This window comes from Acinetobacter vivianii, assembly GCF_014635885.1.
Lineage (GTDB): Bacteria > Pseudomonadota > Gammaproteobacteria > Pseudomonadales > Moraxellaceae > Acinetobacter > Acinetobacter vivianii.
Map to the genome: position 1 here is coordinate 288357 of NZ_BMDR01000004.1, position 182569 is coordinate 470925.

149 protein-coding genes, 1 tRNA gene and 4 pseudogenes (1 of these 154 running past the window's edge) are annotated in these 182569 nt (G+C 40.4%); 87 read left to right on the forward strand and 67 right to left on the reverse strand.

Annotation, left to right across the window (positions count from 1 at the left end; all coding sequences use genetic code 11):
- The 3 genes from IEV36_RS10300 to IEV36_RS10310 all read left to right on the forward strand — a co-directional run.
- Positions 1–179, forward strand: the 3' end of a protein-coding gene (locus tag IEV36_RS10300; protein WP_005258543.1) for a fimbria/pilus outer membrane usher protein. 2281 nt of this gene lie to the left of the window's left edge; 179 of the gene's 2460 nt are visible here — the last part of the coding sequence; the start codon falls outside the window, past its left edge; the stop codon is at positions 177–179.
- On the forward strand, positions 170–1189 hold the full coding sequence (locus tag IEV36_RS10305) for a Csu type fimbrial protein (RefSeq protein ID WP_005258542.1): 1020 nt from the start codon (positions 170–172) through the stop codon (positions 1187–1189). Before IEV36_RS10300 ends, IEV36_RS10305 begins: the two co-directional genes overlap by 10 nt.
- A 380-nt stretch (positions 1190–1569) precedes the next feature.
- Positions 1570–2187 carry a thiol:disulfide interchange protein DsbA/DsbL gene (locus IEV36_RS10310; RefSeq protein WP_005258541.1) on the forward strand — a complete coding sequence of 206 codons (618 nt, stop codon included), beginning with the start codon at positions 1570–1572 and terminating at the stop codon, positions 2185–2187.
- Positions 2188–2842: 655 nt separating this feature from the next.
- Here IEV36_RS10310 and IEV36_RS10315 read toward each other — a convergent pair.
- Together IEV36_RS10315 and argG are read right to left on the reverse strand one after the other, a co-directional pair.
- Positions 2843–3526, reverse strand: coding sequence for a pirin family protein (locus IEV36_RS10315; protein WP_005258540.1), 684 nt, complete (start codon positions 3524–3526; stop codon positions 2843–2845).
- 192 nt (positions 3527–3718) lie between these two features.
- The gene (gene argG / locus IEV36_RS10320; protein ID WP_004770443.1) at positions 3719–5062 is read right to left on the reverse strand and encodes an argininosuccinate synthase; all 1344 of its coding nucleotides are present in this window, start codon (positions 5060–5062) and stop codon (positions 3719–3721) included.
- 219 nt (positions 5063–5281) lie between these two features.
- Here argG and IEV36_RS10325 point away from each other — a divergent pair, with 219 nt between their 5' ends.
- Entirely contained in the window at positions 5282–5629 is a 348-nt protein-coding gene (locus IEV36_RS10325) for a hypothetical protein (RefSeq protein ID WP_005258539.1), read from the forward strand.
- A gap of 20 nt (positions 5630–5649) precedes the next feature.
- On the opposite strand, the gene IEV36_RS10330 is transcribed toward IEV36_RS10325, so the two are convergent.
- On the reverse strand, positions 5650–6501 hold the full coding sequence (locus tag IEV36_RS10330) for a LysR family transcriptional regulator (RefSeq protein WP_005258538.1): 852 nt from the start codon (positions 6499–6501) through the stop codon (positions 5650–5652).
- Between the two features lie 169 nt (positions 6502–6670).
- Here IEV36_RS10330 and IEV36_RS10335 point away from each other — a divergent pair, with 169 nt between their 5' ends.
- The 3 genes from IEV36_RS10335 (at position 6671) to IEV36_RS10345 (ending at position 9994) form a co-directional block, all read left to right on the forward strand.
- Positions 6671–7588: a DMT family transporter gene (locus tag IEV36_RS10335; RefSeq protein WP_005258536.1), complete on the forward strand. Its 918-nt coding sequence runs from the start codon at positions 6671–6673 to the stop codon at positions 7586–7588.
- A gap of 200 nt (positions 7589–7788) precedes the next feature.
- On the forward strand, positions 7789–9819 hold the full coding sequence (locus tag IEV36_RS10340; RefSeq protein WP_005258532.1) for an NADPH-dependent 2,4-dienoyl-CoA reductase: 2031 nt from the start codon (positions 7789–7791) through the stop codon (positions 9817–9819).
- Positions 9820–9904: 85 nt separating this feature from the next.
- Positions 9905–9994 (forward strand) — tRNA-Ser (locus IEV36_RS10345).
- A 16-nt stretch (positions 9995–10010) separates the two neighbouring features.
- Here the strand turns inward: IEV36_RS10345 and IEV36_RS10350 are convergent.
- Complete coding sequence (locus IEV36_RS10350) at positions 10011–11162, reverse strand: tyrosine-type recombinase/integrase (protein ID WP_227591687.1); 1152 nt, start codon at positions 11160–11162, stop codon at positions 10011–10013.
- Positions 11054–11389 carry a hypothetical protein gene (locus IEV36_RS18795; protein ID WP_005258530.1) on the reverse strand — a complete coding sequence of 112 codons (336 nt, stop codon included), beginning with the start codon at positions 11387–11389 and terminating at the stop codon, positions 11054–11056. Before IEV36_RS18795 ends, IEV36_RS10350 begins: the two co-directional genes overlap by 109 nt.
- A 915-nt stretch (positions 11390–12304) precedes the next feature.
- Between IEV36_RS18795 and mobC the strand changes: the two genes are divergently transcribed.
- Together mobC and IEV36_RS10360 are read left to right on the forward strand one after the other, a co-directional pair.
- Entirely contained in the window at positions 12305–12874 is a 570-nt protein-coding gene (gene mobC / locus IEV36_RS10355) for a plasmid mobilization relaxosome protein MobC (protein WP_032864082.1), read from the forward strand.
- Between the two features lie 38 nt (positions 12875–12912).
- The gene (locus IEV36_RS10360) at positions 12913–15342 is read left to right on the forward strand and encodes a hypothetical protein (RefSeq protein WP_005258527.1); all 2430 of its coding nucleotides are present in this window, start codon (positions 12913–12915) and stop codon (positions 15340–15342) included.
- Positions 15343–15493: 151 nt separating this feature from the next.
- On the opposite strand, the gene IEV36_RS10365 is transcribed toward IEV36_RS10360, so the two are convergent.
- Complete coding sequence (locus tag IEV36_RS10365) at positions 15494–15829, reverse strand: hypothetical protein (RefSeq protein WP_005258526.1); 336 nt, start codon at positions 15827–15829, stop codon at positions 15494–15496.
- A gap of 1044 nt (positions 15830–16873) precedes the next feature.
- Between IEV36_RS10365 and IEV36_RS10370 the strand changes: the two genes are divergently transcribed.
- From IEV36_RS10370 to IEV36_RS10380, 3 genes are read left to right on the forward strand one after another with little or no spacing between them, the layout of a single operon-like run.
- Complete coding sequence (locus IEV36_RS10370) at positions 16874–17482, forward strand: hypothetical protein (protein ID WP_005258520.1); 609 nt, start codon at positions 16874–16876, stop codon at positions 17480–17482.
- A 30-nt stretch (positions 17483–17512) separates the two neighbouring features.
- On the forward strand, positions 17513–19099 hold the full coding sequence (locus tag IEV36_RS10375; RefSeq protein ID WP_005258511.1) for a CAP domain-containing protein: 1587 nt from the start codon (positions 17513–17515) through the stop codon (positions 19097–19099).
- A 14-nt stretch (positions 19100–19113) separates the two neighbouring features.
- Positions 19114–20352: a tetratricopeptide repeat protein gene (locus IEV36_RS10380; protein ID WP_005258502.1), complete on the forward strand. Its 1239-nt coding sequence runs from the start codon at positions 19114–19116 to the stop codon at positions 20350–20352.
- A gap of 361 nt (positions 20353–20713) precedes the next feature.
- Here IEV36_RS10380 and IEV36_RS10385 read toward each other — a convergent pair whose 3' ends face one another.
- The 5 genes from IEV36_RS10385 to IEV36_RS10405 form a co-directional block, all read right to left on the reverse strand.
- Entirely contained in the window at positions 20714–22513 is a 1800-nt protein-coding gene (locus IEV36_RS10385) for an acyl-CoA dehydrogenase C-terminal domain-containing protein (protein WP_005258500.1), read from the reverse strand.
- Positions 22514–22550: 37 nt separating this feature from the next.
- A complete protein-coding gene (locus IEV36_RS10390) occupies positions 22551–23726 on the reverse strand; it encodes an acetyl-CoA C-acyltransferase (protein WP_005258498.1) in 1176 nt (391 codons plus the stop codon).
- 38 nt (positions 23727–23764) lie between these two features.
- On the reverse strand, positions 23765–25858 hold the full coding sequence (locus IEV36_RS10395; RefSeq protein ID WP_005258491.1) for a 3-hydroxyacyl-CoA dehydrogenase NAD-binding domain-containing protein: 2094 nt from the start codon (positions 25856–25858) through the stop codon (positions 23765–23767).
- Between the two features lie 14 nt (positions 25859–25872).
- On the reverse strand, positions 25873–26304 hold the full coding sequence (locus IEV36_RS10400) for a hypothetical protein (protein ID WP_005258489.1): 432 nt from the start codon (positions 26302–26304) through the stop codon (positions 25873–25875).
- An 82-nt stretch (positions 26305–26386) separates the two neighbouring features.
- Positions 26387–27163, reverse strand: a complete 777-nt coding sequence (locus IEV36_RS10405; RefSeq protein ID WP_005258487.1) for a crotonase/enoyl-CoA hydratase family protein — start codon at positions 27161–27163, stop codon at positions 26387–26389.
- A gap of 206 nt (positions 27164–27369) precedes the next feature.
- Between IEV36_RS10405 and IEV36_RS10410 the strand changes: the two genes are divergently transcribed.
- On the forward strand, positions 27370–27939 hold the full coding sequence (locus IEV36_RS10410) for a TetR/AcrR family transcriptional regulator (RefSeq protein WP_005258485.1): 570 nt from the start codon (positions 27370–27372) through the stop codon (positions 27937–27939).
- A 62-nt stretch (positions 27940–28001) separates the two neighbouring features.
- Here IEV36_RS10410 and IEV36_RS10415 read toward each other — a convergent pair whose 3' ends face one another.
- Positions 28002–28508, reverse strand: a complete 507-nt coding sequence (locus IEV36_RS10415) for a hypothetical protein (protein WP_155757689.1) — start codon at positions 28506–28508, stop codon at positions 28002–28004.
- A 36-nt stretch (positions 28509–28544) separates the two neighbouring features.
- Between IEV36_RS10415 and IEV36_RS10420 the strand changes: the two genes are divergently transcribed.
- On the forward strand, positions 28545–28994 hold the full coding sequence (locus tag IEV36_RS10420; protein WP_005258483.1) for a hypothetical protein: 450 nt from the start codon (positions 28545–28547) through the stop codon (positions 28992–28994).
- Between the two features lie 4 nt (positions 28995–28998).
- On the opposite strand, the gene IEV36_RS10425 is transcribed toward IEV36_RS10420, so the two are convergent.
- The 4 genes from IEV36_RS10425 to IEV36_RS10440 all read right to left on the reverse strand — a co-directional run bounded on the left by IEV36_RS10425 (position 28999) and on the right by IEV36_RS10440 (position 33000).
- Positions 28999–29724, reverse strand: a complete 726-nt coding sequence (locus IEV36_RS10425) for a GDSL-type esterase/lipase family protein (protein ID WP_005258482.1) — start codon at positions 29722–29724, stop codon at positions 28999–29001.
- Between the two features lie 12 nt (positions 29725–29736).
- A complete protein-coding gene (locus IEV36_RS10430; protein ID WP_005258481.1) occupies positions 29737–30297 on the reverse strand; it encodes a TetR/AcrR family transcriptional regulator in 561 nt (186 codons plus the stop codon).
- Complete coding sequence (locus IEV36_RS10435; protein WP_005258480.1) at positions 30284–31198, reverse strand: alpha/beta hydrolase family protein; 915 nt, start codon at positions 31196–31198, stop codon at positions 30284–30286. Before IEV36_RS10435 ends, IEV36_RS10430 begins: the two co-directional genes overlap by 14 nt.
- Positions 31199–31323: 125 nt before the next feature.
- On the reverse strand, positions 31324–33000 hold the full coding sequence (locus IEV36_RS10440) for an AMP-binding protein (RefSeq protein ID WP_005258471.1): 1677 nt from the start codon (positions 32998–33000) through the stop codon (positions 31324–31326).
- 364 nt (positions 33001–33364) lie between these two features.
- Here IEV36_RS10440 and IEV36_RS10445 point away from each other — a divergent pair, with 364 nt between their 5' ends.
- From IEV36_RS10445 to IEV36_RS10455, 3 genes are all read left to right on the forward strand, one after another.
- On the forward strand, positions 33365–34654 hold the full coding sequence (locus IEV36_RS10445) for an OmpP1/FadL family transporter (protein ID WP_005258469.1): 1290 nt from the start codon (positions 33365–33367) through the stop codon (positions 34652–34654).
- Positions 34655–34791: 137 nt separating this feature from the next.
- Complete coding sequence (locus IEV36_RS18945) at positions 34792–35055, forward strand: winged helix-turn-helix transcriptional regulator (protein ID WP_032863939.1); 264 nt, start codon at positions 34792–34794, stop codon at positions 35053–35055.
- Positions 35056–35416: 361 nt separating this feature from the next.
- Positions 35417–35665 carry a hypothetical protein gene (locus IEV36_RS10455; RefSeq protein ID WP_005258468.1) on the forward strand — a complete coding sequence of 83 codons (249 nt, stop codon included), beginning with the start codon at positions 35417–35419 and terminating at the stop codon, positions 35663–35665.
- Positions 35666–35783: 118 nt separating this feature from the next.
- On the opposite strand, the gene IEV36_RS10460 is transcribed toward IEV36_RS10455, so the two are convergent.
- Positions 35784–40460, reverse strand: coding sequence for an NACHT domain-containing protein (locus IEV36_RS10460; protein WP_005258466.1), 4677 nt, complete (start codon positions 40458–40460; stop codon positions 35784–35786).
- A 429-nt stretch (positions 40461–40889) separates the two neighbouring features.
- Here IEV36_RS10460 and IEV36_RS10465 point away from each other — a divergent pair, with 429 nt between their 5' ends.
- Together IEV36_RS10465 and IEV36_RS10470 are read left to right on the forward strand one after the other, a co-directional pair.
- Complete coding sequence (locus IEV36_RS10465) at positions 40890–41162, forward strand: hypothetical protein (protein ID WP_005258464.1); 273 nt, start codon at positions 40890–40892, stop codon at positions 41160–41162.
- Positions 41163–41330: 168 nt separating this feature from the next.
- Positions 41331–43145, forward strand: coding sequence for a DUF4365 domain-containing protein (locus IEV36_RS10470; RefSeq protein WP_005258463.1), 1815 nt, complete (start codon positions 41331–41333; stop codon positions 43143–43145).
- 551 nt (positions 43146–43696) lie between these two features.
- On the opposite strand, the gene IEV36_RS10475 is transcribed toward IEV36_RS10470, so the two are convergent.
- From IEV36_RS10475 to IEV36_RS10505, 7 genes are all read right to left on the reverse strand, one after another.
- Positions 43697–44632 carry an NAD(P)-dependent alcohol dehydrogenase gene (locus IEV36_RS10475; RefSeq protein ID WP_005258461.1) on the reverse strand — a complete coding sequence of 312 codons (936 nt, stop codon included), beginning with the start codon at positions 44630–44632 and terminating at the stop codon, positions 43697–43699.
- Between the two features lie 9 nt (positions 44633–44641).
- A complete protein-coding gene (locus IEV36_RS10480; protein ID WP_005258459.1) occupies positions 44642–45511 on the reverse strand; it encodes an aldo/keto reductase in 870 nt (289 codons plus the stop codon).
- A 69-nt stretch (positions 45512–45580) separates the two neighbouring features.
- Entirely contained in the window at positions 45581–46795 is a 1215-nt protein-coding gene (locus IEV36_RS10485) for an alpha/beta hydrolase family protein (RefSeq protein WP_005258457.1), read from the reverse strand.
- Between the two features lie 71 nt (positions 46796–46866).
- On the reverse strand, positions 46867–47679 hold the full coding sequence (locus IEV36_RS10490) for a MipA/OmpV family protein (RefSeq protein ID WP_005258456.1): 813 nt from the start codon (positions 47677–47679) through the stop codon (positions 46867–46869).
- A gap of 25 nt (positions 47680–47704) precedes the next feature.
- Positions 47705–50755, reverse strand: a complete 3051-nt coding sequence (locus tag IEV36_RS10495; RefSeq protein ID WP_005258454.1) for an efflux RND transporter permease subunit — start codon at positions 50753–50755, stop codon at positions 47705–47707.
- On the reverse strand, positions 50752–51882 hold the full coding sequence (locus IEV36_RS10500) for an efflux RND transporter periplasmic adaptor subunit (protein WP_005258452.1): 1131 nt from the start codon (positions 51880–51882) through the stop codon (positions 50752–50754). The genes IEV36_RS10495 and IEV36_RS10500 overlap by 4 nt, the downstream gene beginning before the upstream one ends.
- Positions 51883–51922: 40 nt before the next feature.
- Positions 51923–52513, reverse strand: a complete 591-nt coding sequence (locus IEV36_RS10505) for a TetR/AcrR family transcriptional regulator (protein WP_005258445.1) — start codon at positions 52511–52513, stop codon at positions 51923–51925.
- Between the two features lie 490 nt (positions 52514–53003).
- Between IEV36_RS10505 and IEV36_RS10510 the strand changes: the two genes are divergently transcribed.
- Together IEV36_RS10510 and IEV36_RS10515 are read left to right on the forward strand one after the other, a co-directional pair.
- The gene (locus IEV36_RS10510) at positions 53004–54047 is read left to right on the forward strand and encodes an MBL fold metallo-hydrolase (RefSeq protein WP_005258444.1); all 1044 of its coding nucleotides are present in this window, start codon (positions 53004–53006) and stop codon (positions 54045–54047) included.
- 739 nt (positions 54048–54786) lie between these two features.
- Positions 54787–55428 (forward strand): SIP domain-containing protein, encoded by a 642-nt coding sequence (locus tag IEV36_RS10515; protein WP_155757688.1) that lies wholly within the window; start codon positions 54787–54789, stop codon positions 55426–55428.
- Positions 55429–55767: 339 nt separating this feature from the next.
- On the opposite strand, the pseudogene IEV36_RS10520 reads toward IEV36_RS10515, so the two are convergent.
- Both IEV36_RS10520 and IEV36_RS10525 read right to left on the reverse strand, forming a co-directional pair.
- Positions 55768–57354, reverse strand: a pseudogene (locus IEV36_RS10520) (Tn7-like element transposition protein TnsE).
- Between the two features lie 64 nt (positions 57355–57418).
- Positions 57419–58576 (reverse strand): annotated as a pseudogene (locus IEV36_RS10525) (IS4 family transposase).
- A 304-nt stretch (positions 58577–58880) separates the two neighbouring features.
- Between IEV36_RS10525 and IEV36_RS10530 the strand changes: the two are divergent.
- Positions 58881–59113: pseudogene (locus IEV36_RS10530) on the forward strand (transposase); the annotation flags it as partial.
- Between the two features lie 516 nt (positions 59114–59629).
- On the opposite strand, the gene IEV36_RS10535 reads toward IEV36_RS10530, so the two are convergent.
- The 3 genes from IEV36_RS10535 to IEV36_RS10545 all read right to left on the reverse strand — a co-directional run bounded on the left by IEV36_RS10535 (position 59630) and on the right by IEV36_RS10545 (position 62195).
- The gene (locus tag IEV36_RS10535) at positions 59630–60622 is read right to left on the reverse strand and encodes a hypothetical protein (RefSeq protein ID WP_005258430.1); all 993 of its coding nucleotides are present in this window, start codon (positions 60620–60622) and stop codon (positions 59630–59632) included.
- Between the two features lie 24 nt (positions 60623–60646).
- The gene (locus IEV36_RS10540) at positions 60647–61786 is read right to left on the reverse strand and encodes a YagK/YfjJ domain-containing protein (protein WP_005258428.1); all 1140 of its coding nucleotides are present in this window, start codon (positions 61784–61786) and stop codon (positions 60647–60649) included.
- A 208-nt stretch (positions 61787–61994) separates the two neighbouring features.
- Positions 61995–62195 carry an AlpA family phage regulatory protein gene (locus tag IEV36_RS10545; RefSeq protein ID WP_155757703.1) on the reverse strand — a complete coding sequence of 67 codons (201 nt, stop codon included), beginning with the start codon at positions 62193–62195 and terminating at the stop codon, positions 61995–61997.
- A gap of 132 nt (positions 62196–62327) precedes the next feature.
- Here IEV36_RS10545 and IEV36_RS10550 point away from each other — a divergent pair, with 132 nt between their 5' ends.
- Positions 62328–63581 (forward strand): hypothetical protein, encoded by a 1254-nt coding sequence (locus IEV36_RS10550; protein WP_005258425.1) that lies wholly within the window; start codon positions 62328–62330, stop codon positions 63579–63581.
- Between the two features lie 127 nt (positions 63582–63708).
- On the opposite strand, the gene IEV36_RS10555 is transcribed toward IEV36_RS10550, so the two are convergent.
- The 5 genes from IEV36_RS10555 to IEV36_RS10575 all read right to left on the reverse strand — a co-directional run bounded on the left by IEV36_RS10555 (position 63709) and on the right by IEV36_RS10575 (position 65468).
- Positions 63709–64230 (reverse strand): hypothetical protein, encoded by a 522-nt coding sequence (locus IEV36_RS10555; RefSeq protein WP_005258423.1) that lies wholly within the window; start codon positions 64228–64230, stop codon positions 63709–63711.
- Positions 64231–64341: 111 nt separating this feature from the next.
- Complete coding sequence (locus IEV36_RS10560; RefSeq protein WP_005258421.1) at positions 64342–64767, reverse strand: hypothetical protein; 426 nt, start codon at positions 64765–64767, stop codon at positions 64342–64344.
- 51 nt (positions 64768–64818) lie between these two features.
- Positions 64819–64968, reverse strand: coding sequence for a hypothetical protein (locus IEV36_RS10565; RefSeq protein ID WP_005258418.1), 150 nt, complete (start codon positions 64966–64968; stop codon positions 64819–64821).
- Positions 64969–64977: 9 nt separating this feature from the next.
- Positions 64978–65256: a hypothetical protein gene (locus IEV36_RS10570; protein ID WP_005258417.1), complete on the reverse strand. Its 279-nt coding sequence runs from the start codon at positions 65254–65256 to the stop codon at positions 64978–64980.
- Positions 65257–65327: 71 nt separating this feature from the next.
- On the reverse strand, positions 65328–65468 hold the full coding sequence (locus IEV36_RS10575) for a hypothetical protein (RefSeq protein WP_167539955.1): 141 nt from the start codon (positions 65466–65468) through the stop codon (positions 65328–65330).
- Between the two features lie 519 nt (positions 65469–65987).
- On the opposite strand from IEV36_RS10575, the gene IEV36_RS10580 reads away from it, so the two are divergent.
- Positions 65988–66221 carry a hypothetical protein gene (locus IEV36_RS10580; RefSeq protein WP_005258414.1) on the forward strand — a complete coding sequence of 78 codons (234 nt, stop codon included), beginning with the start codon at positions 65988–65990 and terminating at the stop codon, positions 66219–66221.
- Between the two features lie 36 nt (positions 66222–66257).
- Positions 66258–67307 (forward strand): DUF932 domain-containing protein, encoded by a 1050-nt coding sequence (locus IEV36_RS10585; protein WP_005258412.1) that lies wholly within the window; start codon positions 66258–66260, stop codon positions 67305–67307.
- Positions 67308–67508: 201 nt separating this feature from the next.
- Here IEV36_RS10585 and IEV36_RS10590 read toward each other — a convergent pair whose 3' ends face one another.
- From IEV36_RS10590 to IEV36_RS10615, 6 genes are all read right to left on the reverse strand, one after another.
- Positions 67509–68612, reverse strand: a complete 1104-nt coding sequence (locus IEV36_RS10590) for a hypothetical protein (protein ID WP_005258410.1) — start codon at positions 68610–68612, stop codon at positions 67509–67511.
- On the reverse strand, positions 68593–70368 hold the full coding sequence (locus IEV36_RS10595) for an AAA family ATPase (protein ID WP_005258408.1): 1776 nt from the start codon (positions 70366–70368) through the stop codon (positions 68593–68595). The genes IEV36_RS10590 and IEV36_RS10595 overlap by 20 nt, the downstream gene beginning before the upstream one ends.
- On the reverse strand, positions 70368–72248 hold the full coding sequence (locus IEV36_RS10600) for a restriction endonuclease subunit S (protein WP_005258407.1): 1881 nt from the start codon (positions 72246–72248) through the stop codon (positions 70368–70370). The genes IEV36_RS10595 and IEV36_RS10600 overlap by 1 nt, the downstream gene beginning before the upstream one ends.
- Positions 72245–74698, reverse strand: coding sequence for a type I restriction-modification system subunit M (locus IEV36_RS10605; protein ID WP_005258406.1), 2454 nt, complete (start codon positions 74696–74698; stop codon positions 72245–72247). The genes IEV36_RS10600 and IEV36_RS10605 overlap by 4 nt, the downstream gene beginning before the upstream one ends.
- Positions 74699–74718: 20 nt before the next feature.
- A complete protein-coding gene (locus IEV36_RS10610; RefSeq protein ID WP_005258405.1) occupies positions 74719–77445 on the reverse strand; it encodes a type I restriction endonuclease subunit R in 2727 nt (908 codons plus the stop codon).
- A gap of 245 nt (positions 77446–77690) precedes the next feature.
- Positions 77691–78965, reverse strand: a complete 1275-nt coding sequence (locus tag IEV36_RS10615; RefSeq protein WP_005258404.1) for a tyrosine-type recombinase/integrase — start codon at positions 78963–78965, stop codon at positions 77691–77693.
- Positions 78966–79386: 421 nt separating this feature from the next.
- On the opposite strand from IEV36_RS10615, the gene IEV36_RS10620 reads away from it, so the two are divergent.
- The 4 genes from IEV36_RS10620 (at position 79387) to IEV36_RS10635 (ending at position 83519) form a co-directional block, all read left to right on the forward strand.
- Positions 79387–79725, forward strand: a complete 339-nt coding sequence (locus IEV36_RS10620; protein ID WP_005258403.1) for a hypothetical protein — start codon at positions 79387–79389, stop codon at positions 79723–79725.
- Between the two features lie 580 nt (positions 79726–80305).
- Positions 80306–80716 (forward strand): DUF2946 family protein, encoded by a 411-nt coding sequence (locus IEV36_RS10625; protein ID WP_050560024.1) that lies wholly within the window; start codon positions 80306–80308, stop codon positions 80714–80716.
- A gap of 72 nt (positions 80717–80788) precedes the next feature.
- Positions 80789–83026: a TonB-dependent receptor gene (locus IEV36_RS10630; protein WP_005258401.1), complete on the forward strand. Its 2238-nt coding sequence runs from the start codon at positions 80789–80791 to the stop codon at positions 83024–83026.
- A gap of 37 nt (positions 83027–83063) precedes the next feature.
- Positions 83064–83519 carry a copper resistance protein NlpE N-terminal domain-containing protein gene (locus tag IEV36_RS10635; protein WP_005258400.1) on the forward strand — a complete coding sequence of 152 codons (456 nt, stop codon included), beginning with the start codon at positions 83064–83066 and terminating at the stop codon, positions 83517–83519.
- Between the two features lie 40 nt (positions 83520–83559).
- Here IEV36_RS10635 and IEV36_RS10640 read toward each other — a convergent pair whose 3' ends face one another.
- Together IEV36_RS10640 and IEV36_RS10645 are read right to left on the reverse strand one after the other, a co-directional pair.
- Positions 83560–84900, reverse strand: coding sequence for a PepSY-associated TM helix domain-containing protein (locus IEV36_RS10640; RefSeq protein WP_005258399.1), 1341 nt, complete (start codon positions 84898–84900; stop codon positions 83560–83562).
- A 217-nt stretch (positions 84901–85117) separates the two neighbouring features.
- On the reverse strand, positions 85118–87208 hold the full coding sequence (locus tag IEV36_RS10645) for a TonB-dependent siderophore receptor (RefSeq protein ID WP_005258398.1): 2091 nt from the start codon (positions 87206–87208) through the stop codon (positions 85118–85120).
- A gap of 458 nt (positions 87209–87666) precedes the next feature.
- On the opposite strand from IEV36_RS10645, the gene IEV36_RS10650 reads away from it, so the two are divergent.
- The 6 genes from IEV36_RS10650 to IEV36_RS10675 all read left to right on the forward strand — a co-directional run bounded on the left by IEV36_RS10650 (position 87667) and on the right by IEV36_RS10675 (position 98350).
- On the forward strand, positions 87667–89766 hold the full coding sequence (locus tag IEV36_RS10650; protein ID WP_005258396.1) for a TonB-dependent receptor domain-containing protein: 2100 nt from the start codon (positions 87667–87669) through the stop codon (positions 89764–89766).
- Between the two features lie 93 nt (positions 89767–89859).
- Complete coding sequence (locus tag IEV36_RS10655; protein WP_005258393.1) at positions 89860–91149, forward strand: class I SAM-dependent methyltransferase; 1290 nt, start codon at positions 89860–89862, stop codon at positions 91147–91149.
- 295 nt (positions 91150–91444) lie between these two features.
- Entirely contained in the window at positions 91445–94306 is a 2862-nt protein-coding gene (ptsP, locus tag IEV36_RS10660) for a phosphoenolpyruvate--protein phosphotransferase (protein WP_005258377.1), read from the forward strand.
- A complete protein-coding gene (gene pfkB, locus IEV36_RS10665; RefSeq protein WP_005258376.1) occupies positions 94299–95249 on the forward strand; it encodes a 1-phosphofructokinase in 951 nt (316 codons plus the stop codon). Before ptsP ends, pfkB begins: the two co-directional genes overlap by 8 nt.
- A complete protein-coding gene (locus tag IEV36_RS10670; protein WP_005258373.1) occupies positions 95236–96948 on the forward strand; it encodes a fructose-specific PTS transporter subunit EIIC in 1713 nt (570 codons plus the stop codon). Before pfkB ends, IEV36_RS10670 begins: the two co-directional genes overlap by 14 nt.
- Positions 96949–97201: 253 nt before the next feature.
- Positions 97202–98350, forward strand: a complete 1149-nt coding sequence (locus tag IEV36_RS10675; protein ID WP_005258371.1) for an acetyltransferase domain-containing protein — start codon at positions 97202–97204, stop codon at positions 98348–98350.
- A gap of 100 nt (positions 98351–98450) precedes the next feature.
- Here the strand turns inward: IEV36_RS10675 and yghU are convergent, their stop codons facing one another.
- Both yghU and IEV36_RS10685 read right to left on the reverse strand, forming a co-directional pair.
- On the reverse strand, positions 98451–99302 hold the full coding sequence (yghU, locus tag IEV36_RS10680) for a glutathione-dependent disulfide-bond oxidoreductase (RefSeq protein ID WP_005258370.1): 852 nt from the start codon (positions 99300–99302) through the stop codon (positions 98451–98453).
- Positions 99303–99415: 113 nt separating this feature from the next.
- Complete coding sequence (locus IEV36_RS10685) at positions 99416–100333, reverse strand: LysR family transcriptional regulator (protein ID WP_155757702.1); 918 nt, start codon at positions 100331–100333, stop codon at positions 99416–99418.
- A gap of 110 nt (positions 100334–100443) precedes the next feature.
- Between IEV36_RS10685 and IEV36_RS10690 the strand changes: the two genes are divergently transcribed.
- Entirely contained in the window at positions 100444–100875 is a 432-nt protein-coding gene (locus tag IEV36_RS10690; RefSeq protein ID WP_005258368.1) for a CidA/LrgA family protein, read from the forward strand.
- An 11-nt stretch (positions 100876–100886) separates the two neighbouring features.
- Positions 100887–101576: an LrgB family protein gene (locus tag IEV36_RS10695; protein WP_005258367.1), complete on the forward strand. Its 690-nt coding sequence runs from the start codon at positions 100887–100889 to the stop codon at positions 101574–101576.
- A 415-nt stretch (positions 101577–101991) separates the two neighbouring features.
- Here the strand turns inward: IEV36_RS10695 and xseB are convergent, their stop codons facing one another.
- The 3 genes from xseB to IEV36_RS10710 all read right to left on the reverse strand — a co-directional run bounded on the left by xseB (position 101992) and on the right by IEV36_RS10710 (position 104954).
- Positions 101992–102189 (reverse strand): exodeoxyribonuclease VII small subunit, encoded by a 198-nt coding sequence (gene xseB / locus IEV36_RS10700; protein WP_004772936.1) that lies wholly within the window; start codon positions 102187–102189, stop codon positions 101992–101994.
- Entirely contained in the window at positions 102164–103441 is a 1278-nt protein-coding gene (gene xseA, locus IEV36_RS10705) for an exodeoxyribonuclease VII large subunit (RefSeq protein WP_032863937.1), read from the reverse strand. The genes xseB and xseA overlap by 26 nt, the downstream gene beginning before the upstream one ends.
- 154 nt (positions 103442–103595) lie before the next feature.
- Complete coding sequence (locus IEV36_RS10710) at positions 103596–104954, reverse strand: amino acid permease (RefSeq protein ID WP_081402411.1); 1359 nt, start codon at positions 104952–104954, stop codon at positions 103596–103598.
- 66 nt (positions 104955–105020) lie between these two features.
- Here IEV36_RS10710 and IEV36_RS10715 point away from each other — a divergent pair, with 66 nt between their 5' ends.
- The 8 genes from IEV36_RS10715 to IEV36_RS10750 all read left to right on the forward strand — a co-directional run bounded on the left by IEV36_RS10715 (position 105021) and on the right by IEV36_RS10750 (position 111987).
- Positions 105021–105422, forward strand: a complete 402-nt coding sequence (locus IEV36_RS10715; RefSeq protein ID WP_155757687.1) for a hypothetical protein — start codon at positions 105021–105023, stop codon at positions 105420–105422.
- A gap of 127 nt (positions 105423–105549) precedes the next feature.
- Positions 105550–106272 (forward strand): hypothetical protein, encoded by a 723-nt coding sequence (locus IEV36_RS10720; RefSeq protein WP_227591686.1) that lies wholly within the window; start codon positions 105550–105552, stop codon positions 106270–106272.
- Positions 106273–106476: 204 nt separating this feature from the next.
- Positions 106477–107136, forward strand: a complete 660-nt coding sequence (locus IEV36_RS10725; protein ID WP_032864068.1) for an amino acid ABC transporter permease — start codon at positions 106477–106479, stop codon at positions 107134–107136.
- Positions 107126–107797 (forward strand): amino acid ABC transporter permease, encoded by a 672-nt coding sequence (locus tag IEV36_RS10730; RefSeq protein WP_005258342.1) that lies wholly within the window; start codon positions 107126–107128, stop codon positions 107795–107797. Before IEV36_RS10725 ends, IEV36_RS10730 begins: the two co-directional genes overlap by 11 nt.
- Positions 107794–108525: an amino acid ABC transporter ATP-binding protein gene (locus IEV36_RS10735; RefSeq protein WP_005258341.1), complete on the forward strand. Its 732-nt coding sequence runs from the start codon at positions 107794–107796 to the stop codon at positions 108523–108525. The genes IEV36_RS10730 and IEV36_RS10735 overlap by 4 nt, the downstream gene beginning before the upstream one ends.
- 18 nt (positions 108526–108543) lie before the next feature.
- Positions 108544–109446, forward strand: coding sequence for a transporter substrate-binding domain-containing protein (locus IEV36_RS10740; RefSeq protein ID WP_005258340.1), 903 nt, complete (start codon positions 108544–108546; stop codon positions 109444–109446).
- Positions 109447–109478: 32 nt separating this feature from the next.
- On the forward strand, positions 109479–110345 hold the full coding sequence (locus IEV36_RS10745) for a cysteine ABC transporter substrate-binding protein (protein WP_004772921.1): 867 nt from the start codon (positions 109479–109481) through the stop codon (positions 110343–110345).
- Positions 110346–110574: 229 nt separating this feature from the next.
- Positions 110575–111987 carry a molybdopterin-binding domain-containing protein gene (locus IEV36_RS10750; RefSeq protein WP_005258339.1) on the forward strand — a complete coding sequence of 471 codons (1413 nt, stop codon included), beginning with the start codon at positions 110575–110577 and terminating at the stop codon, positions 111985–111987.
- A 68-nt stretch (positions 111988–112055) separates the two neighbouring features.
- Here IEV36_RS10750 and IEV36_RS10755 read toward each other — a convergent pair whose 3' ends face one another.
- Entirely contained in the window at positions 112056–113279 is a 1224-nt protein-coding gene (locus IEV36_RS10755; protein ID WP_032864066.1) for an MFS transporter, read from the reverse strand.
- Between the two features lie 150 nt (positions 113280–113429).
- On the opposite strand from IEV36_RS10755, the gene IEV36_RS10760 reads away from it, so the two are divergent.
- Positions 113430–114206, forward strand: a complete 777-nt coding sequence (locus tag IEV36_RS10760; protein WP_005258337.1) for an AraC family transcriptional regulator — start codon at positions 113430–113432, stop codon at positions 114204–114206.
- Positions 114207–114296: 90 nt separating this feature from the next.
- On the forward strand, positions 114297–115448 hold the full coding sequence (locus tag IEV36_RS10765; RefSeq protein ID WP_005258336.1) for a winged helix-turn-helix domain-containing protein: 1152 nt from the start codon (positions 114297–114299) through the stop codon (positions 115446–115448).
- 205 nt (positions 115449–115653) lie between these two features.
- Here IEV36_RS10765 and IEV36_RS10770 read toward each other — a convergent pair whose 3' ends face one another.
- Together IEV36_RS10770 and IEV36_RS10775 are read right to left on the reverse strand one after the other, a co-directional pair.
- Entirely contained in the window at positions 115654–116904 is a 1251-nt protein-coding gene (locus tag IEV36_RS10770; RefSeq protein WP_005258335.1) for an MFS transporter, read from the reverse strand.
- A 56-nt stretch (positions 116905–116960) separates the two neighbouring features.
- A complete protein-coding gene (locus tag IEV36_RS10775) occupies positions 116961–118115 on the reverse strand; it encodes an acyl-CoA dehydrogenase family protein (RefSeq protein WP_005258334.1) in 1155 nt (384 codons plus the stop codon).
- A gap of 329 nt (positions 118116–118444) precedes the next feature.
- On the opposite strand from IEV36_RS10775, the gene IEV36_RS10780 reads away from it, so the two are divergent.
- Positions 118445–119662, forward strand: a complete 1218-nt coding sequence (locus IEV36_RS10780) for a CaiB/BaiF CoA transferase family protein (RefSeq protein WP_005258333.1) — start codon at positions 118445–118447, stop codon at positions 119660–119662.
- 165 nt (positions 119663–119827) lie between these two features.
- On the forward strand, positions 119828–120673 hold the full coding sequence (locus IEV36_RS10785) for an IclR family transcriptional regulator (protein ID WP_005258332.1): 846 nt from the start codon (positions 119828–119830) through the stop codon (positions 120671–120673).
- 9 nt (positions 120674–120682) lie between these two features.
- On the opposite strand, the pseudogene IEV36_RS10790 reads toward IEV36_RS10785, so the two are convergent.
- The 6 genes and pseudogenes from IEV36_RS10790 to IEV36_RS10815 form a co-directional block, all read right to left on the reverse strand.
- A pseudogene (locus IEV36_RS10790) lies at positions 120683–121877 on the reverse strand (MFS transporter).
- A gap of 64 nt (positions 121878–121941) precedes the next feature.
- Positions 121942–122784, reverse strand: coding sequence for an IclR family transcriptional regulator (locus IEV36_RS10795; RefSeq protein WP_005258328.1), 843 nt, complete (start codon positions 122782–122784; stop codon positions 121942–121944).
- A 109-nt stretch (positions 122785–122893) separates the two neighbouring features.
- Positions 122894–124099 carry a 3-oxoadipyl-CoA thiolase gene (locus tag IEV36_RS10800; protein ID WP_005258326.1) on the reverse strand — a complete coding sequence of 402 codons (1206 nt, stop codon included), beginning with the start codon at positions 124097–124099 and terminating at the stop codon, positions 122894–122896.
- Positions 124100–124113: 14 nt separating this feature from the next.
- On the reverse strand, positions 124114–125637 hold the full coding sequence (locus tag IEV36_RS10805; RefSeq protein WP_005258324.1) for a 3-hydroxyacyl-CoA dehydrogenase: 1524 nt from the start codon (positions 125635–125637) through the stop codon (positions 124114–124116).
- Between the two features lie 60 nt (positions 125638–125697).
- Complete coding sequence (locus IEV36_RS10810; protein ID WP_005258322.1) at positions 125698–126459, reverse strand: SDR family oxidoreductase; 762 nt, start codon at positions 126457–126459, stop codon at positions 125698–125700.
- A 29-nt stretch (positions 126460–126488) separates the two neighbouring features.
- The gene (locus tag IEV36_RS10815) at positions 126489–127277 is read right to left on the reverse strand and encodes an enoyl-CoA hydratase (protein WP_005258306.1); all 789 of its coding nucleotides are present in this window, start codon (positions 127275–127277) and stop codon (positions 126489–126491) included.
- A 312-nt stretch (positions 127278–127589) separates the two neighbouring features.
- Here IEV36_RS10815 and IEV36_RS10820 point away from each other — a divergent pair, with 312 nt between their 5' ends.
- From IEV36_RS10820 to IEV36_RS10845, 6 genes are read left to right on the forward strand one after another with little or no spacing between them, the layout of a single operon-like run.
- Entirely contained in the window at positions 127590–128744 is a 1155-nt protein-coding gene (locus tag IEV36_RS10820; RefSeq protein WP_005258304.1) for an acyl-CoA dehydrogenase family protein, read from the forward strand.
- Positions 128745–128801: 57 nt separating this feature from the next.
- Positions 128802–130085, forward strand: a complete 1284-nt coding sequence (locus IEV36_RS10825; protein ID WP_195805479.1) for an MFS transporter — start codon at positions 128802–128804, stop codon at positions 130083–130085.
- Positions 130086–130132: 47 nt separating this feature from the next.
- Positions 130133–130801 carry a 3-oxoacid CoA-transferase subunit A gene (locus IEV36_RS10830; protein WP_000608696.1) on the forward strand — a complete coding sequence of 223 codons (669 nt, stop codon included), beginning with the start codon at positions 130133–130135 and terminating at the stop codon, positions 130799–130801.
- Positions 130801–131454, forward strand: a complete 654-nt coding sequence (locus IEV36_RS10835; RefSeq protein ID WP_005258300.1) for a 3-oxoacid CoA-transferase subunit B — start codon at positions 130801–130803, stop codon at positions 131452–131454. The genes IEV36_RS10830 and IEV36_RS10835 overlap by 1 nt, the downstream gene beginning before the upstream one ends.
- Before the next feature lie 36 nt (positions 131455–131490).
- On the forward strand, positions 131491–132807 hold the full coding sequence (gene dcaP, locus IEV36_RS10840) for an outer membrane trimeric porin-like protein DcaP (RefSeq protein ID WP_005258298.1): 1317 nt from the start codon (positions 131491–131493) through the stop codon (positions 132805–132807).
- Between the two features lie 17 nt (positions 132808–132824).
- A complete protein-coding gene (locus tag IEV36_RS10845) occupies positions 132825–134042 on the forward strand; it encodes an MFS transporter (RefSeq protein ID WP_005258296.1) in 1218 nt (405 codons plus the stop codon).
- 20 nt (positions 134043–134062) lie between these two features.
- On the opposite strand, the gene IEV36_RS10850 is transcribed toward IEV36_RS10845, so the two are convergent.
- The gene (locus IEV36_RS10850; RefSeq protein ID WP_155757685.1) at positions 134063–134512 is read right to left on the reverse strand and encodes a PaaI family thioesterase; all 450 of its coding nucleotides are present in this window, start codon (positions 134510–134512) and stop codon (positions 134063–134065) included.
- Between the two features lie 303 nt (positions 134513–134815).
- On the opposite strand from IEV36_RS10850, the gene IEV36_RS10855 reads away from it, so the two are divergent.
- The 4 genes from IEV36_RS10855 (at position 134816) to IEV36_RS10870 (ending at position 139208) form a co-directional block, all read left to right on the forward strand.
- The gene (locus tag IEV36_RS10855; protein WP_005258292.1) at positions 134816–136618 is read left to right on the forward strand and encodes an acyl-CoA dehydrogenase C-terminal domain-containing protein; all 1803 of its coding nucleotides are present in this window, start codon (positions 134816–134818) and stop codon (positions 136616–136618) included.
- Positions 136619–136661: 43 nt separating this feature from the next.
- The gene (gene paaG, locus IEV36_RS10860) at positions 136662–137450 is read left to right on the forward strand and encodes a 2-(1,2-epoxy-1,2-dihydrophenyl)acetyl-CoA isomerase PaaG (protein ID WP_005258289.1); all 789 of its coding nucleotides are present in this window, start codon (positions 136662–136664) and stop codon (positions 137448–137450) included.
- An 82-nt stretch (positions 137451–137532) separates the two neighbouring features.
- Complete coding sequence (locus IEV36_RS10865) at positions 137533–138288, forward strand: class II aldolase/adducin family protein (RefSeq protein WP_005258287.1); 756 nt, start codon at positions 137533–137535, stop codon at positions 138286–138288.
- The gene (locus tag IEV36_RS10870) at positions 138285–139208 is read left to right on the forward strand and encodes a 2-hydroxyacid dehydrogenase (protein ID WP_005258285.1); all 924 of its coding nucleotides are present in this window, start codon (positions 138285–138287) and stop codon (positions 139206–139208) included. The genes IEV36_RS10865 and IEV36_RS10870 overlap by 4 nt, the downstream gene beginning before the upstream one ends.
- Positions 139209–139327: 119 nt before the next feature.
- On the opposite strand, the gene IEV36_RS10875 is transcribed toward IEV36_RS10870, so the two are convergent.
- Entirely contained in the window at positions 139328–142798 is a 3471-nt protein-coding gene (locus IEV36_RS10875) for an indolepyruvate ferredoxin oxidoreductase family protein (RefSeq protein WP_005258284.1), read from the reverse strand.
- Between the two features lie 201 nt (positions 142799–142999).
- Between IEV36_RS10875 and IEV36_RS10880 the strand changes: the two genes are divergently transcribed.
- Entirely contained in the window at positions 143000–143938 is a 939-nt protein-coding gene (locus IEV36_RS10880; RefSeq protein ID WP_032810694.1) for a LysR family transcriptional regulator, read from the forward strand.
- A 223-nt stretch (positions 143939–144161) separates the two neighbouring features.
- Here the strand turns inward: IEV36_RS10880 and IEV36_RS10885 are convergent, their stop codons facing one another.
- From IEV36_RS10885 to IEV36_RS10905, 5 genes are read right to left on the reverse strand one after another with little or no spacing between them, the layout of a single operon-like run.
- A complete protein-coding gene (locus tag IEV36_RS10885) occupies positions 144162–145064 on the reverse strand; it encodes a hydroxymethylglutaryl-CoA lyase (protein ID WP_005258282.1) in 903 nt (300 codons plus the stop codon).
- Positions 145061–147052 carry an acetyl/propionyl/methylcrotonyl-CoA carboxylase subunit alpha gene (locus IEV36_RS10890; protein ID WP_005258279.1) on the reverse strand — a complete coding sequence of 664 codons (1992 nt, stop codon included), beginning with the start codon at positions 147050–147052 and terminating at the stop codon, positions 145061–145063. Before IEV36_RS10890 ends, IEV36_RS10885 begins: the two co-directional genes overlap by 4 nt.
- Before the next feature lie 11 nt (positions 147053–147063).
- A complete protein-coding gene (locus IEV36_RS10895; protein WP_005258278.1) occupies positions 147064–147867 on the reverse strand; it encodes an enoyl-CoA hydratase/isomerase family protein in 804 nt (267 codons plus the stop codon).
- A 9-nt stretch (positions 147868–147876) separates the two neighbouring features.
- Complete coding sequence (locus IEV36_RS10900) at positions 147877–149478, reverse strand: carboxyl transferase domain-containing protein (protein ID WP_005258276.1); 1602 nt, start codon at positions 149476–149478, stop codon at positions 147877–147879.
- Positions 149479–149502: 24 nt separating this feature from the next.
- Positions 149503–150675, reverse strand: a complete 1173-nt coding sequence (locus IEV36_RS10905; RefSeq protein ID WP_004772902.1) for an isovaleryl-CoA dehydrogenase — start codon at positions 150673–150675, stop codon at positions 149503–149505.
- 148 nt (positions 150676–150823) lie between these two features.
- Between IEV36_RS10905 and IEV36_RS10910 the strand changes: the two genes are divergently transcribed.
- From IEV36_RS10910 to IEV36_RS10925, 4 genes are all read left to right on the forward strand, one after another.
- Positions 150824–151441 carry a TetR/AcrR family transcriptional regulator gene (locus tag IEV36_RS10910; RefSeq protein ID WP_004772899.1) on the forward strand — a complete coding sequence of 206 codons (618 nt, stop codon included), beginning with the start codon at positions 150824–150826 and terminating at the stop codon, positions 151439–151441.
- Positions 151442–151551: 110 nt separating this feature from the next.
- A complete protein-coding gene (locus IEV36_RS10915) occupies positions 151552–153246 on the forward strand; it encodes an AMP-binding protein (RefSeq protein ID WP_005258274.1) in 1695 nt (564 codons plus the stop codon).
- A 71-nt stretch (positions 153247–153317) separates the two neighbouring features.
- Positions 153318–153992 (forward strand): class I SAM-dependent methyltransferase, encoded by a 675-nt coding sequence (locus IEV36_RS10920; RefSeq protein WP_032863934.1) that lies wholly within the window; start codon positions 153318–153320, stop codon positions 153990–153992.
- Positions 153993–154234: 242 nt separating this feature from the next.
- Positions 154235–155521 (forward strand): DcaP family trimeric outer membrane transporter, encoded by a 1287-nt coding sequence (locus IEV36_RS10925; protein ID WP_005258272.1) that lies wholly within the window; start codon positions 154235–154237, stop codon positions 155519–155521.
- Positions 155522–155612: 91 nt separating this feature from the next.
- On the opposite strand, the gene IEV36_RS10930 is transcribed toward IEV36_RS10925, so the two are convergent.
- Positions 155613–156545 carry a LysR family transcriptional regulator gene (locus IEV36_RS10930; protein WP_005258271.1) on the reverse strand — a complete coding sequence of 311 codons (933 nt, stop codon included), beginning with the start codon at positions 156543–156545 and terminating at the stop codon, positions 155613–155615.
- A gap of 96 nt (positions 156546–156641) precedes the next feature.
- On the opposite strand from IEV36_RS10930, the gene aptA reads away from it, so the two are divergent.
- From aptA to IEV36_RS10945, 3 genes are all read left to right on the forward strand, one after another.
- Entirely contained in the window at positions 156642–158024 is a 1383-nt protein-coding gene (gene aptA / locus IEV36_RS10935; RefSeq protein ID WP_171067990.1) for an omega-aminotransferase AptA, read from the forward strand.
- Between the two features lie 62 nt (positions 158025–158086).
- On the forward strand, positions 158087–159649 hold the full coding sequence (locus tag IEV36_RS10940; RefSeq protein WP_005258269.1) for a CoA-acylating methylmalonate-semialdehyde dehydrogenase: 1563 nt from the start codon (positions 158087–158089) through the stop codon (positions 159647–159649).
- 99 nt (positions 159650–159748) lie between these two features.
- Entirely contained in the window at positions 159749–161140 is a 1392-nt protein-coding gene (locus tag IEV36_RS10945; protein WP_005258267.1) for an amino acid permease, read from the forward strand.
- A 480-nt stretch (positions 161141–161620) separates the two neighbouring features.
- Here IEV36_RS10945 and IEV36_RS10950 read toward each other — a convergent pair whose 3' ends face one another.
- The gene (locus IEV36_RS10950; RefSeq protein WP_004772884.1) at positions 161621–162031 is read right to left on the reverse strand and encodes a hypothetical protein; all 411 of its coding nucleotides are present in this window, start codon (positions 162029–162031) and stop codon (positions 161621–161623) included.
- Positions 162032–162248: 217 nt separating this feature from the next.
- On the opposite strand from IEV36_RS10950, the gene IEV36_RS10955 reads away from it, so the two are divergent.
- Together IEV36_RS10955 and IEV36_RS10960 are read left to right on the forward strand one after the other, a co-directional pair.
- Positions 162249–162521 (forward strand): hypothetical protein, encoded by a 273-nt coding sequence (locus IEV36_RS10955; protein ID WP_005258265.1) that lies wholly within the window; start codon positions 162249–162251, stop codon positions 162519–162521.
- Positions 162522–162888: 367 nt separating this feature from the next.
- Positions 162889–163695 carry an SDR family NAD(P)-dependent oxidoreductase gene (locus tag IEV36_RS10960; protein WP_005258264.1) on the forward strand — a complete coding sequence of 269 codons (807 nt, stop codon included), beginning with the start codon at positions 162889–162891 and terminating at the stop codon, positions 163693–163695.
- 65 nt (positions 163696–163760) lie between these two features.
- Here IEV36_RS10960 and IEV36_RS10965 read toward each other — a convergent pair whose 3' ends face one another.
- Positions 163761–164573, reverse strand: coding sequence for an IclR family transcriptional regulator (locus IEV36_RS10965; protein ID WP_004772879.1), 813 nt, complete (start codon positions 164571–164573; stop codon positions 163761–163763).
- A gap of 268 nt (positions 164574–164841) precedes the next feature.
- Here IEV36_RS10965 and IEV36_RS10970 point away from each other — a divergent pair, with 268 nt between their 5' ends.
- The 14 genes from IEV36_RS10970 to IEV36_RS11035 all read left to right on the forward strand — a co-directional run bounded on the left by IEV36_RS10970 (position 164842) and on the right by IEV36_RS11035 (position 178284).
- Positions 164842–165147 (forward strand): non-heme iron oxygenase ferredoxin subunit, encoded by a 306-nt coding sequence (locus tag IEV36_RS10970; protein ID WP_004772876.1) that lies wholly within the window; start codon positions 164842–164844, stop codon positions 165145–165147.
- Between the two features lie 25 nt (positions 165148–165172).
- The gene (locus tag IEV36_RS10975; RefSeq protein WP_004772875.1) at positions 165173–165472 is read left to right on the forward strand and encodes a recombinase-like helix-turn-helix domain-containing protein; all 300 of its coding nucleotides are present in this window, start codon (positions 165173–165175) and stop codon (positions 165470–165472) included.
- Positions 165473–165489: 17 nt separating this feature from the next.
- On the forward strand, positions 165490–166557 hold the full coding sequence (locus IEV36_RS10980; RefSeq protein ID WP_004772872.1) for a Rieske 2Fe-2S domain-containing protein: 1068 nt from the start codon (positions 165490–165492) through the stop codon (positions 166555–166557).
- On the forward strand, positions 166550–167314 hold the full coding sequence (locus tag IEV36_RS10985; protein WP_005258263.1) for an SDR family oxidoreductase: 765 nt from the start codon (positions 166550–166552) through the stop codon (positions 167312–167314). Before IEV36_RS10980 ends, IEV36_RS10985 begins: the two co-directional genes overlap by 8 nt.
- Before the next feature lie 11 nt (positions 167315–167325).
- Positions 167326–168258 carry a VOC family protein gene (locus IEV36_RS10990; RefSeq protein WP_004772869.1) on the forward strand — a complete coding sequence of 311 codons (933 nt, stop codon included), beginning with the start codon at positions 167326–167328 and terminating at the stop codon, positions 168256–168258.
- Positions 168259–168285: 27 nt separating this feature from the next.
- Positions 168286–169497 carry an NAD(P)/FAD-dependent oxidoreductase gene (locus IEV36_RS10995; protein ID WP_005258262.1) on the forward strand — a complete coding sequence of 404 codons (1212 nt, stop codon included), beginning with the start codon at positions 168286–168288 and terminating at the stop codon, positions 169495–169497.
- Positions 169498–169537: 40 nt separating this feature from the next.
- Entirely contained in the window at positions 169538–170761 is a 1224-nt protein-coding gene (locus tag IEV36_RS11000) for an MFS transporter (RefSeq protein ID WP_004772867.1), read from the forward strand.
- A gap of 33 nt (positions 170762–170794) precedes the next feature.
- Complete coding sequence (locus IEV36_RS11005) at positions 170795–171316, forward strand: cupin domain-containing protein (protein ID WP_005258261.1); 522 nt, start codon at positions 170795–170797, stop codon at positions 171314–171316.
- Positions 171317–171349: 33 nt separating this feature from the next.
- Entirely contained in the window at positions 171350–172165 is an 816-nt protein-coding gene (locus IEV36_RS11010) for an alpha/beta fold hydrolase (protein WP_005258260.1), read from the forward strand.
- Positions 172166–172187: 22 nt separating this feature from the next.
- Positions 172188–172982 (forward strand): SDR family oxidoreductase, encoded by a 795-nt coding sequence (locus IEV36_RS11015; RefSeq protein WP_005258258.1) that lies wholly within the window; start codon positions 172188–172190, stop codon positions 172980–172982.
- 9 nt (positions 172983–172991) lie between these two features.
- Positions 172992–173783, forward strand: a complete 792-nt coding sequence (locus IEV36_RS11020) for an aspartate dehydrogenase (protein ID WP_005258255.1) — start codon at positions 172992–172994, stop codon at positions 173781–173783.
- Positions 173784–173795: 12 nt separating this feature from the next.
- On the forward strand, positions 173796–175262 hold the full coding sequence (locus tag IEV36_RS11025) for an aldehyde dehydrogenase (RefSeq protein WP_005258252.1): 1467 nt from the start codon (positions 173796–173798) through the stop codon (positions 175260–175262).
- Positions 175263–175300: 38 nt separating this feature from the next.
- The gene (locus IEV36_RS11030; protein ID WP_005258251.1) at positions 175301–176941 is read left to right on the forward strand and encodes a thiamine pyrophosphate-binding protein; all 1641 of its coding nucleotides are present in this window, start codon (positions 175301–175303) and stop codon (positions 176939–176941) included.
- A 149-nt stretch (positions 176942–177090) separates the two neighbouring features.
- Positions 177091–178284 (forward strand): hypothetical protein, encoded by a 1194-nt coding sequence (locus IEV36_RS11035; RefSeq protein ID WP_005258249.1) that lies wholly within the window; start codon positions 177091–177093, stop codon positions 178282–178284.
- Positions 178285–178374: 90 nt separating this feature from the next.
- Here the strand turns inward: IEV36_RS11035 and IEV36_RS11040 are convergent, their stop codons facing one another.
- Entirely contained in the window at positions 178375–179235 is an 861-nt protein-coding gene (locus tag IEV36_RS11040; RefSeq protein ID WP_005258247.1) for a LysR family transcriptional regulator, read from the reverse strand.
- Positions 179236–179482: 247 nt separating this feature from the next.
- On the opposite strand from IEV36_RS11040, the gene IEV36_RS11045 reads away from it, so the two are divergent.
- From IEV36_RS11045 to IEV36_RS11060, 4 genes are all read left to right on the forward strand, one after another.
- The gene (locus tag IEV36_RS11045; protein WP_373869383.1) at positions 179483–180118 is read left to right on the forward strand and encodes an ankyrin repeat domain-containing protein; all 636 of its coding nucleotides are present in this window, start codon (positions 179483–179485) and stop codon (positions 180116–180118) included.
- Between the two features lie 16 nt (positions 180119–180134).
- Positions 180135–180596 carry a nucleoside deaminase gene (locus IEV36_RS11050; RefSeq protein WP_005258244.1) on the forward strand — a complete coding sequence of 154 codons (462 nt, stop codon included), beginning with the start codon at positions 180135–180137 and terminating at the stop codon, positions 180594–180596.
- Positions 180597–180599: 3 nt separating this feature from the next.
- Positions 180600–181784: a cyanate transporter gene (locus IEV36_RS11055; protein WP_005258242.1), complete on the forward strand. Its 1185-nt coding sequence runs from the start codon at positions 180600–180602 to the stop codon at positions 181782–181784.
- A gap of 200 nt (positions 181785–181984) precedes the next feature.
- Positions 181985–182569, forward strand: a 585-nt coding sequence (locus IEV36_RS11060) for a phage late control D family protein (protein ID WP_188393547.1), incomplete at its 3' end; no start/stop codon positions are given.

Below are 182569 nucleotides of genomic sequence, written 5' to 3' on the forward strand. Positions count from 1 at the left end.
GAATCAATGGGCAGCAAGAGGGTATGGTAGGTTATGACGGTGAAGTATTTATTCAAAACTTATTACAACAAAACAAACTTGAAGTTGATCTTCTGGATCACGGTTCGTGCCAAGTTGACTTCACTTACAACAGTAATCAGTACTCAACTAAGAAATTGGGACCTTATGTATGTCGATAAGTATTTTTGATAAGACTCAAATAGAGAACTACAAGGAATTCTCCATTTTTTTTAAATATTTAATTGGTATTTTCTTATTTTATCTTGTTTACGCATTTTTTAGCCCAGCACATGCTGCTTGTACTGTAAGTGGAACCACCAATAATACTTTTACTTATACCGCTGCAAATATTAATAGTGATGCAACTGTAAACCTTTCAGGAACCATTACTTGCACAACCTTAGGAATTCCTCAGGTTTCTGCTTATATGTGTATGAAAACCGTTTTTACAGGAACAACGAATAGCCATAATAATGTTTCACTCCCTTATACCGTAGCAGGAACAGTAGGGGGAGCAGGTTCTACTACAACAAATCAAACATCTAATGTCTGGTATGGCCCAGTTAGAACTGTCGCTTCCAACAATATTATTAATTACTCAGTGAATGTGAAAGTACCTGCCCGAACAGGATCGCTTATCGCATATCCGCCAGGGACATATACTGCTACGGTTCGGTTATATTGGGATATGGATGCTTTGGGCCTAATGTGTGGTGACTTGATTGGTGGCTGGGATTCAGGTGATACACTACTCACAGCTAACTTTGTGGTCCCAAGTATGTGCCAATTAAACTCAACTTCAAATGTTGATTTTGGCAATATTAGCGATATTCGTACCACAAAAAGAGACTACACAACTCAAGGAGCTGTGAATACGACTTGTAATTTTGGAACACCGTACAGTATTTATTTAGGAGATGGTAATAACCGTATAACTGGAGGATTCAGGCGCATGACGAACGGTAATAATGAATTTATTCCTTATCAGCTCTATAAAGACTCTAACTATAATACGATATGGGATGCTACAGGAGGTGTAACCAATGTTGGAGGATCAGGAGGAGTTTCTAAAACTGGTACAGGTAGCACTCAAAGTACACCCGTTTATGGAAAAATTCCGCAAGGCACAACTATTTCAAGTACTCCAGGAAACTACTCAGATAGCGTGGTTGTTACTGTCACGTATTAAGTGATCTAGAATAGCTTTAATATAATATATGAATATATTTTATACATTTCAGAAAATGACTCTGAATTTTTATAGGTTCAGGGCTTTTTTTTTATAAATTAAAAACAAGCTTGGGTGCATAGACAAAAGAGTCGATAGGGATAGGCGAAATTAATAATAGAACCTATGAAGCTGTTGTGTTTTTGTAGTTTAATTTTTGATTTTAATGAAAAAATTATAAATCTTGCCTGTTGTGAACTATTTCCCCTGTAAAATATTAATGTCGTAGCTTGATTCTCCTGTTATAAGGATGTGAACAGATTCTACGATAACGTCTTGGAATTGTGTTTTTTTATAAAGACTCAAGCGCACTAAAAAGCGCTGTGAGGATAGCGAAATTAATGAAAAATTTTATTTTAAAGAGTGTAGCTGTAATTTTTGCAGTCTTTTCTACACATACGATGGCTGCTGATTTTGTTGCAGGTAAAGATTATACGGTTGTACAAAATCCAGAAAAAACGTCCGTGCCCGATAAAATCGAGGTACGTGAATTCTTTTGGTATGGGTGTACCTATTGTTTTAAATTAGAACCACATATGCAAACGTGGTTAAAGAAAATTCCAAATGACATCTATTTTCTTCGTACGCCAGCAGCAATGACTCCCATGTGGGAACAAGGTGCACGTGCATATTATGTGAGTGAGGCCTTAGGGGTACGTAAGCGTACACATTTACCGTTATTCCATGCTAATTTTTCAGGCAACCAAAAAGTTTTGCAGAAGGATGCTTTTGCTAAGTTCTTTACAAAATATGGTGTGCCTGAGAAAAAATTTAATACCATGTTTGATTCTTTTGCAATCACTGCAAAAATTGCCGAATCTAATCAATTGGCCCGTAAATACCAACTTACAGGTGTGCCAGCGGTCGTGGTAAATGGCAAATATATTGTGCAGGGCGGTGATGAAAAAGTGGTTCAGGTCGTTGAATATCTGGTAGATAAAGAACGCAAAAAGAAATAACTTTTACGTTTTCTCGACGACATTATTTTGATTTGCAGACAACAATCAGAAAGTTTTATTTAACGTGGTCAAGGTTTGTTGACTCTAGTTTTTTTAAACATGAGAAGGATGCTTGACCCCATTCGAGATTGGTGCTAATTTAATCAATAAGGAAGTCATATACTATTTGGGATTTAAGAGAAATCTTGCCTAAATGCAAAAAGATATGATGACCTGAATACACAGCTAACAACGAACGAAACAATTTAGATTGTTTTTAAAAATGTTCAAGGTTGTAGAAAAGCCCGTTAATCGGGCTTTTTTAATGTCTATCTTTTTTAAAGCATAGACTCGGGATATAGTTGTTTCTAAAGATTGGCAGGGTACTCAAGATTTCTAATGCTGCTATTTATTATTGTATTTATTGTCATTGGCTTGATTTTATTCATTTTCTTGGTAAAGAAAACGCATGCTAGGCAAGCTTCTTCTGACTCGAGCCATTCATATTCGCCAACACCTTATATCAATGATTCATCTCAACCTAATGATTCCAGACATACAGATCACTGTAGTATAAGCGATAGTAGTAGCTCAGATTCGGGTAGTTGTGACAGTGGAGGAAGTAGTGATTAAAAAGCTCGTACCCCCGAGGGAGGAGTACGAGTTAAACTGGGGCTTAAGGTAGATCAAACCAAATCATCTGACTGTCTTGTAGTGCGGTAATGGTTGCTGTTTCATCAAATAGCAAGGCATCGCCAGCTTTTACTAAATGATCTGCAATCATCACTTCACCTGAAATCACGTGCACATAGTTCACTTTTTTCTGTGCCGTAATCTCTAGATGTTGATCCTTTTCAATCACTGCGGTTTTTACTTCAGCATTTTGACGAATCGACATTGGCGCAGATTCATCACCTGCAATCAAGTGCCATTGGTTTGGATGGTCTTTTGGATTGAGCTGAATTTGCTGATAGGTTGGTTCAGCATCTTGTACATTCGGTTGAATCCAGATCTGTAATAGATGCACCGCTTTATCGTGCTTGTTCATTTCACTGTGGGTGACCCCAGTTCCAGCGCTCATCAATTGCCATTCACCGGCATTGATCTGGCCTTCATTGCCCATACTGTCTTTATGGGAAATGGTACCATCCAGTACACAGGTCAGAATTTCCATGTTGTCATGGGGGTGAGTACCAAAACCATTATGTGCAGCAACCGTATCGTCGTTAATTACGCGAAGGGCACTGACACCCATGTATTTCGGGTTATACCAGCTACCAAATGAAAAGCTATGATAGGTGTCTAACCAGCCAGCTTTGACATGACCACGATTTTCACTGCGATGTAGATAAGCATTCATCTTTCATCTCCCAAATTATTATGTTCTGCTTGATGCTTATATTATCGATTCATAATAGGAATAAATAGTCTTTTAATGCGACGTGTTGTTCTATAAATGGAATGATTGAAAGCGTGTATTTTTTGATGTCCACAAAAAAGGCTGAATCAAATATTCAGCCTTTTCAGAATTTGATACCAGTGTATCAAACGCTTATTTTGATTTGTTTTCCAACTGTGGAATCGCAGAGCCTTGACCAACAGAAAGTAGACCAGTTTCTGTGTAGATACCCAATTTTGCACGGGTATCTGTGATATCAAGGTTACGCATAGTTAACTGACCGATACGATCCATCGGGGTAAACATCGAATCACCTTTCTCCATCGTTAAACGCTCTGCTTCATAAGTGAGGTTAGGAGATTCAGTGTTCATGATGGTGTAATCATTACCACGACGTAATTCGAGTGTCACAGTACCTGTAATTGCCTTAGCAACCCAACGCTGTGAAGTTTCACGAAGCATGAGCGCTTGTGAATCGAACCAGCGACCTTGGTAAAGTAAACGACCTAAACGTAAACCGTTGATACGGTATTGTTCAATCGTGTCTTCGTTATGAATACCCGTAACTAAACGCTCATAAGCGATATGTAACAAAGCCATACCCGGTGCTTCATAAATACCGCGAGATTTCGCTTCGATGATACGGTTTTCGATCTGGTCAGACATACCTAAACCATGACGACCACCAATACGGTTTGCTTCTAAAATGAATTCAACTGGATCTTCGATACGTTGACCATTTAATGCAACTGGCATACCTTCTTCAAAAGTAATGCTCACTTCTTCTGGTTGAATTTCAACTTCTTCTTTCCAGAATGCAACACCCATGATCGGATCTACGATTTTAATACCAGCATTCAAGTATTCTAAATCTTTTGCTTCGTGCGTCGCACCCAACATATTTGAGTCAGTTGAATATGCCTTTTCTTTCGACATTTTATAGTCAAAACCGTTGTCGATTAAGAATTGCGACATTTCGGCACGACCGCCTAACTCATCAATAAACTGTTGGTCTAACCAAGGCTTATAGATTTTGAGAGCAGGGTTGGTCAATAAACCATAACGATAGAAACGCTCAATATCGTTACCTTTATAAGTTGAGCCGTCACCCCAGATGTTGACGTCATCTTCTTTCATTGCGGTAACAAGCATGGTACCTGTCACTGCACGACCTAAAGGTGTGGTATTGAAATAAGGAACACCACCCGTGCTGATATGGAATGCACCACACTGAATCGCTGCAATACCTTCAAGCGCAAGTTGTAAACGACAATCGATTAATCGAGCTTTGACTGCGCCGTACTGTTCAGCTTTCTTTGGAATAGCATCATAGTCATCTTCATCAGGTTGACCCAGATTTGCGGTATATGCATAAGGCTCTGCGCCTTTCTGTTTCATCCATAATAAAGCTGCTGAAGTGTCTAAACCACCAGAGAAGGCAATCCCAACTTTTTTACCTACTGGTACATTCTGCAAGATCGTTGCATTATCAGTCATTGCTAGTCCTAACTATTTCGAAATAGGCACCCTAATACATCGGTGACCAAAGAGAATTTATACGCTCAGTACTATATCACTTTTCAAATCGATTTTTTTTGTGTTAGGAAAGGAATTCTTTTTTTTTCATTTGAAAAATAGATTAACATCAGAAAAATATAAAGTTTTACGATAAACATAAAGTTTTTATTAAGATTCTAAAAAGGGTGAAAGAATAAAATGCTAGAAACGAACAATCAGATTCTCTCCACATTACATCGCATTGTAGCGTTTATCTTAATTTCAGATCTCGTCTATGCGATTTATAACTTGTTTATGCATATGCCTAAATATTTTATTGGGGGGCTGTTGGGGCGTATAGCCTTGATTGTTGTTCATTTTCTATGTGCAAAAAGTGTTAGGACGGGAAGTACAAGTAGTCGTATTGGTTCAATCTTAATGACGGTCTTTATGCTAAATATGTTTCCCTTAGGAACGGTTGTAGCAGTTGTCATGTTATTTTTCTCTGTATTTAAATGGGAAAAAGATTCAACTTTGAAATTACCCACTAAACTGCAAAAAAGTTAAATCTTTATATTCAAATTGGCTCAAAGTGAATCATTTAGGCCAATAAATTGCTTCTCGATCGGTGTAAAGACATGGTCATTGCGTGCAATCAGATATAAGCCTATGTCCCGATATTGTTCAGGGGTTTCCCGATAATATTGAATCTTGTATTTCTCGATCAAAGATTTGGCGATCATCGAAATGCCCATACCCAACTGGGTAAAGTGAATTAAAGCTTCATGATCGTAAATATGAGTGAGTTCACCTTTGGTGAGATTGTAGTCTGTATAGATGCTATCTAAAGTTGTGGCATAGCAGCATTGTTCAGAAGCCAGCAAGATATTTTGGTGATTCAGACATTCCTCAAGATTGTCATGGTTAATCATATTTTTGCCAATAATCACCAGTTGGTCATCCGCCTTTTTTATATATTGCAGATTCTTTTGTTTGGGATGACCCAGTGCATAAGCCATATCCAGATTGCCCGCTAGAATTTCATCTTCTATATAGCCTGTAGAGCCAGTTTTCATGGTGATGGAGAGCTCTGGATAAGCTTCATATAATTTGCTAAATGAAGGATGAAAACGCATCCCGCCGAGACTGGTGTTGGTTCCAAAACGTAAGACACTTTCTTGTTGATAGATTTTATTTTCAGTTTCTTCCCAAGTGAACATCATCTTTTTGTATTGGGTGTACAAATTCATGCCTGATTCAGTCAGCTCAACACCTTTGGGCCTACGAATAAATAACTGGCGTTTGTAATGATTTTCAATTTTCTTGATTTTTGCTGTCATATTGGATTGTAAATAATTGAGCTTATGCGCCGCCGCCGTAATGCTCTTAAGCTCGGCTACAGTGACAAAAGATCGGATATCATTAATATCAATATTCACGGCAATTCCTCAATCATTCCAGCTCATTCATTCCGAAAGATAAAAATCAAAAAGAACAGGTCGCTGAATAGGCATCAAAAAAAATGATGTATCTATTAAAACATAGCATTATTCATGATGTCATTTATTTTATACACTAACATGACTTTCCAAGGGTTGAGTACAACACGTGAATATTCGAGTCGTTAGCGCAATCGCGTTGTTATGTTTGGTCTGGGGCTCTTTATGGGGCTTGGTCAAACATAGTTTGCAGGTATTTCCACCATTCCTGTTTATCTCTACGCGTTTGATTCTGGCTGCATTGACCTTAATGGTTGTACAACGAGTTTTGAAGAAATCGATTTTGCCCAAACAGGCTGAATGGAAACCGCTCATCATTTTAAGCTTGCTGATTTGTCTTGGCTTCTATGCAACGCAAACTTTTGCTATGCAATTTGTAGATTCGGGATTATCGGCAGTGCTGGTATTTACCATGCCAATTTTTATTGGTGTGCTGGCACATTATTTCTTAAATGAGCGTTTGAATAGCCAAAAAGGTATTGGACTTATTTTAGGGACGCTGGGACTGATCGCTATTCTTTGGCCGCAACTTCAGCATATCCATATGAATACTTCATTGCTTGGGCAAATCCTGTTAATTGGATCTGGTTTCTTCTGGGCCTTATCGACGGTGTTTATTAAAAAGAATTTTGCGACGTATGACAAAATCAAGCTGACCATTTGGCAACTATTACTGGGTGGAGCTGTTATTTTTGTCTGCGCTTTAGCTTTTGAACCTGTAGATGTCCAAGTTTGGCTCAATCCTTTAAATGAATCGGCCTTATTTTATATTGCGGTGATCGGAACTGGATTTGCGTTTGTATTGTGGAACTGGATTGTGAGTCAGGTGGATACTTTTATTGCTTCGATCTCGATCATGTGTATTCCTATTCTCAGCTTGTTGTTTGGTTCTTTGATCTGGCATGAACCTTTAACGTTGAATATCCTGATTGGTGCGGCATTTATTTGTTTGGGGATTGTGATGAGTTCGCTCAAAGTGAAAAAGCCAAAAAGTCATTTGGCCTATTCAGGTAATCAACAGCATTAAGCTTTCATTTTCAATATTAGAAGAGCAGTCAGTTAAATGGCTGCTTTTTTTATGCGTTTGCCTTGGAGAATATTGAAAGGGTTTCAGCTAAATTGACACTTTCAACCATTAAAATTCGATTTACAGTCATCCCAAATCAATAAAAAAGTATTAAAGTACTATGCAACAAGTTGCAAAGCCAAAATTAAAGAAGGAATACCATGACTAGCTATGCAAATATCTTAAAACCATTACATTTGGGTTTTACTACAATTAAAAACCGTGTCGTGATGGGCTCAATGCATTCAGGTTTAGAAGATCGTTTTTTTAATTATCCTAAACTTGCAGCTTATTTTGGTGAGCGTGCAAAGGGCGGTGTTGGCTTAATCATTACTGGGGGGATTTCTCCAAACCGTCAAGGCTGGTTGTTACCTGCAGGCGGTACGATGAATAGTCTGGCAGATATTCCGCATCATCGTCTGGTCACGCATGCAGTACATAAACATGGTGCAAAGATTCTCATGCAGATTTTGCACTCTGGGCGTTATGGTTATCATCCTTTTTCAGTATCTTCTTCTCCAATTCAGGCACCGATTAATCCATTTAAACCGCGTCAAATGTCCGATTCACAGATTTTGGCAACCATTGACGATTATGCACGTTGCGCAAGTCTGGCCAAAAAAGCAGGCTATGATGGTGTAGAAATCATGGGCTCAGAAGGCTATTTAATTAATCAGTTCCTGAGTAGCCATGTGAATAAACGTACCGATCGTTGGGGCGGCGATATTGAAAACCGTATGCGTTTCCCTGTAGAAATCGTTAAGGCAATCCGTGCCAAAGTTGGTGAGAAATTCATTATCGCATTCCGCTTATCATTGCTGGATCTTGTTCATGACGGCAATACCATGCAAGAAGTGATTGTGGTTGCCAAGGCATTAGAAAAAGCTGGGATTACACTGTTAAATACAGGCATTGGCTGGCATGAAGCGCGTGTACCAACTATTGTAACCTCTGTGCCGCGTGCAGCATTTGTCGACTATACCGCAGCTGTGAAGCAACATGTATCGGTTCCTGTGATTGCATCGAATCGTATCAATATGCCAGATATTGCTGAAGAAATTATTGCTTCAGGCAAGGCCGATATGGTGCAAATGGCGCGTCCGTTCCTGGCTGATCCGTATTGGGTCAATAAAACCGCCACCAATCGTGTCGATGAAATTAATACCTGTATCGCTTGTAATCAGGCGTGTTTAGACCATGCTTTTAAAAACCAGCGTGTCACTTGTCTCGTCAATCCACAGGCATGTTTTGAAACGGAACTGGTTTATCTCAAAACCAAGAAACCAAAACGCATTGCAGTCGTTGGCGGTGGTGTGGCAGGCATGTCAGCTGCGACTGTGGCAGCCAGCCGTGGTCACGCCGTGACTTTGTTTGAAGCAAATGAGGATGTCGGCGGTCAGTTTAATTTGGCAAAAGTGGTTCCAGGTAAAGAAGAGTTCCATGAAACCATTCGTTATTTTAAAGTGCAATTGAAACAGACTGGTGTTGATGTACGTTTAAATACACGGATTAGTCGTGAACAGTTAGAGCGAGAAGGCTTTGATGAAGTTGTAGTGGCAACAGGTGTGGTACCACGTGCCTTAAAGATTCAAGGCAGCACAGCACCACAAGTCCTGTCTTATGCAGAGGTTTTGCGTGGTGCAGAAGTAGGACATAAAGTTGCTGTGATCGGTGCAGGTGGTATTGGCTTTGATGTTTCGGAGTTTCTGTTAAAACCTCCACATCAACCTCAGCCACAACCTTTAGCAGAGTGGCAGCGTGAATGGGGCGTTGATCCAGATCCTGATTATATTTCAGAAGGTGGGATGCAGCGTCCAGAAGTTGAAATGCCAGTTCGTCAAATCTATTTGCTACAACGCAAAACCACACCCTTGGGTATCGGCTTAGGTAAAACCTCAGGCTGGGTACATCGCGCGCAACTTAAAAAACATGCCGTGCGTATGCTGCGTGGTGTGCAATATAAAGCAGTCACCGATGAAGGGTTATGGGTTGAACATAATGGGCATGATCAATTGTTGCGCGTAGACACGATTGTAGTCTGTGCAGGCCAAGAATCGGTCAAAGATTTGATGCCAAAAGAAGGTGAAAGCACTTTAGCAAACTATCATATTATTGGTGGAGCGAAGCTTGCAGCAGAGCTTGATGCGAAGCGTGCGATCCGAGATGGTGCTGAATTAGCCGCTAAACTGTAAAATTGATGAAACAATATGCATTTGAATACATTGCAGTTAAATTTCTCTTGTATAAACAGGGCAAGCTTTGTATTCTTACGCACATGGAAGCGTGGCAGAGCGGTTTAATGCACCGGTCTTGAAAACCGACGAGGGTGTGAGTCCTCCGTGAGTTCGAATCTCACCGCTTCCGCCAAATATCTGAAAGGGAATCAAATACATAGTTTGATTCCCTTTTTCTTTGGCACAATTTTGGCACTATTCGAAATTTTAGCAATCTCTTCTTTGTTCTTATCTGAATTAATCCACTTCGCATAACGCTTCATGAGCATCACCAGACTATGACCCAACTGTGAAGCCACATAGACTGGATTGAGTCCATTCATTAAGCATACAGTCGCATATGTATGACGAGTGTTATAGGCAGGGCGATAGCGTATGTCGTTTGCTTTCAATGCAGCCACAAACTTTTCACTTAATGATTTTTGCGTAGTAAATTCCTCACCAGTCTCATCACAAATAAATACATGGTCGTATTTGAGATAAGTTAGTAATCTGAGTTGTTGGAATGCTTCAAATGCAAAATCATTCAAATCTACAAATCGAGCTTTGTTGGTTTTAGTGGTTTCCTGCTGAACGCCGTTCACACGACCTTTATTGATGTGAATCTGCTTATTCAAAAAATCTACATCCTGCCAAGTGAGCGCGATAATTTCTGATGGACGGCAACCTGTCCAAAATGCCACCACAAAATACCAATACACAGTTGGGTAGATTGCAAGATATTTCTCTCTTAACCAGTTCAGTATTCTTTCCCTTTCAATTTCATTAAATGGATCAGGTTCAGTTTCCTGCGTTTTCTGATTCTTTAATCGATCACATGGATTCTTATCAATAATCTCATCATCATTGGCTAACTCGAATGCGCCGCGTAATGGAATCAAAGCATCATTTCGAGTCTTCGATGAAGACCATTCACGTCCATTCACCGCGCTACGCAACATTTGGCTGCTGATCGTATTAATTGGCATGTCAGCAAATAATGGCATCCACAGCCGTTCCAAAATTGATAGATATTTTTTCTTGGTGCCGTGCTTATGATCTGAAAGGTTATAAAGGTATTCTTGGGCATAGTGAGCAAATGTCGGAGCATTTGACGCTGGCAATGTTTTTTGCGCAGCGTCAGATTTTTTAATGGGCTTGACCGTAACCGCTTCGATGTCTTCAATCTTTAAGATTCCGTACTTGGCCTTAGTTACAAAATCTTCTCTAATCTTAGCCGCCTTACTGAAGTTGGCTGGTGTGTCGGTGAGGTCGAGGGTGAACCACTCGCGTTTACCGTTCCATTTAAAATTAATCTGTATCTTGCCGCTTCTTGCTCTTGTGCCTTTTGGTAGACCTGCGCTGCTTGTTCGACCCATGCGTTATAACCTTTCAAGCTATATAAAATTTTTCGATCAGATACTTTTACCCATACTTTTCCCTCATCCCATTGTGGACGTAGATTTTTTAGGTTCGAGATCTGTTCGCCCGTCAATTCACAAAACTTTTCCGCGGTGACCCAGTCAACGAGTTCAAAATGTTTATTCATTTTTGAACCTCCGCATTCTTATTCGAAAGTTTTGCTAAAGTTTGTGTATATCTAATAATGAATTTTATTAGATAAAGATCTTCAATCATTTTGACCTCTTCAATTTTTAATTCAGTTGAAGAAAGCCTTGTTGTCTTAAAATCCTCATTTTGGTAATTAGGATCTGAAGAGTAAAACAAGTTTCTATAATTTGAAAGCTAGCATATTTTTTTATATAAAAATGATTTTGGTGTAAAAGATCAAAAAAAAGGTTTATTTCCTAAACTGGTTATATGTTTATTATAATAGTAATTAATCTTTTGTATGATCGAGGTTGCTTTTAAAATTTGAAATTTGGGTTTTAAAATTTAGGGTGATTGGTTTTTAATATTTAAAGGTCGTTTTTTATTTTTAGATAAATATATCATTGGATTAAGATTAATTTATATTGAATTTTAATGCATAGTTTGTCTCTGTGGGATTATTTTTTACTAATTTTATAGATTTTTTATTGTTGAGATAATTTATTTAGTATTTTTTAACTAAGTTAATGTTTTTGAGTTATATTTTATAATTGTTATCTTTGGGTATTTATCCTTTGGTAAGGTTTTTTTAGTTATTCTTTGATGATTATAATACTCTTGATCTTTATAAAATTTAATATAACACTTAATAGTCTAAAGTACATTAAATATGATTTTAACCGGTCGAGCCAGATTACCCATGTCCGTACAAAATCACAACAAAAGTTGTGATTATGTGCGAATGGGATCTGGTTGGCTTGCAGCCAAACCGCTACTTTTAATGGGGTATTTTAAATTTTTAGAGTAACTATTTATTCTAATTTAAAATTATTCTAAATTCTTGTCGAAAACACTTTTTTTATTTTGAAAAATATTATAGCTTAAAAATAGATTGATGGTTTTTGGTGTGATTATGATTGATGCAAATCTTATTATGAAGTCAAAAAGATTAAGTAGGCTTGAATTACGTTTAAATGATTTGGAGCTAGATTTAATTAAAAATTCGGCAAAGTTATTAAATAAAACCACTAGCGATTTTATTCGGTTTTCCGTGAATCACTATATTCAAAATATTTTGAATGTTGATCAATCAGCAATTCGTGAATCGCATGTCGTTGCCAAGCAAGTATCCCGTCGCGGAGTGGAAGAAGATAGAGAAAGCATTGCATTCCAACTTGCAAAAATTGGCAATAATCTCAATCAGATTACCCGTGCAGTTCACATTAGCAACAAAATCGGAAAGCCAGTTGACTTGCTTCGAACTTACTTACTGGTCGAAGACTATTTAAAAAAAATTTATCAGCTTTATCCACTTCCTTCACCTCCGTCACAGCATCGTTCTGATGAAACTGTTCAGCGCCGACATCAGCATATTGAACAAAAATATCTCGCCGATTTATTGCGACAAATGCAAGTCGTTGGAGATGGTGAACTTGAATCAGTTTTAGATGCTGATCTTTCTGATGACCATATAGAAATTTGATTTTATTTACTTTTTTATTTTAAACGGGAGAGCGGGGCATGTTGATTAAGATGTTGAGGCATGGAACGGGCAGTGCAGCACGTGCAGCGAGCTATGTGCTCGATGAAAAAGATCACATGAATATTGTCCGTCCGCATGTCGAAGTGCTCTGCGGTGACCCACATCTCTTTGCAAAAATTGCAGATAGTTCTCCTTTCAAACATAAATATACGTCTGCCGTGATTGCTTTTGCTGAAGAAGATCAACCTACTAACATTGAAATAAAAGATGTCTTAAAACAGTTCGAAGCATTGGCTTTTAGTGGTCTCGAGCCTGATCAATATCATTTGACGGCTGTTCTGCATCAGGAACTAAACGGTTCAAAACATGTTCATATTCTTGTCCCTCGGCTTGAACTCAAGTCAGGAAAAGCAATGAATATCGCACCTCCCGGCAATTTCAAAAAGCATTTTCATACCTTGCAAGACAAGTTGAATTTTGAATACGGTTGGGCAGATCCGAATGATCCAGAGCGTGCAAGATTTACAAAAAAAGGTCATGAGACGTATTTGCAATCTGCACTAAAAAAGGTTGGAAAAGATCGAGAGAATTATAAACAGTATATTGAAAACCTGTATTTAAAACTTTTATACATATCATTGAAACAACTAGAAAAAAAACATACTCAAGTAATTCCGTCCGAACTTTTAGTCAGAAACCGTGATGACTTTATGCAGTTTGTATTAAACAACAAGCTGGCAAGTGAAGTAGTCAAAATTCGAGAAAAACAGTTCAGCCTAGTTCCACCGTTTGGCAAAAAACCTATTTATTTTCAAGGAGAAATCTATGAAAAACAATTCAACATCGAAAAATGTTCAAGAACAATTCGAGAGCGTATCAAATCTCTTGAGCAAGTTCGAACAGCAGATCGAGAACGTGGAAACGATGAGCAGCGAACAGTTAATCAGATTTCAAAATACACTCGAACGCCTTGTGCTCAACTTCGAGATCGAGCAGAACAGGCTTTGCAAGGAGCTCGACAGGCAAGAGCAGATTACAACAGACAACGTTATGCATCTGCTACAACACCAGAAGAACGAGACACAGATTTTAATCAGAGGGTTGAAATCATATCTAGGAGAACTGAAGCAGAATATCGACAATATACAAATGAAGCTGTCTTCACATCTCAACGAAATCGATCAGATCATGCAAAAGCATCTTCAGCAGAGCAAAGTCCTATTGCAACAGACGATCAAAGACAATCAGAATTTGATCAAAGCCCAAATTCAGAACAACACTCAGGGAATCTCGCAAATATTAGAAGATCAGAAGAAACAATTGCAGCAGCAAGTAGATCAGGCATTAACTCAGTCGATCACTCACAACCCGAAATTGATTCTAAAAATATTCATTCTCATGGCGCTTGGAATGTGGCTGCTGAATATTTTAACAATATTACCCGCGAACTATTATTTCACACAGCCGATCTTAACCAAAAACGAGACCGAAATTTTGACGGACGGCAGGGGCAATCGTTTCCGAGCAATTACTTCTCCGAAATGGATCGATTGCAATACTCTGAATTTGAACAAAAAAATGGTTCATCCAACGGAACCGAATATTCATCTGACATTTCCATGCATCGTGGAGAAATAAGTCATGAAAGAACAGCAACATACGGCTATTCAACACCACAACGGCAGCGACACACAGCAGATGATTTTGGATTTACTCGAACAAATGAGTTTAGCTTTGACGCCATCCTCGCTGAGTACTATGCAAGGCTTGCAAGAAAACGTCGAGAAGATGAAAAAAAGGCTCAGCGTGATCGAGTATTACGAGCAGAGCAACAGAGACGACATGAACAAGATCTTGAAAATCTTAGGTTTCAGCAGTCCGTCAGACTTGAGCCTAGCCGAGATCAACTTATTTCAGAATATTGGATTGATGATCAGAGAATTACAATCGAGGCAGGAAAAATTAGACAAATTGGAGCAACAACAGCAATTACAGCATCAGAAAGAGCAGCGCCTTCAAGAACAGAGCATGTCATGCGCTACACAGATCGGCAGACTAGAGCACTTAACAGCCAGCTTGATCAAGCGCTTCGATGTTCTAGAGAAGCAGGAGACGAATTTGAAAAATTTACAATTGCAACAGCAACTACAAATCAAAGACTTAAACGAGATGATGTTGAATTGTATTCAGAGTATGAGCAATTTAAACAAAATATGCGTCGACTTAGAGAACAAGCAGACGCAGATCAGGAGCATGCAGCAACAATGCAACAGCAATACCAATATGATAGAGAGCATTCAGCAGAACTTACAGCAACAATACTGCAACTTGCAAAGTTCGTTGAAGAAATTGTCAGGTTGATCATGAACTTAATTGCTACCATGCTGGGACAGCAATATAACATTCAACGTCAACCACAAGTTGACTCTAAACAGCAGAAATCAAATGACGATGGTCCTGAATTTTAAGCACCCACTTTTAAAAATAAGACTTTTATTATCTTTAGCGTTGCTACTGTCACTGCTTTCAATCAACTTTATTATTACTTAATCGATAATAATGTAGGCGATTTCTATAGTGCACAGTAGCAAGCTAAAAATATATCAATAATTAATCGAGTTAAATAGAACGGATTCCCAAGACACGTTGTGCACGTTCAATCATCTTTTGACGTTGGTGCGTTCGGAATGCCCACAATGAAGATAAATTATTCTTTTGATTGAGTTTGGCAACTTCGAGAATTTGCTCATCAGTCATTTCATACATGCATTGACGAATGATTTGATGTGCTTGTTCAAGCTCGTTGAGTAAGGAATTTGCGGTATCAACCGCAATATAAAGATTTGCCAATGTTTGGCGTTGAGGATTTGAAATTGTTTTGCCAAGTTCAACAATGAGTTGAGAAGCTTGCTTTTTAGGTGTGCAAGTGTTTGCACCATGAAGAATTGCGTTCATAGTCGTTTCCTTGTAGATAAGTTTTAATACTTACCGCCAGCACTTTCCTACGGTGATGGTGGCAGCTTAACAGGAGTAGGAAATACCGTTCTACAAGGCACGGCCAGCACTAGGCTGTCCTGTCAAGCCGCCATAACGACAGCTAAACAATAGACAAAAAAATAGTCGCATAAGCGACATTAATTTGCGCTTGTAGATAATATCAGGTTCCTACGCCTGAACACAGATTTTGCTGTGTAAAACTAGGTTAGCTGGGTATACCTTAACCTGTCAACGATCCAGTATGATATTTTTACATATCTTAACATTAAATAATTGATTGATTACCCTGAAGAAATATTGTTTTTCTGACGGCTGGAAAACAATTTATTAAAAGTATCTAGGGACGGCTATGTCAGCCTAATATTTATTCTTATACATATTTTAGACTTCCCCTTAAAATCAAAATAACCACCTTGATGGGTTGAATTTTACTTAAGTAAAATTCAGCCACTTAACTTTCTCCGTCCGAGCTGATCGTCCAGATTTTAGTATTGATAAAATTGACTAAAGCGCTGGATAAAATTAATATGGGCTCGCTGGCCTACATTGCCAGTCGGTTTTAGCAGACCGTATTCATCTAGCACATGACATTTATATTTTTGGATATAAATTGAGTGTGGGAATCCTCTCGTCCCCCTTTTTTTCTATGGTAGGACGGAAGGGGGACACCTTCGGGTGTGCTGATTCCTAGATGATCAGTCTGCTAACCCCTTTTCGTTCTGCCACCATTATTTAGCAGTAATTGGTAGAACTTCTATAAACATCTAGGAGCTTCTCATGCTGTATCTATCTTTTCTCATTTGTGCCTCACCACCTGTTCCACCTTGTTGTGCTTTGCAGCGGGGACTAGACGGCTAACTTTTATTATTCGTCTGTATTAAAAAAACATTTTACAAGAACAATCCAACGGTGGATGGCAAAAACACGCCTATAAAAAATAGATCTTTTTATATTTATATCTGCTGGTGATTGTGAATTGCATTGAACATGCGGGGAACAACCATGACTGAATTAACCAAACCTAAAATTATTCCAATCGAAAACCGTCCTCAGAAATCCAAACTATTTTTAAAGTGTGTGGTCTTGCCGGTTGTGATCTTTCTTATTGTCGCCAAAATCTTTTCCTTAGGATGGTTTGGCTATTTTTTCTTTGGCTTTGACCTATTCTGGTTTGTGATCATTTACTACCTCTATCAATACGGAAATACCTACTTTGACGGGATGACCGAACAACTGAAACGTCAGGGTGAAACCTTTGATTATCAAAACCGTGGGGTCTGGATTAACAGTCGGGACAAAACCATCATCCTGTTTGATCAGCCAGATCAACGTCTAGTCAAATATCCTTTTGACTATATAACTTCTGTTGGGCATTACAACTTGGTTGAAGATCGCTTCAGAACCACGACCACCGTGATTAGTAACCCAATGATAGGAATTCATGTCAATCAACAAGTCAATCGAACACCGATGAAACGTGAGTTTCAGGTCAATATTGGAACACGGGATCAATTTAAACCGAATTATAGTCTTAAAGTGCTGTTTCCTTGGCGTAGCCCCCAGATGGCCAGTGAAATCCGTCAACTCCTTTCGGCTGATCATTATCAATAACAACAATATAAAAATTTAAGGCAGTCAATCATGATGATTTCAAAAACCTTTATGCCATCTGTGCTGATGCTGGCGATCAGCACATTAATGGTCGGATGTGGAGGCGGCGGTTCGGGAGGAGATTCTGGTTCATCCAATGGAGGTGGAACGGGCAATCCAGATAATGGCAATACAATCCCTAAGCCCGTGACCTGTGTTGAAACCCAGTATCTGGAAGAGCGGGTATGCAAAAATAAGGCGGTACAGAATATCCAGTCATTCCCATTGAGTACACTGGTTCAAGGTCACAGCTATCCATTATCGCTAAAGACAGATCAAGGTCTGGCAGTGATGTTTAGCAGTAACACACCCAACATCTGTAGTGTAAGTGGTAGTGAACTCAAAGCTTTAAATGTTGGTCAATGTACTCTGGTACTGACACAGGCAGGGACGGCAAAAGTTCTAGCATTGAATAGCAGCATGACCGTCAATGTGACTTGTGCTGCCGATCAATATTTAGAAAATAATGCGTGCGTGAATAAGCTTAAGCAAACTATTACCCCACTCAAAATAAAATACGTTCTGACGGAGAGTATTTATTCATTGGATGCTGAATCCAGTTCGAAACTTCCTGTCACGATTAGCAGTCTTTCTACTGCAACCTGTACTTATTCTAATGGTGAACTAAAGGGGATTAGTGCGGGGGCATGTACCCTTAAACTCACCCAGGAGGGTGATACCAAAACACTGGCAGCAAAGAGTCAGACGATCAGCTTTGATGTATTTAAAGCCTCATCCATGAGCGAGGCACCCGATATCAATAACTGTTATGCAGGTAAGCTCAGTGCAAAGTTTAGAAATGAATTTTTAAATGAAATCAATACGGTTCGTGCCTTGCATGGGCTGCCAAGTATTACATACGACTATGCCCATGAAGATGAGATGATGCAGACGGCGCTGATTCTTGCCGCTAATAACATCTTGACCCATTACCCAGAATCAAACAAAAACTGCTATTCAGATATTGGTGCTGTAGGTGCAAGAACTAGTAATCTTGAGATGGGGGTCAGAGCGAATATGTATGACAATCCGCCTGCCGACACTATCAGAAGTTTGATACATGATTATTTTAATGTTATGGCAAATAATGTAGGTCATCGTCTTTGGATGCTCAACCCATTCTTGCAAAAATCTGCTTATGGTTCAGTCAATGCACCATCATTCAGGGATACCCGATTCCCTTACGTTGTAGGGACTTCAATTAAAGTTGTTTACCCTTTTAATAATGCAACCACTACACCACTCGGTGTGATTGCCTATCCCTACCATAACTATCCAGCCAAATATTATATGCCGGGTTCAATCCTCTCTATTTCAGTTTTAACCGATCAAAAGAATCTTTTTGCTAATCGTAATGTGGACTACGCTAAAGCCACTGTTGTTGTTACTGAGCGAAGTAGTGGAGCTAAACAAAAGATCAGTAATATCCGCTATGAAAATATCGGAGTTCCCAACCATATCCAGTTTAACTTTGACGATTTAAAACTGAACGTGATCTACGACGTCCAACTCAGCAATGTCCTAGTGAATGGTCAGCCTAAAGAATATTCCTACTGGTTTAAAGTCGATAACAAATAAAGGATAAGAATCAGATGAAAAAATCAATACTCCATCTTGTTGTCGCCACCAGTATGGTTTTGACCAGTTCATTGGTATTTGCTGAAACTAAGAAAGTTAACCTGTCGGCAGGACTGAACTATGTTTGGTCACAAGTCGTGACCAAAGGAGATAATAATCAAAGTAACCATAATATGGGGATGCTTTACTACTTAGGAAAGAAAGGTGTACCTGTCGATCATAAAAAAGCGGCTGAATGGTTTTCCAAGGCAGCAGTGAATGGTTTTGCTCTTTCACAGTACGCATTAGCAGTCATGTATCTTAATGGGGATGGTGTACCACAGGATGCAGAAAAGGGTGTTACCTTGTTGCAAAGTGCTGCACGGCAGGGACAACCTGAAGCGGTCAAGTTATACAATACATTGCAGGCTAAAGCACAGCAGCTCAATGCTGTTCAAACGCCATCAGTACAAACAGCCACAACAGTCATTAAATACTATGATACATCCAAGCTTGAACCTAAGAACTTTAAGCAAGTTGTTCTCCCTAACCTAAGTACAGATACCATTGCCCGAAGTTTTTACAAAGTGACATCATCCAGAGAAAGACAAAAAGATGATTACTGGGGAAGTGGTAAATACTACTATGTTAATAAGCCTAGTGACTTGGATGATCTCACAGACGCTGTGATCAGTATCGCCCCTATTTTTACTTACCAGAATATGCAGGGGGAAGCCCGTTATTTAGTCCCTGTGGAAGTGACTTTAGCAATCGAAGGCAGGATAGAAACTTCACATGTTACACGAGGTACTTTGGAATTATATCTCTTTAAAAAATTGGACAATGGACAATTCCAAATGATTTCAAAAACAGCCCAAGGGGGAATTGAAAGTATTGAGGGATATGGTCGAACCTCATGGAATGCTCAAGAATTTAAAAAGAACTTACAAGCTTTTGGAAACAATACACTAGGAAGCTATACCATTGATGGTTATTACGGCAATGGTTATGGGGAAAGCGTATGGTCACTTCTTCTGTTAAATGAGGACGACTATATTGTTGAACAAATGTTCGAAGAAGGAAAAGTTTCAGAACAACCAGAGTACGGCTATTCTTCAGCAATCAAAGTCAACAAAAATGGACAACCATTTTATCCATTCCAGATTCATTATCAGGGAACGGATATGAACGACAATAATCGGATGGTTAAAGTAAATAAAATTGTAATTTATCAGTATGATAGTAAGAGTAAGTTTTATTTGAAGCTGAAATAATACTCTTAAATTAGAATAGCTATATTAATGTCTATGTGACACGGCAATGTTTTGGTAATGCCTGCTTTGAAATTGGAACAGAGAAAGGGCTAGATCTTGTTGAGGAGTTTTACACGGAGTATTCCAAATCAGAGCATCATCAATCGCATGTCCTCACTCATGTTTAGGATATTCAGAAAGGATCGCAGCAGTCAGTTCAGACTTTGAATTAGATGAGATGGATCAATTTGCTATGCTCTAATACTTCTAATTATTGCTAGACATATATAATCAATTTTACGTTATTAGTGGTATTTTTTATTTAATAAAAAATGTGAGAGGAAATCCTCTCACATTAAACAAGAAGAGTTTAATTTTTTATTTAAAAAATAAACTCTTCTTCCCTATGTTGCATTAGAACATCTAAACCACCGTTTATGACCTCAACATGCATTTGAGCTCTAGGTAAGATTTTCTTGAAGTAAAATTGGGACGTCTTAACTTTTGCTTCATAAAAAGCAGAATCACTAGGTTGATTTTTGAGTTGATCAATAGCTGTTTTTTCCATCCAAGCCCATAAATATGCAAAAGTGACATAACCTGAAAAATACATAAAATCTACCGCAGCAGCGCCAACTTCTTCAGGATCCATCATGCCGTCAACTGCAACTTTCATGGATAAATCAATCCATTGTTTGTTCAATGAAGAGAGCTTTTCAATATGAGAAGAGAGTTGCTTGTTTTCTCGATTTTCTTCACAAAACTTGTGAATGATCTTGGTGAATTTTTGCAGAAGTTCTCCACGACTTTGAATCACTTTTCGACCAATTAGGTCCAATGACTGAATTTCAGTGGTTCCTTCATAAAGCGTAGAGATGCGTGTATCACGTACAATTTGTTCCATGCCCCATTCACTAATAAATCCATGTCCACCATATATTTGCACGCCGTGTTTTGCTGCTTCTGATCCCATTTCCGTAAGAAATGCTTTGGCGATAGGAGTAATTAAACTCATCAGATCATCCGCATGTTTACGCTGCTCTTCTGTTTCAGCATGATGTAGTAAGTCAATTTGACTCGCTAACCAATACACCAATGCACGACCACCTTCAGCAAAGCATTTTTGTGTCAATAACATGTTGCGTACAGCAGGATGAACAATAATAGGGTCTGCTTCTTTTTCAGGATTTCTGGGTCCTGAAAGTGAACGCATTGCTAAACGGTCTTTTGCATAAGCAAATGCACCTTGAAAAGCACCTTCAGATGAACAAACACCTTGTAAAGCGGTATGTACGCGAGCTGAATTCATAAAGGTAAACATGCAGTTTAAACCTTTATTTGCGGGACCGATCAGAAAACCTTTTGCATTGTCAAAGTTCATGACACACGTTGCTGATGCTTTAATTCCCATTTTGTGTTCAATTGAACCGCATGAAACAGTATTTCTGGAGCCAATTGTACCATCATCATTCACATTGAACTTAGGTACAATGAATAATGAAATCCCCTTAGTACCTTTTGGTGCATCAGGTAGGCGAGCAAGAACAATATGTACGATATTATCCGTCATATCGTGTTCACCAGCAGAAATGAAAATTTTCACTCCACTAATGTTATATGAACCATCTGTATTTGGTTCAGCTTTGGTTCGGATTAGACCTAAATCAGAACCTGCATGAGGTTCGGTTAGGCACATGGTTCCGGTCCATTCGCCTGTCACTAATTTACTTAAGAACAAATCTTTTTGTTCTTGTGTACCATGCGCTTCGATGGTTTTCACTGCACCTTGAGAAAGTCCATAATACATAGACCAAGACCAATTGGCAGTTGCATTCATTTCTCCAGCGGCAATATCTAAAGAATGGGGAAGACCTTGACCACCATATTTGACTGAGGATGCTAAACCACCTAATCCAAGCTCGACAAACTGTTTGTAAGCTTGCTTAAAACCTGTTGGCGTAGTGACATGACCATTCTCAAATTTACAGCCTTCTTCATCACCGATTCGGTTTAAAGGCGCAACTTCATTTTCGGCAAACTCGGCAGATGTTGCTAATATTGAATCGATTAACTCTTTGTTTACTTCAGCATAAGGCGGTAAAGAGGCATACAGTTTTTCGACCTGTAGTAAATCATGAAGAACAAACTGCATATCACGAATTGGTGCTTTATATTGATGCATGAGTTTTTCCTAAATAGTAAAAATAGAGAGCGGAGAGTTAAATAACTTCAAACACGGCAGCAGCACCCATGCCACTCCCAACACACATGGTCACACATACAAGTTTTGAACCACGACGTTTACCTTCAATCAAAGCATGGCCTGTTAAACGTTGGCCTGTAACACCATATGGATGACCTAGGGCAATCGCTCCGCCATTCACATTCAGTCTGTCATCTGGGATGCCTAAGTAATCTCGACAATAGAGAACTTGCACTGCAAATGCCTCATTTAACTCCCATAGATCAATATCGTTAACTGTTAACCCTAGTTTATTGAGAACCTTAGGAATGGCATAAATAGGACCAATCCCCATTTCATCAGGCTCACAACCTGCCACTGCAAAGCCAAGAAATCTCCCCATTGGGGCAAGATTGTTTTTTAAAGCATAATCTTCACTTACCATGACGCATGCACCAGCTCCATCTGAAAACTGGCTTGCATTACCAGCAGCAATTGAGCCGCCAGCAAGGGCTGGTTTGATTTTTGAAATGCCTTCTTTTGTTGTACCTTCTCGAGTTCCCTCATCTTCTGAAATAGTGACTTGCTGTGTTCTCAGCCCGAGTTTAGGATCAGCGATACCCATCGTTACACTGATCGGTGCAATTTCATCGACAAATTTACCCGCAGCTTGAGCTGCGCAGGCTTTTTGCTGACTTAATGCACCATATTCATCCATAGCATCACGTTGAATACCATAACGCTTTGCTACATTTTCAGCAGTCTGAAGCATGCTCCAGTAGATTTCAGGTTTAAGTTTAAGAAGGGTAGGATCAAGCAACATGTGCTGATTCATTTCATTTTGTACACATGAAATACTTTCTACACCACCTGCAACATAAACATCGGCTTCACCAGCGATGATACGCTGTGCACCCATTGCAATGGCTTGTAACCCTGATGAACAAAAACGATTGAGTGTTAAACCTGAAACTGATACTGGTAATCCTGCCAAAATCGCACCTTGACGGGCAACATTGATTCCAGTTGTACCTTCGGGGTTTGCACATCCCATAATCACATCATCAATATGATGAATATCAACACCAGCACGTTCAACGGCATGTTTCACTGCATGCGCAACAAGTGTCGCACCATGTGTCATGTTAAATGCACCTTTCCAAGATTTGGCTAAAGGTGTACGAGCAGTAGATACAATTAATGCATTACTCATTTTCTGATTCTCTATAAATTCTATATAAATATGGACACTTAAAAAGTTTGATATCCGCTGACTAATTTTTTAAGTATTGGTGCGGGTTCCCAAAAGTCACAATCTGCATGTGGATTTTGTTTAAACTGGTTCATAGTATTGAGCACCTGATAAAGCCCAGTTTCATTGGCATAATGCATTGGACCACCTTTCCATGCTGGGAACCCATAACCTAGGATATAAATGAGGTCTATATCACTTGCTCTTGCAGCAATACCTTCTTCTAAGATTCGAGCACCTTCATTTACAAGTGCATAAACTAAGCGATTAACGATTTCTTCCTGTGAAATTTTTCGAGGTGAAATACCGATTTCTTCGCGGTGTTTATGAATTAATTCATCCATAAAAGGGCTTGGTATTGGATCACGACGACCAGGAATATAGTCATACCATCCTGCGCCTGTCTTGATTCCATGACGACCATTTTCATATAGTCGATTACCGATTTGGCTGTAACGTAAATCAGGTCTTTCCACTGCACGTCTTTGTCGAATAGCCCAACTAATATCATTACCAGCCATATCAGCAACACGATATGGTCCCATTGCCATACCAAATTTTTCCATTGCTTTATCGATCTCAGCTGGACTTGCACCTTCATCGATTAAGAAACCTGCTTGGCGAAGTAACTCTTCGATCATGCGATTACCAATGAATCCATCACATACACCAGAAACGACAGCAGTTTTTTTAATTTTATTTGCCAAAGCCATCACTGTTGCCATAACTTCATTTGAAGTTTTCTCACCACGAACAACTTCGAGTAATTTCATGATATTGGCAGGACTAAAGAAATGAAGACCCACAACATCTTCAGGACGTTTGGTAAATGATGCAATTGTGTTGAGATCAAGTGTACTGGTATTACTGGCCAGAATTGCACCTGATTTCATGACCGCATCAAGAGATTTAAAAACATTTTCCTTGATCTCAATGTTTTCAAATACAGCTTCTATCGCAAGATCTACATCAGATAAGTCATCATATGTGAGTGTCGGCTGTAGTTGAGAAAGGACACTATCAAGCTTAGCTTGAGTAATTTTTCCCTTTTTTAATTGTGAGTGATAAACCTTTGAAATATTTTCGATACCACGATTTAAAGCTTCTGAATTGGCCTCTAATAGTCTGACTGGGAGGCCAGCATTAAGAAAATTGATCGCAATGCCACTGCCCATTAGACCACCACCAATCACAGCAACTTTTTTAATCTGACGAATAGGGGGGGCTTTAGGTATGTCATCAATTTTGGAGGCGACTTTTTCAGCAAGAAAAACATGCTTTAAGGCTCTAAACTCTGAAGAGGCAAGTAATGACATGAAACGCTTGCGTTCGACTTTAAATCCTTGTGCAAAAGATTTGGTCGCTGCCGATTCGATACATTCAATACAGAACTTTACAGCATTCCCAGCCACAAGGCTTTGCGCTGTCATGTTTCGTGCGAATTGAAAAAAAGCAGGTGTAAATGGATATTTACAAGGAAGCTCACTTATTTTTATTGGTTTTTGACCAATAACAGATTGTGCGAAATCAACAGATTCTTCTAAAAGTTTTTCTTGATTTGCAATAACCTTATTGATTAGTTTTTGATCTGGTATTGTAGCTAGAATTTCTGCTGAAATAGGTTTTCCACTTACGATCATGTTTAATGCATTTTCAACACCAACTACACGTGGCAAGCGCTGAGTTCCACCAGCACCAGGTAATATCCCAAGTTTCACTTCTGGGAAAGCAAACTGAGTTCCTTGAGTTGCCAGTCGATAATGACATCCTAGTGCAAGTTCAAATCCTCCACCCATACAAATTGAATGTATCGCAGCTATAACAGGCTTATTGGATTGTTCTAAAGCTTCAATAATCGTCCATGCAGTGGGTTCTTGACCTGCTTCAGGCTTATCGAATTCGAGAATATCTGCGCCTCCACAAAAACCTTTTCCATGGCCAATCAAAACAATTGCTTTTACCTCATCATCATTGGATGCTTCAATGAAATGGTTCATTAAGCTATGTCGCAATGGAAAAGATAGAGCATTTACGGGAGGGTGTTTCAAAGTAATAATGGCAATATTGCCAGCTTTAGAATATTCAGTGCTCATTGATGAGTTTCCTTTCATTTATGAAGCATAATTGCGAGTAATATGGTGATAATTCCTGCTGGGATAGAAAGGGCTGATAGTTTGTCTACAAATTTAGAGTTCTGAATCACTGCTGATCGATTTTCTTTGTCAGAGGCAAATTTGCGCTTAATAATGGCAATAGTGCAAAGAATATTGCCAATGACAGTTAATAAGCCAAAAATAATCTTTGCCCAATACATGGGTTCTGTACGACCTAGATCAATCATTAATATCCCTGTGACCAATACAGTTGTGAATGCAGGTGTTTCGAACAATAAATCAATCCAGTAATGTTGATAGGCTACGATTTGGCTGTGGATTTTACTTTTAGCCCGAGTTCGTTCAATAATGAGTTCTGCACCAAGAATGCCAAACCAGAAAGCAACAGCAATAAGATGAATTTTAAGCAAAATATCAAAATACATGATCTATACATCCCGAGTTGAATCAAGGGTAGGGCTGTATTCGTTCTCACAGCCCTAAAGGGATCAAAGAGGACTAGAAAAACTAGCGACCCTTAAATTCAGCTGGGCGACGTTGCATGAATGACATTACACCTTCACGTGCATCTTCTGTTTTCATCAGACGTTTAATTTCAGGAACAAGTTCAGCAGTTGCAGCCTCAAAACCTTTTTCTTGAGCTAAGCGGGCATTTTTAAGTGTTGCTGCAACACCTAGAGGTGCTTGAGCTGCGATGGTTTCAGCAATTTCTGTTGCTTTAGCCAGAACTTGATCTACTGGGACTAATTCTTGAGCCATACCTATTCGATAAGCTGTTTGTGCATCAAGTTCATCGCCTGTGAGTAGATAACGCATTGCATTACCCCAGCCAGATGCAGCAACCCAACGCATATTTGCGCCACCAAATGGGAAAATTCCACGTTTGATTTCAATTTGTGCAAGTCGAGCATTATCGCCAATCACGACAATATCAGCAGCTAACATAAGCTCAATACCTAGTGTTAAACAGAGGCCCTGAACTGCACAGATAATGGGTTTAGAACAGCGTTTGCCGTGAATACCAACAGGATCATAGGCCCCTTCAGGAAGAATTCCAGCACCACCCATTGCTGGAGCTACATCCATTAAATCTAGACCTGCGGTAAAGACTTCACCGTGCGCAAAAATAACAGCAGCACGTAATTCAGGGTTTTCTTCATACTCTCCAATTGCTTGTGAAAGCTCACGTAGCATTTCCAAATTGAATGCATTTTTTTTATCAGGACGATTCAAGCCAATAAAAAATACATGCCCTTTAATTTCGCGAGTAATCGTGTTGCTCATTTTAATGTCCTTTTGGAGTGAAATAGTTAATTACCGAACGTTTGGTTAGTATAAGCATGAGTTTAATTTTTATGCAAGAATTTATTATTCAATGAAAACAGTTGGTTATTGTTTTTAAGGAAAAATTATTAACCAAATGATTGGTTAGTATCATTAAATCAGTTAAGATTATTGAAGTTGTTCACCATTGAAGAGGGCAAATATTTATGCGTAAACCTAAAATTACACGTGATGAATTATTAGTCCGTTGTTCTAATACATTTCGAAAATATGGCTTCCATGGTACGACTATGGATATGCTTGCTTCTGCTTGTGATTTGACTAAAGCCACTTTTTATCATCATTACTCAAATAAAGAAGAGTTAATGAAAGACGTATTATTATGGACACATGAGAAAATAAAACACAATCTTTTCTCAATTGCTTATGATGAAAAATTGGAACCAAATATTCGCTTGGAGTTGATGGGAAAGAAATCAAAAAAATTATTTCAAGAAGACTCGATAGGGTGCCTCATGGGTGTTGTTGCAATTGATGCAGCCTATACTAAAGCTGATTTAATGGGACCTATTCGTGATTTTTTAGATGATTGGGCTTTAGCATTAAGTCATGTTTTTGCAATTAAATTTGGTGAAATTGAAGCGAAACAAATTGCACGTCAACTGGTTGCTGAATATGAAGGTGCAATTCTAATGGCAAGAATTTATAACGATGCAACAATGATTGAAAAAGTAACAGAAAAGGCTTTAATGAAACTCAATGCTGTTGCTGCATAATACTTTTGATTAAGCTATTCTTTTAACTAATTAAAAGAATAGCTTAATTATTATAAATACTGTCAGTGTTGGAGACTTTGTCGTCCCATGACCCAGCAACTTGCCATTGCTGTAAATACTCCCATCAATACTGTCAATGCGAGGATAGTCCAACTAATTGCATCTGCATTAAGTTCAAAAAAGGTTTTATTCCACATTCCCCAGATTGGGAAAAAAGGTTTCCATAAATGAACTTTTGCGAATAAAAATGCAATTGATAGAGAGCCGATAGCCGTTACTTGAGCAGCATTTGCTTTTCTCTGAAATGAAAGTTTTAAAGCATAAAGGTTAGGTAAGTAAACTAGTATATTAACAAGCCATAACATTCCTGGAATGATAAAACCACAGTTATATGCTTGTCTAATATGATCTGCATCATGGACTAATATGGTAAGTATCATGGCAGAGTTTGAAAAGATGAGAATGGATTTTGATTTGGAATCAATTAGATTTAAATTCACTATATTATCTCTAATATAAAATTTTAATTTTATATTATTAATTTTTTTAAATTTGAACCAGTGGGTCATTAATATGTTTGCGTATATATTTTAAGGTGTGTAGATATGAGTGGTGTTAATAAGTATGAGATTTTGAATGGCTCTGAATTAAAGGGATTATTTTTTAATTCAGAATGTGGATTGCTTGAAGATATTCATGGTCCTGCAAATGGTAAAGTGTTATTTCCAATTTGGTTTAAAAAACTAGATTTATGGAGGGGGAAGATTTTTCATTTCTCACATCAGAATGGTTTAACTGGGATGAATAGACTAGGTGTTTTAAATACTGAGATATTAAGATACCGTTTTAAAGGTTCCATAAAAAAATCGCTATTTTTTGATAAGAATGTGATTGTTATAGATCATAATTTAGAGTTTAACCCTAATTGGGTCAGACGCTATCATGATGAATTAGTAAAGCTTGAGGATCAAATTTATTTAGGAATGTCTTATTATAAAAAAAGTAAAGGACTTGAATTTGTGAGTTATTTTATTTTAGATTTTTCAAAACTGTAAAGCATTAATTTGCTTTACAGTTTTTTGAAGTTAAATCACTATATATTAATTGATGTAATCTATTTCCTTGAATATTATAAAGTATATTGCTTGGGTGGAAATTATCCTCTGAAATGTGATTGTCTTTAAATTCAAAGCCTAAGTCAATAAATTGATAATTACTTTTTTTATTTGATAAGTTGATATAATGTTTATTTAGAATTTTTGATTCGTATGAAAGATAATTTTTAATTGAATTAGGTAAGGTCTTTAGTTTTTCAAAAGGAGGAACTGCACTGATAAACAACTGATCAGGATTGAAGTTTTGATCAATATAATTAAATAGATGATAAGTTTGTTTTTCCCATATTCTCATTGGTGTACAATTTACTATATCATTGCTGCCTAAAGAAATAATAATATAATTATATTTTTTAATATCAATCTCTTTAACTTTTTCATAAACTTGGGCTGTAGTAAATCCTGTATATGCACAAATCGTATAGTTCACTTTAAATTCTTTGGCTAAATGACTAACAAGTGTGCCTGTTGCTGTTTCTTGGATGGTTTTACATCCAACACCTAAGGCTGATGAGTCTCCAATCACTAGAATATCAATTGATTTCCCCTCACCAAGACTACCTATACGATCCCCAATAGGATCATTTAATTTTTTCATTTTTATAAAGAAATAAGCACCTTGAATATGAGCAATAGGTGCTTTGATCATTTTTAAAGTTCGATAAATCATAAATATATCCATTTAAAACTGTAGTTGTGCTTGAATTCTGCTTTTAAGCAAAGCTATATAGGTTTCGTCATTCGTTACGCGGTACATCAAAATGGCACCTTCATATTCAGCAACAGATTGCTTAGCAAATATAGTTGCTTCATTTTCAGGATATTTAAAAGAATAGAGTGTTGTTAAAGACCTTTGCCAATCTGAAAAGAATCGCTGAATAATCGGGAGAATGTTCGGTAGTGAATATAAAGCTTCAATCGAAATGATTCCCATTAGGCAACCCTTTTCAGTTGTACAAAAGAAATGAGTTGCGATTTGGTGCATTTTTTCAAACTTTTCCATTACGGTTAAAGTCTGTATTTCGGGAATAGAAAATAAGTTTTTATGTAAGTATTCATTAGTTTCGATAAGTATATCTTCTAATAATTTTTCCTTATTTGAATAATGATAGTAAAAAGCTCCCTTAGTTAAACCACAAGCACTTGCGAGCATTTGCATGCTTGTTCCATGGTAGCCATGTTTTTTGAACTCTAATGCACAAATATTCAGCATTTCTGCCCGGGTTAATTTACTCGGTCGCACACTTTTGCTCCTTATTAAGAATATTTTCTAATGTTTGTATTATGGATTGCCATATGGGTTGTGCATTTTTCTTAAAATATCCCATGTGGCCAATTGAGTTAGAACCATATCTTTTGGGATCAATGTCAATTAAATGAACTTCAGCATTGGAGTAATATTTCATAAACTCATTTCGGGATTTTGGGGTAGCCCATTCATCATCTAAAGAGGTTGCTGCAAAAATTTTAGTTTTAACTTTTGAATATTGATCGATTAGAAATTCCAATTTAGGGTCATCAAAGAAGTATTCAGGATACTGACTCCAGCTTTGCCATTGTTTAAATACATCTGAGGGTAGATCCACTCCCATATTAAGTTTGCTCCAAGCCATATAACCGTGACGCTTAACCATTAAAGGCATCACGTATTTTGTTAATAATTTGATTTTGAAGCGTTCAAAATAAGGCATGTATTCAGGCCAACCGATTCCAGTTCCTAAGCTATAGCAGGCTGTAATTCGATGATGATTGGTTACTAAGCCAAGCGCTTGACCTCCAAACGAATGACCGATAAGAAAAAGGGGCAGGGCGCTATCTGAAATTTGGTCAAGTAAACTAGATAAATCTTTAGTGCCCCAATCTAGATAATTCATTTTGAATTCTTTAAGAGACTCAGGAGCCGATTTATTAATTCCCCTGTAGTCAAAACTTACAACTTCATAGCCTAACTTCGCCATGTAACGTGCAAAATGCTGATAAAACTCCTGTGGTACACCTGTTGCACTTGCAATGACAAGATTTGCTTTTTTAGGAACACATGGTAAGTATTTGATACCTGTCAAGATATACCCATCTGTTGCCTTAAATTGAAAATATTCGGATTTAGCTTCTGTACTTTCTGACGATGTTACTGAATTCTTCATCATTTTCCTTTTTAACTTAAATATCAAGAGAAACTATGAGTATTTAAACGATTGTTTAAAAATGTCTAAATTCTTACAATGTCAAATACTTAATAGTCTCACTTGGAATTTAATAAACTAAGAAACTAGCTGTTATTTGCAACTGCTTGTTTGAGCTGGTTACGCATAATTTTTCCCACGGTCGTTTTAGGTAAATCCAGACGTAATTCAAATTTTTTTGGAACCTTATAAGCTGTCAAATGCTCCTGACAAAAGCTTATAACATTTTCAATAGTTAATGAATCATTGGAAGGAACAATATAGGCAAGCAAAGATTCACCTGTTTTGTCATCTGGGATACCTATAACAGCAACATCCTGAATGTGAGGATGATTACCTAAGACAGCCTCAATCTCGTTTGGATAAACATTAAAACCAGAAACAATAACCATATCTTTTTTACGATCAAGTATGTAGATGTAACCATCTTGATCCATTTTAGCGATATCGCCGGTATGAAACCATCCTTCAATAAAAGGATTCTCTCGGGTATTTAGATAGCTTTGCATAAGCTGCGGACCTTTAACACAGAGTTCCCCTTCATGACCAATAGGGACTTCCTGATTTTTATCATTCACAATTTTAATTTCATAAAATGGTAAAGGGATTCCAACTGATGATTTCTTAAGCTCACTGATTAATGGATGCATGGTCGCTACACTTGCAATTTCAGTCATTCCAAATGCTTCATAGATTGGACTAATTGTATTTTTCCATGCCTCTAAAGTGATAGGGCGCAATGCTGCTCCACCAGAAATACAACATCTCATACTTTTAGCTTCATCTTTAAACCAAGTCGTATTCAGTAGGGCTGAAAAAAGAGTTTCTACACCAGTAATCCATGAGATTTTGAAAGATGAAAAGGCTGGCCTTAAATTGTCAATTGGTTTGGGAGAGGGTACCAATACATTGTGAGTTCCTTCTGAATAGAATAATAAAAAGTTTCCACAGAAAGCGATGACATGGTACATAGGGATAGCTGTTAATACTGTATCGTGCTCATTGAAGCCAAACCCATACGATTTGACATACTCATTACAATTCTGCACGAATGAAAGAATATTTTTATGGGTAATGATGGCTCCCTTACTTTTGCCTGTGGTACCCCCAGTATATTGATAGACCGCTACTTCATGATTGATATACTCATTTTTATTTAATGCGTCATGTCGCGATACGATCTCTATGAAACTTGCAGGTTGATGTGGTTTTTTATCATGAAAATCAATACTTTCTATTGAGCTATTTGTTGGAATGAAAAAGTCCTTTAATGAAACAGTGACGAGTTGGATATGTGCTAACTGTGCATTTAATTCTATAATTTTTTCAAAATTACCCAATGCTTGTTCTAACAAAAATAAGACTTTTGTACCGCTATCTTGAAGTTGATGTTCACTTTCTCTCAAAGTATAGAGCGGATTAATATTTGTGACGATTGCACCAATTTTCCATGCAGCAAAAGTAATAATTGGATAATGAGGGCAATTGGCAAGTTGTATACCCACTACATCACCCTTTGAAAGGTTTAGTGTATTTTTTAAATATGAAGCTAATTTGTTCGAATAATCATCAATTTGTTCAAAGCTAAGAGATTTAGATTTTCCGTCAGGTAGCACCATGCTAAATGCTGGATTCGACGAGAATTTTTCGGTCACATGATTCACGATTTCAATATAGTTTTCAGTTGAATATGGTCCTTGATCAATGAATTCTTGTAAAGTTTCTGGATAATTTTTTATCCATGGGCGTGATGCATATTCCATATGAAAACTCCTTTTTTAAACGATCGTTTAAATAATAATTTTAAAAAAAATGGGATGAACCCAATGCATTTAAATAATTATTCAATAAATATACAGTTGTCAATTGAATAAAAAAAAATCAATATTTTATTTATATTAAGTTTTTTATATCATTGAAAATCAATAATATTTTATTTATAACTTTATAGTCACATTAAATTTAATTCCTTGGTTTTTTGGAAAAATTAAATATATTCAGTGTCTTATGTTTTAAATTTCATGTTATGAATTAAATTCATAGTCATGTATATGCAAAAGAGTATTTCATTCCTTCAATAAAAGAAGTAAATTTGGTTAAATATTTTTAACCAAACGTTCGTTTAGTATGAAAAAGAATATCGTTGCTGTTTCAATCTTAAGTTTTATGGGTGTTAATTCTGCGCTTGCTGCTGCTCTAGATCGATCAGGACAGCCTATCTTGCCTTTTTTACAAGATGGTAATTATTTTGAAGTTTCAGCATTTGCTTTAGATCCTCATGTTTCTGGAAAGGTTAAACCTGGAAATCCCTCTCTATCCATTCTTAATGGTGCAAATGTTCATGATATGGGGGAAAGTTATTCTTTCGTAAATGCTGCATTGAAAGTTCAGGCAACAGAACATTTTTCAATAGGTTTACTTTACGATCAACCATTTGGCGCTAAAGCAAATTATTCTTCAGATGAATCTGTAATTCCAAAGGCTGTGCCAATAGTTGGTAACCAAGGAATGTTCCATAATGGTAATACTGGTGAATCCACAAATGCAGAAGTTAAATCTGAAAATATTTCTTTGATTATTGGTTTTCAACCAAATAAGAATTGGAATCTTTATGTTGGCCCAGCTTATCAAAGTGTTAAGGGAAATGTGCAACTTCGTGGAATGACATATGGAGGAGTACAAGGATTAGGTGGATATACAGCAGATATACCAGAAGATAGCAGTGTTGGATGGTTGGCTGGTGTGGCTTATGAGATTCCAGAAATTGCACTGAAAGCAGCGGTTACCTATAGATCTAGTATAGATCATAAGTTTGATATACAAGAAGATCTAGGTGCACTAGAAGTATTAAAGCAGAACCCTGCATTTGGATATGTTGATGCAAAAACTAAAGTAACAACTCCTGAATCAGTGAATTTAGATTTTCAGACAGGTTTAAATGACAAAACTTTATTATCGGCAAATATACGTTGGGTCAATTGGAAAGATTTTGTGATACGTCCACATGACTTTGGTTTTGCATCTGAAATTCTAGCTCAACAACTTAGTCCTAGTTATAAAGATGGATTTAATCTCGCTGATTGGTCAAAAGATCAGTGGTCTGTTAATTTAGGTTTGGGGAGAAAATTAAATGAGCAATGGGCTGTGAGTGGACAGTTAGGTTGGGATTCTGGTGCTGGAAATCCTGTCACTACGTTAGGACCTGTAGATGGATATTGGAGTGTAGGGGCTGGAGTACAATATAATCCTACTTCATCATATTTTGTAGCAGCAGGGGTCAAGTATTTCTGGTTAGGAGATGCGACTGCTCAAGCAGGATCTTATTCTGTACCTGGTAATTCATTGAATGCCCAGTCTTCTGAATTTAAAGATAATTATGCTATCGCATATGGCTTAAAGTTTGGATATAAATTTTGATTTCTAAGTCAAAATTTATTTACTAAATGAAAACTGATTTTGAAGTATTTTCTAACAATTGATCTCAATAACAAGTATTACCTAGGAAATACTTCATTTAGTAAGCTTAATTATGCTTAAAATTATAGGTTTGTTATATGAATAGTGAACTGATAATTAGTGTGGTTTATGAAACAAAGTGGTGTATGAGGATTCTTTTAGCTGCTGATTTGAAGATAAATAGATTTAATAAAATTCAAATTCACCTTGGAATAAGCCGTTCAGTTCTAGCTAGGAATCTAAACTTGTTGATTCGATCGAATCTAATAAGAAAACAAACTATATCAAATACACAATACGAATATTACGAGCTAACAAAATTTGGGGAAATAATTGTAAAAAATTTTAAAGAATTGGAGTAACCAAAGCTAGACTTCATTTTATATTGATGATGGACTTGTTGCACAAAGTAGTTCGTAATGTCTTGTTCAGTAGTATAATTCTCAGATGAATAAATTTTTACCAAAAATCTATCGCACAATTAATAGGTCCCAATACTCAATTAAAAGGCAAACATGGTCGTAATTAAAACTATTTTAATACGACTATTCAGTGCAGTTTAATCGTTTAACTTTTGCAATCATTTTATTTTAGGGGGAATTACCAATCTTTAATCTCATTTCATCGGGAAAAATTTTTCAGCGTCAAGCTGTGTCGTTTGATTGTTGATCAAATTGGTAATCAAGATATGATTTAATCTTTGTAACTTAAGGTATTCTTATCATGTCAAAAAACTCAAAACAAACATCTAGTAAAGTTGGCTCACTAGCCTCAGATGTATTGCGTAATCCGTCCTCTTCAACAATTCAGAAAGAGCTTGCTGGATCTGCTCTAGCTCAGACCCATTCAGGTAAACAGACAAGCAGTGATATGGAGTCAAAGGCTTCAAAAGTATTACAAAGTGAAAAATATAGTGATGCTACAAAAACTTTAGCAGCTTCGGTACTTTCTCAATCCAATAAAGAAAGATAATGTATTTCGCCTTGGACAGAGATATATTGAAAATGTATGCCCTGTCCAGTATGAAGTGAATAGTTTATTAGATAGATTTATCTATTGGATTTCATATCCTACGTAGCGCTTCTATCATTTAACTTAGAAGACCATTTTCTAAATGATTGGTCGTTCTTAGAACAAGTGAAGAATAAGCATCTGACTGAAATAGATAGTCCCATATATCTAAACAAATGTTAAGAGTGTCGCTATCTTCATCATCTGTTGCTTCGTCATAAAGACGTTGTACAACTTTTATAATTTCTGAGTCTTGGAACCTTTCATTTTTAGATTCACTATTGCTGGTTGAGTTAGTTGTTATATTAATAACTAATGTCAAAAGTGATGAGCTATATTCAGTGTAACTATCACTTTTGTTTTCAAAGTAATGAAATAAACCATATAGATTAAAATGAGCAGCTTTTGATTTGGCAAATATTTGAAATAGTTCTACTGAATTTATTTTGTTCCAAAACTCATCATGTCCAACTGTACTACTAATTGAACGCAGTATGCCTTCATCGTTATCATTAACCAATATCTCAAAAGATGATTGCAATTTTTCTAAATTTTCATCTCCATGCCCATCACATAAAAGCTGGTTAACTACAGACGTACAGCCTTCTTTTAGAATACCAGTGTCATTAAAAATGATTTTGAGTTCCTCCTGAAAGAGGTCATAAAAATACCAACGAGCATAAATTTGGCGTGCAGCCTCCTTACGAACGTCTTGATATTCTGAGCTTAACATTTTCAAAACAAGTGAGATTAAATCTTCCTGATGCTCACCTTTAAAACCATTATTGAAAAAGTAATGTGACTCATAACCACAAGCCATTCTTAGGTCTTTGTTGCATAAAGCAAGAAATTGGGTGAAGGCAAAATCTTCGTCATAATTTAGCAAAGGAGCTAAGAGTTCCAGTGCCGCCAATTTTACTGCTGGATGAGGATCATTTATAGCTAAATCTACAAAATGCTTATGAGACAAAGCATATTCTTTATCATTCCAAAAGAGCTCGGCAATAGCCAAATAAGCTTTACCTCTTACACAGTTAATTGTATTACCTCTAAGCTCTTCAGCTGAAATTACTTCTGGATCATTTCCCTTTTGAGGGTTGTAGATATTGAGCTTACCCTGTATTGGGTCCTTTGAATTTATCGCTAAATATTCAATTTGTTCAATATATTGTGGAGACAATGTTTTTATACGAGTGTCTAATAAATCAATTAACGCGTGACCATCATCCATTAGTGAAAAGTGGGCTAATACTTGCTCAATTAATTCGATATGAGGGGATTGCCAACTATCACGATATGGTTCAGTAACATTCGATGAGCTGGAATCACGTAAGCCTCGAAAGAAGGCTTCAATATATTGACTATCAATATCTTTAGGTAAGGATAAGGCTAATCTACAAAAGCGAATAGGTTGATTCTTTGTAGCAGTAAATAATGCGTTTGAAAATTGATGGATACTTGCTTCTGCTAGAGTATCTCCATTAATACGTTTTAATCTAAATGAATTAAACTCTTTAGCAGGCGTGAGAATCAAATTAGTCCATGCTTGATCAGAAAGATGATTAGCGTTGCGTATAGGAGAGGTGACCCAACCACTATTTATTTCGTAACTTTTACAAAAATCTGATGATTTAGATTGACCAAACTTACGGTTAAGTATCTGGATCATTTCTTCTGCTTGGATAGACCGCCTTTTTTTATCAAGTTTTGGCAGTAAGAAGTACTGAGTTTCTCCCCAATAATGAGAGAAATACCCTGTTCTTCTATATTTAAGCTGTCTTTTTATATCGTCATAATCAAAGGAAGAAAAAAATAAAATTCGATTTTCTAATTCATGAAATAAGGTTTTTGAACAGAATGGAGAAAATTTTTCAATTATTTTTCCTGATAATATCCATGCTGGCTCTTTGTAGGTATTTCCGCATTCAAAACGTATTTCAGGATTGGATAAAATCCATTCAATGATAAAATCTGAATAATTAGGTGATAGATATATGATAATTTTAGCTAATATATGATTAAATACAAAATTTTTGTTGCTGCTATAGCCGTGAATTAACTCAAACAAAAGATTAGATTGGTCATATAAGTTCTCAGCTGATTTTTCGAGTAATTCAATTATTCCATGAATTAGATTAGCTACAGGGTCATTATTGTATCTAGTATTTTTAGATAACCAGTGATAGGGTTGTTCATCATTATCTGTACTGCTTAAGAGATTAGATAAGCGAGCAAGTAATCTACGAATAGTTTCTTGGGGAATTGCATCAGCGAGAGTAATTATTTCATCCAGTTCGATACTTGACCAGTTATCTCTATTTGAAAATTTGGGTTTGCTAGAACGTTTTTCAGAATAATAATCAATTTCTATAATATCTTTATAATGATCCAGCATTAACTCAATCAGGTCTAAGGCTCGTAGGGGATTTTTTCTAGAAAGATCTTTCCAGTTGATAAAATTCACATAACAGCCTACTGCTATAAGCTGTTTGCGTACTTCAAACATTTCTACTGAGTCATTAGCTATTTCCCAGCATAAGGTGTTATAGACATATCTATCCCATTGTTCAGTCTTCCCTATAAATGGTTTCATTTCAGAGAGAACAAGATCTGGTGAATAGTCTGCAATCGATCTAAGTAATCTTAAAGTAATATCTAGCAATTCAGGATTATGGTCATTTAGCCAACTATTCAAATACTTTTTTTCTGAAAGATAGGATAAAATTGCGACATTTTCATAACAGCTGTTGTTTAGGAACTTAATAAATAAGCCAGGTTCTGCAATAATTTCATCAATTAAGAGCTTAGCTGGTTTTTTTAAATCTTTTATATTTTTTAGTGAATTAAGGGCTAAATACTTTAAGTGAAATCTTATATTTTCATTAAAAATTATTGCTCTAATGCTATTGCAGAATGTGGTTTGATCTGTTTCAAGTAAAAGGTTGAGAGCATATTTTAAATGCTCACGCTTTGTTAACGTTTGTTCGCTACGGTTCCCAAGCATTTGAATTAGATTATCTGTAGATATCATAGCCTCATTAAAGAGCTTAAGGCCGATTTGATAATCATAAAGAGCTTGATGTCTGAAACTAATTCTAGCGCTTTGCTTGAATAATAGCCCCACAGAAATTAAAGCATGTAATGTATTTTGACTACCTGAAGGTAAAATGTTTTCATTCACATTCAGGCGTGAGTTACGAGACATTTGTTCAACAATAACATCGATAAGATTTATAGCATCTTGTTTAGAAATGTGATGATTAAATTCTAAGAGGTCTAAGCGATTTTCTCTAAAGAGTCGTACTAATTCTAACTTATTTGTAAACTGGGGAGCAGATTGGATTCTTTCTGCGATCGTTAAATAAATATTAAGCCATAAAGGAATTTGTAAAGTTTTCTTTTTTTCTTCAGTTAGGGAATTATAAACCTCATAATCTTTGATGAGATTGCTGACTATTGATTCATCTAATGTGGAAATACTAATTTTACTAAGATGGCTGGTAAGGCTGCCAATCCAACTTGAAAGAGCTGCATCTTCTTGTGCATCAAAATCTCTAGAAGCAAGAATAATACTTATTTGAATCTTTTCTTGGCGTAAGCTAAGAATCTGTCTTACTAATTGACGACATATTTCTAAGGCGTTACTTGAGTGTGATCCTGTCCAACGTATTGCATCTAATTGATCTAAAAGAATCACTACTTTTTGATGTTTCGCAAAATTTTTTAAACAGCTAATAGGGGAAGACGGAAATCCTAAATCTTGCCCAAACTGATCTATGTTATTTTCAGGGTGCTTTCGATCAAGTCTTATAGGAATACTAATAATATTTTGTGCTTGTAACTGTTGATGCAGGTCCAATAAGACAACACTTTTACCCATCCCAGCTTCTGCTTTAATAAGAGTGACGGCTGTTTGATTTACTGATTGAACAATTTCATTAAGTTCAGGACGTGGGATAACATTTTGAGTAATAAGATGAGGTTCAATAGAATTAATGAATTCTTCTGATAGTTGTCTAATAACAGTTGTGATCCTTTCATCATTAGGTGTGATTTTTAGACTGAAACCGTGGGACTCAAGATCGTTTAATAGTTGAGAAACTGTAATTTTTTGCCTAAGCCTATTAAAGCCAACAGGATAATTTTTTAGAAAATTAATCACATTAATCGGTTGGTCAAAAAAGAGTATAGAAGCCTTATCGAGTAGCTCATTCCGTTGATAGGCATCTTCAGAGTAACTAGTCACTACAAATTTTTGTAGGAAATTAATTGCACGTTCCAAATGTATATCTTGTTGAATATCCAACCCAAGATATGTACATAGCTGCGAAAAATCTTTGTGTCTTTCTGCACTAGAGTTAATTTGGTAAGTTAAAAAATCTTGAGGTACCCCATTGTAATTCAATGCAATTAAACGTAAGTCCGCCATTAGTTTACAAGTTAAAGGTGAAACAAGATTAAATTCTTCAGTACCTTGCTCAATCTGGAACTTGGCATTTTTTAATATGCTTGTACTATTTAAGGCTGAAAGAGTCCAGAATTCATTACTTCCATTTCCAGCTTTGCATTGATGATGTTCTGTTTTGCCATCTTGTCGCCCAATAATGACGTCTACGCCTACTTCATCAGTACCTATAGGTTCTATGGTGACATAAGCAGTTTTTTCTTCAAGAAGTCTTATGAATTGATAGGCAATCCAATTTGTCTCAAAATAGTTGCCTAATTTCTCAGCAAAACCGCCTGATTCTAATGCCATGTATACAACCTTATTTTTAACCTATTATTCAGTAATATATAATACTTGTGGATGATAGCAATACTTTGCTTAATTAGTCAGACTAGTTCCTATAAGCGATATTATGTCTTACATGTATGAGTCGAATCCGCTTTATGGTAGTTCAAGAAGACTTAGGCTCGGATCATTTCAACTTAGAAGATATTACCTAAGGGGGCTTCTAGAAGAAATTGATAGGTTTAGCTGTGATATTGATCATAGACCTAAACAATTCAATAAAAGATAGGTTGGATAGATTGGACCCTTGAGGATAGGGCCGGTTACAAGTCATTTAAACAACATGTTGGAATGGTTTTATTTTTTTTCACATATATACCATCTGAATGAGAACACGTCGTTTTCAAAGGCTTAGCCTAATACTAGGCCTTTTCTATTTCAGAGGTATATCTTATGCAAATCAATTGTCCATATTGCCATTCAGAGCATATGATCCGTGTTATGCAAAATGGTAGTTCACAGGCTGGCAACCAAAGTTTGGCATCGTCAGCATTATTTGCCACGATGGGTGCAGCATTATCAAAAACATTACCTGTGTCACTTCTCATAGGAGGGATGGCAGGGGTCGTAGTCGGCGGTTTGTTAGGTTCAGTATTTGGTTCTGCTTCAACTCAAACTGTGCAATCTTGCTTTCAATGCCAGCATTGTGGACATTCTTTCTACTGAGGCAGAATGAGAAATTAGACTTCTATGAGCTTATTTGGGACTGGTAGGCGCTTACCAGTCTTGACTCTCTTTAAATTGATCTAGTAGATAGATTTGAAATAAATTGAATGGTCAGATTGAAAATCTACATTTGCTATAATGTCTTGGTTAAAGATATGAGGCTGTAAAATGAATGCTGGAGAAATTGGAAAAGAGGCGGGGCGGATTTTTGAATATAAGCTGCCTGCTAATTGGATTGCCCGCAGCCAAGAAGATCAAGATGATCATGGTATTGACTATGAGATTGAAATTAAAGATGCAGAAGGGAAGGCTCTTGGTGAAGACAACGTTTTTAAGATCCAAGTAAAGGGCGAGGAAAATTGTTCGTTTATTAAGGACGGGCAAGTTGTATCTCATAGCATCAAAGTCGAAAGACTTAAATACTATTTATCATTTAACATACCCGTAATATTGGTAGTGGTGGATGTGACTCTGGAGAGAGTGTTTTGGTTATCCATTACTGATAGTGAAATAATTAGAGAGCAGATAGAAAGTACGAATGATGAAAACAAGAGTGTACATCTGCCTATACAACGTGAACTCATTCGAAAAGATAATGACTCATTTCTAGGATTGATAGCTGCTGTAAAGCAATGTTGGGATTATTTATCTATAAGGGGCATTAGGAAAGCAGTTTCAAATTATTTAGTTGTTAGACCTGATGAAATTGATAAGTGTATTAATGATATAGGTGACGCTTTTTTCAAAGCTCATCATGTAAAGCTTGATCGACTCTTTTTACAGAAGGAATTTAAGACGCTTTATGAGCAAGCCAGCCAGATATTTCAATCACCAATAGTTCCTGCTAAAGATAGATTTATTGCTCTAGCTTATTTCGCTGAAGCATTTGAGGCTGCACCATACAAGACCATTAAAGTTGAACAAATTTCTGAACGGCTTAAGGTTAAAGAGAAGTTAGTCCATGTCGCAAGGGAAGTCCGAAGTAATATATATGGAACTACTGCGATAGGGAAGTTGCGCATAGAAATATTTAAAATAAAATTAGAGCAGCTTCACGCATTACATTTCTCTAATGCAAATTTTGATAGCCGAAGTATTGAATATATGCTTATGGATGGGCAAACACATCAATTATATCTTGAAGTATGTAAAGAACTTCAGAAGCTTATCATCCTTTGTAATAGATTGATAAGCCAAAGTCAATTTGATGTACTCGCGTCCTTATTTGTTGAATTAGCTCAACTACTTTACTTATTCAAAATGGTTCATTCTGCGCGTGGTTCAAAACAGTCTATAGATTTTTTAGAGGAGTGGCATTCTCTAAGTATCGAAACAATTATAGCTTATGTTTCGTCATGTGGTGATTACCGTAAGTTAGGAAAGATTTATTTTTTATATATCAATGAGATGTATGAAAACCGAAGCAAGTTGGTCTCGATAAGAGAGCTTGTACTAAAGCTTTCTCCTGATGCAAAAGATATGTTGGATGAAATAGAAGTGCATGTTAAAGACTTGCACACGGAGCACAGTTTTTATGACTCAAGCCCAGAAGAACAAAAAGCATTCTTTTTAAACTTAGCGAAGAGTCTTGGGATGGATCCAGATGATTCTAAAAGTAAAGAGGGGCAGTTCGTCAAAATAGGACTTCAAAACTATGACCCTTCTAATGTAATGAAGAATTGTGAGAGCTTATTTGTACATTACAAACCTAGGGGGATGATTGCTCAACAATTAGGAATGCATTCTTTAGGAATGATTACTTTAGTTTGTTTGAAGCATCATTACGTTAGTGGTGGGTGGTCGTTAGCTGAGGTTTATGATCAAGATGAAGGCCCCGATTTTTTGAAAGGATTTAAACAAAACCACTGCGATCAATGTAAAGATTGTGTTTCAAGACCAGATAGTTGGAACTGGAGTCTAAAATGGCATGGCGAGGAGGCGATTAGTCATAAGCCTCTTTTAGATAAGTTTAGCGCTTTTTGATGTCTATTCTAGGATTAAGTTCAATATTTTTACTTACTCACCAGAAATTCCGTAACTAAGGTGGTTAAGAGTATGTGCTCTTAATACAGAACCTTTTTTAATTTCGATTGAGTGAAACGTCTTATGTGAGTGCTTAATAAATCTTGCCTATACCCAAAACACATATGAGGTTCCACTTACTGATTTAAGTGTTCACACACGTACCTGATTTGTCGCAGAAATAGGACTATTGCCTATTTTGGAGCTAATCTTTTTGGATTAATGTACAAATTGACTTTGAAGTATTGTATAGGCTCCAGCTAGTCGAGCATCTCATTCTAATGGGCTATCCCGTGATGTGATCTAACCTGTGGTTCTACTTCTCAGTAACTCCAAAAACTTTTGCATACGGTACTGTGTTTGAACAATAAAGTTGTAAACTTATGATTAAATAAAATCAATAAGTTAAAATTTCTAGCCTTTAATAATTTTACATTAAAGCCTTAAACTAAGTTTAAGGCTTTAATTTTTTATTTAACAATATAGTTGTAAACTATAAGATAAACCATTTATTACATTAATAAAATTACTCTACCAAGTATTCGTTGTCCTTGTTCTGTATTTCTGATAACATCCAATGCCTCGGTGAAAGGTACTTCGAGACCAATGGAAGAATGCAGATTTCCTTGAGTTGCAAGCTTTTCAATGTCGGAGAGATTTTTAAAACCACCTGTCGCAAACACCATTTTATAACTTTTTGATATAGATGCTATTCCTCTTAGAACTCTGCCTATTGTTGGATTAATATCTATAAACTTTCCTTTATTTAAAAGCATTTCCAAGCCATCAGTAACCGGTAGAGTTCCAAGGGTGTCAAATACTACATCATAGGGGCCATTAGAGATGAATGAGAATTTATCGGTATATTGGTATACTGAATGAACTCCCGAGGCTTTGATATTTTCTATAGACTTTTCACCGCATGTACCAGAGATATCTGCTCCATGGTTTAAAGCGATCTGTATAGCAAAGTTGCCCACAGCACCACTACAACCATTTATAAATATACGCATTCCTGATGTTACTTTTGCCGTATTCACAATAGCATTCCATGCGGTTGCAGCGGGGATTGGAAGACAGGCAGCTTCGCTAAAACTCAATGACTTTGGTTTAAGGCAAATCAGTTCTGAATCTGCATCCACTATTTCAGCAAAGGCGCCTTGCCTACGAATTTCAAGTGTGCCAAAAACTTCGTCTCCAACTTTAAAATCTTTCACATGCTCGCCAATTTCCTCAATGATACCTGCAAAATCACTGCCCATGCCTTGTGGAAATTTTCTGCCAGTTGCAAACTTCATGGCACCTTGACGTAATTTCCAGTCCAGAGGATTAAGTGCAGCAGCTTTTACACGTATACGGACTCGATTGGATGCTAAATTCGGGAGAGTATATTCAGCGAAAGACATATGCTCTGGACCACCATATTGGTCAAATTGTATTCTTTTCATCACATTTCCTTAATGATTTAATTCTGCCAAGTCTTCGTCAGTCAGTTGAATATTTGTGCTTGCCATGTTCTCTTCTAAATGTTCAAGTGAACCTGTACCAGGAATGGCTAGCATGACTGGAGAAAGTGCGAGTAACCAAGCTAATGCAATCTGAGTTGTCGTTGCACCATGTTTAGTAGCTATTCTGGTGAGTTGATCATTATCAATATTATTCATCCCACCACCGAGTGGGAAAAATGGACAAAAGGCAATCTTATTGTTCGTACAGATATTTAATAAATCCATATCCTTACGATTAGTAATACTGAAATGATTCTGGACTGCGGTAACAGGAGCAATTGATTGTGCTTCTGCCAAATGTGTATGATCGATATTGCTTAAGCCTAAATGACGAATTAGTCCTTCTTCACGTAATTTAGCTAGTGCTTCAAAGCGTTCGGCAATAGATTCACCATGTGGCACAGTCATTTCACCTATTCGCAGATATACGAGATCAAGAGAGTCAAGTCCGAGGCTTTTTAAATTTTCCTCAATCAGCTGACGCATATCTTGACCTGTTGCTGTTCGATGGCTTCCATCCTCATTGAATACCACACCGACCTTAGTCGCAATAACCAAACTGGATGGATAAGGATGTAAGGCATCTCGAATAAGATTATTGGCACGCACTATGCCATCACCACTTTGATAAAACTCTGCTGTATCGATTAAATTGACGCCAAGTTTTGTAGCATGGTCCAATACTCTTTTCCCTACTTCTGGATCACGTGCTACGCCTCTAAAGCCGTTACAGGGTAAACGCATTGCGCCAAAACCAAGGCGATTTATAGGCGTGTCGCCGCCTAATAAAAATTCATGAGAATTTAAAGATGTTTTCATTAAATATTCCTCGCTTAATTGGTGTCTTAATTCATTTCAAAACCATGTTGGTTTCTCTTGAATTTATGACTAAACGCTAAGTCGCTCAGCCAGCCAGTCAAAGATGAATTCAGAGGCAGTAGCATATCCTCCTATCTGACAATGCGATTGGGCCGTTGAGGTCTCATCAAATAAAAGATATTCCTTAGGTCCCTGTAATACCTCGTAAAATGGTTTTGCACCGCTAAATACTTCGGCTGTTCCATCTAGTACAAGTGTTTCGCAAGTAACTTTTTTAAGAATTTCTGAGTTATCATAGGGTTGTAGCGCGTCAATGACATCTTTAATTGTATTTGGTACACCATGCTTCCATGCATAATCACGTACCAAATTTTTCATTTGTGCTGGTAATTGCTCTAGTGGATGTTCTTTGAACTTTTCCAGTTGATTGATAATTTGTCGTCCCCAGCTGATATTACCTGGATCAGTGATACATACCTTAATACGCTGATCAAATGCAGCAACACGTGGTATTAGATAGCCACCAAAGCTTAAACCCATAAGTGCAATCTTATTCGCATCGACTTCTGGAAATTTATCCAGAGCAAAGTCAATGATTGGGCTGACGACTTTTTCCCAGTCAGGGCGGAATGTCAGATTATTCAGTCTTAATGCAAAGCCCTGACCTGGACCATCATAGATCAAACAATGAATTCCTCTGCGAAGAGCTGCTTCATAAACCCAGCGTGTATCTTCTGCCCAGGTATCTCGACCTGGTGTAATAATCAGTAGAGGAGCTTTTTCTCCAGCTTTGGGGGATTTATAAAAATAGCCAGGTAAAAAGCTATCCTCATAAGGTATTTCAATGGCGACTCCAGGATAACCAGATAAATGTAGATAGCGTTGATAACATGTTGCACTTGCAATCGCATAATCTTTCATACGAGCATCTTCAAAATCGCTAAAATACAATAATGCACAACGCCAATAAGTTGACGCTCTTAGATAGGCCGTTGACGCTGTAACACTTTTACCATTCTTGTCAGCTTCTTCTGCCCGAGCTTGAATACGTCCTGCCAATTCTGCCCATGCAGTCATCCAGGTTTCTTCATTACTGTCTTTAAGCTGACAGACGATATCCATAACCTCACCAAAATCGGTCATGCCGTAAGGCATAAGGCTTAGAATGTGTTTTGTAAGAGCGTCAATTAGAATGTTTTCATTAAAAAAATTGTGATTTGTCCAATGTTTTCCTTGAAATGTGGGATTTACATTTGTTTGAGTGTTAGATGATTGATCTTTCATAATAACGACCTCTTGCTTTTTATCTGTCCATTAAGTAGGTATGATTAATCAGAGATTAGTCATAGAAATTTTTAAAAACGATAAGTGAGAAATGCCCCATACATTGTTTGGTTTTTATCCTGAACGATAGGGCTATCGGCTGCATCACTTTGTAATTGCGCAGCGGTGATATTTGCGCCTATATTCCAATGCGGTGTGAGTTGGTATTGGGCATGAATTGAGAAACGTAAATTTGAAATACCATTGCCTGCTTCATAAGCTGCAAAATTAGAGTTAGCAGCTTGTTCAGCATTAACGCCAAAGAAAGTCTGCATATATTCATCATTGCCCCAAGTCAAACCAGGGCCAGCAGAAATCATTAGTCTGTCAAATGGACGGTAATTTACTCTGGCATCAACATTCACCATCGTGCCTTGCTTGTTTCCCTCTACATCGGACATGACACTGGCACTCACCATCCACCAGTTTGTGCGGTAACTGCCTGATAATCCTGCCCGAGTTGTAGCATCAATATCCCCTAAACCCTGTAAACGGCTGTCATCTGATTCCTTACGAGGTTCGTCAATCCCAAGTGCAACAGCGGCAGCCAAGGTCCAATTTTTATCTTCATACAGATAAGCTCCTAGCCCCCCAGGTAAACCACTGCCAGGAGCCCCACCAATAAAAAAGCGGTTGTAACGAGCATTGATGAGTGGAAGTACTTCGGTTTTATTGTCATCACTGCCTGGATATTCAGGCAGACTCAATGCACCAACACCTAATGTTAAATCCCATTTTCTGGATTTATTTGATGTTTCTTCTGCTCGAGCTTCTGCCAAGGGTAAAAAAAATACAAAAGGTAGGGCTGCACTCAGTGTCAATGAGGCACGATTATTTAAGGTCATGAAAAACTCTCCTTGTGATCAATAATTAGGCATCTCGACGTACCAGTTTTTTTAAACGACGCTCAAAGCCTGCTACATAGGTAAAAACAACGGGAACTACAAGTAAGCTCAGGGCTGTTGAGGTCAAAAGACCTCCGATTACAGCCATAGCCATGGGGTGACGGAAACTTGAATCTGCACCAAGGCCTAAGGCAATAGGTAACATCCCTGCAATCATGGCAATAGTCGTCATCACAATTGGACGGGCTCGTTTATGGCAGGCATCTAACAATGCCTCATATTGAGATAGCCCACGATCACGCATTCCAAGAATGGCGTACTCAACCAGTAGGATTGAGTTTTTGGTCACAATACCCATGAGCATGACCAAACCAATCATTGATGGCACATTCAATTCACTATGGCTGATCAGGAGAGCAATAAAGGCACCTCCTATAGAGAGTGGAATGGCAGAGAGAATTGTGAAAGGCTGGAAAAAATCCTTGAAAAGCAGTACGAGTACTGAGAATACGCATAGCAATCCAAAAATAATTGCCATACCAAATCCTAATGCAAATTCTGATGCAATCTCAGCATCACCAGTCTGAATAAGCTTCACGCTGGAAGGCATAGCTTTTACACTAGGTAATTGCATTGCTGCCGATACGGCATCGCTCAATGCCATACCACTCAAATCTGCTGTTACCGTGATATAACGCTGACGGTCATATCGATCGATTTGGGATGAACCATTTTCTATGGAAAGTTCAGCAATACTAGAAAGAGGAACCAGTCCATTTTTTCCAGCAATTCTTAGATTTGACAACGTATTGATATCTTTCCGCAGATGATCATCAACACTGGTACGGATGTAGATTTGTCGATTATCAAGATTGAGTCGGGCAACCTGTGCATCAAAATCACCACTTGTCGCAACTCTTACCACTTCCGCAATGGATGCTGTGGTAATGCCTTGTTCGGCTGCACGCTGACTATCGGGACGAATGACAATCTCTGGACGCTCAAGGCGAGCTGTCGATGTAATATTGGATAATTTGCTAATACCACGTAATTCACGTTCCAGAGATTGTGCTGTAGCTTTGAGGGCTTGTGGGTTATCGCTGGCAAGGATCAGTTGCAATTTCTCACCAGGTCCACCACCACTCAAGCTAAAACGTGCACCAGGAACATTTTCCAGTTTTTGACGGACATTATTTTCAATAGTTAGTTGAGTTTCACGTTGACCACGAGGTGACATAATCAGAGTTAATGAAGCATTGCGGACATTACCTGCCTGCGTGGTGCCTTGACCTGCTTCCTGTGGAGTACCGACTGATGTAAATACCTGTTCAATACCAGGTATTTTATCAATAACTGTACGGGCAATTTCAGCAGTAGATAAGGTATCCTGTAATGAACTGCCAGGAGGTAATTCCATATTGACTGTGGTAATACCACTGTCAGAAGCGGGTACAAAACCAGAGGGAATCATGGGCACCAGCATTATGGAAGCAACGAAGAATAACGTGGCACCAAATAATGTGGTTTTTCGATGGGTCAGACACCAGCGCACAGCATCCAGATAGCCATGCATGATCCGCCCGTCTTTATGTTCCTTTGGAGCTTCAGGTTTAAGAAAATACACGGCCATCATCGGGGTAAGCAGACGTGCCACCAGCAGGGAAGCTAAAACGGCAATCACCGCAGTCCAACCAAATTGTCGGAACATCATGCCTGGAATGCCCCCCATTAAAGCCGTAGGCATAAAAACGGCTACCAGACACATTGTGGTTGCAATCACTGCCAGTGCAATTTCATTAACAGCATCTTCTGCTGCCTGACGGATCGGCTTCCCCATTTGACGATGACGCTCAATATTTTCGACTTCAACAATGGCATCATCAACTAAAATGCCAATCACAACTGCAAGAGCCAATAAAGTCACGGTATTGAGGGAGTAACCCAATAGGGCCATTGCAGCAAAAGCGGGCAGAATGGATAAAGGCAAGGCCGTTGCAGAAATTAAAGTAGCTCGCCAGTTGTGTAGGAAAAGCCAGACGACAATAATGGCTAGAATAGCTCCCTCGTATAGCATCGCCATAGAACCATCATATTGTTCAACTGTTTCATCGACAGAACCTGAAATATAGGTCAGCTCTATACTTGGATCATCTTTTTTAAGCTGATCAAGGACTTTTCGAACACCTTCGGCGATTTTTACCTCATCGTAGCCTTTCGCCCGATAGACACTAAACCCGACTACAGACTTTCCGTTAAGCAATGCAGCTTGCGTATGTTCTGCCGTGGTATCTGTGATAGATGCAATTTGATCGAGTCTGAGACTTTTTCCATTAGACAGGGTAATTCGCAAAGCCCCCAGCTCTTGTGCTTGCTGGACGGTTGCAATTACCCGTATGGATTGTTCTTCTTCACCAAGTTGCCCTCGTCCCCCTGAAGACTGTTGCTGAATCTGACGTAATGTGTGAGATACTTCTGCGACCGTCACACCAAATTCCGCCATACGTACAGGGTCAATCCTGATCTGGACCTCACGCTGCACCCCACCAATTCTCTCAAAGCGGCCAACACCTGGAACACTTAATGCGATCTTTGCCAGCGTATGATCTACATACCAAGAAAGAGCTTCTTCATCGAATTTAGGAGATGTGATGGCATAGGTAAGTACTGAACCTCCCACACTTTTTCGGGTACTTACAGTGGGTTCCTGAATTTCTGTTGGTAAATCTGAGCGGACACTATCAACGGCATTTTTTGTTTCAATTAATGCATCTGAAATATTTTTTTCAAGCTCGAATTCGACTTGAATCGTGACTAAACCATCAGTTACGGATGTCTGTAGATGGCGGAGCCCATTTAGACTTGCAAGAGAATCCTCGACTTTACGTGCAACTTCAGTTTCGAGCTGGGCTGGAGCAACACCTGGCTGTGCCACAGTTACTGTAACCATAGGTAGATCAAGATCTGGTAAATTTTGGGTAGGCAAACTGCCAAATCCCCAGATACCCACAATCGTTAATAAGACGAACAATAAGATAGCGGGGATAGGATTTCTAATAGACCAAGTTGCAAAATTCATGATTTGGTAACTCCACTACGCTGAGCTACACGAACAACATCACCATCAGATAAAAAGCCTGCACCATCAACTACAATATGTTCATTACCATTCAATCCATCTATGATTTCAACGGCTTGCCCCTGACGACGACCCACAGTGACTTTGCGTAATGAAACTTTTGAGATGTTTTTATCTTCAGAAAGAACCAGAACATAGTCATACCCATCACGAATAATGACACTCTTGGCTGGCACAGTGAGGGCTAGACTATTACCAAGTTTGATGCTACCAGTCACATACATTCCTGCATGCATTTGATTATTCGGCTGTATATCCGCATAAATTATTGCAAGACGAGATTCGTTATCAAAGGATGGAGAGATCTGACGGACTACGGCCATTGCGGTAGTGCCATTTGATAGTTGCAAAATGATAGCTTGTCCGATTTTGACTTGAGAGCGTTGTGCTGCCGTTAACTCACCACGCCATTCAAGTCGATTCTGACGAATCATCTTAAATAATTCTTGTCCAATCGGGACTGTACTTCCCAGTGTTGCTGCACGAACACTAATTATCCCATCATCTGGGGCGACAACATTGGTGTAACGTAACTGTAGCTGGTTTTTTTCAAGTAAAGCATTTGCGACTTTTGATTGGGTAATCGCATCAGATACTTCTTGCTTACTAATAGCATGGCTATCTCGTAAGGAAAGCATCCGCTGTTGATTTTCTTTGGCTTGATCAGCTTTTGCCTGGAGTTCTGCCTGTTCAGCAAGTAGCAGTGTACGATCAAAACGAGCCAGTACTTGTCCTTTTTTTACTGAATCACCTACATTCACAAGTACATCAACGAGCTGGTAACCACTGATTCGGGCGCTAATACTTGCCTCTTGCCAAGCACTTATCACGCCTTCGGCATTAAGTGTGAGTGGCCAAGTAACTTGTTGAGGGACGGTACTTGTCACTGTAAGTGCTGAAACTGTAGTAATAGAACTATCAGCAGGATGATCTTCTTTCTTAAGATTACTGTAAATAAGAAGCGCCATTGCCAGAATTCCGATAAGACCAAACACAACATATCGAATACGGTGTGTTGTATTATTTTTCTTCGGGGACTCATTCAGGGGAACTGGTGTGGATGTCATCCTAAACCTCAATCATTGATATTTATAAATAAGGAGTTATTTATGATTCGTTAATCATTGCAAATGCTTTTTTCACAATAGGACGTAGATTTGCATGACCTCCACTTTCGAACCACTCATCAAGCGCTGCTGTCCATGCGGACATGACAGTACCAACAATAATTCTTGCTTTAAGGGGGGACATTTTTTCTTCCCCTTCTCTCTTAATCAGTGCTAATGCAAGGCCTTGTTCCCAAATAATTCTTTTTTCGTATTCCTTTCCAATTAAAGTTGATGTTTCTTTGGTAAGGGACATAAATGCCATAGCTAGTTTGGGATTTTCATCATAGCGTTTTAGTAATGAGGACAAGGTCTGGCATACAGCCTTATATGGTGGCTCATCAGAGGGTCTATTATTTAAGACCTGAACCAACTCAGGTACTTTCTCAATTTGCCAAGCAAAAAGAAGATCTTCCTTGGCATTGAAATATCTAAAAAATGTTCTTTTCGCTATCCCTAAAGGTTCAACAATCTGATCAACGGTAGTGTTGATAAAGCCTTGTTTTAAAAATAATTCGACACCTTTAGTAATTAAGTCATTACGGATGGCTGCCTTTTGCTGTTCACGCAAATTTGGGGTTTTAACTGTCATAACAATTTCTATAAATACCTAATTGATCTTTAATGTCACTTGGTGTAATAATGTCACTAGATGACACTTTTTGTGAAAGTATCATGATAAAACCAAAGCGTAAAGAAATTTTTATGTGACTTAAATCAGGAAAACTTATGATGAATGAAAAAAATGAAGTAGATACAGTAAGTTGTAAGAAAATCAGCGGGTGAATTTATGCCTGTCATTAACCGAAACAAATGTGAGGGAAAGGGTGATTGTATAAGAAGTATGTCCAAAGAACGTTTTGAACTGGTTGTTCTGTAAGAATCTGAAAGGGAAGATCTGTCACTGATTGGAAAATTTAAAGGATTTTATATGACTGGAAACAGGCTTTTATCATTGATGACTTGGCATGTGAGGTACGTGGTTTATGCGTTTCAGCCTGTCCAGAAAAAGCAATTATTTGAAAACGTACACCTGCCCGTAATAAGACATAAACACAAGAATATCCTTTGGAGTTTTCGAGATGGTCATGATGAAAAAAATGTATAAGCTTATGGTCCAAGCTTTTTGTGTAATGTTTCTGGTAAGTAGTTCAACGTCAGCAAATAAACGTAAGCCTTCGGATCATTTTGATGGCAAGAAATTTTATAATCCTACTTTAAGAGAACAGTTTTCACCTGGCTTATCTGACATATTTCGTATGATGAGAGAGGGACGTAGCAAATGGCCTACAACTGTACAGAACACAGCAACTCCAAAACTAGCTGAAAAATTAGGCGATAGTGAGATGGGCGTGACCTTTGTGAATCACGCAACTTTTTTAATCCAGTTTCAGGGATTGAATATTCTTACCGATCCAGTCTGGTCTGAGCGGGTAAGTCCTTTTAGTTGGATTGGACCAAAGCGTGTACGTGAACCAGGAATAGCTCTCACTGACCTTCCAAAAATTGACATCATTGTTATCAGCCACAACCATTATGATCATCTTGATATTGCAACATTAAAGAAATTAAACAAATTGTTTTCACCTAAAGTGATTGTACCGGTTGGTGATAAGGCTCTGATAGAGTCAATTGGAATAAAAAATGTAGAAGAAGTGGACTGGTGGGATAACGTTAAAGTTGCTTCTGATACCTATATTACTTTTACACCTACACAACATTCATCTGCCAGAGGACTTTTTGATCGAGATAAAAGTCTTTGGGGCAGTTATTTTATTCAGCATAAAGCTCGAAGCATTTATTTTGGTGGAGATGCGGGCTACTCAACTCACTTTATAGAAACTAGAGATCTTCTTGGTTCACCAGATATTGCTCTTTTAGGCATAGGAGCATATGCACCAAAATTTTTTATGCAACCCATTCATATGAACCCAGCTGAAGCTGTTATAGCCCATAAAGATTTAGGCGCTAAACTAAGTGTTGGTATGCATTTTGGGACTTTCCAACTTGCTTCAGAGGCATTTGACCAACCCTTAAAAGATTTAAAGATTGCTTTAGAAAAAGAAAATATCCCTCAGAGTGATTTCATTATTTTACAGGAGGGGGAAACCAAGATTTATCCATAAAAAGATTTAACGCTAATATTGGTGTAATCATTTGTTCAACACAAAAATTTGGGGATAAAGGTGATTTAGATATATGTCCAAAGAACGTTTTTGAACTGGGTGTTCTGCAAGAATCCGAAAGGGAATATCTGTCCCTGATTGGAAAATTTAAAGGATTTGTATATGACCGGGAACAGGTTTTTATCATTAATGACTTGGTATGGGAAGCATGTGGTTTATGTGTTTCAGTCTGTCCCTAAAAAGCAATTACTTTAAAACGTACACCTATCAGTAATGAAACATAAACACAAGGAATATCCTTTGGAATTTTCGAGATGATCGTGATGAAAAAATGTATAAAGTGGTAATGAAGCCCACTGGGCTAACAGATACGAAGCGTACTCTCATCCATGAAGACAAGATTCCCGAGCAGTACATAAGCCAGTTTTCGCACATGGGCTTGCTGTTCTCTCCGAGGAATCCGCTTTACGGAAGTAAGACACCTTACGCATCTGCCTGAATGGGCAGGGATAACACGAGATGAAGTCTTATGAAAAGGGGGAGCTTGTTTGGTACTCCGACTGAAGATACCAGGAAGAATTCATGCAAGACTTACCTTCAATCCGTATTTCGAATGGCAATCATAGATCATGGTTTCAACTTTCGATGATACTAATTCTCACGAGGCTATTTTTCAATAGTAATGTAATTCAAAGACGGGAGACCAGTAATGGCGTCAACAAAAGGTAAGATTATTCGCTTGTTTTCGAGATTTGCACTTGAGCGTGCCATGGTTCTTTCAGTGGAGGCATTTGGTGGCTTCCAGTTGGTTCGTCTGCGCAGCACAATAGATGGTTATGCCGCAGGCACAAAAGTCCAACTGCTGTTGCCTTCTGACGAAGTGCGAACCTATACCCCGATTCGTCATCCTGAGGGCATGTTGCTACTAGGATGGAAGCATGCTGATGGACCTGGCGCACGTTGGTTGGCGGAGGTTCAGCCTGGTGCTATTATTCCTTTCATCGGACCTCAACGTTCGTTATCGATTGACGATAGTCCTATCGTTTTGGTTGGTGATGAAACAAGTGTCGCGGTCGCAGCTGCGCTTTCGATTGAGCGACCGGGTTTTGTACATGCTGTTATCCAGTCAGATGCCCCCTCTGATGTGTGCTTGGCAGCCAAAGCCGTTGGGCTTGATAACGTAGATGTTGTATTACGTGCTGACATCAATGCGATTGTAGATGCAGTTTCTGACAGGCTTTCAGTTGTGCGAAATTCTGTTGTTGTGTTGACGGGTTGCTCTGATCTTATCGTAGCAGTGAGAGATAGGCTACGCAGTGGTGGGGTACAAAATATTAAGACAAAGACTTACTGGATTCCGGGAAAAGTGGGTCTTGACTGAGGTATTTCTATGAAAATTTCTGTATTAGGTGCTACAGGCCTAATGGGTGGAATTTGTGTTAAAGAGGCTCTCTGCGTCGGTCACGAAATTGTCGAATAGGAAAAGAAAATATCACTTAGAGTGATTTCAGTATTTTACAGGAGGGCGAAACTTAGACTTATCCATAAAAAGATTTAACGCTAATATTAGTGTAATCATTTGTTCAATACAAAATTTTGGGGATAGTAATATTTCCAATGCGTTTTTCCAGTTGAGAGCCGAACCTAACTATCAGCGCAAAAGAAGTAAATGAAACTCTCAATTGGAAATTTAATTTTTTACTAATAAGTTTTCCCTTTTCTATTTGGTTAGACACATATAAACCCGATTAGCCCAGCTTTCTAGATCCTCAACAGCAACTTTTTGCCCCTCATCAATACGTGGATGATTGAATCTAACTTGTTGAATTGCTATTCTTTTGATGAAGTTATGTGGCCAGTTAAGTGTTTTTTGAATAATAAATTTTCGGATTTTTTCATAATCTTCTTCCCAAGAATTCATATCTTTTATAGTTAACAATTGCGTCGAAAGACGTGTCGCATTATCGGATGTATCAACTTCTAGTAAAATGAAATGCTGGCCTTGAAGCAGAAAATGTACTTCAGCGATACAACGTGGATTATTGTCAGCCTTTAGATGTTTAGTAAATCCCGCTACTTCAGGTAGAACTTTTAAAGTTAGTGAATACTGTATTCCATACTTTTCCTCAAGTTTATAAAGCATCTGCATAAAAGCGGAGAAACGGTCTAGATATAAATGTGCATCATCAGTTTGATCCTTTACACCCTCAAAATCACCAGCTTTAACTGTACCGCCAATTCCTGGTTCATCTGCATTCACATCACCAATTAATTCATCAATATACTCTTGAGCATCATCCACGATAACAGCGTTTTTTGAACCAGTTTTATCTGCGACTTTCCCGGTTTCAAATGGATCATCAAAATCAAGTAAAGTCGTTGGACCATCTACAATAGTAGGCTTGTTGCTTGGCGTTGCTTCTTCCTCATCATTGAGTTTGGGTTCTGCATGATTCGGCTTTGGTGGTATGGTAGTGGTATTACCCGATTTTTTTGAGGCTTTAGAAAATTTATCATGATGAAAAAAAACAGGCTTATCAATATGGGTGGAGAGTCCAGAAAAGTCAATGATTTCATCTATCTTAAATGTATTGGTTAACCTGTCATAGTAACCATGCGGCTCAATGTTTACGTCTGTTAAATTGGGTGGGATGAAACTAAAGTTTCATGTTCTTGCCGTATTATTAATGCTTGCAAAAGCCTGACACTGTTGAGCGATGCTTTCATATGAAGCTCTTATGTTTTTGTTTAGGAGTAAATATGCAAGAAATCGACGAAACCCAGGTTTATTGAAATGAGAAAGTGCAAGTGAACCCTCACATGAGGGAAGAACATTAATCAAGTAATGATCCGTCTTATTCTGAATATCAAAGTCTTCTGTCAGCACATTCAACTCAAGCGCAGATCGAGTGAGGTAAGCATTCTGGAAGAAGAAAGCTCTTGCTAACTCAAGTTGTGGCAATTGAATATGGACTTGCTTAACGGTTTGTGCTTCATTTGAAAAGGTTGCCAGAGCATCAAACCCAAAAAAGTGAAATTTTGATTTAGACTGGGCAAAAGACATCCACTCTGCTGGTAAGGGACATCTAAATTTTAGGTGAAATCCAGACTTTCGATGTTCATTTTTGGTGGAGTTGATAATTCGACGTTTGGCCAGCAAATGCATGTGGGAAAAAGAGGTGTTATATTTTGCTTTAGACTCTTCGGACTCTCCCCACAGATTAATTAACCAGGGTTTATTATTATATCTAAATAGGTGTCCTATACCAGTAATCAATGTATCTAAAGGGAGGCGTTTAATGTGCATAAGTCTTCTTCTCACAAATTATATTTAGGAAAATTTGGGCTTCTTGGGCACTGCTGTCCCACAATTATTCCAAGAAGAACCTCAATTGAGGTTCTTCTTGTTTTCGCCACTTCTTATCGGGTAAAAATAATGCCTTTAGAAGTTTTCTTTCAAATAAATTGACCTGAATAATTCTTAATAATCTCTGGACAGTCCATCCCTCATGAGCCATATGTTTTGCAAAACTCACTAATAAATAGGCAATTAATGCTATCCATATTTGAGTTTGTATGGCATTTCGGCTTCGACCTAGAAATGATTTCAATTTTAAATTCTATTTAATCGCTTTGAAAAATAATTCTACTTTCCAACGATCTTTGTAAATTGCTGCAATAGTCGATGCAGCTAGATGAAAGTTGTTACTTAGAAATTCAGATGTCCTTTTCTTTTCAACATCATAAAATTCTATTCGTCTTAATCGCTTCGGTGCACCACGCTTTTTAGCATAATCACTGCTCAACTCAATATATTCATCCGCAAGAATTCCTTTGCAAGCGTATACTTCACGTTTTGACTTTACTTCATAAACCGTCTTCGGTCTTAGCCGTGTCACAAAGCTGACTTTTTGGTCAGTCATCTCTGCAAACCACTGATAATCAACATATCCTTTATCAAAAACTACGATACTTCCAGGTGGAAATTTGAGTAATCTGCCTTGCACCATATCATTTTCAATACCATCTCCGAGTGCAACAAATTCAGGAATCGTATTGCTGTGATTTAATCCAACTGTCAGTTTAATGCTCGCTTTGGATTCATGTACTTTTGCCCATTCACATAAGGACAGTGAAAGATCAATGTGGCTTGCATCAAGTGAATACAGCGGATTCTTAAATCGAAATTTATGTGCAATCTTTGTGTTTTCACAATGCCGAAGTAACTGAGTAAATAATTGCTGATATAGGCTGGCAGGCTGTTCTTGATTGATTCTTGCCAAGGTGCTTCGTGCAATAGTCTTAGCACCGAGATGATAGAGCTTTTCCTGCTGTGATTCGAGATTGGATTGAATATCTCTTAAGCTTTGCCGACAGGACAGCTGGGACATCAATATGGCAATAAACTGATCCCAACGTGTGGCTGATCTTAATTTTTGTCCACAATGATGCTGCTTGGCAAGACGTTCAAAATCACATCGTGAAATAGGTTTAAGTAATTGATGAAATACGGTATTCTGATGTGACAAAACCTGAGTCCTTGTAGTTAAAGTGTTTGTTCGCACTTATATTTTAACTATTTTGGGCTCAGGTTTTTTATTTAAACAAAACTATGGGACAGCAGTGAGTAAAACTTCCTTTATTGCGCTGATTTAAGATAAGCTTGTGGTTAATTATTCTATCTTTATGACCCAAACTTCCAGTCCCCTTGATTTGTAGATACAACCACTTCAATAATTTTATTTCTACCACAGTTGTTTTGGCTAGGATCAGTGAGTTAGTTCATTAAAGAATAGAAACTAATCAGGAATTTGGCTGGCTTATAATTTCCGAATGAAGAAGCCTGCACCTAAAATCTATCGTACAACTAATTGGTTCACATATAACAGATCCCTCATTAATCGTGGAAATATTGCCATTTAGTTTGATCCCAAGACTCAATGGTATGCGCAAGCAAATGGTAACAAAGTCGAAATCAAACTCATTCTGACGCAGCCATCCAGTGCGGTTTAATGATTAAATCCTTATTTCGTCTTTCTCTAGCCGTACTGAATAAATTTATGGAATTAGGCCAACCTCATACCCGAGTTGTAACTTAAATTTGAGTGAGTTGGGGACGTTTCAAATTATAAATCTTTGTACAACAAAACCTCCAACCAGCTAAAGTTCCAAAGGATTTTCTAACCCCATGTTGGATTCGGTTCCTGCTATACCTTAGCTTTTAAACGATGATTTTTTTAAGAATTTTGGCACAAAATTTGGCACAAATTATAAAATCTAGAAGATTCTATTAGATTTTAATTATTTGATAAATAATGAATTAAACCTAGATAGAATCTATTAAAAAGTTATTTACAGAGTTCGAATCTCACCGCTTCCGCCAAATATCTAAATAAGCCCTTGTTTTTACAAGGGCTTATTTTTTTGTCTGTGCTATTACCCCTCAACTTACCCCACATAAAAATTTGGATTGAATTACATGGGATAGGACGTGTAAGGAGCAATTAAGAAATTGCTAACGATCAGTTGATATTCTAGCGACAGTATAAGCCTTTACTCGAATACACTTAATTACCTATTTCTCAAAGTTGGATGGATGTGAAAGAGGGTTTTATATGCTTTGATTCATAATAGTAATAATTCAAAGGATAGAGCGCACATTTAAAAAATACTTTCCATTGCTCAAAGTTGAAAGCAAAGTTATGTGTCGCAAATAGAGTCGTGTTAAAACTGAACATATCACTTACGAATGTTTGGAATCTAATTGGGCCTTTTTCATAGCTATCGCGGAATTGATTTAAATCTATATTGAAGTTAATTTCAGTATTAGGTTGAGCGTAAACAAAAATATTGACATAACATTGTCCTGTCATTGTTCGTTGAATCCGACTTTGAATACATAAAATTTGACCCATGCCGATTTGACGAAAGCAAGCACTGAGTTTTTGATAAACTTTTTCTGTAGATTTATCTAGCAGATTTATATCCTCAATCTTCGTATCTGCTTGATGGTTAATTTTGAAGTTGAAACGAAAGACTTGTAATGAATCATATTGCCTTAATAGCCGACCAACAATACGAGTGTTTTCTTGGCATTGTTTAGAGATTAAAGCCTTTCTTTTTTTCTGTATTAATTTGAACTCATTGCCAACTGCATGACCACGGATAGAATTCCAAATGCTTGTATAGAAGGTATGAATATCACTATCAACGGAAGGCTGGTAATTCTTTAGGGCATCGGGATGTACATGGCGATTAGAATTCAAAATCTCCTGTATTGCTCTCACCAATAAGGTTACATGGGAGGGAATGATGCAATTTTCATTTTGGTTGGTTAGCCATAAAAGGTTATCTGTGTTATTCCTGAAGCAATTTATGCTTCCATAGAAATTGTAGTAATCAACAGTAGGTTCAAGATAATTCTTGCCCTTTTTAAAAGGCTTTGAATTGGCTGATACCACTTTTTCTGCTGTGAATAATAAGTTCTCAAGGACCTCATAAAACAAGCAGTTTTCAGGGCCACCGATTAGATCTAAAGCAATATAATTCGCAAGCTGATTAAGCATCTGTGACATAGGTTGTACTCCATACAATAAGAATTAAGGTGTTGTGGTTAGTTCAGTGTTTTTAGATATTCCGATGTCAGGAAGAGAGTTGCCTCTAGGACGGCCTATAGCCTTGTCGTTAGGTTTTGGAATGGCGCTGGTCTGGAATGTTCGAAGCACTTCAATTTCAGATAAATGCTTGTCGATAATGAATTGATCCTGTTTGCAGATGTAACCCAAGACCTTATCCAAGTTGTCGAACATGGTTTGATCAGTATGCTTAGCCATACCAATAGCTAGGTTACGGTAGGCCAATCTGTTACGGTTGCAGTTGAAATAGAAACCGTGACCCTGAGTGAATTTGCACCAATAAGCGCCAATCTGTTCAGCGTAATAAGCATCGTTTTGGTATTTGTTACCATTCAGAAAAAATAGGCAGTGGTAGTGATAGCCTTTCTTTTGACCAAACTCTAACTTCCAGATATAGCCAACAATTTTGGGTAAAGCAGGGTCATGATGAAATCGTTTGAAAAAAGCACTTAATGTGGACTTCAGCTGTTTAAGATTCAGTTCATCGAGGTTTTGATTTTTCCAGCATAGATCTACTCGTAGTATGAGCAATTTGCTGTATTGAGCTCTGAGTGCATCAACCAAATATTTAGCACGTTCATACTGATGTTCGGATTTTCGTTGGCGCTCTGCTTGTTTCTGCTTGAATGAAGGATCGTTCAAGTATTTAGACAATGCATAGACCAAATCGTTAACTAATTCAGCCCACTCTTTTTGAGAAACAGTGTTTCCATCTTTATCTAGCTTGTAGTAGGTAAATGAAGGCTGTCTTTGCCAGAAGGCATACTCATCGTAACCTTGTAAGTAAGGTTCAACAGTTTCTTTGAATACTTTCAAGAAAACTTGGCGATGTTCACAATCAAACCTCGACGGTTCTTGTACCTCCATAAAGGATGTCATGGTTTTCAATAGGTTATCCAATTCCTTATCGAAAACACGTTTAATATGTTTCAACCCATTGAGTTGATAAAGCTGGTGAATGTTGTTATTGACGATATGGGTACAGATAGTGATAGCGCTGAAGCACTGATCAACTTCTGGATTAGGAACGATGGTGAATCCATTCTCAATTTGCTCAACAGTGAGCTCGGTGTAGTTTCTGGGATAGGTATCATCAATTCTCATATTGAATCACTTGGTATGGTTTTAGACAGCAGTGCTGTCTAGTTACTGGGTTACTACTTATAAGTTCTTTAATTAATTGATTAGATAGATATTTAATTAAATTAAAAAACCTAAAGTCACGTTTTAGGGTTGTAATGATCCACAGGGACAATTTTTGAAACTGTCCCTCGGTAATTAGGGTAAAGGGTGGGTTAAGGTGCGATGAAAGTTATGTCAGCGCTCCACGAGTACCAGGACGTGTAAGCACCCAATGGTCTATCTCGTCCTCAAGCCATGCCACACTTTGTGCACCAAGCTTTCGAGGGACAGGAAACTCTGGGTCAAAACGTTTCGATTTGACATCAAGCTTTGCGTAAATGGTCGAGCGGCTAAGCTGACACTTGGCAATGACTTCCTTTAGTTTGAGCATCTTGATGCAGCGGTTATTTGTAGCTGGTTGTTGATATTGCATGAGTTTTTACTCCAGTTCGTCCAAAAATCGTTGAAACTAGATTTAACCGCCGGTAGAGTGGAATTAGAATAGAAACTTCATGGCGTTTTCATGAAATACAGAATTGAGCAGTACAAAAAGCTTTTTGATTTGATTATGCGTCTAGTTGTGGTTTATTCCGTTGAGAAAATTAGAATCAGAAATAGATTTGATGATGATGTATTCGACTGGTATCAACAGATAGACCATGAGATTTTAAATAGTGCCGAACGTCAGGTTTGGTTATGGTATGGTCAAAAGCTTGATCACCCCTTAGCAAATAGTGATCTAAGAGATAGAGTCGTTTATGAGTTGAGACGTTATTTTTGGAACTATTATCAATTTGGTTTTGAACCGAACAATACAGGACTTTTTAACCATTTAAGAATAGAAAAGCATGAGGTAGTCGCTTGGTTAAAAGACTGTATGTCTAGACGGAAGAGTCGAATTTTAGAAAGATCAGATAGATGTATTGAGTTTGAGAGAAAATATAATATTTGTAGTTTTTTATATGAAGATCAATTGGATGAGTTCTATTTTACCTATTTGAAAATTGAATCTGACATTGGTGGTTCAATGAGTGAAAAAGCACTCTTAGACAATATTATTAAGTTGATACGAATTATTCCTTATTACTCACCTTACGCTATTTCAGTCACAGAACTTGAAAGCTTCACTAGCGGTACAAATGAGAAACAACATTTTTCGGTTAATTATTCAAGGGAGTCGTTACCAGCAAATGGCGCTGTTAAGTTTCTTCCGCTGGATCGAGGGGTAATGAAGCTGATTGATGTGATGTTTCAGTTTATTTTTCAACATATCCATCATCAAATCAATCTTTACTATTTTGGTCTAGAGCATGATCCCTTGTTTCAGAATGAGCTCAGAGTGGCCAGTGAACAAGTGAGTGATGATGTTTATGAACTGGCCCAAACAGTTAAAATTTTAGAATCAATGTATGGTGCAATTTCGAAAAGCAAAAAAACGATTTATACGCCAGCAGAGAAGAAGGTTTCACTTAAAGTAACTCTGCATAACTTGGTCTTTTATAATTTTAAATACCGATTTCATAGAGACAAGAAGAAAAAAATAAATGAAGGTTTAACAAGAGCAGAGATGAAGGAACTTAATGTTAATTTCTTTGATTGGATTCCAGAGCAACTAAAAAAAAGAGGTGTAAGCTCTAGCTTACGGAGACTAGATCCAAAAGCTGATGAATGGAAAATAGTGGTAAGGGATAAAGAGCGAGAACGGTTACTTTTTAAAGGGTCGATGCTTCGGAAGAATTTTGCAAGTTTCATTAAAGAAATTAATGAATTGGAATAACTTTCACATGGGTTAAATATGCAAAAAATGGGTGGGTGCAATGTGCTTTTTTGCTTTATTTCCTCTGTGGTATACAGCGGAAAAAGATGTGTAATTCAAAACGCGATTACACATCTTATGTATTACTTTACTGAATGCGGTAAGCGTAAGTACCATTGGCAGTACTGATGCTGACCTCACGAATATATTCAGCCTTACAGCGTGGATAGGCGAGCGCAACTGAGCCATAACGCATGTTGCTATAGTCGTACATTCTGGTTATCCCACAATTACCACGATTGACTTGAATGCCTGTGATAGTGGTTGGAGCATCATTGAGTGAGATGACATCGATCTTATCGATATAACCATTCATAGTACCTTGTGATTCAGCTCGATAAACCTTGATGTCGAATTCTTCCTGTACAGGTCGATTTTCAGCAATTGGTTCAAGGGCAGGATCAGTATATTCTTGCTCACTGGTTTCTGCTTGAGGCACACTGACCTCTAACTCACTGAGATCAGTCTCAAGGATACGTTTGGTTTCTGGATCAACTTCTGTTTGTTCTTGTTGAGCTGATTTAGCTTGTTCCGCTTTATGGGATGGGCTACATCCACTTAGCAAGGACATTAACAAAGCTGAAAGTAAAAAGGGCTTCATGTTCGGCATGACAACCTCCTAAAATGTTCTCTGCTCTTTAATCCAAAGGAACTTTGATATTTTGCGCTGATCAAGAAGCTGGATCGAAGAGCAGAAGTTAAAGCGTAATGGGATTGACCTCTATCGAGCTGATTTATTCTCGAGATAGAGCAGAACCGCCATGCCTTGTGCATAGATACGCTCATCTGCTTTAGAGCTATCACCACCTTTGAAAAAAACTGCATCGCCTGCATTTGCTAGGGCAATGGCACGATTAGAATTCAGCGTGAAACCTTTCCAGAGGCCATAGCCATCTCCATCCTTGGCATAAGCTTTAACATTGATGCCATCAAGCTTGAAATTGTTAGGGATGGATTGCCAATCCTTTGCCAAGGCATAGAAGGCATTGCATTGAGTATTGCCTTTACAGCGTTGAGCTTGGGGTGCTGATTGAGAATTAGTGTAGATTTTGCTCATACTCCCCACATCCGCATGACTTAGTGTTGCACTGAGTAGACCGATGACGAGTGTCCCACCTTGTAAAAAACGATTGATATGCTTGTTCATAAACAAAGAATCCTGATTATTGTTGTTGAATCGGTTATTGCTTTATTACGGTTAATTGAACATTGAGATCGGCCAGACAATGGCTTTACCCAAGTTATAGGCATAACTACGATCTGCTGTGGCACTGCAACCTTTTAAGTAGGCTGAGAACAGCAGGGCAATCACGATATAAATCCCGATCAGATAATGTTTGATTTGCATGCTGTACTCCTAGCGTGACTGACAGGCTTGAGCAGCACGAAGCATTTGCTCAGTAAAGTCCCGTGGTAGATCGAGTTGGCTTACATTCTGTTGCCCAAGCTTTTCCATCACATCAGATGAATAATGTGCTTCCAACTTGTCATAGACACAGGAACAGGTGGAACGATCTGTACCACCAGATTGACAGCCAGCATTAAAGTCACGTTTGGATTTGCTTTCACAGCCCGCGATAGAGACAGCAGCCAGCAACATGAGACCCGTAAAGGGTAGATGATAAAAAAGAGACATGATGATTCTCGTCATTAAAGAGGATGATCGATGCCTGACATTAAAATAGGTATAACTACGGATTGACTGGTTTACTGCGGTGGTTGTTTATTCCAGCCCGCTAATGCCATCAATATATAGAACAAAATCACTAAGGCCACAAAACCCAGAAAAGCAGGGCCAAGCCAGATCACAACACCAATAATTAAAATCAGACGTGCAAAAATCTTCACAGCCGAAGCAAAGGAATGCTATTCGACTTGAATAGACGAGATGAGATTGGAATAAAGCTAAACGCTAAAAAAGAAACAGCCATGATTGACTCCTGTATGTATTGGGAGTTCTACCGCATCACTGTCAAATAATGGTGGCAGAACGAAAAGGGGTTGACAGACTGGACATACAGAACCAGCACGCGCGGACGCGTCCCCCTCCCGTTCTACCGCAAAGGGGGACGAGAAGGTTTTTACGCATACGGAGAATACTCAGAAGAATAAACCCTGATGCGCTGTATGAAACGGTCTGTCAAAACCGACTGACCATGAGGGTCAGCAAGCTCATCATAATCATAACGATTTAACAGGTCAATTCGATTTGTCCTGATGTTTTGTACAACTCAGTAAAAAATGAACAAGCATACGATTCCAAATTATTTCAAATACATATTACTGAAATGAAGTAACACCAAGCACTGACTTTACGGTCTTTGCAACGGTGTTTTAAACAGTCATTTCAAACATTGGAGAAACACCATGTCGTATCTGGATAACGAGGAAGAAATTTATAACCCACGCTTTCGTGAAGCCCTGCCTTTGCAACTGAGCCTTGCCAGTGCACCCACAACTCTGGCAGTGCTAGGCATGAGCTTAGCCAAGTCGATGGGATTCTCACCGCTGATTGGTGGAGTTGCCGGTGCTGCTTTGGGTGGTGTGATTTTAGTGCTGGCAGATCAAACCCGATCCAACATCAGCACAGCTAAATATTGAGTAAGCAATTAACAACAGCATTAAAGGACATATCTTATGGCACATTTAGTTGAAACAATGGCATTCACAGGACAAACCCCTTGGCATGGTTTAGGCAATCAACTGACACCAAACCAACCTTTAAAGGTGTGGGCACAGCAGGCAGGCATGGACTGGCAGATTGAAAGTTCAGATGTCAGTTATATGGCTCAGAACCATCGAGGGCAGAGCATCATTATGCCTTTTGAAGAACAGCGCGTTTTATACCGTTCCGATACCCATGCACCATTATCCGTAGTCAGTCAGCGCTTTCAGGAAGTACAGCCGACGGAAATTCTGGAGTTCTATCGAGACCTCACAGAACAATCAGGTTTTGAACTTGAAACCGCAGGGGTACTGAAAGGTGGTAAGAAATTCTGGGCATTGGCTAAAACAGGACAGACATCAGCACTCAAGGGTAAGGATGTTAGTAATGGCTATATTTTATTGGCAACTGCCTGCGATGGAACCTTGGCAACCACCGCACAGTTCACCAGCATTCGAGTGGTGTGCAATAACACCTTAGCTATTGCTTTACGTGGTCAGCAAGGGAGTGCAGGCGTAGTCAAAGTACCTCACAGCACTCGATTCGATGCTGAGAAAGTCAAACAACAACTTGGTATCTCAGTTCGTGCATGGGATGAACACATGTATGAAATGAAACAACTGAGTCAGCGTAAGGTGACTCAACAAGAAGCGGCGGCCTACTTTGATTCAGTATTTAACAATACCAATCTCAGCGTGGCAGAACAGGATGAAAGCATTATTCAGTTCTACCGAAATGCTGCGATGCCCAAGCAAACTCAGCCATCCAGATCAGACAATAAAACTGAACCGAATGGACGAGCCATGTCTAAAGTGATGACCATGTTTAACGGACATGGACGAGGGGCAGAACTCAGTTCAGCCAAAGATACAGCCTATGGTTTGCTTTGCTCAATCACCGAGTTCTGTGATCATGAACGCCGAGCAATGAGCACGGATCACCGACTCGATTCTGCTTGGTTCGGTGCAGGTGCAGGCTTAAAGCAACGTGGACTGGGACAAGCTTTACGCATGTTGGCTTAATTTCAAAGCATCTATTGATTAGCCTAAGCTGACTCATCGCAATACTGAAACGCTTAACCTAACAAATGACTTAACTATTTTATTCAAAAGCTGTGTCTACGGACACGGCTTTTTTTATGCCCAAAATTCAACAAATGATTTAATTTATCGAAGTACTTAATTGTATAAAAAGTTTGGATTTCATAAAATATTATAAAAAAGTTATGTTATCGATTTTATTTCACAATACCAAGCACTCAAACGAGTTGGTTCTTGTAAAGCAGCAGCCAGTGTTTGGTGTATTTCGTAGTGCGGTTGACTGACTGATAGATCTTCCTGCCAATCTTGAATGTATGACAAAATCTCGTCTTGGGTATGACCACTACCCGTTTTTTGAATTCGACGTTGTTCTCTACGAATCAAAATATCTTTATGTTTGGCATATTCAGCTTTAAATTCACATGTCCAGCGTTTGGACAGATTGAGTAATGCATCAAGTGTGATAGCTTTTGGTTTGTCTACAAGGGGAGTAGCAGAACATTTCACTGAGAGTTGATGTAATACATATTTCGGGCGTAAAATTCTGTTGCCTGGACGCAGATATGGGTGAAACCAATTATCAAAGCTGCCCGCAGAATGTACGGGCTTATCCGCCTTATTAGGAGCCTCATTGCATATACTGCATATCAATAGTAGGTTATTCGCGCATACGCTAAGTATTGGGAAGGTAGCCTTGTTGATCCAGTGATCAACATGTGGGGTGTCACCAAGTGGACCTCCACACAGTACACAAATTTCACGGGCATGAGCATTTTGATTTAGTCTGTGTATGTTGCGAAAAACTTTTACAAAGTGAGCATAATCTACACCATCTGCAGCTGTAGGAGTACCGTCGGGTAAATAGGGTAAGCCACTACGAAAAGCTTTTTCATAAAATGCATCCATGAGAACTTTAAAGGCATCCCAATTTGACTTGGTTGCAATTGGGCAATTTACTATCAAGACATCCTGTGTGGTCTGAAATAGAGCAGGAATATTTGAGACCGCCCGAATCCAATTGGCTAGGGCTTGCTTTTCTGAGAGTGGCATAGACGCTACAATTTCTGCACGACTCAATAATGATTTCTTATCATGAACGCGTTGAAGAAATTTCCATAACCAATCCGCCTCAATATTGCTGGCTAGAATAGGAGGCTGCAAACTTTGCTGATTGATGTGGGTTGCTATGGTTGTAGGATTACATAACCATAATGCAAAACGTTGAATCAAGTGCTGGCAGGCAACCAACGCTGGAGAACATGTAACGTTATTTATGGGTTTTAGCATCGCGATCTCGCCAAATATTGAGCAGAGTCCGTAATTCACTACGATAAAAACCAGATCCCATTCGGGCAATTAGTTTCTCAAGATCATTGATTTCTGCTGGTGAGCCAGTTGCTTGAAGTAGTTTACCCTCGATAAATTCTTGGGCGCGTTTGCCAATGCTATCATCAGCACCAAAAACTGTCATCATTAATGCGCTTGGATCGGTAGCAAACGTTGGCTCATCTACACTGCGTACGGTAGAGCCATCTAAATTTTTTTGTACCATCACAATTTCGTTGTTGAAGACATCAGAGAGCACAATGGCTGAGTGTGTTGAGATCAGTATATCATTGTTTGTATGGCCAATTGCATCATCGATAATATCTACGATTTCGCGCTTCCACTTGTCGTTGAAATGTGTTTCTGGTTCATCTAGTAATAGTAAAGCATCTTGTTGGCCTTGTAGCAAATGAAATAGCGCCATACGCCCCAGCACCATTTGTTCGCCATCTGAAAGTTCTTCATAGCGTAATACACCGATGTCATCTGAACTGATCTCATCGTTTTGATTTGGTGACACTGTGCGTCGTAGCCGTAAAAGTACATCGTCAAAAAGTCCCTTTTGACTAAGCTCTAGAAGGCTAGTAAATAGGTCAAAACTGCTTGCCTCCTCGGAGCCTCCTAGTAAAGTCAACAGAGCTTCACCTTGTGTGTGGCAGGATTGTAGTTCACTTTGTACAGCTGACATGAAACTCAAGCCTTGTGTATCAAATGAGCTTTTTAGATCAAACCACAGTATTCTACGTTGTTCGATGGGGTGGGGTTCAGAGATTACTTCACTCGCGCATAGTAACCAATCGTGAGCAGTTTTGCAGATTTGTTGATCCCATTGACTAGCTTGCAAACGTGTGCGGAATGCAACTGAAACTAAATGATGCCAGCCGCCTCGTTCCAGTAACTTTTGTAGAGGATTTTGATTATTGTCATATTCAGGTGAGTCTACTGTTTTAATGAAGACTTGAGGCAGAGTTACAGCCAATAGGGCGCATTTCAATAGTTTGCCATCAATTAGAATTAAGCGGCGGGACTGATCTGTCTCAGCATAGTTTGCATTTAGGATTTGTTGAATCGTGTTGTTACTATTCTGACGAGCTACTTGTAAGGCATTTTCCAAATCTACTGTCCAGCCAGCAGGACGTTCGTCGCTTTGGACATTATCCTTGCCGTCTAGTAAATTTTCCGCGTGCTGATTACGGTTCCAGATTGAACGCCAAGGTCTTAAATCGCCAGTTGTGTATGCTAGTACTGTTGATGGTAAAGCAATTTGTGGTGGAGAGCTGTCACGCAATGGCCAACTGCCTGGGGCAATCAGTGATGTAAATCCTGGTATCATAGGTTTTCCTGTGATGTCCAGGTGTTTGATGCAGTTATCGAAGACATCTCGATCGTCTTTGTCATCAAAGAAAAAACGCTCATGCAGCCATAGGCTGGCTTGTTGCCGATTGCCGGGGCAATGTAGCAGTAGCGTACGGTGGTTAGGTGAACCGCGCAGACCAAGTTCATACACCAAGCTGACAGGGAATGCTGGTACACGTAGGTCACCCAATGCTAAAAATACTTCGGCAACTGCGCGCAGAAGGTTGGATTTTCCGCTGCCATTCACACCGACGACAAAACGAATTGCACATTCACGTGCTAATGGTGAGCCACTGGCGAAGCACACCTTGATATCGGAGATAGGTGGATAATTCTGTAATTGAAGGTAACGAAGACGCATTAGATGACCTCCAGATCAATTTGCTGCCCGTCTATATTTAATTCACTGCTAAGATCATCTTTGAGCTTTTCAAGTGAAGCATAGTGTTTGCCCTGATCTACTAAATGGGTGAAATCATCTCCATTTTCGTCTTCGATTGAGATCACTTGGAACATCCCGCTTGCACCAGCATTTTCAGAAGTTTCGAAATCCAAGTGGACTTGAAAGTAGTAACTTCGTTGTTCAACACTAGACGACATTGCTTTGCGTAATGTCTGTATATCGACCAAGCGTGTGAACTCGTTTGTACGCAAGGGGCGAAAGGCCTTGAGGTAGTCGTATTCACCATTTTCCAAATCTTGTTTGGGTAATGTAATTTTGGCGATCAGGCCTAAGGCGGATAATTGGCTCAAAGAACGGCGAATACGATTGCCATGGGATTGACCAAAGACTTGCAATTGCTCCATCACGGTCGCATCGTTACAAAAGTGGGCAAAAACTTCTGGGTCCTCTACGACCAATGGCTGGCCTTTTTGTTGGCAGTATTCGTTGAAGGCTATCAGGAGCTGACGCTGGAATTCACTGAGCTCAGCAAGTAACCACTGCCGGCTAGGTAGCACAGAAAGATCAGTAGACTCAATGGTATTGACTTTGGAGGTATTTGTCAGAATAACCTTTGGTCCATATTCTCGAATCAAAGCATCACGGATTCTGCTCGCCTTAATAATTTCGCTCGTGTGCACTTTACGCCATTGCTTGGTCAATTCTCCCAGTAGAGCTTGCTGGTTAATAATCTCTTGCAATTCTGAATACATCTCGATTTTGCCTAACATCTGTGTCCGCAGTGCTTCAATTTCACGTACCAATTTTGCGAACTTATTTTGCAATGACAGAGGTGGCAGTGGAACAGTGATTCGTCCTAAGTCTGTTGGGCTGACATTTGCCATACTAACGGCCTGCTTAGCAGAATTGAGAAGACGATATTTTCCATAAGCACTGTTTAATGTGGCCCATAAAAACTCAGGCAACATTTCAGACTTTAAGCGAAGGCGTACGAGATAAGATGCAAAGCTAAATGTGCCCTTAACGGGACGCCAGATCGCGCATTTACCAACTAATTCCTTTGAGTTCGTCCGATTAAACAGTAGATCGCCATCACACAACACGGTAGATTCGATGTCTTTTTTCGACAGATAGGCGTATTTCAGATCTGTTAAATCTAACCAACCGCTAGTTGTTATAGAGTTCATTCGTAATACAGCATGCGTTCCAGTCTCTGCCATGGCTTCAGATAAACCATATTGTGAGTCCGCTACGTAGTCACTAATGCGAACAGGATTAATCAAGCCATCAGCGGTGAACCAATCGCTAAAGTGTTCCCAATAAGCAGTTCGAACTATGTGGTCCATTTGATCATTGATGGAGTTCTTTGCCTTAGTGACTGCTTCAACTTGCCTCAATACATCAACGATGCGCTGTTGTTCTGGGAGTGTGGGAAGTGGAACCTGTACAAGTGAGAGTTCTTTTCGATTTAAACCAGGAACAGCAACAGAGATGGATAGCCTAGAAAGATCAATTGAATGAAGATAGGCAGCTAAGTACTCGATATTAATCGATTCATTTAGTTGATCGAGATAATAGGCTGTATCGATGCACCAAAAGGGCCCCTGTGTAAGAAAAATTGAACCAACAGAGCCTTTTCTACCGATAACAATACTTTTTTCAGAGTGCAACGGTTTATCGTGAGAACCTACAACGCCACCCGAACCATAAACAGGCACTACACCACCAACTGCTCGAGATGCAGAAGGTAAGGCGCTACCATATTTAATTTCAGCTAGCGCACCTAGTGGAATAGTACGCCAAGTTGAGTCTAAAGGTGGCAATACAAAACGCGTCATTCTCGTCCCTCTACCATTGCCAACAATTTATCTAGACCTTTGATGATTTCTTGCTCTGTAGTTTTAAGTGTGTTGATCAACTCAGCCACACTTTTTTCACTTTTGAGTTGGGTGAAGTCGAATGGTTTGTACTGTCCAGCGGACAGATTCCAGTCGCGGGCTTCAATACAGTCAGGATCAAGTAAGCCATCCTGGAGTACGCTTTTGTCATCATAGAGGTTATTAGCCAGCATCTCCTCTATATAAGCTGGATGTGCCAAGCCATTTGCATCGTGTGAGCCGATGACTTTGCCATCATGACTTTGCCATTCATTGTTACGTACCCAAGCGCGTACCGGCACGACCCAGTGTTTGGCGACTTTAAGCTGGGTAGTCTGATCAATGGCTAAGCTGCGTAAAGTGACATCAAAACCGTCGAGCTTAGCAACTTCACGGGCAGTCTCAGCCATTTTTTGCTCGACATCGTGAAATGTCATGGCTTTGGGGCGTTGATTACCTCTTAATATGCCAAGTATATATGTATTGGCTTGGACCTCTACTATTGCTGTTTTCACCAAGTCTCTCCAGATGGGCAGCGCAGGTGAATCATCTTTTTCGAAAAAGGCTTCTTTCTCTTTGGCTTGTTTTTTGAATAGGGCCTCAGTTGACTTAGCTATTTTTTTCCAAGTATCAATCAGTTCAGAATCATTGGCGGTTCCTGCAAGTCGTGAGCTAAGCGTTGAATCCCAAGCCTTTTGTGCTGCAGGGATCAATACTTGAATAGCTAGTTCAGTCAACATGCTGGCAGCTACAGAACGGATTTTTTCTTCTGCTTTTTTGGGGTCTGCCGGAAGCTCTGGGAATAACTCATGTATTCCCCATATGCGGCCATCCCACATGCTAGTGTCAGGTAACGAGGCGAAAGCCTCACCTGCGGGAGTGAGTTTGTCTGTTATGTCTCGTAGTAGGGCTTGACGCCAGCGTTCAGTATGGAAGCTGGGTTGCAACAATGTTTTTTCGTGACGTTGAGCACCCTTTCGTCCATATTTGATCCACTCATCGAATTTAACGAGTGCATCCCATAGGTCGTTTTGTTGACCGGGACGAGGATTACGCTTAGCATCTATTGAGTATCCATCTTCTTCTATTTCATAAAACCAAACGTATTCAGTCAGTGGTGCTGTGTTGTTGGGTAGGCTTTGTTTATTATCGCGGCGGGTGATCTTTCTAAATATCAGGATGGAGGTCTTGACGCCTGTGTAGGGTTGAAAGACGCCACTAGGAAGGGAGATAACACCTTCAACGACATGCTCGACCAGTAATTCTCGGCGCAAACGTACGTGAGCTTCGGTGTTGCCGAACAAAACACCCTCGGGAATGATCACAGCACAGCGTCCGCCAACATCAAGTAAATCAAGCATCAGCCAAAGAAAGAGTAGTTCACTTTTGTTGGTGATTGAATCATCTTTTTTCTTGCCACTACCTCCAATTCGCGGGAACAGTATTGTGTCAGGCTCCAGATCACTGCTGTCGACTGTTCCTGTAAATGGAGGGTTAGCCAGTACAAATTGGTAGCTGCTTGGTTCCAGTATTTCTTTAAGCTTGGCCTTTCCTTCGCGTTTGCTGAGGGAATCTCCTTGCAATAAATGCGGATCAGTTACATCGTGGAGTACTAAATTCATCCAGCCGATGCGTGCCATGGTACGGTCATTATCGAGACCGACGAAATTAGTACCGTTATAGATAGCTGTATATTGTTCTGGGGTAGCCGCAGCGCCATCAGTGCGATGAGGGGTACCATCCCATTCCAATACGAGGTTTTCTTGAGCTGAATATTTGCGCATCAAATGTTGCTGAGTGCTAAACAGAAAACCACCGGTGCCAGCAGCAGGGTCAATGACCCGTTGACCAGGTTCAGGTGAAAGTAGCTCTACCATAAAGCGGATCAGATGACGTGGGGTGCGGAACTGGCCGTTCTTACCTGCTGTAGCGACTTCACTGAGTAGATACTCGAAAGTGTCACCCATAATGTCTTGAGCTGCTGAGCCTTCACCTGCACGGGCGAATAGTTGGTCGATGGCGTCGATAGCATCTGACAGTACTTTGCCTTTGTTGGGGTCGAGTTGAAAGTATGCATCAGCCATCCGATTATTGAGGCTGGCTAGTTCTGTATTATCCCCATTGATGTCATTAAAATGTTTTTCAAGGTCTCGCAACCAAGGAAAAACTATGTCAATTAAATGTTTAGGATTAGTCTTCTCTTGGCGAATGTAGCTCCACTTGCAGGACTCAAAACCAGTATAAATGGATGGAAAACCACGTTGTTGGCGCTTTATGTCAATGTCTTCAAGGCGTTTAAGAAATAACAGATAGGTAATTTGCTCGACTGCAACCAAAGGGTTGGTGAGGCCAGCAGCCCAAAATCGATTCCAGAGTTCGTCGACTTTTTTCTTGATATGAGGTGCAAGCATTCGATGGTGTCCTTGATAGTTCAGGCAGCCCCATCCAACAATTGGTTGGTGAGGGTAATTAATTCATTGATTTCCTGCTGTGGGAACAGCGTTTCTACACGACCTACGCGTGAAAGTGGCGGTTGGCTGAGTGAGGCGCGAGTGATCCGTCCATGGCGCACTAGGGCAACTTTTACGGCTCGCAGAAAGTTTAGTTGGTTTGCACGTAAATAGCCGTGCGTTGCAATAAACGCATCAAATGCAGCATTGATGCGCTGCTCACGATTTGGCAAATGTGAACTTTCACAAAGTATATGACGCATAAAATCAACTAATGATGCAGTTGGGGCATCAAAAGCTTTGCGCAATGTATCTTCTGTAATGAACAGATCAGTCTGATTTAATATAACGCTAATTCTTTCCAGTTCGTCGTCGTCTAAGGGTTCGCCTTGTTTGAGCTTTGCTATTTCAGGTGAGTGCTCAGACAGCCGGCGTACTAGTCCCTCCACTTGTTCACGATAACTTTCTGCGAAAGCACCTTCACCAGTGGGGCCATAGATTATCCAACTGCGCAGGGTAATATGGTCCGGCAGGTTGATTTCGATAGTATGGCTAGGTTGTTTGATACGATAACACATCAATGGAGCAAATATAGATTGTAATGTATCCAGTCGATTTATATCTATGTGTTGCCAGAAGCTATGCGATTGTACCCATGCACGGTTTTCTGCCACGCTACGAACTTCAGGTAAACTATCAGTCAAACTTGAAATAGACTCTTGAATACGTTGATAAATTTTGGATTTCTCACTAGCATTTTCTTTTAGCCATGCGATGGCAAAGCACTCACACCAGATGCGGAATTGTAATTCATCAAGACCAGTCAATGGAGTAAGTCGCATAAGGGGGGCGATAGTTTGTAAAAGGTTTTGAATTGTGCTGGGGCTTAGGGAGGACCAATCTGCAACTAAACTGTCGAGCTCATCCAAATGAGGTCTCACGTTGACGCTTTGTCGTGGCAAGGCTTTTAACATAGCCAGTAAATCAGCAACAGTTGATCGCGTATCTTGGTGTTGAGCTTGTAGCAGTTGCCATTTTTCCAGTCGTAAGCGGAACAAGCGTACTGGTAGCGGTTCCGTGGGGTGGTCAACCTCGCCATCGGGTTTGAGCTTGAAATAGGTAAAGTTTTTCCAATAGTCGATGATTAGAAAATCTTTTTTGATCTCGCCAGTAGCCTTGTTGCTATATAGTCGTGTACCACGTCCGATCATTTGCCAGAACTTAACCTTACTGAATATTGGTTTGGCAAAGACTAGGTTCTGAATAGCGGGTATATCTACGCCAGTGTCGAGCATATCCACTGAGATTGCTATACGTGGCATGGTGTGGTACTTAAAGTTATCTAGAGTGGCATCGGCACGTTCCATGTGGCTGTCAATGATTTCAGCCATACCTTGGTTTTGTAATTCTGGGTAAAGACGATTGAAACTTTCATAGAGCCGCTCGGCATGAGCATGGCTGATAGCGAAGATGATGGATTTATGTGGAAGGCCACGTACGTCTTTGCGACATTTATCCATGAATTCGCGAACCATTGTGTTATTGGTGCCTTGGTTGGTAATTTTTTTTTCGATATCGTTGCCATCAAATTTGAGTTCATCGAGATCTACACCTTGATAAAGTGCCATTTGCTTTAGAGGCTCGGGCAATACTTCAGCTTGAATTCCCTTAACCTGGAAGTTGGTTTGCGTGTCAAGTACACGATAATTCACAAGGTTCTGGTCAGCGATGGCTTGTTCATAGCTGTAGTAGTAGGTAGGGACTCCATTGCTGCAGTTAAAAAGCTCAAATGTGTTGTGATCAATATAATCAGTGGGAGTAGCAGTCAGGCCAAGCTGAATAGCGTCAAAATGATCAAAAATAGTCTTGTAGCGCTGGTAGATAGATCGGTGGCTTTCATCAGCTATTATTAAATCATAGTAACCCACCGATAGCCGCGTAAAGATATTCATCATGCTGGGATAGGTGGAAAATTGTATACGTGCATTGGAAGTTTCGCCAGCCTCAAGGCGGGCTAAACTTTCATTGGGTAAGTAGGATTTGAACTCCGCCATAGCTTGGCGCACCAACTCTCGACGATCGGCTAAAAATAGCACCCGCTGCACACGTTTTGATCTTAGTAATATATCAATGAGGGCGATAGTCGTTCGAGTCTTACCCGTACCTGTAGCCATCACTAGTAAAAATTTGCGTTTGGCATTATCTATACCTTCAGTGATGCGTCGGATAGCTTCATTTTGATAGTCTCGGCCTGCAATAGTAGCGTTGATGTTTACACTTCTTAACGGTTGACCAAACTGCCGTTGATGGTGCAGTCGCTCCAAGTCGTCTCGTGTGTAGAACCCTGAAATTTTTCGTGGAGCATATCGTTCGCGATCCCAAAATTGAATTTCTTTACCGTTAGTGAGAAAAATGAAAGGATCATTACCGAATTTGGCCTTTATTACGTTTGCGTAATCAGCTGCTTGATTCTTTCCAGCAAGCTCATCCCAAGATGAACGCTTAGCTTCAACAATGGCAATCGGGTGACTATCTGAACCAAGAAGGGCATAGTCAGTAAATTGTTTGCAGCTATAATTTTCGATAGGCTTAATTGTCTTGATCAAAAACTCTTGAATTAACATCTTCCTGCTGTGAGACCAGCCAGCTCGAGCAAGCTGAGAGTCTATGATCTGTGCTCTTGTTTCGGTTTGAATAGGTTCAGTCATTTATGGGGCTATCCATGATTCCTTCGCACATAAGGCAATAATAGTTCATCAATTAGGTTATGTTAATAAGCTATTATTTATAAAAATTGATTTATTTTACTGTCTGGTTGCATAATCACCACACTTTATACTCCAAAAAATCAATGAACTAAATCTTAATTCAAGATGATCTATATGAAGAATATTATATTCAGACATTCAATAGGAAGGCAGTTTATTGATATTAAGAGTATTGGTTCTTCTTACTAAAAGTTCTCTTCATGACAAAACTTAGCCCAATTAGCCATTAATCCTTTACGTTTTTCAAGATATGCTCCACGTAAATAAGCAGCTTCTACTTCATCTGGTAATTTATGGGCAAGGACATGCTCACAGACCTCACGCGGATAATCTGTTTTATCTGCCGACCAATCACGGAAAGTAGAGCGAAAGCCATGAGTGGTGATAACACGATTCTGTTTATGATCAATATAACCTAAGCTATTTTCTTTCAGCTTCTGTTCATGCATACGTTTGATCAGAGTTGTCAATGACATGTTAGAAAGCATACCACCGCGTGGAGCAGGGAAGATGAAATCTTGTAGCTGCGTAAATGGTTTAATTAACTCTAGTAATGCAATTGCTTCTTGAGATAAAGGTACGCGATGCTCTTTATCTGCTTTCATTCGTTCTTTCGGAATAGTCCAAACTTTAGCTTTGAAGTCAATTTCTTGCCAAGTCGCTCCAAACACTTCACCAGACCGACAAGCGGTTAAAATTGCAAATTCCAGAGCCTTAGGGGAAATTCCTTTTTTCCGTCTCAAGTGCTGGATAAACTCAAATACATGTTCATAAGGCAAGGATGGGTGAGGGCGTGATTCCTGCTTTAAATTCCCTAAGATTGGCTCCAGATTACCTTTCCATTCAGCAGGGTTATCACCCTCAAAATATCCCATCGCCTTGGCATAATTAAAAATGGTTTCTATACGACCGCGAATACGTTTGGCTGTTTCATTTTTTTCAATCCAAATGGGTTTAAGAGCTTCTGCAATGTCGATTTTGGTAATGGTACCAATGATAAGATTACCCAGCGTTGGATAGATATAAGTTTCCAACGTTGATGACCATTGACCAATATGTTTTTCATTTTTGAGTTCACGGGTTTTATTTGCTATAACAACTTTTGCACACTCAATGAATGTTATGTCACGTAGTTTCTGGATATGTAACTTTTCTAGTTGTTCTTGTTTATGAGCAATTGGATCAATGCCACTTCGTATTTGTAATCTTAATTCAGTTGCTTTGGCACGGGCTTCAGCTAAAGAAATTTCAGGGTAGGGACCGATTCCAATATCACGGCGATGTGGTTTTAGCTTCCCATCTTTATCTAACCGTTTACCAACAACAGCACGTAAAATCCAGACACGGGAATTTCCTTCGACATTCAGGCATAGACCATCAACGCCTCCTACAGAGTGTCGACCTGTTGTTTTAATCTTTGCTACACTGAGTGCAGACAGTTCCTTTGATTTTTTTGGCACGTTCTTTTTTTACCCCTCAACCTACCCCTCATAAAATACTGGAATTAGTAGGATTAGACAAGACGTGTTAGGATGGTTAAGTTATTAAGTAATTGTAAAATATGTATTTGTAATATTATTTTGGATTCCTTGGGAAATATGTTAGACGGACACCGCTTCCGCCAAATATCTAGATAAGCCCTTGTTTTTACAAGGGCTTATTTTTTTGTCTGAAAAAATTCTTCAATGTGATTCTTTTTAAATATCTCATAGCCTGAGCATAACAAAAAAATGAATTCCAGTTCGTGTTCAAATCGCTGTTCAGAGATATGTGTAATCCTGAAGATGTGCTGTTACAACATGTATAAATTGCTAGATTCTCCCATAAGATTGTTTCAGTATAGATTAAAGTCAAGGCATTCAAATTTATAGGACAATGATCATGGCACTAAGAAACCGTCGCTTTTTTAAATATCTTTCTGTTTTGGGTTTTGTAGCAAGCTCTGTCATTACAAGTGTGACGTTCGCCAGTTCGGAGCAGGCTTGGAAAAAGCATGATCAGGACATTAAATTGGCCTGTGTAAAAGCAAGCCAGCTTAAAAATGCCAAGCCAGCGAGTAATGTTATGTTGTTTGATGATCGCGTTGGATATTCTGCACTTTTGATCCAAGGTCAATATCCGCAAGCGCACATGAAAAATAAAACGGGCCAAGAGCTTTGTTTGTGGAATAAGACCACCAAGAAAGCCTATTTATCAGAAGCAGATATGAAATTACGTTGATGTGGTTATCAAATACCTAGTGCTCTAAAAATAATAGGTTGATGTCTTTTAGTAAAATAAAGTCATGCAATTTTAAGACTTTTAATCAACAGTTTATTTCTTTAATTTGAGTGTCACCGCTTCCGCTAACTGTCTAGCTAAATATTTGTTATTACATGGGATTGTTTTTATCTGAAATTTGTACTTCAACTTAACCCACATAAAAACTTGGATTGAATTACATGGGATAGGACTAGTAAAGAATAAAGAGGAAAAAGTTAATGGTCAGTTTGAAATTCTACTCTCAACCTGAAGTCACTTATCCATGAGATTGAGCTCGTGTCCGTTTATAGAAAAGCGGTTTGATATGCTTTAAATCATAGTCGGAATGATTCAGTAGCTTATATGAACCTTAAGGAAGATTCTGTTTCACTTTAGACGACTCGCGATGGCGATAGTCTCACATTATTTTTATGAGTAAGACTAAATCCTAAATCTAATGAAGATATTAACAATTGCTCACATTGCGCGGGCTGTGTTAAATTGCCATCGTTTCAATATTGAAAAGCCTATTTTGAGAGTTGCTCTAGTCTTTGCCCTCATGGCAATGTTCCTGCAATCCGTTGTATTTATACAACCACTTTTACCAGAACAATATCGTATTGCGCTGGTCTGTGTCACCATTTCTGATGCTTTTTCCAATACCATAAGTACTGCTCAACAACATAGTTCCCATCATTTATCTGATCACTCTCATCAGCACCATATGATGAAGGAAGATCAAAAAGTTCAGACTGTTCAAAGCACCCACCAGCATGAAGCTGGACATGAATGTCCATACTGTATGGTTTTTGCTAATTTAACTACAGGTCTGGACTTTAATCTTGATCAGGTACTTGACCGCCTTTTTGTGCGGATGTTGGCATTTGAATATCATTTTCAGCATATTTATTTTGCTTTACAACGTTTATATCTACTTCCACAGGGTAGAGCACCTCCTTTATTTGCCTAAATTCCAAAGTTTTTATATTTATGGACATTCCTGCAATGTCTTAGCGGAAATTTATGCTTTAAAGGAATTGAAATGTCTCAATTCAAGTTAAACCCATTCTTAAATGGGAGCAGTTTTATTGTCTCAAATTATGTCGTACCACAGATAAAATTTATAAATGCTAGCTTTGCTTATCATTTGAGTATTACGTTATTAGTCTATGGAGTATCTGGTTCAACTGCGTTTGCTGCAGATGATTTACAACAAGCCCCTCAATTTTCAACAAACATTGTTGCAGCAGAAAATGAATTGAGTGTAAATCCTAAAGTAGAGTTGTTACCCACCATAACGGTTACGGCTGAGAAACAAGATGAGAGGCATACTTCCTCTCAGGCGATTACACAATTTAATCATGACTTATTAGAAGTACCTTTTACCAAGTCTCATGTGTCGGGAGAGGATATTCAAAACCATAATGTTCAACGTATTAGTGATGCCTTGGCATTTGTAAATGGCGTGGTCTACCAAGACAGTTACGGTGGTGGGTTTTGGGATAATTATTCATTTCGAGGATTTAGTACTGACCCAAATATGGGAACGATCTATATGCGTAATGGTTTAAGTTCGGTGAGTGGAATCCATACTCCAAGAGACATGATAAGTATTCAAGCAATTGATTTCTTAAAAGGGCCAATGGCTGCGATGTATGGTCAGGGCGCAATTGGCGGTATTATGAATATCACCACTAAACAACCTGAATGGCAGTCTAAAAATACCTTAAGTTTAAGTGGCAGTACTTTAGATGAATATAGGTTTGCGCTTGATACAACCAATGCAATCAGTGATGATCTTGCCTATCGATTAGGTGCAGCTTATGAAAATAATAAGAGTTTTAGAGATCATGTAGATAACCAGCACTATTATCTTGCACCACAATTGGCTTGGAAAATTTCAGAACAAACTCAGTTGAATCTTGATACAGAGTTTGCTGAATATCAAGGTGTTTTTGATCGTGGTATTCCAATGGTTAATAATAAAATTAAGGTAAATAAAAAAACGTTCTTGGGAGAACCAAGTGATGGTGATATTAAAATTAAAGATCAGATGTACCAGTTACGTTTGAATCATGAGTTTGATGATAATTGGAATAATACGACTGCAATTACCTACAATCATGGGCAGCGTGAAGGTACATCGACTGAGATTGGTTCAATTGCAGAAGATGGTAGAACAGCAAATCGTTTCCGACGAGCTCGTCAATTTGAGACAGAAACAACACATTTTCAGTCAATTTTACGAGGTAAGTTTAGTACTGGCTCGCTTCAACATGAATTGGTAACCAATGTGGAAGCTGGGCATTATACGATTGATCAGACTCAGCTTCGGAATGCTGTCGGCACTAACAGCCCAATAGATATTTATGATCCGGTTTACGGTGAACATCTTTTGCCTTTGACCCGAATCACTAAAGACACTACGGAAACTCAGGATATGTTGGGACTGAACATTCAGGATCAGATTTTCTTGAATGATCAGTGGAATATATTATTGGGAGGTCGTTTTAATCGTTTAGAGCAGCGAATTGAAAACCATCAAACAGGAAAATCATCTCAACAGCTATTTATGCCATTCACGCCAAGAGCTGCTATTAATTTTAAAGCGACAGAAAAGCTGTCTTTTTACAGTAATTGGGGGAAGGGCTTTGAACTAAACACTGGGTTGAATAAGGACAATGACCTCTATGAACCTGAAAAGACAACGAGCTGGGAAGTTGGGACAAAATATCAATTTCTACCGCAGAGTTGGTTTGGATTAACTTTTTTTGATTTAGATAAGCGCCATTTGCTCACCGAAGGTATTACAGATAGTTATGTTGATAATGGTCATGTGCAAAGCAAAGGCGTTGAGCTTGAACTACAACATCAATTTAATGATAACCTGCGGGTGAATGCAAATTATACCTATACGGATGCTTCTGTCATTGAAAGTGAAGTAGATGAAACTGGATCCCGACTTAAAAATATTCCTAAACATACAGCAAATCTTAGTACTGATTATCAAATGAATGTTTTTGGACGTAAGGCTGGATTAGTTGGAAACATTAACTATTACGGACAACGTAGCGCGAACTATATTGATAATGGAACAACTTTACCTGAATTTACGGTAGTGAATATTGGTGGCTATTTACAGATCCGTCCTGATCTGCGAGCTCAACTCAATATCGATAATCTTTTCGATAAGGATTATTACGTTGCGAGCTATACAAATTTCTGGGTACAGCCTGGCGAACCATTGAAAGCGACCTTGCGCTTTGATTGGTCTTTCTGATTTTTATGCGAAATTAAACAGATTAAGTTGAACAGTGATGAAGAAAAGATTATTGAGCTCTTTCATTTTCGCCAGTGTAATGATGGGCTGTGGTCAGCATGATCAGGCGGTGAAGGATGAGAAAGCAAATTCGGAAGTTAAAAGAAATTTTGATGCCCAACTGCAAAAATGGGTTGGGCATTATGAAGGCGCACTTCCATGTGCTGGATGTTCGGCATTTTGTGAAGGCTGTGACGGTATGAATGTAGATTTAAAAATTTATGCAGATCAGACTTTTCGGTTAGAGCGGACAAGTAATAGCGATCATAATAAACATGAGCTGTATGCAGGAAATTTTAGTTTCTTGGATAATGGGAAAGTAAAAATCCAATTACAAAGTGTGAAAGAGCGAAATCAGCTAATTTTAGGTCATGGTTATGTTGAAGTTTTAGAGACGAAAACTGGATTACCTTATCAGCTATTTGAAGATTTCCAACTCGATAAAATTGCCTAATAGAGTTGCTAGGCACTATTTTTAGTGCCTAGCCAACCAATTATAACAATCTGGATTGATATTGTTTAAGTATGATGAAAGCAATAGCCACGGCTATGCTGATTGCTAAGGTTGGCAAACAAATTAGAAGAATAACCAGAGACAGAAGAAGAAAAAGTCTCTGTTTTATGTTGCCGGCTCCCCAAAGTTGTAAGCTCTGATTTACGAAATTGGAGGTTGTCTGCTTTAAATTAAATGTACGACTCCACAGCCAGAAAGCCAGAATAATCAGAAAGCATAGAGCAAGTGCGTAGATCATTAGGATCACTTGATTGATCCAACCAAATAAAACACCAATATGCGCATCAACACCCCAGCGTGTGAGTTTTGCTGCGATTGGAAAATCTTTAAAGTGTAAATGATCAATAACCTTATTATTTCTAAGATCAATAGCGATACTATCTGCTTCTGTAGGCCAACGACGACGTATTTCAGAAACTGTCCATGCTGTATTTATCGTTGTCGGTGGTTTTATTTGAAGTTCAGCACTGCGAATACCATTTTGTCTAGCAAGCTGTAGCACTTGATCAAAATCTTCTGCTTTTATGAATGGCTGATGGTTCATTTGACTCATATCGCTATGATGATGTGCATGACTATCAACCGAATGCGTACCTGTAATAGAGCTAACGAGAGCTGGTGTTTGCCAATTCAAGGCTTGGCGAAGTATGCGGATATTTTCTCCTGTCCATTTAGACCAAGTTAGTCCTGTAATCGCAACAATGAGTAATAATGGAAGCAAGACTATTCCAATTGAGCTATGCCATTTTAAAACTTTATTTCGGACGGTCTTGCTCTGATTAAAGTGTTTTCTACGTGTATACCAATGATAAAGTCCTGACAGACTGAGAATGGCCAACCAACTTGCTGCAAGCTCACTATAGAGTCTTCCAACGTCACCCAGTAGTAAATTGCTGTGGAGTTGATCGATTAGCGTTCTTAAAGGAAGTACACCGCTCGTACCATAAACAGGTAGTTGCCCCATAACTTCTAATGTATATGGATTCACAAAAACTGCTTGGTTATTCAGTTTATTTTCTGGATCAGAATAAATAACCCGAGTGGTTTGATCCGATGTAGGTGCTGGACGTAGCTCAGTAATTCTTGCTGATTCTGCCATTACAGATTGAGCTGCAAGAACTTGCAGACTCAGTTGTTGTTGAGGGCGATTTTCACTGTGTACATACAACTGCTCCTTATAAATATATTGCTCTAATTGCGGACTGCTCACATACAGGAAGCCAGTAAATGCGGCAATAAAAATAAATGGCGCAACAAATATCCCTGCATATATATGGACTAAGCGGAATAGATTTCGCCAATAAGAAGGTTGTTGAGGCATGGCAATCAGAAGTTAATGATGAGCTATTGGGGGTGATGAAATTATAACTGTTTAGACCATATAGCACGACAGGGTAATGTTAATGCGTATGGTAATGTTAATGCGTATTATAAGGTTGGCGGTTATATTCGATGCTGACAATATGTTTACACTTTCATAAGTCTAATGGTTAAGGCTGTATCAGCTTAGCTAGCCTTAACGCATTCATTCAAACATTTTAAAATTTCCATTGCACTGCCAATGATGCATTCAATGGTTCACCAGGCTGTATCCACATCTCACTATAACTCGCCGTGTAATAGGTTTTGTCCAGAAGGTTATTCAGGTTGAACTGATAACGTATTTGTTCACTTGGCGCATAGTAAGCATTTAAATTAATTAATGTATATTCAGGAAGATTGAATCCATTATCAGTGCTATGACCGCTACGTTTCCCAACATAAACAGCTGTTGCCCCAACGCCTACATTTGAGTTGTTAGATAGCATCCATTCATAGTTTGTACTGATTGAACCGCTATGTTTGGGAACGTTGCTTAAGCGCGAACCTTTAGCAAGTGTTTGATCCTTCTCAATTTGAGCATCTGTGTAACTATAATTGGCGCGAAGTGATAACTGGTCATTCAGTTGTGTTTCGACATCTAGCTCTATCCCTTGGCTAGAGACTTCTCCCGCGGTTATCTGGAAGTTGTTATCTATTGGGTCTGTTGTGAGCACATTTTCCTTATCCATTTTAAATAATGCAATACTGAGCAGACTTTGTGGGTTGAGTTGGTATTTACTGCCGATCTCATAACTTTGACCTTTTTCTGGGCCAAAGGTTTGATTATTGCGATCCATGCCACTATTAATTGCAAATGATTGGCCATAATTGGCATAGACTGACCACGCATCACTCAAACGATAGTTCAAACCAAAACGTGGACTGGTTTGTTGTAAGTCTTTTTGATTTGAGGTCGTGGCAATCTTATTCACAAATTCTTGTGTGACATGATCAAAGCGTAGACCAAGTAAAACACTCCATTGATCATTTAAAAATATCTGATCTTGGACATTGAAGGCGAAGTATTTTTGTCGATCCTCAGTGTCAATAAATAGGGGAAGGTCTGGTAAATATGTTCCATAGGCAGGTTGGTAAATATCAATGACGTTGGGTATATCTGAACTGTGATTACGGCGTAGCTGCAATTGGCGATATTTCATTTGTCCTGTTTCTGCGCTCAACAAGATTTCATGTTTTGCCCAGTCTTGCTGGATCGTGCCTAACAGTTCTGTTTGGAATAACACATCATCACTTTTATTATCCCGATAACGTCGCTGCCGCTCTAAAGTACGACCATCGCTTTGTATACGACGAGGTTCACTTGAAAAGCCTTTTAACAAACTATCTTTAACACTCACGGCACTTTTGACTTTCCAATCGTCATTTAACTGATGCGTGAGTCGAATTTGATAAAAATTATCAGTTTGTAAATGATCTCCATCGTCTGGTTCACCTGTATAGGTTTTTGGATTCATCACAATTTTCTGCTGATAAGCACTAATACCACGATCAAATAATCCTTCTACACGAGTGAATTCTGTGTCTAAGTCCAATTGAGTTCGATCAGATAACTTCCAGCTTAATTGCGGAGAAAAAAACCAGCGCGAATTACTCACATAGTCCCGAAAACTCTGATTATCTTCATGTGCAATAGCAAAACGATATGCTAATTGGTCGTTAATCGGGGCGGTATGCTCAAAGCTAGCACGATATTTTTCTAGACTATTCGCTCGTAAATTGATTTCACTAGATGATTCCCATGCTGGCTTTTTCGTATTGATATTGAGTAAACCACCCGTTTCTCCTCGTCCATATAGTGCAGCCATTGGGCCTTTGAGAAATTCTAAAGATTCAATATTGACCATATCCCGAGATGCACTGAGACCCCGATTTACACTTAATCCATTTCGAATAATTTGCGGTCCGATATTCGGATCTGTACTAAATCCACGGAATGAAAAATTATCCCAGAAGCCGCCACCATAATTGGTTTGACTGAACACGCCACTGACTTGATTTAAAGCGTTATCTATACGTTGCACATCCTGCTGTTTTAAAACTTCCTGAGAAAGAAAGCTACGACTGGAAGGGGTATCAAGTACATCATGCGTAAATTTAGTTGATGCAGATGTTGTTAAGACATCTTGATCTGTTTTTTGTGCTTGTATGACGATTGTTGGAAGGGACGTCGTCGAATCAGATGTTTGTGCCCAAACAAAGTTTGACAGTAATGAACATGAAGAGATTAGATAAAATTTGGAAAGCATAGTAAGAACATACAAAGCAAATGTAATGTTATATTATTACATTGAATTGTATTTTGCATTTTATTTCTTAAATATTTCAGAAGATTGGAAGTGATTAGTTTTGATTGCCTCTTCCCATCCCGAATTTGAAAAGAATTAAAATTCAGAATGATATAAAGAGGGAATCGTAGAACACGAAGCCATCATACATATATCTTTATGTGGCTTTTGCTAGATATGTGAGGGCTTCCTCTACATAGCGTCAAGTGTAAAAATTCTGATAATGACATCTATGAAAGCGGTAAGAGAAAGTAACTTAAATCGTATTGCCCATAAGCTGTAAAATTTCAAAGCAAAAGATTGAATAAACCATATAAACAATAATAATTATCATTTTGATTGTGTTTTATTTAACTTTTGTTAAAATTCACGTGCATTTTTAAGCAAATTTTAATATTAGTCTGATTTTAGGTGGGAAAATGGCCAAACACATAGCTCGACAATCTCTACTCGCAGTTTCAGTCTTAAGCAGTATGATGGCCTTTGCCCATGCTGCTGAAATGACAAATGAAGAGAGTAAACCACTCGATAAATCAGATGAAACTGTTAAATTAGAAACGATTGTTGTGACTGCGAGTGGATCTGGCGTTAATGTTAAAGATGCTCCAGCTTCGATTAGTGTAATTACCGCTGAAGAAATAGCAAAACGTCCTGTTTCTAGTATTGCGAACTTACTCGGTGAATTACCAGGGGCAGTGGGTGGTTATTCAAATGTTGGGCCGGGTTCAAAAATTGCATTTCGTGGTGCCCCTGACAAATATACTTTAATTCTGGTCGACGGTAAGCGAGTTGGTAACTCATCGTTGCTAGGCCATCGTCCTGATACAATTTCGCAAGATATTGACTGGATTTCTCCAGAAATGATTGAGCGAATTGAGGTGGTACGAGGTTCAATGTCAACACTTTACGGCTCTGAAGCTGCGGGTGGCGTGATCAATATTATTACCAAGAAGATTCCCAATAAGCTTACGGGTTCATTAAGAACTGATTATAGCCAGCCTGATGGTAGCTCTCGAGGTGATACCATTAATGTAGCTGCAAACATCGCAGGGCCAATTACGGATAATTTAGGTTTTAGACTTGGCGGCAACATCAAAAAAAGAAATGCCGATGAAGGTATTCAGAATGGTACTGGCGAGAATCAAGAGCAAAATATCTCCAGCCGTTTAAACTGGAAAATTTCTGATAACCAAGATTTTAACTTTGATCTAGGTTACGGCGTTGAGAAGAATCCACAGTTGAGTGAGGCTGAGCAAGCTGAATTAGGTACAGAACATTTTGGTGCTGACAAAATGGAGCACTACAATGTTGGTATTGGTCATGAAGGGCGTTTTGCTGATGGTTTAGTCACAAATGCAGACCTTTACTATAATCAATATGAAAATAAGACACCTGCATTTGCTGTAGACGGCGGTTCTAAAAGTAGTGAAACAGTTCTAGATCTAAAAGCCAATAAACCTTTAGATCTTTGGGGCCGTAAAAATGATCTGACCCTTGGTGCACAAGGAAAATATGAACAGGTCTCTAATGCATCAAACATCGGGAATCAATTGGTTCCTGATGAAAATGGCAATATCCAGACACCGGATAAGAACCCAGATGATTATTCTTGGTCTTTGTTTGCCGAAGACCAAATCCATCTACAAGATAATTTTATTTTAACTCTTGGCGGCCGTGTTGATGGCAGCAATGATTATGATCCTAACTTTAGTCCACGTATTTACGGGGTCTATCATCCAACAGATGTCTGGACTGTCAAAGGTGGTGTTTCGCGTAGTTTCAGAGCGCCAAATTTAAAAGAACGTTCAGGTTCATCTGGCACAAGTTCAATGGGGATGGGCTGTACCAGTTTAGCGCCTTATGGTTGGCAATCGGGACAATCATGCTACATGTTAGGTAATCCAGATCTTGATCCAGAAACCAGTACCAATTATGAAATTGGTTTTGGTTACGAAGAAGATGGGTATGGTGTTGATTTCACCTACTTCCTCAGTGATTACAAAGATATGATCGTAAATAACTACTACGGGCGAATTAACGGTATTTGGTATACACGTCAATCGAATGTTGAAAAGGCACGTACAAGTGGATTGGAACTGACTTATAAATTCCCATTGAATGATTATCTACGAGTGACGGGTAATGCCACTTATATGATAGAGTCAGAAAATAAAGCAACAGGTCAATCATTGGCTCAAGTTCCTGAATTTACTACCAACTTGGCGGTTTATTGGGATGTTACTGACCGTCTGAATACATTTGCTCGTGTACAATATCTCGGTAAACAAGCATTTACAGAGGCTGATCTTGTTGCAGGATCAGGCTCAGCAGGTAAAGAGTTATACTTCTCAAATGCCACAACAACGGGAGCCGTGGGGGTGAATTTTGATTATAGTGATTCACTCAGCTTGAGAGCGGGCGTTGAAAATATCGGTGGTGACAAAGTCAACAAAGGAAATGTCGATTATGGTGATGCTCCGCCAGCGACATATTACGTAGGTTTCACCACCCGATTCTAGATCGATATTTGAGTCATGAAACAGATCAGCCTATTTCAGTAATGGGCTGATCTATTTTTTGAATTATTAGATTACTCTGCTTAGGTAAATTGAATGAATTCTTCGCAAGACGGTTATATTGTAGATGTACCTTATCCAACATTTGTACATAGACAAACGATGCCGTTGTGGCTGAATATGATTGTTCAATCAAAAGGCTTTTGTGCTCCTGATCTTGTAAAACCATATCGATATCTGGAACTTGGCTGTGCAATGGGAATTCATTTACACCTCACAGCTGCTGCAAATCCTCTGGGTCATTTTGTTGGTGTTGATTTTAACCAACAGCATTTGATGGTTGCACAAGAAGGTTTAGAAACGACCAGTATTGATAATATTGAATTTATTCATGCGGATTTTGAAAGCTTTTTAAATGCTGACATAGAGCCATTTGATTTTATTGTAACGCATGGGGTCTGGTCATGGATCTCATCTGAAAACCAGAATATTGTTGCGCAAATTGTTGATAAATTTTTAAAAAAAGACGGGGTTTTATACTGTAGCTATATGAGTCATCCTGGTGCCACTTCTTTGGTATCTATCCAGAAGTTGATGTTGGAAACGTCTAAGAATTTGCAAGGCGACTCAGCCACCAAAGCCGTACAAAGCCTGAATTTAGTTCGGCAAATTGGTGCAGCGAAGAGTGGATTATTTGAAAAAATTCCAGGTTTGAATCAAGAGTTATCTGAACTTGCCCAAGATAAGCCAAACTATATTGCCCATGATTTTTTATCAGAACATTGGCAACCTCAACATTCTGCCGATATGATCCAACGCTTTGGAAAGTTGGGACTTTCTTATATGGGGGGAGCTGGGATTATTGAAAACTTAGATAAGATCAGTTTGCCACCAGAAGTTCAAAAAGTGGTAAAAAGCTTACCCTTAATTACTTTACAAGAGACCGTTAAGGATATTGCGCGCTATACCTTGCAGAGACAAGATATCTATGTAAAAAATAGAACTCAACTTAATCAACAACAGTTAGAAAACTATTATTCAACGGTGAAATTTGGACTATTACCTGCGGCTCCAGTTGGAAAGGATTTAAGTCTGGATGCCAAGCTCGGTAGAATAAAAGATGCCATCCAAATATTTGAAAAGATACTTAAGCTACTTAATAAACAGGCGCTTTCAACGCTTGAGTTGTCCAGCCTGCTCAAACAGAATCTATCTTTAAAACAGCTTATAGAAATTTTATTGGTTTTGATGTGGGCAGGTTATATTCATCCGTGTCAACACAACGAAATCCAGCCTAAGTTTGAGCAGTCTATGAATCAATGGCTATCGGATCAACAGTTGAATTGGGTATGTCTGGCAAAATATGGTACAGCGATTCAAATATAAGCAAATCATGATTTCTTACTGTTGATACGATTACGATAAATTTAATAGGCTCTTGTTTTTACAAGGGCTAATTTTTTGTCTGAATTTTCGCAATTTCAAGAAACAAGTCATCTTCTAATAATCAAAACAGTAGATTAGATGATCAACTTAAACCGTTTTTCATAAGATTTGTGTCTGTTAAAACGAGAATCAAAAACCTTATTGTAGAATGTAGGGAAATGGATGGGCTTGGTTTATATTTCCTTTATTCATCTTGAATTAAAAACAACGGTTTCAACTTTTTGAAGGACACTTTATGTTTGTACTTGAGCCAAAGCATGTACATATGAATCTGCGTGCCAAGGATAAGGCAACAGCACTACAATGTTTAGTTAATATTCTGGTTGAAGATCAATTAACAACGGCTGAATATTTAACTGGCTTAGAGGCTCGTGAAGCACAGGGCGCAACCTATTTAGGCCAAGGAATCGCCATTCCGCATGGTACCCCTCAATCGCGTGAGTTTATTAAAGAAACAGGGATCCGACTTGCGCATTTTCCAGAAGGAGTGGTGTGGGATGGTGAACATAAAATTTATTTGGCTGTGGTAATTGCTGCAAAATCCGATGAGCATTTACAGGTTCTGCAAATCCTGACTCGTGCTTTAAATCACGATGTCAGTGTTCAGGTGCAAACGGCAACCACGGCTGAGCAAATTATTGATATTTTGCAAGTTCGCCCAGATTCTTTGGTTTTGCACGAAAATTTAATCCAGACGCAGGCGCATGTTGAAGATATTGATGATTTTTTCTGGGCAGCAACCAAGTTATTAAAACAACAAAAATTGGTGGAAGCGGGCTTCATTAGCCAATTAGATCCTAAAAACCTGATTCAGATTCAGGATGCCGTCTGGACGATTTCAGGGAAAAATTACGTTTCAGAAGCCGCCGTCAGTATTGTGAAATCCGATCAGATTTTAAATTTTGCTCAGGGGAAAATACAAACTCTAATCTGCATTGCCCAGCATGAGCAACTTGATACCGTACAGTTGAGTCATTTAATTGATCTTTTATTTCAGTCGAACATTCAACAGCAACTTCAATCTGAACAAAGTCGTCATGAAATAGCCAAGCTGATTGGTGCAGAAATTATTCCAGACTGGCCATATCAACCTGTGGTGCTTGCCAATAAGCATGGCTTGCATGCCCGTCCTGCCACACAACTGGTCAATATCAGTAAAACATTTAAAGGTGACATTCAGGTTGCGGTAGACGGTGGGCCTTATGTGTCTGCCAAAAGTCTGACCAAATTATTGGCTTTGGGCTGTCAATATGGACAGACTCTGACCTTTATTGCTGAGCCGAACACCGATGCCGTCGAAGGATTAACTGCGATTGTACAGGCCGTTAAAAATGGTTTGGGCGAAGAGGTTGAAGCGCTTGAGCAATCTGAAACAGCTTCACTTGTTCAAGCAGAAACTGCGTGGGAAGAAATTCTTGAGACCGATTTGCCTGCACAGGGAACGGCTGCATCTTCGGGGCTTGCCTTTGGCCCAGCGCATGTGATTAAACCGAAAAAATTTCAATATGAACGTTTTGGTCACAATGTCAAAGCAGAAAAAGAGAAACTGGAAATCGCTCTGTATAGTGTCAAAAATACCATTCACCAGTTAATTCTAAAAACCGAGATTGATGAGATCAGACAGATCTTTAAGGCACATCTGGAAATGCTGGATGATCCAGATCTGATCCAGCAGGTGCATCAGGGTTTAAATCAGAATCTAACGGCTGCCGCTGCATGGCATGACTATATTGAACAGGCCGCAGAAACGCAGGCAGCGTTGAATGATCCGCTGTTGGCAGAACGTGCAGCCGATTTAAGAGATATTGGTGACAAGGTTTTAAGTGTGCTGTGTGATGAAGTCATGCAGCTTGAACCTGAGCAACCTTATATTTTGATAATGCATGATCTTGGGCCCGGGGATGTGGCACGTTTAGACAAAGACCGCGTTGCTGGGATATTAACAGCGGTTGGTGGTGCATCGGCACATAGTGCGATTGTGGCACGTGCATTGGGAATTTCTGCTGTAGTCGGTGCGGGTGAGCAGATTCTAAATATTGAGGCACAAACCACGGTATTGATTAACGGGGATACAGGCGCAATTGATATTGATCCAACGCCTGAGCAGATCGAACAAGCGATTCGCGAGCGTGAGCAACAGAAACTGCGACGTCAGGAAGCTGAACGCCATTGTCAGGAGGCAGCTGTCACCGTAGATCAGCATCAGGTCGAGATTGCAGCGAATATTGGTAAGATTCTGGATACCGCAAAAGCTGTCGATCATGGTGCAGAGGCGATTGGTTTATTGCGGACCGAACTGGTGTTTATGGCCCATCGTCAGGCGCCGAATGAAATTACACAGGAAAAAGAATACCGTCATGTGCTGGATACCCTTGCAGGGCGTCCATTGGTGGTACGGACACTGGATGTTGGTGGTGATAAACCTCTACCTTATTTGCCTATTGCTGCTGAAGAAAATCCATTTCTTGGTTTACGCGGGATTCGACTGACTTTACGGAAACCACAATTATTACGCCAACAACTGATTGCTCTAGTAAAAGCAGCGGATGGTCGTGCTTTACGGATTATGTTTCCAATGGTTGGGCGAATTGAAGAATGGCGGGCAGCCAAGCATATTCTGGATGAGGTTTTAGCCGAATATCCATGTGAGAATCTTCAAGTGGGGATCATGATTGAGGTACCTTCAGCGGCCTTGCTGGCTCCATTATTAGCAAAAGAAGTGGATTTCTTTAGTATTGGTACCAACGATTTAACTCAATATACGCTGGCAATTGACCGTGGCCATCCCGTATTGTCTGCCGAAGCCGATGGTTTGCATCCAAGTATTTTATTATTGATTGATCAAGCCGTTCGGGCTGCGCATGCTCATCAGAAATGGGTAGGCGTGTGTGGAGAACTTGCCGCTGATCCCAAGGCTGTCCCGATCTTACTGGGATTGGGCGTCGATGAACTGAGTATGTCGTCATCCAGCATTCCACTGGTGAAAGCACAAATTCGTACCTTGAATTATCAGAATTGCCAGCAGCTTGCTCAACGTGCTTTACAGTGTGAAAGTGCTACAGCAGTCCGTGATTTGGTGGAGTTGAAGCATGGCTAAAATTTTAACAATTACTTTAAATCCTGCAATTGATGTCACGCTTGAACTGGACGAGTTGCGCTTGGGTGAGGTTAATCGCCAGCAACAGGTGCAATATCATGCTGCGGGTAAGGGACTCAATGTTGCACAAGTGCTGCATGATCTTGGACATGACCTGATTGTGTCGGGCTTTTTGGGAAAACAGAATCGGGCCTTGTTTGATCAGCATTTTCAAGCGATGCAGTTTGATAATCAATTTGTCTATGTTGAGGGTGAAACCCGCCAGAATATTAAGATTGCAGAGCAGTCTGGACGGATGACTGATATTAATGCAAAAGGTTTTCTGGTGTCTGAACATGACAAACAGGCCTTCTTTGCGCGTATTCAGGCATGCTGCCAAGACATTGATTATGTGGTGATTGCTGGGAGTCTTGCTCAGGGTTTTAGCATAGATGATTTCAAGTTTTTAATTTCTATCTTACACAACCAGCAAAAGCACGTTGCAATTGATAGCAGCGGACAGGCGCTGGTTGCTGCGATTGAAATGAATCCGTGGATGATTAAACCGAATACGGATGAGTTACAGGAAAGTTTTGGTGAGTCTGTAGAAAAATTTTCCCAGCAAACTGCCTTGTTCCAGCGTTTAAATTGTCATATTGAACATATTGTCATTTCGATGGGCGAAGCAGGGGTTAACTGGATCAATCCCGCACTGGCGTTGCATGCCAGCCCACCTAAAGTCACCGTAAAAAGTACTGTGGGTGCCGGCGATTCATTACTGGCAGGCATGGTGCATGGTCTAGTAAGTGAAATGACGCTTGAGCAAACCTTAAAAACTGCTACGGCCATTGCCAGTCATGCGGTGAGTCAAATCGGCTTTCGTGTGCCTGAACATGAGCGATTGGAAGCGCTAAAACAACAAACCATGATCAACACTCTGGATAAGTCTGATGCAAACAATTAAATCTCTTTTATTTGTGATCAATTCGCAACAGTATGTCAATGCGTTGATTCTGGCAAAAAAACTGGCACAGATTGCGCAACAGCAAGGCTATGACAGCGCGATCATTTCTGTGCAGGATGAGCTTCCTGAACAAGATTTTGATACGGTTGTTTTTATTGGGCAGACACCATCTCAACTTGATGCTTTCAATGATTATGCTGTTGCAACCATTTCACTCCAGCAAGCCATGGATAATGCCGAGCAGTCTTTGCAGGATGCTTTGAGTAATAGCAAAACGGTTGCACAATTGGCAACACAACCCAACGATCAGCGTCAGGCACAGAATTTTGTGGCGGTGACAGCTTGTCCTACGGGTGTAGCACATACCTTTATGGCTGCGGAAGCATTACAGCAGGGTGCAGCCAAATTGGGTTATCGCATTCAAGTCGAAACGCAAGGTTCAGTTGGCGCTAAAAATATCCTGACCGATGAGGCGATTGCTGCTGCGGACATTGTGATTTTAGCCACGGATATTGAGGTCAATACAGATCGTTTTGTCGGAAAACGTGTGTATCGTTGCGGGACAGGCTTTGCACTGAAACAAACCGATAAGGCTTTTGCAGAAGCAATAACGGAAGCCAAGGTCTTAGAATCGTCTAAACAAAATAGCCAAAAGACCAATCAAGATGCCAATAAAGAAAAAACAGGTGTCTATAAGCATCTTTTAACTGGCGTGTCGTTTATGTTGCCCATGGTGGTGGCGGGTGGCTTGCTCATCGCGCTATCCCTCTGTTTTGGACTGAATGCGGCTGAGGAGGCTGGAAGTCTGGCCGCTGTGTTAAAGCAAATTGGTGCGGCTGCCTTTAGTTTGATGGTGCCGATGCTGGCTGGCTATATTGCTTATTCAATCGCTGATCGTCCAGGCTTGGCACCGGGTTTGGTTGGTGGCCTCATCGCAACGCAATTAAATGCGGGCTTCTTAGGCGGGATCGTTGCTGGCTTTTTAGCCGGTTATATCGCTTTATTCCTTGCAAAAAAAATCAAGCTTCCAACCAGTCTGGAAGCCTTGAAGCCGATTTTAATTGTACCCTTGTTGGGAACATTATCGGTCGGTCTGATCATGTTCTACGTCGTGGGACATCCTGTCGCACAAATCTTTGAGATGATGAAAGATTTTCTCAACAATATGGGAACCACCAATGCCGTGCTGATGGGGATTGTGCTGGCTTCGATGATGTGTATTGATTTAGGTGGCCCGATTAACAAAGCCGCTTATGCTTTTACAGTCGGTTTATTGACCACCAATACCTATATGCCGATGGCTGCGACCATGGCTGGGGGAATGGTGCCTGCGATTGGCATGGCGATTGCAACTTTATTGGCTAAACAAAAGTTCAACCAAAGTGAGCGAGATGCAGGTAAGGCCGCCTTTGTGCTGGGTCTGTGCTTTATTTCTGAAGGGGCGATTCCATTTGCTGCCAAAGATCCGATTCGGGTCATTCCAGCTTGTATTGCAGGTGGGGCAGTGACTGGTGCATTGGTTGCATTATTCCATTGTGAATTGGTAACACCGCATGGTGGGATCTTTGTGTTGCTGATTCCAAATGCGATTAGTCATGCTTGGCTTTATCTTGCGGCGATTGCGATTGGGAGCTGTATTACAGGTGTAATTTATGCGCTACTAAAACGCCGTGAAGTGGTTGAGGTACAGGCTGCCTAGGTGTTGCTTCCTATCCGTTAAAATATATAAGGTAGATTGTTGGGCACAATGATCTACCTTTTTTATTAAGAATTGCATTGTATTTGCGAGAGAAAGCGCTCAAAAAAATCAATCTAATTGTGATGTCTATACACGTTTCAGCCTATATTTTAGGTAAAACCTCTGAATCTAATCTTTAATTTTCCCCGCAGCATTTTATTCATCTTATATTTATTGTTATGATATAACATATCTTTATTTGTTTTTTGATTTTATGTCTGCTTTATCTCAACGTTTACAAGCGATTGATGCGCTCAGAGGGTTGGTGATTCTTATCATGATGGTTGATCATGTTCGGGAAACATTCTACTTACATCATCAAGTCCCAGATCCGATGGTTATTTCGGAAACAGAAGGATCACTATTTTTTAGCCGAGTATTGGCCCATCTTTGTGCCCCCGTTTTTGTGGTGCTTACAGGTTTATCTGCTTATCTCTATCAAGCCAAGAACAATAGTCTTGCGATGACGCGCGAATTTTTATTGAAGCGTGGTTTATTTTTAATTGGACTTGAGCTGCTGATTGTCAATTTTGCATGGACAGGCCAGTTCCCACCTGATGTGATTTATTTACAAGTCATTTGGGCAATTGGTTTTAGTATGATTGCTTTGGCGTTATTGATTGGCTTGCCGCAAAAATTGTTGTGGGGCATCAGTTTGCTGATCATTTTTGGTCATAATTTAATGGACAATATTTCATTTGCACAGGGTTCTGTCATGAATGGGATATGGTTGGTTTTACATGAGCGGGGCTGGATAACCTTTGGAGATGTACTACGGGTCAGAACATCGTATCCAGTTTTGCCCTGGATTGGTGTGATTACTTTAGGTTATTGTCTTGGCCACGTTGTTTTTAGTAAACCGAAAACGACTCAGCAAAAGAATCGTATGCTCATCACTTTTGGTTTGATTGGCATTGCCTTATTTCTCGTGTTAAGGGCACTCAACATTTACGGTGACCAACCTTGGGAAATGATGCCAACGTGGAGTGAAACTGTTATGAGTTTTCTCAACCTGACCAAATACCCACCTTCATTATTTTTCATTTTATGGAATGTTGGTATCGGACTTATTGTTCTGGTTTTACTCCAGAAGGTTGAAACCAAAAACTGGGTTAAGCCTTTAATCATATTTGGCTCTGTGCCTATGTTCTTCTACATCGTGCATTTATTTGTGCTTAAAGCCTTATATGTCATTGCTGTAGGGATTTGGGGACATAATTATGGAGATTATTATGGCGTGGATCACATGGCTACAGTGTGGGGAGTTGCGGTCATTTTAAGCATTCTTTTATATCCAGCGATGGTGAAATTCTCCTCCTTTAAACACCGCAATAAGCATATTCCTTTGCTTAAATATTTTTAGTTTTTTGAAAAATAGATTCCTCAATCATCTTTAGATCTACTTGGATTAAACATTTGAATATTAAAAAACCTCTTAGCCAGCTAAGAGGTTTTTAATTGTTTTATTGCAACTTATCCTGCGTTTTGGTTTCAAAGTCACTGGCATCATGTCGTTCATGCAGTTGGCTAGCTAAATCGCCAAAGGTGCGATTTACCATACGCCCACGTTGTACCGCAGGACGCGCCAAAATGGCATCGGCCCAACGTTGCACATGTTTATATTGATCGACGCTTAAAAACTCATCCGCATTATAAACCCAGCCTTTTACAACGCTGCCATACCATGGAAAAGCCGCAATATCGGCAATGCTATATTCATCACCCGCGAGGTATTCGTGTTTTGCCAGATGTCGGTCTAATACGTCCAGTAAACGTTTAGTCTCCATCGCAAAACGGTTAATGGCATATTCAATTTTTACTGGTGCGTAAGCATAAAAATGTCCTAAACCACCACCAATATAAGGCGCGCTGCCCATTTGCCAGAATAACCAGTTTAAACATTCGGTACGTGTAGCAATGTCAGTGGGAATGAAGGCCCTAAATTTTTCAGCTAAGTAGAGTAAAATTGAACCTGATTCAAACACTCTGAGTGGTGGGTTTTGGCTATGATCCACCAAGGCGGGAATTTTAGAATTTGGGTTAATTTCAACAAAGCCACTACCAAATTGTTGGCCTTCACCAATTTTAATTAACCACGCATCATATTCAGCTTCTGTATGTCCCAATGCCAGTAATTCTTCAAGCAGAATCGTTACTTTTTGCCCGTTCGGGGTGGCAAGCGAATATAACTGGAGCGGATGTTGTCCAACCGGTAATTGCTGCTCATAGCGACTCCCTGAAGTTGGCTGATTTAAATCTGCTTTGTCTCCAGTCCATTGCCAGACTTTGGGTGGGATGTAGTTTGAGTCATTCATTATTATTTGCCATGTCATGAATCGATTAATTCAGTGTAGGTCAGCCAGCCCTAGATTGGGTAGTTTTTTTGTGGCAAAGCTTTAACTGATTTTGAATAAATAATACGGCTCTGTTATTCACCAGCTTTTGAATGAATCTCCTGAAAGTGTTGATCAATTACATTAAGCCAAGCCTGTACTGCGGGAGATACGGGCAGATTCTTTTTCCATGCCATAGCGAGATGCCACTGAATATTCGGCTTTTCGAGCGGAATGGCTGCAAATAATTCAGGATCGAGCATGTCGGTATAATATTGCGGCAATAGGGCAATCCCCATACGCTGTAGCACCATATCTGCCAGCAAGTTCCATTGACTGGTACGGCAGGCAATGGTTGGGTAGAAACCATGTTGCTGGCATGCATCCAGAATAATACGATTGAGCGAGAAATTTTCAGGAAACATTAAAAAAGATTGATGTTGTAATTCTTCCAGATTGATTTTCTTGCGTGTGGCCCATGTCGCATCTCGCCGTAATAGCACCATCAACGGATAATCACACAATTCGATGCTATTAAAGATCTGCTGGTCGAAAGGATGTAACAACACACCCACATCCAGTTCATTATTCAGTAAAGCTTGTTCAATCCCTTTAGACCCGACTTCAAGAAAGGAAAGTTCGATCTCTGGCCATTGTTGATGATAATCAAATAGGGCAGTTGTCAGCAGTTGAGAGCCTAAAGGTGGAACGCCCAACTTTAAAGTGCCTGTTTTTAATTGCTGGTAGTTTTCAATTGCTAGAAAAATATTTTGTTCTGCCTGCAAAAGCTCAAGCGCATGCTGATAGATGCGCTGGCCAATTTCCGTCAGTTCAACCTGTCTCTTGCGGCCATGTTCAGGTTTTACCAGTAACTGTACCTGTAGTTGTTGCTCAAGCTGCTGCAAGATTTTACTAATGGTTGGTTGCGTCAGATAGAGCTGTTCTGCGGTACGGGTAAAGCTTTGGGTTTTAACCAAAGTGACAAAGCATTGCAGTGATTTGAATGAAAGCATCATGAATAAAATATTATTCCATTTTGGCATAATTTTAACATGAATAATTCATATTATGCCAATAGTACTGGGATAACATAATGATGTAGTTCACCATCTTATTTGTTGTCATGAGCACTGATTCCGTTTCTGAAACGTCTTCCCCAAACAGCTTCTTCACATTGGTCAAACAGATTTTAATTCTGGCGGCTTTTTGGGGTGTTGGTTATGTTTTGCATCAACAATTAGGTGTCCCGATTTCCGCAGGGATTTTAGGCATGTTGTTATTGCTGATCTGCCTATTTCTAAAGATTATTAAAATGGATCAGGTGGCGATGGGGGCTTCGGTTGTTCTCGGCGAATTATTGCTGTTTTTTGTGCCTGTAGTTGTCGCCGTGGTTCAGTACAAAACCCTGTTTATGACCGAAGGCTGGCAGATTGTACTGAGTATTTCACTAGGAACAATCTTGGTAATGTTGAGCACCTGCCTAACCATTCATTATTACAATCGTCTCAAAAGCTATTTGCAAACACGTAAAGCATTTCAGCATAAGCATATCTAAAGGCATTTCACATGAATATCTGGTCAATTCTGTGTCTGATCTGGACTTTGGTCGCCTATGTGGTTGCAAAACGCCTCTATCAGAAACATCCTAAATTATGGCTTTCACCTGCGATTAGCGTGCCAGTGCTCACGATTATATTAATGACGATTTTTGGTATTTCTTATCAGACCTACGCCCAAGATACGCAATGGATCGTCAATTTACTTGGGCCTGCAACGGTTGCCTTTGCTGTGCCTATTTATCGTTATCGCGCTACCATCCGTAAAAATATCGGTGTTTTATCCATCGCGATTATTGTTGGCATGAGCGTTGGGGTAATGTCGGCTTATGAGATGGCACAGCTCTTTCATTTCAGTCCAGAAGTCACCAATAGTTTGATGGCTCGTTCTATTTCAACACCTTTTGCGATGATTTTAGCTGAAGATATTCATGGTTCAGCAGCATTGGTATCGCTATTTACCGTGATTACAGGTTTGGTTGGTATGATTTGTGGTGATGCCATTTTAGCATTCACCAAAATCCGTTCTGCTGTGGCAAATGGTGCTGCATTCGGTAATGCTGCTCATGGCTTTGGTACCGCGAGAGCCCAACAACGGAATAATGAAGAAGGCGTGATTGCCAGCTTAACCATGGTGATTGCAGGTATTTTGATGGTGCTAGTTGGGCCATTTGCCATTCATTTGTGGTTATTACTCTAACCACCTCGTTGACTGGGTTTAGATAGAACGATGGATAACAGAAATTATGAGAACTGATTCATAAGTTCGTCATAACCACATGAAATAATCTTTTTTATGAACTACATTTCTTCAATGATATATAGAAAAGTTTTATGACTGATGAGCTGTTTATTAATTTTGAGAAGTCAAAGATCATAGAAAACAATGAGCATGGTTTATTGGAAGGGTATCGCTTCTATTTGTTCATGGATGAACGAACTGATGAATATATCAGTCGATTGAATTACATCAAAAAAAATATTCCTGAATCCGAGTATTTATCTTATGGCGCTATAAATATAGACCAATTGATCATGAAGTTAGCAGTATTATATAAATGCAGAAGAATGAGCTGACTTTTCAGGTCAAGCTATGAAACATAGTCAGACGATGGCTAGTCATCCTTAAATGTCTCGTTTAAGGCTTGTTGTACTGCATCGACTCGGGATTTACAAGCTTTGTAAGCCGTCATTGACTCTTCGACGATTTTCATCAAATTATCAATGTCAGGTTGTTCCTGTGCTTCGAGCAGTTCGGCATTCTTTTTTAATAAGGCATAACCGTCTTTAAAACTTAATTCTTTCTTCGTCATGATCAATCACCTCGGTAAGCTGGGCATGGATATAGCCATCTTGCATTTCAATAGATAGGGATGAACTCGCTTGATGGATTGAGCGAATCGCTTTATTTTCATTGCGGACAATGCCATAACCCTTAGCCAGTACATTTCTCGGGTTTTGCAACAAGGTTTCCCGCATTAATGTTTCGATTTGAGTTGAAGCTGTTTTCAGTTGTTGCTTGGCAAAATATTGCAGTGTTGATCTGGCAACTTGAAGCTGCAAATAGCTGGTACTGATTTGATTTTCAGACTGTGACTTGATGCGACTGATCAATTGGTCATTCTGGCTTTGATAAGCAGTAATCTGATGTTGAGACAGCAAGTTAATGGTTTGAAAATGTTCCATTACTTCTACAGAACGCTCTGAAATCAGATTGCGAATACCTGCAATCACCTTACTTGGCGTATCGAAAGAACGATGCGCAATTTCATCTAAAATGGTTCGATCTTTTTCATGTCCAATCCCGACCCAAATCGGTACTTTACGCTTACACAGTAGGGCGGCCAGATCATAGTCATTTAAATACGCCAGATCGTTGACTGCACCGCCACCTCTAATGATTACGATCAGGTCGGGTGGAATAGTATAGTCTGCTGCCCATTGACGTAGTCCTGCACCTAAGGATTCCATAATGCTGTGCGCAGCGGTATTTCCTTGAAAAGTCGCGTTGTGATAGACAAAATCACAGACGCCAGCTTGATGTAATGCATCGGCATCTTTCTTAAAGTCACCTAATCCAGCCGCATTTTCGGGCGCAATCACCAATACATGCTCAATATCAAACGGTGTAGGAAGGGCTTTATTCAAAGGAAGTAAGCCTTCACTGCTGAGTCGTGCAAGGATCTGCTGATAACGTTTGGCAATATCACCGAGGGTAAAACTCGAGTCGATATCTTCAATATTGACAGAGAAGCCGTATTGAGGATCGAAGCGGGCTTTAATTTTAATCAGTACATTTAAATCTCTGGACAGCTCAATGCCACTTTCACGTTCGAACTTCAGCACGATTTTTGCAGCCGTGAACTTCCAGATGGTGGCTTTACAACTTGCGATGACTTTGTCTGTGTCTTGTTCTTTTTCAGCCAGTTCAAGGTAGTAATGCCCACCTTTGATACTCAGATTTCGAATCTCGGCTTTTATCCAAACAGGTTCGTCAAAGGTCAGGCGAATGATTTCCTGTACCGTTGCTAGATAATCGCTTAGAGAGAGTTGCGGTTCAGACATTGGATCAGACAATGAATAGGATAGGGCTATAGTAGCAAATGGATTAACCTGATAACAAATAAGGCCTATCTTGTTTTTATTTATTTTTGTTGTGTAATAACGCATCTACAGTTTATTTTACAGATTGCTGTAGATGCGTTTTGTAGGTTAGATATTAGAGGGATTTATTCCATTTCAAGAATTTAAATAATCCGAACATAAATATGATCCAGACCGGAATTAAAATCACTGATTCCTTAAAGCCTTGCGTCCACATGATGTATAAAATCATCACGATAAACGCCAAAACCAAATAATTACTAAATGGCGAAAACAGTGCAGGGAACTTTACCGTTAGACCTTGTTGTTGAACGGCACGTTTAAATTTTAAATGAGTAAAGCTAATAATCGCCCAGTTTAAAACCAAAGCTGCAACGGCCATATACATCAAATGACTTAAGGCTTGTTCTGGCACAAAATAATTCAGTAATACACAGCCAAAAATTAAAATCGAAGAAAAGATTACCGCAGGCATCGGCACACCTTGCTGACTGACTTTTGCAAAAACTTTTGGAGCATTGCCTTGTACAGCCAACCCGTAGAGCATACGGCTATTGGCATACATGCCGCTGTTATACACAGAGAGTGCTGCTGTCAAAATAATAAAATTCAGTAAATGTGCAGCCCAATCAATCCCAAGTTGGCTAAAAATCATCACAAATGGGCTTTTATCCAGACCGCCTAAATCCAGTTGATTCCATGGAATCAGTGACATGATGATCGCCAGCGACGCTACATAAAAAATCAAGATTCGGAAAATCACCTGATTGATAGCTTGCGGAATACTTTTCTCAGGATTTTCTGCTTCAGCAGCCGTCATACCGATCAATTCAATGCCACCAAAAGCAAACATTAAAAAGGCCAGCATATAAAACAGACCTGAGAAACCATGCGGAAAAAATCCGCCGTGTTGCCATAAGTTGGTAAAGCTTGCAGTCGAATCAGCACCAGCAGTCAGCAATAGATACAAACCGAACAGGATCATGGAAATGACAGCAACAACTTTAATGATGGCGAGCCAGAATTCTGATTCACCATAAAACTTCACATTGCCTAGGTTTAAGCAGGTCACAACAATGAAGAAAAATAAAGTAGAGATCCATGCAGGAATATGTGGCCACCAATAATGAATATATTTGGCAATGGCTGTCAGCTCAGTCATTGCCACTAAAATATAAACCACCCAGTAATTCCAACCCGATAAGAAGCCAGCGAAGCTTCCCCAATATTTTTGTGAGAAATAGCTGAACGAACCTGCTACAGGTTCTTCTACAATCATTTCACCCATTTGTCGCATGATCAGAAATGCGATCAAACCGACAATGGCATAGCCTAAAATAATCGAAGGACCTGCGGACTGAATTGCCTGAGCTGAGCCTAAAAACAGACCTGTACCCACAGCACCACCCATCGCAATTAATTGGATATGGCGGTTTTTTAGTCCACGTTTTAATTGGGGAGAGGAATTACTCAAAATACGCTGCGCTGAACAAAAAGAAGTGATTGTAATGGATCGCGAGGAGATCGACTAGTTTGAAAATTGGATTATGATCAAGAGGCAAAATATAATGATGAGATTGCTGATATGGGGATGCTTTATAGAGTTGGATTTAATGAAAAACAACCTTTTGGCTATCAATGGACAGAATTTGATTGTAATTCTACTGCTGATTTCTATCTTCGTAGTTTAATCAAAAGATCAATTCAGGATACCTATCCAAAGATTTATGAAAAAATTACAGAAGAGCTATTTGTTGAGCAAATTAGATTTGATGGACTATCTTCACAGCAATTTATGGATATTGTATTTGCTATTAGAACAGCAATAGGCTCAAATGAATTATCAGAAACGCAAAGGGAAGGTGCAAAAATTTGGGATACGGCAATTGAACCGCTTGTTATGGTGGATGAAAGATATCATCTTTATTTTAAGATAAAATAGAGTCTTATACACAGCTTTGGTTTTGATTCTAAAAATTGAAAATAGAAATGGTTGTGCCAAGCCTGTAATGAGTTTAGAGAATAAAGTTATTTAGATGGGCTAAAATAAGAGGTGAATGAAAACGATTATGAACTCAGATTTAAATGAAAAAGATTCTCCTTTCACTATTATTTTAAAAGGTTTTTCAACTTTTGGGCTAATCTTTATTTTTTCTGGTTTTTATTTAGGATTTTCTATTGAACTATATAGCTATACTGGGCTTAATATAGATAATGTTGCTCTAACTGTTTGGTACTTATCATATTTTTATATTTCATATCTGCTTGGTTTTTGTATATTGAAGCAAGTGTATATACGTAATAAAGATAATATTTCTTTAGATAAAGTTAGTATTTTAATTTACTTTTTATTGGCTGCTTATTATTTTTTAATATTTCCTCGTTATTATTTGTTTGATGGTAAGCATGACTTATATGGTTTTAGGCTTATGCTGGGTTTTATATATCCTTTTTGGATACTAACACCATTATTTTTGTCTAATTCAAAAGTTAAGTTCAATGTGTATTTATGCCTTGTACTTTGCATAGCGGAAATTATATTCTGGATTTTATTTTTTAAGGTAAATATTTCTGATTTCTATAAAAGGCCAAATTTCCTTATTGTGGTGATTAGTTCACTTATATTTACTCTAACTTTTCCTAGGTATCTCTCATGGTTACAAAAAATAGATGTTGATAAATGGGTGGCTCCATTTTTTTTAAAACAAGAGAGAATTTTATCAAAAGTAATATCTTGGCTAGCAATCGTACTAGGTGGTTTATTTATGTTTTTGTTCTATTTGTGCTTTTAATTTAATGGTTAAATCTGTAAATTCTGGGAAAATTATCAGATTTTTTTATAAACTGAATTGAGATATAGCTCATCATCCAAATTTCAGCAAAGCTTAGCAAATAATAATATTTTATGTGAATTTTCAACCAGATTAGACTCATCCAAAGATAAATAACAACAACGTATTTATCAAAAGAATCAATTTTTTATTCGGATGTTTTCTTTGGATTGGCAGTATATACACAGTGTGCTGCCGCAGTTTTATGCGGCCATGCTTATGACCTTAAAAATCTCCAGTATTGGTATCGTACTCTCTATTCTGCTTGGACTCATCTGTAGTGTGATCAGTACCTATCAAGTTCGGATACTCAATAAAATCGTCAAAATCTATATCGAGGTTTCCCGCAATACACCGCTGCTCATTCAGCTCTTTTTTCTCTATTACGGCTTACCCAAGATCGGGATCAAACTGGATGGTTTTACCTGTGGTGTGATTGGTCTAACTTTTCTCGGCGGCAGCTATATGGCAGAAGCTTTCCGTGCAGGTTTGCAATCCGTTGCCCAAGGGCAGATTGACTCGGCCCGAAGTGTAGGACTCAACGCCGTGCAAGTCTTTCAATATGTGGTCTTTCCTCAAGCGTTATCACTGTCTATTCCAGCCATTGGAGCGAACTGCTTATTTCTGATTAAAGAAAGCTCGGTCTTGAGTGCGATTGCAGTGGTGGAACTCTTGTTTGTGACCAAAGATTTGATTGGGATGGATTACAAAACCACGGAAGCTTTATTTCTATTAATCTTGGCCTATCTGATTATCTTGTTACCCGTTTCAGCACTCACCAGTTATTTGGAATATCGCAGTCGGAAGGTGAGCCATGGGACTTGAGTATTTATTTCAACCGAGTCATGTCGAACGTTTGCTGTATGGTCTGTTGCAAACCATTGAGATCGCCTTTCTTTCGGTGTTTCTATCTGCCATTTTCGGGACGGTTTTTGGGGTGATCATGACCTCAAAAAATATGTTGATTAAAATCCTGTGCCGTTTCTATCTGGAAACCATTCGGATTGTGCCGATTCTCGTACTTTTATTCGTTTTCTATTTTGGTTTTGCAACTTGGTTTAACTGGCAGTTGTCATCGTTTTGGGTCTGTATTTTTGTATTTATCTTATGGGGAACTGCGGAAATGGGTGATTTAGTTCGGGCCTCGATTACTTCGATCGATCAGCATCAATGGGATTCTGCTTATGCCGTAGGTTTAAATCATGTGCAGGCATTGATTTACGTGATTTTCCCGCAAAGTTTAAAACGGGTGACACCTGGGGCATTGAATCTGTTTACCCGCATGATCAAAACCAGTTCTCTGGCGGTATTGATCGGGATGGTGGAAGTCCTGAAAGTCGGGCAGCAGATTATTGAAAACTCATTATTGACGGTACCCAGTGCCTCGCTGTGGATTTACGGTTTCATCTTTATTCTTTATTTCCTGATTTGTTATCCATTATCGCTTTTAGCAGCGCATTTAGAAAAAGTGTGGGAGAACGCATGACTTTGTTATCGATACAGCATGTGCAGAAATTTTATAAACAAAGTCATATCTTGCATGGCATTGATCTGGAGGTAAAACAAGGAGAAGTGGTGGTGATTTTGGGGCCATCGGGTTGTGGAAAAAGTACCTTATTGCGTTGTATCAATGGATTGGAACCGATTCAGGAAGGAGAGATTCATCTCCAAGGCATTGGAAGATTAGGACAAGATTTGCCGTGGAATAGCGTACGACAGCAGATTGGCATGGTGTTCCAGAACTATGAATTATTCAAGCATATGAATGTGATTGATAACATTTTGCTTGGGCCCTTAAAAGCACAGAAACGCCAGCGTGCAGAAGTGGAACAACTGGCAGATCAGCTATTGCAGCGAGTAGGTTTGCTTGATCGTAAATATGATTATCCATCCAATTTGTCGGGCGGTCAGAAACAACGGATTGCAATTGTCCGTGCCTTAGTGATGAAACCGAAAGTGATATTACTGGATGAAATTACTGCAGCGCTCGATCCTGAAATGGTACGGGAAGTGCTGGATGTCGTGCTGAAACTGGCACAGGAAGGCATGACCATGCTGATCGTGACGCATGAAATGGGCTTTGCACGTAAAGTGGCAGACCGCATTATTTTTATGGATAAGGGCAGGATTATCGAGCAAAGCGAACCAAAGGCATTTTTTCAGCATCCGCAAACGGAAAGAGCCAAAACCTTTTTAAATATTTTGAATTATTAAAATGAAAATGAGGACTTTATGAGATTGAATTTAGCAGTTAGGCAACATCACAATTCTTCAAAAACAAAAATTTTTGGTCTAGGCATCATTTGTGTAGCGATGGCAGGAATGTTGACGGGCTGTAATCAACCAGCGTCTTCTGAACCTAAAAACACAGCACAAGATACTTCACTAGAACAGATACGGAAGAATGGTGTATTGCGGGTTGGTGTATTTGCGGACAATCCACCGTTTGGCTATGTCGATAGTGCGGGCAAAAATCAAGGATTTGATGTAGCGCTGGCTAAGCGTGTCACTCAAGATTTACTTGGTGATGAAAATAAAATCCAGTTTGTGATTGCGGAAGCTGCCAATCGGGTTGAGTTTCTAAAGTCAGGAAAAGTTGATGTGGTTTTTGCCAGCTTTTCGGTGACGCCAGAACGGCAACAGGTGGTTGATTTTTCCGAGCCTTATTTAAAAGCATCCTTAGGGATTGTCTCTCCAAAAGCCAAAGCCATTACCGATGTTAAAAGTCTTGAAGGCAAAACCTTAATTGTAAATAAAGGCTCAAGCTCGGAGATTTATTTCAGTAAAAATTATCCCAAAATTAATTTATTGAAATTTGGACAAAATACTGATGCCTTCAATGCATTGATTGATGGTCGGGGGGATGCCATTTCTCAAGATAGTACCTATGCACTGGCATGGGCAGCCAAGAATCCAAATTATGTAGCGGGTATCCCACAAATTGGCAATCAAGATTTTATCGCAGCAGGCGTGAAGAAGGGTAATACCCAATTATTGCACTGGCTCAATGATGAAATTAAACAGCTCAGAACGACAGGTGAAGTTCAAAAGATTTATGACCAAACCTTGAAGCCGATTTATGGCGAAAAAGTGAATCCGAATATCTTTCTGGATGTCGATATTCCCAAGCAATAACACAATTTAAAACGTTAAAAATAGGTGAACTTATGCAAACAATAACATTTTCAAATATTCAAAAATTACTGCTGGCTTCTGTACTGAGTTTAGGGCTGACGGCTTGTAATAAGAATCCACAATCCACTGAAAAGAACACGGACTCTGCCACACAGGTCTCCAGTATTGAACAGATCAAGAAAAACGGTGTGGTTCGTATTGGTGTATTTAGCGACAAGCCGCCGTTTGGTTATCTGGATGCACAAGGTAAAAATCAGGGCTTTGATGTTGAAATTGCCAAACACGTTGCCAAAGATTTATTGGGTGATGAAAACAAGGTGCAGTTTGTACTGACTGAAGCGGCCAATCGTGTCGAATATCTTAAAGCCAACAAAGTCGATATTATTTTTGCCAATTTCACGGTGACACCTGAACGTGAGCAAGTAGTGGATTTTGCCAAACCCTATTTAAAAGTCGCTTTGGGTGTGGTGTCTCCTAAAAATAAACCGATTACCGATATTGCCCAGTTAAAGGATCAGACTTTATTGGTAAATAAGGGCACCACAGCAGATTCTTTCTTTAGCAAGCAACATCCTGAAATTAAGTTGCAAAAGTATGAGCAAAATACAGAAACCTTTGATGCTTTAAAAGATGGTCGTGGCGTTGCTTTGGCGCATGACAATCTATTGGTACTGGCGTGGGCAAAGGAAAATCCAAATTACACCGTCGGCATTACCAATTTAGGTGAGCAAGATTTAATTGCACCCGCAGTGCAAAAGGGTAATAAAGAATTGCTGGATTGGTTAAATCAGGATTTAGATAAATTGGCAAAAGAGGGTGTGATTCATCAAGCTTATGAAAAAACCTTAAAACCTGTTTATGGTGATGGTATTCCTGCTAAAGATTTGATTGTTGAATGATTTAAATTACCTTCAATATTATAAAAGTATATGTTTTAAGTGTTTGTATATTAAGCACCATTTTTCTGGTAAATAATTTAAAATGCCCTGGCTTTTTTGCTGGGGCTTTTCTTTAATATTTTATTCTTCAGTATGAAGGGATAATCATATTTTAAAAAGCTGTCCTATTTTTATCATTATAAATAATAGATTCGTACTCACTTTATAAGTACGTTGCGGAATAATATAGATGTTCAATCGATTGCCTGTACCTGAAAACCTTCCCTGCAGATTAACTGATGCCTTTTACCGCATTCATCAATATTTACCAAAAGGAAATGTAAAACAGCGAGTTAAGCTGGATGATGCACTCAATCAGATCAATACTGATGATCTTTATGCATTACAAGATTTTCCACTACACAATTTTTCTGCCTATGAAGGCTGGGCGATTGATTCGAATATCACTCAGCAGGTTAGTTCAAAAAATCTGGTGATAGAAAGAGATTTGTATTTCTGGACACAGCAGTTATATCACTCTATTAATCCTTATAAACTTGATCTGGACAGATATATAATCAAGATCCCTAAATTTACCAGACTTCCTGAAGGGGTAGATACTATTATTTTAGAACAGGATAAGCGCTTAGATTTCTCTGGTAAGAGCAGCGGTGTAAAAATAAAAAAAACTATTGCACCGATGCAAGGTGTTATTCGACAAGGCAGTGTGTTTAAACAAGGCGATTTAATCCTTGCAAAAAATCAGAAAATTACACCTGAACGGTTAGTTGCACTCAGACGTGCGGGTATTACAGAGTTTTCTATTTATCGACACCCTAAAATCCTGATTGTTAATATGTTTCCATTCGATCAAGCGGGGGAAATCAGTGAAGAATGCTTATATCTCAAAGATTTGTTAAAAACATGGGGGTATGGCGAGGTTGAGATTAAACCGCATAAACCGGCACGTTATGACAGGGCATTTAATTCCCATCAAGAAGCTGGACATCCCGCATTAGATGGAAGCTTGACTTCCGCTTGGGACGAATATCATCAGTTTTTTGATGAGCAAATTCCTGAGTTTGACATTATTTTATGCTGGTCACCTTTAAATCATTATGGTTCTGGATTAGGGCTTTCAAAGCTGGCTAACTTTTATCAAGGCAATGGTGATGGTCCCGTTACGACATGTTGTGTACCAGCCAGTGAATTCCGGATTTTTCAGAGTAATGACCGAAGCCCTAGACTCACTCAGGTCGTAAACCGTTATGATGAACGTGGGCAGTTAAGGGAAATGCGTACAGAGATCACTGAAGATCGAACTACGATTATCAGTCTACCTGGTAATATGCAAGATGTTGCACTGTTGATGCACGTATTTGTGAAATATATTTTAAATAAGCATGATCCTGATTTTTTTGAGAATCTGTATGTGCAAGGCAGGATCGACCAGCAGCTTGAGCCTGATCCAAAGTATAGAACATTATTATGGGGACGCTACCAGTTTGAAGCAGCTGGTCAATATTCGCTACAGATCATTCCACAACAACCTTTTCAGATTGATGGTTTTGCTGCTGCCAATTGCATTATCATTGTGCCATTTGCAGAGCCACCGATTCAGTCTGGTGAATCAGTGTATTTTATTAAAATAGATCAAGTCTGAACAACTTTAACGTTTTTCAACCCAGACAACAGTCGAGAGTGGCTGTTGTCTTATAGGGAATATAAAAATTACTTTTTAGTGTTTGGCAATAACGCAGTCATAAAACCTAACAAAGGTAAGAACGAGCAGAGTTTGTAAACCCAGACAATGCCATGTGTATCCGCTAAATGACCTAAACCTGCTGCACCAATTCCACCAATACCGAACATCAGTCCAAACATTAAGCCCGCAACCATGCCAACCCGACCGGGTACAGCTTCCTGTGCATATACCACAAGCGCAGAGAAGGCAGAAGACATCACTAAACCAATAATAATGACCAGAATGGCGGTTCCTGTTAGGCCGACATAAGGCAGCATCAGGGCAAATGGCGCGATACCTAAAAAGGATACCCAAACCACGGCTTTACGTCCGATACGATCACCGACTGGGCCGCCTGCAAAAGTGCCGAGTGCCACAGCGCCTAAAAATATAAATAAGTAGAGCTGTGATGTCTGGATTGAAACGTTAAATCGTTCGATCAAATAGAAAGTAAAATAATTAGTAATGGCAGCGATATAGATAAATTTGGCGAACAGTAAAATACAGATGACGGCCATGGCCTGAATCACCTGTTTACGTGTCAAGGTCGAAATGGCGCGTTGACTGGCGAGGCGTTGTGCAGGTGCTTGTTTGACCAGCCATTTGGTCACGCGTAATAAAACGAAAATAGCCAAAGCAGCAACTAGAACAAATAAGCCAATTGCCCCTTGTCCGTTGGGGATAATCACGGCTGCAGCAACTAAGGGACCCAGCGCTGAACCGGTATTTCCGCCAACCTGAAACATGGATTGTGCCGTACCAAAACGTCCACCCGATGCAGTACGGGCGATACGCGATGCTTCTGGATGAAAAGTGGATGAACCTATACCAATCAGTGCAGCTGCAAGAAGTAAGCTGTGATAACTTCCTGCAATCGCCATTAACCCAATGCCAATCAGCGTGGCGAACATGCCCGCAGGTAATAAATATGGTTTTGGATGTTTGTCGGTATAGAGGCCAATCCACGGTTGTAATAATGACGCGGTAATTTGATACACCAGCGCAATCCAGCCAATCTGGGCAAAGCTTAGAGAAAACTCTGCTTTGAGCATGGGATAACTTGCAGTGACGACCGCCTGAATAGAGTCATTTAATAGATGGGCAAAGGCGACTGCACCGACCACACGCAACACGAATTTTTGAGGTTGATCTTGAGGTGGAAATTGCTCTTGTGGAAAGGTGGTCTCAAGAGTCCCTGTATGATTTGCCATACGTGCTCCAACAGGTTGTATCAGCTTAAATTGAGATAATGAAGAAGGTTTGTTTTTCAGCATTTTTATCCTAAACTGAACTGAAAGCGGCCCACAATCATATTTGGGACAGATAGTATCGATTTCAGGCCATATTGAGAGACGAAGCTAATGCGTAATATTCAGGTCAATGATTATCAGGATGTGGCCCGTAATGTCATGGCAACAGGCAATGATTACGAAGATGGTCAAATTCTGGCAAGCCATCGTCATGCCAGAGGGCAATGTTTGTATGCGATAACAGGGGTATTAACGGTAACCACCAATACAGGCAGTTGGGTGGTACCACCGAAACGTGCGTTGTGGATTCCTGCTGGCATTGACCATGAAGTGCATATGGGCGGTATTACCAAAACCCGCAGTGCCTATATTCTTCCAGAAATAGCGCGCAAAGCAGGTTTGGCTTGTTATTGTGCAGTGATCAATGTATCGCCGTTATTGCATGAATTACTCTCGACAGCGGTTGATCTGCCTGCCGAATATGAATTGGGTGGACGCGACGATTATTTGATGCAATTGATCATTGCCGAAATCGCGTTGATGCCTGAATTGCCATTGAATGCGCCTTTACCACAAGAGCCACGTTTGGCCGCATTATGTTTGCAATTATTAAAAGCACCGACTTTAGACCATGATCTGGACCAGATTGCAGAACAGGTTGGGATGAGTCGTCGCAATTTCACCCGAATTTTTCGGCTACAGACCGGCATGAGTTTTAGTCATTGGCGGCAACAGGCCTGTCTACTGAATGCACTGACCAGAATGGAATTAGGACAGCCGATTACCCGTGTGGCGATGGAGCTTGGGTATAGTAGCAGTAGCGCCTTTACTGCGGCCTTTAAACGTTCTTTAGGTGTGGCTCCGCGCTTTTATTTACAAGGAAAATGATTCGGCGAATGTGATAATGTGAGATGAAATCAATTCACTCATTTCACGACCATTTGTATGGTTTGAGAACATAAGATCAACGATAAATTTATGCTGTCATTATTAAAAGGTTTGGCCTTGTCCCATCAAGGTCTGGAAAAAAATAACACATTTGGTGAAGGATTATCTGGAACACTGAACGCGATTGAGCATCTCGGTTATGTGCAAATAGATACTATTTCAGTGGTTGAGCGTGCGCATCATCATGTCCTATGGAGCCGGGTGCCAGGTTATCAGCTGAGTCATTTAAATCAGTTAGTGAAAGATCAGCTTATTTTCGAGCATTGGGCACATGCAGCCTCTTATCTGCCGATGCGGGATTATCGTTATGCCATGCCCTTGATGAATGCGATACGAAAGGGTGAAAGTCGCTATTTCAAAAGTGATCCGCGTTTGATGAAGGAGATTCTGGCTCAGGTTAAAGCAGAAGGAAAAATTCAACTGCGAAATATGCAGAAGGAGAAGCGGGAAGGCCCAGCAGGTTGGTGGAATGCCGGTCCAAGTCGTAAGGCGCTTGAGCAGTTATTTATGCAAGGTGACTTGATGATCTGTGAGCGTAATGGCATGGAGAAAGTCTTTGACCTGACGGAACGCTGTTTGCCACAAGGGATTGATCTGAGTACACCGACGTTGCATGAATATGCACATTATTTATTGAACATGAACATACGCGCACACGGTGTATTTACATGGAAGCAGTTATTGCATTTAAAAGGAAAAGCGTTACGTGAGGTGATGCGTACCGTATTGGATGAACATATCGATGCAGGTTTAGTAAAGGTTCTGAAACTGGAAAATGGACAAACGATTTATGCAGCCAGTGCGATATTAGACCATAAACCCGTTATTCAAGCGCAACTTAAAATATTGTCTCCTTTCGATAATTTGGTGATTCATCGAGAGCGCTTGAGTACTTTATTTGACTTTGATTACCGTATTGAATGTTATGTGCCAGCTGCGAAAAGACAATATGGTTATTTTTGTTTACCGCTGTTATATGCAGATCGGTTTGTTGGGCGCATTGATTGCAAAGTGCATCGCAGTGAAAAGCGATTAGAGGTGATTTGTCTGCATTTGGAAGATCCGAAGATGCAGGATCGAGAGGCTTTTATTCAAGCTTTAGAAATAGAATTACAACGTTTTGCTGTGTTTAATCAATGTACGAGTGTGGATGTAGGGGAAATTAGACATTTAATAGGCTAAGCTGTTAAATAGTTTGGGGATTTTATTTTTAAACCTAGCCCTCGAGAGGACTAGATTTACCTAAAAAGCTTAATCGAAGAATGAGAAACACTCTAACGTTATTGGGTAGGAGGAGTATTCTCCTGCATGAATACATTTAATATTTAAGCGTATTCAAGTCATCATGCATTTTCATGCCACCCCATGATGTTCTGGAATATCTTATTTAAGAATTTTGTGGGTCATATTGTTTTTCCTTAATAAATAGTGCTGGAATCACACCACAAATCAGGTAAGCAGCACCCATCACCACAAAACCTAAACCAATAGAACCGCCAGAAGCCAAGAAACCAATGGTTGCAGGGGCAAGTGCTGCGCCTAAACGACCAACATTGTAAGCGCCACCAATGGCTGTACCGCGAATGGCTGTCGCAAAGCTTTCGGTCATATAGGTCGCGTTTACGCCATAAGGAATACCGTAAAGGAAACCGAACGTCACCAGTAAATATAGAATGTTGCTTGGAGAGTTATAAAAAACAATCAAGGGTAAGAAAATAGCAGTACCAATCGCGCCAAAAGCATAGGTAAAACGACGACCTAATTTATCCGCCATCATTCCAGCCAGAACTTTGCCGAGAATCATTGCGGTATAGGTGCCCACCATATAAGCGGTCATTTCCTTAAACTTCATACCCAGTTCACTTTCCAGATATGAAGGCATCCAGTTATTCACGCCGTAATAACCAAATTGTAGGAAACCTGCGGTTAATGCCCATAAGATAAACATATTACGATTGCGTTTATCTTGAAAAATCAGTTTAAAAGCAGAGGTTTTTTCGGTATTGACTGTTGTATCGTATTGTTTTAATCGAGACTGTTGCCATGCTTCTGGTTCTGGAACAAACATATGCATTAATACAGCAATAATCACTGGGACAATCGCCACGTAAAACAGCATACGCCAACCATGATCTGGAATAATCCAGCCTGCTAGCAGGGTCGCCACAATATATCCGACGGTCCAACCTGCCTGTAAGGTTCCGAGTACAGTTGTGCGATAACGTGTTGGTACATATTCCGCCATGAGAGTATTACAGGCGATATAGAGTGAACCAAGGCCAAGAGAGGCAAAAAATCTTAGGATTCCGAATTGCAGAAAACTTTGGGTAAAACCTAAGCCACAAGTTAATAGCGAAAAGGTGAGAATAGAAATAACAACGATGCGGACACGTCCAAACTTGTCACATGCCCAACCACCAAAAATCCCGCCGATGGCCATACCAGCCAAAGTAAAACTACCGAGCATACCTGCCTGAACTGAGCTTAAGCCAAAATCTGCCTTAATACTGTTTAAGCTGTAAGACAGCAGCATAAGATCCGCACCATCGACCAGCAAAGCCAAAAAGGCAAAAATAAAAGCAATTTTCCAGGTATGTGCTTGTATTGGTGAGCGAGGTGTACTGTAGAGTGTAGCCATAATCCATTACCTACATTTGATTTAAAGCACCTTAAGTCGTTTAAAGTGCTTGGGAGTCATGAAGAAGCTGCTCGAATCATATTTCGGGCAATAATTATTTGTTGAACTTGGGTTGTACCTTCATATAAACGGAACAAGCGGACATCTCGATAAAAACGTTCAATCGCATATTCACTGATATAGCCTGCGCCGCCGTGAATCTGTACGCAGCGATCTGCAACTCGGCCACACATTTCAGTGGCAAACATTTTGGCGCAAGATGCTTCTGTACTGACGTTTTGTCCGATGTCACGTAATCGCGCAGCGTCAAGCACCATACATTTGGCCGCATAAATTTCAGCTTTAGAGTCAGCGAGCATGGCTTGAATCAGTTGAAATTCGGCAATCGGCTGACCAAATTGTTTACGCTCCATGGCGTAATTCAATGCGTCATCCAGCATTCGTGTGGCTGCCCCGACACTAAGTGCCGCAATATGGAGTCGGCCTTTATCGAGAACTTTCATGGCAGTTTTAAAACCAACACCTTCGATTCCACCAATTAATGCCGAAGCGGGAACGCGACAGTTTTCAAAAATAACATCACAGGTATGTGCACCTTTTTGCCCCATCTTTTTATCGCGCTTACCAAGAAAAATCCCCGAAGTTTGACTATCGACAATAAATGCAGAAATGCCGCCGGCACCTTTAATATCAGGATTGGTTCGCGCCATCACTGTAAAGACGCCAGCATGGGGTGCATTGGTAATAAAGCGCTTGGTACCATTTAAGACATAGAAATCGCCATCTTTCACTGCCGTGGTTTTTAAGGCTGCTGCATCTGAACCAGCGTCTGGTTCGGTTAAGCAAAAAGAGCTAATCACTTCACCACGTGCTAAACGAGGCAGGAAAAAAGATTTTTGTGCTTCTGTGCCATCAATAATTAGACCGCTAGAGCCAATCCCATTGTTGGTGCCGATCAGAGAGCGAAAGGCTGGGGAAGTGCGGCCAAGCTCGAAAGCAATATAGACCTCTTCTTCCATCGTCAGCCCAAGACCATCGTACTGTTCTGGAATGGTTAATCCAAACAGGCCAAGCGATTTCATTTGCTCAATAATATCTTTTGGAATTTCATCTGTTTCAGCGACTTCATTCTCACGAGGAATTAAAACACCTTCAACAAACTGTCGAATCATATCGACCAGTTGGTTCAGTGTTTCTTGATCTCGAACCATAGTCTTATCCTTGTACAAACAGCTAAAAACAAAAAATACGATGTTCGTAAAATCATCAATATTGATGCGATAGTAATCAAAGGAATCACATAAAACAATATATTTTGAAAATAAATTTCGCAATGCGATATTTTGTTTGTTGTTAGTAGTTTCTAATCTGTTGATTTAATTAATCTATATTTATTGAATAAAAATCATATTTTTTGATGGGAAATTAAGGTTTGATTTTTTAAAATCTTGTTTGTATATTAAAAACGTATATCGCTATGCGAAACTTATGTGAAGTAAGTTTTCCTATAGGAAATTAAGCACAGGTGAGTAGGATAAACATGGGCGCTTTAAATGGAATTCGTGTACTTGATTTGAGTCGGGTACTTGCTGGACCGTGGTGTGGGCAGATACTTGCTGATCTGGGCGCAGAAGTGATTAAGGTGGAACGACCAATGGTCGGAGATGATACCCGATCATGGGGACCCCCTTGGATGAAGGATGATGCTGGATCTGACACGCGAGAAGCGGCTTACTATCAGTCGACTAATCGTAATAAGCTCTCAGTTGCAATTGATATTGCCACTCCTGAAGGACAGGAACTGATCAAAGCTTTAATTCAGGATACAGATGTTGTCATTGAAAATTATAAGGCTGGTTCGCTGAAAAAATATGGGCTGGATTATGCTGCATTGTCAGCAATCAATCCGGGTCTGGTCTATTGTTCAATTACGGGTTTTGGACAAGACGGTCCACGTGCAGAAGAGCCTGGCTATGATTTTATTATTCAGGGAATGGGTGGGCTGATGTCCATCACAGGTGAAAAGGATGATTTAGCTGGAGGTGGCCCACAAAAAGTAGGTGTGGCATTTTCTGATCTGGCGACAGGACTTTATTCGACCATTGCTATTCAGGCGGCTTTACTGAACCGCCATGCGACAGGTTTAGGTCAGTATATTGATATGGCGCTGCTGGATGTGCAGATTGCCACTATGGCCAATCAGGGAATGAACTATCTGTCCTCTGGGAAAGTCCCTGTACGTTATGGTAATGCACACGCCAATATTGTGCCATATCAGGTGTTTAAAGCTGCTGATCGGGAGTTTATTATTGCGTGTGGCAATGACACTCAGTTTATTCAACTCTGTCGAAGTATTGGTTTACCCGATTTACCAAATGATGCGCGTTTTACCCGAAATGCGGACCGAATCAAGCATCGTGATGAAATTATTGGGATTTTATCAGCGCATTTTTTAACAAAGACTGCGGATGAGTGGGTTGCAGCAATTTATGCGGCCAAAGTTCCAGTTGGGGTGATCAATAATCTGGAGCAGGCTTTTCAAGAGCCGCAAGTGATTGCAAGAAAAATGCTGGTTGATATGCCGCATCCGCAACGTGAAAAGCTCACCGTGATTGGATCGCCGATCAAACTTTCAAGAACGCCAGTTGAGTATAAAACTGCGCCACCTTTATTGGGTGAGCATACTGATACGATTTTAACCCGGGTTCTTTCTCAGGAAAAACTGGATGAATTAAAGCTGAAAGGAATTATTGGATAACGAATGTACCAAAGTCAAAATGCATCTGTATTTTGACTTTGCTTTTTGATTGTACTTAACTTTGTTGTTTAGTTAGATATTCATGGATGAGCTTTAACTGTTTATTATAGAAAAAATAGATTATAATTTTCGCAGTGCGAAACAAATATTTAGATTGGTAAAATCATGAATGATGCCGTAGATGCAGAACAAACAGAAAAATTATTAGCGCCTTTAAGGCATGAGTTGTTACATCCAATTGAAGACATGCAAGATGAAAATGACCGCCAATTTATTACGGCTTTAGCTCGTGGTTTAGAGCTGCTACGCTGTTTCACTCCAAAACATCAGCATCTGGGCAATCAGGAATTGGCGCAAATGACAGGTTTGCCGAAGCCAACGATTACCCGTCTCACACATACTTTGTCTCGTTTGGGATATATCAAGCAAGTCCCGAATTCAAGCAAATTCCAGCTCTCTGTGGGTGTCTTGGCTTTTGGCTATTCCATGCTTTCAAATGTATCGATTCGTTCTATTGCGCATCCTTATATGAAGAATTTGGCTGACTATGCAGGTGCTGCGGTTGCAATGGCAACACGTGATCGTCTGAATATGATTTATCTGGATGTGGTACAGGGCAAAGGCAATATGACCATGCGCCGTCAGGTCGGTACTTATTTACCCATTCATTTGAGTTCGATGGGACGTGCTTGCCTAGCTGCCATGCCTGAAGATGAACGAGAATTTTTACTTGATGCGATTCGCAGCAAGCATAAAGAAGACTGGATCAAGATTAACCGTGATCTGGATAAAGCCTTTAAAGACTATCAGGATTTTGGCTATTGTTTTTCAGTGGGTGAATGGCATAAAGATGTCAACTCGGTTGCTGTTCCATTAATTCATGAACAGCATGGTTTACTGGTATTTAACTGTGGCGGTCCAAGTTTTATTATGAACCGTGAGAAGCTTGAAGAGGATATTGCTCCACGCCTTTTACATATGGTGAATAATATTCGTACCGAAATTAGTTAAGCACGTTCTTCATTTTAAAAAACCAGCATCATATTTATGCTGGTTTTTTTGCATCACATAAACAATAATAAAGACATAGCACGGCAAAAATTAAGCCTAAAATACAGACACCTATCCATCCGAAGTGTTTCCAAGCATAGCTTCCCGCTGTTGTGCCTAATGCGCCGCCAGCAAAGTAACCTGTCATATAAATCGCGTTAAATCGTGAGCGTAATTCTTGATTAAGTTTAAATACAATACTTTGATTAGTAACATGAACAGCAGAAAGCGAAGCGTAGAGAATAAGTAAAGCAATAATATAAAAGGCGAAATGATATGGTAAAAGTGAAAAAAGTATCCAACTTAAAATTAGCCCAATGCCGCAATAAATCGAAATTTTATGAATATAGCCTTGATCAATAAATTTGCCTGAGAAATTAGCAATGAAAGTCCCTAACACGCCAACAAAACCAAAAAGACCAATGGTAAAGTCACTAAAAAAATAGGGCGCTGGAGCCAGTAGCAACGACATTGTGGTAAAGGTTAAACTCACACAAGCAAATGTAAAACCACCAATATAAGTTCTGGTTCTTAAACGCCGATTTTGAATAAAAATCTGTGGTAAAGAGCGAATAGTTTTTACATAGTTTTCAGATTTGGTTGGTGGAAATAACCCGATATTACGATGCAAAATAAAGGCAATAACAAGTAATAGAAAACCACTGACCAAATAAATAATATTCCAAGCGAAAAGCGTAGACATCAGCCCTGAAAGGGAACGGGCGAGTAAAACACCCATCATCAGTCCGCTCAGTAAAAAGCCAACCACACGGCCGCTTTGTTGAATCGGAACCAGACTTGCAGCAAGGGGCAATAACAGTTGGGCTGAACTGGAAAATAGACCAGTAATGACGGTGCCAAGTAGTAAAAGATAAATATTGTGCGAAAAACCGCTAATAAGTAATCCACTTGCAGCTAATAACATAAAGATAAATAGTAGCTTGCGCTTTTCTATGATGTCCCCTAATGGCATTAAGAAGAGCAAGCCACATGCGTAGGTGATTTGGGCTAGAGTTGGCACCCACGCTGTAGTTGTTTCGGTTAAATCTAGGCTTACACTAATTGAGTGAATGAGTGGCTGACTAAAATAATTTCCACCTGTACAAATGCCTGCGGCAATCGCCATTAAAATAATGGTTGGGGTATAGAGTACGTTTTTCATCATGCCTATAGTCATAATGAAAGAGGAACTTTAATCAACTCAACCATGACTGTTTTAAGTATGGTTATTAGTGCGTTTCATTCAAGGCATCTTGAATATTGTGCACCATGTGGATTAAACGTGGTCCAATTTCACCTTCAAGTTTTTCCGGATTTAAATGAAAACTTGGCGCACCACAGTTAAAAACATAAAGACCATGTTTGGAGCTGACTAAAGGTACAGCCACCGAGTTCACTTCTTTATGCCACTCGCCTAAAGACAAACAATATCCATAATCTTGGTAATCACGGAAAGCTCGTTCTAAAGAGCGTTTTATGGCTGGCCAGTTTTCGGGGTTCTTTTGTTTCAGTGCATCGAGTAGAAAGTTGCGCTCACGTTCAGGAGTTGCAGCCAAACAAGCTCGACCCATTGAACTACTATGAAGTGGTAAGGTTGACCCAATTGGACGGCGCATATTTAATGCAGTTTCGATTTGTACAACATCGATATACACCATATTTAATCGGTCACGCGTTGCCATCGCCACAGGGGCTTGAACATACTGACTCAATTCTTCCATATATTGATGAGCAATATTACGAATTGAGATATTAGATAATGCTGCATATCCTAAAGATAAAACACCAATGTCTAGTGTGTATTTGGTTGAGTTAGGCAATTGTTTTAAATAGCCTAATGACACAAGGGTATTGGTAATACGTGCAATAGTCGGTTTAGGTAACCCCGTCATTTTTGCTAATTCTTGGTTACCAAGCACCTGATTATTTGCAGAAAAGCATCTTAAAAGTTCTAAACCGCGCGCTAAAGAAGCAATAAATTGCGGGTTATTTTCCCGATGTATATGCGAAATAGGATCTAAACGTATCTCATCAAAATTTATTGGTTTTTCAGTTTCCATGTTTTGAGACATTCGATCCTCAAATATAATTAAAGCAATAGTTTTGCCATTATATTTCGCTCTGCAAAATAAATCCATTCATCACTGCGCTGTTGTGATGAATGGATATCGGGTTCAACGTTTATGCAACGTTTTCAATCACCATTGCAAGACCTTGACCTACACCAATACAAAGGCTCACCACGGCATATTTCTTTTTACGGCGAATTAACTCACGAGCTACTGTTAAGCTAAGACGAGCGCCAGATGCACCAAGTGGATGACCAACCGCAATCGCACCACCGTTCGGGTTCACACGTGGGTCATTAAAATCAACATTCAAACCTTTTAAACAAGATAAAACCTGGGAAGCAAAAGCTTCATTAATTTCAATAATATCCATGTCATCTAAAGTAAGGCCAGCACGCGCAACTGCTTTTTTAATGGCTTCGATCGGGCCTGCACCCATAATGCGTGGCTCAATACCAGCTGCTGCCGCTGACAAGATTTTTGCCATTGGTTTTAGGCCATATTTTTGACCTGCTGCTTCTGAACCAATCAAGAGGGCTGCTGCACCATCATTAATACCTGAGGCATTACCAGCAGTGACCACACCACCTTCAAATAGAGATTTTAACTTTGTGAGTGCTTCAACAGTTGAGCTTGGACGAGGGTGTTCATCTTCAGAAACGAGTTTAGGTGGCAATTTTTTGCCTTGGAAAACCTCAATTGGGGTAATTTCATCGGCAAAGAAACCTTCTTCTTTGGCTTTTTGATATTTAGCTTGTGATTGAGCTGCAAATAAGTCAGCTTGCTCACGGCTAATACCAAAATCGGCTGCGACGTTATCACCCGTTTCAGGCATTGAATGTCCACCGTACTGAGCAATAATTTTTTTATTTGGAAAACGAGAGCCAATTGTGGTGTCATAAATTTTTGCATCGCGGCTATAAGCACTTTCCGCTTTACCCATCACAAAGGGAGCACGTGACATACTTTCTACACCACCTGCGATATAGAGTTCGCCTTCACCACAAGTAATGGCACGTGCTGAGTCAATCACAGCACCTAAACCACTAGCACATAGGCGGTTTACCGTCTGGCCCGGTACAGTGACAGGTAAACCTGCAAGTAACAGAGCATTTCTCGCCACATTACGACTATCTTCACCCGCTTGGTTAGTGTCGCCTAAAATCACATCTTCAATATCCGCGCCCGGCACACCAGTTTTTTCAAGCAACTTTTGAATGACGGTTGCAGCTAAATCATCAGGACGAATAGAGGCAAGCTCACCTGCATGACGGCCAAATGGACTGCGTAAACCATCATAAATATATGCATTTAACATTGAGAAATTCCTTTTCAAGACTCGTGAGTAAAAGTAAGAGGTAAATGAAGTGCGACACGACGCTGTAACCACGGACTAGGGCGATAGCGCGGGTCATGCGTAAGCGTTGTTATACGATCAAGAATGAGTAAGATTTTTTCGCTACCGACTTGATCGCCCCATTCAATTGGTCCAAACGGATAACCTAAACCAAGACGCACCGCGGCATTAATGTCATCTACCGTGGCAACATTTTGCTGGGCAATATCACAGCCTAGATTAATCACCATTGCTAAAACACGCTGAGCAACAAAGCCAATACTTTCATTAATCATGCTGACCAGATTTCCATCTAGATTGAAAATAGAGTGAGCGGCTTGTCGGTATTCAGGTTTGGTAACAAGTGAAGGCATCACGGTGCGGTGCTTTGCAATGCCATAAAGCATGTCTATAGCAACAGCATGTTCTGGATTAACCCCTAGGCGTGTCGCCGCTTGGGTTGTGTCTTCACCGTAACAAGCGAGTAAACATAAGCTATCTGTTTGAGGTTTGGGGTTGATGTCTAGAGCAATATTTTGCTGAGTTAAATAATCTTCGAGCTGTTTTTTATCATCTAAGAAATCTGCCGCAATCCAAACTTTTGGATATTGCGTTAAACGCTCTACAAACTTGGCAGGTTGTTCACCTGTTTTTGAACCAGTTTCGTAGTTATAAAAACCTTGATTCACCTTACGTCCAAGTTGTTTGGCATCTAGCATTTGCTTGGTCAGCGGGTTCGGTTTGTAGCGGGCTTCTTCATAGTACTGATGATAAATCGACTCCATCACAGGATGAGAAACATCAAGGCCTGTTAAATCGAGTAATTCAAATGGCCCCATTCTAAAACCAACGCCGTCACGTAAAATTCGGTCAATTTCACTAATGTCACAGACATTCTCGTTTAAAATTTTAAGCGCTTCGGTTCCATAAGCCCGACCCGCGTGATTAATAATAAATCCCGGGGTGTCTTTTGCCACAACAGGGCGATGACCAAATGCATGAGACAGATCATTTAAGGCATCAATAATAAGTGGATCAGTTTTTAAACCACGAATGACTTCGACTACTTTCATAAGTGGAACGGGGTTAAAGAAATGATAACCCACAACACGTTCAGGTTTTTTGCAGTTTGCCGCAATCGCTGTAATAGAAAGAGAAGAAGTGTTTGAGGCTAAAATGGTATTGTCTGAAACAATGTCTTCAAGCTGTTGCATCAAACTTTGTTTGATATCGAGACGTTCAACAATTGCTTCTACAATCAGGTCGCAATTTTTTAAATCTTCAATTTGATGAGCAACAACTAAATGGTTATTTGCCGCTGCTGCTTGCTCAGATGTAATTTTATTTTTGTCGACTAACTTTTGAAATGTAGCAGCCAGTTTTTCTTTAGCCTGTTCTGCTGCGCCTGCTTTGGCATCATATAAATAAGTGGTATGACCTGACTGTGCAGCAATTTGAGCAATACCACTGCCCATAATACCGACACCAATCACAGCCATGCTTTTAATATCATAAGTCATGTCGATCATCCTGATAATTAATCTAAATTTGAAATTAAATGAAAAATAGAGCTTGGTGATTTAGCTTAAGCATTGTTTATCACCATCAATCGGTAAGATTTGACCTGAAATAGAGCGCCCGCTATCTGAGGCTATAAATAGGCATAAATCTGCAATATGCTTTGGATTTACAAAATATTTGAGCGACTGATTTTTCAGTGCGTTTTGAGTCACTTCTTCAAGTGAGGTATGGGCTACATCGGCACGGGCCTGTAATACGCGTTGAACCCGATCACCATCGACCGCACCCGGAAGAATTGCGTTAACTCGAATATTGTCTGCACCGAGCTCCATAGAAAGCGTTTTGGTAAAGCCGATCAGCCCCCATTTGGAGGTGGAGTAGGCTAATCGGTACGGATAGCCTAAGCGGCCGGCAATAGACGACATATTAATAATCACGCCTGCTTGTGCTTTCTTTAAATGGGGAATGGCTAACTGGGTAATTAAAAAAGTGCTATTCAGGTTTAAATTAATCACCGTGTTCCAATCATCAAAACTTAGTTCATCTGCGGCAACAGTCGGGCCTGAGATGCCTGTGTTATTAACTAAAATATCAATACCACCAAGTTTCTGAATTGCTTGATTAAACATGAGTTTAATTTGCTCATGATCAGCCAAATCACACGTATGTACATGCAGCTTAGAATAATCTTGTTGAAATTGTTCTAGGCTTTTAGCACTAATATCACAAACGAAAACTTCATCATGGTTGTTTAAAAAGACTTCAGCAATGCATCGTCCAATCCCTGAACCACCTGCACTAATTAATACTTTTCTACTCATTTTCATTCCTTTGTTATTATCGTTTTAAATTATTTACCTTGATAAGACGGTTTACGTTTTTCAATAAAAGCTTGAACGCCTTCATTTTTATCTTCGGTAGAAAACAGTAACTGGAATGCTTTCCGTTCTAGGGTTAAGCCTGCATTTAATGGAACGTCTTCGCTCATCAGCGCAACTTCTTTAATTTGTTGCAGGGCAATAGGAGGCATTTTGGCTAGGCTTTGCGCCATTTGAATCGCAGTTGGAATGGTTTGGTCGTCTTCTGTGACCTGTGAAACAAGACCAATGATATAAGCTTCTTCGGCTTTTACCATGGCACCTGTCATAATCATACGCATGGCATGAAATTTACCAACCGCACGGAACAAACGTTGTGTACCACCAGCACCGGGCATTAAACCGACTTTAATTTCCGGTTGACCAAAGGTTGCGCCTTTACCTGCAATAATAATGTCAGCATGCATTGCAAGCTCACAGCCACCTCCTAATGCATAACCATTTACAGCAGCAATCACAGGTTTAGGGCACTGAGCAATCGCGTTCCAGTAACGTTCGGTATGACGTAATAACATTTCTGTGGACGTTGCGGTTGCCATTTCTTTTAGATCTGCACCTGCTGCAAAGACTTCTTCACCACCTGTGAGCACAATCGCATTGATCTCATCATTAAAAGTTAATTCGGTAAAAGCTTGTGCTAGTTGTTTGCGAAGCTCTGTATTCAGTGCATTTTTTGCTTCAGGTCGGTTTATTTTTACAATCGCTACTTTTTGAATAGAAAAGTCAATTTCTACGAAATTATTCCCTGTTAATACACTCACTTTTGAATTCCTTGTTTCGCATATCAAAACTATATTCCTTTTATGATGCTTATTTTGGAATTTATTTCAAGTCTTATTTAGTTTGTTCTAACGATTATGAATTGTGAAACAATCTAAGTATTTGATATTACGTAATGGGTGTATTTTTAAATTTCGTTAAACGAAATTAATTTTCAAAAAAGCTTGAAATTTGTGTTTTTGTTCTCGTACTATGAAACGCATCCGCAGTAAACAAGATTTAAAACATGGTATCCAGACAAGCTGGAGATAGCTGATGGGTACGATGGAAATACATAAAAAGGGAGATCACAGATGATCCGTGATGAAGGGATGTTGGAGCAGTTGCTTTCAACTATTCGAGATTTTGTAAAAAATGAATTGATCCCTCGTGAAAACGAAGTGGTAGAGAAAGATAAAATTCCAGATGACATTGTGCAGCAAATGCGTGAGCTTGGTTTGTTCGGCCTCACAATTCCAGAAGAATATGGTGGCCTAGGCATCACCATGGAAGAAGAAGTCAGAGTTGCATTTGAACTTGGACAAACTTCACCAGCTTTTCGCTCTTTAATTGGCACTAATAATGGTATTGGTTCTAGTGCGATTTTGATTGATGGCACAGAAGAGCAAAAGCAAAAATATTTACCACGTTACGCAAGTGGCGAAATTATTGGTTCATTTTGTTTAACAGAGCCTGAATCTGGTTCTGATGCGGCTTCTTTAAAAACCAGCGCAGTAAAAGACGGCGACTTTTATGTATTAAACGGCACCAAACGTTTTATTACCAATGCACCTCATGCTGCAACTTTTACCGTAATGGCTCGAACGAATCCTGAAATTAAAGGGTCGGGTGGCATTTCTGCATTTTTGGTAGAAGCCAACACGTCTGGCATTACGTTGGGCAAAATTGACCAAAAAATGGGGCAAAAGGGTTCGCACACCTGCGATGTCATTTTTGATAACTGCCGTGTACCTGCATCTGCATTGATTGGTGGGGTAGAAGGTGTCGGTTTTAAAACGGCCATGAAAGTGCTTGATAAAGGGCGCTTGCACATTGGTGCATATAGTGTGGGTGTTTCTGAGCGTATGTTAAACGACGCATTGCACTATGCAATTGAGCGTAAACAGTTCGGTCAGCCCATTGCGAACTTCCAGTTGATTCAAGCGATGCTTGCTGACTCAAAAGCCGAGATTTATGCGGCTAAATGTATGGTCCTAGATGCAGCCCGTCGCCGAGATAATGGCGAAAACATTAGTACAGAAGCGTCTTGCGCAAAAATGTTCGCCACTGAAATGTGTGGGCGCGTGGCTGATCGCTGTGTACAGATTCATGGAGGTGCGGGTTATATCAGTGAATATGCAATTGAGCGTTTTTACCGCGATGTACGTTTGTTCCGTTTATATGAAGGAACCACGCAAGTTCAACAAATTATTATTGCCAAGAACATGATTAGGGAAGCGACTACCTAATAAAAAATAAATGCCATGAGGCATTGGATGCCTCATGTTCCTTCAGAGGATATGGACATGACAACAGAAACAGTTGCACAAAATACGGCTAGCAGTGAAGCTATCCAGACACCCAAAAAAATTTGGATTACCGCATTTATATTCGCTTTTTTAACATTGTTGTGTGATGGGGCCGACTTAGGTTTTTTGGCATTAAGCCTGACCAGTCTTAAAACAGAATTTCATTTAACCGGTGTACAAGCTGGAACGTTAGGCAGTTTAACACTTTTAGGTTCAGCAATTGGTGGCCTGATTGGTGGCTGGGCATGTGACCGTTTTGGGCGGGTCCGCATTATTGTGTTCTTTATTGCTTATTCTTCAGTTTTAACCAGCGCACTCGGTTTTACTGATTCTTATATGCAATTTGCAGTTTTAAGAACTTTTGGAGCGATGGGCTTAGGCGCGCTCTATATTGCTTGTAATATTTTAATGTCAGAAATGGTGCCAACCAAACATCGCTCGACTGTTTTGGCTACTCTTATGACGGGTTATACCTTAGGTTCTTTGTTAGCGACTTTATTGGCAGGGCATATTATTCCTGAACATGGTTGGCGTTTCCTGTACTGGATTGCAATTACGCCTGTGGTGTTGTCAGTTTTAATGCACTTTTGCGTACCTGAACCTGAATCATGGAAAAAATCTCGTCAATTAAAAGCGTTAGAAGTCGCTCAAAGTAGCCAACCTAAAAAACGTCAAAACCCATATCTTGAAATTTTAAAAGATAAGAAACATGGCACTATGTTTGTGCTTTGGATTATTAGTACGGGCGCATTGCAGTTTGGTTATTACGGCGTAAGTAACTGGTTACCGGCTTATTTAGAGTCTGATCTTGGGATCAAATTTAAAGAAATGGCCATGTATATGGTCGGTACTTTCCTGATTATGATGTTTGCCAAAGTAATTGCAGGGATTGTTGCCGATAAATTAGGACGTCGCGCTGTATTTGCTTTCGGAACCATTGGTACAGCTTTATTTATTCCGGTCATTGTCTATTTAAATACACCAACCAATATTTTATGGATGATGCTGTTCTTCGGTTTCCTTTACGGTATTCCATACGCAATTAATGCCACCTATATGACAGAAAGCTTCCCGACGTCTATCCGAGGTTCGGCAGTGGGCGGCGCTTATAACATTGGCAAAGTGCTTTCTATTTTCTCTCCATTAACAATTGGTTATTTATCACAGAACGGTTCTATTGGCTTAGGGCTTTTGGTGATGGCTGCGGCTTATTTTATCTGCGGGGTAATTCCATTGTTATTTATCAAAGACCGACTATTTAACCCCCAAAAGGCAGAGTGACAGATCAATCTGTCACCTTAAATTAAGGATGAAAAGGGACAAGTGAGATGATAAATAAAATCACCAGTGACATTGAACCGATTTTAAAAGCGATTCCTGATGGAGCAACCATCATGACAGGCGGGTTTGGTGTAACGGGGCAACCTGCTGAATTAATTGAAGCCTTAATTGATTTAGGAAAAAAAGAACTGACCATTGTAAATAACAATGCGGCTTCTGGTGATCGTGGTTTAACCAAGCTCATTATTGCAGGCTGTGTTAAAAAAATGATTTGTTCATTTCCGAAATCTGCTGGATCAACCGTTTTTCAAGACTTATATCGAGCGGGAAAAATTGAGTTGGAACTGGTTCCGCAAGGTAATTTGGCATGTCGTATTCAGGCAGCGGGTGCTGGCTTAGGGGCTATTTTTACTCCGACTGGCTATGGCACTAAAGTTGCCGAGGGTAAAGAGACCCGCACCATTAACGGTAAAAACTATGTACTTGAATATCCACTTGAAGCTGATTTTGCACTGATTTATGCCGATAAAGCCGACCGCTGGGGCAATTTAACTTATCGCAAAGCAGCCCGCAATTTTGGCCCAATTATGGCAAAAGCCGCCAAGACCACAATTGTTCAAGTGAATGACACCGTAGAGCTAGGAACGCTTGACCCAGAGTGCATTATTACACCGGGAATTTTTGTTCAGCACGTTGTAAAAGTAGGAGATATCTAATGTCAGTTCAAAAGCGTTCTCGTGAAGATATTGCCAAACTCATTGCCAATGATATTCCGGAAGGTTCCTATGTCAATTTAGGCATTGGCTTACCGACCAACGTTGCTAAATTTTTACCCAAAGACAAAGAAATCTTTTTACATTCGGAAAATGGCGTTTTGGCTTTTGGTCCACCGCCACAACCAGGGGAAGAAGATGAAGATTTAGTGAATGCTGGAAAAGAACTTGTCACCTTATTAGATGGTGGATGCTTTATGCATCATGGTGACTCGTTTGACATTATGCGTGGCGGTCATTTGGACATTTGCGTAATTGGGGCATTCCAAGTTGCGGTAAATGGGGACTTGGCAAATTGGCATACTGGTAAAGCAGATGATGTACCGGCAGTCGGTGGTGCTATGGATTTGGCGGTCGGCGCAAAAACGATTTATGTCTATATGGAACATGTCACTAAAAAAGGTGAGTCCAAAATTGTAAAAGAACTCACATACCCAATGACAGGCGAGCAGTGTGTCAATCGTATTTATACCGATTTATGCATTATTGAACTTAAAGACCAAAAAGCTTATGTCACAGAAATGGTGGAAGGTCTTAGTTTTGATGAATTACAAGCAGTCACAGACTGTGAGCTAATCGATGCACGTGTAGCCTAAATACACACGGAAAAACGCTTCTTTAAGGATTAAAAGATGAAAAAATTAATTTTAGCTGCAGCTTGCGCTGCGGCCTCAGGGACTATTTTTGCAAATTCTTCAGATACGACAGAACAAAGAATTAATTTGCTAGAAACCGAGCTGCAAAAATTAAAAGCAGAAGTTGCTGCTCAAAAACAAACTCAAAATAATTTACAGGTCAAACAAGTAAAGATCGAAGAGAACATCGAAAAAACTAAAGCGACTGTAACAGAGAAGCCCATTGCTCCTTCGTGGGTCACTTGGACGGATAATGTGAAGGTTTACGGTATTGCCCGACTAGATGCAGCAGTTGATTTTAAGTCTTCTCCAGATTCAGGCGGTAGAACCACAAGCAGTATCTATCGAACTCCATTTGAAAGCGCGCAACGCTCAAACCATTCCCGTTCGGATGCCATGATTAATGCAAGCCGATTAGGTGTTTATTTTAATAGCCCAAATAAAGATGTGACGGGAAATATTGAAGCCGATTTCTTTGATAGCTCTAACATGGGAACTGGTGATGGGAAGTTTCGTATTCGCCATGCTTATTTTACCTATAAAGACTGGACCTTTGGTCAAACTTGGTCATTGATGTCCAATATGGAAACCCGAACGGAATCGGTCGATTACACCCAGTTTATTGGTACATCGTATACACGCACACCTCAGGTGCGTTACGACTGGAAAATTGATCAGAATCATGATTTGAAAGTGGCATTTGAATATACGGGGTCACGTGTTTCCGCTTTTCCAACATTGACGGGTCGATATACATTTAAGCAAGGACCGTTAATGGCATTGGCCCAAGGCTTTGTGAACGAGAAATCAGTGGATGTGGCAAAAGAGACGGTCAAAAAAGTCAGTTGGGGTGCGGGTGCGGGACTCAAATATCAACTTGATCCGCAGCAATCTGTTCAGGCGAACTATCAATATATTGTAGGTGATCAGAAGTTCATGCCTTATACCACCCAAAGTGGATTGGCGAATGCTACCGCATTGAATGCAGCGGGGGATTTCTCTTTAGATCAGGATAAAACCGATTTAATGATGAATAAGCTAAACAGTTTTAATCTTGGTTATTCGTATAAATTCAATGATCAATGGCGTGCCAATGTATCAGCTTCGCTATTTGAATATGATGACAACACTGAATATGCCAAGCTAAATCAGGATGCCAACAAACGCTTAACCGATTACGCCGTCAATGTCTTCTATTCACCTGCCGAGCAAATCGATATTGGTATGGAATATCATCAAGGAAAACGAGAGGTATTTGATGGCAGAACGGCGGATGTATCGCGTTTAAACTTCGTGTCGATGTATAAGTTTTAACAATAAGGCAATGGAACATGGATAAAGTAGCTCGTCCTGATACAGCACATCTCCTGTCAAAAAGTTTTATCTTTATCATGGCAATGACATGTGGTATTTGTGCAGGGTCAAACTATTATAACCAGCCGTTGATTTATTCAATAGCAGATGCATTACAGGTGAATGCGGAGCAGGTTGCTTTAACCATTGTCATTGGCCAACTGTCTTATGCAGTTGGTCTTTTTATTTTGGTTCCATTAGGTGACTTTTTTGAAAAGCGGCGATATATCTGTTTGTTGATGTGCTGTACTGGCTTTGCCCAAGTAGGCTTATCACTGAGTCAGTCTCTACCCATACTGTATGGCTTTACCTTCTTAGCAACATTCTTTTCTATTGCAACTCAAGTTTTAGTTCCTTTCGCCGCAGGTTTAGCTAGCCCACAAAAAAGTCCTCAAGTTGTAGGCACTCTCATGAGTGGTTTGTTTTTGGGAATATTATTGGCACGTTCTATTGCTGGCTTACTTTCTACAGTTTGGTCTTGGCATGCGGTTTATTTAATTAGCGGAATCGTCATTTTGGTGTTTGCATGGGTGATGTGGATGAAGTTGCCAGTTGCGCGAAAATCCCACCAACTCAATATTCTACAGATTTATGGTTCATTATTTTCATTAGCAGCTCATCAGCCTCATTTGCTACGCCGTGGTTTTGCCGGAGGAATTGGCTTTGGAATTTTGGCTCTGATTTTTACCACGATGACTTTTATTTTGGCGAATGCGCCTTATCACTTTAACGATTTCCAGATTGGTTTATTTGGAGTTGTTGGACTGGCTGGCGTATTTGCGACCCCTTGGGCAGGTAAGAAAATTGCGGCAGGGCTTGAAAATAAAATTGCAGTGATTTGTATGGGGCTATTAATAAGTGCATGGATACCGCTATTTTTTGCCCAGCAGTCTCTGGTGGCTTACGCTGTTGGGGTTGTTATGGCTTATTTCGGTTTGTCGGCATTTCATGTTTTAAATCAAAATCTAGTCTATCGAATTTCGGCGGAAGCGCGTTCCCGTATTAATTCAATTTATATGACCTTATATTTTGGTGGAGCCGCCTTAGGTTCTTTTATTGCAGTGTATGCGTGGAAACATTGGGGATGGGAAGCGTGTGCTGCTTTAGGTATGGCGATGGCAATAACGAGTTTCTTGATTGATCGCTTAGATTTTTATGAAATGGGCAAGATTGCAAAGCAAGAAAAAGCTCCATAAGCAGGAGCTTTAAAACTTTATTATTTGCGAATAATCATTAAGGTTGCCGAGGCAAAGGCATACACTTTGCCATTCTCATCTACGATTTTACCTTCGGTACTAATAATATTACGGCCTGCATTAATCAACTCGGCTGTCGCATAGTAAGACGTATCAACCTGCATGGGGCGAATCATTTTTACATTTAAATCAATGGTTCCATAGCCAACCCCATGTTCAAGTAATGTATGAGCTGCGCTGCCTGTTGCTGTATCTAAAGCTGTGGCGCAAAAGCCGCCGTGTACACCGCCTTGTATATTTCTATGTTCTTTGCGAGGGGTAACTTTATAAGTCGCTTTACCTTCGGAAACTGCAACGAGTTCCATGGGTATCGTGTGAGCCATAGGAGAAGGAGATACCTCACCATTTTTTAAAGCGGTTAAAAACTCAAGACCTGTGTATTTCGGGCTTTCCATGAATCGTCCTTGGATAATTAAGCAATCTAATCACAATACTATAAATTGCATTTTTACGGAATAAAATTTTGCTATACAAAATTTAAAATTATTCTTATAAACAATATCCGTTATTTTATTTCTAATATTTGTACTTTAAAACATGAACTTACATTTTATATCTATATTTGGGTGACAATAATTTTATTAAATTAGTGAAAATATATTTTGCTATAAGAAATTTTTTGATATTTTGGTGAGATTGAAACAATAAAAGTCTATTCAAGGAAAAAACGATATCTGCTTATCACACAGGCAGTAACGTGAAAGGGAAAAACTATGCCTTTATACAAAGCTCCATTACGCGATATGCAATTTGTGCTGCATGAAATGCTTCAAACAGAACAGAACTATCAAGGTTTAAGCAAATATCAGGAAAGCGTAAATCGAGAATTAATTGATCAATATTTAGAAGCAGCAGCAGATTTTTGTGAAAATGAGTTGGCACCGATTAACCAAAATGGTGATCAGGAAGGGTGTCATTTAAATCAAGGCGTAGTCACAACGCCAAAAGGTTTTAAAGAAGCCTATCAAAAATATGCCGAGCTTGGATTTACCTCTTTAACTGCTGACCCAGAATATGGAGGGCAAGGCTTGCCTACATTGTTTCGGATCGCTATTTCTGAAATGTTATGTGGTTCTAATTGGGCATGGGCAATGTATCCAGGTTTGTCTCATGGCGCGATGAGAACCATTGAACACCATGGTACTGAGCAACAAAAACAGCAGTATTTGACTAAACTCATTAGCGGAGTCTGGACTGGAACCATGTGTTTAACCGAATCACATGCGGGCTCGGACCTTGGATTAATTAGAACAAAAGCAGAGCCAAATCCAGACGGTAGTTACTCAATCACAGGTGAAAAGATTTTTATCTCGGCGGGTGAACACGATCTTTCTGAAAATATTATTCATATTGTTTTAGCCCGTCTGCCTCAGGCACCCGCAGGGACTAAAGGTATTTCTTTATTTATTGTGCCTAAATTTAATGTAGATGATGAAGGTAATTTAGAAGACCGTAATAAAGTCGTCTGTAGCGCGATTGAACATAAAATGGGGATTCATGGCAATGCCACCTGCGTACTGAATTTTGATGGTGCGAAAGGTTATTTGATTGGTCCTGAAAATCGCGGGCTCAATTGTATGTTTACCTTTATGAACACCGCACGTATTGGAACCGCAGTACAAGGACTCGCTGCTTCTGAAATTTCATTTCAAGGTGCTTTAACTTATGCAAAAGATCGCTTGGCAATGCGTTCTTTATCTGGAGCAAAATGTCCTGATAAAAATGCGGACCCCATTATTGTCCATCCCGCTATACGTTCCATGTTAATGACTCAAAAAGCATTTTCAGAAGGTGGACGTGCATTAGCCTATTTTCTGGCTCAGCATGTCGATATTGTTGAGACTTCAGATGATCCCGAGCAACGAAAAATGTCGGATGAATTATTGGCCTTTTTAACTCCAATTGCCAAAGCATTTTTAACTGAATCGGGGAATGAGTCTGCCAAGCATGGGGTACAGGTCTTTGGTGGGCATGGGTTTATTGTTGAACACGGGATGGAGCAAATTGTACGCGATGCACGTATCTCAACATTGTATGAGGGCACCACTGAAATTCAGTCTTTAGATTTACTGGCGCGTAAAGTACTGAAGTCTGAAGGAAAACTGTTAAAAAATATGACCGATTTAATTGAGCAGTTTATTACGATGAATCAGTCAAATACAGCATTGTCTGCTTATACGGGAAAACTGGCTGAATTGAAGCAGCAATGGTTATCCATCACCGAAGAGGTTGCACAAAAAGCCAAGCAAAATCCTGAAGAAATTGGTGCCGCTTCAGTCGATTATCTGTATTTTTCTAGCTATGTGGTATTCGCCTATCTTTGGGCACGTATGGCACAAGTTGCCCATGAAAAACTGGCTGAAGGCACGCAAGAACAAAAATTCTATCAGGCCAAACTCAGCACAGCGAAGTTCTTCTTTCAGAAGCTATTACATCGTACACAAGCACATGCGGCTTCTATTGCTTCTGGAGCAGAGTCAGTGATGGAACTTGATGAAGACGCCTTTTCATTCTGAGTCTGGTCCACGGATTGTAAATTTTTTCAGAGAGTAGCGAGAAATGGATTTTGAACATATTTTGATTCGTCAACACAACCGTGTCGGTTATTTGACGCTTAATCGCCCAGAAGTGCTGAATAGTTTCAATGAACAAATGCACCTTGAAATTGCGGCAGTTTTAGACCTGTGGGCGGTTTCTAAGGAAGTAAAAGTTATTGTGATTTCTGGCGCAGGCAAAGGTTTCTGTGCTGGACAGGATTTAAGATCAAGAAGTCATGATGTCATTGCTGCACCAGATTATGATGCAGGCGCGGCTTTAGAAAAATTCTATAATCCGCTGGTACTTAAAATTACAGATATGACCAAACCTGTAATCGCTGCTGTGAATGGTGTGGCTGCTGGTGCTGGTGCGAATTTGGCTTTAGCCTGTGATTTGGTGGTGGCGAAACAATCTGCTTCATTTATACAGTCTTTTTGCAAAGTTGGTTTAATTCCTGATGCAGGTGGCACATGGAATTTACCGCATTTGATCGGTTTGGCCCGCGCAAAAGGGCTCACCATGTTGGGTGATAAGTTATCTGCTCAAAAAGCCTTGAATTGGGGATTGATTTGGGAGGTTTACGAAGATGAACTTTTCGAAGCGAGTGTTACCACATTGGCTGAACAGTTAGCTGAGCAGCCCAGTAGTTCGATTGCATTGATTAAAAAAGCTTTAAACTGCGCAACAGACAACAGTTTTGTTGAGCAATTGCAACTGGAGCGTGAATTTCAACGTATTGCAGGACAATCAGATAATTATAAAGAAGGAGTGGCTGCCTTTATGGAAAAGAGAAAACCAGACTTTAGCTAGAAGTATTAGATATTAATAATATTTAGTTCTGGAAAATGAAAACAGTACTTTAGGTCGAAAGTACTTCAAATAGGGATATAACATGAGTCTAAAAGAGATTGTATCGGCAAATGAATGGGATGCTCGCTGTCAGTTAGCAGCCTTATATCGGTTAATTGCTTATTATCGGATGACAGATCTTATTGATACTCATATCAGCCTACGTGTACCAGATGAGAATGGACATTTTCTGATTAATCACTACGGCATTCCATTCGAAAAAATGAAAGCCTCTGATTTGGTTAAAATTGATGGTGAAGGCAATATCGTAGAACATTATGATGCGGGTAAAACGGTGAATGTTGCTGGTTTTGTTATTCATTCAGCATTGCATGCCGCTCGTCCCAGCGTTCACTGTGTGATTCATACTCATACCGCAGATGGAATTGCAGTTTCAGCACAGAAGCACGGTTTGTTGCCAATATCGCAACACGCACTAAAATTTTATAAAAAAGTCAGTTATCACGAGTATGAAGGTGTCGCACTATCGACTGAAGAGAGGACACGACTAGTGCAGGATCTGGGTAATCATCGTGTCATGATTTTAAGAAACCATGGATTGCTGGCAACAGGCGATAGTGTACAGCGTGCATTTCATGAAATTTATTTTTTAGAACGTGCATGTCAGGCGCAAATTAAGGCACTTGCAGGTGGGGCAGAATTGCATTTTCCTTCCGAACTGGTATGTGAACATACAACCAAGCAGTTCGAATCAAAAGGTGTGGAACAGATTATTTTAAATGCCTGGAATGCGGCCTTGTCTTTAATTGAACAGCAGCGTGAGGAATACTGCGCATGATTGTGATTTCCACCACTGTACCAAAAGTTCAAAAATGGCTTGAAGATGCATTTTTACAATACGCACCGCAAGGCTCATATTGCCTAGCCGACAGCGAACAGGCGATTTATGCAACGACTGCTGTGTCGTGGTTTCCAGATTTAGATCATTTAGAAAAGTTGCCTGAATTAAAATTGATTCATTCGATGGCGGCGGGCGTTGAACACCTCAATTTAGATCGAATTGGCACACAATATAAAGTATGCCGAGTGGTTGATCAGCTTCATCAAAAGGGAATGTTCGATTATTTGCAATGGGGCGTTTTATATTATCAACGTTTTTTTGATCAGGCATTTGTACAAAAGCGGCAACAACGTTGGCGGCAGTATCCACAACGAGAACATGCTGAATTGAAAATTGGAATTATGGGCTTGGGGCAAATGGGCGGATATATGGCCAAGCAATTTGCTGCGCTGGGTTATCAAGTGTCTGGTTGGTCTCGTAGCCCGAAAAATATTGCACATGTGAGCTGTTATGCAGGTGATGAAGACTTTGACACGTTTTTAGGACAGGCTGAAATTCTGATTAATTTATTGCCACTTACGGAAAATAATCAGGGTATTTTATCAAAATCTTTATTTGATTTGCTTCCTGAACAGGCCTGTATCATCAATTGTGGCCGTGGTCAGCATCTAGTTGAGCAGGATTTAATAAATTATCTGGATTCTGGACGTTTACGTGGCGCGATTCTGGATGTGTTTAGCAAAGAACCCTTAGTTGAAAATCATCCACTTTGGCAACATGAAAAAGTGGTGATCACGCCACATGTTGCTTCACATGCACCATGGTCGGTTGTGGTGAACCAAATTTTAGAAAATGATCAGCGTGTTATTCAAGGGCAAGCATTGTTAAATCAAGTGGACACTTTGAAGGGGTATTAGTGTCTGAATATCCTCAGTTCAAGCTATCATTCAGTCATACCGACTTTTAATTATGAATCGACTGGCTGAGCCTATCATTTGTTATTTGACATGCCCAGTCAGTGATTTATTTTAAGGCATTAGCCTTTATTGCTGAGTTCTTTAGATAGCTCATCCCAACGTTGATTTGCGCTTTGCATAGACTGCATTTTGACATGACCAAAGCCACGCACTTCTGCAGGAAGCTCTGCAATTTGTGCAGCCACATTCAAATCATACTGTTGTGGTGCTGCAACAAGTGCTTTCACAAATCCAATGTAACGATCACGCCATGCTTGTTCATGTTGACGTTCTTCTTGACGTGCAAATGGATCAAGAAAAGTTTCACGCAGCCATTGTAAGCGGGCAAGTAGCATCATCGGGAAACGCATCCAGTAACCAAAAATACGTTTGCGTACATTGGTACCTAGTGTCGGTGGTGCAAGGTGATAGGATAAACGCACACCACGCCCGAATTGTGATTCGATTGATTTTTTAAAGCTAGCACCTGTCAGCAAGCGGGCAACTTCATACTCATCTTTATAGGCCATTACACGATACAGCTGTGTGGCGATTGTGGTTGCAAGCGCCTCAGGCAACATTTTAGATGCTTGTTCTGCAAGATTTCTATATGTATCAGCATAAGCATCATTCCAATAATCTTGCAAACGGACTGAACGATCATAAATCAGTTCTGGCAGCGTTTGCGGTGCATTTTGTTTTGGCAAACTGTCGAGTAGACGCTTCGCCAGATCTGGATCGCTTGCAAGATGACAACCTACGCGGAAAGCTTCAAGATTCTTTTCAACTGCTGTGCCATTAAGTTGAATGGCTTTTTCAATACTTTCGCGCAGTAATGGAATCTGACCAGATTGCCATGCCATTCCCAGCAAAATCTGATTGGCAAAGATGGCATCACCCAAGACCTGGGTGGCAATACGCGCAGCAGGTAAAGACACCAGTTTACCTTGATCAACATGACCACGAAGACGATTGATCAAATCCGTAATTGGCGCAAACCAGTCACGTTTATTAATGAAGTCAGATGTCGGTGAGCCATCTTCATTGACAATGACCATCGCATTTGGTTTTAAACGAGACAAGGCCGCATTGCTGCCTGCCACCACTGCATCGGCACCAATAAGAAGGTCACATTGACCTGCAGGGATTTTAGTTGCGGAAATTTGCTCGTCATCTGAGGCCAATTGAACATAGGAATAAACTGTACCGCCTTTTTGAGCCAGTCCTGCCATGTCCATGACGCGTGCTGCTTTACCTTCCAGATGCGCGGCCATTCCCAATAATGCGCCGACGGTGACCACACCAGTACCACCCACACCACCGACCATGATTCGGCTTGGTGCTGTATCAAGTTGAGGAAGAATTGGACGCTCAGGCCAGCCCGTAGCAAAACCCTCAAACTTGGCTGGACGTTTCATATCACGGGTATGCACGGTCACAAAACTTGGGCAGAAACCTTCTACACAGGTAAAGTCTTTATTACAGCTGCTTTGGTTAATTTGACGTTTGGTGCCCAAAGCCGTTTCTACGGGCTCAATTGAAAGACAATTTGATTTTTTCGAGCAATCGCCACAGCCTTCACAGATATCACTATTGATGTAAAGGCGTTCAGCAGGGTCAGGATAAGCATCACGTTTACGGCGACGACGTTTTTCGCTGGCACAGGTCTGAACATAAATTAAAGCGGTGACACCAGAAATCTCACGTAATTCACGTTGCACGGTATCTAAATCATTTCTGTGGCGGATTTCTACATTGGGTGCAAGGTGTTCTTCTGCATGAATCAACGCTGGTTCATCGGTTACGATGACCTGTTTTTTAATCCCTTCCGCATCTAGCTGGCGGGTCAGTTGCGCGACACTCAAATGTCCATCGACATGTTGTCCGCCTGTCATGGCAACTGCATCGTTATAAAGGATTTTATAGGTGATATTGATATTGGCTGCGATGGCTTGTCGAATTGCCAGATAGCCTGAATGGAAGTAGGTTCCATCTCCGAGATTGGCAAAAATATGCTTTTCATTGGTAAAGTGCGATGCACCCGCCCAGCTCACGCCTTCGCCGCCCATTTGCGAGAAAGTTTCCGTTCCGCGATCCAGTGACACCGCAATATAGTGACAACCGATGCCGCCTAGGGCGCGACTGCCTTCTGGCACCACGGTGGAGGTATTATGCGGACAACCGCTACAGAAATAAGGTTTGCGGTCTGCCAGATCCAGCACACGGCGTGACTCTTGTTCTGCTTTTTGCAATAAATCGATGCGATTCTGAATTTGTTGTCTTAAATTCTCTGATAAATCGAGTTGTAGAAAACGTGCTGCAAGCATTTTGGCAATCGGTTCGGGTTGGAACTCATAATGACCAATCAGCGGTGCTTCCTCGATGGAGGTACTCCATTCACCTTTACCATGAATTGCTTTGCCGATGACATGTGGACGTTGCTCATCAGGCAGGGAATACAGTTCATCTTTGATCTGTGATTCAAGAATAGGACGTTTCTCTTCAACCACAATCAGCTCTTTTAGTCCTTCGGCAAATTCACGAATACCTTGCGGTTCTAAAGGCCAGATCAACCCAACTTGATAAACCCGTAGCCCAAGCTGTTGCGCCGTTTCATTCTCAATTCCTAAAATGCGTAAAGCTTCAATGGTGTCGAGATAGCCTTTACCGCTTGCAACAATCCCGATGCGGGCATTTTCACAAGGCCAAGTGGTTTGATTCAGCTGATTGGCACGTGCATAGGCCAGCACAGCAGGTAAGCGATGTTGATAGAGGCGTTGTTCTTGCTGGATGCCATGATCAGGCCAGCGGATATTGACACCATCGGCAGGGAAGTCCACATCTTCTGGAATCACGGGAATGACCCGATCTAAATCCACATTGACGGAAGCCGAAGTTTCTACAATTTCACTGACCAGTTTCATTGAGGTCCATACCCCAGCGAAACGGGACATTGCCACGGCATGCACACCCAGATCAAGAATATGTTGCACTGAGGTTGGATAGAAAATCGGAAGACCGCAGCCAATCATGACATGTTCAGATTGGTGTGGAACCGTAGATGATTTACAGGAGTGATCATCACCAAATAAAGCGACCACACCGCCATGTTCAGAAGTTCCAGCAAGATTGGCATGACGTAGTACATCACCTGAACGGTCTACACCCGGGCCTTTGCCATACCACCATGAAGTGACACCATCATATTTTCCCTGGCCTGCAAGGTTGGCTTGCTGCGTGCCCCAAATGGCCGTTGCTGCGAGATCTTCATTAATACCGGGTTGAAAGACGACATGATGATCTTTAAGTATGCCTCCAATTTGCCAAAGGAAATTATCATAATTACCTACAGGGGAACCGCGATAACCTGAAATGAAGCCAGCTGTATGCAACCCGTTCAATTCATCGCGGCGAGTCTGTGCTAGAGGTAACCGAACGAGTGCCTGAATGCCTGTCATGTAGGCTGAACCGTGATCACTGATATATTTATCATCCAGTGATACATCTTTAGTAACGATCATTTTTGGAGTAACTTTTGTCGCTATATTCATTTATATCTCCTTAGAATTCTCGTAGTTTTGACTACTTGTTTTTTCAACATCCGGTTGAATATTTGGAGTAAGTACATAACAATTAAAAAGATTGAACAGTTCGGGATAAAAAAAGACCTGATCAATGTATGTACATTAATGTCATTGTGGTTGATCCAAACTGGTGCAACAATGCGTAATTTAGAAAAAGATATTTACGTTATGCGCAAAAATCTTGATGGTGGACTCTTGCATGCAATGAATGCCTTCCTGAAAGTGATTGATAGCGGGAGTTTCACGGCTGCCGCTGAACAGATGGAACTGACAACTGCGCAAGTTTCGCGATTAATTAGCGAATTAGAAGGGCGTTTAGGTACAAAACTACTACAACGATCAACCCGACAGCATGCCTTGACCGAGATCGGTGAGACCTATGCCGAGCAGTGTCGTCAGGTGCTTGCCATGGTGGAAGAAGCTGAAGCACAGGCAATGGGCATGGCAACAAAACCGCAAGGACGTTTACGGGTACTGAGTATGGCCAGTTTTGGTCATCACTATCTTGCACCGATGATGGCGGAGTTCTGTCAAACCTATCCCGACCTGACGGTTGAATATCGAACCTCACAAAATGTACCTGACCTTTTAGGTAAAGGCATTGATGTGAGTCTCTATTTGACAGAATCTCTGGCGGATTCGAGATTTGTGGCTCGTCGCATTGGTACGATTTTTTCGGTGTTATGTGCTTCACCTGCTTATCTGGAAAAGCATGGTGAACCTCAATCGCTGGATGATTTGCAGAAGCACGCCTGTTTACGCTTGGTCAATCCATCCATTACTCCGCAATGGCATCTGACCAGTGAAAATAGTTGTTCGTATCAGATTGATATCAATGGCCCACTCATTGCCGATACGCCTGAGTTGTTACTGGATGTAGTTCAACAGGATATGGGCATTGCCTTACTGCCAACTTTTTCATCGATTGATGCAATCCGCACAGGGCGATTACGCCGTATTTTACCAGCGTGGCGTTCTCCTGATATCGGGGTGTATACCTTATTGCCTTCGCGGGATTTTGTGGATGTAAAAACGAGGACATGGTTGGAGTGGGTCGAGCAACATATTTCTCCAAAAATACAGCAAGATACGGATTATTTTTTATAAATTCTTTGAGGAGTGGTAGAAAAAGAATAATAAGGATTAAAATTAAAAAAATGCTTCTTTAGAAAGAGGCATTTCATACAGAGATAATCGATAAGTTTTCAAAAAAATTACATGAGGGATTTAGCCCCAATTCTTGAGCAGAATGGGAGAAAGTTAAGCTCTGATCAAGCTTAATTGATTAAGCATATTGCCTGACAATAAGAGAATACAAATCTATATATGGCTAAGCGCATTTTGTTTGCCAATAGGCATTGGCATAATTTGACAAGCTTTTTCGGTTGAGTACATTACTAATATTTTGGCTGGCTTGCATTAGCTTTTCTAGGTCAATGCCAGTTTCAAAGCCCATATGTGATAGCAAATAAAACAGATCTTCGGTCGCAACATTGCCAGAAGCGCCTTTGGCATAAGGGCAACCACCAAGTCCTGCAAGAGACGAATCGAAAATACGAATGCCTTGTTGTAAAGACTGATAAATATTGGCAATCGCCATGCCATAGGTGTTGTGGAAATGCCCAGCTAAAACGGTGCTGTCCAGTTCAGCCAGACAGGCTTGCCAGACTTTTTGAACACGATTTGGTGTTGCTGTGCCAATTGTTTCACCTAAAGACACTTCATAGCAGCCCATGTCATAAAGTCGTTTAACAACTTTTACGACTTGCTCAGGTGCAATTGCACCTTCATAAGGACAATCGACAATACAAGAGACATAACCGCGCACACGTATATTATGTGCTTTTGCAGCAGCCATGACATCGCTAAATTTCTCAAAGCTCTCGTCGATTGAGCAGTTAATATTTTTACGAGTAAAACTCTCAGAAGCTGCGGTAAAAACCGCAACCTCTTTGCATCCTACTGTTTGAGCAGTTTCAAAACCTTTGATATTGGGCGTGAGCAGGCTAAATTGCACATCGGTTGTTTGCGGTAATTGTTTAAATAGCTCATCACTCTGCGCCATTTGCGGCACCCATTTTGCCGAAACGCATGAACCGACTTCAATTGATTTCAGACCTGCATGAATCAGGTCGTTAATAAAGTTTAAGCGCTGTTCGACGCTTAAAGCCTGCTTTTCGTTTTGGAGTCCATCTCTGGGACCAACCTCTACGATTTTGACAAACTCACTCATGCAACTTCCTCCTGTGCAGGCTGAAATTCCACAAGCTCATCGCCAGCTTTGACCTGATCGCCGACTTGGAAGTAGGAATCTACAATCACGCCGTCTTTAGGGGCGCGGATGGTATATTCCATCTTCATCGCTTCAAGCGTCATTAAAATATCGTCTTTCTTCACGCTATGATTGGCGCTTACTAGCACTTGCGTGACTACGCCCGGCATTGGCGCTTTAAGGTGGCCTTCATCGGCTTGGTGATCTGCTTGATTAAAGTCTTGGCGGATATAAGCAAACTTGTAGCTTTGTCCATTTTGGAATAAGGTAATGCCTTGCTGATTTTGGTTAAAAGATAACTTTTGCTGAGTCTCACCAATTTGAATAGATGCGGTGTGTGTATCAATCAATTGACCTGAAATTGGGTAGCTTTGTCCGTTATATTCAGCGGTGAAGCCATCTTCATGTGAGGCAAATTTAATTTTAATGTTCTGATCTAAATAGTTCAGTTTAATACTGTGCTGATAAGCAATATTTAAACGCCAAAGTGGTTGAGCCTGCCAAAGCTGTTTTTGGCTTGAACTATTGTTATCAAGTTTGCTTAAAAACTCAATAAATGCCGCTGCGACAATAATCTCAGGTTTTGTCTGTTGCATGTTAAACAGAAAATCATGTTCACGTTGAATCAGGTTAGTATCAAGCTTGGCTTGTTTAAACGATTCGCTACGAACAATCTTTTCCAGAAAGGCAATGTTGTTGCCTAAGCCATCGACATGGAATTGGCTTAACGCATGTTGCATTTGAATAAGCGCAGCTTCACGGTTTTTACCCCATACGATCAGTTTGGCAATCATTGGGTCGTAATAGGTCGTGATTTCATCGCCTTCAACAATACCGCTGTCGACACGTACATATTGGTTTTGAGTTGGGTAGTGCAGATAGTCAATTTTACCAATGGCAGGTAAAAAACCTTTTTCTGGTTCTTCGGCGTAAATACGTGCTTCGAGCGCATGGCCGTGAATCTGCAATTCGTTTTGTAGTTTAGGTAAAGGTTCGCCATAAGCCACACGAAGTTGCCATTCAACCAAGTCTTCACCTGTAATCATTTCGGTGACAGGGTGTTCGACTTGTAAACGGGTATTCATTTCCATGAAATACGCCGTACCGTCTTGTTCCACAATAAACTCAACTGTACCTGCACCGACATAATCTACCGCACGTGCTGCATCAATAGCCGCTTGACGCATTGCATTAAGCTTTTCGCTTGGCATTTGTGGAGCAGGGGCTTCTTCTAATACTTTTTGATGACGACGTTGTACAGAGCAGTCGCGTTCAAACAAATGTACGTAGTTGCCATGCGTGTCACCAAACACTTGCACTTCAATATGTCGAGGTTGAATCACATAACGCTCAATCAAGACATCATCATTACCAAAGCTCGATTTGGCTTCACGTTTACACGAGGCTAAGGCATGCAAAAAGTCTTCACTGCGTTCAACCAGACTCATGCCTTTACCACCGCCGCCAGCACTGGCTTTAATTAAAACAGGATAACCAATTCGTTCTGCCTGTTGTTTTAAAAAGTCGGCATCTTGATTGGTTCCGTGATAACCCGGTGTTAAAGGAACGCCTGCTTTTTCCATCAAGGCTTTAGAGGTCGCTTTTAAGCCCATCGCTAAAATGGCATCCACTGGTGGCCCAATAAAGCAAATATTGTATTGTTGGCAAGCGAGTGCAAACTGGTCATTTTCAGAAAGGAATCCGTAGCCCGGATGCACCGCTTGGCTGCCTGTATCAATTGCTGCCTGAATAATGCGGTCGGCTTGTAAATAACTTTGTGTTGCAGGGGACTGACCAATATAAACCGCTTCATCGGCAAGTTTGACATGTTGTGCATTTGCATCTGCATCGGAGTAAACAGCAACCGTTGCAATCCCTAATTTTTTAGCTGTGCGAATCACACGGCAGGCAATCTCGCCACGGTTCGCAATTAAAATCTTTTCAAACATGATGATCGTCCTTAATTGTTGTTATTCGAGTTAGAAACCCAAGCAGGCTGCTGTTTATTTAAAAAGGCACTCAGACCTTCTTTTGCTTCACTGCCTTGACGAACTTGAGCAATATGATGTGCTGTCTGTTGCAGCAAATCATTGCTCATGGTCTGGTTGCTCACCATTTGAATGAGTTGTTTTGAGGCCGCTTGAGCATGCGGGCCACCAAGTAATAGAGCATCAATAATTTCTTGAACTTTTTTATCTAAGTCTTCGGCATCTGCAACTTCGTGAGCCAAGCCAATTTGTTTGGCATCACGTGCTGAAATTCGCTCGGCAGTTAAGAAGTAACGAGAGGCTTGTCTTGCACCAATCGCACGAATCACATAGGGACTAATGGTAGAAGGAGCAAGCCCTAAACGAACCTCAGATGTTGCAAACTTGGCATCGGTACTGGCAATGCAAATATCACATGCTGACGCTAAACCCATACCGCCACCAAAGGCAATGCCATGTACACGGGCAATGGTCGGTTGCTTAAGTGTTGCAAGTACATCAAGCATTTGTGCAAGTTTTAATGCATCTGCTTCATTTTCTGCTGAAGATGTCTGGCCTGCCTGTTTCATCCAGTTCAGGTCGGCACCTGCCGAAAAGCTTTTGCCGCGACCCGCTAAAACCACCACACGAATTTCATCACGGGTATGGATTTGCTTAAAGCAGGCATGTAGCTCTTCAATGACTGTCGTATTAAAAGCATTGTGCAATTCAGGACGGTTCAGCCAAACATAGGCAACCTGACCTTGTTGTTCGAGTTGTAAAAATTGATAGCTCATATACACCTCTTACATGCGGAACACGCCAAATTTGGTTGGCTGGATTGGGGCATTCATTGCAGCGGCAAGACTTAAACCGAGTACCTGACGAGTTTGCGCTGGGTCAATTACACCGTCATCCCAAAGGCGGGCAGAAGCATAGTACGGATGGCCTTGGCGCTCGTATTGTTCCCGAATCGGTTGTTTAAATTCGTCTTCTTGTTGAGCTGACCACTCGGTACCTTTTTGCTCAATCTGATCACGTTTTAAAGTTGAGAGTACGCTTGCTGCTTGTTCGCCACCCATCACTGAAATACGAGAGTTTGGCCAAGTCCATAAAAAGCGTGGTGAATAAGCACGTCCACACATCCCGTAGTTACCCGCACCAAACGAACCACCAATAATCAGGGTGAGTTTAGGTACATTTGCAGTTGCAACTGCCATCACCAGTTTGGCGCCGTTTTTTGCAATCCCTTCATTTTCATACTGGCGACCAACCATAAAGCCCGTAATGTTTTGTAGGAATAACAATGGAATATTGCGCTGAGTACAAAGCTCAATAAAGTGTGCACCTTTTTGTGCAGACTCTGAAAATAAAATCCCGTTATTGGCAATAATGCCGACTGGCATCCCATAGAGTGAAGCAAAACCGGTAATGAGTGTCGAACCAAAGCGTGCTTTAAACTCATCAAAGCGTGAACCATCGACAATACGTGCAATTACTTCACGAACATCAAAAGGTTTACGTGCATCACTTGGCACCACGCCATAGAGTTCCGATGCATCAAACAATGGTTCATCAACTTGTTTATTTAAGTCGTTTGGCTTTTTATTAAGGTTAGCGACAATGTTTCGAGCAATGGCAATTGCATGTTCATCATTTTCAGCTAAATGGTCGGCTACACCTGAAAGACGTGTATGCACATCACCACCGCCTAAATCTTCACTGCTCACGACTTCGCCTGTTGCCGCTTTTACTAGAGGAGGGCCACCTAAGAAAATCGTCCCTTGATTACGGACAATAATGGTTTCATCCGACATGGCTGGTACATAAGCACCACCTGCGGTACAGCTCCCCATCACTACCGCAATTTGGGCAATACCTAGGCTCGACATGCGTGCCTGATTATAGAAAATACGTCCGAAGTGATCACGATCAGGGAAGACTTCATCCTGCATCGGTAAGAACGCCCCCCCAGAATCCACGAGATAGATACAAGGCAAGTGATTCTGTTCAGCAATTTCCTGTGCGCGTAAATGCTTTTTCACCGTGAGGGGATAATAGGTGCCACCTTTTACTGTGGCATCATTGGCAACGATCATGCAGGTTATACCATTTACCTGACCAATCCCTGCAATCACACCTGCCGCTGGAATATCATCTTCATACACCTGATAGGCCGCCAATTGACCAATTTCTAAAAAAGCAGTACCGACATCAATCAATTGATCAATGCGATCGCGTGGCAGTAGTTTACCTCTCGCCAGATGCTTTTGACGGGCATTTTCGCCACCGCCTAATGCCACTTTTTGAGCCACCTGTTTTAGATCTGTGACCAAGGTTTGCATGGCGTGCTGGTTGGTTTTGAAGTCCTCACTGCGAACATTCATCTTGCTTTGTAATTGGTTCATACACTGCGTCCTTATTTATGATTATTATTTGGTTTCATTGAACAGTTCGCGGCCAATCAGCATGCGGCGAATTTCAGACGTTCCTGCACCAATTTCATAAAGTTTGGCATCACGCCATAAACGGCCCGCAGCGTATTCATTGATATAACCATTGCCGCCTAAAGTCTGAATGGTTTCACCCGCCATCCACGTGGCTTTTTCAGCGGCATATAAAATGGCACTGGCTGCATCTTTACGTAGACTACGGTCGTGATCAGCTTTGTCACAGGCAGCACCCACGGCATAGACGAGGGCTTTACATGCCAACCAGGTTGAATACATATCGGCAAGTTTGCCTTGCATAAGCTGGAATTCACCCAAAGCTTGACCGAATTGCTCACGCTCATGTAGGTAAGGAATAACTACATCCAGACAAGCATCCATAATCCCGAGTGGGCCAGCGCTGAGCACCGCACGCTCATAATCCAGACCACTCATCAGCACTTTGGCGCCGTTACCGACACCGCCCAAGACGTTTTCGGCAGGCACTTCGACATTGTCAAAAAATAGCGGATAAGTATTGGAACCACGCATACCGAGTTTGTCTAAATGGCTGCCATGACTAAAGCCTTTCATATCTTTTTCAATCAGGAAGGCGGTCATACCTTTGGCACCCGCTTGCGGATCAGTTTTGGCATAAACCACCAGTACATCCGCATCACCGCCATTGGTGATCCACATTTTCGAACCATTGAGAACAAAATGATCACCTTTTTGTTCTGCACGCAGTTTCATGCTAACCACATCCGATCCTGCATTCGGTTCCGACATCGCCAAAGCACCGACAAAGTCACCTGAAATCAGTTTTGGTAAATACTTCTGTTTCTGTTGTTCGCTACCGTTGCGGTTAATCTGGTTGATACACAAGTTAGAATGCGCGCCATAAGAAAGCCCGATAGATGCCGATGCACGTGAAATTTCCTGTAGCACAATGATATGTGCCAGATAGCCTAAATTGGTGCCGCCGTATTCTTCAGAAACGGTAAGACCGAGCAGGCCCATATCACCAAATTTTTTCCAGAGATGCGCTGGGAATAAATTGTCCTGATCAACTTGTTGAGCAATTGGTGCAATCTCCTTTGCACAAAATGCAGCAACTGAATCTTGTAGTGCAATTAACGTTTCATCCAGACCAAAATTCAAGCTACGTAGGTTCATTGTGTTGTCATCCCATTGGTTATATTTGTTGTTCCAAAAAGCGTTGTTGTATGTGCTTAAGAAGTACCATACAATGATTTTTTGAAAAAGTGAATAGTGATTCATAAAATGATTTACAATTCATTTTATTTGGTAGAGAATAAAATTCATGAGCTATAAACGATCATCTTTGATGCAGGAGAGGATGGAACAAAATCGTAAAGCGATTTTGAGTTCAGCCAGAAAATTAATCTCGGAGGGAGGGTTTAAAGACGCACAAATACAAACCATTGCAGAGCAAGCAGGCGTTTCAAGTGGTCTGGTCTATCGCTATTTTGATAATAAAAGTCAGGTACTGATTGAGGTTTTGTCCGAGGCCATTAATACCGAACTATTGGTGATTGATTCAATTACTGAAAGTAATTTATCGGCAAAACAGAAATTACATAAAGCAGTAACCACCTTTGTAAAACGGGCGCTGAATAGTCCTCAGCTTGCATATTCACTCATGTTTGAACCTGTTGATTCAACAGTTGAACATGAGCGTTTTCGTGTGAAACAGTTGATTAAACAAAGTATTAAGAAAATCCTTGCAGATGGAAATGCGAGTGGTGAGTTTGTTCTGGATGATCTCAATACCGCAGCATTGTGTGTGGTGGGTGCCATGACTTATGTGGTGGTTGAACCCTTAGATCCAGCGCAAAATACCAAGTTTGATCAGCAGCATAAAAACTATTTTTCCAAACAGATTGCTGACTTTTGTGTGGATGCAGTGCAGAAGAAATAAGGCAAACACAATCATTAAAATTGCACAACAGGATGTTGGAAAAGTAGTCGTACTCACAATAATTAAATGACTGAAGAACAGAATTACAAAGAATCAAGGAGAGTGATTCAATGCAACAACAACGGTTAAGCTATGCCTCTGGAACAAGTTCGCAGCCCCTGTTGGGGATGACGATTGGAGAAAAATTTGATCAGGCCTGTGTGCAATATGCTGAGCAGGAGGCAATTGTCAGTGCGCATCAGAATAGTCGATTGACCTATAAGGCATTGCAGGATGAGGTGAATGCCTTTGCATGTAGTTTGTTGAAACTAGGATTAAAAAAAGGGGATCGCTTAGCGATCTGGTCTCCGAACTGTGTGGAATGGACTGTGACCCAGTTTGCAGCCTCAAAAACAGGTATTATTCTGGTCAATCTGAACACGGCTTATAAAAGTCATGAACTGGAATATGTGCTGAACAAGGTTGCCTGTAAAGGGTTGGTGATTGCAGCACAATTCAAGACCACAGATTATCAGGAACTACTAAGCAAGATTGCACCTGAACTGGCTTCGAGTACGGATAAGCTACTCAATTCAGCGCGTTTACCGCATTTAAAATATGTCATTAAAATTGATGAGCAGCAGCATACTGGTATTCACCGTTTTAGCGATCTGGTCGGACAACCGACACAACAGCAATTAGATCAGCTGCATGCTTTAGCCAAGCATTTGCAGTTTGATGAAACCATTAATATTCAATTTACTTCTGGCACCACAGGTAATCCGAAAGGAACCATGCTGACCCATCATAATATTCTCAATAATGGTTATTTTGTTGGTGAAGGCATTGGTTTAACGTCAAAAGATCGGGTCTGTATTTCTGTGCCATTATTTCATTGCTTCGGCATGGTGATGGGCAATCTGGCCTGTATCACACATGGTGCAACAATGGTTTATCCAGCCGCCGTCTTTAATCCGCTTGAGTCTTTAAAAACCATACATCAGGAAAAATGTACTGCGTCTTATGGTGTTCCGACCATGTTTATTGCCATGTTAGAGCATGAGCAATTTGCCGAGTTCGATTTATCCAGCTTACGCACAGGCATCATGGCAGGTAGTCCATGTCCTCGTGAAATCATGCAGCGTGTCATAGACCGTATGCACATGTCTGAAATCACCATCTGTTATGGCATGACTGAAACTTCGCCCGTCAGTGTGCAAAGTTATATTCACGATTCGATTGATAAACGTGTGAGTACCGTTGGGCATGTCCATCCGCATTTGGAAGTCAAAATTGTTGATCTAGAGGGTGATATCGTTCCGCAAGGTGTACTGGGTGAACTCTGTGTGCGTGGCTATTCGGTGATGGCTGGTTATTGGGATGAGCCTGAAAAAACCAAAGAGGTCATCGATGCAGCAGGCTGGATGCATACCGGCGATATTGCGGAAATGGATCAAGATGGTTTTATCAAAATCAAAGGCCGCATTAAAGATGTGGTGATTCGCGGTGGAGAAAATCTCTTTCCAAAAGAAATTGAAGACTTTTTATATACCCATCCAGATATCTGTGATGTTCAGGTGATTGGTCTACCAGACAGCCGTTATGGTGAGGAACTCTGTGCCTGTATTATTTTGCATGAACATCATCAATGCGATGAAGATGCGATACGTCACTTCTGTAAAGAACATATTTCACATAATAAAGTGCCACGCTATGTCAAATTCTTCGCTGAGTTCCCAATGACCGCTTCAGGCAAAGCGCAAAAGTTTAAATTGCAGGAAATCATGCGTGCGGAGTTAAACCTGACAGCCGAAGTCTTTGATTAAAATTGGGATGATTGGATCACTCAGGATTTTCTCAATTGCTGAGAGTCACGCGATTAAAAACAGGGGATGAAATGGCCAAAGATTTTAACAGCCAGAAAGTGGTGGAGCGCTATGACGATCATATCCGTCAATTGATTCCAGCTTATGAATTGATGCATCAGCAAGTCGATGCCATTTTACAGGCAAATTTGAGCAATGATGTGCATATTTTGATTGTTGGCTGTGGTACAGGCTATGAACTTGAGTATTTATTGCAAAGGCATCCTGACTGGACTTTCACGGCTGTTGATCCTTCTTTGACAATGCTGCAAAAGGCACAAGCACAGATTCAGGTGATGGGGCAGCAAGCACGCGTTACCTTTGTACATGGAGAGACAAATTGTTTATCCGAGCTGCCAGTGTTTGACGCTGCACTTTGTATTCTCGTGGCTCATTTTATTCCGCATGCGTCCAAGCCTACTTTCTTTTCTGAGATTGCAAAACGCTTAAAAAACCATGGAATTTTAATGACCTATGATTTGATGCGTTGTGAAGATTCTCTGCAAATGAAAGCCTTGCCGTTGTTATGTCAGGCTGCCGGCCTGAGTGAAGCACAAAGCCAAGCGATGATGGATCGTTTAGGTCAGGACTTTTTCACGGTCTGTTTACAGGATTATCAGCAACTGCTCGATCATGCAGGTTTTGGCAATGTCCATGTTTTTAGCCAGACCTTGACTTATCAGGGCTTGATTACACAGAAAAATTAAGCTGATCAGTTGCTATTGTCGTGTTGAGGCAATTTGGCTTTTGCTTGGTTTTGTCATTTTAAAATAATAGGAAGACCTAAAAAAGCACTAAAACAGAGGAGGTAAAACGAAATAAATCAAATGGTTTTGATTTTTAAAATAAAAAATGTGCTGTGAAATTGCGATTCAGGCAAAGGAAAAAACACAAATAAAGAATGATCTTAAAAGGTATTTGAGATCTGCGAACAAGGAAATTGATTTCAATGGATAAATTTATTTTAACGGTACAAAAAAGCCTATTGGCGGTGTCTGTTGCAATGGTGATATCACCTGTTTATGCAGGAACCGATCAGGCCGAAATTGCGCAACTCCGACAGGAAGTGCAAGAATTAAGAGCGATGTTGCAGCAATATGTGCAGCAGAAAGCGCCCGTGCAACCTATTACTCAAGTGGCTGTAATGGCTTCACCACAAGTAACCGAGACAACAGTGCCTAAGCTGAATTTGAGTAAAGGCGGTGCAGAGGTAAATTTATATGGTTATATCCGTGCTGATGCCTCTTATCAGGCCAAAGGTGCATCGACCATGTATAACAATATCAGTGGTGTGCCGTTGGAACATTCAGCAGAGGAAGCACAACAAAAAGACCGTTTGCACTCAACTGTCAATGTTACGCGTTTTGGACTTAATTTTAAAACGCCGAGTGTCGCGGGTGAAGTAGGCGGTAAACTGGAAATGGATTTCTTCGGCGGTACAACGCGAGATCAATTTCGTATCCGTCATGCTTATATTACCCTTGATCAATGGCTGATTGGTCAAACCTGGTCGACGTTTATTGCGCCTGAATATTATCCAGAAACCGTAGATGCGGGCACTTTTGTTGGTAGTGCCTTGCTACGTTCACCGATGCTGCGTTATAGCGATAACCTCTCGGCAAAAACCAGTTTTGCTGTCGCAATTGAAGATCCAAAATATACTGCAACTTCTGATCCAGACAATGAAATGCGTTTGCCAGCCTTGGTTGGACGTCTGAACCATAAATTTGATAATGGCTCGCTACTGTCAGGCCGAACGTTTATGGCTGAGAAAAAAACTAGTCATGACAATGAATGGGCATGGGGTGTCGGACTGGGTGGAAAATATCAATTGAGTCCGCAAACCTTCTTAAAAGCCGATTATTATCATGTTAAAGGGGATGGACGCTTTCTGCTCTGGGCCAATAATAGCTATGTGATTGATGATAAAAATAATATTCAAAGCAACGAGTTCGATACGATTTCTGCGGGGATCACTCATCAATTTAATTCCCAGCTTCGATCAACTTTAGGTTATGGCTATATGAAGGCCAAGGACGACAACAGTTTTGCTGAAATCCAGAAAACCAATATCACCCAGAATAAAGAATTATGGCAAGGCTGGATTAATGCGATGTATAACCCCTACAAGCCGATTACCTTCGGCGTCGAATATGTTTATGGCGAGCGAGAAACTTTTGATGGCCGTAATGGGATTGATAATCGTGTGAACATGATGGCGAGTTATGATTTTTAATACATCTGAGAAATGATTATTACGGGTTGATACTTCATTGATATTCATGCATCAAGGTAATGATGAATATCAATGGAGGGCATCAGTTGGGTCAGGAAATTGACGGGGCTGCTGGTATAATTTTTTGTTTCAAGATGTCCATAAATGCTTTCAAAATCATATTGTAATTTTTGCCCTTATGCGTCGTCAGGCAGATCGGGGTACTGTAATACATGACTTCTTGCATAATAGGTTGCATAAAGCCATCTTCGACCCATTTCTTGGCATAGTGATCGGGTAAAAAACCGAGAAATTTCCCCGTTAGGATCAGAAAAGCAATGCCTTCACGGTCACTGGCAGTGGCCGAGCAATCCAGAAGTTGATGCAGTTTGGATGCTTCTGCAGTAATCGCATAATTCGGAAGCACGGCTTGCCAATTGTTGAGATCCTTCGATTTGATCTCATTCAAATGGTTAAATAAAGGATGATTTTTGCCACAATACAAATATGATTTCTCTTCATATAAATGAAAATAATCCAGTCCAGACAATGGCGTCACCAAAGGAATCACGCCTGCATGTAAACGGTTGTCCAGTACCCGACATTCGATATCTGAGAGGGTACTCATACTGATATTAATCACCACTTCGGTATTTTCTTCTGCAAGCTGTGCCAGCGTATTGGTGATATACAGACTGGGCATGGTCACCAGATTATTAATAATCCCGATATTAAACTCACCCTTGAGCTGGTTGTGCATCTGATTGATTTTGGCGCGGAAGTCTTCGATAGAAGCAGTCAGTACTTCTATATACTCTAAAATTTCACGTCCTTCATCGGTGAGGGCAAAGCCAGCACGCCCACGCTGACAGAGCCGAATGCCCAAGCGATTTTCCAGATCGCTCATATGCAGACTAATCGCAGAACGACTAATCCCGAGAATGCTTTCAGCGGAACTAAAGCTATGGCAATCGCAAACCGTTTTAAATATTTTGAGAAGTTTTATATCAAAATCAGTCACTTGATTTAATTTTTTCGGTTTCATTTAGTTTTGCTTTTTTATATCTAAACTCAAGACAATTTGAATTTATCAAAACTATTCGGCCCTGTACACTCCAGATATAACCACAAAACAAGAAGAGTGATTATGTTTGATATCGACACAACAAATGACCGTGATGATGCATTGGAAGCGACACAGCCAAGTGCTCAAATGAACCTGAATTATCAAGCACACTGGATGCCATTTTCTGCCAACCGTAACTTTCATAAAGACCCGCGTATCATTGTTGGGGCGAAAGGTGCGTATTTAGTGGATAGCACAGGCCGTGAAGTATATGACTCCTTATCTGGCTTATGGACTTGTGGTGCAGGTCACACGTTGCCTGAAATCCAGCAAGCGGTCAGCCATCAGCTATCAAAACTGGACTATTCTCCAGGCTTCCAGTTTGGACATCCGTTGTCATTCCAACTGGCTGAGAAAATCATTCAGCACATGCCTGAAAAATTACAGCATGTGTTCTTTACTGACTCGGGTTCCGAATCAGCAGATACCGCGATCAAAATGGCACGTGCCTATTGGCGAATTAAGGGTAAACCCAGCAAAACCAAGCTGATTGGTCGTGCGCGAGGTTATCATGGGGTCAATGTGGCTGGAACTAGTCTTGGTGGGATTGGTGGTAATCGTAAAATGTTTGGTCAATTGATGGATGTTGATCATTTACCCCATACCTTGCAACCAGATTTAAGTTTTACCAAAGGCTGTGCAGAAACGGGTGGTGTTGAGCTTGCAGATGAGATGCTTAAGTTGATCGAATTGCATGATGCATCCAATATCGCGGCTGTCATTATTGAACCTGTTTCTGGTTCGGCAGGTTGCATTGTGCCACCAACGGGCTATTTAAAACGTCTTCGGGAAATCTGTGACCAGCACGATATCTTACTGATTTTTGATGAGGTAATTACGGGCTTTGGTCGTATGGGGAAATGGAGCGCAGCCGAGTATTTTGGGGTAGCACCCGATATTTTGAACTTTGCCAAACAGATTACCAATGGTGCAATTCCATTGGGTGGGGTTGTAGCAAGTCATGAAATCTATGATGCCTTTATGCAGCAAGACTTACCTGAACATGCCGTTGAATTTACACATGGCTATACTTACTCAGCACATCCAGTCGCATGTGCAGCAGCTTTAGCCACACTGGATGTATTGGAAAAACAGAACTTATTGGCTCAATCTGCTGCATTGGCGCCTAGTTTTGAAATGCTTCTACACGAATTAAAAGGCGCACCACACATTCTGGATATTCGTAATTGTGGACTGATTGGCGCTGTACAACTGGCACCACGCGATGGCGATGCAACGATCCGCGGTTTTGAACTTGGAATGAAGCTTTGGAAAGCGGGTTTCTTTGTCCGTTTTGGCGGAGATACCTTACAGTTTGGCCCAATGTTCAATAGCACAGAAGCACAATTATCGAGATTGATGAATGCGGTTGGCGATGCACTTTATCAGGTCAAATAAATTCAATTTTTAACTAAAAACCAAATCAATCGGAAGAAATGATCCCATACAAGGAACAAGAGATGAATAACTTAGAACATTTTTCAAGTGAAACGACGCAGAGCAATGATGGTCAATCCGCACAGGCAACACAAGTGGTTGGACATTTTATCAATGGAAAGGTGGTTTCCAAGTCTGCCAAAAGACAGCCTGTTTATAATCCTGCGACGGGTGAAATCAGCAAAGCAGTTGAAATTGCAGATAGTCAGACGGTGAATGAAGTGGTTCGTGTGGCAGAGCAGGCGTTTCCAGCATGGCGTGATACACCTGTAATCAAGCGTGCGCGTGTGATGTTCAAGTTCAAACAGTTACTCGAAGAAAATGCTGACAAAATCTGTGAATTGATTGGGCAAGAGCATGGCAAGATTTCTCATGATGCAAAAGGGGAATTGCAACGTGGGATTGAAAATGTTGAATACGCATGTGGTGCGCCAGAGTTACTCAAAGGTGAATATTCAAAAAATGTCGGCCCAGACATTGACTCGTGGAGTGAATTTCAACCTTTAGGGGTCGTCGCTGGAATTACGCCATTTAACTTTCCTGCGATGGTGGCGTTGTGGATGTTCCCGATGGCCTTGGTGTGTGGTAACTGTTTTGTATTAAAGCCTTCAGAAAAAGCGCCGTCAGTCGTATTATTCTTGGCTGAATTATTGAAACAGGCCGGATTACCAGATGGTGTATTTAACGTAGTGAACGGTGATAAAGAAGCAGTAGATGCTTTATTGCATCATCCAAAAATTCAGGCTATTAGTTTTGTCGGTTCAACGCCAATCGCTGAATATATTTATCGTACCGCAACGTCGACAGGCAAGCGTTGTCAGGCATTGGGCGGTGCAAAAAACCACGCGATTATTATGCCCGATGCAGATATTGATAATGTGGTGACTTCATTATTAGGCGCTGCTTTCGGTTCTTCAGGTGAGCGTTGTATGGCACTTTCGGTTGCTGTCGCAATCGGAGATGAAATCGCAGATATTGTGATCGATAAACTGACTCAAGAAATGCAGAAATTAAAATTTGGGCATTATGCTGATAGCAATAATGATTTTGGGCCCTTAATCACGCAAGTGCATAAAGATAAGGTGCAAGCCTATATTCAAAGTGCAGAACAGCAAGGTGCAAAAATTGTGGTAGATGGTCGCGATGCCAAACCCGCAGGTTATGAAAATGGTTTCTTTGTCGGGCCGACCTTGATTGATCAGGTCACACCGAAGATGACCAGCTATCAACAGGAAATCTTTGGGCCTGTCTTGCAAGTGATGCGAGTGGATACCATGCAGGAAGCCATGCAATTGATCAATGAGCATGAATATGGCAATGGGACCTGTATTTATACCCGTGATGGCGAAGCAGCACGTTATTTTAGTAGCCATATTCAGGTGGGGATGGTCGGTATTAATGTACCTTTACCCGTTCCGGTCGCATATCACAGCTTTGGTGGCTGGAAGCGTTCATTATTTGGTGACTTACATGCCTATGGTCCAGACGGTGTCCGTTTCTATACACGCCGTAAAACCATTACCCAGCGCTGGCCATCTGCACAGGTCCGTGAAGCCAAACAATTTGCAATGCCAACTTTAAACTGATTTTTTGCGTTAAAGGGAAAACCGCTGGTTTTCCCTTTTTATTTGAATAGGAATTTAAACATGTAGTTAACAAACCCAAATTATTTTAAGGAATAAAATATGGATAATGTTAAAACAAAAAAATTAGGCGAAGGACTTTCAAATCGCCACATTACAATGATTAGTATCGGCGGTGTTATTGGTGCAGGTTTATTTGTTGGTTCATCGGCAGCGATTGCCAAGGCAGGCCCAGCGGTCATTCTTGCTTATCTGACCACCAGTATCATGGTGTTTCTGGTGATGCGAATGCTGGGTGAAATGGCAGTATTGGAACCCGATACTGGCTCATTTTCAACTTATGCGCGTAAAGCGATTGGCCCGTGGGCGGGATTTACCATTGGTTGGTTATATTGGTGGTTCTGGGTATTGGCGATTCCTGTTGAGGCTATTGCTGGCGCTCAAATTTTATATTCATGGTTTCCTTATTTTTCAGTTTCTACTTATGCCTTCTGTTTTATTGTTTTTCTCAGTCTAGCCAACTTTTTCAGTACCAAAAGCTTTGGTGAATTCGAGTTCTGGTTCTCTTTAATCAAAGTGGTTGCCATTATTGCATTTATTATTATTGGTGTATTAGCGATTTCCGGTTTCTGGCCTTTAGCACAAAATGTGAGTGGGGTTGCCAATTTATATAACAATGCGGGTTTTATGCCACATGGGGTGGGTGGGATTTTAGCGGCGATCCTGATTACGGCATTTTCATTTTTTGGCGTTGAGATCGTTTCGATTGCTGCTGCAGAATCTTCGAATCCACAACAAAAAATCAGACGTGCCACCAATCTGGTGCTGTACCGCATTATTCTTTTCTTCGTGGTATCCATGTTTATTGCGGTTGCGTTGGTCGACTGGCGTTCACCCGATTTGCAAAAATACGGAACCTTCCAATATGTACTCATGAGCCTGAATGTACCGGGTACTAAACTCATTATTGATGCTGTGGTGTTTATTGCAGTTGCGAGTTGTATGAATGCAGCTATTTATACATCATCCCGTATGTTATTCCGTTTAGGCACTCGACATGAAGCGCCAAGCAAAGTTACCAAGATTAATTATGCAGGTGTGCCAGCTGTGGCTGTATTTTCATCTACATTTATTGGATTAATCTGCTGTATCATCAACTATGCATTTCCTGGGAAGGTCTTTGGACTGTTACTCTCAAGTACTGGTTCAATTGCATTACTGGTTTATCTGGTGATTGCATTCTCACAATTGCGTCTCAGAGCAAAACTGGAAAAAGCTGGAACAGAAGTCCCATTTAAAATGTGGCTATTCCCTTGGCTGACGTGGTTTGTGATCATTATTATCCTGAGTGTACTGGCTTATATGTTCTTTTCACCGCAATATAGTTATGAAACAACATTATCTTTAAGTGTCACGGTCGGTGTTGTGATCTGTGGCCTGATTGTGACGCGTAAGCAGAAAAATAACAGGGCAGTTGTGATGCATTTGGATTGACTTAAATAACAGCAAAAAATAAGGCCTCATCGTTATAGATAGAGGCCTTATTTTTACGTATCTCTCATTGAGTGAGCCAAACGAGAGGAGTAATCGTAAATGATATTTATAGAGATTGAATCTCAGATCTAAAGCTATATTTTTTGAAAAAAACATTTAGTATAAAATAAATTTGCATAAAAAATAATGGGCTAAGAAATATATGTTGAGTCATAAATAATAATTTATTTTAAATTTGTTGTTTATTTCTGCCAAATTAAGGCTTTATTTTTCACTATATTTTTTATTTTTACTGTAATTAATTTGTAATATTTGATAGCATTTCTTTTGGAGAGGGGTAGGTGCTTATATTCTTTTTAATAAAACAAACACTGGTTTAGCATAATTTTGACTTTGATTGCTTTTAAGTTGAATTGCTATTAAAGTGATTTAATTGCTATTATAAGCATTATATTGAGTTATTTTTGTTCTTATTCACATTTAGGTGAATTTATTTAGAACCGAATAGATTGGATTTAAATCCTTATATTTAAGGTCGATTACATAAGATATCTTAGGTTGAGCCTCAATCATTTTTATAATGAGAATAAATGTATCCTGTGGATTGAGTAGGTCGTGATAAGGTTGCGGCTCAATCAAGATCTCATTTTTAAGATGTACAAGGTGAACCTGATCTGAAATTTCCTTCATCTGTGTAATTTGATAATTGTGATCTCTATCGTTGATATTTTCTAAGAAAAAATAAATCATATTGATAAATTTATCTTCTTGTTGATCGATATAGCAAAAGTCTTTGGTAAAGAACTTTTCTGCAATAGAATAGTTTTCTATCGTCAAACTGGTGAGATGCCCTATAAGCGCTATTATTGATATTTTTTCTAGAGAAGACATTTTTGAAAATCCATATTTATTATATTTTTCAATTATATTTTTTATTCTTTTAAATGTTAGTTTTTTTTGATATTTGTCCTATAGTGTTTTTATTTTTAAATTTTTGTGTTTTTGCTTGATTTTTCAGAAATGAATATAGTGGTAATTTTAATTGCTTTCTGTGTTAATTATTAAGTTATGATTTTTATTATAATTTCTTTTATTTTGAGATTGCAAAATGAAGAAATGGGTGTGTGGGAAATGTGGTTTATATAAAAAAATTAATCCAGTTGAGATAACCGCAGGACGAAAAGTATTTTTCATTAAAGTTGATAGCTATATTAATAAGGTGAAAGAGGAGATAGCCAAGGGTGTTATCTTGAGTCGAAGTGGAAGCTCTTTAATTGTATTGTCTGATAACCTTTTGTTTATGGTGAAAGATACGGAAGTCTATCCTGAAGATGCACCGGTCAATTTTGTCTACAATATGTTTGGTGCATGTGAGTGTTAAACTCGGATCTTAACCTCATGATATCCAAGCGTTAGCCGACTCAAATATCATGGATTTATGCTTTTTTGGTCATAACGGGTATGTATTGCCACCGTTATGGTCATTTTAGCTGCTTATGCTCAAACTTATATCACAATGAAAACACCATCAAAATCTATATGTTTACTTTAATCTATTTTCTACGCTTAGTTAAAAAATTAAAACTTATTCATCCTTCTAAATGAATTTTAACCTCGCTAAAACAACAGGATAATTTTTCTCTCTTCTTTGTATTGAATAAACTCATTGGTATTCAGGATTAAAAGCGCTTACATTTTTGAATGACAACGATGTAGTGATCTAAATACTGAACTGCTGGAGAAAAACAATGAATTTAAGCAATAAGACCATCATTATTACAGGTGCTTCAAGTGGGATCGGTGAAGAAGCCGCACTTCAACTCGCTCAAGCAGGTGCGAAAGTTTGTCTTATTGCCCGTCGAGCTGAAGAGTTACAGCGCATTCAGGCGAAGATTCAAGCTCAGGGTGGAGATGTTTCGATCTATCCAGCAGATATTACCGATCAGGAACAGCTGGAGGCTTGCGTAACCCAGATATTGTCAGCGCATGATAAAGTTGATGTTTTGGTCAATAACGCTGCACGTTCAATCAGACGTCCTATTCTTGAGTCACTTGATCGTTTACATGATTATGAACGCACCATGCAGATTAATTATTTTGCTGCTGTGAATATGACACTGCATTTATTACCTCATTTTATAAAAAATGGTGCAGGGCATATCGTGAATATTTCAACCATGTCGACGCAAGTTCCGATTCCTTTGTTCTCGGCCTATCTCGCCAGTAAATCTGCGCTTGAATCTTTTTCCCGTTCTTTGTCGATGGAATTAAAGGACAAAGGCATTGATGTCAGTATCGTGTATTTTCCAATGGTAAGAACGCCAATGTCGTCGAAAACAGCCATTTATAAACATATGAAAATGCTGGATACGCCTGCCGCAGCGGGATGGATTGTAAAAGCCATAGAAGGGAAATCTTATCGGGTCAGCAGTAAAGCGGGGCTGGTTGCCAATGCATTATTAAATACGACACCGACATGGATGATGAATCTGTCTCGACCACTGTTTCAGTTAATGGATAAGCGCTTAAAAAGTAAATTAAAAACGGATGCTTAAGCTTAAAATTTAGGTTAATGATTTTTTGATAAAAGAAAAGCAGCGAAAATTGCTGCTTTTGATCATTAATAAATAAATTTAGAAATTTTTTCTGCAGTTTGAATGACCGCCTCGGCAACATCATTTCTAAAATAGTGTTCATCATAACTACCGAGTGGGCAACTCACGGATAAAACGGCAGCCATTTTATGGGTGGATTGTTTATAAATCGGAGCAGCACAGGCAGCCATGTCGTGATTGTAATGGCCCCAACTCACCATAGAGCGTTGGGTTTTAACGAAACTCAGGCGTTGTAACAATGCTTTAAGATTGGTCGGGGTTAACTCTGAAAAAGTGTCCCATTGATTAAAACCTTTATAGCGCTCTTTAATTTCTGTTTCTGTTAGATCCGCTAACAGCATTTGTCCAATCACGGTTGCATGGGCAGGCCAGCGTGTGCCTAGGCCAATATTACTGGTGAATGTGCCATTGGATTGAATATTGTTAATAAACACAATATGCGTACCTTCTAATATAGAAAGATGCACGGCAAGTTGAGTCTGATCGCGTAACTCTTTCATTAGCGGTGTTGCCAAGTCTAGTAATGACTGTTTGGCTAGGCTATTAAAACCAAGCTCCATAACCTTAGAATCTAAAGCATACGTTTTCTGTGAAGCTTTGCGTAGAAAGCCACAAGACTCCAGCGTATAGATCAGACGGAAAGCACTGGAACGGTTTACATCGAGAACTTCGGCAATTTCAGTAATAGTCATTTCTTGGGTTTGCTGGTTAAACGCTTGCAAGATTGCCAAACCACGCACTAAGCCAGGGACTAAATAGCGTTCCTCATTTTTTATTGCATCAGATTCTTGGGAGTCTGTTTCAATTGTTGAATTCATGTGTTCAATTTTCCTATCAAAAAATCGCAAATTAGTACATTTCGTTTTCTTAGGATTCTATTGTAACTGCAAATAGATTGTTTAAATATTTTTTTATATATAAAACAAAATTTTTTTAGTAAAACGTAAAAGAATGTGTTCTAAAAATCAAGTTATTGAATTTTAAAAATATATTTAATTTGACAGAAAAAACATCATGGGAGTATTCTTATCTAAAGTTTGTTATATCAAATAATGTTTTATATATAAAACAAATGAGGATGCAAGGATGAGTTGGATCTCAGTTTGTCAGCAAGACGACATCACCGAAGACGAGCCGAAAGCCATTGAAGTCGACGGTAAGAAAATTGGCGTATTTTTCATCGATGATAATTACTTTGCCATCGAGAATGTTTGCCCACATGCCTTTGCCTTGTTAACAGAAGGCTTTATCGAAGATCAAACAGTGGAATGCCCATTGCATGAGGCGATCTTTGATATCCAGACAGGTGAGTTGAAGAGTGGACCAGGATGCCGTGATTTGTGCACCTATCCAGTACGTGTTGAAGGGCAGGACGTTCAAATTCAACTATAAGTTTTATTTTAAAGGATGGAATCTCATGAAAACTTTTAATGAGAAGCTAGCGAACTGGATTCATGCCACGCCAGCGACCGAAGCAGGGATTAACAATATTCAGATACCGGGACAGGCAGAGCTACTGGTTTGGCAAACACGTTATAAAGAGCCAACTGTCTATGAACAGGATTTTGTTCAACATCTCATCAAAGCCTTTTCTACAGGCGTCACTGAACTCACTGATTTAGTCCAGTCTTTAAATCAGCAAGGTTTTCGCTGTGAATCTGGTGAGCTTTGGACTTCTGAAAAATTCTCAGAAGAAATGCAACGTTTAGGTTATTAATTCAAGGAAGAATAGTGATGAACGCAGCAGTATCAGTTACTCCAAGTGTAGAAGAGTATTTAGATTTAGGTTTACGTGATCAGTGGCATCCTGTGTTAGCAAGCTGGGAAGTGGCTGCAAATCCAGTCGGTATTACCCGTTTAGGTGAAAATATCGTGGTTTGGCGTGATGCAGAAGGTCAGGTTCATGCTTTGGAAGATCGCTGTCCGCATCGTGGAGCACGTCTTTCTTTAGGCTGGAATCTGGGCAATCGTGTGGCTTGCTGGTATCACGGTGTTGAAGTTCGCCATGATGGCGTTGTGGAAGATGTGCCTGCGGTACATGATTGTCCAATGAAAGGTACTTCATGTGTCAAAAGCTATCCAGTGATTGAGCAGCATGGTGCAATTTTCATGTGGTTTGGTATTGATGCTAATGAAGCACCTAAGCCGCTAGATTTTCCTGAACAACTGGCAAGTGAAGAATGGAGTTCATTCTTATGTCAGGCGGACTGGAAAGTAAATCATCAGTATGCGATTGATAACGTCATGGATCCGATGCATGGTAGTTATTTGCATTGCACGTCACACTCAATGGCAGAGGGCGACCGTACTGCGGAAATGAAACACCGTTCAACGCCAAATGGTTTTGTTTTTGAGAAAGAAGGCCAAATTGGGGTGAATTTTGACTGGGTTGAATATGCCAATACTGGTGCAAGCTGGTTACGCCTCTCAATTCCGTATCGTAAAGATTTTGGGCCAGGTGGTGAGTTCTGGATCGTGGGTTATGCAACGCCAATTGATGCCAACAATACCCGTGTATTTTTCTGGCGCTGTCGTAAAGTCAGTGGCTGGCAACGTAATGTCTGGCGCTTCCTTTACCGCAACCATTTAGAAAAATTGCATTGGGATGTATTGGAACAGGATCGCATTATTTTAGAAAATCTTGCGCCGAATGCCCGTCAACACGAATTCCTTTATCAACATGATGTGGGCCTTTCTCGTTTACGCCGTTTAATGAAGAAAGAAGCGGAAAAACAGTTAAAGAAAATTGCAGCATTGAATACCTCAAACCGTATTGAAATGCAGGAAGAAGTTCATGGTTAATGTCGCATTGTTACAGGACAAAAAAGTCCTTGTCACAGGTGCGGCAAGAGGCTTGGGTCGAGACTTTGCACAAGCGATTGCGGAAGCAGGCGCTCAAGTGGTCATGGCTGATATCTTGACTGATCTGGTACAAGAAGAAGCCGCTGCTTTGCAAGCACAAGGCTTAAAGGTTGATGCGGTGAGCATTGATCTGGCAAATGCAGACTCGATCCAGCAAGCAGTTCAGCAAGCAGCTGAGTGCATGGGCGGAATGGATGGTTTAGTGAATTGTGCCGCACTTGCAACCAATGTGGGGGGTAAAAGCATGATGGATTATGACGCAGATCTTTGGGATCGTGTCATGAACATTAATGTGAAAGGGACTTGGCTCGTGACCAAGGCTGCGGTGCCTTATCTCAAACAGTCCAGTGCAGGCAAGATCATTAATGTCGCTTCGGATACAGCATTGTGGGGTGCTCCCAACCTCATGGCCTATGTCGCGAGCAAAGGTGCATTAACCGCAATGACACGTTCCATGGCGAGAGAACTTGGACCATTCAATATCTGTATTAATACGCTTTCACCGGGATTGACTCTGGTTGAGGCAACAGCTTATGTGCCACAAGAACGCCATGATTTATATGTGAATGGTCGTGCGATTCAACGTCAGCAATTACCACAGGATTTGAACGGAACAGCCCTTTATTTACTATCAGATTTGTCCTCATTTGTGACAGGACAGAATATTCCAGTAAATGGCGGTTTTGTCTTTAATTAAGGAGTAATCTCATGATTACAGGGATTGAGATTTTAAAGTTTGGCGTTGAAGACCGAGCTGCTTCGAATAAATTTTTGGCAGATTTCGGTCTCAAGCAAAGTCAGTCAGATATTGAAGGGACGGATCTTTACCAGACACAAAACGGTAGCAAGATTTACTTATTTGATTGTGATGATCATCGTTTACCAAAAGCCATTGAGTCAGGTTCAACTTTACGTGAAGTGACTTGGGGGCTAGATGATGCGGCACAGGATTTGGCAAATTTAGCACTTCGTCTAAATGATGTAGAGGGTTATCAGGCGACTGCGGATATGGTGCAGTGTCTAGATCCGAATGGTATGACGATTCGCTTTCAGAAAAGCTTTACCCAAGATCTACCTGCATTGAAAACAGAAGGCATTAACCAGTACGGCAATGTACAACGTGTCAATGCAGCAAGTCCTGTATATGACAAAGGACAACCTGTTGCGATTGGTCATGTGGTTTTTTTCACGCCTGATTTAGCAAAGACGGAACAGTTCTATATTGAAAAGCTTGGTTTCTTCTTATCAGATGCTTATCGCAATCGTGGTGCATTCTTACGCTGTCGTGGTAAAGGTTTCCACCATGACCTGTTCTTGCTTTCAGTACCAAATAAACCTGCTGGACTCAATCACGTTGCATTCGTCGTTCGGGATATCCATGAGGTGATTGGTGGTGGATTGCATATGAACCGTTCTGATTGGTCGACTTTCATTGGTCCAGGACGTCATCCGATTTCTTCAGCTTACTTCTGGTATGTCAATTCACCGCTTGGTGGCGCATTTGAGTATTACACCAACGATGACTACCTGACCGAAGAATGGCAACCACGTATCGAAGAACATCGTCTGGAACTCTTTACAGAATGGGCGATTGAAGGCGGTCTGGATGATCATACCCGTCGTCAGGTTAAACCTGCATAAGTACAGATCAGGCAGGGAGAACAAGCTATGGAAAGAATCGTAATTGTGGGTGCAGGACAAGCCGCAGGTTGGGCAGTCAGTACTTTGCGCCAGAATGGATATTCAGGTGAAATTCATGTGGTCTCAAATGAAGACCGTGTGTTTTACGAACGCCCACCATTGTCAAAACAGGTACTTTCAAAAGAAGCCACTTATGAAAGCTTGCATCTGTTTTCTCCAGAGCAGGTGCAGGATTTTAATATCCAATGGCACAAGCCAGCAGTTGCTACTCAGGTAGATCGCCAGCAGAAGCAGGTGGTTCTGGAAAGTGGTCAGGTTTTACCGTATGACAAATTATTGATCGCCACAGGTAGCCGTGCCCGTGTTCCTGTGAACACATGGCAGTTTATTCCCAATGTGGTGACTTTACGTAATGTTCAGGATTGTGAGCGTTTAGCCGAAATCTTGCAGCATTCGCAAAAGTTAGCCGTGATTGGTGGTGGCTGGATTGGTCTGGAAATTGCAGCGACGGCACGTAAACAAGGCAAAGAGGTTCATATTTTTGAATATGGCGATCGTCTTTGTGCACGTAGTGTTAGCCCTGATGTATCTGCTTTTCTAAAAAGCATGCATGAGCAACAAGGGACACAGATTCATTTAGACAGTAAAAATCTGCATTTGATTGAAGCGGGTCAACAAAAAGTTGAAGTGGTCAATCATCCGAATGCAAGTGAGCTGTTTGATTGTGTGGTTGTAGGTGCAGGTGCTGATATTGCCAAAGAGCTTGGTGTCAATGCGGGCTTGGACGTGAAAGATGGCATTGTGGTGAATTGTTTTGGACAGACTTCTGACCAGGATATTTATGCCGCAGGTGATGTTGCGATTCATCCAGGGCTTGGGTATTGCATTCAGTCATGGGCCAATGCACAGAATCAGGCCATTGCCGCTGCAAAATCAATGCTGGGTATTGAAACCGAATATAGCGATATTCCGTGGTTATGGTCAGATCAGTATCACTTTAATATTCAGATTTTAGGCACTTATCAACCTGAAAAAACAGGGCAGATTGTGGTTCGTAAAAGCGCAGATGATCAATGCAGTTATTTATATCTGGATGAGCAGAATCGTTTACTTAACATGATCGCAATCAATGATTCAAAACTGGTCAAACTGGCAAAGCGCTGGATGCAGTCGAATACCGAGTTAGACCCAAAATTATTAGCAGACCCTGAATTTAATGTAATGAAATTAAAACCATAAACATTAGATTCGGTTCATGACTCAATCGAAGGGATGAAGTATGAGTAATGAAGAAAAAAGTGGATTAAAGCATTGGGTTCCTGCTTTCGTCCTGATGGTATGTGTCGTTCTGGCATTTTTCGACAAAATCAGTATCGCGGTCTTGTTTGCTGACCCGCACTTCCAAGGTGCGATGGGGATTGCTCAAGATAAGGCAAAACTCGGATGGCTCATGACCAGCTTCTTGTTGGCTTATGGTTTTTCCTCGGTCTTTTTGAGTTTCCTCGGCGATATCTTTAATCCGAAGAAAATGCTGTTCTGGAGCGTCGCATCGTGGGGCATTTTAATGTTCTGTATGGGATTTACCACCAACTATACCGGTATGTTGATCCTACGCGTTTTGCTCGGTTTGGCTGAAGGACCATTGTTTGCACTGGCGTATGCCATCGTGAAGCAAACCTATACCGATCGCCAGCAAGCGCGCGCTTCGACCATGTTCCTACTAGGTACGCCGATTGGTGCATTTCTGGGTTTTCCAATTACTGCCGCAGTGCTTGCGAAGCACGACTGGCACACCACATTTTTTGTGATGTCAGGTTTAACAGTGGTTGCGCTACTGGCGATTGCATTTGGTCTACGTAATTTACAACTCAAGAAAACCATTGAACTTGAATCAACCAGCAAACGCCTGAATTTCAAAGGTCATATTCACAACACCAAAGTGCTATTACAGAACCGTGCGTTCTGGCTGGTGTGTATTTTCAATATTGCATTGATGACTTATCTCTGGGGCTTAAATAGCTGGGTGCCTTCTTATCTGATTCAGGACAAGGGCTTTAACCTGAAAGAGTTTGGTGTTTATTCAAGCCTTCCATTTATTGCCATGCTGATTGGTGAAGTGATCGGTGCTTTCCTTTCTGACAAGTTAGGCCGCCGTGCTGTTCAGGTTTTCAGTGGCCTGTTGGTGGCAGGCATCTTTATGTATGTCATGGTCATTATGACCGATCCTATTCTCGTGATCGCAGCAATGTCTTTAAGCGCAATGGCTTGGGGCTTTGGTGTCGCAGCAGTATTCGCTTTACTTGCCCGTGTAACAACTGCCGATGTTGGTGCAACTGCGGGTGGAATTTTCAACGGAATGGGTAATTTTGCTAGTGCAATTGCACCTGTTCTGATCGGTTACATCGTGATGCAAACACATAGTTTTAATTTAGGAATTACCTTCTTGGCAGCCGTCGCTGTGATTGGATCATTCTTCTTAGTTCCTTTATTGAAACGTTATTAATCAAAATATTGAACAAAACCTAGGAGTTAAAACATGACTACTCAACAATTCGAATCATGGACACAACCTGAAGGTACAAATTTACAAGACTGGTTGAGTACACGTATCGCACGCTTTGAAACACGTAAATATGATTTTGATGCCTTGAAGTTCCAAGCGGACTATGACCCGAAATATCGTCGTGCACAAATGCGTTATATGGGTACTGGTGCAACAGGTGTGGTTAATGATGGCAATACGGTTCCAGCTGAAAACTTTACCTTTTCAACCATGGTTTTACCTGCGCAATGTGAAGGGCCTTTGCATATTCATCACGATGTTGAAGAAGTGTTTTTCATGTTGCGTGGCGAAATTGACCTGTTCATTGAACATAACGGGGAAAAATTTGAGACCAGACTGAAAGAGCGTGACCTGATTTCAATTCCACCGGGTATTTATCGTGGTCTGTTCAATCCGGGTCAGGAAGATGCCTTGATGTGTGTGATGTTGGGTGCTGGTAAACCAACCATCCCGAACTATCCACCTGAGCATCCATTGTCTCAAATCAAACGTTAATCCGATTGATCTTATAAATGTTGAAGGAATGACATGATGACACTGATTGAGCGTTTAACTCACTATCCAGTCAAAACCGTTGCCGTAAATGGCGCTGTGCAAGCTTATCGTGAAGCAGGTCAAGGCCAGCCGCTGATTTTGCTGCATGGAATTAGCTCAGGTTCAGCATCCTGGATTAATCAGTTGGAGACACTCAGTCAGTATTTTCATGTCATTGCCTGGGATGCACCGGGCTATGGTTTATCTGATGGCTTAAACACAGATCAACCCAATGCAGCCGATTATGCGGAGCGAGTATTGGGCTTGATGGATGCGTTGAACATTGCAAAAGCCGTTGTAATTGGACATTCATTGGGGGCCTTACAGGCCAGTGCGTTTGCCCATCTTTATCCTGAACGGGTACAGACCTTAGTGATTGCCAATGCAGCACAAGGTTATCAACGTTCCGATGAAGACACCAAAGCACAGGTTTATCAAAAACGCCCGAATATGTTGAAAAGCTTGGGCAATGCAGGCATGGCTGCCAGCCGTGGACCGCATTTGATTTATAAACAGGAACCTCAGGCACTGGCTTTGGTCAGTGAAGTGATGGGGCAACTGACATTAGATGGTTTTACCCGAGCATCTTATTTGCTGGCGTATGACGAAATTCGAAATTATTTAACAGAACTTACTGTTCCTTGTGTGGTGATTGCGGGTGACAAGGATGGAATTACGCCTGCGCAAGCGATCAAGGAACTTGCGATAGAAATGCAATTGAGCCGATGTCATCTCATTACAGATGCAGGTCATCTGAGTTATGTCGATCAACCTGAACAGTTTAACGACATTGTTTTATCGGCACATTAAGACTTAAACGAGAGATATGGATATGAGCTTCCAAGTTGAAGGAAAAGTAGCAGTTGTAACAGGTGGCTCGTCAGGCATTGGTTTGGCTGCAGTCGAAATTTTAGTTGCAGAAGGTGCCAAGGTGGCGTGGTGCGGTCGAGATGAGCAGCGTTTGGCAGCATCAAAATTGTATATTTTAGAAAAATATCCGCATGCCAACATCTTCACCAGTATTTGCAATGTTTTGGATAAAGAAGACGTAAAACGCTTTGCACAACAGGTCAATCAGAATCTGGGCAATGTCGACATGCTGATCAATAACGCAGGTCAGGGGCGTGTATCTAATTTTGAAAATACCCAAGACGAAGACTGGATGAAGGAAATTGAACTGAAGTATTTCAGTGTATTACATCCAGTACGTGCTTTCTTAAACGATTTAAAACATTCGGCATATGGGTCGATTACCAATGTGAATTCTTTGTTGGCACTGCAACCTGAACCGCACATGATTGCGACTTCATCTGCACGTGCAGCATTGCTGAATTTAACTCATTCACTGGCGCATGAATTTACCCAGTACGGTGTTCGTGTCAATTCAATTCTTTTGGGCATGGTGGAATCAGCACAGTGGAAACGCCGTTTTGAAACCCGTTCTGATCCAAATACAACATGGGAACAGTGGACAGGCAACATTGCCAAAAACCGTGGCATTCCAATGCAACGTTTGGGCAAGCCAGAAGAGCCAGCACGTGCCTTGGTGTTCCTAGCATCACCTTTAGCATCGTATACCACAGGTTCGACACTCGATGTCTCTGGTGGATTTAACAAACATTTATAAGGTGTTCACATGAAGCAGTTGATGATGATTGGTTTTGGAGCGATGGCGGCAGAAGTGTATGCCCACATGCCACAAGACCTGCAACTTAAATGGATTGTGGTCCCTGCACGCAGTGTAGAAAAAGTACAGGCGCAGGTTGCGGCTGATGTGCAAGTGATTAGTTCAATCGAACAATGTCAGGGGACACCTGATTATGTGATTGAAGTGGCAGGACAGGCTGCTGTGAAAGAACACGCGCAAAAAGTTCTAGAAAAAGGCTGGACCATTGGCCTGATTTCAGTAGGGACTTTGGCGGATAACGAATTTTTAATTCAACTGAAAAAAACGGCAGAACAAAACGATGCGCATCTGCATTTATTGGCAGGTGCAATTGCCGGGATAGATGGGATCTCTGCGGCCAAAGAAGGCGGTCTGGAAAAGGTCACCTATAAAGGCTGTAAGAGTCCAAAAAGCTGGCGTGGTAGCTATGCGGAACAGTTGGTTGACCTCGATCAGGTTAGCGAAGCAACGGTTTTCTTCCGTGGCACAGCAAGAGAAGCAGCTTTGAAGTTTCCAGCCAATGCCAATGTGGCAGCAACGATTGCACTGGCAGGACTAGGTATGGATAACACTATGGTCGAGCTGACGGTTGATCCGAGCATCAACAAAAACAAGCACACCATTGTGGCAGAAGGTGTATTCGGTGAAATGACCATTGAACTGGTCGGTGTGCCATTGGCGAGTAATCCAAAAACCTCAACCTTGGCTGCATTAAGTGTGATTCGCGCTTGCCGCAATAGTGTTGAAGCAATTCAGATTTAAAAGGATTTGATGATGGTAAAGGAAATTTATATCGCAGGTGAATGGCGATTAGGTAAAGGCGCTACGATTCAAAGTTTATTTCCAGCAGATCAATCGGTGAATGCTGAAATTTCAACGGCGAGTCTGGAAGATGTCAATGAAGCTATTGAAAAGGCAGATGCGGCTTGGCGTAAAGCTGAGTGGCGCAACAGCATGCCGCATGAACGTGCCCGTATTTTATATAAAGTAGCAGACATTATTGAAGCGCGTGTAGATGAACTTTCAAAGTTGCAAACTCGTGATAATGGCAAGCCCTTGGCTGAAACTCGTGCCTTGACCATGAGTGCGGCAGCAACAGCGCGTTATGTAGCAGCTGCCTGCGAAACCTTGAATGACGAGTTGACCACGCAACGTGCCGCAGATTTCATGACCATGAGCGTGCATGAACCAGTGGGCGTGGTCGCTGCAATTACCCCGTGGAACTCGCCGATTGCCAGTGAAGTACAGAAATTGGCACCTGCACTTGCGGGCGGTAATGCAGTGATTCTAAAACCTGCGGAAGTGACTTCTTTGATTGCATTGGAACTCGCAAAAATCTTTGAAGAAGCGGGTTTACCGAAAGGTTTGCTCAGTGTATTGGTCGGACGCGGTTCTGTGATTGGTGATGCAATCGTAAAGCATCCTTTGGTACGTAAGATTTCATTTACGGGTGGAACCACCACAGGTCGTCATTTGGCACATTTAGCAGCCGATAAACTGATCACAACCTCTTTAGAACTTGGTGGAAAATCACCAACGATTGTATTGCCAGATGCAGATATTGAACTGGCAGCCAAAGGTGTGGCTTACGGTATTTTTAGTTCGGCTGGACAAGCCTGTATTGCAGGTTCGCGCCTGTTTGTACACAGCAGTATCTATGATCAATTTCTCAGTCGTCTGGTTGAAATCACCAAAGGCTTGCGTGTTGGGCACCCTGAAACCGCAGGCGTACATCTCGGCTCTTTGATTAACCCGAAGCATTTGGCTTCTGTCGATGACTATGTACAGCTCGCGAAACAAGAAGGTGGACAAGTCCTTGTGGGTGGTCATGCCTTAACCGAAGGTGAGTTTGCCAAAGGTAGCTATTACTTACCAACCATTATTACAGGCTTAAGTAATTCAGCACAAACCTGTCAGGAAGAGATTTTTGGTCCTGTGCTGGTGGTGATGAAATATGACGATGAACAAGATTTGCTTGCACAAGCCAATGACAGTTGTTTTGGTCTTGCCGCAGGCATCTGGACTGAAAACTATCGTAAGGCATGGCAAATTGCTCGTGCTTTAGAAGTGGGTACGGTCTGGATCAATACCTATAAAAAATTCTCGATTTCAGCGCCATTTGGTGGCTTTAAAGAAAGTGGTATCGGGCGTGAAAAAGGTCGTTTAGGCATTTTGTCTTACATGCAACAAAAAAGCATCTATATGGGATTAAGCGAGCAGCCAAATCCTTGGGCGAATTAATACATTCATGGAATGAACAGTTTTTGAGGAATATACAAATGACAGAACGTGTAAATGTCGGCGAAGCCATCGCCCGTGTTTTAGAAGCACACCAAGTAGACAGTATTTATGGTGTGATCTCGATCCATAACTTGCCGATTGCTGATGCAGTTGGTCGCCGTGAAAAAATCCGTTTTGTGGCGGCACGCGGTGAAGCCGGTGCGGTCACGATGGCAGATGGTCACTCTCGTTTTAAAGGACTTGGTGTGGCGCTTACCAGTACTGGCGCGGGTGCAGGTAATGCAGTCGGTTCACTGATCGAAGCAATGAATGCAGGTAGTCCTGTATTGCATTTAACCGGGCAAGTGGAACGTGAATATCTGGATCGTGATGCCAGCTTTATTCATGAAACCAAAGATCAGCTGACTTTTTTACGTGCATCAAGCAAAGCTGCATTTCGTATCACCAGTCCTGACAATGCGGTGGGTGTGATCCGTGAAGCAATTCGTGTAGCCACTACAGTACCGATGGGGCCAGTGAGCGTTGAGTTACCGATTGATGTGCAAGCAGCAGAAATCGATTTGCCACTGAACTTGGGGCCAGTAAAAGCCCTTGAATTGCCACAAGCTGAACAGGTCGAAGTCGACTTAATTATTGAAGAACTGAAAAAAGCCAAACGCCCAGTGTTCTGGATCGGTGGTGGTACGTTGAATAGCGTTGCAGAAGTCAAAGCTATTGCTGATCTTGGGATTCCTGTGGTGTCATCAACACATGCGCGTGGCGTGTTGGCCGATGATCATCCACGTAGCTTAGGCGCATTCCATAACTCGGCTGGTGTTGAGCAGTTACTTAAAGATGCTGATCTATTAGTAGTGGTGGGTTCACGTTTACGTAGTAATGAAACCAAGACTTATTCAGTGCAATTCCCTGACAATATTATCCAGATTGATGCCAATCCAGTCGCACAACAGCGTAATTATAAAGTTCGTAATTTCATTTGTGGTGATGCCAAAGATGTGCTGCAACGTGTATTGACGGGCCTGCAAGGTATCTCAAAAGTTGACGCAGATTATGATGCAGCTGTGGTTCAGGCCAAACAGGCGGCAATAGATGCGCTACGTACTCAGTTAGATCAATATGCCTTGATTTGTGATCACTTACGTGCTGCATTACCGCAAGATGGCATTTTTGTACGTGACATTACCATGTCAGGTAGCACTTGGGGCAGCCGTTTATTTCTAGTACAGGCGCCAAACCAGAATATTCATTCTCTAGCAGGTGCAATTGGTCTAGGTCTGGCAACTGCGATTGGTGCTTCGATTGCCAATCCTGACAAGAAAGTGATTGGCTTGGTGGGTGATGGCGGTTTGATGTTAGGTATCGGCGAAATCGCAACCATGGCGCAAGAAAATACCAATATGGTGCTGATGATCATGAATGATGGTGGTTATGGCGTGATGCGCGGTATTCAAAATAACTACTTCGGTGGTCGCCAGTATTTCAATGAATTGCATACCCCAGACTATAAAGTCTTAGGCGAAGCAATGGGGGTGAAGAGCTGGAAAGTGGGCAGTGCGGATGAATTTAAGACCGTGATTCAGGAAGCGGTTGATTTCAAAGGTCCAAGCGTAATTGAACTAGATATGAAGTCAATTGGACCATTGAACTTTGCAGGGCCACCACAGAAAAAACTGTACTAATCCCGCTGAGCATTGGCAGTCGGTGCTGATGTGAAGACCGCTTTATGGGCAAATTTTTTTGTCCATAAAGCGATAAAAACTATGTTTTATAGGTAAAACAAAAAAGCTAGCCAACAGGATCGTTGGAACAAAAACCAAGGAATCAAGAGATGAAAAAGACCTCTATAGCCATGCTATTTGCTGCATTGTATTTGGGTAGCAGTTCAAATGTATTTGCACAAAGCTCAGCCCTAGAATGGAAAAGTGAAGACGGTACGGATTCAGTACAAGTCGGTGGTGTGGTGCGACTCAATCAGCGTTATGAAAATTGGGAAGGGCCGAATGGTGGATTCGGTAAGCTGTATTTCGATATTTTTCGGGTGGATTTAAAAGGCAAATTTGATGATGCCTATTTTAATGCCAGTTATCTGTTTCAAGATCAGGAAAAGCGTTCGGTCGAGAAAGCCTATGTCGGCTATAACCTAGATGAAAATAACAGTATAGAAGCAGGTTTTGTCTATAAACCTTTTGCGATCTATCCCTATCCGCAGAATGGCTGGACATACCATATTCCATTCTTCCTCGGCTACGGCAATAACGTTGCGCCAGGTTTGAACTGGAATTTTCATAACAAGGACTGGGATGTAAAACTCGGCTATTATCCGCAAATGCTGGAGACCAGTCTGCGTTACTCGCCTGAAAGTGCAACCTATGACGATCTTTCAGAAAATGCTTTCCCGAATCAGAAAGCCTATCAAAACGAAAAGCGTCATCAATTTAATACCCGTATTGTACGCAAGCTGGAAACCGAATTCGGTAAGCAAGAGTTTGGCGTTTCAGGTGCGATTGCGCAATTGCATAATAAAACGACTGATAAAAATGGTCAGTATTATGCGGTAGGCCTACATACCGATAATAATTACAAACGCTTTAATTTACAAAGTTCTGTGATTCATTATCAATATGATGCCAAAAACCCAGATGGGGTTAGTAATGATGTGACCTTGATGGGCAATAATGGATTTACACCTGCATATTTCATTGCTTCGGAAGCCACTGTTGCCAGTTTAAACCTTGCTTATACCTTGCCTGTGCAGGATATGGGTAAACTCAAAGCCATCCGTTTCTATAATGACTATAGCTATATGGACAAGAAGCGTGATGATTGGTCAGCTTCACAAATGAATACCACAGGGATGATGTTTATTGCTTCGCCATTTATGGTATGGGCCGATTACACTTGGGGTAAAAACTCCAATATCATTGGTGGGGCTTCAAATGCTACAGGCTATACCTCAACCGTTTCGCCGTATAGTGACCAATGGCTTTACCGCATCAATTTAAATATTGGATTTAGTTTTTAAAGCATTTCCGATCTTATCTAAAAGGGCAAATCGAAAGGTTTGCTCTTTTTATTTTAAGGATCATTTGAGTTTTTGATTCACGCTAACGATTTAATTTTCTGTTTTGGACATTTCAAAACGTCTTTGCAGTACAGCGGTCATTTGCTCCACCAGCTTTGCCACCAAACCGTCCTTATCCCAAGCATAGATCGAAACTGTCATCGGATTAGCCTTACCTAATGGAAGATATTCACGTACCCGATAGCCTTTGGTAGTTGCAACAGGCAGTAGCGACAGGCCGAGTCCAGTTTCGACGCCGACCAGTACGCTGGCTAAACTATTGCTGGTAAAGGCAATATACCAATGTCGCCGTTCACGTTCGATTCGTTCAAACATGTCTTCCCGATATAGCCCACCTTGTGGAAAGGTCACCAGTGGAATCGGATCTGACCAGTTTCCGCCATGATCAATACTTTCAAACCAAGCCATTTCTTCAGGGAAAGTCGCATGATGATCCGCGCTGGCAAGGGTTTCTTTGACAATGACCAGATCAAATTGTCCATTTCGATAGCCTTCCATCAGATCACGGCTCAGTCCTGCGGTCACATCAAGGCGAATACTCCGATGCTGTTTGCTAAATGCACTTAATGCCAGCGCCATATCGGTATTCATAATATCTTCGGGTAAGCCGATATGAATCGGGATGGTGCCCGTCGGATCACCGAGCACATTTTGTGCCTCTTGCTGAAGTGCCAGAATACGTCGAGCATAGCTAATCAGATATTCGCCTGCGCTGGTGAGTTGCAGTGGTCGGGCATTTCGATCAATCAATTGTTTGCCCACAGCTTGTTCCAGTCTTGCCAATTGCTGACTGACTGTCGACTGCGTCATGTGCAAGCGTTCTGCCGCTAAAGTAAAACTGCCCGCTTCAATAATCGTGACAAAGGCGCGTAACAAGCGTGGATCAAACATCGCAATAACTCATTGTTTGGAATTATTTTTCCATTTAAGACTTAAATGGCTATTCATTATCTTAATACATTTGATTCAATAATTTAATTTTTAAATAGTTATGAATCTCGTTATGCTCAAGTCACAAATTGATTGATTGCAAGGATGACATCACTACAACTCAAAGCGTTGTCTGCATCTCGCTGTCTTTTCGGTATTTGCATGGAGGAAGTCGATGAACAAGTCCCTAATCGCTGCTGCTTTGGTGATGACATTATCCGCATGCGGTTATGCAAGCTCAGGAGATCCAATGCACAATGATGCGTTACGTCAGGCTGCGGCACAAAATGATGTGGCCCAAATCGAGCAATTGTTGCCTAAAACTGCCCAAATCGATGCGCGCGACTCGTCGGGCTCAACCGCACTGATGATTGCGACACGAGCCAACAATATTCAGGCTGCGCAAGCTTTGATTCAGGCTGGAGCTGATGTCAATGCCAAAGATAATATTCAGGACAGTCCTTATCTTTATGCGGGTGCAAGAGGACATTTAGAGATTTTGAAAATGACGTTGCAACATGGCGCAGACCTGAAAAGTACCAATCGATATGGCGGTACAGCATTGATTCCTGCAGCTGAGCGGGGTCATGTCGAAACGGTTAAAACACTGATTGCAGCAGGCGTAAAGATTGATCATGTCAACAATCTGGGTTGGACTGCATTGTTGGAAGCCATCATGTTAGGCAATGGTGATAAGCAATATCAGCAAATCGTCGACCTTCTAATTCAGGCAGGTGCCAATGTCAATCTCGCTGATCGTGAAGGGGTAACGCCATTGGCTCATGCTCAGGCACGCGGTTACAAGACGATTGAAAATGTATTATTGGCGGCTGGTGCAAAATAAGGCTGAGAGTATGAACATGAATAACGATACAGATTTTCTTCGGCAGGCCATTGAACTGGCTTATCAAAATAGTGAGGCAGGTGGACGTCCATTCGGGGCTGTGATTGTCAAAGATGGGCAAGTGATTGCTTCTGGCGTCAACCAGATTCTCAGCACTAATGATCCCACTGCACATGCAGAATTACAGGCCATCCGTGCTGCCAGCAAACAGCTCAACTCGGCTAATTTAGAAGGATGCATTGTTTTTGCCAGTGGCCATCCATGTCCGATGTGTATGGCTGCGATGCGTATGGCGGGTATACAGGCCGTGAATTACGCCTATTCAAATGAAGCAGGTGAACCCTTTGGCTTATCTACCGCCGCAATTTATGCAGACCTCGCCAAGCCTTTTGCAGAGCAATCGATGCAGATTCGCTATGTCCCTGTACGGCTAGAGCACAAACCAGATTTATATGCTTACTGGAAATCATTGGCCTAAATTATGATGACCTCCTTTAATCATCGTCCGATGCTGATCGCAACTGTGGCATTGGTCGGACTCAATTTACGGCCTTTTATGACCAGCATTGGGCCAGTCGCGAATCCGATACGAACAGGGACCGGCCTGAGTTTGCAAGGGATTGCCTTACTCACTTTGGTTCCTATGCTGTTGATGGGAATCATTGCCTTTGTTGGGCCTTCGATACAAAGTGCGCTGGGTGAGCGTAAAGCCATTCTGACGGCTTTAGCAATTATCTGTCTAGGATGTGCATTACGTTTTATTGTGCCGAATGGTGGATTCTTGATTTTGACTGCTGCCATCATTGGCTTAGGTGTGGCGATTGTACAAGCCTGCTTTCCAAGTATGATCAAAAGAGAATTTGCGGATCATCTGGGGCCGATGATGGGGCTATATTCAGCCATGTTGATGGGCGGCGGGGCTTTGGGTGCTTTAATTGCGCCGATGGTCACTAGCGTGAGCGGGGACTGGAAAATTGGTCTATCTATTTTCACTTTACCCGCCATTGCTGCATTGCTGCTTGCCAGCTGTTTTTTAGCTCGACCTGCAAAATCTCAATACAAACTTCCATCGGTTGGTGTATTCATGAAACAGCCACGGACATGGTTGTTGATTTTTTGCTTTGGGCTGATCAATGGTGGTTACAGCTCAATCGTGGCATGGCTGGCACCGTCCTATCAGGAGCGGGGCTGGAGTGCAACAGCGAGCGGTAATTTAATGGCGCTACTGACACTCAGTCAAGCTGCGGCAGCACTGCTATTGCCTTATTTATCCCGCACTAATAAAGACCGCCGGATCTGGATTGGTTTAACTTTGCTCATGCAACTGCTTGGATTTGCGGGCTTGGCTTTTATCCCTGAATATCTGCCTTATCTATGGGTCGTGGTTTTAGGGGCAGGCTTGGGTGGCAGTTTTGCTTTACTGATGATTGTGGTGCTCGATCATCTGGCTGATCCCGCACATGCAGGTCAGCTTTCTGCCTTAATGCAAGGTGGTGGTTTCTTACTTGCAGCCATTGCACCTTGGCTACTTGCTGTATTTCACGGTCTTACAAGTGGTTATACCCTTGGCTGGATTTGGCATTTGGCAATGGTAGTGGTGGTGAGCATATTGGTGATCAGGCTCAACCCAACACATTATGCAAAAGCCATCCGCTTGGTAAAATAAATCATCTGAAGCTAAGTTAAAGAAAAACAAGGTGTTTATTTTTTAACTTTTTTAATAAGGACGTATCGCGTAGTTAACAAGGAAGTTTAAAAAAATAAATAGAATGTGACATTTATTGTCATCTATAGACAGAACTGTATAGACATTAAATCGTTTTTTTGAGTAAAATATGGCAAATTTAATGAAATGTTCTATAAAAAATGTTGAACAATATTTTTAAGGCTCTGGACAGTTTAGGCCTCACAGCACAGAAACGTGCGATCCATATTCAATTTTCAAATCAAAATTTAAATTCCCAAGTCTTCCTGCAACGTATCGATGGTCAGCATGAATTAAACGCTGGCTTTAAGGCAGAGCTGATCTGTTTATCGACCAATGCTGCCATTCCACTTAAACAATTTATTGGCAGCCAAGCCGCAATTGACACCGTTACCGATCAGGGCCAACTGAGCCGTGTCACAGGCATTATTACTCAAGCCTTACAAGGCCAGTCTGACGGTAGCTTAACCCTCTATAAACTCACGCTCGAAGACCCAACCGCACTGTGGAAACAACGCCGTAACAGCCGCGTGTTTATGAATAAAAGCGTGCGTGATGTGGTGGAAATTGTCTTTAAAGAATGGCAACAAAAAAGCCCCTTATTTGCCTCGAGCTTAACGCTTGATTTAAGCGGACTCAGTCAAGACTATGACGTCCGTCCATTTATCATGCAATCCAATGAAAGCGACTATGACTTTCTGACTCGTCTGATGCGCAGTGAAGGGATTAACTGGCTGGTTGATGAA

Coding starts and splice junctions, on each gene's coding strand:
- IEV36_RS10795 (WP_005258328.1), bottom strand. CDS start 122,784: ATGTCTCAAAACATGGAAACTGAAAAACCAATAAATTTTGATGAGATA.
- IEV36_RS10310 (WP_005258541.1), top strand. CDS start 1,570: ATGAAAAATTTTATTTTAAAGAGTGTAGCTGTAATTTTTGCAGTCTTT.
- IEV36_RS10805 (WP_005258324.1), bottom strand. CDS start 125,637: ATGACTTATGATATTAAAAGCATGGCTGTGATTGGTGTCGGTATTATG.
- paaG (WP_005258289.1), top strand. CDS start 136,662: ATGGATTTTGAACATATTTTGATTCGTCAACACAACCGTGTCGGTTAT.
- IEV36_RS10950 (WP_004772884.1), bottom strand. CDS start 162,031: ATGTCTTCTCTAGAAAAAATATCAATAATAGCGCTTATAGGGCATCTC.
- IEV36_RS10785 (WP_005258332.1), top strand. CDS start 119,828: ATGAATGATGCCGTAGATGCAGAACAAACAGAAAAATTATTAGCGCCT.
- IEV36_RS11025 (WP_005258252.1), top strand. CDS start 173,796: ATGGTAAAGGAAATTTATATCGCAGGTGAATGGCGATTAGGTAAAGGC.
- IEV36_RS10590 (WP_005258410.1), bottom strand. CDS start 68,612: ATGCTAAAACCCATAAATAACGTTACATGTTCTCCAGCGTTGGTTGCC.
- IEV36_RS11050 (WP_005258244.1), top strand. CDS start 180,135: ATGAATAACGATACAGATTTTCTTCGGCAGGCCATTGAACTGGCTTAT.
- IEV36_RS10775 (WP_005258334.1), bottom strand. CDS start 118,115: ATGGTTCGAGATCAAGAAACACTGAACCAACTGGTCGATATGATTCGA.
- IEV36_RS10630 (WP_005258401.1), top strand. CDS start 80,789: ATGTCTCAATTCAAGTTAAACCCATTCTTAAATGGGAGCAGTTTTATT.
- IEV36_RS10365 (WP_005258526.1), bottom strand. CDS start 15,829: ATGAACGCAATTCTTCATGGTGCAAACACTTGCACACCTAAAAAGCAA.
- IEV36_RS10880 (WP_032810694.1), top strand. CDS start 143,000: ATGCGCAAAAATCTTGATGGTGGACTCTTGCATGCAATGAATGCCTTC.
- IEV36_RS10545 (WP_155757703.1), bottom strand. CDS start 62,195: ATGCTCAAACTAAAGGAAGTCATTGCCAAGTGTCAGCTTAGCCGCTCG.
- IEV36_RS10495 (WP_005258454.1), bottom strand. CDS start 50,755: ATGAATTTTGCAACTTGGTCTATTAGAAATCCTATCCCCGCTATCTTA.
- IEV36_RS10890 (WP_005258279.1), bottom strand. CDS start 147,052: ATGTTTGAAAAGATTTTAATTGCGAACCGTGGCGAGATTGCCTGCCGT.
- IEV36_RS10845 (WP_005258296.1), top strand. CDS start 132,825: ATGGATAAAGTAGCTCGTCCTGATACAGCACATCTCCTGTCAAAAAGT.
- IEV36_RS11000 (WP_004772867.1), top strand. CDS start 169,538: ATGAGTAATGAAGAAAAAAGTGGATTAAAGCATTGGGTTCCTGCTTTC.
- IEV36_RS10820 (WP_005258304.1), top strand. CDS start 127,590: ATGATCCGTGATGAAGGGATGTTGGAGCAGTTGCTTTCAACTATTCGA.
- IEV36_RS10485 (WP_005258457.1), bottom strand. CDS start 46,795: ATGAAAGATCAATCATCTAACACTCAAACAAATGTAAATCCCACATTT.
- IEV36_RS10855 (WP_005258292.1), top strand. CDS start 134,816: ATGCCTTTATACAAAGCTCCATTACGCGATATGCAATTTGTGCTGCAT.
- IEV36_RS10905 (WP_004772902.1), bottom strand. CDS start 150,675: ATGAACCTACGTAGCTTGAATTTTGGTCTGGATGAAACGTTAATTGCA.
- IEV36_RS10420 (WP_005258483.1), top strand. CDS start 28,545: ATGAGTGGTGTTAATAAGTATGAGATTTTGAATGGCTCTGAATTAAAG.
- IEV36_RS10685 (WP_155757702.1), bottom strand. CDS start 100,333: ATGCTTTCATTCAAATCACTGCAATGCTTTGTCACTTTGGTTAAAACC.
- IEV36_RS10865 (WP_005258287.1), top strand. CDS start 137,533: ATGAGTCTAAAAGAGATTGTATCGGCAAATGAATGGGATGCTCGCTGT.
- IEV36_RS10670 (WP_005258373.1), top strand. CDS start 95,236: ATGCAAACAATTAAATCTCTTTTATTTGTGATCAATTCGCAACAGTAT.
- IEV36_RS10690 (WP_005258368.1), top strand. CDS start 100,444: ATGAGCACTGATTCCGTTTCTGAAACGTCTTCCCCAAACAGCTTCTTC.
- IEV36_RS10900 (WP_005258276.1), bottom strand. CDS start 149,478: ATGAACCAATTACAAAGCAAGATGAATGTTCGCAGTGAGGACTTCAAA.
- IEV36_RS10325 (WP_005258539.1), top strand. CDS start 5,282: ATGCTAGAAACGAACAATCAGATTCTCTCCACATTACATCGCATTGTA.
- IEV36_RS10610 (WP_005258405.1), bottom strand. CDS start 77,445: ATGACTGAACCTATTCAAACCGAAACAAGAGCACAGATCATAGACTCT.
- IEV36_RS11020 (WP_005258255.1), top strand. CDS start 172,992: ATGAAGCAGTTGATGATGATTGGTTTTGGAGCGATGGCGGCAGAAGTG.
- IEV36_RS10435 (WP_005258480.1), bottom strand. CDS start 31,198: ATGAAGAATTCAGTAACATCGTCAGAAAGTACAGAAGCTAAATCCGAA.
- IEV36_RS10470 (WP_005258463.1), top strand. CDS start 41,331: ATGAATGCTGGAGAAATTGGAAAAGAGGCGGGGCGGATTTTTGAATAT.
- IEV36_RS10425 (WP_005258482.1), bottom strand. CDS start 29,724: ATGATTTATCGAACTTTAAAAATGATCAAAGCACCTATTGCTCATATT.
- IEV36_RS10600 (WP_005258407.1), bottom strand. CDS start 72,248: ATGACGCGTTTTGTATTGCCACCTTTAGACTCAACTTGGCGTACTATT.
- IEV36_RS11010 (WP_005258260.1), top strand. CDS start 171,350: ATGATGACACTGATTGAGCGTTTAACTCACTATCCAGTCAAAACCGTT.
- IEV36_RS10460 (WP_005258466.1), bottom strand. CDS start 40,460: ATGGCATTAGAATCAGGCGGTTTTGCTGAGAAATTAGGCAACTATTTT.
- IEV36_RS10490 (WP_005258456.1), bottom strand. CDS start 47,679: ATGACCTTAAATAATCGTGCCTCATTGACACTGAGTGCAGCCCTACCT.
- IEV36_RS10650 (WP_005258396.1), top strand. CDS start 87,667: ATGGCCAAACACATAGCTCGACAATCTCTACTCGCAGTTTCAGTCTTA.
- IEV36_RS10695 (WP_005258367.1), top strand. CDS start 100,887: ATGAATATCTGGTCAATTCTGTGTCTGATCTGGACTTTGGTCGCCTAT.
- IEV36_RS10780 (WP_005258333.1), top strand. CDS start 118,445: ATGGGCGCTTTAAATGGAATTCGTGTACTTGATTTGAGTCGGGTACTT.
- IEV36_RS10560 (WP_005258421.1), bottom strand. CDS start 64,767: ATGAACAAGCATATCAATCGTTTTTTACAAGGTGGGACACTCGTCATC.
- IEV36_RS11015 (WP_005258258.1), top strand. CDS start 172,188: ATGAGCTTCCAAGTTGAAGGAAAAGTAGCAGTTGTAACAGGTGGCTCG.
- IEV36_RS10385 (WP_005258500.1), bottom strand. CDS start 22,513: ATGCATCAATATAAAGCACCAATTCGTGATATGCAGTTTGTTCTTCAT.
- IEV36_RS10765 (WP_005258336.1), top strand. CDS start 114,297: ATGCTGTCATTATTAAAAGGTTTGGCCTTGTCCCATCAAGGTCTGGAA.
- IEV36_RS11055 (WP_005258242.1), top strand. CDS start 180,600: ATGATGACCTCCTTTAATCATCGTCCGATGCTGATCGCAACTGTGGCA.
- IEV36_RS10995 (WP_005258262.1), top strand. CDS start 168,286: ATGGAAAGAATCGTAATTGTGGGTGCAGGACAAGCCGCAGGTTGGGCA.
- IEV36_RS10990 (WP_004772869.1), top strand. CDS start 167,326: ATGATTACAGGGATTGAGATTTTAAAGTTTGGCGTTGAAGACCGAGCT.
- IEV36_RS10740 (WP_005258340.1), top strand. CDS start 108,544: ATGAGATTGAATTTAGCAGTTAGGCAACATCACAATTCTTCAAAAACA.
- IEV36_RS10835 (WP_005258300.1), top strand. CDS start 130,801: ATGTCAGTTCAAAAGCGTTCTCGTGAAGATATTGCCAAACTCATTGCC.
- IEV36_RS10405 (WP_005258487.1), bottom strand. CDS start 27,163: ATGAGCAACACGATTACTCGCGAAATTAAAGGGCATGTATTTTTTATT.
- IEV36_RS10875 (WP_005258284.1), bottom strand. CDS start 142,798: ATGAATATAGCGACAAAAGTTACTCCAAAAATGATCGTTACTAAAGAT.
- IEV36_RS10960 (WP_005258264.1), top strand. CDS start 162,889: ATGAATTTAAGCAATAAGACCATCATTATTACAGGTGCTTCAAGTGGG.
- IEV36_RS10955 (WP_005258265.1), top strand. CDS start 162,249: ATGAAGAAATGGGTGTGTGGGAAATGTGGTTTATATAAAAAAATTAAT.
- IEV36_RS11045 (WP_373869383.1), top strand. CDS start 179,483: ATGACATTATCCGCATGCGGTTATGCAAGCTCAGGAGATCCAATGCAC.
- IEV36_RS10395 (WP_005258491.1), bottom strand. CDS start 25,858: ATGAGCACTGAATATTCTAAAGCTGGCAATATTGCCATTATTACTTTG.
- IEV36_RS18795 (WP_005258530.1), bottom strand. CDS start 11,389: ATGAATAAACATTTTGAACTCGTTGACTGGGTCACCGCGGAAAAGTTT.
- IEV36_RS10360 (WP_005258527.1), top strand. CDS start 12,913: ATGTTGATTAAGATGTTGAGGCATGGAACGGGCAGTGCAGCACGTGCA.
- IEV36_RS10570 (WP_005258417.1), bottom strand. CDS start 65,256: ATGTCTCTTTTTTATCATCTACCCTTTACGGGTCTCATGTTGCTGGCT.
- IEV36_RS10380 (WP_005258502.1), top strand. CDS start 19,114: ATGAAAAAATCAATACTCCATCTTGTTGTCGCCACCAGTATGGTTTTG.
- IEV36_RS10675 (WP_005258371.1), top strand. CDS start 97,202: ATGTCTGCTTTATCTCAACGTTTACAAGCGATTGATGCGCTCAGAGGG.
- IEV36_RS10580 (WP_005258414.1), top strand. CDS start 65,988: ATGTCGTATCTGGATAACGAGGAAGAAATTTATAACCCACGCTTTCGT.
- IEV36_RS11040 (WP_005258247.1), bottom strand. CDS start 179,235: ATGTTTGATCCACGCTTGTTACGCGCCTTTGTCACGATTATTGAAGCG.
- IEV36_RS10870 (WP_005258285.1), top strand. CDS start 138,285: ATGATTGTGATTTCCACCACTGTACCAAAAGTTCAAAAATGGCTTGAA.
- pfkB (WP_005258376.1), top strand. CDS start 94,299: ATGGCTAAAATTTTAACAATTACTTTAAATCCTGCAATTGATGTCACG.
- IEV36_RS10445 (WP_005258469.1), top strand. CDS start 33,365: ATGAAAAAGAATATCGTTGCTGTTTCAATCTTAAGTTTTATGGGTGTT.
- IEV36_RS10970 (WP_004772876.1), top strand. CDS start 164,842: ATGAGTTGGATCTCAGTTTGTCAGCAAGACGACATCACCGAAGACGAG.
- dcaP (WP_005258298.1), top strand. CDS start 131,491: ATGAAAAAATTAATTTTAGCTGCAGCTTGCGCTGCGGCCTCAGGGACT.
- IEV36_RS10640 (WP_005258399.1), bottom strand. CDS start 84,900: ATGCCTCAACAACCTTCTTATTGGCGAAATCTATTCCGCTTAGTCCAT.
- IEV36_RS10305 (WP_005258542.1), top strand. CDS start 170: ATGTCGATAAGTATTTTTGATAAGACTCAAATAGAGAACTACAAGGAA.
- IEV36_RS11030 (WP_005258251.1), top strand. CDS start 175,301: ATGACAGAACGTGTAAATGTCGGCGAAGCCATCGCCCGTGTTTTAGAA.
- IEV36_RS11035 (WP_005258249.1), top strand. CDS start 177,091: ATGAAAAAGACCTCTATAGCCATGCTATTTGCTGCATTGTATTTGGGT.
- IEV36_RS10455 (WP_005258468.1), top strand. CDS start 35,417: ATGTCAAAAAACTCAAAACAAACATCTAGTAAAGTTGGCTCACTAGCC.
- IEV36_RS10465 (WP_005258464.1), top strand. CDS start 40,890: ATGCAAATCAATTGTCCATATTGCCATTCAGAGCATATGATCCGTGTT.
- IEV36_RS10635 (WP_005258400.1), top strand. CDS start 83,064: ATGAAGAAAAGATTATTGAGCTCTTTCATTTTCGCCAGTGTAATGATG.
- IEV36_RS10730 (WP_005258342.1), top strand. CDS start 107,126: ATGGGACTTGAGTATTTATTTCAACCGAGTCATGTCGAACGTTTGCTG.
- IEV36_RS10750 (WP_005258339.1), top strand. CDS start 110,575: ATGTTCAATCGATTGCCTGTACCTGAAAACCTTCCCTGCAGATTAACT.
- IEV36_RS10620 (WP_005258403.1), top strand. CDS start 79,387: ATGGCACTAAGAAACCGTCGCTTTTTTAAATATCTTTCTGTTTTGGGT.
- IEV36_RS10595 (WP_005258408.1), bottom strand. CDS start 70,368: ATGCGTCTTCGTTACCTTCAATTACAGAATTATCCACCTATCTCCGAT.
- IEV36_RS10825 (WP_195805479.1), top strand. CDS start 128,802: ATGACAACAGAAACAGTTGCACAAAATACGGCTAGCAGTGAAGCTATC.
- IEV36_RS10830 (WP_000608696.1), top strand. CDS start 130,133: ATGATAAATAAAATCACCAGTGACATTGAACCGATTTTAAAAGCGATT.
- IEV36_RS10390 (WP_005258498.1), bottom strand. CDS start 23,726: ATGAGTAATGCATTAATTGTATCTACTGCTCGTACACCTTTAGCCAAA.
- IEV36_RS10810 (WP_005258322.1), bottom strand. CDS start 126,459: ATGAGTAGAAAAGTATTAATTAGTGCAGGTGGTTCAGGGATTGGACGA.
- IEV36_RS10930 (WP_005258271.1), bottom strand. CDS start 156,545: ATGAAACCGAAAAAATTAAATCAAGTGACTGATTTTGATATAAAACTT.
- IEV36_RS10340 (WP_005258532.1), top strand. CDS start 7,789: ATGACTAGCTATGCAAATATCTTAAAACCATTACATTTGGGTTTTACT.
- IEV36_RS10585 (WP_005258412.1), top strand. CDS start 66,258: ATGGCACATTTAGTTGAAACAATGGCATTCACAGGACAAACCCCTTGG.
- IEV36_RS10500 (WP_005258452.1), bottom strand. CDS start 51,882: ATGACATCCACACCAGTTCCCCTGAATGAGTCCCCGAAGAAAAATAAT.
- mobC (WP_032864082.1), top strand. CDS start 12,305: ATGATTGATGCAAATCTTATTATGAAGTCAAAAAGATTAAGTAGGCTT.
- IEV36_RS10980 (WP_004772872.1), top strand. CDS start 165,490: ATGAACGCAGCAGTATCAGTTACTCCAAGTGTAGAAGAGTATTTAGAT.
- IEV36_RS10655 (WP_005258393.1), top strand. CDS start 89,860: ATGAATTCTTCGCAAGACGGTTATATTGTAGATGTACCTTATCCAACA.
- IEV36_RS10625 (WP_050560024.1), top strand. CDS start 80,306: ATGGCAATGTTCCTGCAATCCGTTGTATTTATACAACCACTTTTACCA.
- IEV36_RS10645 (WP_005258398.1), bottom strand. CDS start 87,208: ATGCTTTCCAAATTTTATCTAATCTCTTCATGTTCATTACTGTCAAAC.
- IEV36_RS10535 (WP_005258430.1), bottom strand. CDS start 60,622: ATGTCACAGATGCTTAATCAGCTTGCGAATTATATTGCTTTAGATCTA.
- IEV36_RS10965 (WP_004772879.1), bottom strand. CDS start 164,573: ATGAATTCAACAATTGAAACAGACTCCCAAGAATCTGATGCAATAAAA.
- IEV36_RS18945 (WP_032863939.1), top strand. CDS start 34,792: ATGAATAGTGAACTGATAATTAGTGTGGTTTATGAAACAAAGTGGTGT.
- IEV36_RS10925 (WP_005258272.1), top strand. CDS start 154,235: ATGGATAAATTTATTTTAACGGTACAAAAAAGCCTATTGGCGGTGTCT.
- IEV36_RS10555 (WP_005258423.1), bottom strand. CDS start 64,230: ATGCCGAACATGAAGCCCTTTTTACTTTCAGCTTTGTTAATGTCCTTG.
- IEV36_RS10910 (WP_004772899.1), top strand. CDS start 150,824: ATGAGCTATAAACGATCATCTTTGATGCAGGAGAGGATGGAACAAAAT.
- IEV36_RS10770 (WP_005258335.1), bottom strand. CDS start 116,904: ATGGCTACACTCTACAGTACACCTCGCTCACCAATACAAGCACATACC.
- IEV36_RS10985 (WP_005258263.1), top strand. CDS start 166,550: ATGGTTAATGTCGCATTGTTACAGGACAAAAAAGTCCTTGTCACAGGT.
- IEV36_RS10760 (WP_005258337.1), top strand. CDS start 113,430: ATGCGTAATATTCAGGTCAATGATTATCAGGATGTGGCCCGTAATGTC.
- IEV36_RS11005 (WP_005258261.1), top strand. CDS start 170,795: ATGACTACTCAACAATTCGAATCATGGACACAACCTGAAGGTACAAAT.
- IEV36_RS10800 (WP_005258326.1), bottom strand. CDS start 124,099: ATGTTAAATGCATATATTTATGATGGTTTACGCAGTCCATTTGGCCGT.
- IEV36_RS10745 (WP_004772921.1), top strand. CDS start 109,479: ATGCAAACAATAACATTTTCAAATATTCAAAAATTACTGCTGGCTTCT.
- IEV36_RS10945 (WP_005258267.1), top strand. CDS start 159,749: ATGGATAATGTTAAAACAAAAAAATTAGGCGAAGGACTTTCAAATCGC.
- IEV36_RS10605 (WP_005258406.1), bottom strand. CDS start 74,698: ATGCTTGCACCTCATATCAAGAAAAAAGTCGACGAACTCTGGAATCGA.
- IEV36_RS10510 (WP_005258444.1), top strand. CDS start 53,004: ATGGTCATGATGAAAAAAATGTATAAGCTTATGGTCCAAGCTTTTTGT.
- IEV36_RS10550 (WP_005258425.1), top strand. CDS start 62,328: ATGAAATACAGAATTGAGCAGTACAAAAAGCTTTTTGATTTGATTATG.
- IEV36_RS10720 (WP_227591686.1), top strand. CDS start 105,550: ATGAACTCAGATTTAAATGAAAAAGATTCTCCTTTCACTATTATTTTA.
- IEV36_RS10375 (WP_005258511.1), top strand. CDS start 17,513: ATGATGATTTCAAAAACCTTTATGCCATCTGTGCTGATGCTGGCGATC.
- IEV36_RS10565 (WP_005258418.1), bottom strand. CDS start 64,968: ATGCAAATCAAACATTATCTGATCGGGATTTATATCGTGATTGCCCTG.
- IEV36_RS10915 (WP_005258274.1), top strand. CDS start 151,552: ATGCAACAACAACGGTTAAGCTATGCCTCTGGAACAAGTTCGCAGCCC.
- IEV36_RS10920 (WP_032863934.1), top strand. CDS start 153,318: ATGGCCAAAGATTTTAACAGCCAGAAAGTGGTGGAGCGCTATGACGAT.
- argG (WP_004770443.1), bottom strand. CDS start 5,062: ATGACTGATAATGCAACGATCTTGCAGAATGTACCAGTAGGTAAAAAA.
- IEV36_RS10895 (WP_005258278.1), bottom strand. CDS start 147,867: ATGAGCTATCAATTTTTACAACTCGAACAACAAGGTCAGGTTGCCTAT.
- IEV36_RS10540 (WP_005258428.1), bottom strand. CDS start 61,786: ATGAGAATTGATGATACCTATCCCAGAAACTACACCGAGCTCACTGTT.
- ptsP (WP_005258377.1), top strand. CDS start 91,445: ATGTTTGTACTTGAGCCAAAGCATGTACATATGAATCTGCGTGCCAAG.
- IEV36_RS10755 (WP_032864066.1), bottom strand. CDS start 113,279: ATGGCAAATCATACAGGGACTCTTGAGACCACCTTTCCACAAGAGCAA.
- xseB (WP_004772936.1), bottom strand. CDS start 102,189: ATGACGAAGAAAGAATTAAGTTTTAAAGACGGTTATGCCTTATTAAAA.
- IEV36_RS10940 (WP_005258269.1), top strand. CDS start 158,087: ATGAATAACTTAGAACATTTTTCAAGTGAAACGACGCAGAGCAATGAT.
- IEV36_RS10370 (WP_005258520.1), top strand. CDS start 16,874: ATGACTGAATTAACCAAACCTAAAATTATTCCAATCGAAAACCGTCCT.
- IEV36_RS10415 (WP_155757689.1), bottom strand. CDS start 28,508: ATGACCCACTGGTTCAAATTTAAAAAAATTAATAATATAAAATTAAAA.
- IEV36_RS10410 (WP_005258485.1), top strand. CDS start 27,370: ATGCGTAAACCTAAAATTACACGTGATGAATTATTAGTCCGTTGTTCT.
- IEV36_RS10885 (WP_005258282.1), bottom strand. CDS start 145,064: ATGAGTGAGTTTGTCAAAATCGTAGAGGTTGGTCCCAGAGATGGACTC.
- IEV36_RS10400 (WP_005258489.1), bottom strand. CDS start 26,304: ATGTATTTTGATATTTTGCTTAAAATTCATCTTATTGCTGTTGCTTTC.
- IEV36_RS10475 (WP_005258461.1), bottom strand. CDS start 44,632: ATGAAAAGAATACAATTTGACCAATATGGTGGTCCAGAGCATATGTCT.
- IEV36_RS10315 (WP_005258540.1), bottom strand. CDS start 3,526: ATGAATGCTTATCTACATCGCAGTGAAAATCGTGGTCATGTCAAAGCT.
- xseA (WP_032863937.1), bottom strand. CDS start 103,441: ATGTCTGAACCGCAACTCTCTCTAAGCGATTATCTAGCAACGGTACAG.
- IEV36_RS10440 (WP_005258471.1), bottom strand. CDS start 33,000: ATGGAATATGCATCACGCCCATGGATAAAAAATTATCCAGAAACTTTA.
- IEV36_RS10505 (WP_005258445.1), bottom strand. CDS start 52,513: ATGACAGTTAAAACCCCAAATTTGCGTGAACAGCAAAAGGCAGCCATC.
- yghU (WP_005258370.1), bottom strand. CDS start 99,302: ATGAATGACTCAAACTACATCCCACCCAAAGTCTGGCAATGGACTGGA.
- IEV36_RS10480 (WP_005258459.1), bottom strand. CDS start 45,511: ATGAAAACATCTTTAAATTCTCATGAATTTTTATTAGGCGGCGACACG.
- IEV36_RS10735 (WP_005258341.1), top strand. CDS start 107,794: ATGACTTTGTTATCGATACAGCATGTGCAGAAATTTTATAAACAAAGT.
- IEV36_RS10975 (WP_004772875.1), top strand. CDS start 165,173: ATGAAAACTTTTAATGAGAAGCTAGCGAACTGGATTCATGCCACGCCA.